Genomic DNA, 204,277 nt, shown 5'->3' on the forward strand with positions numbered 1-204,277 from the left:
ACTTTTTTGGGGCTAGACCATAGTTGCCTGATGGTTTTTTTGTTGTGCGCCCGGCATGGGTGTAATCTATAGAGTGAAAGTCCCGAACTGTGAAGGCAGAAGTAGCAGTTAGCTTAACGCAAGGGATTCCACAAATCCGGTTGGCCAAAGAGAGTATGAAACGTTTTAAACACCAGATACGTAACATCACCTCCCAGTCTAAACCCATCCCTATGGAGAAACGAATCGAGAAACTAAACCGTTATATGATAGGATGGTGTGGATACTTTGCATTAGCAGATACCCCTAGTTCTTTCAAAGAATTAGATAGCTGGATAAGGCGAAGACTCCGGATGTGCTTATGGAAAGAATGGAAACTACCGAAAACTAGAGTGAAGAATCTCATTCGTCTAGGAGTTCCATCTCATAAGGCATACGAATGGGGGAACACAAGAAAGAAATTCTGGAGAATAGCCAATAGTCCAATACTACACAAAACCCTTGGCAATTCCTATTGGGAAAGCCAAGGGCTGAAAAGTCTATATCGAAGATATGAATTTCTACGTCAGACTTAATTGAACCGCCGTATTACCGAACGGTACGTACGGTGGTGTGAGAGGACGAGGGCTAGTCACCCTCTCCTACTCGATTCAAGATTAGGTTTTTTCACTTTAGGTAATATTTTGGAAAGCGGTACTTTCTTTTCTCGAACCCATGTTGACTCATCTTCTGGGTCGAATTGTTCTAAAAACGAAATAACTTCTTTTGTTATCGGGGTTGGAGTGCTCGCACCAGCTGTTACAGCTACTTTTTTCGCGTCTTTAATCCAATCAATCTCAATCTCAGTAACATCTGCTACCCGATACGCTTTCGTTCCAGCGATTTCTTCCGATACTTGTGCTAATCGATTTGAGTTGTTACTTTTAGGGTCACCTACAACAATCAACACATCGGCCTCTTTTACTTGTTCGGCGACGGCTTCTTGACGGACTTGTGTAGCTAAACAAATTTCTTTATGCATTTCGGCATGAGGGTACTTTTTTCTAATCGCTTCCATAATATCGGCCACATCCCATTGACTCATCGTTGTTTGGTTTGTCACAAGTATTTTCTCACTTTCGATCGTTAAGTTTGCTACTTCTTCTACCGTTTCAACGAGATGAACAATATCAGGAGCCACACCAACCGCTCCTTCAGGTTCAGGATGGCCTTTTTTTCCGATATAAATGACTTCATAGCCCTCATCCCTTTTGGCAGCGATCAGTTCATGTGTTTTTGTCACGTCTGGACATGTCGCATCAATCGTCACGAGACCTTTTTCTTTCGCGAGTTTACGCACTTCTGGTGAAACTCCATGAGCTGTAAATATTACCGTACCTTTATCTACTTTTTCTAAAATTTCTTTACGGTTTTTTCCGTCAAGGGTAATAATCCCTTCTTCGGCAAAAGCATCGACGACATGTTTGTTATGGACAATCATTCCTAATATATAAATTGGACGTGGTAATGATTTATCTAAAGCGGCATTGCGAGCGATGACCATGGCATCGACAACCCCGTAACAGTACCCACGGGGAGATATTTTAATAACATCCATAAGAATCCTCCCTATATTTCTCCTATAATCTTTCCTCTCCATTATATAAAACCTTGTGCTATGTTACAAAAAAGAACAGAAAATAAAAACAAGAGGCGATCTTCCTCTTGTTTAAATATAAAGTTTAGGAAGGGATTTTCCTTTTTCTTCGGATCTTCTTTTTGGAGTGCTGTTCTTTTTTTGTTGGGATTTTTCTTTTACTTCTTGAGAGGTTGTAGATGTAATTTCTTCTTCTGTTAAGTCAAGATTGGTCTTTTTGTTCTCATCGTCTGAAGTCTCATTTGTATTACTTGATTCGGAAGCTGTTTCTTCAGTTGCATTTTTTAACCCGCGATATAATTTCCACATAGCCGGTAGGTTCCGAACCATAGGACCATATTGTTGAACCATAGGGCCGATTTGCTGAGCTGTTTTTAATATTTGCTGTGTATTGGACAAAAATCCGTTAATAGATTGTGGATTACTAGTTAGACGTTGTAAAAACGAGCCGGATTGACTAGCGCGTTCAAAGCCGGAAAATGCATTGGCAGCGGTTGAAGATGCATTCGTTCGTTGAAATAAACGGGAAAGTAACCCTCCTGGTCCACCTCTACTGCCACTCTGCGGGCGAAAAGGGGAAAACATAAAAGGTTGTCGTGTAGTTGGTAGGCGTGTCAATCTTCCTCTAGGCATTGGTGGTCTTGGTCTCATATAGTTGGCCTCCTTCCCATCAAAGGCGTAATTTCGTTATTATCATATGCGAATGGGTTAGAAAACGTCTGTATGTTCGAGGCCCAAGCAATAAAGGAATAGTGCAAACGATAGTGGAGAAGACAGTAGAACTTTTTCTGTTTGTTTATTATAATAACAAGATGGACAAAAAGGGTAATGTTATACATTGATGAAGGAGTTGTAAAAATGGGTAAACATCTGTTTGAAACATATAAGTTTCATTCGTTTATTAATAAAGCGATAGAAGAACTTGGATTTTATGAACCGACTGAAATTCAGAAAAAGATGATTCCCCTAGCATTAAATGGGGAAAGTGCGATTGGTCAATCACAAACAGGAACGGGTAAAACGCACGCTTACTTATTACCAGTCATTCAATCGATTGACCCTAATTTAGCGGAAGTCCAAGCCGTGATCACCGCGCCAACTAGAGAATTAGCTTCCCAAATCTACCATGAAGCGTTAAAAATTTTAAAATTTCAACAAGATGAGCCATCTGTTACAGCCCGTTGCTTTATTGGAGGAACGGACAAACAGCGGGCGATTGAAAAATTAAAACAGCAACCACACATTGTCATTGGTACACCAGGACGAATTAATGACCTTGTGCGTGAACAAGCTTTGTTTGTTCATAAAGCTCACATGCTTGTTATTGATGAAGCTGACTTAATGTTAGATATGGGCTTTCTTTATGATGTCGACCAATTTGCAGGAAAAATGCCAAAAGACTTACAAATGCTTGTCTTTTCGGCAACGATTCCTGAAAAGCTAAAGCCATTTTTAAAAAAATATATGGAAAATCCACAATACGTCCATGTTCAACCGAAACAAATTTCCGCTGAAAAAATTGAGCACGTATTAGTCCCGCTTAAAAGTCGTACGAAGATTGACTTAGTGTATGACATGTTAAAAGCTTTGAATCCGTATTTAGCAATTGTGTTTACTAATACGAAAGTAAAAGCGGAAGAAGTGGCTGATGCATTAATTGAAAAAGGGTTAAAAGTAGGGAGAATTCATGGCGACTTAACACCACGTGAACGAAAAAAAATGATGAAACAAATTCGCGATTTAGAGTTTCAATACATTGTCGCTACTGATCTAGCAGCGCGTGGAATTGACATCGAAGGCGTTAGCCATGTTATTAACTACGAACTTCCGATGGATCTTGATTTTTACGTCCATCGTGTTGGGCGAACAGCACGCGCTGGGTTATCCGGAATCGCGGTTACCATTTATGAGCCTTCCGATGAAGATGCATTAGCTAAACTAGAAAAAATGGGGATCGAATTCGTTCATCGGGACTTAGTGAAAGATGAGTGGGTCGACTTACCAGACCGTAACAAGCGGAAAAAACGAACGAAACAAATGGACGAGATTGAACAAAAAGCACGTGCTCTTATTCGTAAGCCAAAAAAGGTTAAGCCAGGATATAAAAAGAAAATGAAAGAACAAATAGAGAAAATTAAAAAGCGGCAACGCCGTTTGCAAAAACGTAAATAGAACAAGGCACGAGAAGTGAAAGATGCACGATAATAGGTTACAATGGAGAGAGAGAAAAGGAGCTGACATTATGCTAAAAATCGGGTCACATGTTTCAATGAGTGGAAAAAAGATGCTCCTAGCGGCAAGTGAGGAAGCGGTTTCCTATGGAGCTAACACATTTATGATTTATACAGGGGCACCGCAAAATACCCGAAGAAAAAAAATTGAAGATTTAAATATCGAAGCCGGTTTACAACATATGAAAGAGCACGGGGTTGAAGAAATTGTCGTGCACGCACCATATATCATAAATATCGGTAACTCTAAGAATCCTGATACCTTTCAATTAGGTGTCGACTTTTTACGTCAGGAAATTGTTCGTACAGAAGCCATTGGGGCGAAACAAATTGTTCTTCACCCAGGTGCACACGTTGGGGCAGGTGCTGAAGAGGGAATCAAAAAAATCATTGAAGGATTAAATGAAGTAATTACAAAGGAACAAGATGTCCAAATTGCCCTTGAAACGATGGCTGGTAAAGGTTCTGAGTGCGGTCGTTCCTTTGAAGAGCTGGCTCAAATTATTGACGGGGTAACTCATAATGAGAAACTATCGGTTTGTTTTGATACATGTCATACGCACGATGCTGGCTATAATATAAAAGAAGATTTTGATGGTGTTCTAGAAGAATTCGACCGTATCATCGGTCTCGACCGATTAAAAGTATTGCACATTAACGATAGTAAAAATGAGCAAGGAAGCCGTAAAGACCGTCACGAAAACATCGGTTTCGGTAAAATCGGCTTTGAAGCGTTAAATTATATCGTTCATCATCCGCAATTAACACACGTCCCGAAAATATTAGAAACGCCTTACGTAGGGGAAGATAAAAAGAACAAAAAGCCTCCATACAAATTTGAAATTGCAATGCTTCGTAACCAATCTTTTGACGAACAATTATTAACAAAAATTATGGAAGGATAGAAAGCTGTGATTTCACAGCTTTCTATTGATTAATAAATTGAAGGAACAGCTCATTCACTTTCCGAGCGGTTTCAGGCCCGACAATTTTCGCTATCTCTCTAACAAGTTGTTCTCGCTGCTTTGGATCGAACACATTATAATTCTTTCCTCGTAAAAATGACACAACTTTCTTCGCTTGATCTTCATTCATAGGAATTTGATATTGTTTACTATATTTTAATAGTTCTTCCTTCGTAATATGGTTAATTTTATAATTTACCACGTTCTCGAACAATTTCATATCCATCACTCCTCAACTAATACATATGATGAGAGTAGAAAAATCGTGACAACATTTTTTGGGACAGAAAGGAGAAACGTATGATTAAAAAGATTCATAAAAAGGAGAGTGTTCCTCATCTTATTTATCGCTTAATATTAATTTTTTTAGGGGCAGCCTTTGCGGCTATGTCGATTGAATTGTTTCTCGTACCCAATGACATCATTGATGGAGGAATTATCGGTATATCTCTCATTTTGGATCATTTACTCGAAAAGGTCCCTTTTCTCAACTTTGGTACACTAGTCGTGTTGCTCAATATTCCTTTTATGTATTATGGATACAAACAAATTGGTAAAACATTTATGTATTCGTCTTTTTTTGGGACAGTTTCGTTAGCAGTGGTGGAACGATTACTTCATCATGTCGAACCATTTACGAACCAACCCATATTAGCGGCAGTTTTTGGAGGATTATTACTTGGAGTTGGTGTTGGTTTGGTCATTCGCCACGGCGGATCGTTAGATGGAACAGAAATTTTAGGTATTTTGTTGACGAAGCGCCTTCCATTTTCAGTTGGGGAATTTGTCATGTTTATTAACATTTTTATTTTTGCTTGGGCAGCGTTCGTTTTTGGGGCTGAACAAGCGATGTACTCTGTTATGACGTACTATATTACGTTTAAAACAATCGATACGGTCATTCAGGGGCTAGACGAAACGAAAGCGGTCATCATTGTAAGCGATCATTATGAGGAAGTATCCGAAGCCATTTTGAGTCGTCTCGGAAGGGGCACGACAAAGTTAAAAGGAAAAGGTGGCTTCACGGATCATGAAAAAGACGTCATTTATGTTGTAGTAACCCGATTGGAAGTAACAAAGTTAAAAAACATTGTGTCTGATATTGACCCGAACGCCTTTTTAACCATAATGAATACACAAGAAACAAGAGGAGCTCGATTTAAATCCGCTATTCATTAAAAACAAATTGGTTTCAGCCAATTTGTTTTTTCATTTACATTAAAAATGAGCTATGTTATACTACTTGTTGCTAAATCGTAACGATTCTTATTGAAAAGGAGAGGAATAGGAGATGTCCTCGAACTCCATTATTGAAATAGAAAATGTTAGTTATCGCTATGACAACCTGTGGGTGTTAGAGAATATAAATTTACAAATTGAAAAAGGTTCTTTTGTTGGTATTGTTGGACCAAACGGCTCTGGAAAATCGACATTACTTAAGATTATTTTAGGATTGTTAAAACCCCAAAAAGGGACGATTCGCTTATTCGGTGTTGAGCAACAGAAGTTTAAAGAATGGGATCGAATTGGATACGTTTCGCAAAAAGCAAATTCATTCAACTCGGCTTTTCCAGCGACAGTGTTTGAAGTTGTGGCCAGCGGTTTAACGAAAAAGACTGGCCTTTTTAAATTTATCGGAAAAGAAGGAAAAAAAGCCGTTTTACAGGCGATCCGAGCGGTTGGAATGGAAGCGTTTATGAACCGGAACATTGGCGAATTGTCCGGGGGACAACAACAGCGGGTGTTTATTGCAAGAGCTTTAGTTAGCCAGCCTGAATTACTCATTTTAGATGAGCCTACAGTTGGTGTCGATGTGCAAAATGTACAATCGTTTTACAATATGTTAGAGGAATTAAACCAGAAATGGGGAATCACGCTTTTACTTGTTTCCCACGATGTAGGAACCATTACAACGAAAGTGTCTCATGTTGCATGTTTAAATAAGAGCCTTCATTTCCATGGAAAAACCACTGAATTTGAACAATGCAAAGACAAAAACTTGTCGATGTTTTATGGACACGATGTTCATTTATTATCACATGAACACGAAGTCCATCAAGAAGGGGTTAACGTATGATTACTTATTTGCTACAATACGAATTTCTTCAAAATACGTTTTTGACCGGTTTAATCATTGGAGTCGTTGCTCCTGTTTTAGGCGTTTTTATTGTGGTGCGACGACTTTCCTTAATAGCTGATGCGTTGAGTCACGTGACTCTTTCAGGAATTGCTGCCGGGTTATTAATAAGTAAAAAATGGTCGTTGTTCGCAGGGATTCAACCGATATATTTTGGGATGTTCTTTTCGGTAGCAGGGGCTTTGTTAATTGAAAAACTTCGGAGTGTGTATAAGCATTACGAAGAACTCGCAATTCCGATTATGTTATCAGGTGGCATCGGTCTTGGAATTATTTTTATTTCATTAGCGGATGGATTTAATACCGATTTGTTTAATTACTTGTTCGGAAGCGTTAGTGCAGTATCTCGAAATGATTTAATTATTATAGCTATTATTAGTGTAGCGATTTTATTTGTTGTCACCTTTTTATATAAAGAGTTATTTTTACTTTCCTTTGATGAAGAGCACGCGAAAGCCTCTGGTATTGCAGTGAAAAGCATTCATTTTGTGTTTATTATATTAGTGGCGCTTGTTATTTCTATTTCCATGCGAATTGTTGGTATTTTATTAGTGTCAGCTTTAATGACTCTCCCAGTTGCAGCGAGTATCCGTGTTGCCCGTGGCTTTTTTCAAACAATTATTCTTTCCATTATTTTTGGTGAACTTGCGGTTTTTACTGGATTAGTGACGGCTTTTTATTTAGATTTAGCACCTGGAGGAACAATTGTCATTAGTTCCATTCTTATTTTGGTTGGAACAATAGCGATTAAGCGATTAAAAAATGCGTGGGCTAAATGAGGTGAGTGTGCAAATGAACGTGACGGAAGCCATTCAATTGTTGAAAGAACGTGGATATAAACATACTGGAAAGCGTGAAATGATGTTGGAATTGTTTTCTGCTCACGATAAATATTTAACTGCCAAAGATGTGTTAGATCATATGAAGGAAGATTATCCAGGACTTAGCTTTGATACGATTTATCGAAACTTATCACTATTTGTAGACCTTGGGATCTTAGAACAAACGGAATTATCCGGAGAAAAACATTTCCGATTTACCTGTGGAAAACATCACCATCACCATCATTTTATTTGCCTTGATTGCGGAAAAACGAAAGAAATTGATACGTGTCCGATGGAAAAGTTACAAGAAGACTTAAAAGAATACGATATCACTGGTCATAAGTTCGAAATTTATGGTGTTTGTCCAACATGTGCAAAATCCCCCCAGTCATAACTGGAGGGATTTTTTTATCGTTGTTTTAACCAATCGTTTACCCATTGTTTTGCTTCCTGCCAACCTTTCACACGAATGACCCCTTCTGGAATTGGATCTTGATTGTAAGGAGCGTCGAATAGTAATACAGGGATACCGCATTCTTCGTGAATGGAAACCGCATTGTCGTGCTTGTCTTCTAAAAATAATTCGATGTTATGCTTTTTAAGCGATTCAATTTTATTGTGTGTCCCAATTAATTCAATATGATGATAATAGAGGTCGTTTCGATCAAACCATTGTCTTGTTAAGTCGAGAAGATGTGAACCTCTGGCACTTATGAAAAACAATTCAAATTGCTCTTTCCATTCAAGTAAAACTTCTTTCGCCCCTTTAGCTAATGGAGATTGTTCATAGATTGTTGGTTCGACTTGGCGAAACCATTGGGCGAAATCTTCTGGTGTTACTTCGACCACTTTTGTTAAATCGTATGCTGTAATGTCTTCGTATGTAAGGTTGACATCAAATGCTTCATTTAAATATGGGACGAGCGTAGTTGGACATGTAACCGTTCCATCGATGTCAATTCCAATTCGTTTTTTCATTTACATTACCCCTTTTTCAAGTTCTCATACAGTGTATCACATTTCCTATCGAAGGTGAACGTAATTAGAAATGTTTAAGGAGTTGGATAGATAGACAATCATTAGTAACATGATTTCTATATCCGTGGGAATACTATTTAATGCTCCCATCATGGAAAGAGAGGGATCAGCAAATGGGTGAAGAACGACGAGAAAATCTCGTTGAGCAAGACCTTCGTAATACAGAAAGATATGGGGATATCAATCGACCTGAATTATATGAAGAAGGGTCGAATTTTGAAGAAGAAACATCGGCTGAATTAGCGACACCTCTTTCTGAAAATCGTGAAACAAAAATCGACGAAGGAAACGGTGGACGTGGATGGGGATACACTTCATTAGTCCTATCCATTTTATCATTATTTGTTCTACCAGTTCTTTTAGGAGCAGCAGGAGTCATTTTAGGCTTTGTTGCACGCCGTCGCGGAGCGGAAGTATTGGGTGCATGGGGAATCGGTATTGGAGCCGTCTCCATTATTATAGGATTATTTGTTCTTCCGTTCTTTTAATAGTAAAAGGGGGCAAAAACGCTTGGCACTAGCCAAGCGTTTTTTTATATGTTAAGCATTTTGTTGCTCTTTTTGCTTCTTAAAATATTCTTCCGCAAGCATATCAATTTCTTTTTTCAGCTCTTCGACCATCGTTTCTTCTGGTACTTTACGTACGGTTTTCCCTTTACGGAACAGCAACCCTTCGCCACGAGCCCCAGCAATTCCAATATCGGCTTCACGTGCTTCACCTGGTCCGTTTACGGCACATCCAAGTACAGCCACTTTTATTGGTGCTTTAATTTTTTGAATATATTCCTCAACTTCGTTGGCAATGCTAATCAGATCAATTTCAATTCTTCCGCAAGTTGGACATGAAATTAACGTGGCAGCATTAGAAGCTAAACCAAATGTTTTTAATAATTCTTTGGCGACTTTTACCTCTTCAACTGGATCGGCGCTTAACGAAATCCGAAGTGTATTTCCAATTCCTTTATTTAGAAGAACTCCTAAGCCAGCCGCACTTTTCACCGTTCCGGCAAATAAAGTTCCGGACTCTGTAATTCCTAAATGAAGCGGATAATCAAATGTTTGAGCAGCTTTTTCGTATGCTTCAATGGCTAAACGAACATCGGATGCTTTTAACGAAACGATAATATTTTGAAAATCAAGGTCTTCCAAAATTCGGATATGATGTAAGGCACTTTCTACCATACCGTCTGCTGTCGGATAACCATATTTTTCTAAAATTCGCTTCTCTAAACTTCCTGCATTTACCCCGATACGAATCGGTACGCCACGTTCTTTCGCGGCTTTGACAACCGCTTCTACTTTTTCACGTCGACCGATATTACCAGGATTAATGCGAATTTTATCAGCGCCGCCTTCAATTGCTTTTAACGCTAAACGAAAGTCAAAATGAATATCGACGACAAGAGGGATGTTAATGCGCTTTTTAATTTCTTTAATCGCATTAGCTGCCCGTTCATCTGGACAAGCAACCCGTACGATTTGACAGCCTGCTTCCTCTAAACGTTCAATTTCACGAACGGTTGCATCTACATCGTGTGTTTTCGTAGTGGTCATACTTTGAATGATGACTTCGTTGCTACCACCAATTGTTAAGTTGCCCACTCTAACAGGACGAGTTTTTGAACGATGTATAATCTCACCCAAGTGTAATTCTCTCCTTTAATATCCCACAAGACTGGGATTTGTAGTTTATGATTACGGATTTATTGTAACAATGTTTGCTGATTATTGACAAGAAAGAGGAAAAAATCCGCTCTTAATTTTTGTAAATAGGAATTTTATACATTTTGCCAATTTGAATGTCATTAGGAGTTGTATTTTCATTTAACCGTTGAAAGTCTTGAATCACTTGATTAATGGAAACAGGTAAAGGGCCCTCCTGATACTTTTCGACGAGTGATAAAACGGTATCGCCAGCTTTCACTTTTACGAGCACATAAGGGACTTGCTTTTCTATTGGTTCGGATGGAGATGAGGTAGCCGGTTGTCCTTGTGCGGGCATGGTTGGAGAAGGTGAATAAGAAGAAGTACGGATGGTGAGGGTGCCAACACGTAAATCATAAAAAATGCTGTATATCAAAATAAAACCAACGAAGGCTAGTAACAACCGTTTCATAAAAATCCCTCCCATTCTTGTCCCCATTATATTCGGTAAGCTCAAAAAAACATGTCAGAACTTGTATGAGCAAAAGTAAAATTAATAGATGTTTTTGTCGAAAGGAGGATAATAAAGTGTGGAAAAAAGCGGTAACAACTTCCATGATTCTGCTACCGGTTATTATGGTATTTGGAAACTCCCCTTTATTCCTGTCCTTTCTAACATTCAACAGTCGTTACATTTATCATACGAGGAAACAGGACTCATCTTAAGTGTATTTAGTATTCCAGCTGCTCTGATTATTCCGTTCCTAGGATTTCTTTCCGATCGCTTTACCCGGAAACAAGTCATTTTATCGTCTTTTAGTTCTTCTGATGATTGGATCGATTATTTCGTTTAGTTACTCGTACTTTCCAAAATCATGGATGTTTTCGATGTTATTAGTTGGGAGGTTTATACAAGAGTTAGGAGCAGGAGGAACGGCTCCATTTGCGATTGCTCTTATTGGGGATGTATTTCAACAGAGTGAGCGAGCGAAACAATTAGGAGTATTAGAGGCTTGGAATGGAATAAGTAAAATCGTTGCCCCGGTAGTCGGTGCGTCAATCGCATTATTGTCTTGGGATTACTGGTTTCTTATTTTATTTTTATTATCATTAATAGCCTTCATTGGTATACGGTGTATGGTACCTTTAAAGGGAAATGATTCGAACATGACATTTCAACAATATGGCCATGCGATTAAACGATCGTTTTTCCAAAAGGCAAAACACTTTGTCGCTCGTTTTTGGCGTATTATTTTTTCTGTCGTATTATATCGAAGAAGTATTTCAAATCGATGGGTTTTTTAAAGGTTTTAAATTTTTATTTCCGTTAGGGGCGATGGCGTTATCTTCTTATTGGACTGGAAAAGAGCTTAAAAAGAGACAAGAGCGATGGAAACAATATTTGATTCTCGGTGTAGCAATGAAGGTAGGAGCATTTATAGGCACCATCATTTTTTCAATATTTCTTTTTGTTTATTTTTTATTACGATCGCCTTTGCTGGTATCGGCTTTTTACTTCCAGCCGTCAATTACGGGATTACGTCGGCTGCGGATGAAAGCGACGGAGGTTTTATCGTCAGTTTATATGGGGCCACTCGTTTTTTAGGAGTAGCATTAGGTCCCATCATTTTTGGATGGGTACCTTTTAATCAAACGATTTTTGGTTTCTCCTTAATTTATCCCTTTTGTCCTTCGTATTCCTTTTAATCGGAAATTACTCCGTCATTCGTCCAAAATTATTTTCATTTAAAAATATTTACCATAGAAAATAGTTGGTTTTATTGGTAATAAATAAAAATATTACCTAACCTTTACAATCCGTTAACATTATTCTGTGAAAATGTTGAGTATAGTCGTAAAGGAGGGCTCTATGGATGGAAAAATGGCGTTTGATAAAAAATGTTCAATCAGTTTTAACACCTATTAGGAAGAAGGTCATGGGTTATAAGCAGCGCCATGGGAAGGGATTTCGATTTTCGTTCCCAAGTTACATTGGAAAAACGTTATCATTAAAAACGCGTTTGTTGTTAATGATTAATATCATTCAGTTAATAACGGTAACAGCGATTGGTTTTCTATCATTTTACAAATCGAAAGAAACGACGATGAAATTGACGGAAAACCGTTTAGAACGTGAAGTTTTAACCGTTTATGAAATTGCCCAAAGCCTAATGTTATTATATGTTGGGAAAGAAGATCAGTTTGAAAAGAAAATAAAGCAAGTCATTAAACAACAAGATGCCGAATTGGCCCAAGATGGATTAGATGGTTATTACTTTGTAATAAATGATAACGGAGCCCTTCCTTTACTAGACGGTGGGGATCAATTACAATTAGCGGAGGACATAACAAGTAAAATATTACAAATTGAAAAAGGAATTATTCATGAGTCCATTAATGGAAAAAAGTATTCGTTTGCGTTCCACTCCGTGCAAGAATTAAAAGGGATTTACGTTATAGCCATTCCACAAAGTCAATATTTATCCCCAATTCAAAGTATGGCCACATATACTATTCTTCTGGCGATAGGTTCGGTTCTATTAACAACAGTGTTCATATTATTAGCGCTAAAACCATTGGTTGAACCGATTCAACAACTGCGGACAACCATGCGTAAAATTCGTGATGGAAACTTAAACATCAACATTGATATAAAAACTTCACTACCTGTAATTCATTCATAAGTTGTTAGTTTCCAATCTATGATGGAAAATGTGAAATCATTAATACAAAGTATTTCCACAACGACGGATAAATTAAGCGTGACGGGAGCGAAACTTCAAAAAGCCTCTGACCAATTATTAATGGAAAACACACAAATAGAACATACGGTACAACTTGTCCAAAAAGGGGCAGAACAGACGGCTACTACATCTGAACAAAATATGTATTCGTTCCAAGAAATGAAAGCTTCGCTTGAAACGATTTTTTCGAAACTAGAACAAGTATTTTTAAAAGCGAATACTATGACCGATTCTGCTCAAAAAGGGGAAACAAACATTCACGCAATGGCGGAAACGAACTCGATGTTTGTCACTGACTTTAAAGAAATGAACAAAACGATACAAAACGTGAAAGAACACTCTCACTCAATTGCTAAAGTGGTGACGATGATTCAGCAAATTGCGGAACAAACGAAGTTATTAGCGTTAAATGCTGCGATTGAAGCGGCCCGAGCAGGAGAAAGTGGAAAAGGGTTTGCCGTAGTTGCCAATGAGGTACGAAAATTAGCTGAGCAATCGGCCAAAGCTACAGTCGATATAACTCAGATCATAGAAGAAATGGAAACTATCTCCCTTCAAGCCGTCACCGAATTTAATTTAATGGTAAATAAAGTGAAGCAGCAAATGGATTCCGTTATGAAAGGGAAGGATGCTTTTCACCAGTTACTACTACAAATTAAAGATGCCGACCAACTGTTACGGGATATCCAATCAGAGTTAACGCAAGTTGAACACGTTTTACCGGAAGTGGAAAAAGCGACTGAGGCATATGTTTCTATTTCACAAGAGACGCTCGCAAGCGCAAAGGAAATGTTGACTGTTTTTGATCAGCAGTCTGTGATGTTACAAGAAAACCACCATATTGGCAAACAGTTAAAAGAGTTATCTAATGAGCTTCATTCGTTATCTATACAATTTTCTTTGAATTAAAAACAAACAAGAAGGTGTTAGGTCTGACCTAACACCTTCTTTTAATTCGTTAATGTCGGTTGTTTTGAAGACGGAATCGATGAAATAATTCGATATAAGATGAATAAAATCATTGCCCATTCGAGGAATACATCTCCTGTAAAGTTGATTTGAAAAAGGGAAAGAAGGGTAAATAAAATGGTCGGTAGTGTCACTCCATAAGCCGTTATGCGATAGCTTTGTCGGTACGATAATTTTCGGTTTTGCCGCAGAAGAAGAGCGAGTCCAGCAAAAATTGCGATTTTTATAAACAGTAAGCCTGAATTAAAAATATAAGTAATTATAATGATAACAACAGATAAAATAGGAACAATCGTCTGAAATTGATGGAGCATTTCTACAAGTGACTTCTTTGTTACATGTAATCCTTCAAGCATGGAATATGGAATTGACTGAACATTCCCTTCCGTAACTATAATAAATTGGTCGGATAAAAGGCCGATGGTTATGTTTTTGTTAGAAAATTCGGTCACTTGCCCCGATGGATCATATAAAAGAATCCAATTTTCGCTTTCTACTTTAACCGTTTCCATATTAGATGAATGAAGCGTACCGTTTTTAATCGTAAAGTCAGGAAATTCTTTCAACAATATTTGTTCCATTTTTTCTATTGGTACAGCAGAAAAGGAATAAAATAACAAAACAATTGGAAGCGTCGTAAATAACGCTAAGAAAAATATGTACAAAATGGTTTTTCCAATCCCTTGAAAGCGAAACATCGCCATTTTTTTTGGTGAATATAAACTAACTATGAATTGTTGGAAGATGTTCATCATTATCACTCCTTGTGAAAGCATTCATTCTCATTGTAAATTTACCTGTAAAACGGAAACAACTAGAAATTAGAATTCTGAAAAATAATACTTTTGTAACATAAATGTAACATTAAAACTAAATGTTAAGCTAATGTAAATTTTAATTTAAACATGTTTACATTGTGTTCATGATGAATTAATAATTATATGGGGTCTGATGAATAATGTCGAAAAAGATTAACTAATAGGGGTTGAATAAAGTGGAATTTAGTCTTCAACAAATGCTATTTGAGTTTCTCGGCGGCCTTGGAATTTTTCTTTACGGTATTAAGTTTATGGGAGACGGTTTGCAAAAGTCTGCAGGCGATCGTCTTCGTGATGTGTTAGACCGGTTTACTACGAATCCGATCATGGGGGTAATTGCCGGTACAATTGTTACGATTCTCATTCAAAGTAGTTCGGGAACGACAGTCATTACCGTCGGACTAGTTAGTGCGGGATTTATGACGCTTCGCCAAGCAATTGGCGTTATTATGGGTGCCAATATTGGTACGACAGTAACAGCGTTCATCATCGGTATTGACATCGGTGAATATGCGTTACCGATTATTGCCGTAGGTTCTTTCTTGATATTTTTCTTTAAAAATAAAAAAGTTCGAAATCTTGGACAAGTTATCTTTGGGTTCGGTGCCCTTTTCTATGGGATGGAATTAATGAGCGCCGGAATGAAACCGTTACGTTCATTCGAAGCGTTTCATGAATTAACGGTTAGTCTGAGTGATAACCCGATTCTTGGAGTTATTGCTGGTACCGTCTTTACGGTCATTGTACAAAGCTCTAGTGCGACTGTCGGTATTTTACAAGGGCTTCATGCGGAAGGCCTTATTGATTTACAAGCTGCGCTACCAGTATTATTTGGTGACAATATCGGAACAACGATTACAGCCGTTTTAGCAGCGCTTGGAGCATCGGTTGCTGCCCGTCGAGCTGCGGCGACACATGTGTTGTTTAACTTGGTAGGAACAGCTATTTTCCTCATCATTTTACCGTTCTTTCAAGATTTTATAGAGTTTTTGAAAAATAGTTTATCACTAGATCCAAAAATGACCATTGCCTATGCACACGGTACGTTTAATGTGACAAACACGGTGATTCAATTACCTTTTATTGGAGTTCTAGCAGCAATTGTAACAAAATTAATACCTGGTGAGGACTCAATTGTTGAATATCGTGCAAAACATTTGGACCCTATTTTCATTGAACAATCTCCTTCTATTGCCTTAGGACAAGCAAAAGAAGAAGTTGTTCGCATGGGACAATTTGCGATTAAGGGGTTAGAAGAAACGCATCAATACTTAACGACGAAAAATTCAAAGCATGCGGAAGTCTCTTTACAACTGGAAGACGCCATTAACAATCTTGATCGAAAAATTACGGATTATTTAATTTCTTTGTCTACAAGCTCGTTATCAGCAGCTGAATCTGAACGTCATTCGATTTTAATGGACACGGTAAGAGATATTGAGCGAATCGGTGACCATTTTGAAAACATTGTGGAATTAATAGAGTATCAGCAAGCAAACAAAGTTAAATTAACAGATGAAGCGATGCACGACTTAGAAGAAATGTTTAGTTTAACCATTTCAACCGTTCAAAAAGCGATTTCTGCTATCGACCATAATGATCAAGACTTTGCTCGGGAAGTAGTCGAAAACGAAGATCGTATTGATAAAATGGAGCGTAAATTACGTAAACAACATATTTTACGTTTAAATGAAGGGCTTTGCTCAGGTCAAGCCGGCATTGTTTTTGTAGACATTATAAGCAATCTAGAACGTGTTGGTGACCACGCAGTAAACATTGCTGAAGCCGTATTAGGGATTCATCATTAAGGTGAAGAAAGAGAAGTAAGATTTTCCGCTTACTTCTCTTTTTTTTGAAACTTAAAGTAATGATATCCGTAAAAAAAGTGGGACATGCGTCCAAAATATTGTTGAAAGGTGAAACGTATGGAAATTATTTATTGGGGACTTATTGTCATTTGCTTTTTGCTTGCCTTTGTTGGGCTTATTTATCCTATTATCCCAGGGATGTTGTTTTTGTTCGGAGGCTATTTATTATATGGGTTATTTTTTTCATTCGAACCTTTTCATTGGAGCTTTTGGGTCATTCAAATGATATTAGCATGTCTAATGATGGGAGCGGATTATGTAATCAACGGGTTGACAATGAACCGAAGAGGAGCTTCGAAAGCTGGCTTTTGGGGAAGCACAATAGGAATTATTATTGGTCCGTTGATCATACCGGTATTTGGGATTATTATTGGTCCATTTGTTGGTGCCGTTGTAGGGGAAATTGCCTTCGGGAAGAAGCCTATAAAAGAAAGCCTCTCTATCGGTGTAGGGTCATTGATAAGTTTTTTTAGCAGCACGTTTGTAAAAGCGGTTATTCAATTAGGAATGATTGTCTACTTCTTTTTGGTTATTTAATGGACTTTCCAAATGATGTTGACGATTTTTCTGTTCGGTGTTATATTTTCAATAAATAAACGAATGTCTAAATGTAAAATGGACCCTTAGCTCAGCTGGTTAGAGCAGACGGCTCATAACCGTCCGGTCGCAGGTTCGAGTCCTGCAGGGTCCATTAACAAAAACCGGTTTCCAACCGGTTTTTGTTTTTACATTAAATAAGGAGATACGATTAGCAAATGATTTGATTCAATAATCGTTCTTTGGTAATCTTAAGATTGAAAAGCAAACCATGTACATAAAAGGAGGAATTGGAAATGGCATTTGAATTACCTCAATTACCTTATGCTTACGACGCCCTTGAACCACACATCGATAAAGAAACAATGAACATCCACCACACAAAACATCATCAAACGTATGTAACCAAATTAAACGATGCGCTTGCTGGACACGATGAATGGTTAAACAAATCGGTTGAGGAAGTAATTTCAAACCTTGACCAACTTCCAGAAGCAGTTCGTACAGCTGTACGTAACAACGGTGGAGGTCATGCAAACCACTCTTTATTCTGGCAAATTCTTTCTCCAAATGGTGGCGGTGAACCTACAGGAGAACTTGCTGAAGCAATCAATAAAAAATTCGGAAGCTTCGAGAAATTCAAAGAAGAGTTTGCTGCTGCGGCTGCAGGACGTTTCGGTTCCGGTTGGGCTTGGCTTGTTGTAAACGATGGCGAACTTGAAGTAACAAGCACTCCAAATCAAGATTCTCCGTTAATGGAAGGTAAAACACCTATTTTAGGCCTTGATGTTTGGGAGCATGCCTATTATTTAAAATATCAAAACCGTCGTCCAGACTACATTAACGCATTCTGGAACGTTGTGAACTGGGACGAAGTAGCAAAACGCTACGCTGCTGCGAAGTAATTTTTTTAAGAGTATTCAAAAGGTTGCTGACATGTCAGCAACCTTTTTTTGTGCGAAATTCCCAACTTATTAGCATTCTCCTTTTATTTGTATAACTCAGATTTAATTATCAAACAATATTAAAGATGAAAAGGGGAGTTTCGCAATGTTTTATAAAAAATGGTTAGGTGATGTAGAGATACCAAAAGACTTACGATTGTTATTATATGTAGGAAGTTTGTATTCCTTAAGCATAGCTCTGTCCAATACATTCGTAAATATTTATTTATGGAAACAGACAGGAAATTATGTTGACTTGGGTATATATAATTTAACTATCGTTATATTTCAGCCTTTAACGTTCATTTTAGCAGGACGCTGGGCGAAAAAAATTGATCGTGTCATTGTGTTACGACTCGGAGTAATTTTTTTAACGAGTTTTTATTTTACGGTTCTTTTTATCGGTCAGCAGGCTTCGAATTTCTTAATTTTGTTAGGTGCTTTGTTAGGAATTGGGTATGGTTTTTATTGGTTAGCCTATAACGTGTTAACGTTTGAAATTACCGAGCCTGAGACGCGCGATTTTTTTAACGGTTTTTTAGGATCCTTAACCTCTGCAGGAGGAATGATTGGGCCAATTTTAGCCGGATTTATTATCTCGCGATTTACTTCTTATGCAGGATATACACTTGTTTTCGGTATTTCACTTTTCTTATTTGCCATTGCGATTGTGTTAAGTTTTTCCATCACTCGTCGCCCAGCTTCAGGAAAGTATGAGTTTGTACGTATTTTTAAAGAGCGAAAGAAAAATCACCAATGGAAAGGCATAACGAACGCTCACTTTTTTCAAGGACTTCGTGAAGGAACATTCCTATTTGTCATTACAGTTTTCGTTTTCATTGTAACCAGTAGCGAATTAGCAATTGGAACATTCGGTCTTGTCAATTCAACCATCTCGTTTATCGCGTATATTTTTGTTTCACGTTTATTGAAAAAAGGAGCTCGTAAAAAAGCTATATTGATCGGTGGAATACTTCTTTTTCTCTCCATCTTTATAATTGTCCCAGAAATGAGTTATATCCGTTTATTAGTTTATGCTGCTACTATTGCCGTTGCGTATCCGATCGTGCTTGTCCCGTATATTTCGATGACGTACGATGTGATTGGTCAAAGTTGGAGGGCAGCTGAAATGAGAATTGAATATATCGTTGTGCGAGAAATTTTTCTTAATAGCGGAAGAATCGTCTCGATCCTTACATTTTTAGGAGCAGTTTCATTATTTCCAAGTGAACAAATTTTACCCATTTTATTAATTATCTTAGGTGCTGGTTACTCCTTTATTTATTTGGCCGTAAGAAAAGTTTAGTTTAAATGAGGAGGAGCCGCACTTTTTTCGTGATGTGAATTTTTTCATACCGATAGAAAAATCCCGTTAATTCGAATACAATAGTAAAGGAGGCCTTACGGAAAGGAAGGAATGAGCCATTGAAAAAACAAAAAAAGAAGAAAAAAACACATGTGCCGGTACGGTTAAACATGTTGTTTTTTATCGTCTTTTTATTATTTTCTACATTAATTTTACGGTTAGGTATCGTACAAATCGTGTATGGTGAAGACTATCGTCGTGAGGTGGAGCGGACGGAGGATGTAACCGTCAATACACCTGTCCCACGCGGGAGAATTTACGATCGTCATTATAATGTTATTGTGGACAATACTCCTTTAAATGCCATTACGTATACACGGACTAATTCAACGAAGGTCGACGAAATGCTAGAGGTCGCTGAAAAATTAGCCAAGTTCATTAAAAAAAACCCGAAAGAAGTAACTGAACGGGACAAAAAAGACTTTTGGATCTTAAAGTTTCCAGATTTAGCACAAGAAAAAATTACTGAAGAAGATAAACAGAAGTTAAAGGAATTAGACTTATCTCAAGATGAGTACAACAAAAAATTGTATCAATTACAATTAGACCGGATTACGGAAAAAGATTTAGCCATGTTATCGCAAGCTGATTTAGAAGTTTTAGCGATTTTCCGTGAATTTTCAAGCGGATATGCCTTAACTCCACAAATGGTAAAAAATGAAGGAGTCACTTCAGAAGAATTTGCTAAGGTAAGTGAACATTTGGATTCCTTACCAGGGGTAGATACAACGACTGATTGGGATCGTGAATACGTATATGGTCAAACGTTGAAAACGATTTTAGGTGAAGTGAGCTCAGCGAAAGAGGGACTTCCAAGAGAAAAACTTGATTATTATTTATCCCGAGACTACAGTCGTAACGATCGTGTCGGTACTAGTTATATTGAACAACAATATGAAGACGTACTTCGTGGACAAAAGGAAAAAATTAAAAATATCACCGACAAATCTGGAAATGTGATCGATTCTGAATTAGTACAAGAAGGACAACGGGGAAAAGATTTAGTTTTAACCATAGATATAGAATTACAGTTAGCCGTTGAAAAAATCATTGAAGAAGAGCTTCTTAAAGCGAAGAAATTACCAAATACGTCGTTATTGGATCGGGCGTTTGTCGTTTTAATGGATCCATTTACAGGCGAAATTTTGTCACTTGCAGGAAAGCAATATGGTATCGACCAAAATACTGGACAGCCAAAGTTAAAAGATTTCGCTTTAGGAACGTTTACTACTTCTTACACAATGGGTTCAGCGGTAAAAGGAGCTACTATTTTAACAGGTTATCAGCTTGGAGCCATCACACCAGGGGATAAAATATACGACCAACCGTTAAAAATTAAAGATACTCCATTAAAAAAATCTTGGAAAAATTTTGGATTAATTGATGATATCACTGCCCTAAAAGTATCATCGAACGTATATATGTTCCAAACAGCTATACGTATAGGTGGAGGAGTCTATCGTTATAACCAACCGCTTGTCATTGATACGGATGCGTTTTCCTGGATGCGACAAAGCTTTAGCCAATTCGGTCTAGGTGTCCGCACCGGAATCGATTTACCAAACGAACAAATCGGATTTAAAGGGCCATATGAGCAAGCGGGATTGTTATTAGACTTAGCGATTGGACAATACGATACGTATACCCCATTACAAATGGCCCAATACGTCTCAACGATAGCCAATGGAGGTTACCGTATTCAACCCCATATTGTTAAAGAGATTCGAGAACCAAATGATGATAATGAACAACTTGGTCCGATTATAGAGGAAATCCAACCAAAAGTGTTAAATATACTGGACGTCGATCCAACATGGATGGAACGAGTGCAAGAAGGTTTCCGGCAAGTAATGCAAGAACCAGGAGGAACCGCCTATTCGTTCTTTGCAGATGCCCCATATTTACCAGCTGGGAAAACGGGAACGGCAGAAGCTTTTTACGATGGACCACGGCGAAAAGAATTTGAAGGACCTCCGCCTCAAACGACGAACTTAACTTTAGTTGCTTATGCTCCGTATGACAAACCAGAAATTGCGATGGCGGTTGTCGTTCCGTGGGCATATCAAAAAAGTGTCCCAGCAGTTACGATTAATAAAGACATTGGTCGGCGTGTTCTCGATGCCTACTTTGAGTTAAAACAAAAACGCATGGCCAATCAACAACAAAATGCTATACAATATGTTAATAATATAGAGGAAGGGATACAGGAGGAAACAGAGGTCCACCCCACTGAGGATGAAGAATAATTAATGAATATTTCGGCGTGACTGAACAAGGTTCGGTCACGCATTTTTTTGTTAAGGATTAAATGAGGATGATTGTTTTCGTTTTATTCTAGATTTATCGATTGAAGTTTCGGACAGATTTCTAAAAATTACGAAGTTGACACTTTATCAAGATTTTTGAACATATTTTGTAGATTACTAGAGACCTTATCGAACAAACATACTTCACTTCGTAACCGTCCTCTAGTAAACTCCATCTATCCTCAGACAAATGGATTACCAATATGGATCATTCACTTCTTGATTCTGACAACCCATCTTAGGATTTCTATAAAATATTTACTTACCTATTTTTTTAAGTTATATAACTTCAACAAATCTCCTGCCAATAATTGAATGATGCTAAAACACATAAAACTATGCGTATTTACAAAAGCTTAACAATAGATTAAAACCACTTTAAAAGAAATGTATTAGTCTTTTAAACGTAAGCAATCAAACGAAAAATTCTAGGGGGAATTACGGAATGAAAAAAATGAAGCTTTTAGCCCTAACAGCAGCAATTGGTACCTCTTTAGTATTCGCTGCATGCGGAAACGGAGCAAATACTGGTACAAACGGTGAAGGCTCTGACGCAGCTCAAGAACAAAAACAATTAGAAGGTACTGTAAAAATCGATGGTTCATCAACCGTTTATCCAATCATGGAAGCAGTAGCAGAAGAATATATGATCCAACAACCTGGTGTAAAAGTTTCTGTCGGTTTCTCAGGTACGGGTGGCGGATTTGAAAAATTCATCGCAGGTGAAACTCAACTTTCCAACGCTTCTCGTCCGATTAAAGACGCTGAAAAAGCGGAATTAGAAGAAAAGGGAATCGACTATACAGAATTCAAACTTGCATATGATGGTCTTTCTGTTGTAGTAAACAAAGAAAATGACTGGGTGGACTACTTAACGATTGAAGAACTTCAAAAAATCTGGATTGAAGATGGAACAGTGAAAAAATGGTCAGACATCCGTCCAGAGTGGCCAGATAAAGAAATCAAACTTTATTCTCCAGGTACTGACTCTGGTACTTACGACTACTTTAATGAAGTAGTCCTTGAGGAGCAACCAATCGCGAAAAGCGCTACACTTTCTGAAGACGACAACGTTCTTGTACAAGGTGTCGTTGGTGACAAAAACGCAATGGGTTATTTCGGATATGCGTATTACCTTGAAAACAAAGATCAATTAAAAGTTGTTCCGATTGATGGTGGAAATGGTCCTGTTGAGCCAACCAACGAAACGATCGAAAGCGGAGAATACTCCCCACTATCACGTCCGCTATTCACTTATGTGAAAAACTCTGCTGTGGCTGAAGACGAAGCCGTATATGATTACGTAAAATTCGTTCTTGAAAATGCAAGTGTGCTTGCTGAAGAAGTAGGCTACGTAAAACTTCCTGAAGAAGAATATCAAAAGGCTCTTGAAACTCTTGAAAGCCTTAAGTAATACAAACTAAAACGAAAATGGATGAGAAGCAGGTAACGTTTGCTTCTCATCTTGCCATGTGGATGAAAGGGGTTTTCAAAAAATGGCAACACCAAAGGTTTCAATCCAAGAAATGATTGAACAAAATCGAAAAAAGAACAAGCTTCAACAATTTGAAAAACTCGTTCCAATCATCTTGTTCTGTATTGCAACTGTCTCAGTCATAACAACGATCGGCATTTTATTTACATTATTTAAAGAAACACTTACGTTTTTCGAACGAGTTTCCATTGTTGAGTTTTTAACTGCAAAGGAATGGTATCCGTTCTCTGAAGAACAAGCATCATACGGAATTTTCCCACTGGTTACTGGAACGTTAAAAATTACGGTTATTGCGACGTTAGTTGCGGTACCAATCGGGATAGCATCTGCCATTTTCTTGAGTGAGTATGCATCCGAAAAAACGAGACGGACGATAAAGCCAGTTTTAGAAGTATTAGCAGGAATTCCGACAATCGTATACGGGTTTTTTGCGTTAACCTTTGTAACACCAGTTTTACGAGAACTTATACCTTCGTTAGAAATTTTTAACGCCTTAAGCCCAGGAATTGTCATCGGAATCATGATTATTCCAATGATCGCCTCCCTATCAGAGGATGCCATGTCATCTGTGCCAAAAGCCATTCGTGAAGGAGCACTAGCTCTTGGTGCTACGAAGTTTGAAGTGACGATGAAAGTTGTCTTACCTGCAGCTGTATCGGGTATTGTCGCTTCAATCGTACTGGCGATTTCACGTGCGATTGGTGAAACAATGATTGTTTCAGTCGCAGCTGGGTCAACACCAAATCTATCTTGGGACATTACGAGCTCGTTACAAACGATGACTGCATATATCGTGCAAGTAAGTACAGGTGATGCTGGATACGGCACAACGATTTACTACAGTATTTATGCTGTAGGAATGACTCTGTTTATTTTTACGTTAGCGATGAACTTGTTAGCACAATACATTGCTAAACGCTTTAGGGAGGAATATTAATGAAATACGTGGATCATTCAACAGTTGTTGAGAGAATGTCTTCGCGAATTCTCACGAACAACATTTTTCGAGGAATATTTTTCGTTGCGACAACATTCGGATTAATCGTTCTTGCTATCCTTCTATATCGGATATTCACTCAAGGAATTGGATATCTCGATTGGGGATTCTTTCAAAACTTCCCTTCACGTTTTCCAGAGAAGGCCGGAATTAAAGCAGCATTAATTGGCTCCATTTGGTTGATGGCTGTTGTGGCTCCTGTTTCCTTCATTTTAGGAGTGGGAACGGCGATTTATTTGGAAGAGTATGCACCGAAAAATAAAGTGACGAACTTTATTCAAGTGAACATTTCTAACTTAGCTGGAGTTCCTTCCGTAGTGTTCGGATTACTTGGTTTAACCATTTTTGTACGGGCTTTTATGTTAGGAAACAGTGTTTTGGCCGCTGGTTTAACAATGAGTTTGTTAATACTTCCAGTTATCATTGTCGCGAGCCAAGAAGCCATTCGTTCTGTGCCAAAAGAGTTACGAGAAGCCTCTTACGGAATGGGGGCAACGAAATGGCAAACCATTTTACGTGTTGTTTTGCCAGCAGCTATTCCAGGAATTTTAACAGGTAGTATTTTAGCGTTATCCCGTGCGATTGGTGAAACCGCTCCGCTAGTCGTTATTGGTGTTCCAACGTTCTTAGCGTTCTTACCGAAGGGTGTGCTTGATACGTTTACGGCATTACCGATGCAAATTTACAACTGGACGAGTCGACCTCAAGAAGAATTCCATGCCTTAGCGGCAACCGGTATTATCGTTTTATTAGGATTGTTAATTGTTATGAACTCGATTGCGGTATTGATCCGAAACAAATTCCAAAACCGTTATTAATTTTTTCGATTGGATGAGGGAGGTTTTCAACATGGAAATCACGTTAGTAAAGAAAAAGGAAGAAGTAACAAAAGAGCATAAGGAAGAAAAGAAAGTTGTGAAAAAGCCGATTTATGAAACAAAGCAATTAAACCTTTGGTACGGAAATCACCACGCGTTAAAAAATATTGATTTAGACGTAATGGAAAACGAAGTAACAGCGATTATCGGGCCATCTGGATGTGGTAAATCAACTTACATCAAAACATTAAACCGCATGATTGAACTTGTACCAAACGTGAAAACGTCCGGGGAAATTCGTTATCGTGGGCGGAACATTTTTGATAAAAACTATCGTGTGGAAGAGTTACGCACGAAAGTAGGAATGGTTTTCCAAAAACCAAATCCATTCCCTAAATCTATTTATGACAATATCGCGTATGGTCCACGTATTCACGGAATCCGTAATAAAAAAATTCTTGATGAAATTGTAGAGAAAAGCTTACGTGGTGCAGCGATTTGGGACGAAGTAAAAGATCGCTTACATCAAAATGCGTACGGATTATCCGGTGGTCAGCAACAACGTTTATGTATTGCTCGCTGTTTAGCCATTGAGCCTGACGTTATTTTAATGGACGAACCAACATCGGCACTTGACCCAATTTCTACATTAAAAGTAGAAGAACTCGTTCAAGAATTGAAAAAAGACTACAGTATCATTATCGTTACACACAACATGCAGCAAGCGGCGCGTATTTCTGATAAAACGGCTTTCTTCCTAAACGGAGAAGTAGTAGAATATGATAAAACTGATAAAATCTTCTCCAATCCTTCCGACAAGCGTACGGAAGACTACATTACAGGACGATTCGGATAATTTGTATAAGGGGGGGAAGCAATCATGGGTGTACGGGAAAAGTTTCAATACGATTTACAAGAACTTAAAGATAAGTTAGTCGAACTCGGTGAGTATGCCTTAAACGCCTTAAATCGAGCAATCGTGGCACTAGAACAACAAAATATTGACGATGCGTTACGTATTATGGAAGAAGATGCGAAAGTAGATAAATTAGAGGAAAAAATTAATGATTTTGCAATTCTTTTAATTGCGAAACAGCAACCGGTGGCTATTGACTTACGTCGTATTATGGTGGCCGTAAAAATCGCAAGCGATTTAGAGCGCATTGCCGATTTTGCGGTAAATATCGCTAAATCAACGATTCGCATTGGAAATGAGCCGTTAATCAAACCGATTGACCATATTAAAAAAATGCATCAAATTGCCTCATCTATGATTGAATTAACAATGAAGGCATTCGAAGAAGAAGATATCGTGAAAGCAAAGCAGGTAGCGGAAATGGACGATAAAGTCGATTCCTTATATGGTCAAACCATTCAAGAGTTACTTTCATATACACATCAAATGCCAGAAAAAATCGAACAAATTACGCAGCTTTCATTCATCTGTCGTTATTTAGAGCGCACGGCTGACCATGTCACAAACATTACGGAAAGCATCTTCTATTTAGTAAAAGGACGTCACTACGATTTAAATAACTGAATTAAAAAAACCGGATGAACTAGTTAAGTTCATCCGGTTTTTTGTATTTGAAGGTTCATTAGGTTTTGACGAAATGGTATAGCGGTTACCGAGAACTTAACGGATATGTTTATTTTTTTCACAACATAGCGGTTCGTCTGGTAACAGTGTAAACTTCAAATGATTGATAGTAGTATTTTTCAATCGGAAAAAGTACTCAAAAAAATGCATACCCCTTACCTTGTGATATTAACTTGAAATTTCCCCTGCAATTTGTTCGAAGGTCATGTCGTTCGTTATTTTATATGTACCGATTTGTATTGTTCGATGGTAGCCTTTTTCAACCAGGAATTTCGTAAAAGACCCTCCATCTTCTATAATGCCGGCTTTTTCTAGTTTGTCACTTATGTCTGATGGAGTCATTCCTTGTGTTATTTCAAGAATGTACACCAATTGTTTTTCTATTTTATTTGTCTTTTCTTGCAGCTGTTTAACTTTTTTTTGGGTCTGTTCATAATCAATTTTTAAGGTTTCGTATGACTGTTCGAGTTCATCATACGTTTCTTTTTTGACAAATGTTTCGACAGTATTTTCTTTCGTACTCGGTGAGTTGAAAAATGTATGGTAGCCATAGATGGTTAAGGATGATACGAATAGTCCTGCTGCAAATGCTCTTGTTACTTTTCGATCCATGTTCTCAACATCCTATCTATGCGATTCGATGATTTGATATACCTCTTGCAAAGAGAGCGCTGATTGTTTGGCAATTTGGTCTAAGCTTAGCCCTTGACGGTGCAGGGCGAGCACTTGATTTTTTACTACTTCATGCACTTGCGGCCTTTTCTTTGGAACAGCCCTGAACGGTGACGTTTCTTCTTGAATTAATAATTCCTCTTCTAATACTTTTAATCTTTTTTTCATTTGGTATTGTTCTTGAATTACAGATAGGGTGAATTCTTCAAACTCTTTCTCCAATTGCTTTGTCCGATCTTTTTGGAAAAATGACAAAATGAACAAAGCGATCGAAATGGAAATAAGGATGATTAAAACGGTTTCCAAATGACTTCACTCCTGTATTATACAACTTTTGCTACCTATATTATAGCTTACAACCAAAAGGGACAGAAGTGTGAAATCGATCATAAGAAAATCATACATAATCCGACAAAATGCGTTTATTGTCCTTTTAACCTATCAATGTTACGATAAAAAAAGAAAGAATTGTCATAATTTTTCACTTGATTCATATATTTATAATTTTATATGAGGTGACTTACAGTGATTGAACAAATTATTGACTTAAGAAAGCGAGGTCTATCATTTCGAAAAATTGCAAAGGAATTAAATACAACGGTAGGGAAAGTTCAATATCAATGGAAAAAATACAAAGAAGGAAAAATTCAACCTGATTCTATTGATGACCAAAAACGGACCGCGAAAGTCAATACTCCTGCAGACCATTTCCCGACCTTTCAATTCTTCTCGGAAACAAATGATATGTTTTTAACACTCATTCAACCAACGAAAGCTTTTGTTTACTGGAGTATCTCTAACGAAGTTTGGGATACCGTAGCGCTTTATTATCGTGAGTTAAGTAATGAGAAAAAATTGTGCCTCCGTGTTTACGACGTAACAAACATTCATTTCAATGGCTCTAATGCTCATTCCATTTTTGAAATACCGATTCCTCCACATTGTGAAGAATGGATGCTCAAAGGGTTAAAGGGAAACCGGTGTTACTGCGTCGAACTTGGATTAAAACATCATCACGATTTTCTTCCACTTCTCCGATCAAATACGATTCATGTTCCATTGATGAATGAGGCTATGCCAGATGAGTTTCAGCAAAATATTCGACGCTATGTCCGCGGTGAAGACCAGCAGCCGAAATGGGTTGAGCACGTTTCAGTTTATTCGTACTATATAAATAATTAGTGGAGGGGTATTATGGTAAATGAAGTTCCTCTTGTATGGAAACCATCCATTCCGTACATTCCTTTAAGGCTATTAAAACAACAAGACGGAATCCATTACATGCATTGGCATGCCCAACAATGGTTTAGTATCATAGAACATTTGGAACAATCTCCATCTCCCTGTCATATCGTTGTATTAAATCCTCTTTTTTTGTCACTTTTTGAATCCAAAGAATTTCAAGAGGGAATGACTCATATCCTCAACGAATATGCCAAAGACGAAAGAAAAAGGGAATGGTTGTATATTTGGTTAAAATACGATCAATCAATAACGAAAATCATTCAGTCGTACCAACGAAAGAACCAATTAATCTTACTACCAACTATAGTGAGCGATTTTCCTCTTCCACTTTTACGAACTCACTATGGACTCACACTACAAGTAGATATGACCATTTCCATATGGCAACAATACGTTAAAGAGCAACCAGCTTGGTTGTGGTTACCTTCGATGGCCTACGTACCTGGACTTGAGCGATATTTATTGCAAAAAGGAATTCGCGGAACATTTTTAATGGAAGTACCGGGACAAAAACAGGGAAGAATCACTCCTTACGGCTGGGTAGTCATTCCTGTGGGTAAAAAAGAGGAAGACATAGCGAATGAACGAAAAGTGAAACGGTATACCGTAAAAGGGGATTGGTCGGTTTTACAAAATGAAACGTCCTCTTTAACCTATTCTAACGAACAGTCATGGCAACACATTGTTCACTTCCCGTTTACGTATGAGCAAATGGAACAAGAGCGGTCGATCGTTGAAGAGCACGTTTTATCAAAACTAAAAACAGCTCATAGGATGGAGCACATCCTTTCATTATTACAAAATAGCGGCCATTCAATGGTTGATCGGGTTCGAAAGCAACTACAAAAAGAGTGGATGATGTATTTGCATTTGTTAGCTTTAAAGGAGCCGCCTGCTTATGTAGAACCATTGATTCGTCAATTTGAAGAATCATTTATGCAATTAAAGGACCAGCTTGAAAATCAACATATTAACTCCCATTTTCTAAAATATCGTGAAGGATTATTTGCTTTTGGTAAAGAACAACCGCGAAAAATCAATCGAAGAGGACGGAAAGAGCCAAAAACAAACCATCCATTCTCTGTTCTTATGTTAAGCTGGGAGTTTCCTCCAAATACAATAGGGGGTCTCGCTCGTCACGTCTATGATTTAAGCCAATCGTTAGTAAAGAAAGGCATACGGGTTCATGTTGTTACTGCCAATAAACATTCTTTACCAGCAGAAGAACTTGTCAATGGGGTCCATGTCCATCGGGTCATACCGTTGCATGTAGTAGAGGCAGATTTTAAAAAATGGGTAGGGATGTTAAACCAAGCACTTGTTATCAAAGCGACCTCTATTCTTCAAAAAGAGAAAATTGATGTCATCCATGCACACGACTGGATGGTGGGAACCGCTGCTCAAGTATTAAAGAATAAATTTTCACTTCCTTTACTATCAACGATTCATTCAACAGAATTTGGGCGAAATCAAGGTATATATACCTCACTTCAATCGTTTATCCATCAAGCGGAAGAAGAGTTGATTCAAGCTTCCCATCATCTAATCGTATGTAGCGAATTTATGAAAGACGAAGTTCAACAAATTTTTTCTCTTCAAGAGAAAGAAGTATCTGTCGTTCCAAACGGAGTATATGTAGATGAATTACAAGCCGCTTTCCGAATTGAACAATTGGAGAAGTTTTCTCTCGTTCCTAAAGGAAAAAAAATCATCTCATCGTTTGGACGAATGGTAAAAGAAAAAGGGTTTGACACACTAATTGAAGCAGCCCAAAAACTAATAGCCGACCGTCTCGATATTGTTTTTGTCATAGGGGGAACAGGACCGCTACTTGAAATTTATCGACAAATGGTACGAGAAAAAGGAATTGCTGAACATGTCCATTTTGTTGGATATATCAACGAATTAGAGCGAAACGCTCTTCTAGCAAGCAGCTATGCTTCCGTGTTTCCAAGTACGTATGAACCTTTTGGAATTGTAGCTATTGAAGCTATGGCGGCTCAAGTACCGATTATAGTGTCGAAAACAGGTGGTTTTAAAGGAATTGTGCAAGAAGGTGTATCAGGATTATTTATGGAACCGAATCATCCTGAAAGCCTTGTAAACTGTTTACAACGCCTCCTAACAAACGGCAGATTAGCTCATAAATTAGCGCTTAACGGAAAAGAAGTTGCGTCACATTTGTACCGTTGGGACCGAATTGCAGAAGAAACGGTTCGTATCATGAAAGACATTCAAATAGAAGCACAGCTAAATGAAGGTACTGGTCAGTGATTGATTGTAAAAAAATAAATTAAGGATGACGCCGAATGAAAAATATAGAAACGTTACGTATTGTGCCTGAGACCATCAACCCGTTGATTGTGCTTTGGGTGAACGGGGAATATCGCTGTGTAGAAGAACCGGTTCATCAAGAGGAGAGCGTAGGAGGAGTCACCTTTGGTTTTATAAAAGAGTACAGATCGGTTGGTATTGATTGGATTCAAATTCCAATTGTTAATCGAGAGGAAGAAATGAAGTTAGTCAAATTGTTCGTATTTTATGAACCAAAGGTTTATGGGAAGGACCATTTTGCTTACGTTTCTCCTAAGCATCATTCTATATGGCATTATTACGGTAAGGGCTGGAGTTTAATGAATGGACATGTGTTAAAGTCGTATGCTGTGACTCCGTCGATTCAACCAATTTCTATACAATTAAATAAAAAAATACATTCCTACTTACAAAAAGGAAAAATTTCTTACCGTCCATGTGGAAAAGGCTTTGTCATGGGGATGATGATGTTTGAGTTCACCCTCGATCCATTTGCTGAAACGGGAGCTAATATTTGGATGGTTCATGGATCAGACGACGAGGAAGTACTAAAAATGCATTACGCATTAAAAAACAGACTAGCATTTCCCTCAAAAAAGTGATATGATAGAAAAGTCGTATGAGAAGATGAACAACATGTGAATGAAGTATTGGAGGGAATAGCATGCGTGTAAATATTACTTTAGCTTGCACTGAGTGCGGTGAGCGTAACTATATTTCTACAAAAAACAAGCGTAACAATCCAGACCGTCTTGAGCTAAAAAAATATTGCCCACGTGAAAAGCGCGTAACTTTACACCGCGAAACAAAGTAAGCAGTAGGAACATTCCTGCTGCTTTTTTCTTTGCACGAAATCGATTCGTAAATGTAAAACAAAGGGGATGAACACCATGAATAAAAAAGAATGGCGTCAACAGATTCTACGACGGTTAGCTACTATGGACCTGCTAACATATGAACAAAACTCATTTGAAATTTCTCAAAAATTGTTTCAAACCGATGAATGGAACCATAGTTCAACAATAGGTGTCACCATTTCTCGGCGTCCAGAAGTCGATACGTGGCAAATTATACGAAAAGGGTGGCAAGAAGGAAAACGTATCGTTGTCCCTCGATGCTTTCCAAAAGAGCGGAGCATGAATTTTCACGTCATTGAATCATTCAAACAACTTGAAAATGTGTATTTAGATTTATATGAACCGAAACTTTTAGAAACTGAAGAAGTTCGAAAAGAGGAAATCGATTTACTGATCGTCCCGGGAGTAGCTTTTCACCAATCGGGATATCGTATCGGATTTGGTGGAGGGTATTATGATCGATACTTACAAGACTATCAGGGGAAAACGGTATCACTAGCTTTTTCTTGTCAACTAATTGATCATATTCCGAATGAACCCCATGATATACCTGTTCAACAAATAATTACGGAACATGAGTTCATCAATTGTACCACACAATAAAAGATCTAGGCTGTTTTCTGATATCCTCGCATTCCCTTTCATGTAGAGAAAAGGATAAATTTCTTAGGATGTTACACACTACAAATAGGAGGGATGACGATGAACAAAAAAATTTGGTTGATACTCGTTGGAGTATTATGTTTTTTTCTAATTCAACGATTTCGATACCGTGTTGTCAATATGTTATTAGGTAGTCTAATGGTACAAAAACTATTTGTACGCGTCATTGAGAACATTCCTTGGTTCCGTTCACGCATCGTTTCAATATTCGGGGGATAACCCCGCTTTTTTTTATGAATCAAAATAATGTGCATTCTGTTGAAAGTAAGATAAAATAAAAATAATAAACAATTCCCCAAAATTTGGTGAAGGTAGGGACGGATGATTGATTGTTCAACTAGATTATGTATTTTGGAGCCTCGCATTTCATCTTGTAAATAAAGAAGATTATCGGTTAATTAAATTGTCTGAAAACCAGCGAGAGCTATGGTTTGAACGGAATCGAAAAGGGCCGTTTCCCTTGATTCGATTGCACCGTTTTGATATCGATTGGAGCAATTGGCTGAAAAGGGATATAGAGCAAACCGCATATCGAGGTGAACAAATACGAAAAGAACGATTTAAACGAGAATTAGACATTTTAAATATATACATTTCGATGTATCCCCCTGTTGATGATTATGAATTTCGATTGGAAAAACCATATTCAGAACAATCGGCACCTAGAACAAAGGTCACGTCGATTATTCTTGATCATACATTTGCCAACTGGAATCAAATCGCAGGTCATTTACAACAACCGCTTCCGTTTCCACCCATTAACCAAGTATCGTCGGCAGATGTGATGTGGAAACAGCAGGCAACAATTCTTACATCCATTAAACAAGAAAAAGAGGAAAAAGCCTTATTTACGGTAGGGAAACCTCTTTTTACCTACTTCTTTTTAGTTATTCAAATCATGATGTTTATGGTGTTGGAATGGGCTGGGGGAAGCCAAAACCCATTAACGTTAATACAGTATGGAGCAAAATTTAATCCACTCATTCAAGAGGGGGAATGGTGGCGGCTTATTACACCGATGTTTTTACACATCGGATTACTTCATTTATTGATGAACTCACTTGCTTTATATTATTTCGGTTCCATCGTCGAACGAATTTTTGGGAATAGTCGATTCCTAATGATTTATATCATTTCCGGTATTTTTGGTACGGTCGCTAGTTTTGCTTTGTCACCATCGTTATCTGCAGGTGCTAGTGGAGCGATTTTTGGTTGTTTTGGAGCCCTTCTTTATTTTGGTGTGCGCCGTCCATCTTTATTTTTTCGAACAATGGGAGCTAACTTACTGATGTTGTTAGGAATAAATCTTCTGATTGGCTTTATCATTCCGGCTGTTGATAATGCTGGACATATTGGGGGACTTATCGGAGGATTTTTAGCAGCAGGAATTGTACATTTACCAAAGGAACGTTTTCAGTGGGTACAACTTCTATTTTTCGTAATAAGTATTGCCCTTGTAATCATTGGGATGTGGTACGGTCTTCAAATAGATTATTTAGCATAATATATAAGAAATTTTAATCGCCTTTAAAGCCTCTTAAGTACATTGCATATTCGTATGGAGTAATATGTGATGTCCTTTTATCTTTAATTTGTATGTCCAGCTAAAAGCTATTAATGGCTAAGAGGTGGAAATAAATCGATTTTGGGGGAAGTAGCAAATCGTGGTAAAGAGAGTGTAACGATGTGAAAAGGAAACGGTTTTGCGGAGAGTCTTCTTTCCCCTTCTAACAGGGAGTAAAAAGGGAACCGTTGAGCTAAACTAAGTACGGAGACCTTCATTAAAAGGAGTTGCATGTATGAAAAGGACTGAAGATTATTTAACGCCAGCAGCTAAAAAAGAACAGATTACTATTCAAGCATACGATCCACTTGAAGAACCAAAGAATATCGCAGGAGACTCCGTAGATGAACACAAAAATTTAGAAAAAGCAAATGCAATAATTGGTGAAGATGAGATAAAGCAACAAAATGAAAATTTATAGAACGCATCTGGATATATCTTTTTAATGATGCAAAACAGCAATCCGCTAAAACAGATTGCTGTTTCTATTGTCATTTCAGTGGAGGTTTTACGTCTTTTACTTCTTGTATCATTGTTTCTATTCCATATTGATTTTGGACGCTAAACTGAACTTTTTTTTCTGCTTGTTCCTCATTGATAAACTTTAAATTGGGTTGGATATTGTTATTTCTACTTGCTTGTTTGTTCCAGCTACCCATTCTATTCACCTCCCACTCATATGATGTAGTATGCGAAAAATTGCTCTATTTTAGTAACTCTGTACTTATACTTGACAAGTAAATTTCAATTAAGGTTTTAAGAAGTAATAAAAAAAGGATATTTGCTTTAAATTAAACATAATATCCTTTAGCTATCTATTTAAGTTTAAATATTTTGATTTTTAATTTGAAGTGGGAAGTTGTTGCTTTAGTAAAAAAGGTTCTTGATCTCCTGTTACGATTAAAATAAGCAATTGATTCCCTTTTTTAGGGAACAAAATTAGGGGAACTATACTGTTTAACGGATCAACCACGCCGTCTTTTGTTTTTATTCCGAGAAAATAGTTTTTGTACAAACCTTCCCAAATGTTTCCGATAATGATTTGAGTGTCTTCAATAGAAAAAGATGGGAAGGGTTCATGTTCGTACGTGTGTAAGGAAGTTAACGGAATTTCTATATAATCGCTTCTATTGATCTTAAATATCTGTAACCCTTTCGTCCAAGTATATTGTAATTGCTGTTTCGTAACATGGTCTAAAATGTGTTCCCATTCCTCTTCTAAGTTATTACTTGCTTCTCGAAATGAAGTAAGGGGGCTAAAATTGGAATCAATAACGTACAAATGATCGTTTGTCATCGTTTGGGCACTCGTAATGTCATCCGTCTGATTGTCATGGATTTCGGCATAATGAAATGAAATGGCTTGATATAAGCTGCTCTCCTGTCCTAATACAATCATACTTTCGACAATTCGATCCGTGTTTTGTTCCCATCCATTCATTTTTCCTTTTAATCTACCATTTTCATACAAAAGGCCGATATCTTGACGTAAATAAGCGTCCTCTTGTAGCTTCGACATAATCTTCCAAACGACTTGAAAATAATCGTTTCGTTTTTCTTCTTTTAACGTTAACACCGTACTAGCCGTTTGAAAACGAATGTTTTGATTAATTGGGAAAAAGATGATACTTTCACGTACTGGTTTTTCTGTTTTTATAATAACGATGAAGGAACATATGAGCAGCCATACGGCCACAATCATATATTTTTGCTTCATAAAATTGTTTCCTCCGTTAGGTTTGTCCGCTATACCTCCATTATATGAGCGGTCGGGAAAATTATGTTTAATGTATGTTTTTTTCTTCCAATGTCAATGATGGTTCTAGAGTTTGGTACGTATGAGGTGATGACATTGGAAGAGACGAAACTTTCCTTTGATGAAAAGGTAACCTTTTTAGAAAAAACGTTAGCGGTAGACAAAAATTTTGATGTAATCAAGCTCGACTTAGTATATGCTGAACGAAATATGGCCCTTTTTATGGTTGATGGATTTGTAAAAGACGATATTTTACATTATTTAATGAAGCATTTGTCTAGTCTACGAGAAGACCAATTAGAAAATAAACCGTTAGATCAATTATTAAAAACGTACATTCCCTATGTAGAAGTAGAAACGAACAACGATTTAGAAGAGGTCGTAGACATCGTTCTTTCGGGGCCAACAGCACTTGTTGTGGAAGGAATTGACCCGATAATTATCATCGATGCTAGAACGTATCCTGTACGAGGTCCTGAAGAACCGGATATTGAACGTGTCGTAAGAGGGTCCAGAGATGGATATGTGGAAACAATTGTTTTTAATACTGCTTTAACGAGAAGAAGAATCCGTGATCGGTCGTTACGCATGGAATATATGCAAATCGGAAGACGATCCAAAACCGATGTCGTCATTTGTTATTTAGAAGATATCGCGGATCCAGATTCCGTGGCCAAACTAAAGGAATCGTTGTCAAAGATTGATACGGACGGTCTGCCAATGGCGGAAAAAACATTAGAAGAATATATATCTGGAAGACATTGGAACCCTTATCCGGTGATTCGCTATACAGAACGGCCAGACACAGCGGCTGCTCATTTGTTTGAAGGGCATATTTGTGTTATCGTTGATGGGTCTCCAAGCGTTATGATTACACCTACAACCTTTTGGCACCATTTACAACATGCCGAAGAATATCGCAACAAACCATTAGTGGGGGCTTATTTACGTCTCGTACGGTATTTGGCTGTATGGGTGTCTATTTTTCTTTTACCATTTTGGTATTTGTTGGCCGAAAATGAATCCTTGCTTCCTGAAGCATTATCTTTTATTGGTCCGAATGAAGAGGGAGCATTACCATTGATTGTTCAATTTTTTATCATTGAAATAGGGATTGATATGCTCCGAATGGCAGCCATTCATACCCCTTCCTCATTAGCAACAGCTCTCGGTTTAGTCGCTGCCTTAATGATTGGCCAAGTGGCTGTCGAAGTAGGATTATTTATGAATGAAGTTATTTTATATTTAGCTATAGCAGCCATAGGTTCGTTTGCGACCCCTAGTTACGAGATGAGTTTAGCTAATCGATTAGTTCGACTTGCGTTATTGCTCGCTTCGGCGGCGTTCGGGGTGATTGGTTTTGTCATTGGGACATTTTTATGGATCTTCCTGTTAGTTCGAATGAAAGCATTCGGTATCCCGTATTTATGGCCATTTATTCCATTTCATTATCGTGCGTTCCGGGATGTCTTTATCCGTTCACCGATTCCGTTGAAAAATCGTCGGCCTACGTTTCTACATCCACAAGATCCGGATCGGTAAGGTGAGTGGTGAGATTACTTTTAATAACTTTGTATTAACAACTGGATGCTCCTTGTCACATGAACCGTCATCCACTATACTAATGTACGTAATGATGTAGGAAGCTGGTGAAATCGTGAAAAGCATCTACGATATTCAGCAATTTTTAAAACAATATGGAACTATTATTTATATTGGTGATCGATTAGCTGATTTAGAATTAATGGAAGAGGAATTACGCGAATTATTTAAGTCTCAATTAATTGAGCCTCGTCATTTTCAAACGGCAATGCTTCTACTAAGACAAGAAATAGAGAGAGAAAAGGAAAAGAGATTATCGAAATAAGTGGGGAGAAACAAATGGTAGATAAATGGTTAGTCGGTGTCGATTTAGGTGGAACAACGACCAAAATAGCTTTTCTTAACTGGTATGGTGAAATTGTACATAAGTGGGAAATTCCAACAGATGTTTCTGACAAAGGAAAGCACATCATCGTTCATATCGCCAAATCGATTGATACGATGTTAGCACAGCTCGGCCATTCGAAAGAAATGCTTCTCGGTATTGGTTTAGGAGCACCAGGTCCTGTTGATGTTTCACGCGGGATAATTTTTGGAGCTGTCAATCTAGGATGGGAAAACGAGTACCCACTCAAAGATATGTTAGAGCTAGAGACAGGATTACCGGTCATTGCGGAAAATGATGCTAACTGTGCCGCTCTTGGGGAAATGTGGAAAGGAGCGGGAGATGGAGCGAAAGAGCTCGTCTGTGTAACGCTTGGAACTGGAGTAGGCGGTGGCATCATTTCGAACGGACATATTGTTCACGGTGTCAATGGTGCCGCTGGTGAAATTGGGCATATTACCGTTATTCCGCAAGGTGGTGCATTGTGCAACTGCGGTAAAACTGGGTGCCTCGAAACGGTTGCCTCTGCTACAGGTCTTGTGAGAATGACAAAAGAGCTGCTAGCTAAGGAAGACACCCCTTCTTCGTTACGCCAAAAATCATTAGACAAGTTAACGGCTAAAGATGTATTTGATGCTGCTAAGGTAGGAGATGAATTGGCTGAAAAGGCTGTTGATCAACTAGCCTTTTACCTTGGTTTAGCATTAGCCAATTTAGGAAATTCATTAAATCCGGAATACATTGTGATTGGCGGTGGGGTGTCAAAAGCAGGGAATATGCTTCTTGAGGCGATAAAATCGTATTTTGATCAGTTTGCGTTTCCGACAGTTCGCACCTCTACCAAATTAGCGCTAGCTACCCTTGGTAATGATGCCGGAGTGATTGGAGCGGCATGGCTTGCTAAACATCTTTTGCAACGATAACCGGTTCCAAAAAGAGTTTTCCATGTAGGAGAACTCTTTTTCATTCCAATGAGTAGTTAGGTGAAAAATGACGGTCATAAATTTTTTCCGAAAACCGAAACTTTTTTATAGGTATGTACGTCTAAAAAAATGAGTCGAGGAATACCATTGAAAATAGTATTTTACTTAAAATCTTTAAAGAACGGTTTGATTTTTTGTAAAAAAAGTATTAAGATAGTTACTGATTGTTGTAGTTAATATCCTAAAAAATGTAAGTTTTTAGAAATTTTTTCCAACTAGGAGGTTTTCGCGATGAAGAATGTGAAACTACCTAGGATATCACTGGTTACCTTAGCAACGATACTCCTATGGTTAAAAACGTACATTGTCTATAAAACTAGCTTTGATATAACGATTGAAAATGCAATGCAAGAGTTTATCTTGTTTATCAACCCGTTAAGCTTTTTATTGTTTATTTTCGGACTCAGCCTGTTTTTTCAAAGTGAAAAAAGACGAGTTCTCTACATTTTAATAACGAGCTTTATCGTTTCGTTTGTATTATACGCAAACGCAGCGTTTTATCGATTTTTTAACGATTTCTTGACGTTACCTGTTCTATTTCAAACAAGCAACTTTGCTGACTTAGGAAAAAGTGGTAGTGTTACTGAATTATTAGAGGTAACGGATATTTTTTACTTTACAGATGTTATCTTATTATTGGTTATTGTGAAATGGTTTCCTACGCTTGTCGAATTGGCTTCATTTACAAAAGTTAAAAGAAGAGCTTATTTCCTATTTACAATTGCTGTTATGTTCTTCAACCTTGGCTTAGCTGAAACAGAACGACCAGAGTTGTTAACGCGTACGTTTGACCGTGAAATCTTGGTCAAAAATATTGGAACATACAACTATCACTTATATGATATTTATCTTCAATCTAAGTCTTCTGCGCAACGAGCCCTTGCGGATGGAAGTAATTTAGTAGAAATTGAAAACTACGTGAAGGCCAATTATGCGAAACCGAATGATGAATTATTTGGTATTGCCAAAGGAAAAAACTTAATTATTGTTACGTTAGAGTCCACACAAAGCTTTGTTATTAATAACACTGTGAATGGCCAGGAAATTACGCCATTCTTAAATGAATTTATTAAAGAAAGTTATTACTTTGAAAACTTTTATCATCAAACCGGTCAAGGAAAAACATCCGACTCTGAGTTTTTACTTGATAATTCCCTCTACCCAATTAGCCGTGGAGCGGTATTCTTTACCCATTCAGGTAATGAATATAATTCAATGGCTAAAGTGTTGAAAGAACATGGATACTTTACAGCTGGCATGCATGCCAACAATAAAAGCTTTTGGAACCGTGACGTGATGTACCAATCTCTTGGATACGATTACTACTACTCTATGAAAGACTATGAAGTAACGGAAGAAAACTCCGTTGGTTGGGGATTAAAAGACATCCCATTCTTTGAACAATCTATTGCTCATATGAAGGAAATGCCTCAACCGTTTTATACAAAATTAATTACGTTAACGAACCATCATCCGTTCATTGTAGAAGAAGAAGATAAGTTTATTGATGAATTTACTTCTGATGATAAAACAGTCAACCGTTATTTCACGACGGTTCGCTATACGGATGAAGCGGTGAAAAACTTTATCCAACAGTTGAAAGATGCTGGTTTGTATGAAAATTCCATCATTGTTATGTATGGAGACCATTACGGAATTTCTGAAAACCATAATGAAGCTATGGGACAATATTTAGGAAAAGAAGTAACTCCTTTTGTAAGTACGCAATTACAACGAGTACCGTTAATCATTCATATTCCTGGTCATCAAGGGAAAGTTATTTCCAAAGTAGGAGGTCAAATTGACTTACGTCCAACGCTCCTTCATCTTTTAGGAATTGAAACGAAAAACGATCTTCAGTTTGGTGCTGACTTGTTCAGCGAAGATCATGAAGATTTCGCCGTTCTACGCGATGGAAGCTTTATAACTGCGGATTATGTGTTTACCGACAATGTGTGCTACTCAAAAGAAACAGAGCAGCCAGTTGATCGTTCTTACTGTGAACCATATATGGAAAAAGCGGCGAAAGAACTTGAGTATTCTGACGAAGTAATTTACGGTGACTTATTACGTTTCTATGACAAAGAAAATTACTATTTTGAAACAAAGGAAGCAAAATAAACGACATGCCTATGTAGAGGTTTCCTCCTCTATATAGGCATTTTTTTCTGAATTTGTCATGAAAAGCTAGAAATAACATAAATGTTAAAGGAGAAAGGGAGGTGTTCATGATGGACGTAACTGTCCGTGAAGGAGATACGTTAGATTATTACAGCCAATTATTTGATGTCCCTTTAGCTCTTATCATTGACTCGAACCGTCAAACTGAGCCTCAAAATTTAAAAATTGGAGAATGTGTCCGTATTCCTGGGTTTATTGCTGTCAATTATACGGTTCGACCAGGAGATACGCTTTGGAAACTCGCCCAGCAGAAAAATATTGATGTTGATGCATTATTTTTGTTAAATCAACAAGTCAACCCTCTTCAATTACCTGTTGGAGAACTCATCTGCCTTCCAGAACGGATAACAACTCGATTAATGAATCGAAAGACAAATTATTCTTTTGATGTCCTGCAAAAAGATTTAAAGCAACTTATAGAAATCTATCCATTCATTCGTCAACGTATTATTGGAAAAAGTGTGGATGGTCGTCCGTTGTATGAATTAGTTATTGGACGCGGGAAGAGAAAAGTGCATATGAATGGTTCATTTCATGCAAACGAATGGATTACCACTCCTGTTTTAATGACGTTTCTCAATGATTATGTATTATCATTAACCAATTCCCAACCAATTCGAGAAGTGGTCAGCCTTCCGTTATATGAAAAAAATACAATTTCGGCTGTTCCTATGGTGAATCCGGATGGGGTGAATTTAGTCCTCAACGGTCCTCCGCTGAATAAAAAGGACGAACTCTTGAAACTAAATAAAGGTTCAACTGATTTTTCAGGATGGAAGGCAAACATTCGTGGTGTTGATTTAAATAATCAATATCCAGCTAAATGGGAAATTGAACGTAAACGAAAAGAAGAAAAGGCGCCGGCTCCGAGAGATTTTCCAGGATATAAACCATTAAGTGAACCAGAAGCAATAGCGATGGCACAATTAGCCAACCAATCAAAGTTTGATCGGTTGCTCGCTCTTCATACGCAAGGTAAAGAATTTTATTGGGGATACGAAGGACTTGAACCGGAGGAGTCAGCTCATTTAGCAAAACGGTTTGAACAAGTTTGTGGCTATTGCTCAGTAAGATACGTAGATAGCTATGCTGGTTACAGAGATTGGTTTATTCAAGAATATCGGAAAAGTGGATTTACGATAGAATTAGGAAAAGGAATGAATCCCCTTCCGTTATCACAATTTGATCAAATTTATGAAGAAGTACTAGGAATTTTTCTTGTTTCACTATATGATTAATAGTGTGAAAAAGCCGAGTTATTCGGCTTTTTCTATGGGTTGCTTTCGTTTACATGAAACAAAATTCAATTTATTACGTACATATTAATGTAAGAAGATATTAGGGAGGAGGGGGGTTATCAATGTTTTTTCGTCACTCTTATCTCCTAATTAGTTTTTTTATATGTAGCTCCTTCCTTTTAACCGCGTGTGTAAAGGATTCTCCATCAAATGGTCCGGATGACTCGACGAGACAAGAAAATCAGACACCTTCTCCCTCTATCGAACGGACGATTCAGCCGTTAACCTTAGCTACCGGACAGTTTGAAAAGGTGATTGATTGGATCAATGATGAGCAAATAATTTTCATCATCAACGATTCTGGAATGTCGAAAGTACTTCTTTATGATATATATGACGGTAAACAAAAACTTCTATATGAAACCGAACATCCTATAGTGGACGTTCAGGTGAGTCCAACGAAAAATCAGTTTCTTGTCCATACGGCTCCATTTACCTATGCAGGAGAGCTAACGGTAGTAAATTTGGAAGGGGACATTTATACGTCGACATTCATCGAATCATTTGAATTATCGTTTCATTGGAATCCACATAATGAACACCAGTTACTTATCACCGCATTTTATGAAGATTGGACGTATGATACGTACATTTGGAATTGGTACGAAGAAAGTTTAGAAACTGTTTACCTTTCCAATCCGTTTTCTAAATGGTACAATGATGGTGATTCTTTTTTGTATATCGATTGGAACACAGACCAACCGTTTATTGATGGGCCATTAAAGGCGTACTCTTTTAAAAATGAAACAGAAACAACGCTTTTACAACATGTGTATCATGTGGATGTCGTTTCACCATATGTGATGACAATATCGAACGTTCAAGAGAATAAGGGGTTAGCACAGTACGGTTTTTATGAAGAGACTTCTTTTTCGAAAATAGCTGGATGGAAGGTTCCTCATTTATCCCAATATACGGATTGGCTTGTCCCTTTTTATGATTATGTTCCGAAAACCAACCGTTTTTATACGTTTGTCCCATACCGCTCAACGGATTCCGATTCTTACAATGAAGGGTTTGAACTCGTGCAATTTTCCCTAACATCTGAAGAAAAAACGAAAATCATCGAATACCCAACAAACGAGCCAATTCAATGTGCACCGTCAGGAAATAATTGTTTGATTGGTTACCAACTAGACAAAATCATTGATTTGGAAAAAAAGGAAATCAAACAGTTAATCCAACTCGAAGAAAGGGATGAATAAAATGGCCATCGCAGATGTCACAGTAATTCCAATCGGAACGAATTCTCCAAGTATTAGTTCTTATGTAGCTGAACTACATGACTTGTTAACCACGTTTGAAAAAGAAGGAAAAATTCGCTTCCAATTAACTCCAATGAATACGATTATTGAAGGGGAATTAAAAGATCTATTTGAAGTCATTCAAGCGATTCACGAAGCACCGTTTCAAAAAGGAGTTCACCGGGTGGCAACAAACATTCGAATCGATGACCGGAGAGATAAAAAAAGAAAAATGGAGGAGAAACTTGAATCGGTTCGAGCTAAATTAAAGGAAAAATAGGAACAAAAAAAGGAGCTGGTGGGAAAAATCAGCTCCTTTTTTCGATATTAGTGTGCAGCTGGATATCCGTGGTGAAGAACGGTCATGATTGTAAACCAACCAAATACGCCAACTGTTGCTAATCCAAATAAAATGCCTAAAACATTTTTGTTTTTTAATGCACTAATAGTAGCAAATACGGCTAGTAAACTAACTAATGCAAAAATAATGACTAGACCCATTTGTATTACTCCTTTCTTCAATCTAGAGAGCCTTCAACATGTAAACCAACGTTTTATGTAAGTACATAAATACTCGCTTTTATTGTAATGCCTTTTTCTACGTTTGTCGAGGTCAAAAAGTGACACTTTCATGAAAGATGTTATTCATAGGATGTGCATTTCTGTGTATTTTATGAAACGATTGTGCTTCGATTTTGCCGCAAATGTCGTGTACACTATGGTTAGGAGGATGATAAGGATGAAATGGACAAGAATTCCATTAGGAGCGTTACAAACGAACTGCTATTTTTTAGAGAACAATCATCAATGTGTAGTCATTGACCCTGGCGCAGAAGGTGAAAAACTAATTGAATATTTAAAGAAAAATGAGTTAACCCCTTTGGCTATTTTATTAACTCATGCACATTTTGATCATATCGGCGCGGTAGATGCGTTACGAGACTATTATTCCATACCTGTTTATGTCCATGAAAAAGAAGCTAAATGGTTATTCGATCCTTCGCTAAATGGCTCCCAATTTTTCTTTCCGGAAAACGTTATTCGTGTCAAACCAGCTGATTATATTTTAACAAAAGAAGAGACTTTAACTGTTGGGCCATTTACATTAGAAGTATTAGAAACGCCAGGTCATTCGCCTGGAAGTGTGTCGTATACTGTCCAAGAGGCAGGGATTGTTTTTGCTGGAGATGTCCTGTTTTATCAAAGTATCGGAAGGACAGACTTGCCAGGAGGAAACCATAAACAGCTGCTTGAAACTATTCACGAAAAGTTACTAACACTTCCTGAGGAAACGGTCGTATTACCTGGTCATGGAGTAGAAACGACCATCCAAGATGAGATGGACCACAATCCGTTCATACACGGATTTTGAAGGAATATAAAAAATAGGTTCATCATACGATATGGTAAAGAAAAAACCCTTCTCTTGTTGAGAAGGGTTTTTTCGGGGGATGTTAGTTCTTTTCAATCTGGGAGGGGATAAAGTTAAGCTACTAATTATACAATAAAGCAAAGTTTCCACTATGTCAATGTTAATAACTAAAGGAGAGAAAAAATGAACCAAATCATAAACAAGCTATTTCGTTATGATAAAACCGTATCGTATGAACATTTTATATCTTTTGCTTTATATGATGAAGAATACGGTTATTATATGAAAAGTAAACCAAAACTTGGTAAATGTTTTGATTTTGTAACATCCCCATATGTCTCTAGAGCGTTTGCGAAAACCATTGTCCGATTTGCTGTGGAAAAATGGACCAATTCAAAACTCCCCATCCGATTTTATGAAATTGGAAGCGGGGACGGAACGTTTGCTAGTGCTTTTTTAAACGAAATGGCATCCCAATTTCCATCTCTATACGAACAGTTGACATATATCTCCATCGAACATAGTCCTTACCACCGCTACGTACAACATCAACAGCTTCAGAAACATCCTGTCATTTTTTATTCTGATTTCAATCAAGTCTTTGAAATAGAAGGAATTGTGTTTTCTAACGAATGGTTAGACGCACTTCCAGTTCATGTCATTCAGCAGAAAGAGGGAAAGATGTGGGAAGTTGCCATAACTATAAAAGATGGTCAACTCATGGAAACATATCTTCCGTTAACAAATAAGGACATTCTGCAATTTTTACAGCGGTATAATGTTAAGTTAACAGAAGGTGTGCGTCGGGAAATTCCGATTAAAATGGTCGATACATGGATAAAGCTCATAACGAACATGAAACAAGGATGGATTTTAACCATTGACTACGGAACTACTGAGGAAGAACGCCTTTGTATGAAAAAAGAAAGTGTGCGTGGATTTTATCAACACCAACTCGTCGAAAATCTCTTTCAGAAAATAGGTGAAATCGATATGACGTATTCTATTTGGTTCGACTGTTTAATATCAGAAGGTAAGAAGCATGGTTGCTTTGTGGAGAATTTTACATCGCAAAAAGAATTTTTACTTCAGTACGGTATTTTAAATGATTTACTTGAACACTCGGCAACGGATCCGTTTTCACCTGAAGCAAAATGGAATCGATCTATTGTGTATTTAATTCGTGACGGTGGCTTTAGTGATAGTTTTCGCGCGCTTGTTCAGCGAAAAGAAAAAAGCTCTTGAAGTACATCCTTCAAGAGCTTTTTTGCCATCATCCATGTTCTTAATGACCTGCTCCCGGTGTCATTAAGAACGTTGTATAATAAGTAAATCCTGCGAAGAAAATCGTTAAGTATGCGCCAAAGATATATAAGTACATGCGCTCAGATAATTTTAAGTAGCTTAACAGAATGAAAAATCCTGTTTGGCCTAAGAAAATAAGAGACGTTGTATACATTTCTCCAAGATAAAACATAATCGTAAAAATTCCCGTCCAGAAACCTAACACTCTGTACATGCGATCCATATGTATCCCTCCTTTGTACCCACAGTCCACAGTTCAATATTATAAAGGAAACGAGAATTAAATGTAAATATAAGATCATGACTACTTTGTGACGATTACGTGATAAATACAGTTGGAACAGCCAGAAACCATTGACTGTCGTTGGTGAAACGTTACATTTGAAAATAACGTTTGGAACATCCCTTCTAAAAAGCCGGTATGCATTAAACAGATCGCTTCACCATACGCTTTTACCGATTCGTGATAGGGGCAATTGTATATCGAATAGACGATGATCCATTTATCATCATGTTCTTCCACACGTTGTACCGATCCAATCATCGTTGATACTTGCTGAATAATATCCAATTTTTGATAAAACAGAAGTTCCGTTTCGTTCATAGTATGCTTCTTCCGTTCATTTTCAACCATACTTTTTCCGAATTTTTTCCCTGTTTCTATCAAGTGCTTATTAATAGTTGATGAGTCGAGTGATAATAAGGCATCAAGTGCCATTTGTAACAATAAAGCGGAATCCCTTCTTGGAAAAGATATTTGAATCGGTTCATTCACTTTTTTATATACTTTTCCAGGCCGACCGCCTTTTCCGGTTTTTTGCACCATCGATTGGATGACGCCCGTATCTTCCAGCTTGGATAAATGCAACCGGGCGACATTTGGGTGAATCTTAAAGGCTTGAGCAATTTCGGCTACAGATACGACTTTGTTTGTTTTTAATAGATATTCATAAATGGCATAGCGAGTAGGATCGGCTAACGTTTGGGTTATTCTTAACGTCTGTTCCATCCGTGTACACCTCAAATATTGGATGATATCATCATTATAATCGGTTTTCATCTTTGAGAAAACGTTGGAAGTCCATTGTCGCTAAAAGTTCTCAAAATGTTCACAAAATCGATGGAACGCCTTTTAGAATTGAAAAATAAACACGCCTCTTCTTCGTTTAAAAAAGAAGAGGCGAATTTATTGAACTGGGCTAGCTGGATTCGAACCAGCGCATCACGGAGTCAAAGTCCGTTGCCTTACCGCTTGGCTATAGCCCACTAATGATAATATTAATATGACTCAATGGAAAAATTTTATTCAGTAAGTGAGAAAAAAGTAGACAGTAGATATATATTGGTATAAAATGTATGTCGAGAAAAGGGTTGGTAAAGGGCCAATAGATGAATAAAGAAAGGTGTGGTGCTTATTATATCATCGACTGAACGTGTAGCCGATGAATTAATTAAAGAGGCTGTGGAACAAGGGGCGTCCGATATCCATTTGTCCCCGAAGCAAAAAAAGTATGTAGCCAATTTTCGTATTCATGGTACACTTTATCCTGCTAGATTCTTTTCGATGGATGAAGGAGAACGTCTCGTCGCCCATTTTAAATACATGGGTGGAATGGACATCGGAGAAAAAAGAAAGCCACAAAACGGAGCCTATCAAGTATACCTCCATTCAACTCATTTATCATTACGACTCTCTACATTACCAACTTCCTCCTCGAAAGAGAGCCTTGTCATTCGACTTCTTTTATCCAGTTCATCTCAAACTACCTTTCACTTATCATTATTTCCGTCATCAGCTCGTAAGTTGTACGCATTAATGCATCATGCACATGGGTTAATTATCTTTACTGGACCAACAGGTAGTGGGAAAACAACAACGTTATATCATTTAATTCACTACTGTTCTCAATCGCTTCACCGACATGTGATTACACTTGAAGACCCTATTGAAAAAGAAAATGAAAATGCACTCCAAGTTCAAGTTAATGAAAAGGCTGGGGTGACGTATGCAACTGGTTTAAAAGCGATTTTACGTCACGATCCGGATGTGATTATGGTCGGAGAAATTCGAGATACTGAAACAGCGAAAATTGCCATCCGTGCAGCTTTAACAGGTCATTTAGTGTTAACGACGATGCATACAAAGGATGCTAAAGGAGCAATCTACCGCCTGCTCGAATTTGGAGTAAAGTGGAATGAAATTCAACAAACATTGTTAGCAGTATCCGCACAACGTCTCGTGAAACTGAACTGTCCCTATTGTCATGGGATTGATGAACCCTCTTGTCCGAAAAAAAAATTCCACGTCCGCTCACCTGTATATGAATTACTGACTGGAAAAGCATTACAAAGCGTGTTAAAAGAGGCAGCTGGTGAAGGAAAAGCCTATCACTATCCGTTATTGAAAGATCTTTTACGAAAGGGGGTTGCTCTTGGATTTATTTCCAATATCGAATATGCTCGTTGGTTTCAGGAAGAATAAACCGAATTTTTCTTTAGTTGCTCAAGGGACGTTTTTCGTTCGTTTAGGGGAAATGTTACAACGAGGATTTACCATGGTCGAGTCGATTGACTTTTTGCTTTTATCGATTGATCAGCCTCCATTAAACAAAGCGCTTCGCGTGGGGTTTGAACGACTAAAAAATGGCGATCGCCTTCATGATGTTTTAAAGGAAGTTGGTTGTCACCCTACCGTTTGTACCCTAATTTATTTTGCTGAACAGCATGGAAAAATGGCTGATGTACTTAAAGAAGCAGGACAATGGCTTCTAAAAAGGAATGAAGAGCAACAAAAATTAAAAAGACTGCTCCAATACCCTATTTTGTTATGTATGTTTGTTGGATTACTGTTTGTTATTTTGCGATGGTTTTTGTACCCTCAACTGGAATATTTACATGGCTCCTTTAGCTATTCCACTTCCTCTCTGAACTCCTTCCTCTCGTTTTTATTATACGACGGCCCTGTCGTTGTTTTCATAGCCTCTCTGCTGATCCTTGGGTTAGCTGTCATCTTCCTTCCGTATTGGAAAACACAAACTCCGCTTCAAAAAGTAGAGATTTATCGTCGCCTACCTATTGTTCGAACATACTTCACTCTTTACCACACCCACTTTTTTTCTCGTCAACTTAGCTTTTTATTAGCTAGTGGCTTTTCTATTATGGACATCATTCGGCTTTTTGAAAAACAACCGTTTAAACCGTTTTACAAAGAAATGGCGTCATATTTTCACGAACAATTAATGAAGGGTAGGGAGTTTTCAACGATAGTAGAGGATTTACCTTACTTTAAAAAAGAGTTATCTATTATTATTCGGCACGGAGAATGGAACGGAAAGCTCGAATATGAGTTGGACTATTATAGTCGCCAATGTCTAGAAGAACTGGAACGATATATTAAACAGTTAATCCAGTGGGTTCAACCTGTTGTATTTATCTTCATAGGCATGGTGATAATCATCTTATATTTGTCGGTTATGTTTCCGCTATATGATATGATCAACAACATTTGAAAGGGTGATATGGATGAAAAATGAAAAAGGATTTACCTTAATAGAAATGATGATCGTACTACTCGTTATTACGGTTTTGCTGTTTATTTCAATCCCTAATATCGCCTCTCATAGTAAAGAAATTCATAGTAAAGGATGTAAGGCGTTTGTTCAAATGGTCCAAAGCCAAGTAGAAGCGTTTCGACTTAATCATAATCGGTTACCAAATGATATATCTGAACTTGTGCAGGAAGGGTATTTACGACAAAACGAAACGAGTTGCCCGAACAGTGAGTTCAACCTTCAAATTGATAGCGATGGAAAAGTCACCTTGATTGATCCGGCGTGAGGTGTCATATGGAAAAAGGATTTACGGTCACTGAGGTGTTAATCGTACTTCTTATTATTTTTGTCTCTCTGGCTATTTCTCTTCCATTGTTGAACCAACTTCAACATCAAATCGTTCCTTCCATGACCTTTGCCCAACTGAAAGGAGATTTATATTACGCACAAAGCGTCGCCATCAATCGTCAACAACGAGTTCAAGTACTTTATAGTTATGTTGACGACCGTTACCTAGTACGTGTTCCTACCACCTTTCAACTTCTTACAGAACAAACCTTACCGCCCGACATGGATATGTATTATGGCTCGTTAACATCCATTGATTTTCTTCCGAACGGAAATGTAAGTCGCTTCGGAACGGTGACATTTCGTTATCAAGATTCCGTGTGGAAACTGACGACCTATATTGGAAAGGGGAGATTTCGTGTTCAAAAGCAATAAAGGATCGATGATGACGGAAGGACTTGTAGCTATGAACGCGTTTGTTATACTTGTCACTCTCCTTCCTCTATTGATTCAACTTTCGGAGCAATTAAATCAAAGTTATGGTGAGGTTCATGCATACCGACTATTGTATGAGGAAATAGAACGTTTTGTATACACTGGAGACCGATCGGAAAGAACAGTGGATGTTAACCCATTCTCATTTAATGTTTTTTGGAAAGATGAGATTACATGTTGTGTACGTTATTCCTTTAAAGGAGAGGATGTAGTGGAGAGGTGTGTTGATGCGAACACAAAATAATCGAGGATTTACGCTTGTTGAGATGCTTTTTACCTTTTCTATTTTCCTGTTGATATTGTCCTCTCTTCCGTTAATTGTTACCATCGTCGGAGGTTGGAAGCATGAAGTTACTTCATCGAGTTGGCAAGAGTGGGAGTTGTTTGTTATCCAGTTTCGAATGGAATGGCTGCAGTGCTCACATTGGACTTTAGGCAGCAATCAAATCACCTTTGAGCTTCTTGGAGATAAGGTGACATATGAAACATATGGCAATATAATCCGTAGAAGACGAAATGGCCAAGGGCATGAAATAGCGCTTCAGAACGTGGTTCGAATTCAACTAATGGCTATAAAAAATGGTTTTCAATGGGAGGTGACGTTTGAGGATGGGACGGTACAGACTGCGCAATTTACCCACTATCTAGATATAACCCATTAACAAGGGAGTGCGGTTTTACTTTTCCAGTTATGATGTGGACAATGGCGCTAGTTCTCACGATTATCACTGCTTCCCTTCCACTTTTTTTAAGCAAAATAAAATATGGAGATGAAGTGCAAAAGTATTATCAAAAACGAATAGCTGTTTTAGCTTCGTGGGAATACGTGAAAAAACAAATCGAAGAAGAGAAGACAAGGGAAGGTACGGTAATGGTAAATGGAATAACGGTCCATTATTTCATTGACGAAGGGGAGCAAAACGTTTACGTCACGTTGACAGTCGATCAACAATTACCTATTATAATAAGTTATAATTTAGAGAACAGGCGCATTGAACGTTGGATAGAAAGTTAGGTGAGTAGAATGATCATTTTTTTAGTTGGGTTTATGGGGGCTGGAAAATCAACGATTGGACAAAAGTTGGCCCGTAAATGGAACGTTCCGTTTATTGACACCGACCAATGGATTGAAAACCAATATTCAAAGACAATCCAAGAGATGTTTGCACAAGACGGGGAAAAGGTTTTCCGACAAAGGGAAACGGAAGCATTGAAGCAAATAAGTTCCACATCCGGGGTGATTGCGACTGGTGGTGGAATCGTTTTGAAAGAGGAAAATCGAAAATTATTGAAGGAAACAGGTAAGGTTGTCTTTTTATCATGTGATCCAAAAGAAATGGTTCGGCGGCTAAATGGGGATCAATCGCGGCCATTAATTCAGCGACTTGATGAAGAAGGAATTGTATCATTATATAAACAACGTGAACGTCTCTACAAAGAAGTAGCACATATTCATATAGATACGACAGGTTTATCCATTTCAGCTGCGGTAGAAGAAGTGGAAAAACGTATACGCTCCTTTTCATAAGGGTATAATGGGTATCGAAAGAAAAGGGGTGTATACCGTGAACGGAAATGATCTCATTCGATATGTAACAGAAAATTTAGTCAAGTATTTTGATAAACCAAAATTAGAGCGAAAACAAATGAGATATAAAAAAAAGAATAGTCGACCACCTTTATTGTTTCGGTGGTTCGGGATTATTCCTTACGCTATTCTCGCCCTTTTTAAGAAAAAATAATAGAAAAAGAAATCGCCTACACGGCGGTTTTTTTGTTATGATGGAAGAAAATGGAGGTGAAGCGGTTGGGAACAAACATTGTACATAAACAAAATCCGACAGCAGTAGTAGTGTTAGCAAAAGTCGGCGAATATTTTATTTTAATCCGTCAATTTCGAGTAGGAATTAATCAATGGGTGTACCAACTTCCAGGGGGAGGGGTGAAAGAGGGAGAAAGCTTAGAGAATGCTTCGCGAAGGGAATTGTTTGAAGAAACAGGTATACGCTGTGGGAACGTTGTTCCGATTGGAAAAATGTACCCTTGTCCATGGTTGTCAAACGATGAAACGTATCTTTTCTTTACGGACGATATTTTATACGAAGGAGAGCCAGCACACGAACCACATGAATTGATTGAAATCCACCGTCTCCCAGTTGACGAATGTTTCGAACGCTTTCGTAAAGGAGAATGGACGGACGGCGAACTTGCTTATGCCCTCCTTTATTATCAATTAAAGGAAAACCTATGAAGAAGGTTTTAGCAACGCTTTGGTTAAATAAAAGATACCACCGTTGACCACTTGGACCACGATTTTCGGCTCATATTGTTCTTGTAATGCTTCTTGTTCCAAATAATATGACTCTGGCTTTTCGTCATACTCTTCATAGAAGTGATTCAGTAAAGCTAAATCTTTTTCCCAACGCTTCCTGGCTTCATTTGCCCAGTCATGAGACTGGCGATGAAGGTCCTCAAGGACGTAATGTTCAATGCGTTTCATGCCACTAATAGGCATAATGATCGGCGAAAGAGTAAACGTGAAATCAGGTAATTTCGGAGTTAAATTGTATTGAACAAGTAAGTCATGAAATCCTTGGACCATGGTACCATTAATCAGATTTAGTCCCATGGATAAAAACAAATCTTTCTTACGGTCGCATTGATAAGAAATTTTAAAATTCATACATAGCCATGGGTAAAGTGAAGTCTGTTTTGTCAAATGAGGCGATACTTGTTCATATAACCGAATAAATCGACCGAATTTTCTCGTGGAGGCAAAGATTTGATGTAACCTCGGTGAGCCAAAATGAATTTTTTCTCCTTTTATTTGTTCATTCGTTTTGGTTTCGTCCGTAATAAAGGTGACCCGCATCGGCTGAGGAGTTCCACCTGTTCGTTCTAAGTAGTGCCAATAAAATGGACGATTCATTAATTCCTTGTCGAGTTCAACTGTTAATTGAACGGAAAGGTGCCCTTCTCCTTCTTCGATGATGTCACATTGGTTGGCTGTAAAATAGCGTTTAAGATATTGATGAATTTGTTGTTGATTCATTTGGGCTCGACTCCTTTTGCATCGTTTCTGCTAGTTGGAGTAAGGATGATAGGTTTTCCATTTTTACTCTCATTTCACCTTCCGTTTGTGATTGTTCAAAGATATCTTGTAAATGGTCTTCAATACTCCCTACTTCTAAACGTGTTAATATTTCATCAAGTTCACCTACAACCCGCTCAAATAATTGTATTTTTTCATACAATAGCTTTAATATATGCTCTTCAATCGTCTGCTTGGTGGCAAAATTATAAATGATCACATCGTTTTCTTGACCGAGTCGGTGAATGCGCCCAATTCGCTGTTCTAATCGCATTGGATTCCATGGTAAGTCAAAGTTAATCATATGGTTACAAAATTGTAAGTTAATTCCTTCACCGCCGGCTTCAGTGGCAATTAACACTTGGGCGTGGTGTTGAAACAGTTCTCTCATCCAATCTTTTTTTCCTCGTTTAAATCCTCCACGAAATGGGACAGAAGAGATGCCATGTTGTTTTAAAAACCATTGTAAATACATTTGTGTTGCCCTATACTCAGTAAAAATAATGACCTTATCGTTGATTTGACGAATAAGTTCTAATGCTTTTTGGGCTTTAGAATTGACTTGTACTTGGTTGATAACATCAATGAGTTGTTCCAGTGGTTGTAAGACGTGATTTGGCGCTCCATCCAGCTTTTTTAACATCTCTTTGATAGTCATATAAACAGCTTCACGACTACTACATGCTTCCCGTTGTAACGTTAATAAAGAGAAGGTGCTTGTTGAATGTAATGGATGATTCCACTTCAAACGTTGAATCGCTTCATAAAGCGCTCTTTCTTGTTCATTTTGTTCAATAATAATGGTTTGAACCTTCCTTTTTGTCCATTCAATACCTGTATCGACTCTTCGATTGCGGATCATCACTTTATTAACAAGCTCTTTTAAATATTGATCGTCTTCCACTTTTCTCTTTTTATATTTTTCTAAAAATCGTGAATGGTTTCCTAAATGTCCTGGTTTTAGTAATGATACAAGATGAAAGATTTCTTCCACTCGGTTTTGAATCGGAGTGGCTGTTAACAATAAACAAAATTTCTTTTTTAAATTTTGTACAAACTCATAGTTTTTCGTTTTATGATTTTTCAGTTTATGGGCCTCGTCAATAATCACCATATCGTAATGTTGATCATAAATGATTTCCTTATGTGGGCTTCTTTTGGCCGTATCAATAGAGGAAACCACGCAATCACATTGTTCCCATACATAGCTTTTTTTTTGGGCAACAGCAGGGATATGGAATTTTGTATTTAATTCAAACGCCCATTGTGATACAAGGGAAGCGGGCACTAAAATTAACACTTTCTTGACGAGTCCACGAATCATGTATTCTTTTAATATTAACCCCGCTTCAATCGTTTTACCTAAGCCCACTTCATCCGCAAGAATGGCTTTACCGTTCATATGTTCAACGACTTTTTTAGCCGTTTCTAATTGGTGGGGAAGTGGCGTTAAGTTTGGTAAATGATGAGGAGCTTGAAGTCCATAAAAATCAGGAATTATTAGATGTTTTTCAACTTCGACAGCCATTTGGTATAGTTCCCAATTTGCCCATGGACCGTCTTGGACATACTTTTCCATAAACGGCTCCGCCCAACTGTAATCAAATTCAATATGAACGGTCATGTATGACCACCCCTTTAATGTAAATAATGTTATTGCCCTAAACGTATATTTAATGGTAGGATGAAAGTGTCATGAAATTTTGAAAGGAATTTAATATTTCCATTTCTCACACATCTTATTTTATTAGTATGACCAAAATTTAACGAAATATAGGCGAATGAAAACAAGAGGAGAGACTGCCAAGATGGCAGCGCCGAAGGAGCAAGCAACGAATGTTGTGAATCTCTCAGGCAAAAAGACTCTTGTTGGACGCGGCTCTGGAGAGAGTTTCACATGGATGAAACCACCCAAGAGGAAAGCCGTAATCGGCAAACTTTCAGGTGAAAGGACAGAGATTCTCGATTGAATACGGGATATCTCTGTCTTTTTTCATGTGGAAATGGAAAGAGGATAAGGGGGAATGAGTGTTGGAAACATTAAAACGAACACCGTTATTTGATGTTTACGCCAAATACGGGGCCAAGACGATTAATTTTGGAGGATGGGAACTCCCCGTCCAATTTTCGAGCATTAAAGAAGAGCACGACGCGGTTCGTACGAAAGCTGGATTATTCGATGTTTCCCACATGGGAGAAATAGAAGTAAAAGGAACAGATAGCTTAGCTTTTCTTCAGCGTATGATGACTAACGATGTCTCCAAATTAAACCTCGGAGGGGCCCAATATACAGCGATGTGTTACGAAAACGGGGGAACCGTTGATGATCTTCTCGTCTACAAGTTAGACGAAAATCATTATTTGCTTGTTGTCAACGCTGCTAATATTGAAAAAGATTTCGATTGGTTAAAGCAACACGTGACAGGAGATGTGGAGTTGGCGAATATATCAGAACAAACAGCTCAGCTCGCCCTTCAAGGTCCATTAGCTGAGTCTGTTTTACAAAAGCTTACAGACGTAGACTTAAGTCAAATCAAATTCTTTAAGTTCAAAAAAGAGGTGGACTTAAAAGGAATAAAATCTTTAGTATCACGAACTGGCTATACAGGTGAAGATGGGTTTGAAATTTATTGTCAATCAGAAGACGGAGCAAAATTGTGGGAGCTTATTTTAGAAGCAGGAGAAGGTGACGTGTTACCGTGTGGCCTTGGTGCTCGTGATACTTTACGGTTTGAAGCCAATCTACCTTTATACGGGCAAGAATTATCACCAGATATTACGCCGATCGAAGCCGGTATCGGGTTTGCCGTTAAAACAGACAAAGAAGATTTCATTGGGAAAGAAATATTAAAAAAACAAAAAGAAGAAGGAGCGCCACGCAAATTAGTAGGCCTTGAAATGATTGATCGCGGTATTCCGCGTCATGGTTATCACGTTTTTGTCGGAGATGAACAAGTAGGTACGGTCACTACAGGTACACAATCACCGACATTAAAGAAAAATGTTGGCTTAGCACTCATAAAAAGAGATCATGCTGAACTTGGTAAAGAAGTATTCGTTGAAATTCGAAATAAAAAGTTAAAAGCGAAGATAGTCGTAACTCCGTTTTATAAACGGTCAAAATAAAGAGGGAAGGGGTCTAATTATGCAGCACCGCTATTTGCCAATGACGGAAAAAGACAAACAAGAAATGCTAGAAGCAATTGGCGTTTCATCCATTGACGAATTATTTAGCGATATCCCGGAACAAGTTCGTTTTAAAGGTGAATACAACATTAAAAAAGCGAAATCTGAATCGGCATTAATGAAAGAATTAAGTCAACTTGCTGCTAAAAATGCCGATTTAAAATCACATGTATCCTTTTTGGGCGCGGGTGTATACGACCATTATATTCCAGTGATTGTTGACCATGTCATCTCTCGTTCTGAATTTTACACCGCATATACTCCGTATCAACCAGAAATTTCTCAAGGGGAATTACAAGCCATTTTTGAGTTTCAAACCATGATTTGTGAATTAACAGGAATGGATGTAGCAAACTCATCCATGTACGATGGCGGAACAGCGTTAGCGGAAGCAGCGATGTTAAGTGCAGCCCATACGAAGCGAAAGAAAATATTATTATCAAGCACCGTTCATCCAGAGTCTCGAGAAGTTGTAAAGACATATGCAAAAGGGCAAAACATAGAAGTTGTCGAAATCCCTTATAAGGATGGGGTTACAAATCTTGAAGTATTAAAGAAATTAATAAACGAAGAAGTAGCGGCAGTAATCGTTCAATACCCGAACTTTTTTGGGCGAATCGAACCTGTAAAAGAAATGGAAGCGTTGATCCATGATCAAAAAGGAATGCTCGTTGTATCCAGCAATCCGTTAGCTCTTGGCGTATTCACACCACCAGGGGCGCTCGGTGCCGATATTGTCGTTGGCGATGCGCAACCGTTTGGAATTCCAACTGCTTTTGGTGGTCCGCACTGCGGGTACTTTGCGGTTACAAAAAAATTGATGCGGAAAGTGCCTGGGAGACTTGTCGGACAAACAACGGACGAGGAAGGACGGAGAGGATTCGTATTAACGTTACAAGCTCGTGAACAACATATTCGTCGTGATAAAGCCACTTCCAATATTTGTTCTAACCAAGCATTAAACGCACTTGCGGCTTCGGTAGCGATGACGGCCCTTGGTAAAAAAGGGATAAAAGATATGGCGCTGCAAAACATCCAGAAAGCTCATTACGCAAAACAAGTATTGAAAAAACACGGATTTGAAATTGTTTTTGATGGTTATGGCTTTAACGAGTTTATCGTGAAGTTGGATGAACCGGTGAAAAAGGTAAATGAGCGTTTACTGAAAAAAGGAATCATCGGCGGATATGATCTTAGTCGTGACTATCCAGAACTCAAAAATCATATGTTAGTTGCGGTGACAGAATTACGTACAAAAGAGGAAATTGACACATTTGTAACAGAATTGGGGGATCGCCATGAATAAGCAAGATCAGCCACTCATTTTTGAACTTTCTAAACCTGGTCGTATCGGTTATAGCTTACCTGAGTTAGACGTTCCGGAAGTGGATGTAATAGAGCTTATTCCAGAAGGGTATATGCGTGAAGAAGAACCTGAACTTCCGGAAGTATCGGAACTTGACATCATGCGCCATTATACCGCCTTATCAAAGCGAAATCACGGGGTAGACTCAGGTTTTTACCCGTTAGGCTCTTGTACGATGAAATACAACCCGAAAGTAAATGAAAATGTTGCTCGATTTAATGGATTTGCCCATCTGCATCCATTACAAGACGAAAGCTCTGTTCAAGGCGCGTTAGAATTAATGTACGACTTACAACAGCATTTAAAAGAAATTACCGGTATGGATGAAGTAACGCTTCAACCAGCTGCCGGGGCCCATGGAGAATGGACAGGGTTAATGATGATTCGCGCGTATCATGAAGCGAATGGTGATTTCCAAAGAACAAAAGTAATCGTACCTGACTCTGCCCATGGAACAAACCCAGCATCAGCAACTGTGGCGGGATTAGAAACGATCACCGTGAAATCGAACGAACATGGACTAGTTGATATTGAAGATTTAAAACGAGTGGTTGGACCAGATACAGCGGCGTTAATGCTCACAAATCCAAATACGTTAGGTTTGTTTGAAGAAAATATTGTAGAAATGGCAGAAATTGTGCATGAAGCAGGCGGTAAATTGTATTATGACGGTGCTAATTTAAATGCGGTTTTATCAAAAGCTCGTCCAGGAGATATGGGATTTGATGTTGTTCACTTAAATCTTCATAAAACATTTACAGGTCCTCACGGTGGAGGCGGTCCAGGTTCTGGTCCAGTTGGAGTGAAGGAAGACTTAATTCCATTTTTACCTAAACCAGTTATTATGAAAAAGGATGGAAAATATGTGCTTGATTACGATCGACCACAGTCCATTGGACGAGTGAAACCGTACTACGGTAACTTTGGTATTAACGTTCGTGCCTATACTTACATTCGCTCAATGGGACCGGACGGATTAAAGGAAGTAACGGAAAATGCCGTATTAAACGCGAACTATATGATGAGAAAACTCGCACCATACTATGATTTACCTTTTGATCGTCATTGCAAGCACGAATTTGTATTAAGCGGAAAGCGTCAAAAGAAACTAGGGGTACGTACACTCGATATTGCGAAACGATTGCTTGACTTTGGCTACCATCCACCTACGATTTACTTCCCGTTAAACGTCGAAGAGTGTATTATGATTGAACCGACAGAAACTGAATCAAAAGAAACGTTAGACGCGTTTATTGACGCCATGATTCAAATCGCGAAAGAAGCGGAAGAAAATCCGGAAATTGTTCAAGAAGCACCACATACAACCGTTGTAAAACGTCTAGATGAAACAACCGCAGCTCGTAAACCAATTCTTCGTTACGAAAAGCAATAACTAAAAGGACCATGTGGGGATGTTTTTCCCACAGGTCCTCTTTTTTTCCATGCGTCCATGTATAATAAGAATGTTCGAAACGTTTCTCGAATGGCCGCAGTAAATATAGAAAGGAGATAAAAAGATGTCCGAAGTACATTTCGCAATTACGAAGCATTCACAACGCCAACACGAACAAATTAAAAAGTTTCTGTCTTTAAACGCGAAACGCGAAGAATACATTGAAGAGGCTGTTCAATTATGTCAAAACGGTCAACCTTTTTCCGTTGACAAAATTAATGCTGTTACTGATGAAATTAATGAATTAGCCAAGCAAGGAATCATTCCAACCCGAAAGCGTGTAACGGAAGAAATGGTTCGGGAATATGTGGAACGATTGAAAAATGAAGAGTAATTAGAGTGAATATGTGCTTACCAAATGTCGGTATTATAAAATTTGTACAAAAAAGAAACATGTATGCATTGAAATAAGTAACTTTTGAACAATATTTAATTGTTGTTCGTCAAATCATTTTTATGCACGAAAAAGGGCTCTATGTAAATCTATATCGATTTTGGCACTGAAAAAGTCGTATTTGTATCTCGAAATCCCCTAGTTGTGCCATGAGGGAGAGGAAGGTAGATTAGACATAACCAAAAACAGCTGGACAATATCCAGCTGTTTTCTTATTTTTTCTTAATTTTTCCGTCCCATTTTTTAAAGCCGCCTTTTAATTGATATAGTTCTTTATATCCTTTACGATAAAGCATTTGGGCAGCTCGGCCACTCCGAATGCTGTTTTGGCAATATAAGTAGACTGGCTTGTCAGGACGGATTTCTTTCATTCGCATTTTAAGTTGAGATAAAGGAATGTTACGAGCACCTAAAATGTGGCCACTTTCGAACTCGTTAGGTTCGCGTACGTCAATTAATTGAGCTTTTCGATATCCATTGCGAAACTCTTCTGGAGTAAGTGTAGTGATAATTCGTTTTTGATAAAAATATGTATAAATGGAATAAGCAATAATTGCTCCTAAAAGAATGAGTAACCAGTACAAGATGAATACTCCTTTCTTCGATTAGTCACTAATTTCTATTATAGTCATCATTGGAAAAGAATCAAAGGGAAATAGACGAAAATACCAATACCATACGTGCTCTTTCTTTGTTTTCTTTAATATTTTTGATAGACTAAAATTGATAGAGAATAGAATTAGGTTAGAGAAGAGGGTATACATCATGAGGAAAGAAATTTGGCGTTTTATTGATTCAGGATATTGTTCTCCTTCTTATAATATGGCACTTGATGAAGCGTTGTTAGAATGGCATAGCCAAGGAAAAATTCCACCGACGATTCGGTTCTATGGATGGAATCCACCGACATTATCTATTGGTTACTTTCAAAAAGTAGAAAAAGAAATCGATTTGGAAGCGGTTCAACGACATGGATTAGGCTTTGTTCGTAGACCAACCGGAGGCCGTGGAGTCCTTCATGAGCACGAATTAACGTATAGTGTCATTGTGTCAGAAGACTATCCAGACATGCCGAAAACGGTTACCGAAGCATACCGCGTGATTTCTGAGGGGTTATTAAGAGGATTTCAACGTCTCGGATTGGAGGCCTATTTTGCGATTCCTAGAACAGACGAAGAAAAAGATAAATTAAAAAATCCACGTTCTTCCGTCTGCTTTGATGCTCCAAGTTGGTACGAATTGGTCGTGGAAGGGCGTAAAGTAGCTGGTAGCGCCCAAACGAGACAAAAAGGAGTTATTTTACAACACGGCTCCATTTTACTAGACCTTGATGAAGAGAAGCTCTTCTCTCTGTTTAAATACCCAAGTGAACGGGTCAAAGAACGAATGAAAAAAGCGTTTAAAAACAAAGCTGTAGCCATCAACGACATTAGTCCACGTGCCATCACGATGGAAGAAGCGAAGGAAGCATTCAAACGCGGATTTGAAGAAGGCTTAAATATCGAATTACATCCTTATCAATTAAGTGAGGAAGAAGAGGCATACGTTCAAGAATTAGCACGCCGGCGGTACGAATCCGAAGAATGGAATTTTCGCCGTTAACGAGCTGTTCCTAATAAGGAGCAGCTTTTTTTATATTTCGATTTTTCTGACGATAATCCGCTTTGTTGATTTGATAGGCTTTGAAAGAATTTCGCCAATAATCAACTTCGAAAAATGTCCAAAATAAGATTTTATTCCCAGTTTTTTGTCCAAATACTTATAAATGCTCCAAGATTGACAATATTTTTTGTTTGACAATGAAGCGAACATCCGTTCAAAACATACAACATATTGTATGTTATCTTTATTTACGAGCACAATATATTGTATTTATTAGTTGATTTTATCCGAAGACTATGATACGGTAAGGATAATTCATTCATACATATTTTCTTAAACAACATGTGTAAATTTATATTTAAAGGAGTTGGAGCACATGGTAATTGCCTCGTCAAAACAAATGACCATAAATAAGGAGCGATTAAATAAGGATATACGCTTGTTCCCACAGGTTCACCCTATTACCCCTGATATGCATATTACCCATCGAGGCGTTTCCCGATTGGTCATGCTTGATCGTTATGCGTTTAAAGATACAGAAAAAATCACCTTAACCGAAGGAGATTTTGTCGTTTTAACCATTAAACAAGACCCTAAATTCCCGGCTCGTGGATTAGGATATATTTTAAAAATCGACTGGGAAGAAAAAAAAGCCAAAGTGCTTGTGGAAGAGGAATTTCGCAGCAATTTGGAAACGGACGAAGAGCGGGAAACCGGCATTGTTTTTCGTCCCCTTGATGTTATTGAAAAACCGCTGGAAGTGTACTATGAACAAATTGCCAAACGGAATGCAACGGGTCTTGCAGCTGTCGAAAAAACGGAAGAAAAACGGAAAGAATGGTTCGAAAAATTTTATCATGAACTAGTGAATCTACACTTTGTACCGGCCGGACGTGTTCTTTATGGGGCCGGAGCTGGGACGGATGTCACATATTTTAACTGTTACGTGATGCCATTTGTTCAAGATTCACGAGAAGGAATTTCGGAACACCGGAAAAAAGTGATGGAAATTATGAGCCGCGGGGGAGGGGTTGGGACAAACGGTTCTACATTACGTCCACGAAATACGTTAGCTCGCGGTGTCAACGGAAGATCTTCCGGTTCTGTTTCATGGCTCGATGATATAGCAAAATTAACGCATTTAGTTGAGCAAGGTGGATCTAGACGCGGAGCTCAAATGATCATGCTAGCTGATTGGCATCCAGACATTATTGAATTTATTATTTCGAAAATGCAAAACCCACGAATTTTACGCTTCTTGATTGAAAATACGAACGATGAACAAATTAAACGCACTGCACAAGAAAAGTTAAAATTTACGCCGCTAACTGAACAAGAACGCGACATGTATCAAGGGATTGTCAATTATAAAAACATTCCTGGAAACGGTGGGTTTTCAAAAGAAGTTATTGCGGAAGCGGAGCGTATGTTAAAAGAAGGTGGAAAATACTCCGTTCACAATCCGGATTTCCTAACTGGTGCTAACATTTCTGTTTGTTTAACAAAGGAATTTATGGAAGCCGTAGAAAACGATGATTATTACGAGCTTCGTTTCCCTGATGTAGAGTCTTATAACGAAGAAGAAATGAAAATTTACAATGAACAATGGCATCACGTTGGAGATGTCCGTGAGTGGGAAAAAATGGGTTATAAAGTACGGACGTACCGGAAAATTCGCGCAAAAGAACTTTGGAATTTAATTAACATTTGTGCAACCTACTCAGCAGAACCAGGCATTTTCTTTATTGATAATGCGAACGAAATGACAAATGCTCGAGCGTATGGTCAAAAAGTAGTGGCGACTAACCCATGCGGGGAGCAGCCATTAGCCCCATATTCCGTATGTAATTTAGCGGCAGTGAATTTGGCGAAAATGGTGAATAAAGAGACAAAAGAAGTCGACTTTGAAAAATTAAAGCGTACCGTTGAAGTAGGCGTACGGTTACAAGACAATGTCATTGATGCCACGCCATATTTCCTTGAAGAAAATAAAAAGCAAGCGCTCGGCGAACGACGGGTTGGACTTGGGGTCATGGGGCTTGCCGACTTACTGATTTATTGTGAAAAAGAATACGGTTCAAAAGAAGGTAATAAACTAGTTGACAAAGTGTTTGAAACGATTGCGACAACTGCGTATCGTGCATCGATTGAACTCGCAAAAGAAAAAGGGAGCTTTCCTTATTTAATCGGAGAAACAGAAGAGGAAACACGACGACTCCGAGAAGCGTTTATTCAATCAGGATATATGAAGAAAATGCCTGAAGATATCCGTCAATCCATTTTAGAACACGGAATTCGGAACTCACACTTATTAACAGTGGCTCCGACTGGTTCAACAGGAACGATGGTCGGTGTATCCACTGGATTGGAACCTTATTTCTCCTTTACGTATTATCGAAGCGGTCGTCTAGGAAAGTTTATCGAAGTAAAAGCAGAAATCGTAAAAGAATATTTAAACGAACATCCAGAAACGAACGAGAATGACCTTCCGCATTGGTTTGTTACGGCTATGGACTTGTCACCAGAAGCGCATGCGGATGTCCAATGCGTCATTCAGCGCTGGATTGACAGCTCCATTTCCAAAACGGTCAATGCTCCGAAAGGATACACCGTTGAACAAGTTAAGAAAGTATACGAACGGCTGTACAAAGGTGGAGCTAAAGGCGGAACCGTTTATGTTGATGGAAGCCGTGATACACAAGTATTAACCTTAAAAGCAGAAGAAAATCATACAGAAGAAGAGCATAACATGACCTTACCTGAAGAACATCCGGTCGTGTTAGTCGATACGATTCAAGATGTTCGTTCAACCGATGTCACAATCGGAAACGAAATTGGCAACATATGTCCAGTTTGTAGAAAAGGAAAAGTACAAGAAGTAGGTGGCTGCAACACTTGTACAAACTGTGGTGCCCAGTTAAAATGCGGACTGTAACTGAAATATAAGGTGTAGGGAATTTTCCTGCACCTTTTTTATTTCTTACAACCTATTCTTCCAATGAATGTACGCACTTTCACTCGTTCCCCTAGTTCTATTTTCTGCTTCCTTTGATTAAAGATGTATCAAAGAACGAGAAGGAGTTGGATAACATGTACATCGATGGGGTTTTTTCAGGGGGAGGAGTGCGAGGATACGCACTCGTTGGAGCGTACCAAACATTGGAGAAGAACGGATTTGTATTTAAACGACTAGCCGGAACAAGCGCGGGGGCGTTAATTGCCGCGCTGATTAGTGCTGGATATAAGGGAGAAGAATTATGTCAATTACTTAAACAACTCAATTTAAGCGAATTTCTCGATGAAAGAAGAACATTCATCCAATTTCCATTGGCGAAGTGGCTCTTTTTATATTGGCGAATGGGGTTGTACAAAGGGGATCAACTGGAAAAATGGGTAAATCATCATTTAGCTACGAAAGGAGTAAGGACGTTTGGTGATTTACCGCCAGGATCACTAAAAATCGTTGCGAGTGATTTAACGAACGGAAGGATATTAATTTTACCAGACGATTTAAAAATATATGGCATTGATCCATCTTCATTTCCAGTAGCAAAAGCAGTCCGAATGAGCTGCGGTTTACCGTATTTTTTTGAACCTGTAAAATTACGAACGAAGAAAGGGAGCTGTTACATCGTCGACGGTGGTGTATTAAGTAATTTTCCGATCTGGTTATTTGACCAAGATGAGACGAAAAAAGTTCGTCCGGTTATCGGTGTCAAATTAAGTCCAAAAACGAGTGAACGACCGAAGAAAAAGATTGCAAATGCGTTTGCACTGTTTGAAGCTTTATTTCAAACAATGAAAGAGGCCCATGATTCACGTTACATTTCTCGAAAACACGAAAAAAATATCATATTTATTCCAACCGCTAATTTGATTGCGACGGATTTCCACATTACAGAGGAACAAAAAGAGGCGCTCATCGAACTAGGCAAAAAAAAAGCAGAAGCATTTTTAATGAAATGGAGCTATTGAGGGGAACGGGCAAAAAGAAAAGAAGAAAATATCAAGCTATAAAGCCCGATTTTTCTTCTTACCTTTTTTTCCTTCGATGACTGTTAAATGAACGTTTGACCGTTTACGGTGTTCTTTTTTCCAACTATTTGGGCGTTTCGATTGGTCTTTTTGTTGTCGTTTTTTTAATCGTTTCTTGGATTGAAGGGCTGCTTTACGAAATGCTCGCTGCTCTTTTCTCTTAGGTTGTGCTTTCCAAAAAAGGTGATAAAAGAAGAAAAACAATCCAATGGCTACGGCAATGAACGCCAATTGCTTCAACAACTGAATCGGTTCTTGCGTAATCGTCGTTAATAGCCCGACGATGGCAAGGAGACCGATTACCGAAATAACGACAAAACGTACATTCATAGAAAGCCACCTCCTATGAGCATGATGAGCAATCTTTTACAAATTTAAACATCGATTTTGGAAATTATGAGAAGGATCGCATCCGAAGTTCCTTTTGTTCATTATTTTCCATTTTTAGGAGCTCATTAAACGCGGAAATCGCTACTTCAACTTGATCATCTGTCGGTTCTTTTGTTGTTAATAATTGTAACCAAAGACCAGGGTATCCAAGATATTTTAAAATAGGAAGATTTCTTAGTGCATTGGTAAGCTGAAGCACTTCAAACGATACACCTAAGACGATTGGAATTAAGGCTAAACGGTTCACAATTCGGACCCATAAAGGCTCTGTATCAACAAGCAAATAAACGAAAATTCCTACAATAACAGTAAATAGAATAAAGCTACTACCGCAACGGTAATGGAGCCTTGATTGTGCCTGAACGTTTTCTACTGTAAGTTCTACTCCATTTTCAAAGGCATTAATGACTTTATGTTCAGCTCCGTGATACTGAAACACCCGCTTAATTAAAGGAGTGAGGGATATCGCGTATATATATGTTAGAAGTAACAGAAATTTAAAGAACCCCTCAATTAAAATTTGGGCGGTATCACTTGAAAAAAGAGGACGAGTATATTCGGCTAAGAATATAGGAAGTAATGTAAATAGAACTTTTCCGAATAAAAAGGAGAGAACCCCAACAAGGGCTACGCCAAGAACTATTGTAATTTTTGAACTTTGTTGTTGTACGATGTGATAATCTTCTCTAGGATCGACATCAAAGCGTTCGGTAGAAAAATTCAAATGCTTTGACCCAATCGCACTTGCTTCAATAATGGCAACGATTCCACGAATTAATGGAATCTTTTTTAGTAGTCGTACCCAATGGGGAGATGACTTCGGTACATGAAAATAGTCAATTGATTGATCTTTACGCCGTATAGCAGTGACCGTATGTTTTTTTCCCCCAAACATAACACCTTCAACGACCGCTTGGCCACCATACACCGGTCTTTTTTCTTCCATGTAAATCACCAACCTATTTGTGATATACCTATGTTTGTTACCGATATTTTATCTCTATTCTACTATAAAAAAGGTGTTGGAAACTAGAAGGAAAACGTCAATCGTTTATACAATTATTTTTGAAAAAGTTCGTAGCAAAATGGACATACTACGAACAGGAGGTGGCTAATGTGACAAATGATTACGAGAAACTTGAACAAAATCAAAAAGAACAGCCAATGTCCTTATTAACGTTGTCGGTGTTAACCGGTTTTATTGGCGGAGTATTATGGAGTTTGATTGGATATGTGTCTTATTTATTTCATTTTACAACCATTTCACCAAGAGTGATTTTTGATTTCTGGGCAATTGGTGACTGGAAAAACGGGTGGATTGGAACGACACTTGCCATCATTCTCATAGGTATATTGGCAATTGGGGCGGCACTCATTTATTATGCGATGTTCCGAAAACGGGAAAGCATGTGGGTAGGAGCTGGTTATGGTCTACTATTGTTTCTCATTATATTCACGTTGTTAAAGCCAATGTTTCCAAGTGTAAAACCTCTAACGGAATTAGATGTAAATACAATTATTACCACTGTTTGTTTGTATATCTTATTTGGAATATTTGTAGGCTATTCAATTTCGTATGAACATAAAGAACAGCAACACGAAATGGAAAAAAGAATCCAACATTAGCTTCGTTTCTTCAGTAGTTTTATACTGGTGAAGTATGGTAGAATGTTCTTGTTGAACATTCTTTTTTTAGGTGACGGAAATGAAGAAAATATTATTGTTAAACGGTCCAAATTTAAATTTATTAGGAAAGCGGGAACCGACGATTTACGGTCAAACCACTCTAAAAGATATAGAAGATCACTTAAAGCAACTTGGAACATCGTACAACGTAGAAGTCGTTTCGTTCCAATCCAACCATGAAGGAGAATTGATTGACCAGCTTCATCAAGCAAACGAAGATGGCTTTGTTGGTGTTATTTTTAATCCAGGAGCCTACACCCACTACAGCTATGCACTGCGAGATGCAGTAGCTGCCATTGATTTACCTGTCATTGAAGTACATATTTCGAATATTCACCAACGGGAAGAATTTCGTCACCGTTCGGTCATCGCGCCTGTTACAATTGGGCAAATAAGTGGCTTTGGTGTCTATGGGTATGAATTGGCGCTTTTCGCTTTATTACATCATTTTAAAGGGGGAGAACTAAGTGAATAAATTAGAAAAACTTCGCGAACATCTGGCGAAGCAACAACTGGATGGGTTATTAATTACGAGTACATACAACCGTCGGTATATGACAAATTTTACGGGCTCAGCTGGTGTGGCTCTCGTTACCGAAAAAGACGCTTTATTCATTACCGATTTCCGTTATGTAGAACAAGCACAAAATCAATGTGACGGCTATGAAATTATTCAACATCAAGGATTAATTTTCGATGAAGTGGCAAAGCAAGCGAAAGAGCGTAAAATTCGCACACTAGGGTTTGAACAAGACCATATGACGTTTGCTAGTTTTAAACAGCTTGAAGCAGCCTTTGAGGGAGAGCTAGTGCCTGTTTCTCACCTTGTTGAAAACTTACGCTTGATTAAGACGGAATCAGAGATTAAGATATTAAAGGAAGCAGCGGATATTGCCGATGCTGCATTTAAGCATATTCTAGACTTTATTCGCCCTGGTATAACAGAATTGGATGTCTCCAACGAATTAGAATTTTTTATGCGTAAATGTGGAGCTACATCCTCATCCTTTGATATTATTGTTGCCTCAGGACACCGATCAGCACTGCCTCATGGAGTGGCATCAGACAAAGTTATTGAAAAAGGTGATTTTGTTACGCTTGATTATGGGGCATATTATAAAGGATATGTTTCAGATATTACACGTACGATTGCGGTGGGAGAGCCGTCTGACGAGTTAAAAGCGATTTATAACGTCGTTCTTGAAGCACAATTGCGAGCAATGGATCAAATTAAACCAGGATTAACTGGTAAAGAGGCAGATGCGATTGCTCGTGATTATATTACAGAAAAAGGATACGGGGAATATTTCGGACATTCATTAGGGCATGGAATTGGTCTAGAAGTACATGAAGGCCCTGGGCTTTCCACTCGTTCGGATGTGGTCTTACAGCCTGGAATGGTGGTCACTGTTGAACCAGGAATTTACCTGCCAGGAATAGGTGGAGTGAGAATTGAAGATGACACATTGATTACCGAAACAGCTAATGAAACGTTAACCCATTCCACTAAGGAATTGATCATTTTGTAATGTTTAACGTAGGAGGAGTAGAGCATGATTTCAGTAAACGATTTTCGCACAGGATTAACGATTGAAGTGGATGGAGGAATTTGGAGAGTTTTAGACTTCCAACACGTAAAACCTGGTAAAGGAGCGGCTTTTGTTCGTTCTAAACTTCGCAACTTACGTACAGGTGCCATTCAAGAAAAAACGTTCCGTGCGGGTGAGAAAGTAGCGAAGGCACAAATTGATAACCGTAAGATGCAATATCTATATGCAAACGGAGATCAACATGTGTTCATGGATACAGAATCTTATGAACAAATTGAATTAAGCGCTAGCCAAATCGAACATGAATTAAAATTCTTAAAAGAAAATATGGAAGTATACGTCATGATGTTCCAAGGCGAAACTATCGGTATCGAGCTACCAAACACAGTTGAATTAAAAGTGGTTGAAACAGAGCCAGGCATTAAAGGTGACACAGCTTCTGGTGGTTCTAAACCAGCTACATTAGAAACTGGACTTGTTGTTCAAGTACCTTTCTTCGTAAATGAAGGTGACGTCCTCGTTATTAACACAGCAGATGGTACTTACGTTTCTCGTGCCTGATCACGAATCACAATCAAGGCTTGACTTTCTTATCGGAAAGTCAAGCCTTTTTTCTTTTATGGTCGTGTCATTTGGTCATATTGAACAAGTTCGTGAATACATTTAACTAACGGGAGGCCTGTACTAAAGGAGAGGTGTTCGCATGGAAAGTGTAATCTCAATGTTACCAAAAAAAGTCGCAGAGGTTGTTCGCCGCCTACCCCCAACCATCGTAGAAGAAATGGAAGAAATTCGTTTGCGGACCTTTCGTCCTGTTGAAGTTTGTACGAGAGGGAATCCATATTTTCTTCCATATACCTTTACGGAAGAAGATGCAGAGCATTTGATCAATCGGCTTTCGAATCATTCGTTTTATACGTTAGAAGAAGAATTAAAACGAGGGTATATCACCATTGAAGGTGGTCATAGAGTAGGGTTAGCAGGGAAAGTCGTTTTAGAACAAGGAATGGTTAAAGGACTACGACAACTATCCTCATTCAATATTCGTATTGCTCGCCAAAAAATTGGAGTAGGAGAACCGCTCATCCCGTTTTTGTTTGATGGCACTTGGCGGCATACGATAATCATTGGGTCACCACAGACGGGAAAAACGACACTCCTCCGCGATTTAGCACGGATCATTTCATCAGGGTATGAACCATTTGGTATTCCCGCTATGAAAGTAGGGATTGTCGATGAACGGTCAGAAATTGCGGGCTGTTTACGCGGGATTCCCCAACTAGATTTCGGCTATCGGGTGGACGTGCTTGATGGCTGTCCAAAAGCGGAAGGAATGATGATGATGATTCGTTCTATGAGTCCCGATGTTTTAATTGTCGATGAAATCGGACGTGAGGAAGACGGGAAGGCCATTATGGAAGCGATGAATGCGGGAATTACGCTTCTGACGACAACTCATGGAAAAAATTTGGAAGATATACAAAAACGCCCGATTCTTCAGCAAATATTAAAAGAGCAGCGTTTTCAACGATTTATTGAATTAAATAGACAAAAGGGACCGGGAAGTGTTGCTCATATTCGCGGTGAAAATGGTGAATATCTTGATCGAAAAGTGAGTGTGACGTAAATGATAAAGCTCATCGGCGCTGCTTTTATTTTATTCGCGACTACTTGGGCAGGGTTTGAATCGTCAAAGCATTTTAGCGAACGGACGCGGCAGCTACGATTATTAAAAACTGCCTTACAAACATTAGAAGCTGAAATTATGTACGGCCATACACCGCTCCATGAAGCGGCGAGAAAATTAGCCAAACAACTTCCGAAGCCACTCACTTGGTTTTTTGAGTCGTTCTCTAAAAAGTTAACAACGACAGAAACAACCGTCAAAAATGCCTGGGAAGATAGTTTGAATGAAATATGGAAATGGACGCCATTTAAAGAAACGGAATACGAAATTTTACTTCAATTCGGTGAAAATTTAGGAAAGCACGATACTATGGCGCAACAAAAACAAATTTTATTAACTTTATCGCATTTAGATCGGGAGGAAGAAGAAGCTCGAGAAAAGCAGCAGCGATATGAAAAAATGGTCAAGAGCTTAGGGTTTTTAGCGGGGCTTTTACTTATCATTTTATTGATGTAACCAAGGGAGGCGTTGGAAGTGGGAATAGAGGTCGATGTGATTTTTAAAATTGCCGGTGTAGGAATTGTAGTGGCTTTTTTGCATACGATTTTAGATCAAGTAGGAAAAAAAGAATATGCCCAATGGGTGACGTTATTTGGTTTTATATACATTTTGTTTATGGTTGCCTCGATTGTTGATGACTTGTTTCAAAAAATTAAATCAGTATTTTTATTCCAGTGATAGGGGGATGTAATGGTTGAGATTATTCAAATTGTAGGAATTGCGCTTGTGGCCACGTTTTTAGCTTTAATTATTAAAGAGCAAAAACCGAATTATGCGTTTTTACTGATCGTTTTCGTAGGTTGTTCCATTTTTTTGTACTTAGTGGACCAAATATATGAAATTATTCGAATGGTGGAGCAGCTTGCGACAAGTGCAAATTTGAATCTTGTGTACGTAGAAACGATTTTAAAAATTATTGGAATTGCGTACATTGCTGAATTTGCCTCCCATATCACCAAAGATGCGGGTCAAGGAGCAATTGCAGCGAAAGTGGAATTAGCAGGAAAAATCATTATCATGGCTATGGCCGTCCCGATTATGACCGTTTTAATCGAAACGATCATTCAAATGATGCCGAAATAATGGTAGAACGAAAAGAGGTGGGAATGTTGCGACAAAGGTATCGAGTCATAATCGTTTTATGGATATGCTTGTTCCTTTCCTCAGCTCCCGTTGATGCCAAGAGTGATTCTTCACCACCTACTTCTCCATCCGAGTTAGTGACTCAACAAGTGGACGAGCTTGAATTAGATGAACTTCAGAAATATTGGCAGGAAATTATGGAGGAGTACGGTGGATTTTTGCCAGAAAGTCAAAAAGGAAGTTTAGTTGATTTTCTTAAAGGAGAAAAGAAGTTTTCATTAAAAGAATGGACCATCGGCATTCTCCACTACGTCTTTCAAGAGCTGTTAATGAATGGTAAATTACTTGGAATGCTCATTATGTTAACAATTTTTAGCGTCTTTTTACAAACTTTACAGAGTTCGTTTGAGCAAGGTTCTGTGAGTAAAACGGCGTACGCGATTGTGTTTATGGTGCTCATTATTATTGCGTTAAATAGCTTTCACGTTGCGGTCGAATATTCGATGGACGCCATTAATCAAATGATTCATTTCATTTTAGCGTTAATCCCTCTTTTATTAGCCTTAATCGTGTCTTCAGGGGGAATTGTATCCGCATCTTTTTTTCATCCTGTCATCATTTTCCTCATGAACGTGAGCGGTTTGTTTATCCAATTTATCGTGTTGCCTTTACTTTTTTTCTCTACTCTGTTAAGCGTAGTAAGTACATTGAACGACCAGTACAAAGTAACACAGTTAGCGAGTTTATTACGTAATTGGAGCATCGGATTGTTAGGCATTTTTATGACGGTGTTTTTAAGCGTTATCTCGGTGCAAGGTGTAACGACAGCTGTTAGCGATGGGATTGCCATTCGAACAATGAAATTTGTTACCGGAAATTTTGTGCCCGTGATCGGTCGGATGTTTACGGATGCAGCTGATACGGTCATTAATGCCTCGGTTCTTTTAAAAAATACAGTCGGTATTGCTGGTGTAATCATATTATTACTACTCGCGGCTTTTCCAGCTATCAAAATATTAATGATCGCCTTAATTTATAAAGTAACAGCAGCTTTATTGCAACCAGTTGGTGGTGGTCCAGTTATTCAATGTCTCGATATTATTAGTAAAAGCGTCATCTATGTTTTTGCCTCTTTAGCTATCGTCTCATTTATGTTTTTTTTAAGCTTAACCATTTTAATCGCATCCGGAAATATCACGTTAATGGTTCGATAAGGAGTGAGGAAGGTGAATTATTTTAGTGCCTGGATTACGAACATTATTTTGTTTCTATTTTTAGCGATTATTGTGGACATGCTCCTTCCAAACTCAAACATGAAAAAATACGCCAAATTTGTTGTAGGATTGCTTTTAATTATTATTATCATTCATCCGCTCATGAAGTTGTTTTCCGAAGACTTTAACGTGGAGAGTATACTTCGAGAGATTAATTGGGAGTATATGACGAGTGAAAAAGAGATGGAAAAATTAATTGAATTAAAGAAAAAAGAAATAGATGCCACGCAACGTGCATATATTTTAGAACAGATGGCTGTCCAATTACAAAAGTCTGTAGAGAAGGAGTTGATGGAGCGGTTTGAGGTAACGATATCGTCCATTGAAGTTATTCCAAAATCAGACGACTCTACCCAGCTTAATCAATGGGAAATGATTTCCATTCAACTTCAGAAAGCCAACGAATCGCAAGCAGCCTCGACAATCGAAATAGTAGAAATAAATACAGAAAGACCGTTAGAAAACGAAGTTGCGAAAACCGAAGCAATGGAAATCCAATCCTTCTTGTCCGACTACTTAGATGTACCAAAAGACATAATTCACGTTGTAGTAAAAGGAGGGGAATAAGACCAGAATGGGAGAGCAAAAAGGGCCGATTTCTTGGCTCAAAAAACTTTTGTTCCAATCGGATGAGAAGTCAAAAGGTGGTTCGAAGCTTCCTTATTTACTTATGATTTTTTTGTTTGGTATCGGGCTGCTTCTCTTTAATGAATTATTTACTGCAAATGTGGAACGAGCCCCTACGGATTCGGTATCTCCCGAATCAGGAGTAGGAGAGATGGAAGTTTTTGTAAACAAATCTTCGGATGAAGCAAAAACGATTCGCGATTACGAACAACATTATGAATCGGAACTAAAAGAAGCTCTAGAACAAATCATCGGGGTCGATGACGTCACCGTAGTCGTTAATATCGACGCTTCCGAGAAAAAAATCTTTGAGAAAAATGTATCCAAACAAGAAAAAGAAACAAAAGAGGCCGATCGAGAAGGGGGGACAAGAAACATTCGTGAATCCACAACGGACGAGCAAATGGTTTTCATACAAGAAGGAGACAAAGAAGTCCCGATTGTTCTCGAAACGAAAAAGCCGTCAATTCGTGGCGTTCTCGTAGTTGCGAAAGGGGCGGATAATATCCAGGTGAAAAAATGGATAATTGAAGCAGTAACCCGAGTGTTAGATGTACCGAGCCATCGAGTGTCGGTCATGCCTAAAAAATCGAAGGAGGAATCTTAATGTTATTAAAGAAGCAAACGGTATGGTTATTAACAATGTTAAGTCTTGTAGTCGTCTTGTCTGTTTATTACATTACGACACCTAATCCACAATCCAATATGACGACAGTTTCAGATGATCCATCTTCTGACGTAACAGATGTTTCCGATCAAGACGCTGAGGTCATTACAAATGCGGCCGGGGATGAAGTGTTTGAAGCCCTTCGCTTAGACTTACAAGACAAACGCAACGAATTACGTGAAGAATTGACCATGATTGTCGCCTCAGATGACGTATCTGCTGAAGAAAAAAATAAAGCATATGAGCAAATGCAACAACTAAATGAAATGGCTCAAAAGGAATTAATTTTAGAAACATTAATTAAATCAATGAATTATGAGGATGCACTCGTTCGAGTGGAAGGTAATAAAGTGCATATAACGGTCAAAGCGAAAGAGAGCTCTAAGGAAGCAGCAAACGAAATTTTACGACTTGTTCAATCAGAGCTTGGAAACTTACAAGTGGCATCTGTTCAATTCCAATCAGCCGAATAAAACAGAAGGCTCGTTCTATCATAGAACGAGCGTTTTTTTATTCAGCTGAACGTCGGAAAAGTGATGATAGATGATAAAAATGTAAAACACTTTATTATATTCTGAAAAAAATTATTTTTATCATTTCCATTCCATACATTGAGTATTAAAATTAAAGTATAAGAGCTTACAGTATACGGATATAATGGTATATTGAATTTTGATGAGCTATTATCGTATGATATTAGTAGTTAGTCATAAAAATTCTAAGGGGTGTCTATTAATGAAAGTACAAGAAATTCGCGAACTCATTAAGCTTGTAGATCAATCTAGCATTGATGAGTTTGTTTATGAAAATGGTGATGCAAAAATAAAAATGAAAAAACGCTTAGGAGTGACAATGGTTGAACAGGCACCAACACAAGCCGTACTAGCACCGGTTGTGCCACAACCAGTCCAACAACCAGCTCATGTTCAACCACAACCTGCTCCTGTTGAACATAAGGAACCAACTGTTGCGGAAGTGAAAGAAGAACAGAAACCATCTGTTGAAGATACAAATTTACATAAGATTACATCTCCGATGGTTGGAACATTCTATCAAGCGCCAGCCCCTGATGCGGATCCTTACGTAAAAGTAGGTTCAAAAGTTACAAAAGATACCGTTGTATGTATTGTCGAAGCGATGAAACTGTTCAACGAAATCGAAGCAGAAGTCGACGGGGAAATCGTCGAAGTGTTAGTAAAAGACGGTCAACTTGTTGAGTATGGACAACCATTATTCTTGGTGAAGCCAGAATAAGGAGAGATTTTTAGATGATAAAAAAATTACTAATCGCCAATCGAGGAGAAATTGCGGTCCGAGTGATTCGTGCGTGCCGAGAATTAGATATTGAAACGGTAGCCGTTTACTCGGAAGCTGATAAAGAAGCGCTTCATGTTCAATTAGCGGATGAAGCGTACTGTATCGGGCCAACCGCTTCGAAAGATAGTTACTTAAACTTTACAAACATTATTAGTGTAGCAAAATTAACAGGCTGTGATGCCATTCACCCAGGCTACGGATTTTTAGCTGAAAATGCTGATTTTGCTGAACTATGTAAAGAGTGTAATATTACTTTTGTTGGACCAAGTGCCGATGCAATTTCAAAAATGGGGACAAAAGATGTAGCACGTGAAACGATGCGAGCAGCAGATGTTCCGATTGTTCCAGGATCGCAAGGAATCGTAAAAGATGCCGATGAAGGATTACGTATTGCGAAAGAAATTGGCTTTCCAGTGATTATTAAAGCAACAGCTGGTGGAGGCGGAAAAGGTATTCGTGTAGCACGTAATGAACAAGAATTAATTAAAGGCATCAATATTACACAACAAGAAGCAGCTACAGCCTTTGGTAATCCAGGCGTATATTTAGAAAAATACATTGAAGATTTCCGACACGTCGAAATTCAAGTGCTAGCCGATAATTATGGAAATGTCATTCATCTAGGTGAACGAGACTGTTCGATTCAACGTCGTCTCCAAAAGCTTTTAGAAGAAACACCTTCCCCAGCATTGGATGGAGAAATGCGGGCCCAAATGGGAGAAGCGGCCGTTAAAGCAGCAAAAGCCGTGAATTATTCTGGAGCTGGAACCGTAGAATTTATATATGACCATCATAATCGAAAATTTTATTTCATGGAAATGAATACGCGCATTCAAGTGGAACATCCAGTGACGGAAATGGTAACGGGCGTCGATTTAATTAAAGAACAAATTCGTATTGCTTCAGGTGAAAAATTATCTCTGAAACAAGAAGAAGTAACATTTACTGGATGGTCAATTGAATGTCGGATCAATGCCGAAAATCCGGAGAAAAACTTTATGCCATCTCCGGGGAAAATTAATATGTACTTACCGCCAGGTGGACTCGGTGTACGTGTTGACTCCGCGGCATATCCAGGATATACTATTCCTCCGTATTATGATTCCATGATTGCCAAAGTTATCTCATACGGAGCAACTAGGGAAGAAGCTATTGCTCGTATGAAACGGGCGTTGAGTGAATTTGTTATTGACGGCGTCCATACAACCATTCCTTTCCATTTAAAATTGTTAGAACATGAAAAATTTGTTGAAGGGGACTTTAATACAAAGTTCTTGGAAAAGTATGATATTATGAAATCATAAAGGGAAGGTGGTGTAAGACATGAGCGAACATTTAAATATTATTGATGTTAACCAAGAAAGTAATGAACTTGGAAAGATTGAAATTGCTCCTGAAGTCATCGAAGTGATTGCAGGAATTGCGGCAGCAGAAGTAGATGGCGTTTCCCAAATGCGCGGTAATTTCGCAGCAGGCGTTGTCGAACGTCTTGGAAAGAAAAACCACGGGAAAGGCATTAAAGTAGAACTTTCTGATGATGGAATTAAAGTAGATGTTTATTGTATCATGAAGTTTGGAGTATCCATTCCACATGTGGCTCAGCAAATTCAAGACAATATTCGTCAAGCGTTAATAAATATGACGGCACTTGAAGTAGATGAAGTGAATGTCCACGTAGTAGGAGTTCATTTCGATCAGCCGAAAGAAAATGATTTGCAAGATGAAGTAGAGTAAACATAGAACCAAAGGCTTTTTGGGCCTTTGGTTTTTCCATTTCGCTTTTTAGCCCCCCCTTGAATGGTGAATGGAAAAACCGAACATTATGTTTAGACAGAATCAAAAATAACCGAAAATTACGAATGTTTCTCTCGTTAAATTTTATAAATTTTTCGTTTATCGGTGTGTAAACCGAACGAAAATTATGTTATTATCAACGTATATTCGTGTTTCGACAAAATTGCATAAAGGAGTACGGAAGATGAAAAGAAGAGTAGCTAGGGAAAAAGCTCTGCAAGCGTTGTTTCAAGTAGATGTGGGACAAGTAAATGCAGAAGAAGCGTTACAAAACGTCATCCAAAAGGAAAAAGCAGACGAATATTTAAAACAACTTTTATTTGGAACGGTCAATCATTTACAAGAAATTGATGAAGTCATTAAGCAACATTTAGAAAAATGGTCGTTTGATCGTTTAGCGAAAGTTGATCGGAATATATTACGATTAGCGGTTTATGAAATGAAGTATATCGAAGACGTTCCGGTTAATGTAAGTATTAACGAAGCGGTCGAGCTTGCGAAAATATTTGGTGACGAGCGCTCAAATAAATTTGTAAATGGTGTTTTATCTAAAGTAAAAGAAACGATTCATTCCAATTAATTGTTTAAACAGGGGGGCATCGAACATGACGGCAAAGTTAATTGATGGAAAACAAATTGCGAGTAAAATGAGGGAACAAATTTGTGACGAAGTCGCTCAGTTAAAGACAAAAGGAATAACACCTGGATTAGCAGTTATATTAGTTGGTAATGATCAAGCTTCGAAAACGTATGTAACAATGAAACGAAAAACGTGTGTCGAGTTGGGGATGCACTCTGTCTTAATTGAATATCCAGAAACAATTACTGAGAATGAATTATTAACGAAAATTCGAGAATTAAATCAAGATGAATCGATTCACGGGATACTCGTTCAATTACCACTGCCAAATCACATTCGTGAGGAAAAAGTTATTGAAACGATTTCACCAGATAAGGATGTTGATGGCTTTCATCCTATAAATGTAGGCAATATGGTCATTGGACAAGATGCCTTTTTACCATGCACCCCGTATGGTGTGATTCAACTGTTAAAGCACGAAAACATCTCTATTGAAGGAAAACATGTGGTTGTTATTGGACGAAGCAATATTGTCGGAAAGCCAGCTGTTCAATTGTTTATTCAAGAACACGCAACCGTTACATGTTGCCATTCACGAACAAAAAACTTATCTGAGATCACAAGACAAGCTGACATTTTAGTAAGTGCAGTTGGAAAAGCGAATTTGATTACTGCAGAAGATGTTAAAAAAGGTGCCGTTGTGATCGATGTAGGAATGAATCGTGATGAAAACGGAAAGCTTTGTGGGGATGTTGATTTTGAACAAGTTGCTCAAAAAGCTTCCTACATAACACCGGTACCAGGTGGTGTTGGGCCGATGACGATTACAATGCTCATGTATAATACGTTAAAATCGGCGAAGAGACTTCTTCACGTATAAATGTAACGTAAGCTGTCATCCCTTTAAGGATGGGCAGCTTTTTTATGTTTACAGGTGATTTTCATTAGGCAAGCGAACAAATTCCATGTACAATAAAAGTACTGTAATGAGTTCTGATAGATGTAAAGATTGCCCGTGTGCTAGAAGGGAAAAGGGGAGCGGTCATGAATAATCCAATCTATTTAACGGTAAGTGCAATTACTAAATACATCAAACGAAAATTTGATGCCGATCCACATTTAACAAACGTGTATATTAAAGGTGAAATATCTAATTTTAAACGTCATTCGAGCGGACACATGTATTTTACTTTAAAGGACGATAAAGCACGAATTTTAGCCGTGATGTTTTCTGCGTTTAATAGAAAATTAAAATTCGAACCGGAAAATGGCATGAACGTGTTAATTACAGGAGATATTACGGTGTACGAACAAGGTGGACAATATCAAATTTATGTAAAAGAGATGCAACCTGATGGTGTAGGAGAATTGTTTGTTGCCTTTGAACAATTAAAGGAAAAACTCCAAAAAGAAGGATTGTTTGCCCCAGAGCGTAAAAAGAAAATACCATCCTATCCTGAATCTATCGGAGTGATTACCTCCCCTACCGGAGCGGCCATTCGGGATATATTGACAACGATCAAAAGAAGATACCCTATTGCAAAAGTGACCATTTTTCCTGCTCTCGTACAAGGAGAACGGTCAGCACCTTCTATCGTCGAAGCTATTCGGCGAGCGAATGAATTTCCAATAGATGTTCTCATCCTTGGCAGGGGAGGTGGTTCCATCGAAGAACTTTGGGCTTTTAACGAAGAAATAGTCGCCCGAGCGATTGCTGAATCAACCATCCCAATTATTTCAGCTGTAGGGCATGAGACGGATTTCACCATTGCAGATTACGTCGCGGATTTACGGGCACCTACACCAACTGGGGCAGCAGAATTAGCGGTTCCGAATCTTGATGAGCTGATGGATAAAATTAATGTGCAGACAAATCGTCTCTTAAAAGCAATGCGGGAACGAGTGATTCAAGGAACTCATCGCCTTGAGAAGGTGAAATCTTCTTTTGTGTTTCAACAACCATATAAAATGTTTCTACCCTTTATGGAACGGTTGGATTATACACAAGAACGTTTGATTCGGGAAACGAAACAATTAATAAAAGATCATCGTATCCAATGGGAGAAATTGACCGATCGGCTAAGATACCAGCATCCGCAAATGAAAATCATGCATGCGAAAAGAGAAATAAGTCAACATCAAAAATGGTTAATCAAAAACATGGTATCTATTATCACACATCAAAAACAATTATTTCAAAAGCAGGTGGCTACACTTGATGCTCTAAGCCCACTGAAAATTATGAATAGAGGCTACAGCGTGGTGTATAACAAAGAACAAGCGATTGTGAAGCGAATAAAAGATGTTGCCAAAGGAGATCAAGTCACCATTCGGGTAACTGATGGACAAATTGAATGTACGGTACAATCAACGAAAGGAAGGGATTTCGATGAGCAACAAAAAAACGTTTGAAGAGGCGATGGAGGAACTTGAACAGATCGTCAATCAGCTAGAAAAAGGGGATGTTCCGTTAGAAGAGGCGCTTTCGATTTTTCAAAAGGGAATCGAGTTATCCCAATTATGTAACAAAAAATTAAAACATGTGGAAGAGCAGTTAGCGAAAGTCCTTACCGAAGACGGTACGTTAAAGGACTTTACAGTGGACGAGGAGGACCAACAGTGAGCGAACAAAATCTACAATCCTTTATGAGCACATATAAACCATTGATTGAACAAGAGTTAGAACAATCCATCAACCAGTTACAAGCTCCATCGATATTAAAAGAGGCAATGTTATACTCGTTACAAGCAGGGGGGAAGCGGATTCGCCCCATTCTTTTACTCGCAACTATAGAAGCTTGTGGAAAAGACCCGTCAATCGGCCTTAAAGTAGCTAGTGCTGTCGAGATGTTACATACGTATTCATTAATTCATGATGATTTGCCAAGTATGGATGACGATGATTTACGGCGCGGAAAACCGACAAATCATAAAGTATTTGGTGAAGCGTTTGCCATTTTAGCGGGTGATGCGTTATTAACGTATACGTTTCAGCATCTAGCTGATATTAATGAGCTAGAGCCAATAACTCGTGTCCAACTCATTTCCCATTTAGCAAAAGCGGCTGGTCCTGAAGGAATGGTCGGTGGTCAAGTTGCCGATTTACAAGGAGAACAAAAGCAACTGACTTTGCAAGAATTGGAGTATATTCACCTTCATAAAACAGGAAAACTCCTTGCTTTTTCAGTCATCGCAGGGGCGCTAATTGCTGGAGCAGACGAGAACTTATTACCGAAATTCGAACAATTTGCGTTCGATATTGGAATCGCTTTTCAAATTCGTGATGATATATTAGATATTGAAGGCGAAGCTGAAAAACTAGGGAAACCAATTAATAGTGATGTCCAAAAACAAAAAAGTACATATCCATCCCTTTTAACGCTAGACGGAGCCAACAAAAAGTTAATTGATCATCTACATTCTGCGAAACATTTGTTGGCAGAACTTCCGATTGATCAAGCGATTCTACTTGAAATTACCGAGTTGATTGGCAACCGTGACCATTGATAGTGTTCCTATTTGTAAGAACATTTGTTTTATGCTATAATTAGGACACATGAGTAGGGATGGTGCAGTATTCTAGTCAACCTACCAGTTCTGAAGGTGGGCCTAAAAATCCACTAAAGGGCACATCGATGAAGTTCCTTGTTCCGGCTTGGGGCGCCCAGCCTTGGGTCGGAGCTGGGAGTAAGGGTGAAGGGCGATCCACAAAGGCATGTGGGCGTTGACCCTTCATCCGCGGAGGCTCTAGATCCGAAAGGACTAGAGTATGAACCTGCGATGTGATCTGATCACGGGATCACTAGCAGCGTAGCCTGCCTTGAGTGAAGATTGAGGGGATTATGGTTATAAAAGTATTTATCAGTTGGCCATTGATAAGTACTTTTTCGTCCATATGAAATCATCTTTGCAAAAGAGGCTAGGAACTGGTTAAAGGTTGTTGAGGAAAACTCCTAGACTGTTCCATGTGGCGGACATATAAAGGGGATTACAGTGCGGACTAAGTGGCAATCCAGTCTAGCCGATGGCGACACGGCTAAAATAGATTTAAAGGGAAACCGCCAGGGTGGTGACACCCGGTATCTATTTGGGAAATCCTACTGGACCTAAGCCGCAAACTTTACCCTTTATATGACCATCCCGTAAGAGTTTGATAAAGACATGTCCGCTTAGAAAGCGGACTTATTCTATATTTAAGGTGTTTTTATACATAATTAAAGATGGTGAGACGAAAAATAATATGAAAGAATTATTAAAAACTTCCTTTAAATGGGCGATTAGTATAGCGTTCATAACTTTTATTTTGGCCGCTCTTTTTTCGATTACATCCAACTTTGTGTTAAACGGAGTGTATTGGACGACCGGTTTGTTGGTTGTCCTTCTTATTGTGTTTATTGGAATCTTTTTTGATATGATTGGCATCGCCGCGACAGCTGCCGATGAAGTACCGTTTCATGCGATGGCGTCTAAAAAAATTTACGGGTCCAAGCATGCGATTCGTCTTGTTCGCAACGCCGATCGAGTCGCAAGCTTTTGTAATGATGTTATCGGTGATATATCCGGAATTATTAGTGGGACAGCCACTGCCATTGTGATTTTTCAGTTAGCTATGGAATTACAACAGAACGGATCAAACGTTTCGGAATACGTTATTAATGTACTTTTTACGAGCGTCATTGCTTCCTTAACTGTTGGTGGAAAAGCGTTTGGGAAAACGCTTGCCATCCGCTATTCCAAAGAGATTATTTTTCGAGTAGGAAAACTGTTACAATTTTTTGAGGATAAGTTTCATATCGTTATAATTAAAGAAAAAAAACGAAAAAAATCACGGAAAAATATTCAGTAACGAAAGTGAGTGATCCGTGTGGATTTATTGTCAATTCAAAACCCTTCTTTTTTAAAAAAAATGACCAACCAGCAATTAGAACAATTAAGCGAAGAAATCCGCCATTTTTTAATTGAAAAATTATCGAAAACGGGCGGTCATATCGGACCGAATTTAGGAGTTGTAGAGCTAACGATTGCGTTGCATAAATGTTTTGACAGTCCTCAAGACAAAATTATTTGGGACGTCGGACATCAATCGTATGTCCACAAAATATTAACCGGTCGTGCAAAAGATTTCGATACGTTACGCCAATATAAAGGACTTTGTGGCTTTCCGAAACGGTCGGAAAGCGAACATGACGTATGGGAAACGGGACACAGTTCCACCTCGCTTTCCGCGGCGATGGGGATGGCGATTGCCCGGGACTTAAAGAAAGAAAAGTCGTATATCGTTCCGGTAATTGGTGACGGTGCTCTTACTGGAGGTATGGCGTTAGAAGCGTTAAACCATATTGGTCATGAAAAAAAAGATATTATTGTCATTTTAAATGATAACGAAATGTCTATAGCTCCTAACGTTGGAGCATTGCACAATATTTTAGGACGCCTCCGGACAGCTGGAAAATATAATTGGGTAAAAGATGAACTCGAATATTTACTTAAAAAAATACCAGCTGTCGGTGGTAAATTAGCATCCACTGCGGAAAGGTTAAAAGATAGCTTAAAATACTTACTCGTATCGGGGATGTTTTTCGAAGAACTTGGATTTACGTATTTAGGACCTGTTGATGGCCATTCGTTTGAAGATTTACTTGAAAATATTCAATATGCCAAAAAAGTAAAAGGACCGGTTCTTCTTCATGTGTTAACAAAAAAAGGAAAAGGTTATCACCCAGCCGAAAATGACAAACGTGGAACATGGCACGGTACCGGTCCATATAAAATTGAAACGGGTGATATTATCAAACCGGTAAACGCACCACCGGCTTGGAGTAAATTAGTAAGCGACACGGTCCAAAAGCTCGCTCGAAAAGATGATCGTATCGTTGCCATTACCCCAGCGATGCCTGTTGGCTCAAAATTAGAAGAGTTTGCAAAGGAGTTTCCTGACCGCATGTACGACGTCGGTATTGCGGAACAGCATGCGGCTACGATGGCAGCTGGTCTCGCCACTCAAGGTATGAAACCGTATTTAGCCATTTATTCGACGTTTTTACAACGGGCGTACGATCAAGTTGTTCATGATATTTGCAGGCAAAATTTAAATGTTTTTATTGGCATTGATCGCGCGGGTCTTGTTGGAGCTGATGGAGAAACGCATCAAGGGGTATATGATATCGCCTTTTTACGCCATTTGCCAAACATAGTATTAATGATGCCCAAAGATGAAAATGAAGGACAACATATGGTGTATACAGCGCTTAACTATGATGATGGACCTATTGCAATGCGTTTTCCGCGCGGAAATGGCTATGGGGTACCGCTAGATGATCAGTTGAAAGAAATTCCGATTGGTTCATGGAATGTGCTAAAAGAAGGAAATGAAGCGGTTATTTTAACATTCGGAACGACAATTCCAATGGCATTAGAAGCGAGTCATTTATTAGAAAAGCAAGGCATTTCCGTTAAGGTCGTCAACGCTCGTTTCATTAAACCAATGGATGAAGCTTTACTAACTGAAATTTTGGAACAGCAGCTCCCAATTTTAACGATTGAAGAAGCTGTTCTCCAAGGTGGATTTGGTAGTGCCGTTCTTGAATTTGCTCAAGAAAAAGGGTATCATAATGCCGTAATTCAGCGGATGGGAATTCCAGATCGCTTTATTGAACATGGAAGTGTTAAGGAACTTCTCCGTGAAGTTGGATTAACGGTTGATCATATTGTGGATAAAATTTTAACAATGACTCCAAAAAAGCAAAAAAGGGCTTAGGAAAGATGAGTGGAAAGAAAGAGAGATTAGATGTATTACTAGTTGAAAGAGGATTGTTTGAATCAAGAGAAAAAGCAAAGCGAGCCATCATGGCTGGGCTTGTTTATACGAAAGAAGAACGACTCGAAAAACCTGGAGAAAAAGTGAGTATAGATATTCCGCTTGAGATAAAAGGAAATGTCATGCCGTATGTTAGTCGAGGAGGGCTTAAACTCGAAAAAGCACTCCAAGTTTTTGATGTTGATCCAAAAGGAAAAATTATGATCGACATTGGATCTTCAACTGGTGGATTTACCGATTGTGCATTGCAAAACGGAGTAGAAATGAGCTATGCCATTGACGTTGGCTATAATCAGTTGGCATGGAAGTTACGCCAAGATTCACGCGTCAAAGTGATGGAAAGAACCAACTTCCGTTACGTCACTCCAGCTGATTTAGACGGTCCGATGCCAAACTTTGCCACCATAGACGTTTCCTTTATTTCATTAACGCTTATATTACCTGTGTTAAAACAACTACTTGTTCCTCAAAGTGATGTCATTGCATTAATTAAGCCACAGTTTGAGGCAGGAAAAGAACAAGTTGGGAAAAAAGGGATTGTGCGCGATCCGAAAGTGCATAAAGAAGTGTTAAATAAAATTTTAACGTTTGCTCAACACGAAGGCTTTTCCGTCGAAGGACTGTCATTTTCACCGATTACAGGTGGAGACGGAAACATCGAATTTCTTGCCCATCTCCGCTGGAACGGGGAAATGAGAGGAACTAGTTCAGAAAACGGATTCGATTCAACGCGTATCGAAGAAATCGTGCGTCAAGCACACGAAGAATTAAAAAAAGCGTAGTAGGTAGGGTCCAGCGTCTTGCTTGGATCCTCTTCTTATTGGAAAAAGATTCTTTTCGAAGTCGTGTACAATTAGAGGAAAATAGGCTAATATAAACGTAGAAGTATATTTATTCAACTGGACAATTTAAACACAATGAGGTGTAAAAACATGAATAAAGGTCAACGTCACATCAAAATTCGGGAAATTATCGCCAATCATGAAATTGAGACACAAGACGAATTAGTTGAGCGATTAAAAGCAGCAGGGTTTAATGTTACCCAAGCGACCGTTTCACGCGATATTAAGGAGTTACATTTAGTGAAAGTTCCGTTAAATGATGGACGTTATAAATATAGTTTGCCTGCCGACCAACGATTTAATCCTCTACAAAAACTAAAACGTGCGTTAACAGACGCCTTTGTAAAAATTGATTCGGCCGGTCACTTGCTTGTCATGAAAACGTTACCAGGAAATGCTAACGCGATTGGAGCGTTAATTGATAATTTAGACTGGGACGAAATTCTTGGAACGATTTGTGGAGACGACACTTGTTTAATTATTTGTCGGACACCGGAAGATACAAAAGTGCTTTCAGAACGGTTCTTAGACATGCTGTAATTTCGAGGTGAGCGTTGTTGCTTCAAGAATTATCCATCAAAAACTTTGCCATTATTGATGCATTGGCTATTACATTTGAGAAGGGTTTGACGGTGCTAACAGGTGAAACAGGTGCCGGTAAGTCCATTATAATTGATGCCATTCATTTGCTTGTTGGAGGACGAGGTTCTTCTGAATTTGTTCGTTATGGAGAAAAAAAGGCCGAAATTGAAGGCTTATTTTGGTTAGATGATGAAGAGCATCCTTGCTACAAGAAATTAAACGAATTTGGTTTAGAAGCTGAAGATGGAATGGTCATTCTTCGACGAGAAATTTCAGCTCAAGGTAAAAGCGTCTGTCGAGTAAACGGAAAGTTAGTCACGATTTCAACATTACGTGAAATTGGCGCTACCCTTGTAGATATTCATGGACAACATGAACATCAAGAATTAATGAATGAGGCGATGCATATCCATTTGCTCGACCAATTCGGCTATGAAGAAATATTCCCAGCGTGGAAGCGTTACGAAGAAATTTATCAACGCTACGAACAGACGAAAAAGAAGCTTGCTTCCTTAACCGAAAATGAGCAACAAATGGCCCATCGCCTTGATTTAATTCAATTTCAATGGAATGAGATACAAAACGCCCAATTACAACTTCATGAAGATGAAGAATTACTAGAAGAAAAAAAGCGTTTGATGAACTTTGAAAAGTTACATGAAGCATTGCAAACAAGTACCGAAGCGTTGCTTGGGGAACAAAAAGGAATCGATTGGATTGGCTTAGCGATGAGTCACCTAGAAACAGCTGCAGAAATTGATGCCCAATATGAATCACTATTCGAATCCGTTTCAAATTGTTTTTACATGCTTGAAGATGCGGCGAGGGAATTGAGTGGACAAAAAGATTTACTGGAATTTGATGAAGAGCGAATTAATTATATTGAATCCCGTTTAAATGATATAAACCAATTAAAGCGTAAATACGGACCAACGATTGAAGATATTTTAGAATATGGTGCGAAAATTGAGGAAGAAATTGAAACCATTACGAATAGAGAAACGCATATTGAGGAAATTAAAAAAGAACTCGTTCAATTAGAAGAAGATCTGTTACTTGAAGCACGACATTTAAGTCATTTACGTCAAAAATGGGCTGAAATTTTAACCAATCATATTCATCAAGAGTTAAAGCAGTTATATATGGAGAAAACTGTATTTAATGTAACGTTTCATCCATGGGACGAAACATCTTTTACAAAATTAGGGATAGACGATGTTGAGTTTTACATATCCACCAACCCTGGTGAGCCGTTAAAACCTTTATCAAAGGTGGCTTCTGGCGGAGAATTATCACGCATTATGCTTGCTTTAAAAACCATTTTCTCCAAACACCAAGGGGTCACTTCAATTATTTTTGACGAAGTGGATACAGGAGTAAGTGGAAGAGTAGCCCAAGCGATTGCTGAAAAAATTCATCAAGTTTCTGTTCATTCCCAAGTGCTTTGTATTTCTCATTTACCACAAGTCGCTGCTATGGCTGATACCCATTTATTTATATCAAAGGAAACGAAAGATGGACGAACATTTACCTCGGTTCAGCCATTGCATGGGGACGAAAGAATTAAAGAAATCGGTCGGATGATTTCCGGAGTTGAAATAACGGATGTCACGAAACAACATGCCAAAGAACTGCTTGATCAAGCAGTTGCATTGAAAGAGAAATAACAGATAACCATCCACATCTGTTTTTAGATGTGGATGGTTTTTATATTCCATTTTTTTACTACTGTCCTGTTATTCTTAACCAATTAGGGGAGCTTTTTTCAAGTCCATCTAGTTATAATAATAACTTTTCCGGGCTAAATTAATATTGTAGCCATCAGTTGTAGTGTGATGTGGACTAGAAGCGAGGAGAGTGAAAAAGTTGAATTGGGATGTCATACGAAAAGTGATTGGTGGAATTCTCCTTGTTTCTTTTAGTGTGATTGGTTTTTTGAAGCCTGTACAACAATATTTAAGCATTCCTCATAATATCACCATGTTTGAAGGTCAAGAATATACCCTTCCATTATCGAAGCCTGTTTCCACAGAAATGGCAAATAAAACGAACAGCATGACCGTTCACAATAATGATCACGTAACCACGATTAAAGGGACGAAACATGGACAAGAAGAGATCATTTTTGAACTTGCAGGATTTCCAATTAAAAAAGTAAATGTTGAAGTTCTAAAAGATTTTAAAGTCATTCCAGGGGGACAGTCCATTGGGGTGAAATTAAATAGCCTCGGTGTTCTTGTTGTCGGTCATCACTTAGTTGAAGGAGAACATGGGAAAATATCTCCAGGCGAAACAGCAGGAATTAAAGTCGGTGATATCATTACCGAAATTAATGGAAAGAAAATCGAAAACATGTCGGAAGTCGCTTCATTCGTTCAAGACGCTGGCACCAGCGGGAAAGTATTACAAATAGGCATTCAACGGAATCAAAAGAAAATTTCAACCGAAGTCTCCCCGGTGAAAGATCAAAAAGACGAAACGTATAAATTAGGGTTGTATATACGAGATTCAGCGGCAGGTATCGGGACGATGACGTTTTATGAACCGAAAACGAAAAAATATGGTGCTTTAGGACATGTCATATCAGATATGGATACAAAAAAACCGATTATCGTAAAAGATGGTCAAATTGTACGATCAACGGTCACGTCCATTGAAAAAGGAATCAACGGAAACCCTGGTGAAAAGTTAGCGAAATTTTCTACGGACAGAGAAATTATTGGGAATATCCAACGCAATAGTCCGTTCGGAATTTTTGGGACCTTAGAAACCACGTTAAAAAACGGGATATTAGACAAACCAATTCCGATCGCATTATCGCATGAAGTAAAAAAAGGAAAAGCGAAAATTTTAACGGTTGTCGATGGGGATGAAGTAGAAGAGTACGAAATCGAAATTGTCAGCACAATTCCACAAAAATTCCCTGCCGTTAAAGGAATGGTCATTAAAATAACCGATCCGAAATTATTAGAAAAAACGGGTGGTATTGTTCAAGGAATGAGTGGTAGTCCGATCATTCAAGATGGAAAGTTAATTGGGGCAGTTACCCATGTATTTGTCAATGACCCAACATCTGGTTATGGAGTTCATATTGAATGGATGTTAAATGAAGCAGGAATCGATATTTACGAAAAAGTAGATCAAGCAGGATAACAGGCGAGAGGTTCGCCTGTTTCTCTTTTCATCGTTCTTTGTTACAATAGATGTAAAGATTTTTCGACATTAACAAAATATAAAGGCTTGACGTCGAATTGTGATGAAAAAACAAGAAAAATAATGATGAATGAAATTAGGATTCATAAAAGGGATTTATGAACATTTGTCGAATTTTTTCTTAGAAAAGAACTCATATCCATAGATAATAAAGAACGATTGAATTTGAGGAGGAAATCCAGTGAAGAAATTAAAAGTGTGCGTGGTTGATGATAATCGGGAACTTGTTGCACTATTGGAAGAATATTTGTCTTCCCAAAAAGATATGGAAGTGGTAGGGACCGCCTACAATGGTCAAGATTGCTTGAATTTGTTAGAACAAACGAATCCAGACGTCTTAGTTTTGGATATTATTATGCCACATTTAGATGGTCTAGCCGTCTTAGAAAAAATACGTGAACTGGATACGCCAATGCCTTATGTCATTATGCTTACCGCGTTCGGCCAAGAAGATGTGACAAAGAAAGCGGTTGAATTAGGGGCATCTTACTTTATTTTAAAACCATTTGATATGGAAAGCTTAGCGAACCATATTCGTCAAGTGAGCAACAAATCGAGTAACGTATTAAAAAAATCAACCCCATCAACTATCAGATCCTCTTCGGAAGAAAAACCAAAAAATTTGGATGCAAGTATTACAAGTATTATTCACGAAATTGGTGTACCGGCACATATTAAAGGCTATTTATACTTACGTGAAGCGATTTCCATGGTGTATAACGACATTGAGCTATTAGGTTCTATTACGAAAGTGTTGTATCCAGATATCGCGAAAAAATACAATACAACTGCCAGCCGTGTCGAACGGGCTATTCGTCATGCCATTGAAGTTGCCTGGAGCCGAGGTAACATCGAATCGATTTCTTCCTTATTTGGCTACACCGTCAGCATGTCCAAAGCAAAACCAACAAACAGCGAATTCATCGCGATGGTCGCTGATAAATTACGCTTGGAGCATCGGGCCTCATAAGAGGTTGATGAATAAGGATTTAGCTGTAAAGGCAAAACCAACTAATTCTGATAAACTGAACTAAAAACTCGGATTTTAAACCAATAAACTTTTTCCATCTCACCCAATAAATCGAATGATTTATTGGGTATTTCTTTTTTTGAGATGGGGAGGTTAAATCATGAAACTAAGCGAATTAGACTTTTATTTACAGGATTTTTTGTTGTATTGCCAAAGCAAAAACTTATCACTAAAAACGCTGTCATCATATGAACAATCATTAAAGCTGTTTATCGCTTATTTAAAAAACGAACACGGGATTGAAGAAGTGGATGCTGTTCGTACAAGACATATAAGACAGTACATTGCTTACCTTCAAGAAAGAGGAAAATATACGGTAGTCAATAGGGAAGCATCGAAGTTAATTAATCGACCTGAGAACCGAAGAGACTACAAAAAGAGAATATCCAATGTCACTATTAATAATTACATTCGAAACATTAAAGTGTTCTTTAACTGATTGCATGAAGAAGGAGAAATTCATAAGAACCCTGTGGACAAAATCAAACAGATTAAAACGGAAAGAAAGCAAAAAGCGGGAATTAGCCAAGAGGAATTTAATTTGTTGCTTAGTCAATTTGATTACACAACGTTTCATGGGTATAGAAACAAAGTCATTACCATGCTGTTACAGGATACGGGAATGAGAATTGGTGAATGTCTCGCTTTAACGGTTGATGATATTGATTTTAAGCATCGAATGATATTAGTGAAAAAAACAAAAGGGCGAAAAGAGCGATATGTGTATTTTTCACAGGTAATGGCGAGGGAATTAAAGCATTACATACGATTTAAGGATAGATATACAGATACAGAACTGCTGTTTCCAACCACCCGAAACACTCCGCTTACTGTACATTCGTTTGAAAAGCAACTAAGACAAGCGGGAGAGCGAATAGGATTGTCTATTCATCCACATCAAATACGAAACAATTTTGCAAGGCAGTATTTGCTAAATGGTGGAGACTTTTATACGTTGAGTAGAATATTAGGCCACAGTTCTGTTAAAGTAACGGAACAGGCTTATATGGATTTAACAAGAGAGGAAATTGCGAAGAAATATCAGCAGCATAGCCCTTTGGCTAAATAGAGAATTAAATAGGTAAACTTGTTTACAATAACATACAATAACAGTAACTATTTCCTGTTTTTGTCCTTTGTGATATTATTAAGTTGGGCAGTTATATAGAGCAGATAAAATAAAGTCGGAGTAGTTGCCACCTACCCCGACTGACAGCCAATAGGCAAAGCGAGAGTAAGCAAAAGTGAAAATTCCCTGCTTCACCGTTCAAAGTTTCGGCAGGGCGAACCACCATTAATCTTTCTTTTTAATGATGGCGACAACTATTGTGACGATTGTAGCAATTAGCGTTACTACAAACGTCATTGCAGTAAACACTAATTATAGTGTTTCGAATAATCGTCTGCTCTAGATAGCTTACCCTTTTTAATATTACACAAATTGAAATAAAACATTGAAGCAATTTTGCAAGGCAGTATTTGCTTAACGATGGGGATTTTTTACGTTGAGCAGGATACTAGAGCATAGCTATGTAAAGGCATATGGACTTAACAAGAAAAAAGAGACTTAGACAAGCTTAAATAATAAGTTTCGAAGGAAGCGCATGGGATTTAATCCAAATTTGAAGCAAGGGCAAGTTTTAACGAATACTGAAATCAGCTTTATTTTTAAATGCTCTACTCAAGGTGGGATGAGGCGCTTAAGACAAACACTTTAGTCATAATTTCCGACCATACTAAATCGCTTTACGAAGACCGATGGGAAGGAGATATTTTTCATTATACAGGAATGGGAAGAGTTGGTGACCAAAGCCTGTCGTTTGCTCAAAACAAAACATTAGCTGAATCAAACACTAACGGAGTAGATGTTTTCCTCTTCGAAGTATTTAAACCAAAAGAGTACGTTTTCATAGGGAAAATGATACTTGCTTCAGAACCTTATCAAGAACAGCAACTTGATGATGAAGGAAATATATGAACTGTATGGGTTTTTCCGTTAAAATTTGATAATGGATTTAAGTCCTATTCTTTACCAAAGGAGCTAATACAGGCCAAAGAAACTGCTAGGGAAAAAATAGCTAAAAAACTGAGTGATGAAGAACTAGCAAAACGAGCGAAACATGCGAGTAGGAAATCAAAAAGTAGAAAAGTTACAACAAAAACATATGAAAGAGATGCTTATGTTTCTGAGTATGCAAAAAGATGGGCGAACGGCATTTGCCAACTTTGTGAACAGCTTGCCCCTTTCTGTGGTTCTGTGAAGTGCGGCATGGTTGGTTAATGGGTGCGATACTTAAAAATTGGCTTTATAATTATCTAAAATGGAATGTTTGTTTGGAGGGATTAATACATGAAGCACATATGCTCCATCGATAAACGAAAGAAGGAAGTCATGGATTTATTGGAGAAACTTAACTTACAGTCTGAATACATAAAGGAAAACGAGATTAAGATATTCGGCAAAGCCGACATCTATGGAAAGTTCCTTGAAACAGGACATTTTTATATGGAAAAACAAAGTAAACGTTTAAATAGAAGAGTCCATAAATGGACATGCGCAGGTATGCAAGCTATTGAGTCGTATTTGAGACAGCATGCACTAAACTTACCACGCAGACCTTCAACTCCTATGGAATAAATCTTCCATCATCTTTTGTGTTGCGTAAGCAAGCATGTTTGGCTAATGAGAAACGATAGTTGAATAAAGAGTAACTAAAAATTCACATGAATATATTCAACAGTAGTATATAAAGTGGGATAGGAAGAATATATTCAAGCTCTAAGTAAGATAATTGCATGTTGTAATCTAGCTAATGAGGATGGTGTATAAATAAATATTTTAAAAAAATATTGACAAGAATTTTTCATATTTATTGGAATAAAGCTTGTCTCAATTACTTAGGTACCGTCAAGAATTTTGTGTAAGGTTCTATAGAGTATCCTCAGATTATGCTTTATTCGATAATAAATTCATTTATCTGTTTCCTACTAGGAGACTGAATATTCAGTCTCCTAGTAGGAAATGCATGTCCTTTCATATATTCTTACATACTTACAAATTTTAGTATCTTTCTTCGAACATTTCTTGTAGGGCTTGATAGGCGTTTGAAAAACCGCGTAATTTTCTATTCGACCATTTTTCATTAAAGTCTTGTATGGTCAAATACGTGATTTTCTCCGCAGCTTCTATACTTGTAAGACTATTCATCGTCTTTAATCGTTTACGTATGTCTTTAATGGTTCTTTCGATCGCGTTTGTCGTGTATATGACACTTCGTATGCTTAGTGGATATTTCATAAACGTGAGTAGAACATCTAAATCTTTTTCCCATGATTGTACTTCTCTTGCGTATTTTTTGGACCACTTTTTCTCGAATTCATGAAATGCTTGTATCGCTGCTTCTTTTGTCGTGGCACGATAAATGAGCTTTAAATCTTCTGCCACTTCTATTTGGTCTTTCTTTCTGACTTTATTTAATGTATTTCTGACTTTGTGCACGACACATCGTTGTACATCGGCTTTTGGATAGTCAGATTTAAAAGCTTCTTCTAAGCCATTAAGACCATCAAACACGCCAAGTAATACTTCTTTTACTCCGCGCTGATATAAATCTTGAAGAATTTCTTGCCATCCAAGAGCGCTTTCTTGACCTCCAACATAGAAGCCTAATATTTCTCGGTAGCCATCTTCATTGACTCCAAGGACGATATAAATGACTTCCTTCTCATACGTATCACGACGGACTTTTATATATAAGCCATCTAGGTAAAGGACAGAATAACGCTTATTGAGTGGACGTTGTTGCCATTTTCGAATGTCTTCTATCGTCGCATCTGTAATATTGCTTATCGTGGTTGGGGAGTAACTGGAACCAAGAATTCGTTCGATAAATTTACCGATTTCTCGAGTGCTCATCCCACTTTGGTACATTTTAATAATCGCTTCTTCGAGCCAACCATCGCGACGTTGATAAGGTTTAAATAGTTGGGTTTGAAAATCCCCATTTCGATCTCGTGGAACATGAAGCTGATCAATTTTTCCATACTTAGTATCCAAAGAACGGGTGTAATACCCATTTCTGGAGTTATGAATCTCTTTCTGTTCTACTTCTAAAAAGTTTTTGATTTCTTCTTTCATGATGAGCTCTAATTTTTCTTTGACAAACTCACGAATCATATTTTCCAGTTGATTTGCGAAGTCAGAGTTAGGTATACTACTAGACATAGGTAGGGTCATCCTTTCTCAATTTGTTTGGTCGCAAATCTGAGAATACCCTACCTATTTTTATTTATCTAGAAATTTGCTTACACAAAATTTTATACATCATCATTACTTATGTAAACATATAATAAAAGTAAACCAACAAATACTTCATTTATAACCGATAAATTATGGTGAGATGGCAAAGTTAAATTGGTTAAAAATCCGAATATTTTTCTAATTTGATGTTTTAAAGTTCGGTTTATATGCAAAATAAGGGCGGCAACATCGAATCGATTTCTTCCTTATTTGGCTACACCGTCAGCATGTCCAAGGCAAAACCAACAAACAGCGAATTCATCGCGATGGTCGCTGATAAATTACGCTTGGAGCATCGGGCGAGTTGAGAGGGTAAGTGACGGTGGGGGGATACGGTACTTCCCGATAAATATCCGAAAGATATCACAATCAGTTACCGAAAATTAACGCCTCTTTATTTACCGTTCATACAAACGGTGAGTAAGGGGGCGTTTTGTATGATTATGGAAAATGATTATTTCAGGATTGTATCCTTATAAAACCCATCATGGACAATGAAAAACCGCTGCATTCCTGTTCAATTTATACCAAGAGAATGGTAAAGGGTTTTTATGTAAACAAAGACGTCTTAAAAAAGACGTCTGATACTATACTTCAATAAACCGACTTCTACGTTAAACAAAGACGAGATGAACCCAATAATAGAGAAGACACAATGTTACCATTGTTGAGATGGGAATCACTATGAGTGACACGCTTAAATAATCGCCCCAAGTGACTTTAATTTTATGCTGCCTTAATATATGCATCCATATAAGCGAGGCAAGTGTACCAATCGGTAATAATAAAGAACCCATATCGCTCCCAATTATAGTAGCTAAATAGATGGTTTGAATTGTAACTGGGTCAAGCCCTAATTCGGTTAACGTAAATGTTCCTATCATTAACGCCGGATGATTGTTAAAAACATTAGATAGGATAGAAATGAGCCCTCCCATCATAACGCTTGCAAAAAATAATCCTTCATGTACCACCGGTTGAAAAATTGTTACAAGCCAGGCGGTTAAGCCGATGTTATGCAAACCATAAATTATCACATACATCGAAAAAGCAAAGATTAAAATATGCCATGGGGTTTTTTTCAATATATCTACTGGTGTGGTCCGTAAATAATACCATCTCCACCCTAGTAAAACAACTGATCCTAGAATAGCGATAATTTCTATTGGAATTCCAAAAAAGGATGCTACAAAAAGGAGACAACGAAGGAAAAAGACAAACATTAATATTTTCATCATCAATCTTGTTCGTTTTTGCTTCGTTGTAACAGAAATTGTTCCTTTCAACGGGTGGAAATGTTTCGTAAAAAATGTCTCCTCGATATCATAAATACTGGTTGGTAAAGTTTTTGGTAGTTTTTTCTTTATGACAAGAAACATGAACCATGACATAAATAACAATCCTAGGGTAGCCGGTACAAACATCATTGCTGTTTGCATATAAAGAGACATTTGAACGATTTCCAAACCGATTAAATTGACGATATTGCTGACGCCAATTGGAGCACTAGAAGCTGTAGCAATCAATGCTCCGCTTAATAAATAAGGAATTTGTACATAAGGTTTTAACCCGAGATTTCTCAGTAGTAAAATAAGTAACGGAGTCGTAATTAGAATACTTCCATCATTATTAAATAAAAGGGTCATTAAAAAACAGAGCAGTTGAATGTACCAATATAATCGATAGCCAGACCCGTTCGCTAAACGAATGAGTCGAGTGGCCGCCCAGTGGAAAAAGCCGAAACTTTCTAAGATAACAGCCATTACAATGGTGGCCATGATTGTTAACGAAGCACCACCAATTTTATTGATAATATCGATGATGTCTTCCTTTGAGACAATACCCATTATTAAAATGACCCCTGCACCAATGGAAGCTGGCCATGCCTCATTCATCCCCGCAGGTCTCCAAAAAATAACGCCCATCGTCATAAGGAAGACGAAGAATACCAAAAGTATTTGGACATCCATTTATATTCCTTCCTTTCTTCTTACTTAGTTGATTGACCATGCATGTCCGATTCACTATCAGTTTATTCGTCCTGTGGACAAACGTAATGGATGCTAGTCCATTAATGATAAAATGTATGCCTGTCCTATATGGAAAAAAGCCTATATAAAATACTGCTCTAATCAATGAATAAGGATGGAATATTTGGATGATGAAGGTGAAATACATCAAGGAAGAGGAAATATTATGTTGACAACTTGCATTGTGTGGCACGAGAAGCTGAATTGCATATAATTTAGATGTTTTGATACAATAACTTATTTGTCTTGTTTTCACTATGAAAAAACCTATATAATTTTTAGGGAGGGTGCGATTTGTGTCCTTAAAGGGGCCGCAGAAGGGAGAGAGGGGTATGAATCTCGTTCAAAATGATTACTTTTACATATGGGCCAATCAACAGAATGAGCTATTTATCCGGGTTGAAAAGAAAGGGTTTCCAATCAAAGAGATGAATGAAATTATAAAACAGCATCCCCGGATTCACATTACTCATTTTCTACCTTTAAAAAAAGCGCTCGAAGAAGGTTTAACAAATGATATACATATCGGTCAATTAAAAAATGAAGTCGAACTCTTCGTCTCAAAAGATGAAATGGAAGCTTCAGTGATCATTTATTGTTCGGACGATGATTTTGAAGAAGAACGTTCTCGATTTGTTGATAAAGTTTATCAAACGTTGGAAGAAGAACAGATAAATCACGGAATTCTTCATGATGTAATTAAAGACCAGCTAAAACCGAATGAATGGATAATTATCGCTAAAGGTACACCTCCTCAAAAGGGAGAGGATGCTAAAATCCGGCTGATTGAAGTTCCTGATCGAAAGCCAAGTATTAAAGAAGACGGGCGGGCAGATTTTTTTGACCTGAACTTTTTCAAGGAAGTAAAAAAAGGGGATTGGTTAGGGGAAAAAACACCTCCGACAGAAGGGGAACCAGGAATGACCATCCGCGGGCAAGTTGTTCCAGCGCCAGCAGGACGTGATGTCCCGCTTCGCTATGATGTGAACTCTATTTTTGAATACAAAGAAAATGAAATTTCCGTCATAAAAGCCAAAATCGATGGCATCGTCGAATATCGTGATGGAAAAATTACGGTCGGCTCCCATCTATATATTAAAGGCGACGTTGGTGTAGAAACTGGGAACATTGAATTTAATGGAAGTATTACGATTCAAGGAACCATTCAACCAGGCTATTGTGTGGTGGCGGAAAAGGACATCTCCATATTAAGTCCAATAGGAGTTAGTAATTGTGGAAAAATTTCTTCCCTACGCGGAGACGTGTTTATAAAAGGAGGCATTTTCGGTAACGAGGCAACAACCGTAGAAGCGGGAACCAACATTTTTGTCAAACACGCTCATGAATGTAAGCTTGTGGCCGCAAACAGTATATATATCGGCTCGTCAGCAATTGGGTGTCAGTTACAAGCTGAACGTATTCATGTAGATGAACGCCGAGGGCAAATCATCGGAGGAAAAGCTGAAGCGAAATATATGGTTACATCAGGAACAATTGGAAACAAATCTGAAATAAAGACCGAAATTATCGTTCATGGTTTTGACAAATCAAAACTGAAGAAAGATTATAAACACATCTTAATGATGTACAAAGAAGTCATGGAAAAAGTAGAACAAAAAAGAAAAATGATTGAAACGAGAAGTTCTTCGTTACCACAAATGACGGACCAGCAGCGCAAATTATTTGAAGTACAAAAAGATGAATTAGAAAAAATGTTTGCTAAACTATATGAATTAAATAATCAACGTAAAAAGTTTGAAGAGCTTTTGAAAATAAAAGGAGAAGGACAAGTCGTAATCGGTCGACAAGCATTTCCGCAAACGGTTTTAAAATTAAAATCGACCTATAAGCAACTCAATTCCGTTGTCAAAGGTACATATTATGTAGCGGAAGGAAAACTATTGTTGGAATAAGGATGTGACATTTGTGACCAAAATTTTTGCTCATCGTGGATATAGTGCAAAATATCCGGAAAATACAATGGTAGCTTTTCAAGCGGCTGAGAAGGTGGGCGCAGACGGAATTGAGCTCGATGTACAGCTATCGAAAGACGGTGAAGTCGTTGTCATCCATGATTTTACCATCGATCGAACGATGAATGGGAAAGGACGCGTCAATGAGTTGACCGTCGAACAACTTCAATCTTTTCATGCCAAAACGAATCGAAACGCTACCATCCCTACATTAAAAGAAGTTTTTACCTGGATAAAAACCAATTCGCTAGTATGTATTATTGAACTGAAAAATCATTCGAATACGGGAGGAGAATTAGAAGAAAAGGTTGTAGAGCTCGTACAACAATACGATTTGTTCGATCGAGTTATTATCTCCTCTTTTAATCATTACGCCATTGTTTATGTATATCGCCTATGTCCGCAAATCCAGATTGCACCGCTTTATTCAGAAGGGTTATACATGCCTTGGGTGTACGCATCGTCCATTCATGCAACAAGTATGCATCCGAATGTAAAAGTATGTCCTGACGAAATCGTTATCACCGCTTTAAAAAACGGGATTGAAGTGAGACCTTATACGGTGAACGATGAAAAGGAAATGATTCGTCTCTATCGCGTTGGTTGTTCTGCTATTTTTACAGACGATCCTGTCAAAGCAAAAAAAGTATATAACGATTGGCAAACAAAGAACGTCCATCCGCAGTAGGATGGATGCTTTATTTTTTTTGAAAGCGTTGTTGTACTTTTCCGCGTTTGCGGTCACGATGCAAAATAAATCCGCCGATAAAGCCGAGCCCGACGATAAAAAATACGAGACCAGCTAGAAATTGTAACCATAAAAACGGAAATGGCGAAGACATGATGCCAAAAACGGTATCACGCATCCATTTGATTCCATAGGCAGCCATAATTCCTGGAATCAATAATATAAGTAACGCTAGTAACCGCACCATATGTTGATTCTCCTTCACATTGTCTACATAGCCATCATATCGTAACTTTTCAAATTGTCAAGCAACTCGATTTTTGCTTAAATGTTAATATGAAAAAAGTTGCAATGCTCTTGGGTAGGAGGAGAAAGATTTTGCAAAAAGTACTCGTTGTTGGTGGAGGAAAAGGTGGTCGTGCGATTTATAAAATTTTAAAAGAAACCGCTGTCATGGAAATTGCAGCCATCGTTGATATTAATCCTGAAGCAGAAGGGATTCAACTGGCAAAAAAAGAAGGGGTGCCAACGGGTACAGATTGGCGTCCATTTTTAACAAAAGATATTGACATTGTAGTTGAAGTAACGGGGGACGAACAAGTATTTAAAGAAATCCGTGACGCTCGGCATAAAGATACGGTATTAATTCCTGGAAGTGTGGCTTATTTAATAGCGCAATTGATGGAAGAGAAAAAAGAATTGATTTCCGAATTAAAAGCCCAGTCGTATCGTCAAGATTTAATTTTTAATTCGACCAGCGACGGCATGGTCGGAATTAATCGCGACGGAAAAATCCTTTTATTTAATAAAAGCGCTGAACGGATAATAGGTGTGCGGCAAGAAGAAGCGATTGGGAGATATATTTTAGATATTATTCCAACTAGCGGTCTTCCGCGAGTGTTAGAAACAAGACGGAAAGAAATGAACCAAGAGCTCGTACTTGATAATGGAGTGAAAATTATTACGACGCGCATCCCGATTGTCGGAGAAAATGATGAATTAATAGGTGCGTTTTCCGTTTTTAAAGATATTACCGAGGTGGTAAATTTAGCTGAAGAGCTAACAAACTTAAAAGAAATTCAAACAATGCTTGAGGCGATTATTCATTCTAGTGACGATGCCATTTCCGTTGTCGATGAACATGGGCGAGGAATATTAATTAACCCAGCCTACACAAGAATTACAGGATTAACTCAAGAACAAGTCATCGGTAAACCAGCTACTGCAGATATTTCCGAAGGGGAAAGTATGCATATGAAAGTTCTCCAAACGAGACGTCCTGTACGTGGGGTGAAAATGCGGGTTGGACCAAAGAAAAAAGAAGTAGTCGTCAACGTCGCTCCGATTATTGTGAATGGAAAACTAAAAGGAAGCGTCGGTGTCATTCATGACATGTCTGAAATTCAAGCGTTAACAAAGGAGTTAGACCGAGCGAAACGCATTATTCGTAACTTAGAAGCGAAATACTCATTCGATGATATTATCGGCGAAGCAGAAGAAATGAAGCTAGCAATCGAACAAGCGAAACTTGGGGCAAAAACGCCGGCGACGGTTTTATTAAGAGGAGAATCTGGAACGGGAAAAGAACTGTTTGCTCATGCTATTCATAATGCCAGTGATCGGAAATATAATAAATTCGTTCGCGTCAACTGTGCAGCTCTCTCCGAAACTCTTCTTGAAAGCGAATTGTTTGGTTATGAAGAAGGTGCCTTTTCTGGTGCAAAACGTGGAGGGAAACGTGGGCTTTTTGAAGAGGCTAACAATGGCAGCATTTTTTTAGACGAAATTGGAGAATTAAGCTCCAATACACAAGCAAAACTGTTGCGTGTGCTCCAAGAAAACGAAATTGTGCGAGTCGGTGGAACAAAGCCAATTCCGATCAACGTACGTATTATCGCTGCTACTAACGTAAATCTTGAAAAAGGGATTGCTAACGGTACGTTTCGAGAAGATTTATATTACCGCTTAAATCGGATGCCAATTCAAATTCCGCCATTACGTAAACGGAAAGAAGATATTCCGTTATTGTGTGAGAGGCTGATTCAAAAAATCAACCAAGACTATGGCCGCAATGTCGAAGGAGTTAGTCAGGCAGCAATGGAAATTTTAATGGCGTACGATTGGCCAGGAAACGTTCGTGAATTAGAAAATATTTTAGGAAGGGCCATTATATTTATGAATTACCATGAAACAAGGATTGAACCAAAGCATTTACCGGTGCTTGTACCGAAACGTGACCAAGAGCGCTTCGAATCGACACCAATGACAAGTGACGAAAGTAAAAATTTAAACGATTTATTGCAAGAATACGAAAAAAAGATTATTCAACAAGTTTTGGAACAAAATAAAGGTAATAAAACAGCTACTGCCAAACAATTGGGAATTTCAGTCCGAAATCTGTATTACAAGCTTGAAAAGTTTGGCATTGCAATGAATGACATGCAATAAATTTCATACATGCAAAAAATTGCACGATAAAAAAGTTAAAAAATGAAGCGTTTTCATAAAATGAAAGTTGGCACGCTTTTTGCATATTAAATAAATGGTGTTGGAATTCAAATGAAGAAAGGGTTGAGGCAGCATACATGAAACTGGAAGCATTACTCGAAAAAGCAACCCAACTTGAACGCACAACAGTAGCGGTGGCAGCTGCAGAAGATGCAGAAGTCATTGAAGCAGTATCGCTCGCTGTTGAAAAAAATCTTGGTCGTTTTCTTCTCTTTGGAAATGAAGTAAAGACGAAACAACTACTTCAAGAACATGCACCGATTTTAATGGACAATGAAGCAATCAAGATTGTTCATGCGAATTCGAGTGCAGAAGCAGCTGAATTAGCCGTAAAAGCTGTTCGTAATAATGAAGCAAATGCGTTAATGAAAGGTCACGTACCAACCGCTGTTATTTTAAAAGCGGTACTAAATAAAGAATGGGGCTTAAGAACAGGGAATGTTTTATCACATGTCGCTGTTTTTGAAGTACCAGGTTACGATCGTTTCACCATTGTAACTGATGCGGCGATGAATATTGCCCCAGACTTAGAGCAAAAGGCTCAAATCGCAAACAATGCTGTAAACATCGCACGGGCGATTGGAATTGATACACCAAAAGTTGCTCCGATTGCGGCTGTTGAAGTTGTCAACCCTGCCATGCAGGCTACGTTGGATGCAGCAGCTTTGACTCAAATGAACAAACGCGGACAAATTCCAAACTGCATCATCGATGGACCATTAGCCCTTGATAATGCTGTATCGGTGGAAGCAGCTGAACATAAAGGGATTAAAAGCGATGTAGCAGGACATGCTGATATTTTACTTGTTCCGAACATTGAAACAGGAAATGCGTTATACAAATCATTAATTTACTTTGCCAAAGCAAAAGTTGGTGCTGTCATCGCTGGAGCAAAAGCGCCAATCGTGTTAACTTCACGTGCAGACAGTGCTGAAAGTAAATTGTATTCATTAGCGCTGGCAATTTGTTCAGCTTCAAAATAATATCGAAAAGAAATAAGGGAGGACTTTCATATGAAAATTTTTGAGTACATGGAAAAATACGATTACGAACAATTAGTCTTTTGTCAAGATGAACAATCTGGATTAAAAGCAATTATCGCGATTCACGATACAACGTTAGGACCAGCTTTAGGTGGTACTCGTATGTGGACATACGAATCTGAAGAAGCAGCGATTGAAGATGCGCTTCGTCTTGCTCGTGGTATGACATACAAAAACGCTGCTGCTGGTCTAAACCTTGGTGGCGGTAAAACAGTAATCATTGGAGACCCTCGTAAAGATAAAAACGAAGAAATGTTCCGTGCGTTTGGACGCTTCATCCAAGGATTAAACGGTCGCTACATCACTGCAGAAGACGTAGGAACAACAGTTGCTGACATGGATATTATCCATGAAGAAACGGACTATGTAACTGGAATTTCTCCAGCATTTGGTTCTTCTGGTAACCCATCTCCAGTTACAGCTTACGGTGTATACCGCGGTATGAAAGCAGCGGCGAAAGAAGCGTTTGGCACAGACTCTCTTGAAGGGTTAACAATCGCAGTACAAGGTGTTGGTAACGTTGCGTACAACCTTTGCCGTCATTTACACGAGGAAGGTGCAAAATTAATTGTTACTGACATCAATAAAGAAGCCGTTCAACGTGCCGTAGAAGAGTTTGGTGCAAAAGCGGTAGATCCAGCTGATATTTATAGCCAAGAGTGTGATATTTTCGCGCCATGTGCTCTTGGTGCTGTTATTAACGATGAAACGATTCCACAATTAAAAGCAAAAGTAATCGCTGGTGCAGCGAACAACCAATTAAAAGAAACGCGTCATGGGGATATTATCCATGAAATGGGTATTGTGTACGCTCCTGACTATGTTATTAACGCAGGTGGTGTAATTAACGTAGCAGACGAGCTTTACGGATATAACCGTGAACGTGCAATGAAGAAAGTTGAACAAATTTATAACAACATCGAAAAAGTAATCGAAATTGCTAAACGTGACGGTATTCCAACTTACCTTGCTGCTGACCGTATGGCAGAAGAGCGTATTGAAAGAATGCGCAAATCTCGCAGCCAATTCCTTCAAAACGGAAAACACATTTTAAGCCGTCGTCGATAATTCATCCCATTATTAGTTGAACGCTTGGCCTGTTTTGGCGAGGCGTTCTCCCTTTTCACAAAAATATTGGAGGTAACAACTGTGCAAGAACAATCCTATCGAATTCTTGTCATCAATCCAGGTTCTACGTCGACGAAAATTGGCGTATTTGAAAATGATATGGCCATTTTAGAAAAAACGATTCGTCATGATACGGACGTTATCAATTCGTTTCAAAACATCATCGATCAATATGAATTTCGTAAAAATACCATTTTAGAAACGTTAGACGAAGAAGGTATTAACATTAATAAGCTAAGTGCTGTTTGTGGTCGCGGTGGTCTTTTACGCCCAATCGAAGGTGGTACGTATGCTGTTAATGAAGCGATGCTGAAAGACCTTCGAGAAGGATATGCAGGCCAACATGCATCTAACCTTGGTGGAATCATTGCTTATGAAATTGCTTCTGGCTTAAACATTCCATCATTTATTGTCGACCCGGTCGTTGTCGATGAACTAGAGCCAATTGCTCGTATTTCTGGTTTTGCGCTAATTGAACGTCGCAGTATTTTCCATGCGTTAAACCAAAAAGCAGTGGCTCGTCGGGTGGCGAAACAATTAGGTAAAAAATATGAAGAAGTTAATTTCATTGTTACGCATATGGGCGGTGGTATTACGGTAGGCGCACATAAACAAGGTCGTGTCGTTGACGTAAACAACGGTCTTCATGGCGATGGCCCGTTCAGTCCAGAGCGTGCAGGAACGGTTCCTGCAGGTGACCTTGTTGACTTATGCTTCTCCGGCAACTATTACCGTGATGAAGTAATGAAAATGCTTGTTGGACAAGGTGGTCTTGTCGGTTACCTAGGTACAAATGATGCCGTCAAAGTAGAAAAAATGATTGAAGAAGGTGACGAAAAGGCAAAACTAGTATATGATGCCATGGCGTATCAAATTGCCAAAGAAATTGGTGCCGCAAGTGCGGTGCTCGAAGGAAAAGTAGATGCTATCATCTTAACTGGTGGACTCGCATACGGAAAAGAATTCGTTAAATCCATTAGCGATCGAATTAGTTGGATTGCTGATGTCATCGTTCAACCAGGAGAAAACGAATTACAAGCCCTTGCAGAAGGTGCATTGCGTGTTCTTCGAGGTGAAGAAAAAGTAAAAGATTATCCAGGCAACGTTCGTAACGAAGCGATAGTTTAACAAAAAGAGGAGGAAACTTAATTGGCACATGAATACGATTTAGTCATCTTAGGTGGCGGAACAGGTGGTTATGTGGCTGCCATTCGTGCGGCACAATTAGGATTAAAGACAGCAGTTGTCGAAAAAGGAAAACTTGGTGGTACGTGCTTACATAAAGGATGTATCCCAAGTAAAGCGCTTTTACGTAGTGCCGAAGTCTATGCAACAACAAAACGTGGTGATGAATTCGGTGTTGTAGCTTCTGATGTAAAACTTGACTTTGCAAAAGTACAAGAGCGCAAAAACAAAATCATTAGCCAGCTTCATGCCGGTGTGCAATCGTTAATGAAAAAAGGAAAAATTGACGTATACGAAGGAACGGGTCGTATTTTAGGACCATCTATCTTCTCACCAATGCCGGGTACGATTTCTGTTGAAATGAACAACGGAGAAGAAAATGAAATGCTTGTGCCGAAAAACGTTATTATCGCAACTGGTTCCCGTCCACGAACATTACCAGGCCTTAATATCGATGGCGAATACGTTCTATCTTCGGACGAAGCATTAGAACTCGAAACATTGCCATCTTCCATCATCATTGTTGGTGGTGGGGTTATCGGGATTGAGTGGGCATCTATGCTGTCAGACTTTGGGGTCGAAGTGACAGTGGTTGAGTATGCAGACCGTATAGTTCCAACGGAGGACCACGAAATTTCCAAAGAAATGCAACGTCTCATGAAGAAAAAGGGTGTCACGATTGTGACAAATGCAAAAGTATTACCTGAAACGTTAGTGAAAGGTGACGGCCAAGTTCAAATTAGCGCTGAAGTAAAAGGGGAACAAAAACAGTTCACTGCGGAAAAATTACTCGTTTCTGTCGGCAGACAAGCGAACGTTGAAGGAATTGGCCTTGAAAACACAGACATTGTTGTAGAAAAAGGCTTTATTAAGGTAAACGAATTTTTCCAAACAAAAGAATCGCACATTTATGCGATTGGCGACGTTATCGGCGGTCTTCAGCTTGCTCACGTGGCAAGCCATGAAGGAATTATTGCCGTTGAGCATATCGCTGGCGAAAAGCCTGATCCAATGGACTACACCCTTGTCTCAAAATGTATTTATTCCAACCCTGAAATTGCTAGCGTTGGTTTAACGGAACAAGAAGCGAAAGAAAAAGGACATAATGTCAAAGTAGGGAAATTCTCGTTCCGTGCGATTGGTAAAGCGTTAGTCTTCGGAGAATCAGACGGTTTTGTGAAAATTGTGGCTGATAAAGACACAGATGACATATTAGGTGTTCATATGATTGGTCCACACGTCACTGACATGATTTCTGAAGCTGGATTAGCGCGCGTACTTGACGCGACTCCGTGGGAAGTTGCCCATACCATTCACCCACACCCAACGCTAAGCGAGGCTATTGGTGAAGCAGCACTTGCTGTTGATGGAAAGGCCATTCATTCATAATGTTTTAGGAGGGACGTTTCCCTCCTTACATAATCAAATATTAGGAGGTTTAAAAGATGGCTGAAAATCGTCATAAAGCTTTAGGTTTAAGCGATGAAACCGTATTAGAAATGTATGAAACGATGCTTCTTGCCCGTCGTTTAGACGAGCGTATGTGGTTATTAAACCGCTCTGGTAAAATTCCTTTCGTTATTTCTTGTCAAGGACAAGAAGCGGCTCAAGTTGGTGCAGCGTTTGCCCTTGATCGTGAAAAAGATTATGTTTTACCGTACTACCGTGACATGGGTGTTGTTTTAACATTTGGAATGACACCAACAGATTTAATGTTATCTGCCTTTGCGAAAGCAGAAGATCCAAACTCTGGCGGACGTCAAATGCCAGGTCACTTCGGTCAAAAGAAAAATCGTATCGTCACAGGATCTTCTCCAGTTACAACGCAAGTGCCTCATGCGGTAGGTATCGCATTAGCAGGTAAAATGGAAGGAAAAGATTTAGTTACATTCGTAACTTTTGGTGAAGGTTCTTCAAACCAAGGAGACTTCCATGAAGGAGCGAACTTTGCTGGAGTTCATAAATTACCAGTTATTTTTATGTGTGAAAACAACAAATATGCGATCTCTGTTCCAATTGAAAAGCAATTAGCATGTGAAAAAGTATCTGACCGTGCAGTTGCATATGGTATGCCAGGATATACAGTAGATGGTAACGATCCGTTAGAAGTGTACAAAGTCGTAAAAGAAGCAGCAGATCGTGCACGTCGCGGTGAAGGTCCTACATTAATTGAAACTATTTCTTATCGTTTAACTCCGCACTCTTCTGACGATGATGATCGTAGCTATCGTGACCAAGAAGAGGTAAAAGAAGCAAGAGCAAAAGATCCAATTATTACATTTGCTGCTTACTTAAAAGAAGTAGGTGTAATGGATGACGCCTTAGAAAAAGAAATTAACGACCGTGTTATGAAGAAAGTAAATGAAGCAACGGATTACGCTGAAAATGCACCGTATGCTGAACCAGAACATGCATTAAAGTACGTATACGCTGAGAAGTAAGGGGGAAGGAATTATGCCGGTAATTTCTTATATTGATGCTGTAACAATGGCTATTCGTGAAGAGATGGAACGTGACCCACGCGTATTTGTCCTTGGGGAAGACGTAGGAAAAAAAGGTGGGGTATTTAAAGCTACTCAAGGATTATATGAACAATTTGGTGAAGAACGTGTGATCGATACACCTCTTGCTGAGTCAGCAATTGCAGGTGTAGGGATCGGTGCAGCGATGTACGGAATGCGCCCAATCGCTGAAATGCAATTCGCTGACTTCATCATGCCAGCTGTAAACCAAATTATTTCGGAAGCGGCTCGTATCCGTTACCGTTCTAACAACGACTGGAACTGTCCAATCGTTATTCGTGCACCATATGGTGGTGGTGTACACGGAGCGCTTTATCACTCTCAGTCAGTGGAAGCGATATTTGCGAACCAACCTGGATTAAAAATCGTTATGCCTTCAACACCTTATGATGTGAAAGGTTTATTAAAAGCGGCGATTCGTGACGACGATCCTGTTCTCTTCTTCGAACACAAACGTGCGTACCGCTTAATTAAAGGGGAAGTACCTGAAGACGATTATGTATTACCAATTGGAAAAGCAGACGTAAAACGTGAAGGTAGCGACATTACAGTCATTACGTACGGATTATGCGTACACTTTGCATTACAAGCAGCAGAACGTCTTGCTCAAGATGGCATTGAAGCACACATTTTAGACTTACGTACGGTCTATCCGCTTGATAAAGAAGCAATAATAGAAGCAGCTTCTAAAACAGGTAAAGTGCTTCTAGTTACAGAAGACAACAAAGAGGGAAGCGTCATGAGTGAAGTAGCAGCGATTATTGCTGAACATTGCTTATTTGATCTTGATGCACCAATTATGCGTCTTGCCGGTCCAGATGTACCAGCGATGCCATACGCTCCAACAATGGAGAAATTCTTCATGGTAAACCCTGATAAGATTGAAAAGGCAATGCGCGAGCTAGCTGAATTTTAATCGTCTGATATCGACAACAAATAAGGAGGTTTTCTCTTGTGGCTATAGAAAAAATGACCATGCCGCAACTTGGTGAGAGTGTAACAGAAGGTACGATTACAAAATGGCTAGTCTCTCCTGGAGATGCGGTAAATAAATACGATCCAATCGCTGAAGTAATGACCGATAAAGTAAACGCAGAAGTTCCTTCTTCATTTACAGGTGTCATTAAAGAATTAGTGGCAAACGAAGGAGACACGCTTGCAGTAGGTGAAGTCATCTGTACGATTGAAGTAGAAGGTGGAGGTTCAGCAGCGGCTCCAACTAAAGAGATGAAAGAAGAAAAACAAGAAGAAACAGCTACCCAAGCGGCAAAAGCGGATGCGCCAAATAAAGCGCGTTATTCACCAGCTGTTCTTAAATTGTCTCAAGAGCATGGCATTGATCTTTCTCAAGTGCAAGGTACAGGTAAAGGCGGACGAATTACCCGTAAAGACATTTTAGCAATTATTGAGTCTGGTAACATTCCAAAAGCAGCAAATAAACCTGCTGAAGCGGCTCAACCAGTCCAAGAAGCGCCTAAGGCTGAAGTTCAACCAACTCAACCCGCACAAGCGGCACCAGCGAAGCCAGTAAGCCCGGCACCAAACATCCCAGTCGCTCCTGGAGATGTGGAAATTCCAGTATCCGGCGTTCGGAAAGCGATTGCTACAAATATGCTTCGTAGTAAGCATGAAGCTCCGCATGCTTGGACGATGATGGAGGTCGACGTAACCAACTTAGTAGAGTATCGTGATTCCATCAAAACAGAATTCAAGAAGCGTGAAGGCTTTAACTTAACATACTTCGCATTCTTCGTTAAAGCGGTCGCCCAAGCGTTAAAAGAATTCCCACAAATCAACTCCATGTGGGCAGGAGATAAAATTATTCAAAAGAAAGACATTAATATTTCAATTGCGGTTGCGACAGAAGATGCTTTATACGTACCAGTCATTAAAAATGCCGATGAAAAATCCATCAAAGGAATTGCGAAAGAAATCGCTGAACTTGCTCATAAAGTTCGTACAGGCACATTAAAATCTGAAGACATGCAAGGCGGAACATTCACGGTGAACAACACAGGTTCATTCGGCTCTGTTCAATCGATGGGTATCATCAACTACCCACAAGCGGCAATTTTACAAGTAGAAGCAATTGTTAAACGTCCAGTTGTAATGCCAAACGGTATGATTGCTGTTCGTGACATGGTGAACCTATGTATGTCTCTTGACCATCGCGTCCTTGACGGCTTAATTTGCGGTCGCTTCTTACAACGCGTCAAAGAAATCCTTGAAAACATCTCTAAAGAAAATACTTCTGTTTATTAATAAATAAAACCATCCCTACGCATTTTAGCGTGGGGATGGTTTTATTATTCCTGGGAAATCAAACACAACAAAACAGTATTTCAGAAAGAGTGATGCCTTAGCCTACCGTATGTAAATTACTTAATTACCTGAAACCCCATCGAAGTGACTTTCTTTTCCGTTGTTAAAAATTTTGATTGTATGAACAGGAGCATTAACTTTTAATTGATAGAGTACATGGGGATTGAAAGTATTTTGGTTATAGTCGTCCGTTTTTTGTTGATTAACATAGATGGATAGCGTTTCCCCATCCACTTCTACTTGCACGTCTGTTACATATTCCAGTTCTTCTCCTTGAATTACCGTATATCGATTAAAGAAAACATAGAGTGTGTCCTTATCGTAAAAATAAAGATAGTTTCCATTATACTGGCGAACTTGATCAAAATAGGTATAAACATTCATTGGAAGATGTTTGAATTTTATTTCAGAAAGGCTAATCTGAGATTCGCAACTAGATAAAAGTAATAAACCGACTAAAATTATTAACCATTTCTTCATTTAACTCCTCCATAGACAAGGAATAATTAAAATTTGTGTTAACATAAATTACCAAAAATTGAATGATTTTTTCCCTCTCTGATGATCGTTACTAACTTTGAAAAGGTAGGTCGTTGCTTGAATTCTTTATATATACTAAAATAATGATATATAGAAAATTCATAAAACTTCAAAAAGTAAGCAGTTTCTGAAAAGGGGTGCTTGTTGCTTTTTATACGATCAAAGGGAGGGACTGAAATGGCCAATTTAGAAACGATGAAACAGCAATCGTTTCCACCGCCGGATTATGAAACGTGGAAAGAATCGGTGGAGAAATCATTAAAGGGGAAACCGTATGAAAAATTATTTTCTAAAACATATGAAGGTATTCAATTAAAGCCGATTTATACGCGTGAAGATTTAAGTTCACTTGAGCATATAGAACAGTATCCTGGATTTTCTCATTATGTTCGTGGGACAAGCGTCAACGGCTATGTTAAGGAACCGTGGGCAATAAGCCAGGAAATTTTTGCAGAAAGTCCTGAACAATGGAATGAAATCGTTAAACACGATTTATCTAAAGGACAAACGGAAATTCATCTTGTGTTGGATAAGCTTCCGTTTTGGGTGAATACAGTGGAAGACCTAGAAACAATGTTTGCCGGGATTCCGCTAACAGATTACTCGATTCGTATTGATGCCGGTGACTGTTCACTCCCGTTTGTATCTTTGTTCAAAGCATTTGTCGAAAAGCATCAACTCTCTTTTTCAAAGTTACGTGGCACAATTGGGATGGATCCTTTAGGTAGTTTAATTGAGAGCGGTCAAACGAATTTCTCATTATCTACGTTATATGATGTTATGGCCGACATTACAAGATGGTCACACGAACATTTGCCTTATATAAAAACCATTATGATTCATGGTGAACCGTACCATCATGCCGGGGCGAACGTGGTCCAAGAATTAGCATTTGCGTTTGCTACAGCCGTTGAATATATTCGCGAACTGATGGCTCGCGGGTTAACCATCGATGAGGTTGCGCCAAACATGAGTTTTTCCTTTGCAATTGGGTCTCATTTTTTTATGGAAATTGCGAAACTGCGTGCGGCTCGACTCGTGTGGTCAAATATTATTCAAGCATTTAATGGGAACAAGGAGTCACAAAAATTAGTTATCCATGCTCGGACTTCTTATTTTACAAAGACAGTGCATGATCCTTACGTCAATATGCTTCGTTCGACTACAGAAGCTTTTGCTGCAGTCGTTGGTAGTGCCAATAGCTTGCACGTATCACCTTTTGATGAACCGATTCGACCAGCTGACGAGTTTTCCCGCCGGATTGCACGGAACACTCAACTCATTCTTCTCGAGGAATCGCATTTAGGAAAAGTGATTGATCCAGCAGGTGGCTCCTATTTTGTAGAGACGTTAACACATCAAATAGCCGAGGAAGCGTGGAAATTATTCCAGCAAATCGAAATAAAAGGTGGCATGGTTCAAGCGCTTCAAGACGGATTCGTGCAGACTGAAGTGAAAAAAGTAGCTGATAAACGTTTAGAGCAAGTAAAAATGCGGAACGAAAAAATCGTCGGTACGAATTTCTATGCAAACTTAGCTGAGCCGGTGATGAAAAAAGAAAAGTTGCAGAAAGAAAGAACGAGAGAGGTACTTAATAAAGACATCGTTAAACAATTAAAAAATGAATTTGCATCGAAACGATTCGTTAAGCCGGCTTTCACTATGGTCGAACGAAAAGCGAGTGCACAAGATATTAGGAAAGCTTTGCACAGTGAAACCCTTATCATTCAACCATTAAACCGCTGGCGGTTAGCCGAACCTTTTGAACAATTACGGGCAGCGTCCCTACAACATCTCGAAAAAACGGGTAGCCGTCCAAAAGTGGTTTTATTAAATATTGGTACAATTCCACAGTATAAACCGCGTGCGGATTTTATTACTGGTTTTTTTGAAACAGGCGGCTTTGAAGTAAAAAGTAACATTGGTCGTGAAGTCAGCGACGAAACATTGGAAGAACTCGTATCTGAAGGGACACATTTTATCATTTGTGGAACGGATGAAATGTATAAAGATTGGGTTCCAAACTTAGCAGTGAAGCTCAAAAAAGAGCATCCTTCTATCCGATTATACGTTGCTGGTAAACAAGCTCCGGATATAGAACAAGCATTCATCCTATCCGGTATTGACGGTTTTATTCATATGAAATCGAATGTTTATGAGACATTGGTTCAGTTTATGTACGATATGGGGGTGGCCATCGATGAGTAAACAGGTCGATTTTTCCAACATTTCGTTAAATCTAGTGAGTGAAAAAGTAAATGAGCAGCAATGGAAACAAGCCATTGAAGAAAAATTGAAACAATCGATAGATGATCTTCTATTTGAAACGAATGAACATATAGCCATTAAACCGTTATATACGAAAAAAGACATCGAGGGACTCGACTTTCTTGATTACATGCCTGGCATTCCTCCATATCTTCGTGGTCCATATCCGTCCATGTATATTAATCGTCCGTGGACGGTCCGTCAATACGCTGGCTTTTCAACAGCGGAAGAAAGTAATGCATTTTATCGTCGTAACTTAGCGATGGGACAAAAAGGGTTATCAGTTGCTTTTGACTTAGCTACACACCGCGGTTATGATTCCGATCACCCTCGGGTCGTAGGGGACGTCGGGAAAGCGGGAGTTGCCATTGATTCAATTTTAGATATGAAAATTTTATTTGATGGCATCCCTCTAGACCAAATGTCCGTTTCGATGACGATGAACGGAGCCGTTCTCCCGATTATGGCATTTTATATCGTTACCGCCGAGGAGCAAGGAGTTCCTCAAGAGAAATTATCAGGAACGATTCAAAACGATATTTTAAAAGAATATATGGTGCGCAATACGTACATTTATCCGCCAGAGATGTCGATGCGCATTATTGCGGATATATTTGAATACACGTCTAAACATATGCCGAAGTTTAATAGCATAAGTATTTCCGGTTACCATATGCAAGAAGCTGGAGCCCCAGCAGATCTTGAACTAGCCTATACGTTGGCTGATGGACTAGAATACGTTCGTACCGGAATAAAAGCAGGGATCGATATCGATTCGTTTGCGCCACGCCTGTCGTTCTTCTGGGCGATAGGAATGAATTATTTTATGGAAGTAGCCAAAATGCGGGCAGCCCGTGTGATTTGGGCGAAAATGATGAAATCATTTAACCCGAAAAATCCGAAGTCGTTAGCGCTCAGAACACACTCCCAAACATCTGGCTGGAGCTTGACCGAACAAGATCCGTTCAACAACGTCGTTCGAACATGTATCGAAGCGATGGCAGCAGCGCTCGGGCATACCCAATCCCTTCATACCAATGCGCTTGATGAAGCAATTGCCTTACCGACTGATTTCTCCGCACGAATTGCACGTAATACGCAATTATATTTACAAGATGAAACCAAGATTACTCAAGTGATCGATCCATGGGCGGGTTCGTACTATGTTGAAGCGTTGACAAACGAATTAATGGAACGAGCTTGGAAGCATATCGAAGAAATTGAGGAACTCGGTGGAATGGCGAAAGCGATTGACACCGGACTTCCAAAAATGCGTATTGAAGAAGCGGCCGCCAGACGCCAAGCATTAATTGATTCTGGAAAAGAAACGATTATTGGTGTAAATCGTTATCGGTTAGAAAAAGAAGACCCGATTGACATTTTAGCCATTGACAATACCGAAGTGAGAAGAAAACAAATTGAACGACTTGAGTATTTAAAGAAACATCGGAATGAAGAGGAGGTTCGTTCCGCATTAGAAAAAATTACGAATGTCGCGGCTTCCGGTGAAGGAAATTTATTAGCGTTAGCAGTAGAGGCCGCGCGTGTTCGGGCAACCCTCGGGGAAATTTCCGATGCGATTGAAAAAGTGTCCGGACGTCATAAAGCGATTATTCGTTCCATTAGTGGGGTTTACAGCTCCAACTACTCCGATGAAGAGGAAATTAAAAAGGTCCAAAAAATGACAAACGAATTTTTAGAGTTGGAAGGAAGACGACCGCGTATTTTAATTGCCAAAATGGGACAAGACGGTCATGACCGTGGAGCAAAAGTCGTGGCTACAGCCTATGCGGACATGGGCTTTGATGTCGATATTGGACCGCTTTTTCAAACTCCAGCGGAAACGGCGCAGCAAGCAATCGAAAACGACGTTCATGTCGTCGGAGTTAGCTCGTTAGCTGCTGGACATAAAACATTAGTTCCAGAGCTTATTGAAGAATTGAAAAAGCGTGGCAGAGACGATATTGTCGTCATCGTCGGTGGTGTTATTCCACCGCAAGATTATGACTTCTTGTACGAACACGGAGCTAGTGCAATTTTTGGACCAGGAACCGTTCTACCGGTGGCCGCCCAAAAAATACTCGAAGCGGTGTATGACCGTCTTGGGTATGAGGAAGTGAACGTATAACATGGGAGAAGGTCGTAAGCCGGAATGGATGGAAAACGAAACCAAGCATACAACAAGCTCGATTTTATCTGGAAAAGGACATTCAACTGGTGAATTTAAACAGAAGCGGAAGCCGTCTCGTCCAGTCATGTCGGTGGAACAATTAACGGAAGGGGTGTTACGTCAAGACCGAGCGACGTTAGCACGAGCCATCACCTTAATCGAAAGTCAAGCCGCTAAGCACTATGAGGTTGCCCAACAATTGTTGCAGCGGGTGTTACCTCATACTGGCTCTTCGATTCGCATCGGGATTTCTGGTGTGCCTGGTGCGGGAAAAAGTACGTTTATCGAAGCGTTCGGACTCTATTTGTGTGAGAAAGGATATAAGGTGGCTGTCTTAGCGGTCGATCCAAGCTCCTCGGTATCTGGAGGAAGCATTCTCGGAGACAAGACTAGAATGGAGCAACTAAGTCGTCACCCGAATGCGTTTATCCGCCCGTCTCCTTCTGGCGGAACGTTAGGAGGCGTACATCGTAAAACGAGAGAAACGATGCTGTTATGTGAAGCGGCCGGTTTTGATGTCATTTTAATTGAAACAGTCGGCGTCGGCCAAAGTGAAATCATCGTTCGCAGTATGGTCGACTTTTTCCTCCTTCTTGTGTTAACTGGTGCGGGTGATGAACTGCAAGGAATGAAAAAGGGCATAATGGAAATTGCCGATGCTATTCTAGTTAACAAAGCCGACGGATCAAACCTTCCGTTAGCGAAAAAAACAAAAGAAGAATACAATCAGTTATTACACTTTTTACAACCAGCAACAAAAGGCTGGGAAACAAGAGCGTATACATGTTCGGCGTTAACCGGGGATGGAATTGAAGACGTATGGAAAGTCATTCAACGATTTGTGGAATCAACGAAAGAATCGAATGTCTTTTTTGAACGTCGCAAAGAACAAGCCATTGAATGGATGTACACGATGATTCATGATCGGCTGCACACGACGTTTTTCCAACACCCTCGCATCCAAGAACTCCTTCCAGACGCCGAGCAATCGGTAAAGGAAGGAACCGATACAGTCACTTCCGTAGTCGATCGATTATTTTCCGCTTTTACGGATTCGTAAAATGAACACCGCTTTAAAGGCGGTGTTTTTTTATCGAAAAGAATAAATAGATGACGACTCACACCCATATTGTGATGAGTCAATAAAACTTGTCGATTGGCAAGTAGAGGTTATGCATTGTTTTGGTAATTGATAGATTGAACACTTCCTCTTGGATTCGGAAAAAAATAAGGTGTAAATGGACAATCACTCCATAATTTTTTAATAACCACGGTCCCTTTAAAATTGATAAAACACACCACTTCTTGCTACAATGAAAAATGAAATGATGACGATGTGAGGTGTAAATAAATGAACATGGATTTTAATCTTTTTATGAATGATATTGTTCGTCAAGCTCGTGAAGAAATGGTTGCGAGTGGCTATAAAGAATTGCGTACACCAGAAGAAGTAGAAGAAGCGTTTGCAAAAAAAGGAACGACGCTTGTCATGATTAACTCTGTATGCGGATGTGCTGGTGGAATTGCACGTCCAGCAGCAGCTCATGCCATTCATTACGACAAGCGTCCAGATCATTTAGTGACCGTGTTTGCTGGTCAAGACAGAGAGGCGACAGCAAAAGCACGCAGCTATTTTGAAGGATATCCGCCTTCTTCTCCATCTTTCGCTTTATTAAAAGACGGAAAAATTTGCACGATGGTAGAACGTCATGAAATCGAAGGGCATGATCCGATGTCTGTTGTTCGTAAATTACAAGAAGCGTTTGACAAATATTGTGACGAAGTATAATTTTGAAAAGGTAAATGAGGGTTCTCCTTGTTTACCTTTTTTTAGGGGCAAGATAAAGATGAAAATTGGATATCGAACGTTAAAAACATCCATTGGGACGGCTATTTCCATTTGGCTAGCCCAGCAATTCGGCTTAGTAAACTACGTATCTGCTGGGATTATTACGATTTTGTGTATTCAAATAACCAAGAAAAAATCGCTTTTTGCGGCATGGACACGATTGGTAGCGTGCCTAGTCGGAATGGGCTTTTCATTTTTATTTTTCGAAGGGATTAGCTATCATCCCATAGCCATTGGAATTATGTTGCTCTTTTTCATCCCGACAGTTGTTATGCTGAAAGCGAAGGAAGGGATTGTGACAAGTAGCGTCATAATATTACATATATACGATTATGGGGATGTATCGAGAGATCTGATTCTTAATGAGCTTGGACTTATCATCATTGGGATTGGCGTGGCGTTAATCGTCAATATGTATATGCCAAGTGTTGAAAAAGATTTAATCGATTATCAAGAAAAAATCGAACGGAACTTCCAGAAGATTTTCCAAGAAATCGTCACCTACTTACGGACAAATGAAAGCGATTGGGACGGAGAAGAAATTACAGAGACGAGTGAATTACTGGCGAAAGCCAAATCTCTTGCATTCCGGGACGTGGAAAATCACGTCCTACGAAAAGAAAATTTGTATTACAAATACTTTCATATGCGGGAAAAGCAATTTGAAATCATCGAACGCGTACTTCCGCTTATTACATCGATTCGAGCAACAGTTGAGCAGGGAAAGATGATTGCTGATTTTATTGAAGAATTAAGCCAAAATATCCATCCCGGAAATACCGCTCTTATTTACTTACAAAAGCTATATAAAATGAAAGCCCAATTTGAACAAATGGACCTCCCTAAAACAAGGGAAGAGTTTGAAACACGAGCCGCCTTAGTCCAGTTTGTAAAAGAAATGGAACAGTATTTGCTTATAAAAAGTTCTTTTCAAGGGATTCCGGATAAACGAAGAAAACGGAGGAAACAATAAGCAAAAAAGGAGGGCACCTCGTGAAGTGGCTTATTGCTTTTTGCTTGTTCCTATCTTCACCGATTTGGCCATTAGGGAAAAATCCGTTACCGGGAGATCCCTTCATTATTGTCAATAAACGAACGAATGAGCTGGCGTATATCGATGAGGGAGCGATTCAGTGGATTACAAAAGTTGCGACAGGAAAAGAGAAAGAAATGACTCCGGAAGGCCTGTTTACCGTTATCGTAAAAGCGAAAAATCCATATTATCGAAAGAAAAATATTCCTGGAGGACACCCGGATAATCCATTAGGAACACGGTGGATCGGATTTGACGCTCATGGTACGGACGGGAGAATTTACGGTATCCACGGAACAAAAGATCCAACATCCATTGGAAAATATGTATCACAAGGATGTATTCGCCTGTTGAACGAGCATGTCGAGTATTTGTATGACAAAATCCCCCTCGGGACGAAAATTCTCATCGTAAATTCAGATAAAACCATCTCCGAACTAGGTATACAATATGGGGCATTACCATCGATTCCATAAAAAAAAGACCACTAAAGGAAAAAGTATCCTCTAGTGGTCTTTTTGTATTAAAAGAACATCGTTAGTCCCATAAGTACTGTTGACGCAATCATCGCAAAAAGCATGAGATAGACAATCACTTTTTGAATCTTTTTATTGGACATACTCATCTCTCCTGACATGAATCCTCCCTTTTATTTTACTTAGGGGCTCAAGGTTTGACAAGCATTGTTCATGGAGTGAATTGGAAGCGTATTTAAGAAGGAATTTCGACATAATTATCGAATATTTTTAAATAGTATATTTTTTATGAAAAAATGAAGTTATCGACAACAAAGGGGGACTTCGGATGATCAAAAAAGTCGATCATATCGGCATTGCCGTTTCTTCGATTGAAGAGGCATTACCGTTATATACCGATGTGTTACAGCTTCGGCTTATCAGAATAGAAGAAGTCGAATCGGAAGGGGTAAAAGTCGCCTTTATTGACGGGGGAAATGTCAAGCTCGAATTGTTAGAGCCGCTACATGAGCAAAGTACGATTTACACCTTTCTGCAAAAGCGGGGGGAAGGGATTCATCATATCGCATTTGGGGTTTCATCCATTCAAGAACGAATTAATGAATTGAAAACAAAAGGCGTTCGAATGATTCATGACGCTCCGAAAAAAGGTGCCCAAGGAGCGGATGTTGCCTTTATCCATCCGAAATCAACGAATGGCGTTTTATATGAACTTTGCGAGAAACTCAACAAAGGGGAGACGGAATAATGACGGATATTTACGATAAAATAAACGAACTGTACGATCGTCGCCGCGAAGTCGAGCTTGGTGGTGGAGATGAAAAAATAGCGAAACAGCATGAAAAAGGAAAATTGACCGCAAGAGAACGGATTGAATTACTACTAGATCCAGGGTCATTTGTCGAATTAAATCCGTTTATTGAACACCGCTGTTCCGATTTTGGATTAGACAAACTGAAAGGACCTGGGGATGGGGTCGTCACTGGTTACGGAAAAGTAAACGGTCGTCCAGTCTATTTGTTTTCTCAAGATTTTACCGTCTTCGGTGGGGCGTTAGGGGAAATGCATGCGAAAAAAATTGCTCATGTAATGGATTTAGCAGCGAAAAACGGGGCGCCTTTTATTGGGTTGAACGACTCCGGTGGGGCGCGCATTCAAGAAGGAGTTGTCTCATTGGACGGGTATGGGCATATTTTTTATCGTAACTCGATCTATTCGGGAGTCATTCCTCAGATTTCGGTTATTATGGGACCTTGTGCGGGTGGTGCTGTGTATTCACCAGCTATTACCGATTTCGTTTTTATGGTTGATAAAACGAGTCAAATGTTTATTACTGGACCAAAAGTCATTGAGACGGTAACTGGAGAAAAGATTACCCCAGAGGACTTAGGGGGCTCGAAGGTTCATAATACCATTAGCGGAAACGCCCATTTCCGAGCCGAATCAGAAGAAGAAGTCTTACAAATGGTTCGGACACTATTAAGTTATTTACCTCAAAACAATCAGGAAAAACCACCTCTTTACGACTACGAGGAGAGCGATGATTACCGCCCTGATTTACCGGACGTTGTTCCGTTTGATGCTGTTCGTCCGTACGATGTCCGAAACGTCATTGAGCAAGTGGTTGATGAAAAATCGTTTTTTGAAATTCATCGCGAGTTTGCCAAAAATATTGTCGTTGGTTTTGCACGGATCAAAGGCGAGCCAGTCGGTCTTGTGTGCAATCAACCAAAATTTATGGCAGGTGGTCTCGATATCGATTCATCGGATAAAGCGGCCCGTTTTATTCGATTCTGCGATTCGTTCAATATTCCGATCATTACATTTGAAGATGTGACCGGATTTTTCCCTGGCGTTAAACAAGAGCACGGGGGAATCATTCGTCACGGGGCAAAAATTTTATATGCGTATTCCGAAGCTACTGTTCCAAAAATCACCGTGATTTTACGAAAAGCATACGGGGGAGCGTATGTGGCTCTTAATAGTAAATCGATTGGAGCGGACCTTGTATTTGCTTGGCCGAATGCTGAAATTGCCGTGATGGGACCACAAGGAGCGGCGAATATTATTTTTGCGAAAGAAATTCAAAAAGCAGATGATCCCGAAGCTTTAAGACAACAAAAAATCGAAGAATATAAAGAAAAGTTTGCTAACCCATATGTAGCTGCTTCTCGGGGAATGGTGGACGATGTTATTGACCCAAGGGATACGCGCATAAAACTCATTCAAGCGTTAGAGATGATGCGTAACAAACAAGAATCACGTCCCACAAAAAAACATGGAAATATACCGTTGTAAGGTATTTGTATGAATCTTCAATTCACGATATACTGGAATCGTGAATACATAATTTGGAGGTTCATAGTATGGTGAATCAAGAGCGGTTAATAAACGAATTTTTAGAACTTGTACAAATCGATTCCGAAACGAAACACGAAGGCGATATTGCCAAAGTATTAAAACAAAAATTTGAGGCGCTTGGTTTACATGTTATTGAAGATGATACGACAGCGAAAACCGGTCATGGCGCAGGAAACTTAATTTGTACGCTCGAGGGTACAAAAGAAGGAGTTGACCCGATTTACTTTACATCCCATATGGATACAGTTGTACCTGGAAAAGGTGTGAAGCCGTCGATTAAAGACGGATATGTTATAACAGATGGAACAACGATTTTGGGGGCTGATGATAAAGCGGGTTTGGCGGCAATGCTTGAGGCAATCCGTGTATTAAAAGAACAAAACATCGCTCATGGAACGATTCAATTTATTATCACAGTTGGCGAAGAGTCTGGTCTTGTGGGAGCAAAAGCATTAGATTCGTCACTCATTAAAGCGAAGTTTGGTTACGCACTTGATAGCGACGGAAAAGTCGGTAATATTGTAGTGGCTGCACCAACGCAAGCAAAAATTAAAGCAGTCATTCTTGGGAAAACAGCTCATGCGGGAGTTGCACCAGAACGAGGAGTTTCTGCGATTACAATTGCTGCTAAAGCAATTGCCCAAATGCCGCTTGGCCGTATTGATGAGGAAACAACTGCGAACATCGGCCGCTTTGAAGGAGGTACACAAACAAATATTGTTTGTGACCGTGTCGATATTTTAGCAGAAGCACGCTCCTTAGTGCCAGAAAAAATGGAAGCACAAGTGGCGAAAATGAAAGAAGCGTTTGAAAAAGCTGCTGAGGAAATGGGCGGTAAAGCAGAAGTGGACGTGGAAGTCATGTACCCTGGCTTTAAGTTTGGCGAAGGTGACCACGTTGTCGAAGTAGCTCGAAAAGCTGCTGAAAAAATTGGTCGTTCGTGTGAGCTTCTTCACAGCGGCGGCGGCAGCGATGCGAATGTCATTGCCGGATTTGGTATTCCGACAGTTAACTTGGCGGTTGGATATGAAGAAATTCACACAACAAACGAACGAATGCCAATTGAAGAATTAGTAAAAGTAACGGAAATGGTTGTAGCAATCGTTGAAGAAGTAGCGAAATAAGGGTAAAATATGAAGGGCATCCAATCGTTGGATGCTCTTTGTTATTACAAAATGGTTTAAATAGCCAATTTATAGTATCATAAGGAATATAGAAATAGTATTTTAGGGGGAGCGGTGAATGGAAATCAATAAAGCAGTTGTGTTCCAAGTGAAGAATGAACAATATGCGGTACCAGTCGAAAATGTAATTTCTATAGAAAAAATGAGTTCACCGACATTGATACCGCAAATGCCAGGTTACATGCTTGGAGTTGTGCGTATTCGCGGGGAGTTAGTTCCTGTTTTAGATACAATGAAAATTTTATATGGCTGTTCATATGCAGAAACAGAAAAAACGAGAATGATTGTTGTGACTACCGAGGATTTATCTGTTGCTTTAATCGTTGATGACGCCAAAGAGATCATCGATATTCCTAAAGATGCGATTAAACAAATCAATCTGCTTGCATACCGTCAAACACCGTATTTTATCGGCGTGGCAAGCCTACCTGAACGCCTTATTACCTTGATTGACCCAAGCAAGCTATTCGAAAGCTTAGACGGAGTAAACGAGATTAAAGAACATATTTTAAGCCACCAATAAGGTGGTTTTCTTTATGATCATCTAATGTAGGACCATATGAAGTTTTTAAAAAAGAATATGCAAAATACAATAAGAAACCTGCCTTGTTCCTGGCGGATATTATTAATTGCCAAACTGTTTGTTTTCTTTACCCGAATATTGGTTAAGATAGTATGAAGAGAATGCTTTATGATACACAACACTGGGTAAAGGATGGATCAAATCGTGTCAACATCTGCAAACAAGAAACGCGTTATTATGCTGATTATTGATACTTTAATGTATCCGCCTCTAGAAAAGGCAGTGAAAGAGGGAGCAGCTCCTGCATTTAAATTTTTTATGGATAATGGAAGGGTATTTCCAAATATCGTGAGCCCTTTTCCGACGATGTCTGTAACTGTAGACAGTTCACTGCTAACGGGTACGAATGCGAATATTCATAAGATTCCTGGGTTAGTATGGTTTCATGATAAAGAAAAGCGGCTAATTAATTACGGAAGTCATATAAGGGAACTTATCAAGCTTGGCATCACCCAATCAATGAAGGACATTTTATATAATATAAACAATCAGCATTTAAACAAAGAAATTAAAACAATCCATGAAGAATTGTCTAGTAGAGGAAAAATAACGGCTTCGATCAATGCTCTCATTTATCGTGGAAATACAGAGCATAATTTAAAATTGCCAAGGTTACTAACAATTTTTACATCTTTGAATCATGAGTTGAAGACAAAAGGAAGTCAACTGTTTACATATGGCTCCTTTTCTAAGCTCAGTCCTTTGAAAAGATATGGATACTTTTGGCAAAAATGTGGGTTTAATGATCGCTTTTCTGCCCAAGAGTTAAAATACCTTATTAAAACGGATTCTCTACCTTCTTTTACCATCGTTTATTTTCCAGATATGGATAAAATTATCCATAAAAATGGTCCTATGGAAATAAAGGGAATTCACAAAGTAGACAAGCAGCTGCAAAACGTATTGGATTGTTATGATTCTTGGGAGGAAGCTTTAAAAGATAATTATTGGATTATAATGGGAGATAACGGTCAAGCGCCAATTGATTCTGATCGGAACAAAGCCTTAATTGATTTAAGACAATCCCTTCGTTCTTATCAAATAATGACATTAAAAGATGGGGTTAAAGATAGGGACGAAGTTGTTCTCGGTGTTAATGAACGAATGGCCTTTATTTATACATTAAATCCTGAACATGCGCCACTATCGGATCTCGCGAAAACGTTACAAATGGACGAAAGAGTTGATGTCATTGCTTGGATGGAAAAAGAATCTGTTCACGTCATATCTGGAGTTCAACAGGGAAAATTCATTTTTAAACCAAATGGAACATTGGTTGATGAGTATGAACAATCGTGGGATATAGAAGGAGATTTAGGAATTTTGAATCTTACCGTTAAGAACAATAAGATTATTTATGATGAATATCCGGATGCACTGGCCCGATTGTACAGCTCGCTTACTTCTCATGAAGGAAATTATCTTGTTGTAAGTGCCAAACCAGGATTTGAATTTATCGGTGAAGGTTCCCCGACTCATGTGGGAGGAGCAAGCCATGGTGGACTTCATAAACAAGACTCACTAGTATCGATGATTGTAACTGGTACTAACTCGTCCCCAAGACATTTACGCATTATTGACTTAAAAGATTGGATTTTAACACTTCTTGATTGAGGTAGATAACAATACAAATATAATCACGAATATCCAAAAAATAACACCTCGATTACAAGGTGTTATTTTTAAAATGGAAATATGTTTCTTTTCAGTGGTAATTCAGTGTTGCTTTTAATGGTAAATGGTCGGAAGCATTTGGGGTTTTGGTGAAGATTTCTGCTTTAATGACTTGAAAATGGTGGCTAACAAATATGTAGTCTAACCTAACTCTTGGATGAAGGGAAGGATAAGTATGTCCTGCTCCAATACCGGCTATATACCAAGCATCTTGAGTTTCACGCGTCATTTTTCTCCATCCTCTTGATCCAGGCATCATATTCCAGTCCCCCATGATAATAAAAGGATAAGAATAGTTGCTGAGCCTATTTAAAATAAAATCCGTCTGCTTTTTGTGTAGATAGGGGTTAATACTTAGGTGAGTAACATTAACCAAAACCAGCTGATTGTTAATTTGAATCGTTGCTTCAAGCAAAGATCTTCCTTCAATGACTCCAGATATCAAATCAAACAAATAGCTGTTTTTTGCAACAATAGGATATCGGGACAACAAGGCATTTCCATATTGCCGCACTTTTGACATAGTTTTAGGTTTTAAGGAAAGGGAAGGGCTAAAAGCATAGTTCATGTTTAATTGTTTGGCAAGCCAGCTAATTTGGTCCTCAAAATAACTCCGCTTGGAAAAATGTTTATCCACCTCGTTAAGACCAATAATATGGGCATTACTTTTTTCAATCACTTCAGCGATTCTATATAGATCCACTTTAAGATCCATACCTTTGCCATGATGAATATTAAAAGTCATAACCTTAATTTCCAAGCTGCTTCTCTCCTCTAAGTTCATTTGCGTTATTGTCATATATTTGTATGCAATTTCAAAAATATTTTTATTAATGATGACTTTAAGTAAGATGGCAGGAGAATTGATTTTCTTGTTAAATCAGTTATATAACTAAAAAAGTAGGATCAAATCGCTACATATGAAAAAAGGGCGAGATACTGCTGTACCTGTTAGCCTCTCCCCTTTTTACAAGTCAAGACAAATGAACCTATTCATTATTGCTAAAATTGCACGGGTCCTCATATTACATAACGTACATTGGAACATGAAGTGCTAAACAAATGTTTATTGTTTTTTTGTCTTACTTGACTAAATGATAAATAAATTTTGCTGGTTCAACTGGAGATAAGTTTCTGTGATACTCATCAAGTTTTGAAAAATAATTGGATAAATGCTCTGAATGTAGGATGTGGATTAGCTGTTCTGAAATGTTCTCCATCTGATACCACTCTTGAAAATCAAAAACAATTCCTAATTCTTTTAATTGCTGAAGATTAATTTCTTCCTGACCGGGTAGAGCATGGTAAACAAAAATCGGGAGCTTTTTAAATAAGCATTCACTAACGGTTACTCCGCCTGGTTTTGTAATAATGAAATCAACTTGATTATATAATTTATTCATCTCTTCACGAGAAGAGATGTAAGGAAAAGGTGTAATTTTTGGATGATTCATATGGATCAATTGTTCATATATACATCTATTTTTACCACATAGTACGTAATAATTTATTTGGTCATCTGTAGGGATTTTTTCGAGTAGTTTTGCTAAAGCCCCGACCCCTAAGCTTCCCCCGGAGATTAAGCCACAGTACGTTTTTTTTGTGTATCGATGATTATTTGTGTTTTTCGTTATTTTCGGGTGAATGGGAATTCCAGTTACAAAAATGCGGCTTTTATGAACCCCTTTTTTCTGTAAAAATTCCTTCATATACGGATGGCTAACAAAATGATAGTCAATTTCCTCAGTCCCCCAAAGCTGATGAATAAAGTAGTCTGTATATACATTAATGACTGGTATCTTTAATTCACCGACTGCTTTCAATCTGCTTAGTAAATAGGAAGGTAGCGCATGAGTACATATAATTACATTCGGGTTTGTTTCAGAAATCAACTTTTTTAAATGATTAAGAAATAGAACCTCATAATGTGGAAACGTTTTCGTTTTACTCAATTCGCTAAACAGCGATTGACGGTACATTATGCTATAAGTTTTTGGAAATAGATCAATCCATTGTAGATAAAATTGTGAAATAAAAGATTCCATCTTTCCGAATCTTGATGATAATAATTCAATTTTTTCGCATTGTATATGAGGATCAAGTAGAAGTAATCCCTCTTTTAAGGCATCTGCCGTTTGATGATGACCGGATGGAAATTGTAGTAATGGAAGAAAAAGAACCCTTTTCATAAATACTCACCTAAAATAGATATAGTTATTAAAAAGTGTTTGTCATTTTTGGATAGTTATTCGATAAGCCCAATCCTTTTTTTTCTATTAATAAAACGACCTTGAGTGCTAAACACTTTAATATAATGAAAGGAAGAAAAGGAGAAGGGTGTTGTAATGGTAAAGATGAAACAATGTTTTCTTGCCATTTGGAGTGTATTAGATCCGATTTATTATTTTTGTTCACGGCTTGAATACGTTCAGGACAAATCAAAAAATCGAGATATTTTTCGGGTTCGGCTGACGAAGTATAAAGGAAGAGACATCATGCTCTCTGATGGTACACATATCACCCAAAATGATCTCCTTATAAAAATTCATTTGCATAACATTCGTTTAGTTAACGAACTCACTCGTTTGAATAGTGAAATTAAAAAGGGGAGACTTATCTATGAACAGGTAAAAAGAGGGTTGCCGAACCTTGCAATATATTTACAACGTCATGAACAATTTGCCAATATTAAGGGGATTATCGGAATCACGGTTTTAAATAAAGGTAGTGAGCGATTAGGATTTGAAACGTTTTCCATCATTAATCCTTTTTATAAATGGTACAAACAAATGACAATTGTTCCTATGTATCTTATTTCTATATCCCGTTTAGACAGTTTTAGGAGACCACCAAAATATTTATTTATGTCAAAAGATAAATTGATCAAATTATACGGCTGCCAATCCGACCAGTAATTCCAGCTTATCTCTTCCCCTTTTAACAATCCTAAACTGTAGATAAAGAAGGATCATAATGAAATCAAAAAATCTTAGAAAAACATCATAATTTTAAAAAATAAAGGGAACGTAAAAAACAAAAGAACGATGATTTATTGATAGGGAATTTTTCTACAATGTTTTTGGTGCGGAATAAAAATCGTTCCTAGTTCCAGTACTCCTTGTAGCATTATTGCTAGAAGGTAACGTTTTTTCAGCAAGTAAGAAAAAAATGAACGCGCTTTCAACTTACGTAAAATCCAGCATAATACTTGATATTGTAAAATGGGCATGGTATGTTCTTTCATGATAAAGAAAATATAAAAGGACAGAAAGGAACGTTTCACAATGGCAAAACAACAAATCGGTGTAATCGGTTTAGCCGTCATGGGGAAAAACCTTGCATTAAATATTGAAAGCAGAGGTTACTCCGTAGCGGTATACAACCGTTCGCTCGAAAAGACAGATGAGTTTTTAAAAGAAGCAGCAGGAAAAAATGTTGTGGGTACATACAGCATTGAAGAATTTGTTAACTCGCTTGAAAAACCGCGTAAAATCTTATTGATGGTAAAAGCTGGAGCGGCGACGGATGCAACGATTGAACAATTAAAGCCGTACTTAGAGAAAGGTGACATTTTAATTGACGGTGGAAATACGTATTTCAAAGACACGCAACGCCGCAACAAAGAGTTAGCGGAGTTAGGTATTCATTTTATCGGCACAGGCGTTTCCGGCGGTGAAGAAGGAGCATTAAAAGGGCCATCTATCATGCCAGGTGGCCAAAAGGAAGCACATGAGCTTGTTCGTCCGATTTTTGAAGCAATTGCCGCAAAAGTTGATGGTGAGCCGTGCACAACATACATCGGTCCTGACGGAGCAGGACATTATGTAAAAATGGTTCATAACGGTATTGAGTACGGAGACATGCAGCTAATCGCGGAATCTTACTTTTTACTAAAACATGTACTCGGTTTAAGCGCCCAAGAGCTTCATCAAGTGTTTGCGGAATGGAATAAAGGAGAGCTAGATAGCTACTTAATTGAAATTACAGCGGATATTTTCACGAAAATAGATGAAGAAACCGGAAAACCACTTGTTGATGTCATTTTAGATAAAGCGGGACAAAAAGGAACAGGAAAATGGACAAGCCAAAGCGCTCTTGATTTAGGCGTTCCACTTCCAATTATTACGGAATCCGTTTTCGCTCGTTTCATTTCTGCGTTAAAAGACGAGCGCGTTCATGCATCCAAACTATTAAAAGGACCAGAAACAAAACCGTTTACTGGTGACCGTGAAGCATTTATTGAATCGGTTCGTAAAGCCCTTTACATGAGTAAAATTTGTTCATATGCCCAAGGTTTTGCCCAAATGAAAGCAGCTTCTGATGAGTACGGCTGGGATCTAAAATACGGAGATATTGCGATGATTTTCCGTGGTGGTTGTATCATTCGTGCGCAATTCTTACAAAAAATTAAAGATGCTTACGATCGTGATCCACAGCTTCCAAACTTATTACTCGATCCATACTTCAAAGAAATCGTTGAGTCTTATCAATCTGCGTTACGTGAAATCATTTCCGTGGCGGTGCAATTCGGTATTCCAGTTCCATGTTTTTCAGCTGCTCTATCCTACTATGACAGCTATCGCATGGAAACATTACCCGCGAACCTCATTCAAGCACAACGCGATTACTTCGGTGCGCATACGTATGAACGAGTAGATAAAGAAGGTATTTTCCATACCGAATGGATATCCAAGTAAGAAGTTTAAAAAATCCCCTGATGGTCTTTTTGACGGTCAGGGGATTTTTTCTGTTTATAAAGAGAAAAGGTACGGTTCGAATTTTTTGAAAATTGTTCAAATGTATGTTATGGTAACATAATATTGAACAAAACAAGTCTTCAAACTCACACCATAACGCTGTTTTGAATATCGGAGGTTATATAGTTGGCTACGATTGAGGATTTTTTGAAAATAGATATTCGAGTCGGGACGGTTATAAATGCGGAACCATTTCCTGAAGCACGAAAACCGGCCATCAAATTAGTGATTGATTTTGGAGAGTTGGGAATAAACGTTCATCGGCACAAATTACTCGAAGATACGAAAAAACAACTGATTGGACGTCAAGTCATAGCTGTTGTAAACTTTCCCCCGCGTCGAATTGCTGGATTTAAATCCGAAGTGTTGGTTCTGGGAGGTGTCCCTGAAGAAGGGGATGTCGTGCTGTTAAACCCGACGAGAAGGTGAAAAATGGGACACCAATTGCCTAGCATCCATACGAATTTAAAAACAATCAGGCGATAGTTAAAAAGATTCTCTACTTCTTTTGCTACCGACCTAATGACTTCTAGTAAGTATTATTAGTTTTTTCATAAAATGTTTGGATCATTTGTTTACGCTTCATGAATAAAAGAAAAAGCCACATTAGCCATTCGTGCTACAATGAAAAAGCCGCCAACGATACACGTCTCGAATCTCTTCTTCTCCGGATTGGGGATGGAGTCATCGTTTCACGGGTGGTTTCAAAAAGAGAGTAAATGACAGCAAAAGCGCTTGGACTATCCAAGCGCTTTTGCATTACCCATTGAGTTCGTCTAACAGTAAAATACGAGCAGGTGCCGCATCTGTTCCGACGAGTTTTAGCGGAGCAGCGACCATAAAGTACGTGTTTGCTTCAACGTCTTTTAACCGTAAGCCTTCAATAATAATCACGCCGTTTTTCATTAACGTTTGATGGGTCGGATGCCCCGGTTGGGCACGTTCAATTCCTAGTGCATCAATGCCTACGCCAGCGATTTCTTTTTCCGCTAAATAGGCTGCTGCATCTTCAGCCACATAAATAAACTCAAAATTAAATTGTTCGTCAAATGAATTCTTCGTTTTAAAAAGGACGAAATCACCATTTTCAATTGGAAGGGATTCAATGTCTTTTTTTGTAATCTTCTCTTCTACATGGGTGAGGTCGAATACTTTACACGGTCGAACGAGTTTTTCGATACCGATCGTTTCGATCGTTTCGCCATCGTTCATCATATGCAATGGTGCATCGACATGCGTTCCTGTATGCACATCTAGGCTAATACGAGATTCAGTGACGTGCGCATTCGTCACCGTTGTAATTTTTGGCTGCTTTTCTTCTTTATTTTTGTAAACAGGCATACCTTCAAAAATAGGAGCCGTTACGTCGTAAATCTTCACGCGTATCTCCTCCTTATTTGGACTGAACTTCAAAATCAGACACCGGCCACCAATGAAAGCCATCTTTGGCTAATAATTCGTCGGCTGCTTTTGGTCCCATGGTGCCAGCTGCATAATTCGGGAATTTCTCTTCGCGTGTAGATTCCCAAACTTTAGAAATTTCGTCTACAAAGCTCCATGACAGGGCCACTTCATCCCAATGCGTGAAGTTCGTGGCATCTCCGCGCATACAGTCATAGAGAAGTTTTTCATACGCTTCTGGGGTGTTCATTCCGTCAATACTGTTGTTTGCAAAATCAAGTTTAACTGGCGTTGTTTCCATGTTTTGACCCGCTTTTTTCGCATTTAAATGAAGGGTAATACCTTCTTCTGGTTGAATGTGAATCACCAGTAAGTTTGGCGACAACGGCTGGTCCATTTTATAGTACAAGTTCATCGGAATATCTTTAAATTGAATGACAATCTTCGTTGATTTCGCGGACATCCGTTTACCTGTTCGTATGTAGAATGGAACACCTGCCCAACGGAAGTTATCGATCATGAGTTTTCCAGCAACAAATGTTTCCGTATTGGATTCTGGGTCGACGTTTGCTTCCTGGCGATACCCTGGAACCATTTCATTCCGAATCGCACCTGGTCCGTATTGGCCACGCACAAAGTATCGATGAACGTCCTCCCCTTTAATTGGGCGAAGCGCGCGGAGAACTTTCACTTTTTCGCTTCGAATTTCGTCTGTTGTTAAGCGAATGGGTGGTTCCATTGCGAGTAGGGCGACCATTTGTAACATATGGTTTTGTACCATATCGCGAAGCGCCCCGCTTTTGTCATAATAACGTCCTCGTTCTTCGACACCTAACACTTCGGAAGAGGTAATTTGAATGTTCGAGATAAACCGGTTGTTCCAAAGAGGTTCAAACAGAGCGTTGGCGAAGCGAATCACTTCGATGTTTTGTACCATTTCTTTTCCTAAATAATGGTCAATTCGATAAATTTCGTCCTCGGAGAATACTTCTCGTATTTGATTATTTAATTGTTTAGCGGACTCTAAGTCATGACCGAACGGCTTTTCAATAACGAGACGTTTAAAGCCATTCGTAGCAGTTAACCCATCCGCTTTTAAATGCTCGGTAATCGTACCGAAAAATTCAGGTGCCATCGCCAAGTAGAAAATACGGTTTCCGTTTAAATCGTATTGGACGTCTAACTTATTGGCTAGCTCATTAAGTTGAACGTATGAGCTCGAATCGGTCACGTCAATGGATTGGTAATAAAAATGTTGAACAAATGACTCAATATCTTCTGCCTGACCTAATGAGGTAAGAACAGAATCTTGAACATGTTGTTGAAACTGTTCCTGAGACCATGGACGTCTGGCAACGCCAATGACCGCAAATTTGTTCCCGATTTTTCCTTTCCGATATAAGTGGAAAAGGGATGGGAATAATTTACGTTTCGCTAAGTCACCAGTTGCTCCAAAGATGATGATGAGTGATGTTGGCTTTTCCATTTTCACGTTAAGAAACCTCGCTTTATTTATCTTTAGAAGTCAAACTTGGCTAGGTAACAAATGAAGATATATAACGTATTTCATTTTATCGGTTAATGATGGAAAGCGCAAATAGAATGAACGTCTAACGTCATTAATTAGAGTGGATGGGAATAATTTGAAAAATAATAATATTATAAAATGAAAATTATGAAATAAATTTATTAATATATTTCATAAAATATTGTAGTTCTCTTTTTCATAGTGTAAGATGGAAGGGTAAGGGGGAATGGAAAATGGGCATTTCATTAAAAAACGTCCAAAAAGTATACAAAAGTGGGGATGTAGCTGTTCAGGCGTTAAAAAATGTATCTGTTCACATACCAGAAGGAACGATTTCGGTTATTTTAGGACCTTCAGGGTCTGGAAAGTCGACGTTGTTAAACGTCATTGGTGGAATTGACCGGCCAACAGAAGGAGAAGTTCACGTTTTTCATGAACCAGTTCACGAATTAACCGATCAACAATTAACGGAATATCGTCGGAAACATGTTGGCTTTATTTTTCAATCATACAATCTTATTCCGACATTAACGGTATACGAAAATGTGGAAGTAGGAGCGGAAATTAGCAAAGCACCGCTTTCGATTGATGAAGTGTTAAAAGGTGTCGGTATGTATGATAAAAAAGATAAGTTCCCGCAACAATTAAGTGGAGGGGAACAACAACGGGTCGCGATTGCACGAGCGCTTGTGAAAAATCCACGGTTGTTACTGTGTGATGAACCAACCGGTGCATTAGATGAAGAAACCGGGAAAAAGATTTTACGTTTATTACAAGATGTTCACAAGCAATATGGCACCACGATTTTAATCATTACCCATAACCCTGGAATTAGTGCGATGGCCAATTGGGTCGTCAAAATGAAAAGTGGGGAATTGGTGGAATGTATCGAAAACGTACATCCAATTTCGGCGGAGAAGGTGGACTGGATATGAAAAAGCTGTCCAAAAGCGTTCTTCGCGAGATGAAAAAAAGTAAATTTCAATATAGTGGGGCGATTGTTCTTCTTTCATTAGCGGTGTTGCTTTATGTGATGTTATACACAGCCATTCATACGTTAGAGCAAAGCAATGAGCAGTTTATGAACGATTATGTGCAAGAAGATTTTCATGTGATTACCGGCATTCCACTGTCAGATGAGCAAATGGATCAGTTGGAACAACAATATGATGTCGTATTGGAAGAACGAAAACAAAAAGATCTTTCCATCGATAAAGGAAAGTCCCTTCGTATTTTTACGATTTCTGAGAACGTGAATGTGCCGTATGTGGAAGAAGGAGAGTTACCAACAGAAGAAAATGAAATCGCACTTGCCCAATCGTATGCTACGATGAATGAGCTAAATGTTGGGGATACGCTTACATTGGGTAATCAGGAATGGACGATATCCGGGACGATCTATTTACCGGATTATGTCTATATGTTAAAAAACTTAAATGACTTGTTTCAAGATCCGGCGTCATTTGGTATTGCCCTTGTAAACGATCAAGGATTTGAACGACTGCCGGGTGAAGAGGTGACCTTTTACTCAGGCTATTGGAGTCAGAACGAACCACTAGACGAGTTCAAAGATACGCTATCTTCTTATACTCCCATCATTTTATGGGTCAATAGTGACGAAAACCCGCGGATTTCTTATATTGAAACAGAAATCGAAGGAGTAAAAACAACAACGACTGTCTTCCCGCTTTTTATCGGCACAATCGTCGTTTTCATGGTTATGATTCTATTAAAACGGCGCTTGGAGCTACAACGGAGTCAATTAGGAACCCTTCTTTCCATCGGCTATCGGAAGGGAGAACTCATCCGTTCGTTTCTGTTATATCCACTCATCGTCAGTTTGATTGGAAGTATACTCGGCATCGTTAGCGGTTGGTTGCTTTCCGTTCCGATTACGGAAGTGTATAGACAATTTTTTAATATTCCGTTGCTTGGAAATTTTTATGTATATGGAGAAGCACTCGGTATCGCCTTTCTATTACCAGTTGCTTTTCTGTGCTTGACAAGTGCTGGTATCGTGGCTAAACAGCTTCAAAAATCGCCAATTGATTTGTTAAGGCCACCTATGTTTCATGTGAAAGGCTATCGACGTTTTACTTTTCCGTTCCGATTGAAAAAATTTTCGACACGCTTTCGATTACGGATGCTCACGCGAAATATCGGACGTGCGCTGTTATTAAGTTTTGGAATCATTTTTTCAACGATGTTATTAATGTTCGGCATTATTTCGATGAATTCGATGGATACGTTACTAAACAAAACATATAAAGAAAGTTTAACTTACGATTATGCCTACTATTTTCAAAAACTTCAACAAGCGGAAGAGCCACAAGGTGATGAGTTCTCGTTTGGGGAAGGAAAAATTCGTGCGATCAATGGGAATAACCTCAACGATGAACGCACCGTTCAAGTGTATGGTATTGATTCATCAACGGAACTACTTCGTTTAAAAAATAAAGAAGGAGAAGATTTGCTTCCGGATTTAAAAGAGGGAGCCATTATCACGAAAACGCTTGCGTATGCCCTTAATCTTCACGAAGGGGACGAATTAAACGTATGGAGTGAATCGAGTCAGCAGTCGTTAACGATTACAATTCAAGGAATAGCGGAAATTTATGCCGGTACATTTATTTACTATGATCGTCAAATGGTCAATGAGTGGTTACAATATCCCGAAGGTTCATATGTAGGGTTATGGACGAAACAGCCGTTACCAGACTCCAAAGGCGTTTATATGATTGAGTCGAAAGAAGATATTATTCAATCCTTTACATCTTTAATGGAGCCGATGCGCTATTCGTTGCTTATTATGTCACTGCTTGCCTTTATTATTGGTGGAATTATCGTCTCGTTAATTACAAATTTAATTATTGAAGAAAATACGACAACCATTTCCCTCATGAAAATAATCGGTTATCGTCATCAGTCGATTGCGTCACTGATTCTCAATATTTACACACCTGTTGTCGTCATCAGTTACTTCATCGGTGTACCTATTTCCCTATATAGCGTCGATACGTTAATTCGTTCCATCGCCGATGAAACGAATTATGCGTTACCAGTTGGAGTGGATTACTTCTTCGTGCTCGTTGGGTTGCTGGTTATTTTCGTTTCCTATTATGCATCGTTAACTTTAAGTCGACGGAAGCTGAAAAAAGTTTCCTTACAAGAAGTATTAAAGGGACAAGAACGGTAAGGTTTATGGTATGATGTTGACAGTACGTATAAGCAGGAGGGTTTTTCTTGAAAGTGTTTTTTCTTGGTACGGGAGCAGGTGTCCCGGCGAAATTGCGCAACGTGTCTTCTATAGCCTTGAAGCTCCTTGAAGAACGGGGCGCAATTTGGCTCTTTGATTGCGGGGAAGCGACTCAACATCAAATCCTACACACGACGATTAAACCGCGTCGAATCGAAAAAATTTTTATTACCCATCTTCATGGCGACCATATTTTTGGCCTTCCGGGATTGTTAGGAAGCCGCTCGTTTCAAGGGGGAACTGATCCGTTAACCGTTTATGGACCTAAAGGGATTCAAGCGTTCATTGAGACGAGCTTGGCAGTAAGTGAAACGCATCTGAAATATCCACTTCACATTGTAGAGATTGACGAAGGAACGATTTATGAAGACGAACAATTTGTTGTGGAAGCCCGCCGGCTAGATCATGCGATTTTATCCTACGGATTTCGGATTGTAGAAAAAGATCGCCCCGGTGAACTTCAAGCCGATAAGTTGCAAGCGGAAGGAATTCCTCCAGGACCGATTTATAAACGGTTAAAAAATGGGGAAACGGTGCAATTAGACGATGGACGGGTGATTTGTGGAAAAGATTACTTAGGCCCGAAGCAAAAAGGGAAAGTTGTTACTATATTAGGGGATACAAGGCCTTGTGAGAACGCCCGCATACTCGCCGAAAACGCTGATTTGCTTGTTCACGAAGCAACGTTTGCAAAAGACGGTGAGGAAATGGCGTTTGAATACTTTCATTCCACGACAACTCAAGCAGCGTCACTTGCCAAAGAAGCTCGAGTGTCCCGGCTCGTGTTAACCCATATCAGTTCACGTTACGGAAAAGAGGACTGGGCGAAATTAGCAAGTGAGGCGATGGCCATTTTTCCGAATACGGCCATTGCCGAGGATTTTAGCGAATTTTCAGTATAAGAAAGAAGACAAAGTGGGAGGAACATCATGAAAACGATCTATCTTGTAAGACATGCGAAAGCAGAAGGACAACCGTTTGAAGCACCATTAACAACGTTAGGTCAACAACAAGCAAAAGCACTTGTCGAATTTTTTCACGATCGTCCGATTGATAAAATTTATTCAAGTCCATATGTCCGAACGAAAGCAACGATTCGTCCGTTAGCCGAGGTGCGGGGATTGCCGATTCATGAAGATGACCGGTTGGCTGAGCGAAAATTAGGGAAGCCGGATATAGAAAATTGGAGAGAAAAATTACAGGACACGTTTAATGACTTCGATCTCGCTTTTCCAGAAGGGGAGTCGAATCGGATGGCGTTAGCCAGGGCCGAATCAATGATACAAGAAGTGCTTGCTTCGGATGATGAACATATCGTTTTAGTAAGTCATGGGAATTTAACGACACTATTGTTACATTATTTTGATCAACAGCATGGTTACGATACCCTCATGCGGTTAACGAATCCGGATGTGTATGAAATTACTGTTCATGATGAGGGTCATACGCTTCGCCGCATTTGGGATGACCGAATTTAACATGTTAACCGAGAAGTCTCCCACCTCAACTTGTAGGTGGGTGAGGTTCATTTCCATCCTCTTTTATATGGATTTGGTGCTTCTAGTTGAATGCCGAGATCATTGGCAGCACGTAGCGGCCAGTATGGGTCTCGCAGCAATTCTCTTCCAATAAAGATGAGGTCGGCTTGTTCGTTTTGTAAAATCTCTTCCGCTTGGCGGCCGGTCGTAATCATTCCCACTGCCCCTGTAGCGATACCGGCTTCTTTCTTAATTTGTTCAGCAAACGGAACTTGGTAGTTCGGATATGCATGAATCGATGTTGGGACGACACCACCGGAGCTGACATCAACTACATCCACCCCAAGTTTTTTCATCCACTTAGCAAACACGACGTAATCGTTTGGCATAAGCCCCCCATCTTGATAGTCGTGTGCAGACACCCGAACAAACAGAGGACCTTCCCAAACTTCTTGAACAGCAAGAATCGCTTCTTTTAAAAAGCGGAATCGATTTTCCGGTGACCCACCGTATTCATCTTGACGCTCGTTCGTTAATGGAGAAAGAAATTCGTTGATTAAATAGCCGTGAGCACCGTGAAGTTCAATGATATCGAATCCCGCTTGTTTTGCCCGGAGTGCCCCTTGTTGAAAGGCGTTAATGGTTTCTTGAATATCTTCTTTTGTCATTTCTGTTGGTACTTTCTCATTATCTGTAAACGGGATTGGCGACGGGGCGTAAATGGTATTCGAAGCACGACCTTTACGTCCAGCATGGGCTAATTGGATCGCCGTTTTGGCCCCGTACATTTGGATTTCTTTAACGATTGAGGAGAGACCTTCGATATGTTCGTCACTCCAAATACCTAAATCTTGTGGTGATATGCGACCTTCTGGGGTAACAGCTGTTGCTTCAAACATAATTAAGCCTACTTGCCCAATGGCTCGTGATACATAATGCACGCGATGCCAATTCGTCGCTTTTCCGCCTTCTGTGGCTGAGTACATACACATTGGCGACATGACAATTTGATTCTTTAACGTCACGTCTCGAAGCGTGTATGGTGAAAATAATAATGTCATGTTCATCCCTCCGTTCCATTGATTGGAAATTACATACATATTCAGTATAGCAATCGTTCCGTTTCAGTGGTAATAATATGCTTTTTGGAGGAGTTGCTCGTGATTTATAGGACCCGAAGACGTTCACCGAGTGTTTTTGATTGTTTCGTCGCAGCTTGAATACAATCAATTAATGCTTCTTTTACTTTACGTTGGTCTAGCATGCGGATGCCGGCTTCTGTCGTTCCACCTGGACTCGTTACCGCTTCTCGAAGTTCAGATGGTTGTTTTTCACTCATCGATAACATTTCAGCTGCGCCAATTAACGTTTGGACAATAAGTTGTTTGGCTTTGTCTTTTTCTAAGCCAATTTGTTCAGCCGACTCTTCCATCGCCTCAACAATGTAATAAATGTAGGCTGGGCCACTGCCGGATAAGCCGGTTACAGCATCGAGTTGTTCTTCGGCCACTTCGGTTACAAGGCCAATCGCGGCAAATAATTCATGGGCGATTTGTTTTTGTTTTTCACTCACCCAACGGTTAAACGAAATAGCGGTCGCGGACTTTTGAATCGTCGCTGAGGTATTTGGCATCGCGCGTACAATTGGGATTTGCTTGCCCACGCCTTCTTCAAGCGTTTGTAACGATACTCCAGCCAAGACGGAGACGAGCAAGTGATGTTTTTTCAGATAATCACGAATGTCGCTTATAGCGGATTTAATGTCTTTCGGTTTCATGGCTAACACGATGATGTCTGTATCTTTAAAAAGTTCCTCCCGATTATATGTGATGCGAACACCGTATGTGTGCGCCAGTCGCTGTAATTTTTGTTCATCGTGTTTATTGGTGACAATGATGTTCTTACTTTCTACTAGTCCTGTTTTTACCATACCGGCAATCATCGCTTCCGCCATCGAGCCAGCGCCGATAAAAGCGATTCGTTTCATATGTTCACACCCCTTTTTTCCTGTAGTTTTTACGAAATAAAAAACCCTTTCATCCTTTAAGGACGAAAGGGGAACTTCCGTGGTACCACCTTAGTTCACAAAAGAACAGCTTTTGTGCACTCGAAACCGATAACGCTGGTTTTCCGCGTTTAGGTTTTCCTAACAGCTCGTAAGATAGGTTCAATGGAACAGAGGACGATGAAACCTTCCAGCCGCTGGGTTTCACTCTCTTGCGCCATCTTCCATTTACTGGTCTTACTCATCGCTCGTTTTTCCGTATCAAAGTTTAAAAGTTTAATTGTGATTATGCCGAATGGACAAGGGAGTTGTCAAGAGGAAAAAATCTGATTTTGTAAAGTTTTTTTGTTTGTATTATGTGAAAATAATGACAGTGGGCCGAAAGTGAAGTACACTAATTTTAATATGGTGTGAATTCACGATGTTAATTTTATATAAAAATAATATTCTTAGGTGGGAGAACAATGCAGGAAAAGGCAATTTTGAAAATCTCGCTGCCGACCCCCTTTCCGGTAGGAGATGTGAACGTTTTTTTACTGAAGGGGGAGAAATTGACACTGGTCGATGTCGGACCGAAAACGAAAGAAGCGTGGGAAGCGTTAACGACTCAATTAGCAATGTTCGGGTATACACCGGATGATATTGAGCAAGTCGTCGTTACCCATCATCATCCTGACCATGTCGGTTTGTTAGATTGGTTTCATGAGGACTTGGAAATCATCGGACATTCGTATAATCGTCGCTGGCTATATCGGACGGATGCGTTTATGGAAGAATACGCTCAATTTTATCTCCAATTATTTGTTGAGTGTGGCATTCCGAACAAGTGGTTGTCGCATTTTGAAAAAATGAAACGGACCTTGGACTATTCGTGTCAACGCCCGTTAACGTCGATCGTCAAAGAAGGCGAATCAGTGCCATTTTTACCTGGTTGGACGGTGTTAGAGACGCCAGGACACGCCCAGAGCCAAATCGGACTTTTTCATGAGGAAAAACGATGGTTGATCGGAGGGGATCATGTATTAGCCACCATTTCGTCTAATCCGTTATTAGAGCCTCCTGAGGTATCAGGGCTACCTCGTCCGAAACCGCAACTCCAGTACAACGAATCGTTGCAAAAGCTGTTACAGTATCCAATCGATGTCGTCTATTCAGGACATGGACCGAACTTCACCCAAGTACATGCGCTTATCAAACGACGGCTCGAACGTCAGCATGAGCGTGCGATGCAAGTAAAAAAACTCCTGTTAGAACGACCAATGACTGCTTTTGACGTGTGTCAACAACTGTTCCCGGCCGTTTATGAAAAACAGCTGACCTTAACCATATCGGAAACAGTAGGGCAATTAGACTATTTAGTACATAACGGAGAGATTCAAGCACACCGAAACGATGATGGAGTATTCGTATATGAGGTTGTACGGTAAAGGAGGGACGGTATGCTAAATCCTTGGCTAAAAGGAAAACGAGTTGTGATTACCGGTGCATCAAGTGGGATTGGAAAAGAAATGGCGCTGTTAGCCGCTGGGTGCGGTGCCCATGTGATTTTACTGGCCCGCCGAGAAGAAAAACTACGGGAAATTGCAAACCAAATCGAACAAGAACAAGGAAGCGTGACGGTCATGGCGTTGGATGTGACGGATAGTCGCCAAGTAGAAGAAGTGTTCACGAAACTTTTAACCATGTTTCCGAAGATTGATGTCTTAATTAATAATGCTGGCTTCGGTTTGTTTCAAGAAATCGTCGATATGAAGATGGAAGATGTTCACCGGATGTTTGATGTCAACGTGTTAGGACTCATCGCCTGCACTCGACAAGTCATCCCCCATATGAAAGCGAATCAATGTGGGCACATTATCAATATTGCTTCCCAAGCCGGAAAAATCGCCACCCCTAAATCGAGCGTTTATGCAGCGACGAAGCATGCGGTGTTAGGATTTACCAATAGCCTCCGACTCGAGCTTCAAGCTTTTGGTGTGTTCGTCACAGCGGTCAACCCTGGTCCGATTGATACCGACTTTTTTGCCATCGCCGACGAGTCCGGAACGTATGTCAAAAACGTAAAACGATGGATGCTTCGCCCCGAACAAGTAGCCGAAGCGGTCATTGCTTGTTTAGGAACGAACCGCCGTGAGATCAACATGCCAAGATGGATGAATGTCGGTAGTAAGCTGTATCAATTGTTCCCGTCACTTGTCGAGCGACTGGGGAAAAGGGCGTTTTTTCAAAAATAAAAAGTAGCTAGGTATTTGTAACAAAGGTGTTCTCTGCTGTAGGGGGCACTTTTGTTAACACATTAATGAGGTTGATTGTTCAGTAGTTCGCAAATGAGTGCATATTGACATTTCTCGGTGCAAAAACGCCATCTAAGGGCATAATACGGTTTTCAAGTGAAATAAGGACTTGCCGATGCAACAATTTTTAAATCGATGCCTAAATCGGTCCTTTATGGTAAACGGGTACAATACCTATCAATGGGGTTGTTATTGGACGTCTCATTTTAGAAATATTGCTAATAGAATCTGTTTTTTAAAAGAATTTTTTGTAGTTCTTATACAAAAACGCTAGGTGATCCCATCCCTAGCGTTTTTTGTATTACGTTGTTAAAAATTCATACACGACATCTTGCACAACCTCGTGTACATCCGCTTCCGGGCAATGTTGTTTTTCTTCAATGACCCGTTGACATAGCGCTATTAAATCCTCATCGCTAAGCAGTACATCCCCGCGGCCGTATTCATATTGCATAAAGCAATTGCGAATCATTTTTTCAATTAACTTTTGCTCCATACGATCATCTCCTTGTTTGATTATATCAGTTTTCTTCGTCGAAAAGTAAAATTTTGAGTCCTGGCAGCTCATAAGGAAGTTTAGATCGCCGATAGATATATCCTATTTATTGCTATGTACTAAATTAGATTTTTTATGTACCAAATGCCAAATGCGCGTTCTATAAGCCGCTATGTACCCAATCAGTTTTCTTAGGAGCTAACATCAGGCCTTATGCGCCAAAACAACTATACAGATAAGAAAAAAGTACCAGTTGCAATCGAACGTATATTCGCATACTATTATGAATAGAATAAGAACAAGTGTTCGTATTTTACGTAAAGAGGTGGGAGCATGACTGTCGATTATAGTTGTTTACCAAAACAGCAAATTTTGTGCATCGACATGAAAAGTTTTTACGCTAGTTGTTCGGCTGTTATGCTCGGGCTGGATCCACAAACGTGTTACTTAGCAGTGGTTGGGGACATCGATCGGAAAGGAAGCGTGGTGCTGGCGGCGTCTCCGCGGTTAAAAAAAGAATTTGGTGTGAAAACAGGTTCCCGCCTATTTGAAATTCCAAATGACCCGCGTATTAAAATTGTTGAACCGAAAATGGCGACGTATTTACGAATTTCGACCGAACTGACGAAGCTGTTTCATCGGTACGTTCCGAAAGAAGCGATTCATACGTACAGCGTAGATGAAAGTTTTATTAAAGTGGACGGTACGAGTCAGCTGTGGGGAAGTGCCTGGACGATTGCGGAAAAAATTCGCGACGAAATGGAGCGAGAATTTCAACTTCCTTGCGCCATTGGTATCGGTCCGAACATGCTGATGTCTAAATTGTGTTTAGATTTAGAAGCGAAAAAAACCGGGATTGCTGAATGGACGTACGAAGATGTGCCGAGAAAGCTATGGCCGGTTCAGCCGTTAAGTGAAATGTGGGGAATCGGCAAGCGTTTGGAGCGAACGCTCAATCGAATGGGGATTTTTACTGTTGGCCAACTGGCTAAGTACGACTTGCACAAGCTGGAAGCGAAGTTCGGAATCATGGGCAATCAGCTGTACTATCATGCGTGGGGCGTCGATTTGTCTGAAATCGGAGCACCGATTATGGAAGGGCAAATTAGCTTTGGAAAAAGTCAAATTTTATTACGTGATTATAAAGACAAAGAGGAAATTAAGCACGTCATTCTCGAAATGTGTGAAGAAGTGGCACGGCGTGCGCGGACGCATCGGAAGGCGGGACGAACGGTGAGTTTAGGCATCGGGTACAGTCAAGACGAATTAGGAGGCGGCTTTTACCGCTCCAAAACGATGAGTGAGCCAACAAACGTGACGATGGATTTGTACCGAACGTGCTTACAGCTATTTGAAGAACATTATCGAAACAAGACGGTTCGGCAAATATCGGTGGCGCTTTCCAATGTCGTAGACGATGATATGCTCCAGCTGCGCCTATTTGAACCGAATTTGTGGAAAAAACGAGAGCTAGGGTATACGATGGACGCTATTCGTAGTCGGTACGGTTCCGCTGCGCTGTTACGTTCCGTTTCGTATACAAGCGCAGGAACGGCTCGTCTGCGGGCTAAATTAGTTGGCGGTCATAAAGCATAGAGGGTATGTGGAACATCCGATTGCCATACCTAAAGAAAACGAAGGAGGGGGGCCAATGATTCGAGATCGTGGACGAATTAAGTGGACGTCGATGATGCTTCCGGAGCATGTAAAAATGCTGCGCAACTGGGCGAAGGAAGATAGCTATGAACAACCAATTACGGTCGACGAACAAGCATTGGAAAAGATGAACGAAATTACAGAAGAAGCGTTACACTCAGGAAAACAAGTCGTCATTACACATTATGACGACCACCAGTATCGCCCGCTCATCGGGACGATTGTTCGAGTAGATACCCTGAAACAGACGCTACATGTAGAAGACAACTTCTCCGAACGATGGGTTGTTCCGCTAGCTAACATTGTCGATATCCGGTTTCATGAAGAAGAGCTGTCGGAATAGGCGACAGCTCTTCTTTACGCTTCCTGTTCTGACTTAGGAGCGCGAACAACGGATTCAAATTTTCCTTTGTGGGATCCATCGCAAAATGGCATTTTAGATGAAAGTCCACAACGGCATAAAGAAAATACTTGCTTCGTTTCAAATTTGTTTCCTTCCGCGTCAATTAATTCAACATCTCCCGTAACGCGGAACGAACCGTTATCGTTCACTTTAATTTGGACTTTCGTCATGAAAAACCACCCTTTCACACTTAAAAAACCCCTACTTTTCTGATGGTAAAAGGAAACAACAAAAAAAGCAAGCTGAGGTTTCGTTCGCGGAGGTAATTTTCCATAAAGAACATAACGGAAAGGTTTAATCTGTAAAAATATAAAAGGAAAAGTACTAATAAGGACAGCATCTAAGAGCAAATTTGCCGTGGTAACGAGCAAAAACTCACAAGTTAAGAGCAAATTTGCTGTGGTTAAGAGAAAAAATTACATGTTAAGAGAAATCCTACGTACTTAAGAGCAAAAAATCTGCTTGCTCTAAAAGACCGAACAAAAAAACAGTAAGAATACGTCTCGCCGGATGACTTGAAACATCAACTTTCAACCGAAGTACTAAAGACATACGTATGTAAAAATTGATCAATCGCCTGTTCATACGCTTCCCGATTTTTAAACAGCGCTTCAGCGTGAACTCCATCGGTTGCTAAGAACAGTTGCTTCGGGCCTTTTTTTCGTTCGTACAGTTCTTTCGTCATCGAAGGAAGAATGTAGTCATCTTTTTCACTATGAATAAACAACACCGGAGCCGATATGCGATCGACGATGCGGCGTGGGGAAACGTCTTTCACCGAATATCCATCTCGCAGGCGGAGAAGCCTGTCCGTTAACGAAAGTAGCAACCGAGACGATACTTTATATTCCTTTTTCATCCGATAAAGAAGCTGTTCTTCAAAATCGGAAAAAGGGCAATCGGCAATGTAAAATTGAGCGCAATCTTCAAACATTCCGGCGTAAAGAAGCATAGTGACCGCCCCCATCGATTCCCCGTGAATGCCGAACCGGACGTCAGGGCCTCTTTTACGAAGCAACGTGTGAATCACCGCTTGTAAATCGTATTTTTCGTAATGACCGTAGCTCGTTGTTTTACCACCTGATTCCCCGTGGCGGCGATGATCATAAATGACCGCGTTAAATCCGCGTTGTAAAAATAAATTCATATATTTAATCGAGCTCCATTTACATTCCGTTACCCCATGGCAAAACACGACGTACCATTTCGTTTCGTGTGGTTCGACAAATACCGCTTTTATTCGGTAGCCGAAAGGCGAATTGACCCATACCTCCTCTTTCGGTAACGCGTCAAAATCAGTAAGCGAGCATAATTTTCGCTGTTGATCACGATTGAGAATGAATTTTTCTTCTTTTTTCTTTATGTACATCATTTGATGGGAAAAATACGTTATAAGAGAAGTAACCGCTAAAGCAGAACCACCGACAATTGGCACCCATTTTTTCATGTTCATCACCTAATATAGTTAAGATAAAAAGAAAACACTACCGACTGCAGGCCGATAGTGTTCGAACCATCCATCCTTATTGAGTGCTATTTTGTCTCTTTCGAGGATGAATGGCTGTTTCTAAATCTTCTGCTGCCATGGTTTGTTTTGTAGTATCGGCCGTCGGTTTTCCTTTTTGGGAAAATCCTTTCTCTCGTTTTTGGCTCATGCTCATCCCTCCTGATACGTATTCCTCATTAGGATGAACAGCCAATGAAAAATTATTCTTGCTTATGCAGTCGATAATACCCGCTTGTCAATTCCCGGGAAAGATACGGTTCAACGATACGTAACGCTTCTATCAGTTGCTGTAAATCAATGTTCGTTTCGATGCCCATACGCTCCAGCATATACACGACATCTTCCGTAGCGACGTTTCCAGTAGCGCCTTTTGCAAACGGACATCCTCCTAATCCGCCAACCGAAGAATCGAAGCGGTCGACACCGGCTTGAAGGGCAGCGAAAATATTGGCTAAGGCCATTTCACGCGTATCATGGAAGTGAGCGGTTAGCAACACAGAAGGAAACGAATCTTTCATTTTAGAAAAAAGAGCGTATGATTCGAGCGGTGTCGCCATGCCGATTGTATCCGCCACACTTAGTTCATCGACACCGGCTTCAACGAATTGTTCACACAATTGAACGGTTCGGTCTGGGTCCACTTTTCCTTCATATGGACAATAAAAAGCAGTCGAGATGCACGCCCGAACAAACAAGCCGCGCTCTTTCAACTCATGAATGAGCGGCACAAGCTCGGCCATGCTTTCAGCGGTTGATTTATTAATATTTTTCTTATTAAACGTATCACTTACACCTACAAACACTGCTACGGCTTGACAATTCGATTCAAGCACACGTTCAATCCCCTTGCGATTTGGAGCAAGAACGATATTTCGAAGGTCGTCTCGACAACGGTCAACGATTTCGGCCGCATCTTTCATTTGCGGCACCCATTTTGGAGATACAAACGAAGTTAATTCCATTTCGGTAAAGCCAGCTTTTTTTAGCGCCTGAATAAACGCTACCTTCACATTAGTTGGGACGAATTGCCCCTCATTTTGTAACCCATCCCGTGGTCCAACTTCAATGATGGTCACTTTTTTTGGTAACGAAATCATTCTCATCTCCCCCTTTGATTCTCACTTTATTGTAGGAAGAAAAATCTGCAAAAAGCAAGAATAATAGAATTTTTTAAAAAATTAAAGGAATTTTAATTATGCAAATCGAATAAAAAGCATTGGTACTATTTTTTTGCAAGGGGGATGGAGTCGTGTCACAACAAGAGGTCGTGATTGTCAGCGCTGTTCGTACTGCGATCGGAAGCTTTAACGGGGCACTTAAAGATGTGGAAGCGCCAAAGCTTGGAGCAACGGTCATTCAAGAAGCTCTTGCGAAGGCAGGTGTCAAGCCGGAGCAAGTTGATGAAGTCATTATGGGGAATGTGCTGCAAGCAGGTCTTGGGCAAAATCCAGCTCGACAAGCAGCTATTTTAGCGGGTCTACCTGAAAGCGTTTCCTCAATGACGATAAACAAAGTGTGTGGATCTGGACTAAAAGCGGTTCATTTAGCCACCCAGGCGATTGTCGCTGGTGATGCCGAAATCGTTGTCGCTGGTGGAATGGAAAATATGAGCCGGGCCCCTTATTTATTAAAAAATGCCCGTAACGGGTTTAAAATGGGTGACCAAAAGCTCGTGGATAGCATGATTTCCGACGGCTTATGGTGTGCCTTTAACGATTATCACATGGGGATTACCGCTGAGAATTTATGTGATAAATACAAAATTACAAGAGAAGAACAAGACGAATTTGCGGCGTGGAGTCAAGAAAAAGCTGCCAAAGCAATCGAAGAAGGAAAGTTTAAAGAAGAAATCGTACCTGTCGTCATTCCACAACGAAAAGGTGATCCAATCGTTTTTGAACAAGACGAGTATCCACGAAAAGGAACAACGGTGGAGAAGTTAGCGTCTTTGAAACCAGCGTTTAAAAAAGACGGTAGTGTTACAGCAGGAAATGCGTCTGGTATTAACGATGGAGCAGCTGCCGTTGTTGTTATGTCAAAGAAAAAAGCAGAAGAACTTGGAATTAAGCCGCTCGTGACCATTAAAGCGAATGCGTCAGCAGGTGTCGATCCATCCATTATGGGAATCGGCCCAGTGTCTGCTGTGAAAAAAGTCCTTGAAAAAGCATCGCTATCAATGGAGGACATTGAACTCATAGAAGCGAACGAAGCGTTTGCGGCACAATCGTTAGCGGTTGATCGGGAACTTCGTTTAAATCGAGACATTTTAAACGTTAATGGTGGAGCCATTGCCCTAGGTCATCCAATCGGAGCTAGTGGAGCCAGAATTTTAGTCACGTTAATTCATGAAATGAGACGAAGAAAGGCGAAAAAAGGACTAGCTACCTTGTGCATTGGTGGAGGACAAGGGGTAGCAACCATAGTTGAATTAGCAGAATAGGAGGCGGAAACATGAAACAAATTTACACTTCCTTTCAAGAAGCAGTTGCAGATATTCATGACGGAGCAACCATTATGGTCGGTGGCTTCGGACTGTGCGGAATTCCAGAAAATTTAATTCTCGCCCTTGTCGAAAAAGGCGTGAAAGACTTAACAGTGATTTCTAATAACTGTGGTGTTGACGATTGGGGACTTGGTTTGCTTCTTCAAAACAAGCAAATTAAGAAAATGGTTGGGTCCTACGTTGGAGAAAATAAAGAATTTGAACGACAAGTCTTAGCAGGGGAAATTGAAGTAGAGCTTATTCCACAAGGGACGTTAGCGGAAAAAATTCGTGCCGGTGGAGCAGGCATTCCGGCGTTTTATACACCAGCTGGAGTCGGAACACCAATTGCCGAAGGAAAAGAAATTCGTACGTTTAACGGTAAAGAGTACGTGTTGGAAGAAGCGTTAACCGCTGATTTTAGCTTAGTTCGGGCATGGAAGGGCGACAAAATGGGGAACTTAGTGTACAACAAAACGGCCCGAAACTTTAACCCGATGATTGCCGCTGCCGGAAAAGTAACGATCGCTGAAGTAGAAGAACTGGTCGAGGTGGGCGAACTCGATCCAAACTTCATTCATACGCCAAGCATTTACGTACAAAAATTGATTCAAGGCAAGCAAGAAAAACGAATCGAACGGCGGACAACGAGAAAATAAAGGGGGAGCGAACATGGATAAAGCACTAGTGCGCGAAAAAATTGCGAAACGAGCGGAAAAAGAAATCGAAAATGGCTTTTACGTCAACCTTGGGATTGGGATGCCAACATTAGTAGCAAACTTTATTTCAGATAACAAACAAGTCGTTTTACAATCGGAAAACGGCCTTCTTGGCATCGGGCCATACCCAACGGAAGAAGAAGTAGATGCCGATTTAATTAATGCCGGAAAAGAAACGGTGACGGCCATCCCAGGAGCGGCATACTTCGATAGTGCCGAATCGTTTGCGATGATTCGCGGCGGTCATATCGATGTTGCGATTCTTGGAGGCATGGAAGTATCTGAGCACGGCGACTTAGCCAATTGGATGATTCCTGGAAAGATGATTAAAGGGATGGGCGGCGCGATGGATTTGGTACACGGTGCCCGGAAAATTATCGTCATTATGGAGCATGTGAACAAAAATGGCGAACCGAAAATTTTAAAGCAATGTTCGTTACCGTTAACCGGAAAAGGGGTTGTCAATCGCATCATTACAGAACGAGCGGTGATAGATGTTACGGAAAAAGGACTTGTCTTAAAAGAAGTCGCGAAAGGTTTTACGGTAGAAGATGTAGTAGCTTCTACAGAACCGGAATTAATCATTTCCGAAGAACTAGTAACCGACGCTTATTAATGTTATTAGAGAGTTTAAACATATCTCAAAAAGAGTTCAACTGGAAAAAGCATGTGAATGGGTCCGTTCACATGCTTTTTGATTGAGCGTTTGCTCGAAACACTGGACTTTAAAAAATACTCCAAACTTGATTTAATTAAAATACCTACTTAATGAATTAATCAAAGAAAAAAGGAGTTTCAACCATGAAGGAGAAAAAGCAAACATCAACTGATTCCAACACTACTTTAAAAGACCATTTACATACAGACATGCTGCAAAAGCTAAAAGAAGCAAAAAAAGAACTTGAAAAAGCCGAACAACAACGAAAAGTGGAAGAAGAGAGGAGAAAGCGTGAAGAACGGATACAACGGGAGAAAAATAAAACGTTTGAAGAATTGCTGAACGAAAGCAATTTGAATTGGAAAGACTTTAAGTAGATTCATAGTGTTAAGACATCCAGGTTATAATAATTTTGAGACTGCTTTCTGCCTTGACGCTATCTAACTATAATAAAATGCTAAAAATTTGTTAAACCCCTCCTATATATAGGAGGGGCTAAGTTCGTTATGGCCGATGCGCCGTATATTTTTGTTCTTTCGTAATTTCACGAAGAATCTCGTATTCTTCATCCGACAAAGCGGCACTTTCTGCCGCTCGAATATTTTCTTTTAGTTGTTCCACTGAACTAGCCCCAGGAATGACAGCTGCTACCGCCTCGTGTCGTAAACAAAATTGCAAGGCGACTTCATTTAATGTACGGGAATCGTTAAATTTTTCTTCTAACTGGGTAATAAGTTCTTGGCATTCTTCTGGGGAGTAATCTAAATAGCCTTCTTGGCGAACTTTTTCAGATGCTTTACTCCAGCCTTCCGTAGTCAACAGGCCTTTGGCTAAAGGTCCTCGACAAATGACCGAAATATTTTTTTCTTGTAATAAAGGAAACCATTCTTCGGGACGACGATCCAATAGGCTGTATTGCATCATATTAGAAACGATGTTGGATTGCTCGGCATACGTTTGAATCACGTTTGGTCGGATGGACGAGATGCCGTAATACCGAATGAGCCCTTCTTCTTTTAATTCTTCAAACGCTTCAATCGTTTCGTCAATTGGGTCGTTAATCGTCCCGCCGTGCAATTGATACAAATCGATGTAGTCGACACGAAGACGACGCAAGCTATCTTTTACCGCTTCTTTAATATACGCTTTTGAAGGATCCCATCGCCAACCGTCTTTTTGCTCGTTCCATCTATTTCCAACTTTCGTGGCGATTACGACCTCATCTCGTACAGGTTGTAAAGATTTCCCGACAATTTCTTCGTTCATCCCAAAATCGTACAAATCAGCCGTATCAAAATAATTGATGCCTGCTTCTAATGCCGCTTTAATGATGGATTCTGCGTGCGCCTGGTTGGTCCCAAGAGACATACAGCCTAAGCCCATTTTCGATACATACAAATCCGATGTTCCTAATTGACGTCGTTCCAACCTTTCTTCCTCCTTTACAAAGGCTTCTTCATCCCCATGATAAAGGAAAAAGAAAGGAATGAATAGGAAAATGCCTATTTCGGATACATTTGTTCAACAAAATCAATCACGCGCTTATAACGCTTGTTCATCCGTTTTAACTGATGCCGAATTTCCCATGCTTTTCCGGTGAGCGTAATTCCTTTTTTATGAATATATACTTTCATCTCATCGCCTCCATCCCAAGTATGGTAAAATGTATGAGAATTTAAACCGTAAAAGACCGGGAGTGAATGGGATGAAGAAATTTGAAGAAAAAACAGTAAAAACAGAACCGATTTTTCAGGGGAGAGTCATTTCCTTACAAGTCGATACGGTGGAATTACCAAATGGGAAGACATCGACACGCGAACTCATTAAACACCCGGGGGCAGTCGCTGTCATTGCGTTAACGGCCGACAACAAACTTGTTATGGTCGAGCAATATCGGAAAGCGTTAGAGCGGACACTTATCGAAATTCCAGCAGGGAAGCTGGAGCCGGGAGAAGAGCCAGAAAAAACAGCGATACGGGAATTAGAGGAAGAGACCGGGTATACGTGTGAAAAAATGGAGCATGTCATTTCCTTTTACACATCACCAGGGTTCGCAGATGAAATCGTTCACGTCTTTTTGGCTAAAAAATTACGAAAACTTGATACAAAAAAAGAACTAGATGAAGACGAATTTGTGGAACTGTTAGAAGTGACACTCGAAGAAGCGGAGCAGCTGATAGAAGGAAGGCGGATCTACGATGCGAAAACCGTTTTTGCCGTGCAGTTTTTACGATTGCAACAATTGTTAAACAAGAAGGAATAGACATAAAAAAGCTTGAGGACACGATTCCTCAAGCTTTCATTTTAATCTAGTTACGTAGTTTGTATTCCATTTTTCTCGCTTGGGTTGTCATTCCCATCGCTTCGTAAAATTTAATCGCATGTTGATTGAATTCCCACACACCAAGTTCTAAACTTTCTGCATCAACTTCTTTAGCGAATTGAACGGCTTGTTGGAACAGTAATTTTCCTAAACCTTGTCCTTGGTAGCTTTTTGTGACACCAAGGTCTTCCATAAATACATAGTGCCTTTTTTGATAAATTGCTCGATTTGGCGTTACACGTTTTCGTAAAAACGTAAACGCGACAATTCATTTCCGTTTTCAATGACGAAAATACAGCCATCATGACTTTCGACCAGTTCTTGAAAATACGCATAATCTAACGTCTCGTCCGTTCGTTGATAAATATCAGGTCTCTCTTGTACATGAAGTTTATGAACTTCCGTATGTATCGGTTTTAGTTTTTCGTAGTCTGTTAAAGCGGCTTTACGAACTTTCGCTTTTATAATCTACTTTCTTAGTTCGTTCCACTCATCTTTTAAAACCGAATAAACGCACGTGCTACGTAACGAAGTCCCCTCAGCAGAAAGCGAATCGTTTCGTAAAATGCCTTCTAACGTAAACCCTAATCGTTCCGGAATGGCGCGTGAACGAATGTTTTCAGGATCGCAGCGAATTTCGACCCGATTGCCGTCTAATTCGTCAAACACAAACGCTGTTAACCGTTTTACTGCTTCCGTCATATATCCATGTCCTGTATGCTTCGTATGAATCCAATATCCGATTTCAAATTTTCGCACGTCCCAATTTATGCGATGAAGTCCAGTTGAACCGATAAATTCGTCATCGGTTTTACGAAAGATATGTAGGCGAATATCTTCCCGTGTAATAAATTCACTGTAAGCTTTTCGGATATTTATTTCGACTTCGGCTTTCGTTTGCTCCTTTTGGGCAAAGGGGAGCCATTCTTTTAACTCCTTGCGTGATTCGACGATTGCCTGATGGACGACTTCTCCATCCCCAGGTAGGGCAGGCCGAATATATAAGCGTTCGGATTCGATTCGGTCTGGAAAAGGGATCATGATGGGATTCATGTAAACGCCTCCTTTGTTGGTAAAAATTAATAAAATAATAGCAATATTCTGGTAATCTATCAATAGGAGAAGCAGAAGAAAAAATCATATCCCTTAAGGAACGAGCATACGTTGTACTAGAGTATCCTTAGGGAGGAATTTCAATGCGAAAGCGATTCCGGAACCAACCGTTGCTTGAACATATGAATGAACACGCAGCAATTTACGTATTTGTCATGATTCTTTTTTTTATGGGCATCCTCTTCGGAGCAATTGTCGTCAATAGTTTATCGTTCTCACAAAAAGAGGATTTGTTTTACTATTTAAACGAATTTTTCGGACAAGTGTCGGATGGGAAAGTAGCGGCCAGTGAAGACTTGTTTCGCTTAAGCTTTTTGCATAATGCGAAATACTTAGGGCTAATGTGGATGTTAGGCATCTCGATTATTGGCTTACCGATAATATTGATATTGCTGTTTTTAAAAGGATTAGTGGTGGGATTTTCAGTCGGCTTTCTCGTTCATCAAATGGGCTGGAAAGGATTTATGTTGTCCTTTGCCACCGTTCTTCCGCAAAACTTATTCATCATCCCGCTGTTTATTTTTATGTCTGCGGTGGCCGTAGGTTTTTCCCTTCAACTGATCAAAAAAATTGTCCAACGACCGTCGTATTCTATTTCTTTTTTCCCGCTATTTGTGAAGTATGTTTTTTGCCTAATTATCGCTTTCGTTGGAATCACCTTAGCTTCTAGTATTGAAGCCTATCTTTCCCCAGCATTGATGAAAGCGGTCATTTCTTCATTGAATTAAAATAATTATTACTTAATAAAAATTATTTATTCTTGTTTAGAATAATTCTTGTTTGCTAAACCTCCCGCATTTGATATAATAAATACGACAGCGACGAGGGAGGGACGAATTATGGAAAGTCGGTTAGAACGAATTAAAAAACAATTACATTCTGCTAGTTATAAATTGACGCCCCAGCGTGAAGCAACCGTTCGAGTGTTGTTGGAACATGAAGAAGATCATTTAAGTGCCGAAGATGTATACCTCCTCGTTAAAGAAAAGTATCCTGAAATTGGATTGGCGACGGTGTATCGCACACTCGAACTGCTTACGGAATTAAAAATTGTGGACAAAATAAACTTTGGGGACGGGGTTTCGCGCTACGACTTACGTCAAGAAGGTGCAGCCCATTTCCATCATCATCTTGTTTGTATCGAATGTGGAGCAGTAGACGAAATTCAAGAAGATTTATTGGGGGATGTTGAAACGATTGTCGAACGAGATTGGAAGTTTAAAATTAAGGACCATCGTCTAACGTTCCATGGGATTTGCTTTCGTTGTCAAGAAAAAAATGAAGACGAACAAGATTAAAATTGTAAAGCCTTTTCTCACTAGAAAAGGTTTTTTATTTATCACCTTATTAAAAGTATAAATCCCGTTTCTTCTGGCATAGCTTGTATATAAGAAGGAATAGGAGGAAAACGGGATGAAATATTATATTAAGCTAGTTTGGCAAACACTCAAAGTCTTTGTTTTATTTACCGGGAGCACCGTCTTGTTTTATTTCGGTTTTAAGTGGATCAATGAAGAATATGAAAATATGCACCGTTACGACGAGCCAGAAGGAGCGGCCGTCAAAGTGTTCCGATTGGAAGAGAATATGAACTGGTATGAACGATTATTATTGTATTTTATGGATGGGGAGTAGAATACCGTGGAAGATCAATTAAAAGATTTTATTCATTTTTTAATCGTGGAAAAAAGATTAGCGAAAAACACGGTCGTATCGTATGAACGAGATTTAAAAGGGTATATTCAGTATTTACAAAAGGTTGAGCAAATTTCATCCTTAAATGATGTAACGAGATTCCATATTGTCCATTATTTAGATTTTTTAAAAACGCAAAACAAATCGTCGAAAACGATTGCTCGACAAGTAGCGTCTATTCGGTCGTTCCATCAATTTTTATTACGCGAAAAAGTGACAGAACAAGATCCTACGTTTCATATTGAAACACCAAAAACGGAACGAACCTTACCGAAAGTATTGAACATTCAAGAAGTCGAGTCATTGTTAGAGGCACCGGACGTACAAACACCAATCGGCATTCGCGACAAAGCGATGCTCGAGCTACTTTATGCGACCGGTCTACGAGTGAGCGAACTCATTAGTTTGAATATGGACGATATTCATTTAACAATGGGATTTGTTCGCTGCATAGGGAAGCGTAACAAAGAGCGCATCATTCCAATCGGAGGAGTGGCGACAGAAGCACTCGAACGGTACTTACAAAAAGGACGCCCTCAGCTCGTTTCCCGGAAAGAAACAACTTCGGCCTTATTTTTAAATCATCACGGCAGACGCCTCACTCGACAAGGATTTTGGAAAATATTAAAAGGACTAGCCAAGAAAGCGAATATCGAAAAAGATTTAACCCCGCACACGTTGCGCCATTCGTTTGCTACCCACCTGTTAGAAAACGGAGCGGATTTACGCGCAGTTCAAGAAATGTTAGGACATGCGGATATTTCGACGACCCAAATTTATACCCATGTAACGAAAATGAGATTAAAAGACGTGTATTCCCAATTTCATCCGCGGGCGTAAGAGGAAGATAAAGGAAAAATGATAAAGAAATTAAAGGGGAAGCGGCTTTTTTTCCTTGTCACCGGTTCCCCTTTTTAATACAATAATGTTGTCAGACTTCTGACCATATGATAGATTTGTTTCGTTCCTAAACGTTTGGGAAAGATAATCTTGTAACTTGATGTAACCGCTTTAAGTTAGAACGAATTTTAGGAAATATGGTAGATAAAGGTACAACGTTTACTTAAGGAGTGAAGGTACATGGCTGATTTTACATATAAGCGTATTCATCTCATCGTTATGGATTCAGTAGGGATCGGTGAAGCACCAGACGCTGAGAAGTATAACGATAAAGGTGCAGATACGTTAGGACACATTGCGGAAAAAATGAACGGCCTCAACATGCCGAACATGGCGAAATTAGGTTTATCCAACATTCGCGAAATTAAAGGGGTACCGAAAGCGGACGCACCGATGGCGTACTATACGAAAATGAAAGAAGCTTCCGCAGGGAAAGATACGATGACGGGTCATTGGGAAATTATGGGACTTAATATATCTACCCCGTTCCAAGTGTTCCCGGAAGGCTTTCCACAAGAATTAATTCAACAATTAGAAGAAAAAACCGGTCGAAAAGTGATTGGAAATAAACCAGCAAGCGGTACGGCGATTATTGAAGAGCTTGGCGAAGAGCATATGGAAACAGGGGCTCTGATCGTGTACACATCTGCTGATTCAGTGATGCAAATCGCGGCACACGAAGAAGTAATTCCGCTAGAAGAGCTTTATCGCATTTGTGAAATTGCCCGTGAACTTACCTTAGATGAAAAATATATGGTCGGACGTGTTATTGCTCGTCCGTTCATCGGGGAGCCAGGAAACTTTACCCGTACGGCGAACCGTCATGACTATGCGTTAAAACCGTTTGATCGTACGGTGATGAATGAATTAAAGGATGCGAACTACGACGTTATTGCAATCGGTAAAATTTCCGACATTTATGACGGTGAAGGGGTAACAGAAGCCATCCGCACGAAATCAAACATGGACGGAATGGATAAATTTATTGCTACTTTTGATAAAGACTTTACCGGACTTAGCTTTATTAATTTAGTTGATTTTGATGCGTTATATGGGCATCGTCGTGATCCGATTGGGTACGGAAAAGCGTTAGAAGAATTTGATGCCCGGTTACCAGAAGTGTTTGAAAAAATGACGGATGATGATTTATTAATTATTACGGCTGACCATGGAAATGACCCAGTACATCACGGAACTGACCATACGCGTGAATATGTACCATTACTTGTCTACTCAACAAGAATGAACAGCGGAAAAGAACTTCCACTTCGGGAAACATTCGCTGATGTTGGGGCGACCGTTGCTGAAAACTTTGGCGTAACGATGCCAAAATACGGAAAAAGCTTCTTACAACTGTTGAAATAAATAAAGGAGTGTCCATCCATGAATTACGAAGCAGTACAACATGCGGCCCAATATTTAAAAGAAAAATATGCCGATACGCCGGAAATTGGCTTAATCCTTGGCTCTGGACTTGGCGTGTTAGCAGAAGAAATTACAAATCCATTGGTGATTCCTTACAATGAAATTCCTAATTTCCCGGTTTCTACGGTAGAAGGCCATAAAGGTCAGCTTGTTTTTGGTGAATTAAGTGGAAAAAAAGTCGTCGCCATGCAAGGACGGTTCCATTATTACGAAGGTTACTCCTTTCAACAAGTAACGTTCCCAGTTCGTGTCATGAAACAGCTTGGGGTTCAAACGCTCATTGTCACAAATGCAGCCGGAGGCGTTAACGAATCATTTGAACCAGGCGACTTAATGATTATCACCGATCATATCAATAATATGGGAGGCAACCCATTAATAGGACCAAACGATTCTAAATTTGGACCACGCTTCCCGGATATGTCTGAAGCGTACGATAAAGAATATCGTCAATTAGCGAAAGAAATTGCTCAAAAGTTAAACATTCCGGTACGTGAAGGAGTCTATGTCGCTAATACCGGTCCGATTTATGAAACACCTGCGGAAGTACGCATGCTTCGTACATTAGGAGCAGATGCGGTTGGTATGTCCACCGTTCCAGAAGTCATTGTTGCTCGCCATATGGGCATGAAAGTGTTAGGCATCTCTTGTATTTCCAATATGGCAGCAGGTATTTTAGATCAACCATTAACGCACGATGAAGTCATTGAAACAACGGAAAAAGTTCGCCAAAACTTCTTAACATATGTAAAAGAAATTGTACGATCAATCAATAAGTAAGGGTGGAGTGAAACGATATGCGGATGGTAGATTTAATTGAAAAAAAACGTGATGGCCATGAATTAACGACAGAAGAAATCCAATTTATTATTAAAGGATATACGGAAGGAACGATTCCTGATTACCAAATGAGCGCGTTTACGATGGCTGTGTTTTTCCAAGGCATGACGGAGCGTGAACGTGCCGATTTAACGATGGCGATGGTTGAATCCGGTGACCAAATTGATTTGTCAGCGATTGAAGGAATTAAAGTTGATAAGCATTCCACAGGAGGCGTCGGCGATACAACAACACTTGTTCTTGGTCCTCTAGTGGCATCTCTTGGTGTTCCAGTAGCGAAAATGAGCGGCCGAGGATTAGGTCATACCGGTGGAACGATTGACAAATTAGAAGCTGTACCAGGATTCCACGTAGAAATCGAAAATGACGAATTTATTCGTCTTGTGAACGAAAACAAATTAGCCGTCATCGGTCAAAGCGGCAACTTAACGCCAGCGGACAAAAAGCTTTATGCTCTACGTGACGTAACAGCAACTGTTAATAGTATTCCGTTGATTGCAAGCTCTATTATGAGTAAAAAAATTGCGGCGGGAGCGAACGCGATCGTCCTTGACGTTAAAACTGGTGCAGGCGCCTTTATGAAAACGCTGGAAGAAGCGAAGGAATTAGCCCAAGCGATGGTCAATATCGGAAACAATGTAGGTCGTAAAACGATGGCGGTTATTTCTGATATGAGTCAGCCACTTGGATATGCGATCGGAAATGCGCTAGAAGTAAAAGAAGCAATCGATACCCTTTCTGGAAAAGGACCGAAAGATTTAACTGAGCTTTGCTTAACGCTAGGTAGCCATATGGTATATTTAGCAGAAAAAGCTGATTCTCTGGAAGAAGCTCGTCAAAAACTCCAACAAGTCATTGAAGATGGATCAGCTCTAGAAACGTTTAAAAAGTTTTTACAAGCACAAGGTGGCGACCCATCCGTTGTCGACCATCCAGAACGTCTTCCACAAGCAAAATATGTCGTGGAACTCGAAGCCAAAGAAGATGGCTATGTTTCAGAAATCGTTGCCGACGAAATCGGAACAGCGGCCATGCTTCTAGGTGCCGGACGCGCGACTAAAGAATCGCAAATTGACTTAGCGGTCGGTCTTGTATTACGTAAAAAAATTGGTGATTATGTCCAAAAAGGCGAATCCCTTGTCACCATTCATAGTAACTTCGAAGACATCGAGCAAATTAAGCAGAAACTTTACAACAACATTCGAATCTCCAAAGAAAAAGTAGAAGCACCAACGCTAATCTATGGAGAAATTACAGAATAATCAAAGGAACCCCAAAAGGCACAAAGTCCTTTTGGGGTTTATTAATTAAACGATAATTTTTTAAACTTCCTCACTGTATTTTGTATCGAAAGTGCAAACCAAATGGCAGAAACTACAAAACAATTCGGTGAAAGTATAAGTAAAAGGACCGAAAGTGTAAAAAAGCTGTGAAATTTGTACATAGATATCCTAAAAATACTATCGAAAAGCTATTTTTAATTTCTTATTTATGTAAAGTCACTTTCAGTAAGAGATCTTATTTTGCTGTTTAACCCCTTTGTTTTGCAGTTACCCCTAATTGTATTGCAGTTTGGATCCCCTGTATTGCAGATTGATCAATTTTTATTTCAGTTTCCTATTTTCTAAACCATTCAGCAATGAAAACTAATTAGGAATTGTATAAATTTGATTATGTTGGAAAAAATAGGCCAATAGGTGTAAGTTTTTCAAAAAATGCTAAAGTATGAATACATATTGGAGGGTTGTAAGATGAAGCGATGGAGCCATTGGGTAGTTGCTTTTATAATGATTCAAGCAATTCTTTTTCCTCATTTCGTGGCAGCAGAAGAGAAAAAAAGTGAATTAGCAGATGAGGCAAAATCGGCAATTTTAATTGAACGAGATACGGGAACGGTCTTATATGAAAAGAATAGCCATGAGCCGTTACCGCCGGCGTCGATGACGAAAATTATGACAATGCTTCTGATTATGGAAGCGATTGATAAAGGACAGTTAAAAATGGATGACATGGTCCGCACAAGTGAATACGCGGCATCTATGGGCGGCTCGCAAATTTTTTTAGAGCCTGGAGAAGAAATGACCGTCGAACAGATGCTTGAAGGAATAGCGATCGGTTCGGCCAATGACGCATCGGTTGCTCTTGCTGAAAAAATTGCCGGAAGTGAAGATGCTTTTGTAAAAATGATGAATCAAAAGGCAAAAAAACTCGGTTTGAAAAATACAAAATTCCAAAATGTGACTGGACTTCCAGCTGATGATCATTACAGCTCCGCTTACGATATGGCGATTATGGCGAAAGAGCTGTTGAAATATGAAGAAATAACCAAGTTTACGGGGCAGTACGAATCGTATTTACGGGAAAATACCGATAAAAAGTTTTGGCTCGTCAATACAAATAAACTGGTCCGCTTTTACAAAGGCGTAGATGGACTAAAGACCGGTTATACAAATGAAGCAAAGTATTGTTTAACAGCAACGGCTGTAAAAGATGGGATGCGTGTCATTGCGGTTGTGTATGGGGCACCAACACCAAAATCGCGAAACGCCCAAGTATCAAAAATGTTAGACTATGCTTTCAATCAATACACAACCCATCCATTGTACAAAAAAGACGAGAAAGTTGGAAAAGTCCAAGTCAGCAAAGGAGCGAAAAACCACGTTTCAGTGACAACAGAAGAACCGATTTCCATCTTGACGAAAAAAGGAGAATCGATAGACAACTTCCAACAAGACATTCAACTGGACCCTATTATAAAAGCCCCGCTTGAAAAAGGGGACCCAGTCGGAAAATTAGTTGTCAAAAAGGATGGAAAAAAAGTGCTAGAAACACCGTTAGTTGCTGGAGATAGTGTCAAAAAAGCAAGCTGGTGGAAACTTTATAAAAAAGTTTTCGGTATGTATACGAAAGTCGTTCCAAAAGATTCGTAAAAAATTTGAAGAAGAAACACTATTTTTGTCAAAGGGAAGGAATTAAAGAGAACAAAATCGAATAGACTCACTATCGAATCAATAAGGAGGCCGAAAATAGTGAGTCTTTCCATCGATTTAGAAGTGATTGGGGAAGTGTTATGTATCCGTCTTAGCGGAGAGTTGGACCACCATACAGCGGAACAGTTAAAAGAACAAGCGAGTCAGGCGATTGAAACCTATAATATCAAACATATTGTCCTTAATTTAGAGCAGCTCTCGTTTATGGATAGCTCAGGGTTAGGAGTCATTCTTGGGCGATACAAACAAATTAAGCAAAAGCACGGAGAAATGGTCGTTTGTGCAATTTCCCCTGCAGTGAATCGATTGTTTGAAATGTCGGGCCTTTATAAAATTATCCGTCTCGAACCATCCGAAAAAATTGCACTGCAAAGATTGGGGGTTGCTTAAACGATGAAAAACGAAATGCATATTCAGTTTAGCGCGTTAAGTCAAAATGAGTCTTTTGCCCGTGTGACCGTTGCTGCGTTTATCGCTCAATTAGACCCGACGATGGATGAATTGACTGAAATTAAAACCGTTGTTTCGGAAGCGGTCACGAACGCCATTATTCACGGCTATGAAAACAATCCGAACGGAATGGTGTATATTTCCGTGACAATAAATGATAACATCGTCGAGATGACGATACGTGATGAAGGAGTCGGTATTAAGAATATTGAGGAAGCGAGACAACCGTTATTTACAACGAAACCGGAACTAGAACGTTCTGGTATGGGCTTTACTATTATGGAAAACTTTATGGATGAAGTCGACATTGAATCACAACCAGGAGCAGGCACCACGATTCGATTAAAAAAGCATTTAGCGAAAAGTACAGCGCTATGTAATTAAGGAGTCGTGCCTATGGATGTGGAGCTCAAGCATGAAAAAGGACAAGTTTATTTAAAAGATCATGAAGTGAAAGAGTTAATTCGTCGCAGTCAAGAAGGGGATCAAGAGGCGAGAGATACGCTTGTACAGAATAACACTCGCCTGGTTTGGTCCGTAGTTCAGCGCTTTTTAAATCGCGGATACGAGCCGGACGATCTCTTTCAAATTGGGTGTATTGGTTTATTAAAATCGGTGGATAAATTTGACCTTACGTATGATGTCAAATTTTCCACGTATGCCGTTCCGATGATTATCGGTGAAATTCAACGGTTTATTAGGGATGATGGTTCCGTTAAGGTCAGTCGAAGCTTAAAAGAGATGGGCAATCGGATTCGCAAAGCCAAAGATGAATTATCGAAATCGTTAGGAAGGGTACCAACTATTAATGAATTGGCCGAACACTTAGACCTGTCTGCGGAAGATATCATTATGGCCCAAGAAGCGAGTAGAGCCCCTTCTTCTATTCATGAAACCGTCTACGAAAACGAGGGCGACCCCATTACATTATTAGACCAAATCGCGGATGATCGAGAAGAAAAATGGTTTGATAAAATCGCTTTAAAAGAAGCGATTCGCGAATTGGACGACCGAGAACGACTCATTGTCTACTTAAGGTATTATAAAGACCAAACCCAATCTGAAGTGGCTGAACGATTAGGCATTTCCCAAGTACAAGTATCGAGGTTGGAGAAAAAAATATTGCACCAAATGAAACAGCGCATGGATCTATAATAGGTCCAGGCGCTGTTTTTATTTGGAAAGTTTAAAACATCATGAGAAAAGGACTAGCCATATGAGCAATTATTATATTTGATGAGTAAAAAATACAGATTTAAGGGTAAAAATCTTCAAGTTAAGAGCAAAAAATAAAACTTAAGAGTTAATCTACCGAAGTTATGAGCAAAAAATAACATTTAAGAGCAAAACTCCAGTGTACTGAGTAAAAAAATTAAGCGCCAAACGATGTATATCATAAGTAAAACGATTTTACAGAAGAGAAAGTGAAGGCATGAAATTTTTCCCTATCATGAAAAAAACAAGTTGCGTGATACTACTAAATAAATACTCTATAGACGAAGGTGGGAACTAGTGGTGACATCCGTGGATTTACGACTTCGTCATAAAATTTTTGTGCCTCCTGATGCGAAAGTATACCTAAAAGATATCTCGTATATTGTGGCACCAAAAGAGATGATAAAGCCCCTTCAACACATGTGTGTATACGAAATTACAAAAAAAGATAAAAACTTTGTCATAATTGATGGCATTCAAGTCGTCCGCCAGATAAAGGAGTGGAATCCGAATTTAGAGGTTCAATTAATTGGGCCATCTCAAACAATCGTAGAAGTCAAGCAGCACCGTCGAAAAATGTCCATTCCTTTATTCGTTCTTGTCTGGTGTCTTTTGTTCATTGGTTCTAGTTTAGCGGTGATGAATTTTCATGAAGACGTCAGCATGAGGAACGTTCATATCCGCTTATATGAACTTATGACGGGAGAGAAAAACGAATATCCACTTATTTTGCAAATTCCGTATTCGTTCGGACTTGGGTTAGGGATGATATTATTTTTTAATCATATCTTTCGTAAACGTTTGAATGAAGAACCTAGTCCGTTGGAAGTAGAAATGTTTAATTATCAACAAGATTTAGATCAATATTTAATTATCCATGAAAACAAAGAAAGTGTGCGAACAAAAGATGACCATTAAGATTCTTATCATTGCCTTCATCGGTTTTGCAGGTGGTTTAGCCGTTGGTGCTGGATTTGTCGCATTTTTAACGGTTCTGAGTATCATCCCTCGGTTAACACAGCTGACGAAAACAAGCAAGTTTATCCACGTGTATGAAGGGGCCGTAATTTTAGGAGCGATTTCGGGAAGTATCTCTAGCTTGTGGATGTTCCATTTTCATCTTCCTTCCTGGACGTTAATTCCGCTTGGCTTAGGAAATGGTGTCTTTATTGGTATGTTAGCGGCGGGGTTAACAGAAGCGTTAAACGTGTTACCGATTTTGGCGAAGCGAATCGGTGTGGAGGAGCGATTGTTAATCTTATTAATGGCTATCGTGCTCGGTAAAATGTTCGGTTCCCTCTTTCAGTGGATGTTTTTTGTCAAAACTTTATGAGTAGAAAGGACATGCCCCAATGAAAAAAAAGCGCGTCATTATAGTAACTGATGGAGATGAGTACGCACACCGTGCCATCGAACAAGTGGCGCATCAAATTGGTGGTCGCTGTATCTCCCAATCGCAAGGGAATCCTACATTATTAACCGGTGAAGAAATCGTTCACCTAATCCTTCAGACCCCCTATGACCCTGTTTTTGTCATGTTTGACGATTGTGGTTATATAGGGGAAGGAAGAGGCGAACAAGCGCTAATTCACGTAGCGAAAGATCAACGGATTGACGTGTTAGGGGTGATTGCGGTGGCATCGAAATCTTCACAAATGGAGTGGACGAAAGTAGATGTGTGTGTTAACCGGGACGGAGACATTACACCATATGGGGTTGATAAAGATGGATTTGAAGAAGTGGAATTGGGGAGATTAAATGGGGATACTGTTTACTGTTTAGACCGCTTAAATATTCCCATTGTTGTTGGAATTGGAGATATTGGCAAAATGGGACATATAGATGATTATAAAAAAGGTGCTCCAATCACAAAAAAAGCCGTCAACCTCATTTTAGAAAGGAGTGGCAACCAATGGAGCAACAGCTAAAAAAATTACCAATACCAGAAAACGTTGAACTCGTGAAAAAATTTATGGAAGACCGCATCGGATTAGGAGTGAGTTTCGATTTAGGGGTTCGAAAAATTAAGGTACTCCGGAAAGATGTTCATTTTTATTATGTGAACGGATTATGTGACACCAAAATTATGACTGAGGTAATTCATGAACTAATTAAAGTAAACGATTCAGAAAAATTATCTTCCCAACTATATAAAATTATTGAAAACCGAATTGTTCATCAATCGATACAAACGGTGAAAACGTTAGACGAATTGGTCGATCAAGTTCTTTCCGGATTGTTGGGGATTGTCATCGAAGGGTCCGATGAAGCAATTATCGTTGATGTTCGTAGCTATCCTGGTCGCCAACCGGAAGAGCCAGATACTGAAAAAGTCGTTCGGGGTTCCCGTGATGGATACGTAGAAAGTATTATTGTGAATACTGCCTTAACTAGACGACGAATACGGGATGAACGCTTACGGTTTGAAATTTTTAAAATTGGGGAACGTTCGAAAACCGATGTCGCCATCGCCTATATAGAAGATGTGGCCAATCCTGACTTAATTCAAACGATTAAAAAGGAAATTCAATCGATTCAAATCGACGGAATTACGATGGCAGACAAGACGATTGAAGAGTTTTTAGTTAAACAAGGGTATAACCCTTATCCGCTTGTTCGCTATACCGAACGGGCAGACGTAGGTGCGACTCATTTACTTGAAGGGCATGTGCTCATCTTTGTTGATACATCTCCGAGTGTTATTATTACGCCCACGACATTTTTTCATCATGTCCAACATGTGGAAGAATATCGTCAATCACCAGCTGTAGGGACGTTTGTTCGATGGGCACGATTCATTGGCATATCGCTATCCATCCTCCTTCTCCCATTATGGTATTTGTTTGTGTTAGATCCTTCCCTGCTTCCGAAACAACTAGCGTTTATCGGTCCCAATGAAGAGTCTAACATTCCGGTGTTCGCTCAGTTATTAATCGCCGACTTAGGGGTTGATTTTTTACGAATTGCAGCGATTCATACGCCGACACCTTTATCCACTGCAATGGGCTTAATTGCCGCCGTTTTAATCGGTGAAATCGCAATTGATGTCGGATTATTTGTCCCAGAAGTCATTTTATACATTTCTATTGCGGCTATTGGAACATTTGCCACACCAAGCTATGAATTAAGTATCGCCAATAAATTAGTCCGATTAGGGCTATTATTTTCGGTTGCTTTTTTTAAAGTCCCAGGTTTTGTCATAGGAGTCACTTTAGCCATTATTTTACTTGCTTCCATACGATCACTAAATACCCCTTATTTGTGGCCGTTTATTCCTTTTCATCCTATGGCATTTTTTCAAATACTCGTTCGACAATCCGTTCCTGGCTCCAAAGTGCGCCCAAGCATTGTGCAGCCGAGAAATCGGTTTAAACAACCAAAACATTCATAATATTGCATGATGATACGGTTTGTGTTAAATTTGTTTCAATTATTAGTTTTTTAACAAAAAGAGATTGAACGGAAGAAGGGAAGAGGACATGCATTTGTATGGAACGGCAAAAGTAAACGAGAAAGGTCATCTAGAAATTGGAGGAGTTGACACCGTCGAATTAGCAAAAGCGTATGGGACACCTTTATATGTTTATGATGTTGCTTTGATTCGTGAACGGGCGAAAAGTTTTAAAGAAACATTTGAAAAGCTAGGTGTCAAAGCACAAGTGGCTTATGCGAGTAAGGCGTTTTCTTCTATTGCCATGTTACAGCTCGTTGAGGAAGAAGGATTGTCCTTAGATGTCGTATCTGGAGGAGAATTGTATACGGCCATTGCGGCCCAATTCCCGACAGAAAAAATACATTTTCATGGAAACAATAAAAGTGAAGCGGAATTACGAATGGCTCTATCTCACAAAATTGGTTGTATTGTCGTAGATAATTTTTATGAGCTACGTTTATTGAAATCTTTGTGTGATGAATTAAATGTTGAAACAAAAATTTTACTACGGGTAACCCCAGGCATTGAAGCGCATACCCATGATTACATTTTAACAGGTCAAGAGGATTCCAAATTTGGCTTCGACTTGCAAAACGGACAAGCCGAACAAGCATTACAAATTGCGCTTGAAGAGGAGAAGTTCCATCTTCTTGGAGTTCATTGTCATATTGGGTCACAAATTTTTGAAACGACAGGATTTATTTTAGCTGCTCGAAAAATCATTGATCAATTAGCCGAATGGAAAAATCAATTCGGGTTTGTACCGGAAGTGCTTAATTTAGGGGGAGGCTTTGGTATTCGGTATACAGCTGAAGACGACCCGATTCCAGCCCATCAATATGTCGAAGAAATTATCGAAGAAGTGAAACAACAAACGAAGAAGCACGGGCTTCCAATGCCAGAAATTTGGATTGAACCTGGACGTTCTCTCGTGGGAGACGCAGGGTCGACGTTATATACAATTGGAGCTTCAAAAGAAGTTCCCCAAATTCGGAAATACATTGCCGTTGACGGAGGAATGAGTGATAATATTCGTCCGGCGTTGTATGATGCAAAGTACGAAGCTGTACTCGCCAATCGAGTGCTCGACCCTATTGAAGAAACGGTATCTATTGCTGGGAAATGCTGTGAATCTGGTGACATGTTAATATGGGACCTCCCTTTACCAAAAGTAAACGAGCAAGATCTATTAGCTGTTTTTTGCACAGGGGCGTACGGGTATGCGATGGCGAATAATTACAACCGTATTCCTCGTCCAGCGGTCGTGTTTGTAGAAAATGGTGAACATATGCTCGTCGTCAAACGAGAATCATACGAAGATTTAATTCAATTAGATGTTCCCCTCCCTTCCAAATTAAAAACTCGGTAAAAAGGCTAGAGGTCATCTAGCCTTTTTTGATAACGATTGACTTGAAGGATGGAATAAATTTTTTCATAATACTGATTGAGAATGTTTTAAGAAGGTGAAAAAATGGAAAAAAGCAATCGTGTTCTCTTTTTCTTTCTTTTAGCGATGACGCTTGTTTGGGGTGGTATTTATTGGATATTTTTTGCCGGTAAATGAGGAAAGTTGATAAAGAGAAGCGAATTTAGTAATATATTTGGGGAAAGCATCAAAGTTTTTGGTTGAATCTGGGAAAAATAAAATGATGAGGGATACATGTATGTTAGTTCGTTACAAAAAAGCATTTGAAAAAATTGCTATGGGTCTACTTTCATTCATGCCGAATGAAAAAGACTTAAAGAGGCTTCAACAAACGATTAAACAATACGAAACAGACGATAAATGGCAATTATTTTTATGGAAAAACGATGATGATATTATTGGTCTTATTGGTGTTATCGTCCGTGATCAAGTAGTTGAAATTCAGCATATTTCTGTGAACCCTTCATATCGGGATGAAGGAATAGGAACTAGTATGGTAAAAGCCATCAAACAAATGTATCAAAATTATTCTGTACAACCGAATGCATATACGGCATCTTTTTTTGAGAAGTGTGACGGAGAAAACGAATAACGAATGGCTGTTTACATATGCAAACAATAAGCACATCCAGTACGTCTGGTTGTGCTTATTGTTTTTTTCGTCTTTTCTTTTGTAAAGATTCTAGACGAGCTTCAACGACATCTTGACGATCGCGCAAGGAATGCCGATGGATAAGGTACGTATTTGATAAATCGCTAGGCGTTTGCCATATAAGTTTTCGTTTTTTACATTCTTCGATACATACCCCTTCTATGCTTGGTTCTACAATCGGTAGGTTAATGCTTTCATAAGGAAGCCCTTTTTGTAACCGTAATAACAATTTATTGACAAGTTGCTCGAGTTGATCAGGGGAGATTCCAAGTGACCTAATGATGGCGCGGTGTTGACGAAAAATGTGTAAGGAGTTTAGAAACATTCGTTTAGCCCCTTTAACATTGTTACGTCGATAGTGATATTGGCCAACCGCTAGTTGAATAAAACCAACCCAGATAGAAGTTTTTGACCCTTTTTGTTCTTTCCAATATTCTTCTAGCACTTCGTGGCATTCAAAATAATCACGGTCGCCATGAAAATGTATTAGATATTCAATAAACGGCTCAGGAACCATAAAATATTCTCCTTTTTTACATTTCTTACTGGTTGAGTGTATTATATCGAAAAGTTTTATTACCATGATGAAAAAACTTTCGTTAGTTTTGAAAATTAGTTGTTGGACATCTTATATCAATCCTCTATACTTATAATGAGTTTTAGTATTATAGGGACAATAGATTGGTGATGAACATGGAGTATAACGTGAAACTGGATGCCTTTGAAGGGCCGTTAGATTTATTATTACATTTAATTAATCGCTTTGAAATAGATATATATGATATCCCGATGGCAGAGATTACTGAACAATACTTGCTGTACATTCGAACCATGCAAGAATTAGAGTTGGATGTTGCCAGTGAATATTTAGTGATGGCAGCGACTTTATTGGCCATTAAAAGTAAAATGCTGTTACCCCAGCATGAAGAGATGAATGAAGAACTGGAAGACGTAGTCGAAGAAGACCCACGTGAAGAGCTCGTAGAACGGCTCATCGAATATAAAAAGTATAAAGAAGCTGCGAAAGAATTAAAGGAGCGGGAACGTGAACGGGGACAAATCTTTACGAAACCGCCATCCGATTTATCGGATTATAGTCAAGAGATTGAAGCTTGCGGGGCGGACTTGCAGGTGACCGTGTATGATATGTTAGGAGCTTTTCATAAATTGTTACGTCGTAAAAAATTGCAAAAACCACTCTCAACAAAAATTGCCCGCGAAGAAATTTCGATTGAACAGCGCATGGACGAAATTCGTGAAAAAATTATTTCGTCTAATCGAGCGTTTTATTTTGAAGAACTGTTCCCGTCTCATGAACGAGAACATATCGTAGTGACGTTTTTAGCAATCCTCGAATTAATGAAACGGAACGAAATTTTGGTCGAGCAACAAACGAATTTTGCAGAAATAGTAATTATGGCAAAAGGAGGAGCGACAACCGTTGGACATCATTAATTGGAAAGGCATCTTAGAAAGTTTATTATTTGCTGCAGGTGATGAAGGACTAACATTAAAACAAGTATGTGATGTACTGGAAATTGAATCATACCAAGCGCTTGATATTATTCAACAACTACAAATGGATTATGAAAACGACCGTAACCGAGGAATTCAACTCGTTGAAATGGCCGGGGTTTATCAGCTCGTAACAAAAAAAGAAAACGCGGTATATTTAAAAAAATTAGTGGCAGAAGCGAGCCATTCGTCTTTATCTCAGGCAGCTTTAGAAACATTGGCGATTATTGCATATAAGCAACCGATCACCCGTATGGAGATTGAAGACATACGCGGAGTGCGCACAGAACGCCCGATACAAACTCTGTTGTCAAAAGGGCTTATAAAAGAAGTTGGACGGTCGGAAGGAACCGGTCGTGCTATTCTTTATGGTACTACAAAGGAATTTCTAGATTGTTTTGGTTTAAAAGACTTAGATGAACTTCCGCCATTACCGGAAGAATTGGAAGAAGAATTTGTTCAAGAGGAAGCCGACTTGTTTTTTGAAAAGTTTCAAGAAACGCTTCAAGACGAATAACGCTTTTTGCAATGAACCTCATCGAAACGAATTTTCCGCTCTTCAATAGGTCGTCTTAACGAATATTTCCTTCCCCCTGACCATAAGATAAAGGGAATAAAAAGGGGGGAGGAAAATGAGGGAAGCATCTGAGTATGTAGAAAAACTTAAACAGTGGGTGCAAGAAATAAAACAATGGACTCACGACGAAAACATTAACCATGGATGGTTGCAAACGAACATAAAAGAGTTAGAACATTTGTTGGTACAGGTACGTTCACCAGAAACACTACCAAAAAATCAGCTATTTCAACTTCAACAAAAAGCCGGGCAGATCGACGAATGGATTCGTCAACAATCAAATGGGGCCGTTTGGGTAACCACCTACGTCGTTCCACCGGGCCAACACCAATTGCCCCAATTACCATATCCTTATAACAGTTTAGAACCTTATATTTCAGAAGAAATTATGCGCTTGCATCATGATAAGCATCATCAATCCTACGTTGATGGATTGAATAAAGCGGAACAGAAATTACAAGAAGCTCGAAAAACAGGAGATTTTTCACTCGTTAAGCATTGGGAACGTGAATTAGCGTTCCACGGTTCGGGGCACTATTTACACACGATCTTTTGGGAAAATATGTCCCCAGAAGGTGGAGGCAAGCCTAAGGGGGATCTTGCAAGGACGATAGAGTCCTATTTTGGAAGTTTCGCATCTTTTAAGAAGCAATTTACCGAAGCGGCCAATCAAGTGGAAGGAGTCGGTTGGGCACTTCTTGTATGGTCCCCAAGATCAAGGCATTTAGAAATATTACAGTCAGAAAGACATATGAACCTTACGCAGTGGGATACCATTCCACTACTAGTGTTAGATGTGTGGGAGCATGCGTATTACTTACAATATAAGAATGACCGACAAACATACGTTAATAATTGGTGGAACGTCGTCAATTGGAACGATGTTGAACAACGATTTCAAAAAGCCAAGACTTTAAAATGGAAACCGTATTAACAGCCTCCTTGATCTTAAAGGAGGCTGTTTTGTGTCAACGACGGGTAAATAAATTCATTCATAACGAAACGGTACAAGCATACAATTGTACAAAGACGGACGAAGAAGAGGAGAGGAATCATGAGGAAAACAATGCGTATGCTTGTATATATGATTGGAAGTTTCGTTTTCCTTTTTTGTTCCAGCGTCTACGCCGACGATAATCTTTCATTAAGTGCAGATAGTGCGATTTTAATGGAACAAGATAGCGGGAGAATTTTATTCGAAAAAGAGGCTCATGAGCGGAAACGAATTGCGAGTATCACGAAAATTATGACGGCCATTTTAGCAATTGAATCGAATAAACTCGATGAGATGGTCACGGTCAGTGAACGCGCCGAACATACGGAAGGATCCTCAATTTATTTAAAAAAAGGTGAAAAAATCAAACTGCTCGATTTAGTATATGGATTAATGTTACGTTCTGGAAACGATGCTGCCGTGGCGATAGCGGAACACGTCGGCGGGAGTGTCGAAGGGTTTGTCTTTTTAATGAACGAAAAAGCTGCCAGAATCGGGATGACTAATACCCATTTTGCGAATCCCCATGGGCTGGATGACCATGAAGACCATTATTCAACCGCTTATGATATGGCCTTACTGATGCGATATGCCATGCATAACGAAACGTTCCGGGAAATTTCTGGGACGAAAGTGTATTACGCACCGGACCCTGAACATGATTGGGAGAGAAAATGGAGGAACAAAAACCGTTTGTTAACGGAGCTGTATGAATACTGTACGGGCGGAAAAACTGGTTATACGAAACGGGCTCACCGAACGCTCGTTACAACAGCATCAAAAGATGGGGAGAATTTAATTGCGGTGACGTTAAATGCTTCAGACGACTGGAACGACCATATTACCATGTTTGAATATGGATTTAAACAATATAACATGGTGGGAATTTTGGAAGAAGGCACTATTAAAGCGATTGATCAAAAATTTTACAAAAATAAAGTGTATCTCGACCATCGAATCGAATACCCGCTAACGGAAGAGGAAAAAGAAGCTGTTCGTGTAGAATACAAAGTCTTAAAACCTAAGGAGAATTGGGGAAATCATCCACCGGACATTGTGGGAAAAGCGATTGTTTACTTAGGAGAGGAAATGATTTATAAAACCCCTATTTATTTTGACGATTCTTTAATATATGATTCGTCGTCTTGGATTTCCTTATTTAAGCGGTTATTTACTGCCTATTTAGGTGTGAACAACGATGATTAATATCATCTGGGTCGCCATGTTTTTTATTGGCATGGTCTTTGCGGTGATCAACGAAAAATTAGAGGAAGTCAATCAAGCGATTTTTCAATCAGCAAATGAAGCGGTCACTTTGTGTATCGGCTTGTTAAGCATCCTTGTATTTTGGCTTGGGGTAATGAAGATCGCTCAAGAGGCAGGCTTATTAGAACGGCTTACGCGTTTGTTTTTTCCCATCGTCAAACGACTTTTTCCAGATGTACCAGAAAATCATCCGGCCATGGGGTATATTTTGTCCAATATGGTAGCGAATATGTTTGGATTAGGTAACGCGGCGACACCGTTTGGAATTAAAGCAATGGAACAACTAAAACGATTAAATGGAAATCGCGATTCAGCCAGTCGATCCATGATTACGTTTTTAGCCATTAACACATCTAGTTTGACGCTCATACCAACAACCGTTATTGCGATTCGATTAAATTATCATTCAGCATCCCCTACGGAAATTGTTGGTACAACAATTGTGGCCACCTTATGTTCGACGATCGCAGCTATTTTGATTGACCGATATTTTTACTATCGCAGAAAACAAAAAGGGGGAGAATAAGATGGTGTTGTTTTCAACCTTTTCCCTCATGCTTATCCCTTTTCTAGTCGGCTTTATTTTGTTATACGGGACTTTCAAAAAAGTACCGACGTATGAAGCGTTCGTCGAAGGTGGAAAAGAGGGAATTAAAATTGCTGTTTCCATCATTCCTTATTTAGTAGGCATGTTAGTAGCGATTTCTGTTTTTCGGGTTTCGGGAGCCCTCGATTTTTTTGTTCAACTCCTCCAACCGGTTTTATCGGCTATTGGTGTTCCTGCGGAAATAGTTCCGTTAGCTATTATCCGACCAATTTCTGGAACAGCCGCTTTAGGAATGATGAGTGACCTTATTGCTACGTATGGACCTGATTCGTTCATCGGTCGAATTGCTTCGACACTACAAGGGAGTACGGATACGACCCTCTACGTATTAACGGTTTATTTCGGAGCAGTCGGAATTAAAAAAATGGGCGATGCGTTAAAAGTTGGGTTGCTGGCTGATTTGGTTGGAATTATTGCCGCGATTGTCGTCGTAACACTTGTTTTTGGATAAATAGAGCTGACACTTGTTCAGCTCTATTTTTATGGGCAAAATAAAGAAGGGCATCATTGTATGTGGATAAATGATTGCAATTCCAATTTTGTAGTGTTACAATCACTTTCGTTTTATTCGAACTTGTGTAATAATGCATTAAGGTAGAGAGTGGTTCGGGTACATAAACAACAACGAGAAAAAGGAGTGGTATGATGGAACGTTTACAAAAAGTTATTGCCCATGCCGGGATTGCGTCACGTCGAAAAGCGGAACAACTCATAAAAGAGGGGAAAGTAAAAGTTAACGGAGAAGTAGTTCGGGAGCTCGGTACGAAGGTAAGTTCCGACGACAAAATCGAAGTTAATGGAATTCCAGTAGAGCGTGAAGAAAAAGTGTATTATCTTTTATACAAGCCGCGAGGAGTCATTTCTGCTGTGAAAGATGAAAAAGGACGAAAGGTCGTTACGGATTTCTTTACTGAAGTTCCACAGCGCATTTATCCAGTCGGTCGACTAGATTATGATACATCTGGTCTCATTTTATTGACGAACGATGGCGAATTTGCGAATTTAATGATGCATCCGCGCTATGAAATTGAAAAAACATACATTGCCAGGGTCAAAGGAATTCCACCAAAACATGTGTTAAAACAATTGGAGAAGGGAATTCGTTTAGAAGACGGGATGACTGCTCCGGCAAAAGTAAAAATGAAATCTTTTGATAAACGGAAACAAAAAGCAATCATTGAAATTACGGTTCATGAAGGTCGTAACCGACTCGTTCGTCGGATGTTTGACGCCATCGGGTATCCAGTGCAAAAGTTAAAACGTGAACGATTTGCATTTCTAACGTTAAAAGGGTTAAACGCTGGGGAGTTTCGTGAACTTACCCCACATGAAGTCAAACAATTACGAACGCTTGCAGAAACAGGTTCCATCTTATGAGGAACCTGTTTGAATTGTCACATAACATTCAAAAGTGTGGAGCCAGTCTCATTTTGATACAATGATATAATAGAGTGGGGAAAAAGTACGATTGGCTTTGAAGAGTAGGAGGATTTTTTTATGAAAAAACAGCGCCTGATGATTCGGACCATCATACTAGCTCTTCTTGCAGCAGTTGTGATATACACGTTATATGCGAACATGTCTAAAGAAGATCAAGCGATTGTTGAAAAAGGTGATCAAGCCCCTGACTTTGTTTTACAAGACTTAGAAGGTAATAGCTATCAACTATCAGATTTTAAAGGACAAGGGGTCTTTTTAAACTTTTGGGGGACTTGGTGTAAACCGTGTGAAAAAGAAATGCCTTATATGAACAATCAATACAAAAAGTATAAAGATTTAGGTGTAGAAATTTTAGCTATCAATGTCGGTGAATCGGCTTTTACAATTAATAAATTTGTAGAAAAACATCAACTGGAATTTCCAATTCTTGTTGATAAAGATAAAAAAGTATTGGACCGATACGGTGTCATCCCTTTACCGACAACGTTTTTGATCGATAAAAACGGTAAAGTCGTCGAAGTAATTACAGGTACAATGTCAGAACAAGATGTTATACGATACATGGAAACGATTAAACCATAAGAAGGTGTACAACCATGAATGAAATCAAATGTGAATGCGGTCATGTCAATCCAATTGGTACGGTATTATGTGAAGCGTGCGGGAAAGCATTGGCCGAAGAAGCGGAAAAAAATGAGCTTCATGATATGCGATATGAAGGAAGTGCCCGCCGTTCACAAACTTACAATAAAACAATTATTGATAAAATATGGAATTTTTTCTCCTCTGTTAAAGTAGGGGTTTGGCTTATTGTCATTACCTTATTGGCCTCCATTATTGGAACGATTTTACCACAGGAGATGTACATTCCAAAAACGATGACGCCAGCCCAATTTTATGCTCAAGAATACGGTTGGTTTGGAACCCTGTATTACAAACTAGGGTTTCACAACTTGTACGGTTCTTGGTGGTATTTACTTTTAATTGCATTAATTGGGGTTTCGCTCGTTATTTGTAGTTTGGACCGTGTGATTCCACTACATCGAGCGCTCAAAAATCAGCGAGTGACTCGACATGAAAGTTTTATGCGACGTCAACGATTATTTAGTCAAGGGAAAGTCGAAAATGTAGATGTAGCAATGGAACAATTAGAAAAGCTCCTAAAAGAAAAACGGTATCACGTAAGAAAAGAAAACGGCAATATATTTGCCGAAAAAGGTCGCTTTTCTCGTTGGGGTCCTTATGTGAACCATATCGGATTGATTGTCTTTTTAATCGGGGCGATGTTGCGTTTCGTTCCAGGTATGTATGTAGACGAGGTACTGTGGATTAAAGAGGGCGAAACGAAACAAATTCCTGGAACCCAAGGAGAATACTATTTAAAAAACAATCAGTTTATTTTAGAAGTGTATGATAAAGAAAAAGATCCGGATGTGTTTCAACAAGCGATTGATCGGGTCGGAGTTATTGCGAAAACATATCAAACGAATGTCGAGCTTTACAAAGTCAAGGATTCTTCCAACCCAGATCAACCTTCATTAGAGAAAGTAAAGGAACAAGCGATTCGCGTGAACGAACCGTTAAAGTTTAACGGATATGCTCTTTACCAAGTGGACTATCGTTTGAACGAATTACAAAGCATGACGTTTAATTTAACGAACAAACAAACGGGAGAATCGTTCGGAACGATTACGATTGATTTATTTAACCCACAAGAAGTATACGATTTAGGAAATGGTTACGAAGTGGAATTAATCGGTTATTACCCTGACTTTTCCGGTTTTGCAGAAAATGGTGAACCGCAAACGAAATCACCAAATCCAAATAACCCAGCCTTTTTGTTTAAAATGCACTCACCGGAAAAACCAGACGGTGAAATTAGTTTTGTAGCTATTCAAGAAACGTTAGAGCCACTTGGAGAAAATTTGTATAAAATGAGTTTTGCAGGGATTGAAATGAAGAACTTATCGGCACTTATCGTCCGTAAAGACTTAACTTTATGGATATTAGGACTTGGTGGGACGATATTTATGATTGGACTCATTCAAGGGTCCTACTGGAATCATCGCCGCTTATGGGTTCAACGGAAAAACGGGGAAATTTTACTTGCCGCTCATACGAATAAAAACTGGCATGGCTTAAAAAGAGAGATGGAAAGTATGTTTAAACAAGTATCTTTCCCTCCATTGATCGATCAAAAAATACAAAACAACTCGTAAGGAGGCATTGAAGTGGCTGATCTTGTAACTTTAAGTTCCAACTTGTTATATACGGCCTTTATTATTTATTTAGTGGCCACGTTATTTTTTGGTGGCTCTATTCGTTCCAAAAGCCGAATGGAAGAGAAACCAGCCAAAAATCGCTGGGCAACAATAGGTATTACGTTAACGATCATTGGTTTTATTGCACAAACTGGCTATTTTATTACTCGCTGGATAGCATCAGGTCATGCGCCAGTCAGTAATTTATTCGAATTCACGACATTTTTCGGAATGATGTTAGTATTAGCGTTCATTGTCATTTACTTTATATATCGGACGACGGTTCTCGGACTATTCGCCTTACCGATTGCTATTTTAGTAATTGCCTATGCCAGCATGTTTCCGCGCGAAATTAGTCCATTAATTCCAGCGCTTCAAAGTGATTGGTTACATATTCACGTAACCACAGCTGCATTAGGGGAAGCGATTTTAGCGATTAGTTTTGCGGCAGGTCTAATTTATTTAATTAAAGCAGTGGACCAATCGAAGAGTAGTAAACAAACAACATGGCTCGAAGTCGTACTTTTTAGTTTAATCGCAGTGTTAGGATTCGTCCTTGTTTCTACGTATTTCTCCGCCACTAAATATGAAGCGACGTTTAATTGGATCGATAAAAACGGCGAAGCAAAGGTATTTGAATATCATTTACCAGCGCTTGTTGGTCCGAATGAATGGGAATTAACAATCCCTGATCGAATGGAGCCATTAGTCGAAGTTCCAGCTATCATTAATGCGAAAAAGCTAAATACCGTTATTTGGTCCCTGTTAGGTGGAGCAATCATTTATCTACTTATTCGACTGCTTTCTCGGAAGCGAGTCGCCCATTTATTGCAGCCGTTAACAAAAAATGTTAACTTAGATTTAGTAGATGAAATAAGCTATCGTTCCGTTTTAATCGGATTTCCTGTGTTTACACTAGGGGCCCTCATTTTCGCAATGATTTGGGCTCAAATTGCATGGACACGCTTTTGGGGGTGGGACCCGAAAGAAGTTTGGGCGCTTATTACATGGTTATTTTATGCAGCATTTTTACACTTACGCTTATCAAAAGGATGGCATGGGGAAAAATCGGCTTGGCTTGCAGTGATTGGGTTTGCAATCATTATGTTTAACCTTGTAGCCGTAAACTTAGTAATAGCTGGTCTTCACTCGTATGCTGGTGCATAAACCTTCACGTATTTTGTGAAGGTTTTTTTCAAATCATATTTAGATACAAAAGAGTAGGGGGATGTTCTATGGAAAAACAAACAAAAATTTTAGTGGTAGATGATGAGGAAAGAATTCGTCGTTTGTTGAAAATGTATTTAGAACGAGAAAACTATGTGATCGAAGAGGCAGAAGATGGCGATATAGCGCTCGAATTAGCGTTAAATAATGACTATGATTGTATTTTACTTGACTTAATGATGCCTGGGAAGGACGGGATTGAAGTTTGTAAACTCCTACGTGAGAAAAAAGCGACACCTGTTATCATGTTAACGGCGAAAGGGGAAGAAGCGAACCGTGTGCAAGGGTTTGAAGTCGGAACTGATGATTATATTGTCAAACCGTTCAGTCCGCGGGAGGTTGTGTTACGCGTAAAGGCGTTGTTAAGACGTTCTTCTACTACTCAATATTTAAAAACAGATACGAAAACAAAAGACATCATCGTTTATCCACATTTAACGATTGATAACGATGCCCATCGGGTAACAGCGGATGGAAATGAAGTGAATTTAACACCGAAAGAATACGAATTACTTTATTTCTTAGCCAAATCTCCAGATAAAGTATTTGATCGTGAACAATTGCTGAAAGAAGTGTGGCACTATGAATTTTTCGGTGACTTACGGACCGTAGATACGCATGTAAAACGTCTTCGCGAAAAACTGAATCGCGTGTCGGAACATGCTGCGAAAATGATCGTGACCGTTTGGGGCGTCGGTTATAAATTCGAGGTTGTGAATGAATGAGACTATGGCGTAGTGTCGTCGGCAAGCTGTGGGGGACGATTTTATTGCTCGTCTCTTTCGTTTTATTCATTTTAACGATTTTACTACTAGAGTTTTTTGAAAATTATCATGTTACTGTCATTGAAAAGAATTTAACCGGCACAGCAAAAAAAATAGCGAAAATATTAGAAGAGCATGACGAATTAGAGACAGGATTGAATATTTCGTGGGAACTCATAGACGAAAATACGAAAGTTATCGTTTTGTATGACGATGAAACAATTTATTCTCCGAACATGTCGCTAGAAGAAAAAAGGGCTGTCACTGAATTTATTCGGTCGTCGTGGAACGATGGCGCTGAAGCTTCCAAACAAGAACTTTCTTTATCTAGTTCGCAAAATCGCTATGAAAATCTTTTAGTGATTTCTGTGCCGTTTCAGTTGCCAACAAATCGTGGGATGATTTATGTCTTTCAATCGCTGCAAGTGTTGAAAGAGACGTCCAAACAAACAACCAATTTAATTTTGCTTGCCGCTGGTATCGCAATTTTTTTAACAACGATTTTTGCCTTTTTCTTATCGACACGAATTACCGCCCCTTTACGAAAAATGAAAGAGGCAGCGTTTGCTGTCTCTAGAGGGAAATTCGATACGAAAGTTCCGATTTTAACCCATGATGAAATTGGGGAGCTAGCTACGGCCTTTAATCAAATGGGCCGACAATTGAAGTTTCATATTAATGCCTTAAATCAAGAAAAAGAACAACTAGCTAGTATTTTAAGCAGCATGGCTGATGGAGTTATTACGTTAAATCGGGATGGGGATATTCAAGTTTCCAATCCACCAGCAGAACGGTTTTTACAAAATTGGTATTTTGAAAAAGGAGACGAGAATCAAAAAGAAATTCCTTCAAAATTGAAAGAACTATTTAAAAAAATGGTCAAAACCGAACAAGAGCAAACTGGAGAAATTACTGTTCAAGGGCGTTCGTATGTGATTATAGTGAGTCCATTGTATAATAAAGACTCAATTCGGGGGGCCGTGACCGTCGTACGAGATATGACGGAAGAACGTCGTCTCGATAAATTGAGAAAAGACTTTATCGCTAACGTCTCCCATGAGCTTCGTACGCCGATTTCGATGCTGCAAGGGTATAGTGAAGCTATCGTTGACGATATCGCAGAAACAGAAGAAGAGAAAAAAGAAATTGCTAAAATTATTTATGATGAATCATTACGGATGGGACGATTAGTCAATGATTTACTGGACCTTGCCCGTATGGAGGCCGGTCACCAGTCACTAAACATCGAACAAGTAGAGGTCACTTCTTTTATCGAGAGAGTAACGAATAAGTTTCAAGGGATTGCAAAGGAGAAAGAGGTTGAACTATCGTTTCAATCAAATAGTGACACTCATCCATTTTTTATGGATCCTGATCGCATTGAACAAGTATTAACAAATTTAATTGATAACGCCCTGCGCCATACTCCGAATGGTGGCTTTGTCAAAGTGATTCAAAATTTGGATGAAAAAGGATTAACCGTTCATATTCAAGACTCAGGTTCTGGGATTCCAGAAGAAGACTTACCGTTTGTTTTTGAGCGTTTTTATAAAGCAGATAAAGCGCGTACTAGAGGCCGTTCTGGAACGGGATTAGGGTTAGCAATTGCCAAAAATATTGTCGAATCGCATAAAGGATATATTTCGGTTCAAAGTAAAGTTGGCCATGGTACAACCTTTACCTTTTTCTTACCATGGATTAATCCATCAGACACGTAAATTTGGGCGTCTTGTGTACAACCCTACGGTGTCATTGATTGTCAAACAGAGGTACATTTTGATGAATAATTTTGTTTCATGAGAAACCAAGATAGATAACTTGATTGAAAAAAACTTCTTGTCTAAATATTAATATTTTTGTAACATATTAAGAGGATTGTATTAAAAATACGACCTAATATGAACTGAAAGAACAGATGGTGTCCCATTTGGACTTAATAGGGAATTCGGTGAAAATCCGAAACTGTCCCCGCAACTGTAAAGGTGGACGAAGCGAGCATACCACTGTGCTAGATTTATAGCATGGGAAGGGCTTGCTTAGGAAGAAACCTAAGTCAGTAGACCTGCCATCTCGTTCTAAGTTTCAAAGCTTCGGGGGTTGAGCTTTTGAAACGGACCGTGAAGTGATTTTTTTCATGATGTCCGTTTTAGCTCATCCGATTTTGGATGGGCTTTTTTCAACCCTACAAAAATGAGGAAGGGGTAAGGACTATGAAATGGTGGAAACAGTTAGCAGCTCTCATGCTCATGCTGTTGTTGGTGTTGTCTGGTTGTAATCAAGAAGGATCAACACCAACAAATGAAGTAACATCAGAGGAGACACAATCATTACCTGTAGTGACGGATGCGTTAGGGAATGAAGTGCAATTAGATAAACAACCGGAACGAATCGTATCGCTTATTCCGAGCAATACAGAAATTTTATATGCCATTGGTTTAGGGGATGCAGTTGTTGGTGTATCTGATTGGGATAATTATCCAGAAGATGTGTTGAATAAAGAAAAAGTTGGTGGAATGGAATTTGATGTTGAAAAAATCTTGTCTCTTGAACCGGATTTAGTGTTAGACCATGGTTCACGCAATCACCAAGAAGATACACTTGTAAAACAATTACAAGATGCAGGTGTTCCGGTATTTGTTGTTCCTGAAGCAAAAAGTATTCAAGGTATTTTTGATACAATCGTTCAAGTCGGAAATTTAACGGGACAACAGGAACAAGCAGAGACAGTTGTTAGTGACCTCACAAATCGCTTAAACGAACTAAAAGATCAAGTGGCTCAAATGGATAACGGAGAACCGAAAGTGGTTTGGATAGAAATTTCGCCACAGCCGGAGCTTTATTCAGCCGGAAAAGGTACATACATTGATGAAGCGATTGAAATGTTAGGGGCGAAAAACGCCGTTGAACAAGAAGGCTGGCCACTCATTACTGAAGAAGCAGCCATTTCGTATAATCCGGATGTAATTATTACGACATATGGTTATTATGTGGACAATGCGATTGAACAAGTGCTATCCCGCGAAGGTTGGCAAGACGTAAAAGCGGTTAAAAATAAAGCCGTCTATGATGTACAGGCTGATTTATTATCCCGTCCGGGGCCACGAATTATTGAAGGGGTCGAGGAGCTTGCAAAAGCCATTTATCCAGATCAATTTAAATAAAAAAATACAAACTGTCTTAGCTATTGTTATTGCGATTGGATGTATAGCATTGGGGGTATCGGCAGGGGCGCTGTCGATTCCCTTTTCTATTATTGGTCAAATCTTCTTACATAAATGGTTGGCTGTCCCTTTACCAGATGGCGTAACCGATGTGATGAAAAATGTTATTTGGAACGTACGTTTGCCACGAGTGGTATTAGCCTTTTTAGTGGGTGCATCACTATCATTAGCTGGGGCAGCCTTTCAAGGACTGTTAAAAAACCCACTGGCAGATCCTTATACGTTAGGTGTCTCTTCTGGTGCGTCCGTCGGTGCCGTCTTAGTGATTTTTTTTCAATGGCAATTTCCAATCATTAATGGGTTAACCTTACCGTTTGTTAGTATTGCGTTTGCTTTACTTACATTATGGCTCGTATTACGGTTTGCAAAAGCGATCGATCACCATTTACGAGTAGAAACACTCATTTTAACAGGTATTATTTTTTCATCCTTTTTAGGGGCTGTGATTACCCTCTTCGTTGCCCTATCTGGGGAAGAGCTTCGCCAAATAATTACATGGTTGATGGGGAGTGTGGCGATGAGAGGGTGGGAATTTGTCTATCTTCTCCTACCGTTTTTTTTAATCGGAGCACTTCTAATTTTTTTCAACATTCGCGAGTTGAATGCGTTTACATTCGGTGAAGAAGTAGCAAAGCATCTTGGGGTGGATACGGAGCAAAGGAAGAAAATGCTCCTATTAGGGGCGTCAATTTTAACTGGAGCAAGTGTAGCGGTTAGTGGGACAATCGGTTTTGTCGGACTCGTCATTCCGCATATGGTTCGTCTATTCATTGGAAGTAATCACCGCTGGTTGCTACCGCATTCTCTTTTTTATGGCGGTGCTTTTCTGGTGATCGCTGATTTGTTTTCGCGTACGATAATCGAACCACGTGAATTACCAATCGGAGTCGTAACGTCCTTTATCGGAGCCCCTATATTTACATTTATTTTTTTCCGACGTAGAAGAAAAGGGATGTGAGACAGATGGCCAAACAACCTTTTATTTCCCTAGAAAATGTTTCTTTTCGGTATGACGAAAACACGCCGTTAATAAACGCCATTAATTTATCGATAGAACGATTCGAAATGGTCGGTATTATTGGGCCGAACGGTAGTGGAAAATCGACGTTGTTAAAATTGATGAATCGATCTTTGTCGTTACAACAAGGGGATATTTGGATTAACGGAAAACATATTCATGATTTTTCACCAAAGGAATTTGCAAGAAAAGTAGCCGTTTTACCTCAACATATGGAATTATCGTTTTCCTATACCGTTAAGGAGACTGTTTCCTTTGGAAGGTATGCTCATCAAAAAGGAATGTTTCCGAAATGGACGTCAAAGGATGAACAAGTAGTCCAACAGGCGATGCAACAAACGCAAGTGGATCACTTCGCGCAAGTTCCTGTCGTGCAATTAAGTGGCGGCGAAAGACAACGGGTGTTTCTTGCTCGGGCTCTTGCTCAAGAAGCGGAACTTCTACTGTTAGATGAGCCGACGAATCATTTAGATATTTCGCATCAAATTCAACTGTTAGCCTACTTACGCTCGCTTGTTGATCAACAAAAACTCACAGTCGTTTCTGTGTTCCATGATGTAAACTTAGCACTTATGTTTTGCGATCAGCTCATTATGATGAAAGAAGGAACGTGTGAACGACAGATCGTTCGGATGGATCGAATACATGAACAGCAATTGTCGTCCCTTTATGGTCTTACGTTTCATCTCCTTCCACATGAATCGAAAAGTACCATGCAGCTACAGCCTTTCGTTCCGAGTAGCTCGTTTTTTGGCAAAATAAAAGTTCATTTCAATGAAAAAGGAATTGATTTTTCCCGCCCAGTACGGTTATTTGGTAAATGCAATCAGGTTACGTTTGATGGTTGGTATGATGGGGTAACTAAAGAAGAGGTGGAAGAAAAGAATTACGCGGTTGCCCCTTCTCTTACACGAATTGAAGAGGTATATACTTCACAAGATGTAAACGTATATGGGTTATTCCATCAAAAATATGAGAGCCATGTCACTTTATATTTCCATATTAACCAAAGATTTTCATCTCTCCAACTTATTGATGTTTATACTCGTTGTTATGAAGAACTTGCACCAATTTTCCCTAAATTAAATAGTAAAATAACGATATTAATAGGTACTTGTGAATCTTCTTCGCAAATGAATGAAATACAATTTGACCGTATTCGACAATCGATATTTACGTTTTTAAATAAAGGAAAGAGATAAAAAAATCTCCTTCCTTTTTTCTTTAAAACGGGATATAGTGAGTTTGTAACTTTTTTTATTGAAGGTACGACTAATTTATTGACAGGAGGATATTTTATATGGACTCCTTTTTTGAAAAATTGTATGACAAGTACCACCAAGATGTATTTCAATTTTTATTTTATATGGTTAAAAATAGAGAACTTGCCGAAGACTTAGTTCAAGAGGTTTATATACGAGTATTAAAAGCCCAATATCATTTCCAAGGGAGGAGTTCTGAGAAAACTTGGTTATATTCGATTGCGAAAAATGTGGCGATTGATTACTTTCGAAAACAAAAAGGATGGAAAGAACGTATTGTTGATTTTTTTGATTGGAAGAAACAGTTAGTGATAAGCGACGCACCCATGCCTGAAGAAATTGCTATACAAAAAGAAGAAATTCAACTGATGTTTGAATGTTTACAAAGGTGTACGACAGACCAACAAATGGTGATTATTATGCGTTTCATTCAAGAATTATCGATTCAAGAAACCGCTGAAGCACTTGGCTGGACGGAAAGTAAAGTAAAAACGACGCAACACCGTGCATTAAAAGCATTAAAAAAACACATAATGGCTATGAAGGGAGGGTCGGAAACAAATGAAACGACATGAAGAGTACGAACAACAAATGAAAGAAATACTCCAATCGTTCCCTTCTATTTCCGACCATCGAACAAAAGAAGAGGTATATGACGAAATTCAAAAAAGAAGGCAGGAACCTCAAATAAGTCCAACGAAACGTTTTTATCTCATTCCTTCCTTTGCGGTTGTTGCTGTACTTGTTCTTTGTTTTGTGACGTGGAATATCCTAGTACAAAATGACCCTCACTATAATATTAGTGAAGACGGTGCTGAGAGTATATCTTTTGAACAAACTGTTTCTGAAGAGATGGAAGGCAAAAAATTTTCGATTATGGCGATGGAAGAGCCAGTCAAGTCCATTTATGATGATAGCCAAACCATTTTCACCTTTGGTCTACTTACTCCGGACCAACTCGTCGTTCCAATCAGTATCATTGGATCGAACGAGAGCTCTTGGTTTCAACAATTTCAAATATTAGCAAAGAAAATTCCTGAAGAGGAACTAGGATTTCAACCGTTGTATTCAAGTGAATTGATATCTTTTAAGCAACCAGAAAGTGAAAAGGTCCAATTACACATGAAAGTAGGTTCATTAACGGATCGACAAGTAATCGATGTTCAACCAATATATGAATCATTGAACTATACTTTTGCTGATTCGAACATTCGTTACGCAGAGGTCGTTACCGACGAGGCACAAGGGGAGTCGATTGAACAGCAATTTTCTATTAATAATAACCAAAAAAGTTCTTACTATATTTATCAATTAGGTCGAAAAAGTTATCTGGTCCCAATGAAAGGGGATTATTCTTCCTTGCAATCGGTCATTCAAGCAATGAAGCATGCCCCACGCGCCAATTTACAGCCGACGTTACCAGAACATGTTCAAATAAAGATTCAACCAATCGACAAAAATACAATATCATTGATTTTTCAACCGAAAGTTGATTTAGCGATTCTACCTTACGCCAACGCCATTCATATGATTGAATCCCTTTTACTCGCAGCGAAACAATTTGGCTATCAATTTGTTTCATTCGAAAATATTACTCCAAAGAGTTGGGATAAATTTCAATTTCGAGAGCCAGTAGCCGTTCCTAAGGCACCGAATGGGATTGCTTTACATCTGGAAGCCTCACAAAATAATAACGGTAATCGTTAAAAAAGTGTTTAATCATTCTTGGTTAAGCACTTTTTTGTTGTATGAATAAATTTTTTTCGCCTGCAAACGATAACAGATGTAAAAAGTTTCATTCCAATAAGTTAGGAGAGAATGACATTGGATTATTATTTTAGGCGGTTCTATATTATATTTTTTGGTTGGATGATTATGTTGTCTCCAAGTCCGGCCAAAGGAGCGGAACTATCTCATTGGGTGTTTCCAACAGATGGTATTATTACCGATACGTTTGGTACTCGAGACGGAACTCATAAAGGAATCGACATAGGTGGTAGGCTCGGAACGAATGTATTTGCCGTTGATAAAGGGAAAGTCATACGTTCTTATTATTCTTCATCGTACGGGAATGTTATTTTTTTACAACACCCAAACGGCTTTGAAACCGTCTATGCTCATTTACAAAAAAGACTTGTGAATGAGGGAGACCAAGTACAGCAAGGACAACTGATTGGAAAAATGGGCTCCACTGGTCATTCGTCAGGTGTCCATTTACATTTTGAAATTCATCAAGGGGCATGGACGATAGAGAAAGTAAACGCCATCGATCCGTTTGTTATTTACGGAAAAGGCGGTATTGGGGAATACGTTTTTGCGTTAGTACACGACCCATATCAAACCATGGAAGTCTCTCAGGTACATAAAGTGATTACTTATACGATCCAGCCTGGCGATACGTTGTATCAAATTGCAAAAATCAATGGGGTCTCCATTGAACATTTACAACAGTGGAACGAACTTTCGAATCCTCACTTGATCGTGGCTGGTCAAACGTTGGAAATAAGAAAATAAAAAAGAAGAGGGAAAGTGGTCTTAACCCCTACAGGTAGACATTAAAAAAAGAGAGCATGGTATGATGTTCTTAATAGTCTTTTTGGGAGGGGATTTTTCTATGGCAAAAAAGGGACAAACTTATACATCATATAAAACGTGAAGTAGTTCGTTTGAAGTTGGAGGAGGGCTGGTCTTATCGTCAGCTTCGTGAACAATTTGGGATCAAGAGCGATGCTCAAATTGCTGAGTGGGTAAAGAAAGTAAAAAACAATGAGTCGTTGGACACCTTGAAGCAATTAAAGGGAAAACCATTTACTAAAAAAGCACTCATTCATTTAGATCAAGGATTCCAATATACAAAACTAAGGCGTATGAGAAACAAGTAAAGGAGGAAGCCATTCCCGAAGAGGAAACTGCCTTGATAATGCCTGTATTGAAAGTTTCTTCTCACATTTAAAGACCTAGAAATTGAATTTAGTGCGTCCTAAAACAATCGATCAAGCATATAGGGGATTATGGAGTATATAGATTTTTACAATAAAGATCGATTCCAAGAAAAATTCAACGGCCTTTCCCCGATTGAATACCGAGAAAAGACCGCAGCTTAATATACTCTTTTTTTCATTGTCTACTTGACAGGGTTATGTGCAAAGTTGTCCCTCTTTTTTATATATTATTTCTTGCTTTCTTCGTAGCGAGCAAGGCACTCGTCGATTAATTTTGCTGCAGCTTCTGGGCCTTCCCACGTACCAATTTCTGTTTTCTTACCTTGTAAGTCTTTATATCGTTCAAAGAAGTGAGCAATTTCTCTTAATTTATGTTGTGGTAAATCTTCGATAGATCGAATTTCATCAAAGCGTGGATCCTCAACAGGAACACCAATTAATTTTGCGTCTTCTTCTCCGCTATCTACCATGTTTAAATAACCGATGACGCGCGTATCAATGACGCATCCTGGAAATGTTGGGTTTGTTGTGATGACTAAAATGTCTAGTGGATCGCCATCAAGGGCAAGCGTATTTTCTAAGTAGCCGTATTCAGCTGGATAAAACATAGGTGAGAATAAAACGCGGTCTAACTTAAACACACCACGCTCTTTGTCAAATTCGTATTTATTTTGGCTACCAGTAGGAATTTCGATAAATGCTTCAACGACTTTGTTTTCGAAAGCCATATTCGTTCCTCCTTTAATTGTATGTATGCCTTTTTATTATATTCGAACTACATATAAGTATCAAACGATTATTCTATATGGTTCGTTTTTTATAATATCTTGAAATCAAAATATTTGACTTTCTTTCAAAAGATTATTACAGTATAATAAACGAAAAAAATATGATTCATCTTCGGGGCAGGGTGAAATTCCCGACCGGCGGTGATGAAGGAGTTCCTTCTAAGCCCGCGAGCCCTTCATTGGGCAGGATTTGGTGCGATTCCAAAGCCGACAGTATAGTCTGGATGGGAGAAGATGAAGGTATTGCCAACATGCGTTTTTAAAAACGTTTATTTCAGTATGCCTACAATTCTCCCTCAAGCGTGTCTTGAGGGTTTTTTCATGCATGAAGGCAAAACCTTTCTTCTTGTCGTACGATGAATCACAAAAAGGAGAGAGGAAACAAATGAATAATGGAAGACTCAAAAGATTTGTATCTATTGGAATGTTGAGTAGCATCGCTTATGTTTTGATGATGCTCAATTTTCCATTCCCAGGTTTTCCGACGTTTTTATTAGTCGATTTTAGTGACATCCCTGCGCTTGTCGGAGCCATTTTGTTCGGTCCTTTGGCAGGAATCATCATCGAGCTCATCAAAAATATTTTGGACTATTTTATCACAGGAAGTGAAACAGGAATTCCAATTGGGCATGCGGCGAATTTTACGGCAGGAATCTTTTTCATTTTACCTACCTATTATATTTATCAACGCATGAAGTCTACACGTGGAATGACGGTAGCCCTTGTAGTAGGAACACTTTCAATGGCTGTAAGTATGAGTATATTAAACTATTTCGTCTTTTTACCTGCGTATACATTCTTTTTAAATATGCCGGCCATGAGTGGACCTGAAGCACGTCAATTTATTGTATCAGCTATTTTTCCATTTAATGTCGTGAAAGGATTGTTAATTACGTTCGTTTTTACATTAATATTTATTAGACTCCAGTATTGGTTGAATAAACAATCTGTCATTCATGGAGCTTAAATAAAAAAGAGGATTACATCATTCTTTCATTTGGTGTAATCCTCTTTTTATTGTAGTTAAATTGTACAATTACAGGAATATTTTGTCATAATAATATTTTGTGTCTGGAAAGAATAATTCATTGTCCAAAGTGCTACTGTAAAACGTGTAAGTATATACATTTTAGCCCATATTATTTTCCAAAAAAAAGGCTAACAAAAAGAATGTTAGCCTAAACGATTATTCGAATTTCAATGGGTCTCCGTCGAACGGTTCATCCGCTACTTTAATAGAATCCGTTGGGCAACCTTCGAACGCATCCATCATATCGTCATGTAAAATTTCAGGTACTTCAGCAATACCTTGGTTGTCATCTAGCGTAACAAAGGCAATACCTTCATCGTCGTAGTCGTAGATGTCAGGTGCAGCTGCGCCGCATGCTCCACATGCAATGCAAGTCTCTTTGTCAACAATCGTATATTTTGGCATGAAACTACCTCCCAATAAAGTTGTCTATATAATCGATATTTATTCACGTATCAACAGAAGATGATACAAAAAATGGTGTCATTTACTATTCTAAAGGTGAACTTTGAACATTTCAATAAAAATGTTATAACGTTCACATAAGGAAAAGGGGAAACAATTATACCATATCTTATTTAGCTCATGATAAAATAAGTACATAAAAAATAGGAAAAGGGGATGGACCTTTATGACATATTTTCAAGCCATCCTTCTTTATTGTTTTCAACAAATTCAAACGGAACGGACGATGGCTTCAGTTTTTCATTTACTAAAAGGGAAGAAATCTTCGCAAACGATTCAAGACTCGTTTTTATATAACTTATATATATTTTTTCATTTATTCCCGTTTTTAAAACGGAAAGATTTTGAAAACGAATTGGAACAGCTATCGACATATGGTTGGATTTACTTACAAGATGGTCGCGTGCAAGTTACGGAACAAGGAAAACAACAAGTGTCTGCTTTTTTTCAACAGGAATCTTGGCCTTCTTACTTAAACGGATGGAAATATCAAGATGCAGCCATTGTGTTTTGGAAAAGGTTGACTTTAAGCGTACAAGTTGTGTCTAACTTGATTTATTATCAAAAGGAATATTATCCAATTCAGCGAGAGACGAACGTATTACGTTGGATGAAATGGTGGCTAAAGCAACATTGGACGAATCGTCGGGATTTAGCTAACAAATTATATGATGAATTGTTTACTCTTTTTCAACATGATGCTCCTGAAGACCCGTCATTAGTTGTGTACCGTTTAACAGGGGCTAAACGAATTGGAATGACAGGCTTGCAAGTAGCGGAGTCGTTAAATATACCGTATGATACGTATTGGGTAAAGTTTATTCATATCCTTCATTATGCTCTTCAAACCATACAAAAACATAAAAAAGATTATCCATTACTTTATTCAATGGTAGAAGACCTTTTAACCCCTTTATCGTTAACAAATTCAACAAAAGAAACGTATCAACTCATACAAAAAGGGTGGACGATTTCTAGAATTGCTCAATACCGCTCTTTAAAAAAAAGTACGATTGAGGATCATATCATTGAAATTACGTTAAACGATCCAACCTTTTCAATTGAACCGTTTGTCGACAACGAAACGATCCGCCAAGTTCGTGAAGTTGCAGCTTCGATGAAAAATCGTCGGTTGAAGCCGATTAAAGAACGACTACCGCATGTTGAATATTTTCAAATACGACTCGTGTTAGCAAAGTACGGTGAGGTTTATGAACATACACTCTCTTCTCAAGAAAAAGTTCGGTTATAATTCATTTCGTCCTGGCCAAGAAGAGGTCATTCAATCCGTCATCTCAGGCCATGATACAGTAGCGATGCTTCCAACAGGTACAGGAAAATCATTATGTTATCAATTACCAGGCTATTATTTAAAAGGAACGGTTTTAATTGTTTCTCCGCTCCTTTCGTTAATGCAAGACCAAGTAGAACAATTAAAAATCAAAGGGGAAAAACAAGTCGTTGCTTATAATTCGTTTTTATCTGTATCTGAGCGAAAAGCAGTTTTAGATAAACTGCACCGTTATCGCTTCGTTTTTATTTCACCGGAAATGCTCAAAAATGAGCGGGTGTTAGAACGACTGAAAAGGATTTCTATTTCATTGTTTGTCGTAGATGAAGCTCACTGTATTTCACAATGGGGATACGATTTTCGTCCTGATTATTTAAATTTAGGTAACGTTCGTCAGCTATTAGGAAAGCCAACGACATTAGCCTTAACTGCCACGGCAACAAAAAAGGTGAGGGAAGATATTATTCAACTGTTGCACCTTGACCAACCGAAAGAATGGATTTTTTCCGTAGACAGACCAAATATATACATTCATGTGGAACATGTTTCGGACATGCAAGAAAAAGAGGTACGACTATTACATCTTGTTCAACAGTTACAAAAGCCAGGTATTATTTATTTTTCAAGTAAACGGTTAGCAGATGAGATGGCGAAAAAAATGAGACAAGCTGGACTTAACAAAGTTGCTAGTTATCATGCTGGATTGGATCAAGATGAGCGAATTCTGATTCAGCAACAATTTCTTTATCAACAATTAGAAATCATTTGTGCGACGAGTGCATTTGGCATGGGAATTAACAAAGAAAACGTACGCTTTGTTATTCATTATCATGTTCCTGCGCAAATGGAGTCGTACGTACAAGAAATTGGTCGTGCGGGAAGAGACGGAAACAAAAGCATTGCTATTTTGTTATACATGGAAGGGGACGAACACCTTCATTACGGTTTAATGGAACAAGAACTTCCGACCGACGCTCAAATCGATACGTTTTTTTATGAACTTTATCGGTTAAAAAAATGGCCGGAAGAAACGATGCTAACAGAAATACAACAATCATTACAATTGTCGGATGTGCAGCTTCGTTTTTTACTTCACTATGCTGAACCGCTCAAACAACGACCGGCTCAAAAAGTCCAAGTTGAAGAAATTACCCAACAGATAAAAAACGACCGGGATGTACGCAGGCAAGAAAGGGTTAGAAAAATACAAGAGATGAAACAATGGGTGGCCTCTTTCACATGTCGACGTGAAGGTATTTTATCTTATTTTGATGAAAGGTTGGACCATTGTCCACTAAATTGTTGTGATCAATGTGGGACAAATGTAGACTTCTATTATCAAACGAAGAGTGAAATCAAAGATGAGTCTAAGGAGCAATGGGAAGATATTTTATCCCAATTATTTTATAGATAAGGGGTACAGTAGATGGGAAAACGGCAGATGGATATATTAAAAAACATAAGCGATAAAGAACTCCTCTTTAGCCTTTATTTTACGCAACTAACCCTATTTGTCTTATCTGTAATTTTCGGTATAGTTGAATATGAAGATACCCAGCAATGGCTTTTCCTATTTCAAGGCGAGGGAATCGACATACTAGTAGGTGTTATGGTTGGGCTAATCATCGTACTTATCGATATCATCGGGATGAAAGTGTTACCTCCCTCTTATTATGATGATGGTGGGATCAATGTCCGTCTGTTCCAGCATCGGTCCGTGATACATATCTTTTTCATTGCAGCTGTCGTTGCCTTTTGTGAAGAACTGTTTTTTAGAGGCGTACTCCAAACGACATTTGGCTGGTTTCTCGCCAGTTCTGTCTTTGCCCTTGTTCACTTTCGTTACTTTAGTCATTGGTTTTTAATCTTTAATATTGTGCTGCTAAGTTTCTTTTTCGGGTGGATGTATGAAACGTACACAAGCTTACCAATGATGATCGCTTTACATTTTACGATTAACTTTTTTCTTGGTCTATATATTCGAATGCAAAGTGGGAAGGAGGAAACGCATTGAACCATCACCCTTTTGAAGAGCAAAACGGATGGAAGACGGAGGAGTCGATTTCTTCTTTGCCCCCACGCAGTACCGTTCATTCGAAAAAAAAGACAAAAACGAAATGGAAAGTCCAATATCCGCTTTTGCGCTTTTTGTTATTCTTTTTTATTTTGTTACCAATTACAATCTTTTCTATCTATACATACTGGCAACACGATGAAGAAACAATTCCAGCTTCTATTGAAAAAGGTGGGAAAAAAGTAACTGTTGATGCTCTACCGATTGAGACGGACAAGGAGATGAACTTGGAGGAAGAACCTGCCTTTCCGTCCGTATCTTTAGAAGAACTTTCGGAAAAAATGGAGTTGAGATCTGCAGAAGAACAGTCAACATTATCAATTAGTAGTCCAAAAGAAAGTGAAAAAGAACATGCCGAACCAAAATATCATATCGTTTATCATACGGTTCAGCCTGAAGAGACATTATACCGTATTTCCATGAATTACTTTCATTCCAAAGAGGGAATCGACATTATTAAACGTTGGAATGGATTAAATGATAACGAAATTAAAGTAGGACAAGTGTTACAAATTCCATTACCTCGTGAATAGGAAGTGGTCGATTAGAAGACCACTTTTTTTCATGATTTGATGGACGAGCTCATATACATAATATTAGCCAATCGGTTACAGGAGGGAAGAGACGGTGGAATCTTCAATTATCATGCTCGATGATTGGACTGACCAAGCGACGAAACAGCTATTGCAAAATGTGGTCGAACGCAAAAAAAAATACGAAAAGATGAAAAAGATGCATTTGTTGTTTTTATGGTTCGCTGTTTTTTATTCGTTCGGTTACCTTTATGTATTGTATCATACAATCATTGAACCTTATTCTTATTCATTATGGATCATGTTGAGTAAATTTTTCCAACATTCGTATCAGCTTTACACCTTCTTAATAGCGGTAGGGTTGTTTGGTGGTGTGAAAATTTATCACGACAAAAAAGAAAAGGCTGAAACGGAGTTTCATGCCTTACGTTGTGAAATTATTGATCGTAGCAAAGACCTATGGAGAAATGAAGGATGGATGAATCGCCATAAAGTTTTTCAAATGATGAAAGATAAATATGATATTAATTTATATCATGAGAGTAAGTAATTAGATCCATTAGAAGAATTTCTTACGATCTCGTTCTTCTTTTAAAATTTCTACCGCTTCACGAAAGCGTTGAGAATGAATAATTTCCCGTTCCCTTAAAAAACGTAATCCATCGTTTAAATCAGGGTCATCACTTAAGTTAATAATCCATTGGTAAGTGGCACGGGCTTTTTCTTCAGCAGCAATATCTTCATATAAATCAGCAATAGGGTCCCCTTTGGCTGCGATGTAAGAAGCAGTCCACGGGACTCCGGCTGCGTTTTCGTAAAATAACGCCTTATCGTGATTGGCATAATGGGCACCAAGTCCTGCTTCTTTTAGTTGCTCAGGTGTTGCATCTTTTGTTAGTTTATACACCATCGTTGCAATCATTTCTAAATGAGCAAATTCTTCAGTTCCGATATCCGTTAACAGACCAACAACTTTATCAGGTATCGAATAACGTTGGTTTAAGTAGCGAAGGGCGGCAGCAAGTTCCCCATCGGCACCTCCGTATTGTTCAATGAGATATTTTGCTAAACGTGGATTACATGTACTGACCCGAACAGGATATTGCAACTTCTTCTCATAAACCCACATGATTGACACTTCCTTTCTTGTACCATGTTTCCATCTTAACGGGCAGTTAGCCTTCAAGATGGGCGAATGAAACAAAGAAGATAGGTAGGGCACTTTATACTTGCCATGGCCATGGTGCATCTTTCCAATTCCAAGGAGAACCGGAATAACTGTATCCAAAATTGGTTAACGGACCAAATTGTTGTTCAAAAGCTTTTTTTACTTTTTTTCGCATCTGGATGTAATAATTGTATTGCTGGATCGCTTGAAGATCATTTGGATGAGTGTCTAAATAAAGCGTTAAATCTGTAATTACAAAATCAATGGCTTGCATTTCTTCCAGCATTTCATAGTAGCTTGCTGGCAGTTGCTTCATTGAACTCACCCTTTCCATTTTTCATAAGGACTATAATATGGATCGTAAAACACTTTCCAAAGCGTTCCTTTTCTTAATGCTTCTCTCGGACTGTATTGCGGCAAATTAGGAGGTTGAAATCCTATATATAAATTTGGTGGTGTCGAATACGTTCTTGGACCTAACGATGGACACGGGTCATATGGACTGACAAATGGATGATAAGTTTTATACAAAGTTGGCATGCATCAAACTCCCTTCAAAAGGTTTATCATCACATATATATGGGAAGAGTGCTTCAATCATGAAGAGAAAAAATGAATAAAAAATGTAAAGGATATTGTATGTCACGAACCTTGTGTTCGTCTCTAAACATAAAGTCATTTCTGTATTATATATTCATGAAGATGAATAACATGTCAAAAAGCCCTCTCTCATAGTATGATATGGGAGGGATTTTTTTTGTTTTTACACGTGTTATATGCCTTCATTGGAAGTTTTTGTACGTATTTGTTTACCCAGTGGGTCCCTATTAACACACCTTTTTATTTTGAAGAATGGCTGTTAGAATTTATTCTTGATCCGCTTTTATTTTTAGCAGCAGCGACGGTGTTCTTTATCGGCTTTTTAATGCAAGCCAAAATAGTCCATATTCTCATTCATCTCGTAACGAAACGTCTACCTTTTAATGGATGGGATATTGTTGCATGTTTGATTTTTTTAATCTCCTTATTTGTGCATATACAACTTGGGGTCATTCAAACAATGGCTATTTACTTATTTTCTTTGATCTATGGTTTTGTTTCAGTTAGATAGAAGATATAGGAGGAAATGATGTCTGCAATTCATTGGTTTATGTTTTTAAGCATAGGCGGTGGATGTCTTCTCATGATTATGTGGAAAAACGCCTTTCGCAATCACGTGAACAAACATACGTTTGGTTTGTCGCATTTCCCAAAGGAACGTGAAAGTTTATCTATTTTTTTTATTAGTGACATCCATCGGCGAGTTATTCATTCTTCAATGATTAAACAGGCAAAAGAAGCCGAAGTAGTTATCATTGGTGGTGACTTAACGGAAAGAGGAGTTCCCCTTACTCGAACGAGACACAATCTTCGTCTGTTGAAAAAAATCGGACCCGTCTTTTTTGTTTGGGGAAACAACGATTATGAAGTGGGGGAGCAACATTTAAAACAATTGTTGGAAGAAGAAGGTGTGATGATTTTAGATCAAGATATCTATACATATCAATCATTTACGTCTACAAACATTCGTTTGATAGGCGTGAATTATTTTCGAACGAGCCGAAATCAGTTAGAGCCATTATTTCAACAATTAAATCCACAAGATGTTAACATTTTGATTTCTCATCATCCACGTGTGATTCGGCAATTAAAGAAGGCCGATCATATCGATTTAGTGTTAAGTGGTCATACACATGGGGGACAAATTCGTGTTTTCGGTCTTGGTTATTTCGAAAAAGGGGGCGTTCAAACTGGACCAATAACCACCATACTCACAAGCAATGGGTACGGAACAACCGGTGTTCCTCTTCGGCTAGGGGCACCCGCTGAAGCCCATCTCATTCGCCTCGGGAATTGAGAATAATGCGTGATACTTATCGGACCTTTCCTTCCTTTACACATGACCAATCATAATTTGGGAATGATAACATTAAAGCCATTATAGATGATTTTAGGGACTCGAAAGAGACATTCTTAAAAAAGGACCTGCTGTAAGCGTACGAAACAAAGACGGAAGTTTCATAAATATAACGGAATGTCACGTTGCCGAAAGTGAAAGGTAGAGATGGTGATTGTACCATGAATGCAGCGAACCATTTGTACCTTCTACACATACTATGATGGTAAAGCAAGATGTGTGGGAGGCATACATGATGAAGTTGGAGCGATTATCACCTAATCAACTTAAGTTTTCTTTTTCCTTCGATGAACTTGAACATGTAGGAATTTCTGATGGAAATTTTTGGGATGATGTCACCTTATGGCAAGATGTGTTTGATGATATGATGGAAAAAGCGTATCAAATGCTGGACGTTCCTTCAATGGGGACGGTGTCCATTGAATTAGCATCTTTCACACAGAAAGAAGTTGTCCTTATTTTAACGATTGAAGATCTCGATTCCTTTTTAGATGAATGGACTTCCTTTCATCAAGACAATGATTTAATTAATCCATTTCAAAAAGCATGTTATCAATTTCGTACGTTGGAAGACGTGCTATCATTAGCCCAACGCATCAACCAATCAAAAGTAATGGTGGATGGTTCATTATATTATTATGAAAAACAGTATTATATTATGATTTCAAAGCATGTACCTCAGGCAGCCAAAAGTTTGTTTGAAGAGTATGGTGATCAATCGTCTCTAGCCTCAGCTATCATTGAAGAGTATGGTACACTTGTTCTTCCAAAACAATGTTTCCAACAGCTTGTTTTGCATTTTTTTGGATAAGAGTCAAGTGCTTTCCATAATCAAAGATGTAATGTCAAGACGGAATGGTAGCGTTTGCAAAAAATATTCAAAAAATAATTTTTCTTCTTGCATAAATGTGGGAAAGGTGTATACTATGTCATGAAAGGCGAGACAAAATTCGCAAAAGTGATTTTTATTAGGAGGTTCACAAGATGGTAGCCGAAAAAAACACTAATAACGAAGACAAACATGACGTATTAAAAGCAACACAAACTGTCATACATAACGCTCTTGAAAAGCTTGGGTATCCTGAAGAAGTTTATGAGTTGTTAAAAGAGCCGATTCGTATGTTGACAGTTAAAATTCCAGTCCGAATGGATGATGGATCTGTAAAAATTTTCACTGGCTACCGGGCTCAACACAATGATGCGGTTGGTCCAACAAAAGGAGGAATTCGTTTTCATCCAAATGTAACAGAAAAAGAAGTTAAAGCGCTTTCCATTTGGATGAGTTTAAAATGTGGTATTGTTGACTTGCCTTACGGTGGAGGTAAAGGTGGAATCGTTTGTGATCCACGTGAAATGTCCTTTAGTGAACTTGAACGTCTAAGTCGTGGATACGTTCGAGCAATTAGTCAAATTGTCGGACCTACAAAAGATATTCCAGCTCCTGACGTATTTACGAACTCCCAAATTATGGCTTGGATGATGGACGAGTATAGCCGAATTGACGAATTCAACTCCCCTGGATTTATTACAGGTAAGCCACTTGTATTAGGTGGATCCCATGGTCGGGAAACAGCAACGGCAAAAGGGGTAACGATTTGTATTCGTGAAGCGGCAAAAAAACGAGGCATTGATATAAAAGGTGCACGCGTCATCGTCCAAGGATTCGGAAATGCTGGAAGTTACTTAGCGAAATTCATGCATGATGCTGGTGCGAAAGTTGTAGCAATTTCTGACGCTTATGGTGCATTATATGATCCAAAGGGGTTAGATATCGATTATTTATTAGATCGTCGCGACAGTTTTGGTACCGTTACGAAATTGTTTAAAAATACCATTTCCAATAAGGAAATGTTAGAACTAGAGTGTGATATTTTAGTACCTGCTGCGATTGAAAACCAAATTACGGAAGAAAACGCACATAATATTCGTGCAAAAATTGTGGTTGAAGCAGCCAATGGTCCAACAACGTTAGAAGCTACAAAAATTTTAACTGAGAGAGGAATCTTACTAGTACCTGATGTTCTTGCTTCTGCTGGTGGGGTAACGGTTAGCTACTTTGAATGGGTACAAAACAACCAAGGCTACTATTGGACAGAAGAAGAAGTAGAGGAAAAATTAGAGAAAGTAATGGTGAAAGCATTTAACAATGTATATGAAACGGCACAATCCCGTCGCGTTGATATGCGTCTAGCTGCTTATATGGTTGGTGTTCGTAAAATGGCTGAAGCATGTCGCTTCCGAGGTTGGATTTAAGCAAGACACATCGATTGCATCTATATTTAAAATCTCCTATCATAAAATGATGGGAGATTTTTTCTATGTGAACGTCTATAAGGAGTGAAACACCATGCAGAAAGAAGAAGTCATTATCGTTGGTGGCGGTCCATGTGGATTAGCCGCGGCGATTGCATTAAAGAAAATCGGCAAAAACGCTCTTATTATTGAAAAAGGAAATATCGTGAATGCCATTTATCATTATCCAACACACCAAACGTTCTTCAGTACGAGCGAACGGTTAGAAATTGGTGGAATTCCTTTCGTAACGGAAAATCGGAAACCGAAGCGGAACCAAGCATTAACCTATTACCGAGAAGTGGCCAAACGTGAAGCGCTCCGCATTCACCGCTTTGAAAAAGTGTTGTCCGTTGAGAAACAAGAAGACCGTTCATTTGTTGTTCAAACAACGAAAGGGACTTATACGAGTACGTATGTAATCATCGCAACCGGATATTACGACAATCCGAACTACATGAACGTACCTGGTGAAGATTTACCAAAAGTGTCTCATTATTTTAAAGAGGCACACCCATATTTTGATACAGATGTGGTAGTGATCGGTGGGAAAAACTCCGCTGTTGATGCCGCATTAGAATTGCATAAAGCTGGTGCCCGGGTCACGGTATTGTATCGAGGAACGGAGTATTCTTCTAGTATTAAGCCGTGGATTTTACCAGAGTTTGATTCCCTCATTCGTAACGGTCATATTGAGATGGAATTCAATGCACATGTGAGAGAGATTACGGAAGATAAAGTTTATTACGAAAAAGACGGGAAGATACATGAAATAAAAAATGATTTTGTTTTTGCCATGACTGGATACCACCCCGATCACTCTTTCTTAACGAAAATGGGAGTTACCATTGATCAAGCGACAGGAAGACCTTATTACGACCCTGAAACAATGGAAACGAATATTCCAGGCATTTTTATTGCTGGGGTCATTGCTGCGGGGAACAACGCGAATGAAATTTTTATTGAAAATGGTCGTTTCCACGGTGATTTAATTGCAAAAGCTATACATGAACGAGAACAATAAATGAAAAATGAGCGGATTCTATCGGAAACAAAAGAATCCGCTTGTTTTTGTTCAGACTAAAACAATTATTCAATTGTTGTTAAATCGTTCATTTGTGATTATGCAAACAATAAGTTTGAGTCATGCTTTTTGTCCGTTTAATCCTTTTGAAAAAATACAACATATTATTAGTATAAATTGTTCTTAAAAGTTATCCACAAATACAATTTTTGAGAACGAAATACATGTGTTATTATATTCTTGAGGTGGATTATATGAAAAGAGTGGTCTTAATTACAACAGGTGGAACTATTGCTAGTAAACCAACAGAAAAAGGAACTTTGGTTGCAGGAAAATTAACAGGTAATGAATTAGCTGAACTATGCCAACTCCCTAAAGGGATAGACATAAAGATTGTTGATTTGCTCCAATTGCCAAGTATGCATATTAATTTTAAGGCTATGTTAAAAATTAAACAAGCAATCGAAAGAGAGTTAGAAGATCCAACTATATCAGGAGTAATTGTTACTCATGGTACAGATACATTAGAAGAAACAGCATATTTTCTTGATTTGACTATACAAGACGAAAGACCAGTAGTTGTAACAGGTTCTCAACGTTCACCATTTGATGTAGGGACGGATGTTTATTCTAATTTAAAAAATTCGATTTATGTTGCCATATCTGAACAAATGAGAAATGCTGGTACAGTAGTTGTCTTTAACGAGAGAATTTACTCGGCTAAATACGTTAAAAAAGTTCATGCCTCTAACTTACAAGGCTTTGAATCATTTGGATACGGTTATTTAGGAATTATTGATAATAATGTTGTGAGCATTTACCAAAAACCTTTAAAGAGAGATAATTATGTAATTGTATCAGAAATACCTAGAGTTGATATTGTTAAATGCTATACTGAATCAGATGGAATTTTTGTTGATGCTTCTGTCAATGCAAATGCTAAAGGAATCATTCTTGAGGGAGTTGGCAGAGGACAAGTATCGCCATTAATGTTAGATTCGATTCAAAAAGCATTAGATAAAGGAATTTCAATTGTTGTGACAACCAGCTCTGAAGAAGGTAAGGTTTATCCTGCTTATGAATATAAAGGTAGTGCTTATGATTTGATGAGTAGAGGAGTTATTTTGGGGAATGATTATGACAGCAAGAAGGCGAGAATTAAATTAGCAGTTATATTAGCAGCAAATCAAAAAGTGACTCAGGAACATTTCAAATATTAAAGCTTTTAATATTAAAGTAGACCTAATAATTTTAATATAATATTGAATATACAAATAGTTGAAACAAAGACGCTTGGGTAATTTTTAAAAAACCAAGCGTTTTTTTTGTTTGTTCTTCAACTATCTGCTTCTGTAGTTGAAAAACGTCCCTACTCAAAATAAATATAACAGATTACCCATTATGTTTAAGCTTCTTGTTCAAGCGTCTTGAAAGAAGGTTGGCAGCAGAGTAATTAGGAAAAATGAAGTATATGAAGAGTCACGGTAAGTTGAAAAAACGGATGATAAAACCAAAAAATAACATTAATCAGAAACCAAATAAGGTAAATCGTAAGAATATTTTTTGTAAACCCTCCAGCACAAATTGAAGCTGCACTATTCAGGAGGACTAAGCAACTTGTTTACAATTAATTTCAAATAATAACATAAGTTGGTTAGAATTTTCCGCTGTGTTAAAAATCTGTATTATAAATGAAAACAAATTGAAACTTTATGCAAAAATAAGTCTGTTAGAATACAAAGGATAGAAACAAGTATTTAATACGGTATAAAAATATACTTTTTAAATATAGGTTGGGGGATAAACATGACGTTAGAGAATCAACTGATCAAAAAAACATTTTATGAAACATTTTTAAAAGCAGATGAAAAAAATCCTGTCCGTGTGCTTGGAGAAGCTTTTCTTGCCGGGTATAAAGATGAGACAGCTGACATTTCCACCATCCGTTTTGCCCAAGGAGAAGTATATTTTCATAACAAAGATTATGAAGCTGCTATTTTCAAATGGGAAAACACTCATAATGATTTAGAACCGTGGGCAAAGAAAAATATAGCGGATTGTTATTATGAACTTGGCCAATTATCAACAGCTGAAGAGATTTATAAATCCATTGATACAGAAAGCAGTGTCTTACAATCAGAAGTTGCACTGCAGTTATTTTCGATTTACATAGATCAAGGCAGGCTGGAAAAAGCTGACCAAGTGATTAAAAAAGCGCTATCCTTTAATCCGGACTATCCGAATGTTACTGACATTGCTCGTGCCTTTTTCGAAAAACACAAGGATTGGAAGAGCGCAATTGAATTGGCAGTAAATGAAGCGATCCGAACAGAGTCTCATCACTGGTTTGATATTTTAAAAACATATGCAGAACAAGGATTAACAACAACCTTTGAACCGCATTATTATTCAAAATGCTTAGTCGTGTTATACGAAGTGGATCAGACAAGATTTGAACAGTTAGTACAGGCATTATGGAATAGTTACAAAAACGAGCGTTCATATTTTTCATGGCTGAGGGAATTTAACCATATTTTCTTAAATATCGATGTAAACAGGCAACGCCATTGGGAATACCTTCCAAAACTTTATCAGGAAACTTATTTCGAATTGATCGATGGAAAGTATTTATTGAAAGAACTCGCAGAGATTATTCCGAATATCTTAACGAACTGGATCAAAATAATCGATCATTCTCATGCTTTATTTGCTTCTGCAGCGGTATTGGCATGGAGCGAGAGATTTCCATCAAGTATTAGTCCAGAGGTTGTCAATGATGCTGAAAATCTTATTTTCAATTCCCTTAATGAGACAGACGGTTTGGAATGTAGCCTAACATTATTCGATTCCATCGTAAAATGGGCGGAAGCGCAGCATGTTGATCCAGGTTACCGCTTTAGATGGATCATCCGAGAACTGGTAGATTTTCAAGCACATCATTTATTAGTAGCTGGAACTTCCGGAAATGGAAAGTCTACCTTTATCAATTCGGTCCTTGGAGAAAATATCCTAACTGCTCCGACATCTTCAGTTATTGTATTTAAGGGGGATGATGAGACGGATATTAGAAAAATATCCGATGAAGAAATATCGACCTTTTCAAGTTTCCACGAATTCCAGGAGGCAGTAGATAGACGACTGAATAAGGCTTTTGTGAATACGATTATTGAGTTCTCATTTCCATCGCCAATTTTGCAGGAAAACGGGCTAGTTCTTATTGATACGCCGGGAATTAGTGACCGTAATCGTATGGAAGGTACGTTGAAATATCTGCATTTTGCCGATAGTTTATTATTTGTCCTAGATGCGAACGATCCATTTACCGAAAAAGAACAAGAGATCCTCATGCAGATTCGGGAATGTGCGCCTAATCTTCCAATTCATTTTCTGCTCAATAAAATCGATGAAATTTATAATGAACAGGAAGCTGCAAGTATTGTTGAAGACACTCGAGCGAGAGTTCGCGCATATTTTCCGGAGGCTCAGGTGTTTGCCTATTCGTCACATGTAAGAAGCAGAAAACAACAAAATGATCTAGCAGCGTTCTTGAAAAAATTAAACAAACCAATTGATGAAGACGATCGAATTGAAAAAATATTAATTTTTATTCGTAAATTAATTAGGCATTTATTAGATAAACGGGTTAAAATGGAAAACACCCTAGTTGATTTGATTAAATGGAATGAAGAAATGGCCACAAAGCTAAGTGGTACAATCAATCAATTAACTGATTTGAAAGATGAAAAAGCCCTAGTGATTACAAAAACGTTCCATAAAGTCTTGGAAGAAATCAGATCGGATCTATCCGAAAATATTCCGAAAATTTTACAAGGCTGTTCTGATATAATTCAAGAAGACAGTGATTTCCGTAAAATTCACCTTGAACTAAATGATGAGATGAACAGGCGAGTACATGCTTATGTCAATGATAAGGTTTTACCTGAGCTTTATCGTTCGCTTCAGGAATGGATTTTAACGGCAAATGATGAACTTAAACACTGTCAATCTTTCCTTGATGAAATAAGTGATGGGTTTAATGCGTTGTATGGAGAAGAACGGCTTAAGCTAAATTGCGACTTTGAAGTGCTTGATGACTGGCGCCGGGATGCAGACCGGATGACAAGCAGTGTGCAAATTGATAAGATAAATATTGTTCTCCGCCGCACACCGTATCAAATTTTATTGAAAAGTGCCGGCAGGCTGTTTGGAACCTTTCAGCAAAACAATGCGATGTTATATAACAAATACAAGCAGTTTGTTGAAAATCAGGATTATTTAGACGTTACCGAATCAATCATGAACAAGTTGCTGCTGCCATTCGAATTGTTTGAGAAATCACTGGAACGAGATATTTCGATCTTCTTCCGAAACCCATTTACTGTATTGAATTATACTGTAGAAGAAACAAAAAAAGAAATTAATGATAAAGAAAAAGAGCTGGAGAAAATGAGATCGAATCCGCAAAAATTCCGTGATCCGCTAACATTGTTTGAAATAAAACTCCGCCAATACGAGTGGATTACAACTTCCACAAAAGGAGTTCCTCAAGTATAACAAGATTTAAAGAAAAAATCGGTCCATGAGGCCGATTTTTTCGTTATAAAAATCTTTAAAGGTATAAACTGTTCGCTTACAACGGGTTTTCATCTCTCGGCTTTTAATTCCATTTTCCGTTTCTTCTACCATAGAAATCGTTCCACCCAAAAGAAAGGCTCTATACTAAATGT

Annotated in this window: 216 protein-coding genes, 2 tRNA genes, 5 pseudogenes, 4 riboswitches and 1 other annotated feature; of the genes and pseudogenes, 175 read left to right on the forward strand and 48 right to left on the reverse strand. The window is 38.9% G+C overall.

What is annotated here, in order from left to right; genetic code table 11:
• On the reverse strand, positions 1–187 hold a 187-nt coding region (locus ABES52_RS07475), incomplete at its 3' end, for a hypothetical protein (protein WP_429650740.1).
• On the opposite strand from ABES52_RS07475, the pseudogene ABES52_RS07480 reads away from it, so the two are divergent.
• Positions 129–554: pseudogene (locus ABES52_RS07480) on the forward strand (group II intron maturase-specific domain-containing protein); the annotation flags it as partial. The gene ABES52_RS07475 and the pseudogene ABES52_RS07480 sit on opposite strands and share 59 nt — an antisense overlap.
• A gap of 56 nt (positions 555–610) precedes the next feature.
• Here the strand turns inward: ABES52_RS07480 and ABES52_RS07485 are convergent.
• Positions 611–1,576, reverse strand: coding sequence for a 4-hydroxy-3-methylbut-2-enyl diphosphate reductase (locus tag ABES52_RS07485; RefSeq protein ID WP_429650481.1), 966 nt, complete (start codon positions 1,574–1,576; stop codon positions 611–613).
• 111 nt (positions 1,577–1,687) lie between these two features.
• Positions 1,688–2,266, reverse strand: coding sequence for a VrrA/YqfQ family protein (gene vrrA / locus ABES52_RS07490; RefSeq protein ID WP_429650483.1), 579 nt, complete (start codon positions 2,264–2,266; stop codon positions 1,688–1,690).
• A 207-nt stretch (positions 2,267–2,473) separates the two neighbouring features.
• On the opposite strand from vrrA, the gene ABES52_RS07495 reads away from it, so the two are divergent.
• On the forward strand, positions 2,474–3,787 hold the full coding sequence (locus ABES52_RS07495; protein WP_429650485.1) for a DEAD/DEAH box helicase: 1,314 nt from the start codon (positions 2,474–2,476) through the stop codon (positions 3,785–3,787).
• A gap of 70 nt (positions 3,788–3,857) precedes the next feature.
• Positions 3,858–4,751 carry a deoxyribonuclease IV gene (locus ABES52_RS07500; RefSeq protein ID WP_429650487.1) on the forward strand — a complete coding sequence of 298 codons (894 nt, stop codon included), beginning with the start codon at positions 3,858–3,860 and terminating at the stop codon, positions 4,749–4,751.
• Between the two features lie 22 nt (positions 4,752–4,773).
• Here the strand turns inward: ABES52_RS07500 and ABES52_RS07505 are convergent, their stop codons facing one another.
• On the reverse strand, positions 4,774–5,031 hold the full coding sequence (locus ABES52_RS07505; RefSeq protein WP_429650489.1) for a DUF2624 domain-containing protein: 258 nt from the start codon (positions 5,029–5,031) through the stop codon (positions 4,774–4,776).
• A gap of 80 nt (positions 5,032–5,111) precedes the next feature.
• On the opposite strand from ABES52_RS07505, the gene ABES52_RS07510 reads away from it, so the two are divergent.
• From ABES52_RS07510 to ABES52_RS07525, 4 genes are all read left to right on the forward strand, one after another.
• A complete protein-coding gene (locus tag ABES52_RS07510) occupies positions 5,112–5,990 on the forward strand; it encodes a YitT family protein (protein WP_429650491.1) in 879 nt (292 codons plus the stop codon).
• Positions 5,991–6,102: 112 nt separating this feature from the next.
• A complete protein-coding gene (locus ABES52_RS07515) occupies positions 6,103–6,888 on the forward strand; it encodes a metal ABC transporter ATP-binding protein (RefSeq protein WP_429650493.1) in 786 nt (261 codons plus the stop codon).
• Positions 6,885–7,727, forward strand: a complete 843-nt coding sequence (locus tag ABES52_RS07520) for a metal ABC transporter permease (RefSeq protein WP_429650495.1) — start codon at positions 6,885–6,887, stop codon at positions 7,725–7,727. Before ABES52_RS07515 ends, ABES52_RS07520 begins: the two co-directional genes overlap by 4 nt.
• Before the next feature lie 13 nt (positions 7,728–7,740).
• On the forward strand, positions 7,741–8,166 hold the full coding sequence (locus ABES52_RS07525; protein ID WP_429650497.1) for a Fur family transcriptional regulator: 426 nt from the start codon (positions 7,741–7,743) through the stop codon (positions 8,164–8,166).
• Between the two features lie 14 nt (positions 8,167–8,180).
• Here the strand turns inward: ABES52_RS07525 and ABES52_RS07530 are convergent, their stop codons facing one another.
• Positions 8,181–8,750: a 5' nucleotidase, NT5C type gene (locus tag ABES52_RS07530; RefSeq protein WP_429650499.1), complete on the reverse strand. Its 570-nt coding sequence runs from the start codon at positions 8,748–8,750 to the stop codon at positions 8,181–8,183.
• Between the two features lie 173 nt (positions 8,751–8,923).
• Between ABES52_RS07530 and ABES52_RS07535 the strand changes: the two genes are divergently transcribed.
• Positions 8,924–9,298: a hypothetical protein gene (locus ABES52_RS07535; RefSeq protein ID WP_429650501.1), complete on the forward strand. Its 375-nt coding sequence runs from the start codon at positions 8,924–8,926 to the stop codon at positions 9,296–9,298.
• A gap of 51 nt (positions 9,299–9,349) precedes the next feature.
• Here the strand turns inward: ABES52_RS07535 and ispG are convergent, their stop codons facing one another.
• Positions 9,350–10,444, reverse strand: coding sequence for a flavodoxin-dependent (E)-4-hydroxy-3-methylbut-2-enyl-diphosphate synthase (gene ispG / locus ABES52_RS07540; protein WP_429650729.1), 1,095 nt, complete (start codon positions 10,442–10,444; stop codon positions 9,350–9,352).
• Positions 10,445–10,565: 121 nt separating this feature from the next.
• Positions 10,566–10,925, reverse strand: coding sequence for a protein YqfZ (locus ABES52_RS07545; protein ID WP_429650503.1), 360 nt, complete (start codon positions 10,923–10,925; stop codon positions 10,566–10,568).
• A gap of 118 nt (positions 10,926–11,043) precedes the next feature.
• Between ABES52_RS07545 and ABES52_RS07550 the strand changes: the two genes are divergently transcribed.
• From ABES52_RS07550 to ABES52_RS07570, 5 genes are all read left to right on the forward strand, one after another.
• Complete coding sequence (locus ABES52_RS07550) at positions 11,044–11,307, forward strand: MFS transporter (protein ID WP_429650505.1); 264 nt, start codon at positions 11,044–11,046, stop codon at positions 11,305–11,307.
• Positions 11,282–11,758 (forward strand): MFS transporter, encoded by a 477-nt coding sequence (locus ABES52_RS07555; RefSeq protein ID WP_429650507.1) that lies wholly within the window; start codon positions 11,282–11,284, stop codon positions 11,756–11,758. Before ABES52_RS07550 ends, ABES52_RS07555 begins: the two co-directional genes overlap by 26 nt.
• A gap of 84 nt (positions 11,759–11,842) precedes the next feature.
• Positions 11,843–12,160, forward strand: a complete 318-nt coding sequence (locus tag ABES52_RS07560; protein ID WP_429650509.1) for a hypothetical protein — start codon at positions 11,843–11,845, stop codon at positions 12,158–12,160.
• A gap of 167 nt (positions 12,161–12,327) precedes the next feature.
• A complete protein-coding gene (locus ABES52_RS07565; protein WP_429650511.1) occupies positions 12,328–13,137 on the forward strand; it encodes a sensor histidine kinase in 810 nt (269 codons plus the stop codon).
• Between the two features lie 30 nt (positions 13,138–13,167).
• Entirely contained in the window at positions 13,168–14,106 is a 939-nt protein-coding gene (locus ABES52_RS07570) for a methyl-accepting chemotaxis protein (protein WP_429650513.1), read from the forward strand.
• A 41-nt stretch (positions 14,107–14,147) separates the two neighbouring features.
• Here the strand turns inward: ABES52_RS07570 and ABES52_RS07575 are convergent, their stop codons facing one another.
• The gene (locus ABES52_RS07575) at positions 14,148–14,918 is read right to left on the reverse strand and encodes a DUF1189 domain-containing protein (protein ID WP_429650515.1); all 771 of its coding nucleotides are present in this window, start codon (positions 14,916–14,918) and stop codon (positions 14,148–14,150) included.
• Between the two features lie 263 nt (positions 14,919–15,181).
• On the opposite strand from ABES52_RS07575, the gene ABES52_RS07580 reads away from it, so the two are divergent.
• The 11 genes from ABES52_RS07580 to phoU all read left to right on the forward strand — a co-directional run bounded on the left by ABES52_RS07580 (position 15,182) and on the right by phoU (position 26,855).
• Positions 15,182–16,792 carry a Na/Pi cotransporter family protein gene (locus tag ABES52_RS07580; RefSeq protein WP_429650730.1) on the forward strand — a complete coding sequence of 537 codons (1,611 nt, stop codon included), beginning with the start codon at positions 15,182–15,184 and terminating at the stop codon, positions 16,790–16,792.
• 117 nt (positions 16,793–16,909) lie between these two features.
• Positions 16,910–17,389, forward strand: coding sequence for a DUF456 domain-containing protein (locus ABES52_RS07585; protein WP_429650517.1), 480 nt, complete (start codon positions 16,910–16,912; stop codon positions 17,387–17,389).
• 80 nt (positions 17,390–17,469) lie between these two features.
• Positions 17,470–17,543: transfer RNA gene (locus ABES52_RS07590), tRNA-Ile, on the forward strand.
• 142 nt (positions 17,544–17,685) lie between these two features.
• The gene (sodA, locus tag ABES52_RS07595; RefSeq protein WP_429650519.1) at positions 17,686–18,294 is read left to right on the forward strand and encodes a superoxide dismutase SodA; all 609 of its coding nucleotides are present in this window, start codon (positions 17,686–17,688) and stop codon (positions 18,292–18,294) included.
• A 145-nt stretch (positions 18,295–18,439) separates the two neighbouring features.
• A complete protein-coding gene (locus ABES52_RS07600) occupies positions 18,440–19,639 on the forward strand; it encodes an MFS transporter (RefSeq protein WP_429650521.1) in 1,200 nt (399 codons plus the stop codon).
• A gap of 170 nt (positions 19,640–19,809) precedes the next feature.
• The gene (locus tag ABES52_RS07605) at positions 19,810–21,945 is read left to right on the forward strand and encodes a peptidoglycan D,D-transpeptidase FtsI family protein (RefSeq protein ID WP_429650731.1); all 2,136 of its coding nucleotides are present in this window, start codon (positions 19,810–19,812) and stop codon (positions 21,943–21,945) included.
• Positions 21,946–22,450: 505 nt separating this feature from the next.
• Entirely contained in the window at positions 22,451–23,419 is a 969-nt protein-coding gene (locus tag ABES52_RS07610; RefSeq protein WP_429650523.1) for a PstS family phosphate ABC transporter substrate-binding protein, read from the forward strand.
• Between the two features lie 82 nt (positions 23,420–23,501).
• Positions 23,502–24,437: a phosphate ABC transporter permease subunit PstC gene (gene pstC / locus ABES52_RS07615; RefSeq protein WP_429650525.1), complete on the forward strand. Its 936-nt coding sequence runs from the start codon at positions 23,502–23,504 to the stop codon at positions 24,435–24,437.
• Positions 24,437–25,315 (forward strand): phosphate ABC transporter permease PstA, encoded by an 879-nt coding sequence (pstA, locus tag ABES52_RS07620; RefSeq protein WP_429650527.1) that lies wholly within the window; start codon positions 24,437–24,439, stop codon positions 25,313–25,315. Before pstC ends, pstA begins: the two co-directional genes overlap by 1 nt.
• A 31-nt stretch (positions 25,316–25,346) precedes the next feature.
• Positions 25,347–26,171: a phosphate ABC transporter ATP-binding protein PstB gene (gene pstB, locus ABES52_RS07625; protein ID WP_429650529.1), complete on the forward strand. Its 825-nt coding sequence runs from the start codon at positions 25,347–25,349 to the stop codon at positions 26,169–26,171.
• Between the two features lie 24 nt (positions 26,172–26,195).
• Complete coding sequence (gene phoU, locus ABES52_RS07630) at positions 26,196–26,855, forward strand: phosphate signaling complex protein PhoU (protein WP_429650531.1); 660 nt, start codon at positions 26,196–26,198, stop codon at positions 26,853–26,855.
• A gap of 228 nt (positions 26,856–27,083) precedes the next feature.
• Here phoU and ABES52_RS07635 read toward each other — a convergent pair whose 3' ends face one another.
• Together ABES52_RS07635 and ABES52_RS07640 are read right to left on the reverse strand one after the other, a co-directional pair.
• Complete coding sequence (locus ABES52_RS07635) at positions 27,084–27,527, reverse strand: hypothetical protein (RefSeq protein ID WP_429650533.1); 444 nt, start codon at positions 27,525–27,527, stop codon at positions 27,084–27,086.
• A 12-nt stretch (positions 27,528–27,539) separates the two neighbouring features.
• On the reverse strand, positions 27,540–27,893 hold the full coding sequence (locus tag ABES52_RS07640; RefSeq protein ID WP_429650535.1) for a hypothetical protein: 354 nt from the start codon (positions 27,891–27,893) through the stop codon (positions 27,540–27,542).
• 219 nt (positions 27,894–28,112) lie between these two features.
• Here ABES52_RS07640 and ABES52_RS07645 point away from each other — a divergent pair, with 219 nt between their 5' ends.
• The 8 genes from ABES52_RS07645 (at position 28,113) to ABES52_RS07680 (ending at position 34,650) form a co-directional block, all read left to right on the forward strand.
• Positions 28,113–28,769, forward strand: coding sequence for a DUF4912 domain-containing protein (locus tag ABES52_RS07645; protein WP_429650537.1), 657 nt, complete (start codon positions 28,113–28,115; stop codon positions 28,767–28,769).
• Positions 28,770–28,781: 12 nt separating this feature from the next.
• Positions 28,782–31,106, forward strand: coding sequence for a glycosyltransferase family 4 protein (locus ABES52_RS07650; RefSeq protein ID WP_429650539.1), 2,325 nt, complete (start codon positions 28,782–28,784; stop codon positions 31,104–31,106).
• 35 nt (positions 31,107–31,141) lie between these two features.
• Positions 31,142–31,747: a hypothetical protein gene (locus tag ABES52_RS07655; RefSeq protein ID WP_429650541.1), complete on the forward strand. Its 606-nt coding sequence runs from the start codon at positions 31,142–31,144 to the stop codon at positions 31,745–31,747.
• Positions 31,748–31,809: 62 nt separating this feature from the next.
• On the forward strand, positions 31,810–31,959 hold the full coding sequence (rpmG, locus tag ABES52_RS07660) for a 50S ribosomal protein L33 (RefSeq protein WP_429650543.1): 150 nt from the start codon (positions 31,810–31,812) through the stop codon (positions 31,957–31,959).
• 76 nt (positions 31,960–32,035) lie between these two features.
• Positions 32,036–32,605 (forward strand): 5-formyltetrahydrofolate cyclo-ligase, encoded by a 570-nt coding sequence (locus ABES52_RS07665; RefSeq protein WP_429650545.1) that lies wholly within the window; start codon positions 32,036–32,038, stop codon positions 32,603–32,605.
• 99 nt (positions 32,606–32,704) lie between these two features.
• Entirely contained in the window at positions 32,705–32,884 is a 180-nt protein-coding gene (locus tag ABES52_RS07670; protein ID WP_429650547.1) for a protein YqgO, read from the forward strand.
• A gap of 106 nt (positions 32,885–32,990) precedes the next feature.
• Positions 32,991–34,169 (forward strand): rhomboid family intramembrane serine protease, encoded by a 1,179-nt coding sequence (locus ABES52_RS07675; protein WP_429650549.1) that lies wholly within the window; start codon positions 32,991–32,993, stop codon positions 34,167–34,169.
• Between the two features lie 295 nt (positions 34,170–34,464).
• A complete protein-coding gene (locus tag ABES52_RS07680) occupies positions 34,465–34,650 on the forward strand; it encodes a hypothetical protein (protein ID WP_429650551.1) in 186 nt (61 codons plus the stop codon).
• A 70-nt stretch (positions 34,651–34,720) separates the two neighbouring features.
• Here the strand turns inward: ABES52_RS07680 and ABES52_RS07685 are convergent, their stop codons facing one another.
• Positions 34,721–34,888: a hypothetical protein gene (locus ABES52_RS07685; RefSeq protein ID WP_429650553.1), complete on the reverse strand. Its 168-nt coding sequence runs from the start codon at positions 34,886–34,888 to the stop codon at positions 34,721–34,723.
• Between the two features lie 182 nt (positions 34,889–35,070).
• Positions 35,071–35,946 (reverse strand): hypothetical protein, encoded by an 876-nt coding sequence (locus ABES52_RS07690; protein ID WP_429650555.1) that lies wholly within the window; start codon positions 35,944–35,946, stop codon positions 35,071–35,073.
• Between the two features lie 129 nt (positions 35,947–36,075).
• Between ABES52_RS07690 and ABES52_RS07695 the strand changes: the two genes are divergently transcribed.
• The 7 genes from ABES52_RS07695 (at position 36,076) to ABES52_RS07725 (ending at position 43,898) form a co-directional block, all read left to right on the forward strand.
• A complete protein-coding gene (locus tag ABES52_RS07695; RefSeq protein WP_429650732.1) occupies positions 36,076–37,527 on the forward strand; it encodes a spore germination protein in 1,452 nt (483 codons plus the stop codon).
• Between the two features lie 115 nt (positions 37,528–37,642).
• Positions 37,643–37,852 carry a YqgQ family protein gene (locus ABES52_RS07700; RefSeq protein WP_429650557.1) on the forward strand — a complete coding sequence of 70 codons (210 nt, stop codon included), beginning with the start codon at positions 37,643–37,645 and terminating at the stop codon, positions 37,850–37,852.
• A gap of 14 nt (positions 37,853–37,866) precedes the next feature.
• Positions 37,867–38,835 carry an ROK family glucokinase gene (locus ABES52_RS07705; protein ID WP_429650559.1) on the forward strand — a complete coding sequence of 323 codons (969 nt, stop codon included), beginning with the start codon at positions 37,867–37,869 and terminating at the stop codon, positions 38,833–38,835.
• A gap of 291 nt (positions 38,836–39,126) precedes the next feature.
• Positions 39,127–41,016 carry an LTA synthase family protein gene (locus ABES52_RS07710; RefSeq protein ID WP_429650561.1) on the forward strand — a complete coding sequence of 630 codons (1,890 nt, stop codon included), beginning with the start codon at positions 39,127–39,129 and terminating at the stop codon, positions 41,014–41,016.
• Positions 41,017–41,126: 110 nt separating this feature from the next.
• Positions 41,127–42,314, forward strand: a complete 1,188-nt coding sequence (locus tag ABES52_RS07715) for a M14 family metallopeptidase (RefSeq protein ID WP_429650563.1) — start codon at positions 41,127–41,129, stop codon at positions 42,312–42,314.
• A gap of 122 nt (positions 42,315–42,436) precedes the next feature.
• The gene (locus ABES52_RS07720) at positions 42,437–43,579 is read left to right on the forward strand and encodes a YqgU-like beta propeller domain-containing protein (protein ID WP_429650565.1); all 1,143 of its coding nucleotides are present in this window, start codon (positions 42,437–42,439) and stop codon (positions 43,577–43,579) included.
• A 1-nt stretch (position 43,580) separates the two neighbouring features.
• The gene (locus ABES52_RS07725) at positions 43,581–43,898 is read left to right on the forward strand and encodes an MTH1187 family thiamine-binding protein (RefSeq protein ID WP_429650567.1); all 318 of its coding nucleotides are present in this window, start codon (positions 43,581–43,583) and stop codon (positions 43,896–43,898) included.
• A 47-nt stretch (positions 43,899–43,945) separates the two neighbouring features.
• On the opposite strand, the gene ABES52_RS07730 is transcribed toward ABES52_RS07725, so the two are convergent.
• Positions 43,946–44,119 carry a DUF2759 domain-containing protein gene (locus ABES52_RS07730; RefSeq protein ID WP_429650569.1) on the reverse strand — a complete coding sequence of 58 codons (174 nt, stop codon included), beginning with the start codon at positions 44,117–44,119 and terminating at the stop codon, positions 43,946–43,948.
• A gap of 238 nt (positions 44,120–44,357) precedes the next feature.
• Here ABES52_RS07730 and ABES52_RS07735 point away from each other — a divergent pair, with 238 nt between their 5' ends.
• Positions 44,358–44,990, forward strand: a complete 633-nt coding sequence (locus ABES52_RS07735) for an MBL fold metallo-hydrolase (RefSeq protein WP_429650571.1) — start codon at positions 44,358–44,360, stop codon at positions 44,988–44,990.
• Between the two features lie 183 nt (positions 44,991–45,173).
• Positions 45,174–46,235: an SAM-dependent methyltransferase gene (locus ABES52_RS07740; protein WP_429650572.1), complete on the forward strand. Its 1,062-nt coding sequence runs from the start codon at positions 45,174–45,176 to the stop codon at positions 46,233–46,235.
• Positions 46,236–46,275: 40 nt separating this feature from the next.
• On the opposite strand, the gene ABES52_RS07745 is transcribed toward ABES52_RS07740, so the two are convergent.
• The 3 genes from ABES52_RS07745 to ABES52_RS07755 all read right to left on the reverse strand — a co-directional run bounded on the left by ABES52_RS07745 (position 46,276) and on the right by ABES52_RS07755 (position 47,561).
• On the reverse strand, positions 46,276–46,518 hold the full coding sequence (locus ABES52_RS07745) for a DUF2626 domain-containing protein (RefSeq protein ID WP_429650573.1): 243 nt from the start codon (positions 46,516–46,518) through the stop codon (positions 46,276–46,278).
• Between the two features lie 81 nt (positions 46,519–46,599).
• Complete coding sequence (locus ABES52_RS07750) at positions 46,600–47,304, reverse strand: helix-turn-helix transcriptional regulator (RefSeq protein WP_429650574.1); 705 nt, start codon at positions 47,302–47,304, stop codon at positions 46,600–46,602.
• Positions 47,305–47,489: 185 nt separating this feature from the next.
• Positions 47,490–47,561, reverse strand: a tRNA-Gln gene (locus ABES52_RS07755).
• Positions 47,562–47,712: 151 nt separating this feature from the next.
• Between ABES52_RS07755 and comGA the strand changes: the two genes are divergently transcribed.
• From comGA to ABES52_RS07805, 10 genes are all read left to right on the forward strand, one after another.
• Complete coding sequence (gene comGA / locus ABES52_RS07760; RefSeq protein ID WP_429650733.1) at positions 47,713–48,777, forward strand: competence type IV pilus ATPase ComGA; 1,065 nt, start codon at positions 47,713–47,715, stop codon at positions 48,775–48,777.
• Complete coding sequence (comGB, locus tag ABES52_RS07765) at positions 48,728–49,804, forward strand: competence type IV pilus assembly protein ComGB (protein ID WP_429650575.1); 1,077 nt, start codon at positions 48,728–48,730, stop codon at positions 49,802–49,804. Before comGA ends, comGB begins: the two co-directional genes overlap by 50 nt.
• Positions 49,805–49,817: 13 nt before the next feature.
• A complete protein-coding gene (comGC, locus tag ABES52_RS07770; protein ID WP_429650576.1) occupies positions 49,818–50,132 on the forward strand; it encodes a competence type IV pilus major pilin ComGC in 315 nt (104 codons plus the stop codon).
• Between the two features lie 8 nt (positions 50,133–50,140).
• On the forward strand, positions 50,141–50,569 hold the full coding sequence (comGD, locus tag ABES52_RS07775; protein WP_429650577.1) for a competence type IV pilus minor pilin ComGD: 429 nt from the start codon (positions 50,141–50,143) through the stop codon (positions 50,567–50,569).
• Positions 50,553–50,873, forward strand: a complete 321-nt coding sequence (locus ABES52_RS07780) for a hypothetical protein (protein ID WP_429650578.1) — start codon at positions 50,553–50,555, stop codon at positions 50,871–50,873. Before comGD ends, ABES52_RS07780 begins: the two co-directional genes overlap by 17 nt.
• Positions 50,857–51,291 carry a competence type IV pilus minor pilin ComGF gene (gene comGF, locus ABES52_RS07785; protein WP_429650579.1) on the forward strand — a complete coding sequence of 145 codons (435 nt, stop codon included), beginning with the start codon at positions 50,857–50,859 and terminating at the stop codon, positions 51,289–51,291. Before ABES52_RS07780 ends, comGF begins: the two co-directional genes overlap by 17 nt.
• A gap of 41 nt (positions 51,292–51,332) precedes the next feature.
• On the forward strand, positions 51,333–51,644 hold the full coding sequence (locus ABES52_RS07790) for a hypothetical protein (protein WP_429650580.1): 312 nt from the start codon (positions 51,333–51,335) through the stop codon (positions 51,642–51,644).
• Positions 51,645–51,653: 9 nt separating this feature from the next.
• A complete protein-coding gene (locus ABES52_RS07795; RefSeq protein WP_429650581.1) occupies positions 51,654–52,157 on the forward strand; it encodes a shikimate kinase in 504 nt (167 codons plus the stop codon).
• 37 nt (positions 52,158–52,194) lie between these two features.
• Complete coding sequence (locus tag ABES52_RS07800) at positions 52,195–52,371, forward strand: YqzE family protein (protein WP_429650582.1); 177 nt, start codon at positions 52,195–52,197, stop codon at positions 52,369–52,371.
• A 65-nt stretch (positions 52,372–52,436) separates the two neighbouring features.
• A complete protein-coding gene (locus ABES52_RS07805; RefSeq protein ID WP_429650583.1) occupies positions 52,437–52,880 on the forward strand; it encodes an NUDIX hydrolase in 444 nt (147 codons plus the stop codon).
• On the opposite strand, the gene ABES52_RS07810 is transcribed toward ABES52_RS07805, so the two are convergent.
• Together ABES52_RS07810 and ABES52_RS07815 are read right to left on the reverse strand one after the other, a co-directional pair.
• Entirely contained in the window at positions 52,875–53,681 is an 807-nt protein-coding gene (locus ABES52_RS07810; protein WP_429650584.1) for a YqhG family protein, read from the reverse strand. The two genes, ABES52_RS07805 and ABES52_RS07810, sit on opposite strands and share 6 nt — an antisense overlap.
• Positions 53,650–55,344 carry a DEAD/DEAH box helicase gene (locus ABES52_RS07815; protein ID WP_429650585.1) on the reverse strand — a complete coding sequence of 565 codons (1,695 nt, stop codon included), beginning with the start codon at positions 55,342–55,344 and terminating at the stop codon, positions 53,650–53,652. The genes ABES52_RS07810 and ABES52_RS07815 overlap by 32 nt, the downstream gene beginning before the upstream one ends.
• Positions 55,345–55,501: 157 nt before the next feature.
• Positions 55,502–55,596, forward strand: a riboswitch (glycine riboswitch).
• A 3-nt stretch (positions 55,597–55,599) separates the two neighbouring features.
• A riboswitch (glycine riboswitch) is annotated at positions 55,600–55,678 on the forward strand.
• Positions 55,679–55,751: 73 nt separating this feature from the next.
• Here ABES52_RS07815 and gcvT point away from each other — a divergent pair.
• The 4 genes from gcvT (at position 55,752) to ABES52_RS07835 (ending at position 60,059) form a co-directional block, all read left to right on the forward strand.
• Positions 55,752–56,846 (forward strand): glycine cleavage system aminomethyltransferase GcvT, encoded by a 1,095-nt coding sequence (gcvT, locus tag ABES52_RS07820; RefSeq protein ID WP_429650586.1) that lies wholly within the window; start codon positions 55,752–55,754, stop codon positions 56,844–56,846.
• A 19-nt stretch (positions 56,847–56,865) separates the two neighbouring features.
• Positions 56,866–58,212: an aminomethyl-transferring glycine dehydrogenase subunit GcvPA gene (gene gcvPA / locus ABES52_RS07825; protein WP_429650587.1), complete on the forward strand. Its 1,347-nt coding sequence runs from the start codon at positions 56,866–56,868 to the stop codon at positions 58,210–58,212.
• Complete coding sequence (gene gcvPB, locus ABES52_RS07830) at positions 58,205–59,665, forward strand: aminomethyl-transferring glycine dehydrogenase subunit GcvPB (RefSeq protein WP_429650588.1); 1,461 nt, start codon at positions 58,205–58,207, stop codon at positions 59,663–59,665. Before gcvPA ends, gcvPB begins: the two co-directional genes overlap by 8 nt.
• 124 nt (positions 59,666–59,789) lie before the next feature.
• The gene (locus ABES52_RS07835) at positions 59,790–60,059 is read left to right on the forward strand and encodes a YpbS family protein (RefSeq protein WP_429650589.1); all 270 of its coding nucleotides are present in this window, start codon (positions 59,790–59,792) and stop codon (positions 60,057–60,059) included.
• Between the two features lie 272 nt (positions 60,060–60,331).
• Here ABES52_RS07835 and ABES52_RS07840 read toward each other — a convergent pair whose 3' ends face one another.
• Positions 60,332–60,703, reverse strand: coding sequence for a rhodanese-like domain-containing protein (locus tag ABES52_RS07840; RefSeq protein WP_429650590.1), 372 nt, complete (start codon positions 60,701–60,703; stop codon positions 60,332–60,334).
• 181 nt (positions 60,704–60,884) lie between these two features.
• On the opposite strand from ABES52_RS07840, the gene ABES52_RS07845 reads away from it, so the two are divergent.
• The 3 genes from ABES52_RS07845 to ABES52_RS07855 all read left to right on the forward strand — a co-directional run bounded on the left by ABES52_RS07845 (position 60,885) and on the right by ABES52_RS07855 (position 65,696).
• On the forward strand, positions 60,885–61,721 hold the full coding sequence (locus tag ABES52_RS07845; protein WP_429650591.1) for a lipoate--protein ligase family protein: 837 nt from the start codon (positions 60,885–60,887) through the stop codon (positions 61,719–61,721).
• Positions 61,722–62,097: 376 nt separating this feature from the next.
• Positions 62,098–64,656: a vitamin B12-dependent ribonucleotide reductase gene (locus ABES52_RS07850; protein ID WP_429650592.1), complete on the forward strand. Its 2,559-nt coding sequence runs from the start codon at positions 62,098–62,100 to the stop codon at positions 64,654–64,656.
• Between the two features lie 155 nt (positions 64,657–64,811).
• Positions 64,812–65,696 (forward strand): patatin-like phospholipase family protein, encoded by an 885-nt coding sequence (locus tag ABES52_RS07855; protein ID WP_429650593.1) that lies wholly within the window; start codon positions 64,812–64,814, stop codon positions 65,694–65,696.
• A 36-nt stretch (positions 65,697–65,732) separates the two neighbouring features.
• On the opposite strand, the gene ABES52_RS07860 is transcribed toward ABES52_RS07855, so the two are convergent.
• The gene (locus tag ABES52_RS07860) at positions 65,733–66,086 is read right to left on the reverse strand and encodes an SA1362 family protein (protein ID WP_429650594.1); all 354 of its coding nucleotides are present in this window, start codon (positions 66,084–66,086) and stop codon (positions 65,733–65,735) included.
• A gap of 64 nt (positions 66,087–66,150) precedes the next feature.
• Entirely contained in the window at positions 66,151–67,092 is a 942-nt protein-coding gene (locus ABES52_RS07865) for a DUF1385 domain-containing protein (RefSeq protein ID WP_429650595.1), read from the reverse strand.
• Positions 67,093–67,262: 170 nt separating this feature from the next.
• Between ABES52_RS07865 and ABES52_RS07870 the strand changes: the two genes are divergently transcribed.
• The 29 genes and pseudogenes from ABES52_RS07870 (at position 67,263) to ABES52_RS16895 (ending at position 92,873) form a co-directional block, all read left to right on the forward strand.
• On the forward strand, positions 67,263–67,772 hold the full coding sequence (locus ABES52_RS07870; RefSeq protein WP_429650596.1) for a YqhR family membrane protein: 510 nt from the start codon (positions 67,263–67,265) through the stop codon (positions 67,770–67,772).
• A 79-nt stretch (positions 67,773–67,851) separates the two neighbouring features.
• Positions 67,852–68,307, forward strand: a complete 456-nt coding sequence (gene aroQ / locus ABES52_RS07875) for a type II 3-dehydroquinate dehydratase (protein ID WP_429650597.1) — start codon at positions 67,852–67,854, stop codon at positions 68,305–68,307.
• A complete protein-coding gene (locus ABES52_RS07880; RefSeq protein WP_429650598.1) occupies positions 68,300–69,361 on the forward strand; it encodes a M24 family metallopeptidase in 1,062 nt (353 codons plus the stop codon). Before aroQ ends, ABES52_RS07880 begins: the two co-directional genes overlap by 8 nt.
• Before the next feature lie 24 nt (positions 69,362–69,385).
• Positions 69,386–69,943 carry an elongation factor P gene (gene efp, locus ABES52_RS07885; RefSeq protein ID WP_429650599.1) on the forward strand — a complete coding sequence of 186 codons (558 nt, stop codon included), beginning with the start codon at positions 69,386–69,388 and terminating at the stop codon, positions 69,941–69,943.
• Positions 69,944–70,085: 142 nt separating this feature from the next.
• Entirely contained in the window at positions 70,086–71,009 is a 924-nt protein-coding gene (gene spoIIIAA / locus ABES52_RS07890; protein ID WP_429650600.1) for a stage III sporulation protein AA, read from the forward strand.
• A complete protein-coding gene (gene spoIIIAB / locus ABES52_RS07895) occupies positions 71,010–71,525 on the forward strand; it encodes a stage III sporulation protein SpoIIIAB (RefSeq protein ID WP_429650601.1) in 516 nt (171 codons plus the stop codon).
• A gap of 18 nt (positions 71,526–71,543) precedes the next feature.
• The gene (gene spoIIIAC / locus ABES52_RS07900; RefSeq protein WP_429650602.1) at positions 71,544–71,747 is read left to right on the forward strand and encodes a stage III sporulation protein AC; all 204 of its coding nucleotides are present in this window, start codon (positions 71,544–71,546) and stop codon (positions 71,745–71,747) included.
• Between the two features lie 12 nt (positions 71,748–71,759).
• Positions 71,760–72,152, forward strand: coding sequence for a stage III sporulation protein AD (gene spoIIIAD, locus ABES52_RS07905; protein ID WP_429650603.1), 393 nt, complete (start codon positions 71,760–71,762; stop codon positions 72,150–72,152).
• Between the two features lie 23 nt (positions 72,153–72,175).
• The gene (gene spoIIIAE, locus ABES52_RS07910; protein WP_429650604.1) at positions 72,176–73,366 is read left to right on the forward strand and encodes a stage III sporulation protein AE; all 1,191 of its coding nucleotides are present in this window, start codon (positions 72,176–72,178) and stop codon (positions 73,364–73,366) included.
• A 12-nt stretch (positions 73,367–73,378) separates the two neighbouring features.
• Positions 73,379–73,993: a stage III sporulation protein AF gene (gene spoIIIAF / locus ABES52_RS07915; protein ID WP_429650605.1), complete on the forward strand. Its 615-nt coding sequence runs from the start codon at positions 73,379–73,381 to the stop codon at positions 73,991–73,993.
• Positions 73,994–74,000: 7 nt separating this feature from the next.
• Entirely contained in the window at positions 74,001–74,660 is a 660-nt protein-coding gene (gene spoIIIAG, locus ABES52_RS07920) for a stage III sporulation protein AG (protein ID WP_429650606.1), read from the forward strand.
• Positions 74,660–75,193, forward strand: a complete 534-nt coding sequence (locus ABES52_RS07925; RefSeq protein WP_429650607.1) for a SpoIIIAH-like family protein — start codon at positions 74,660–74,662, stop codon at positions 75,191–75,193. Before spoIIIAG ends, ABES52_RS07925 begins: the two co-directional genes overlap by 1 nt.
• A 262-nt stretch (positions 75,194–75,455) precedes the next feature.
• Complete coding sequence (gene accB, locus ABES52_RS07930) at positions 75,456–75,974, forward strand: acetyl-CoA carboxylase biotin carboxyl carrier protein (protein WP_429650608.1); 519 nt, start codon at positions 75,456–75,458, stop codon at positions 75,972–75,974.
• Positions 75,975–75,988: 14 nt separating this feature from the next.
• The gene (accC, locus tag ABES52_RS07935) at positions 75,989–77,341 is read left to right on the forward strand and encodes an acetyl-CoA carboxylase biotin carboxylase subunit (RefSeq protein WP_429650609.1); all 1,353 of its coding nucleotides are present in this window, start codon (positions 75,989–75,991) and stop codon (positions 77,339–77,341) included.
• A 19-nt stretch (positions 77,342–77,360) separates the two neighbouring features.
• A complete protein-coding gene (locus ABES52_RS07940; RefSeq protein WP_429650610.1) occupies positions 77,361–77,771 on the forward strand; it encodes an Asp23/Gls24 family envelope stress response protein in 411 nt (136 codons plus the stop codon).
• Positions 77,772–78,015: 244 nt separating this feature from the next.
• Positions 78,016–78,411: a transcription antitermination factor NusB gene (gene nusB, locus ABES52_RS07945; RefSeq protein ID WP_429650611.1), complete on the forward strand. Its 396-nt coding sequence runs from the start codon at positions 78,016–78,018 to the stop codon at positions 78,409–78,411.
• 25 nt (positions 78,412–78,436) lie between these two features.
• The gene (gene folD, locus ABES52_RS07950) at positions 78,437–79,291 is read left to right on the forward strand and encodes a bifunctional methylenetetrahydrofolate dehydrogenase/methenyltetrahydrofolate cyclohydrolase FolD (protein WP_429650612.1); all 855 of its coding nucleotides are present in this window, start codon (positions 78,437–78,439) and stop codon (positions 79,289–79,291) included.
• 164 nt (positions 79,292–79,455) lie between these two features.
• Positions 79,456–80,823 carry an exodeoxyribonuclease VII large subunit gene (gene xseA, locus ABES52_RS07955; RefSeq protein WP_429650613.1) on the forward strand — a complete coding sequence of 456 codons (1,368 nt, stop codon included), beginning with the start codon at positions 79,456–79,458 and terminating at the stop codon, positions 80,821–80,823.
• Complete coding sequence (locus ABES52_RS07960; RefSeq protein ID WP_429650614.1) at positions 80,801–81,034, forward strand: exodeoxyribonuclease VII small subunit; 234 nt, start codon at positions 80,801–80,803, stop codon at positions 81,032–81,034. The genes xseA and ABES52_RS07960 overlap by 23 nt, the downstream gene beginning before the upstream one ends.
• Before the next feature lie 23 nt (positions 81,035–81,057).
• Positions 81,058–81,918: a polyprenyl synthetase family protein gene (locus ABES52_RS07965; RefSeq protein ID WP_429650734.1), complete on the forward strand. Its 861-nt coding sequence runs from the start codon at positions 81,058–81,060 to the stop codon at positions 81,916–81,918.
• A gap of 733 nt (positions 81,919–82,651) precedes the next feature.
• The gene (locus tag ABES52_RS07970; RefSeq protein ID WP_429650615.1) at positions 82,652–83,257 is read left to right on the forward strand and encodes a CNNM metal transporter family protein; all 606 of its coding nucleotides are present in this window, start codon (positions 82,652–82,654) and stop codon (positions 83,255–83,257) included.
• A gap of 18 nt (positions 83,258–83,275) precedes the next feature.
• A complete protein-coding gene (dxs, locus tag ABES52_RS07975; RefSeq protein ID WP_429650616.1) occupies positions 83,276–85,168 on the forward strand; it encodes a 1-deoxy-D-xylulose-5-phosphate synthase in 1,893 nt (630 codons plus the stop codon).
• Positions 85,169–85,173: 5 nt separating this feature from the next.
• Positions 85,174–86,010 (forward strand): TlyA family RNA methyltransferase, encoded by an 837-nt coding sequence (locus ABES52_RS07980; RefSeq protein ID WP_429650617.1) that lies wholly within the window; start codon positions 85,174–85,176, stop codon positions 86,008–86,010.
• 150 nt (positions 86,011–86,160) lie between these two features.
• Positions 86,161–86,610 carry a transcriptional regulator AhrC/ArgR gene (gene ahrC / locus ABES52_RS07985; RefSeq protein ID WP_429650618.1) on the forward strand — a complete coding sequence of 150 codons (450 nt, stop codon included), beginning with the start codon at positions 86,161–86,163 and terminating at the stop codon, positions 86,608–86,610.
• Positions 86,611–86,627: 17 nt separating this feature from the next.
• Positions 86,628–88,319 (forward strand): DNA repair protein RecN, encoded by a 1,692-nt coding sequence (gene recN / locus ABES52_RS07990; protein WP_429650619.1) that lies wholly within the window; start codon positions 86,628–86,630, stop codon positions 88,317–88,319.
• A 199-nt stretch (positions 88,320–88,518) separates the two neighbouring features.
• Complete coding sequence (gene spoIVB / locus ABES52_RS07995) at positions 88,519–89,805, forward strand: SpoIVB peptidase (RefSeq protein ID WP_429650620.1); 1,287 nt, start codon at positions 88,519–88,521, stop codon at positions 89,803–89,805.
• Between the two features lie 241 nt (positions 89,806–90,046).
• Positions 90,047–90,835 (forward strand): sporulation transcription factor Spo0A, encoded by a 789-nt coding sequence (spo0A, locus tag ABES52_RS08000; protein ID WP_429650621.1) that lies wholly within the window; start codon positions 90,047–90,049, stop codon positions 90,833–90,835.
• Between the two features lie 160 nt (positions 90,836–90,995).
• Positions 90,996–91,964, forward strand: a pseudogene (locus tag ABES52_RS08005) (tyrosine-type recombinase/integrase).
• A gap of 603 nt (positions 91,965–92,567) precedes the next feature.
• Positions 92,568–92,873: an SRA domain-containing endonuclease gene (locus ABES52_RS16895; RefSeq protein ID WP_488168056.1), complete on the forward strand. Its 306-nt coding sequence runs from the start codon at positions 92,568–92,570 to the stop codon at positions 92,871–92,873.
• Positions 92,874–93,956: 1,083 nt separating this feature from the next.
• Here ABES52_RS16895 and ABES52_RS08010 read toward each other — a convergent pair.
• Entirely contained in the window at positions 93,957–95,120 is a 1,164-nt protein-coding gene (locus ABES52_RS08010) for an IS256 family transposase (RefSeq protein WP_429650622.1), read from the reverse strand.
• Positions 95,121–95,377: 257 nt separating this feature from the next.
• Between ABES52_RS08010 and ABES52_RS08015 the strand changes: the two are divergent.
• Positions 95,378–95,503, forward strand: a pseudogene (locus ABES52_RS08015) (sporulation initiation factor Spo0A C-terminal domain-containing protein); the annotation flags it as partial.
• Between the two features lie 306 nt (positions 95,504–95,809).
• Here the strand turns inward: ABES52_RS08015 and ABES52_RS08020 are convergent.
• Positions 95,810–97,165 carry an arsenic transporter gene (locus ABES52_RS08020; protein WP_429650623.1) on the reverse strand — a complete coding sequence of 452 codons (1,356 nt, stop codon included), beginning with the start codon at positions 97,163–97,165 and terminating at the stop codon, positions 95,810–95,812.
• 392 nt (positions 97,166–97,557) lie between these two features.
• Here ABES52_RS08020 and ABES52_RS08025 point away from each other — a divergent pair, with 392 nt between their 5' ends.
• Both ABES52_RS08025 and ABES52_RS08030 read left to right on the forward strand, forming a co-directional pair.
• Positions 97,558–99,138 carry a flagellar assembly protein A gene (locus ABES52_RS08025; protein ID WP_429650624.1) on the forward strand — a complete coding sequence of 527 codons (1,581 nt, stop codon included), beginning with the start codon at positions 97,558–97,560 and terminating at the stop codon, positions 99,136–99,138.
• Between the two features lie 13 nt (positions 99,139–99,151).
• Entirely contained in the window at positions 99,152–99,886 is a 735-nt protein-coding gene (locus tag ABES52_RS08030; protein WP_429650625.1) for a glycerophosphodiester phosphodiesterase, read from the forward strand.
• 10 nt (positions 99,887–99,896) lie between these two features.
• Here ABES52_RS08030 and ABES52_RS08035 read toward each other — a convergent pair whose 3' ends face one another.
• Positions 99,897–100,133: a DUF2627 domain-containing protein gene (locus ABES52_RS08035; protein WP_429650626.1), complete on the reverse strand. Its 237-nt coding sequence runs from the start codon at positions 100,131–100,133 to the stop codon at positions 99,897–99,899.
• Positions 100,134–100,264: 131 nt separating this feature from the next.
• Here ABES52_RS08035 and ABES52_RS08040 point away from each other — a divergent pair, with 131 nt between their 5' ends.
• The 8 genes from ABES52_RS08040 to ABES52_RS08075 all read left to right on the forward strand — a co-directional run bounded on the left by ABES52_RS08040 (position 100,265) and on the right by ABES52_RS08075 (position 110,534).
• On the forward strand, positions 100,265–102,334 hold the full coding sequence (locus tag ABES52_RS08040) for a sigma-54 interaction domain-containing protein (protein ID WP_429650627.1): 2,070 nt from the start codon (positions 100,265–100,267) through the stop codon (positions 102,332–102,334).
• A 137-nt stretch (positions 102,335–102,471) separates the two neighbouring features.
• A complete protein-coding gene (gene yqiS, locus ABES52_RS08045) occupies positions 102,472–103,377 on the forward strand; it encodes a phosphate butyryltransferase (RefSeq protein ID WP_429650628.1) in 906 nt (301 codons plus the stop codon).
• Between the two features lie 30 nt (positions 103,378–103,407).
• Positions 103,408–104,505, forward strand: coding sequence for a branched-chain amino acid dehydrogenase (gene bcd / locus ABES52_RS08050; protein WP_429650629.1), 1,098 nt, complete (start codon positions 103,408–103,410; stop codon positions 104,503–104,505).
• A gap of 81 nt (positions 104,506–104,586) precedes the next feature.
• Positions 104,587–105,693 carry a butyrate kinase gene (buk, locus tag ABES52_RS08055; RefSeq protein ID WP_429650630.1) on the forward strand — a complete coding sequence of 369 codons (1,107 nt, stop codon included), beginning with the start codon at positions 104,587–104,589 and terminating at the stop codon, positions 105,691–105,693.
• Between the two features lie 21 nt (positions 105,694–105,714).
• Positions 105,715–107,139, forward strand: coding sequence for a dihydrolipoyl dehydrogenase (gene lpdA, locus ABES52_RS08060; RefSeq protein ID WP_429650631.1), 1,425 nt, complete (start codon positions 105,715–105,717; stop codon positions 107,137–107,139).
• A gap of 56 nt (positions 107,140–107,195) precedes the next feature.
• On the forward strand, positions 107,196–108,191 hold the full coding sequence (locus ABES52_RS08065) for a thiamine pyrophosphate-dependent dehydrogenase E1 component subunit alpha (protein WP_429650632.1): 996 nt from the start codon (positions 107,196–107,198) through the stop codon (positions 108,189–108,191).
• Between the two features lie 13 nt (positions 108,192–108,204).
• Positions 108,205–109,188, forward strand: a complete 984-nt coding sequence (locus ABES52_RS08070; protein ID WP_429650633.1) for an alpha-ketoacid dehydrogenase subunit beta — start codon at positions 108,205–108,207, stop codon at positions 109,186–109,188.
• Between the two features lie 38 nt (positions 109,189–109,226).
• Positions 109,227–110,534: a dihydrolipoamide acetyltransferase family protein gene (locus ABES52_RS08075; protein ID WP_429650634.1), complete on the forward strand. Its 1,308-nt coding sequence runs from the start codon at positions 109,227–109,229 to the stop codon at positions 110,532–110,534.
• 120 nt (positions 110,535–110,654) lie between these two features.
• Here ABES52_RS08075 and ABES52_RS08080 read toward each other — a convergent pair whose 3' ends face one another.
• Positions 110,655–111,074 carry a hypothetical protein gene (locus ABES52_RS08080; protein ID WP_429650635.1) on the reverse strand — a complete coding sequence of 140 codons (420 nt, stop codon included), beginning with the start codon at positions 111,072–111,074 and terminating at the stop codon, positions 110,655–110,657.
• 237 nt (positions 111,075–111,311) lie between these two features.
• Here ABES52_RS08080 and ABES52_RS08085 point away from each other — a divergent pair, with 237 nt between their 5' ends.
• The 6 genes from ABES52_RS08085 (at position 111,312) to ABES52_RS08110 (ending at position 118,930) form a co-directional block, all read left to right on the forward strand.
• Complete coding sequence (locus tag ABES52_RS08085; protein ID WP_429650636.1) at positions 111,312–113,342, forward strand: methylmalonyl-CoA mutase family protein; 2,031 nt, start codon at positions 111,312–111,314, stop codon at positions 113,340–113,342.
• Positions 113,335–115,530: a methylmalonyl-CoA mutase gene (gene scpA / locus ABES52_RS08090; protein WP_429650637.1), complete on the forward strand. Its 2,196-nt coding sequence runs from the start codon at positions 113,335–113,337 to the stop codon at positions 115,528–115,530. The genes ABES52_RS08085 and scpA overlap by 8 nt, the downstream gene beginning before the upstream one ends.
• Position 115,531: 1 nt before the next feature.
• Entirely contained in the window at positions 115,532–116,632 is a 1,101-nt protein-coding gene (gene meaB / locus ABES52_RS08095) for a methylmalonyl Co-A mutase-associated GTPase MeaB (RefSeq protein ID WP_429650638.1), read from the forward strand.
• A 291-nt stretch (positions 116,633–116,923) separates the two neighbouring features.
• A complete protein-coding gene (locus ABES52_RS08100; RefSeq protein ID WP_429650639.1) occupies positions 116,924–117,361 on the forward strand; it encodes a BrxA/BrxB family bacilliredoxin in 438 nt (145 codons plus the stop codon).
• A gap of 58 nt (positions 117,362–117,419) precedes the next feature.
• Positions 117,420–118,394: an aromatic acid exporter family protein gene (locus tag ABES52_RS08105; RefSeq protein WP_429650640.1), complete on the forward strand. Its 975-nt coding sequence runs from the start codon at positions 117,420–117,422 to the stop codon at positions 118,392–118,394.
• A 20-nt stretch (positions 118,395–118,414) separates the two neighbouring features.
• Positions 118,415–118,930, forward strand: a complete 516-nt coding sequence (locus ABES52_RS08110; RefSeq protein ID WP_429650641.1) for a L,D-transpeptidase — start codon at positions 118,415–118,417, stop codon at positions 118,928–118,930.
• 47 nt (positions 118,931–118,977) lie between these two features.
• On the opposite strand, the gene prli42 is transcribed toward ABES52_RS08110, so the two are convergent.
• On the reverse strand, positions 118,978–119,073 hold the full coding sequence (gene prli42, locus ABES52_RS08115; RefSeq protein WP_429650642.1) for a stressosome-associated protein Prli42: 96 nt from the start codon (positions 119,071–119,073) through the stop codon (positions 118,978–118,980).
• A 185-nt stretch (positions 119,074–119,258) separates the two neighbouring features.
• Between prli42 and mce the strand changes: the two genes are divergently transcribed.
• From mce to ABES52_RS08140, 5 genes are all read left to right on the forward strand, one after another.
• Positions 119,259–119,678 (forward strand): methylmalonyl-CoA epimerase, encoded by a 420-nt coding sequence (gene mce / locus ABES52_RS08120; protein WP_429650643.1) that lies wholly within the window; start codon positions 119,259–119,261, stop codon positions 119,676–119,678.
• Positions 119,678–121,228 (forward strand): acyl-CoA carboxylase subunit beta, encoded by a 1,551-nt coding sequence (locus tag ABES52_RS08125; RefSeq protein ID WP_429650644.1) that lies wholly within the window; start codon positions 119,678–119,680, stop codon positions 121,226–121,228. The genes mce and ABES52_RS08125 overlap by 1 nt, the downstream gene beginning before the upstream one ends.
• Positions 121,229–121,296: 68 nt before the next feature.
• Positions 121,297–122,415, forward strand: coding sequence for a M20/M25/M40 family metallo-hydrolase (locus ABES52_RS08130; protein WP_429650645.1), 1,119 nt, complete (start codon positions 121,297–121,299; stop codon positions 122,413–122,415).
• A 124-nt stretch (positions 122,416–122,539) separates the two neighbouring features.
• Positions 122,540–122,998 carry a chemotaxis protein CheW gene (locus ABES52_RS08135; RefSeq protein ID WP_429650735.1) on the forward strand — a complete coding sequence of 153 codons (459 nt, stop codon included), beginning with the start codon at positions 122,540–122,542 and terminating at the stop codon, positions 122,996–122,998.
• A 192-nt stretch (positions 122,999–123,190) separates the two neighbouring features.
• Positions 123,191–124,672 carry an alkaline phosphatase family protein gene (locus tag ABES52_RS08140; protein WP_429650646.1) on the forward strand — a complete coding sequence of 494 codons (1,482 nt, stop codon included), beginning with the start codon at positions 123,191–123,193 and terminating at the stop codon, positions 124,670–124,672.
• 91 nt (positions 124,673–124,763) lie between these two features.
• Here the strand turns inward: ABES52_RS08140 and ABES52_RS08145 are convergent, their stop codons facing one another.
• The gene (locus ABES52_RS08145) at positions 124,764–125,492 is read right to left on the reverse strand and encodes an endonuclease/exonuclease/phosphatase family protein (protein ID WP_429650647.1); all 729 of its coding nucleotides are present in this window, start codon (positions 125,490–125,492) and stop codon (positions 124,764–124,766) included.
• A 322-nt stretch (positions 125,493–125,814) separates the two neighbouring features.
• Positions 125,815–126,921 carry an MGDG synthase family glycosyltransferase gene (locus ABES52_RS08150; RefSeq protein ID WP_429650648.1) on the reverse strand — a complete coding sequence of 369 codons (1,107 nt, stop codon included), beginning with the start codon at positions 126,919–126,921 and terminating at the stop codon, positions 125,815–125,817.
• A gap of 165 nt (positions 126,922–127,086) precedes the next feature.
• On the opposite strand from ABES52_RS08150, the gene ABES52_RS08155 reads away from it, so the two are divergent.
• The 3 genes from ABES52_RS08155 to ABES52_RS08165 all read left to right on the forward strand — a co-directional run bounded on the left by ABES52_RS08155 (position 127,087) and on the right by ABES52_RS08165 (position 129,918).
• Positions 127,087–127,647: a YkoP family protein gene (locus tag ABES52_RS08155; protein WP_429650736.1), complete on the forward strand. Its 561-nt coding sequence runs from the start codon at positions 127,087–127,089 to the stop codon at positions 127,645–127,647.
• A gap of 369 nt (positions 127,648–128,016) precedes the next feature.
• On the forward strand, positions 128,017–129,429 hold the full coding sequence (gndA, locus tag ABES52_RS08160; protein ID WP_429650649.1) for an NADP-dependent phosphogluconate dehydrogenase: 1,413 nt from the start codon (positions 128,017–128,019) through the stop codon (positions 129,427–129,429).
• Between the two features lie 186 nt (positions 129,430–129,615).
• Complete coding sequence (locus tag ABES52_RS08165) at positions 129,616–129,918, forward strand: tRNA-binding protein (protein WP_429650650.1); 303 nt, start codon at positions 129,616–129,618, stop codon at positions 129,916–129,918.
• A 330-nt stretch (positions 129,919–130,248) separates the two neighbouring features.
• On the opposite strand, the gene ABES52_RS08170 is transcribed toward ABES52_RS08165, so the two are convergent.
• Both ABES52_RS08170 and zwf read right to left on the reverse strand, forming a co-directional pair.
• Positions 130,249–130,869 (reverse strand): cyclase family protein, encoded by a 621-nt coding sequence (locus tag ABES52_RS08170; protein ID WP_429650651.1) that lies wholly within the window; start codon positions 130,867–130,869, stop codon positions 130,249–130,251.
• A 13-nt stretch (positions 130,870–130,882) separates the two neighbouring features.
• Positions 130,883–132,376 carry a glucose-6-phosphate dehydrogenase gene (gene zwf, locus ABES52_RS08175; protein ID WP_429650737.1) on the reverse strand — a complete coding sequence of 498 codons (1,494 nt, stop codon included), beginning with the start codon at positions 132,374–132,376 and terminating at the stop codon, positions 130,883–130,885.
• Positions 132,377–132,651: 275 nt separating this feature from the next.
• On the opposite strand from zwf, the gene ABES52_RS08180 reads away from it, so the two are divergent.
• The 4 genes from ABES52_RS08180 to ABES52_RS08195 are packed head-to-tail and all read left to right on the forward strand — an operon-like array spanning position 132,652 to position 137,152.
• On the forward strand, positions 132,652–133,353 hold the full coding sequence (locus ABES52_RS08180; RefSeq protein WP_429650652.1) for an ABC transporter ATP-binding protein: 702 nt from the start codon (positions 132,652–132,654) through the stop codon (positions 133,351–133,353).
• Complete coding sequence (locus tag ABES52_RS08185; RefSeq protein ID WP_429650653.1) at positions 133,302–135,614, forward strand: ABC transporter permease; 2,313 nt, start codon at positions 133,302–133,304, stop codon at positions 135,612–135,614. Before ABES52_RS08180 ends, ABES52_RS08185 begins: the two co-directional genes overlap by 52 nt.
• A 47-nt stretch (positions 135,615–135,661) precedes the next feature.
• Positions 135,662–136,576 carry a ribonuclease Z gene (gene rnz, locus ABES52_RS08190; RefSeq protein ID WP_429650654.1) on the forward strand — a complete coding sequence of 305 codons (915 nt, stop codon included), beginning with the start codon at positions 135,662–135,664 and terminating at the stop codon, positions 136,574–136,576.
• 27 nt (positions 136,577–136,603) lie between these two features.
• Positions 136,604–137,152, forward strand: coding sequence for a histidine phosphatase family protein (locus ABES52_RS08195; RefSeq protein WP_429650655.1), 549 nt, complete (start codon positions 136,604–136,606; stop codon positions 137,150–137,152).
• Between the two features lie 47 nt (positions 137,153–137,199).
• Here the strand turns inward: ABES52_RS08195 and namA are convergent, their stop codons facing one another.
• The gene (namA, locus tag ABES52_RS08200) at positions 137,200–138,219 is read right to left on the reverse strand and encodes an NADPH dehydrogenase NamA (RefSeq protein ID WP_429650656.1); all 1,020 of its coding nucleotides are present in this window, start codon (positions 138,217–138,219) and stop codon (positions 137,200–137,202) included.
• A 98-nt stretch (positions 138,220–138,317) separates the two neighbouring features.
• Positions 138,318–139,139: a pyrroline-5-carboxylate reductase gene (gene proC / locus ABES52_RS08205; RefSeq protein WP_429650657.1), complete on the reverse strand. Its 822-nt coding sequence runs from the start codon at positions 139,137–139,139 to the stop codon at positions 138,318–138,320.
• A gap of 55 nt (positions 139,140–139,194) precedes the next feature.
• Positions 139,195–139,411, reverse strand: a binding site (T-box leader).
• Between the two features lie 210 nt (positions 139,412–139,621).
• Between proC and ABES52_RS08210 the strand changes: the two genes are divergently transcribed.
• Both ABES52_RS08210 and ABES52_RS08215 read left to right on the forward strand, forming a co-directional pair.
• Positions 139,622–140,584 carry an MBL fold metallo-hydrolase gene (locus ABES52_RS08210; RefSeq protein ID WP_429650658.1) on the forward strand — a complete coding sequence of 321 codons (963 nt, stop codon included), beginning with the start codon at positions 139,622–139,624 and terminating at the stop codon, positions 140,582–140,584.
• A 12-nt stretch (positions 140,585–140,596) separates the two neighbouring features.
• Entirely contained in the window at positions 140,597–141,391 is a 795-nt protein-coding gene (locus ABES52_RS08215; RefSeq protein ID WP_429650659.1) for an SDR family NAD(P)-dependent oxidoreductase, read from the forward strand.
• Between the two features lie 361 nt (positions 141,392–141,752).
• On the opposite strand, the gene ABES52_RS08220 is transcribed toward ABES52_RS08215, so the two are convergent.
• Complete coding sequence (locus ABES52_RS08220; protein ID WP_429650660.1) at positions 141,753–141,947, reverse strand: YqzH family protein; 195 nt, start codon at positions 141,945–141,947, stop codon at positions 141,753–141,755.
• Between the two features lie 333 nt (positions 141,948–142,280).
• Here ABES52_RS08220 and ABES52_RS08225 point away from each other — a divergent pair, with 333 nt between their 5' ends.
• Both ABES52_RS08225 and ABES52_RS08230 read left to right on the forward strand, forming a co-directional pair.
• Entirely contained in the window at positions 142,281–143,543 is a 1,263-nt protein-coding gene (locus tag ABES52_RS08225) for a Y-family DNA polymerase (RefSeq protein WP_429650661.1), read from the forward strand.
• A gap of 55 nt (positions 143,544–143,598) precedes the next feature.
• Complete coding sequence (locus ABES52_RS08230) at positions 143,599–143,946, forward strand: YolD-like family protein (protein WP_429650662.1); 348 nt, start codon at positions 143,599–143,601, stop codon at positions 143,944–143,946.
• Between the two features lie 14 nt (positions 143,947–143,960).
• On the opposite strand, the gene ABES52_RS08235 is transcribed toward ABES52_RS08230, so the two are convergent.
• The 4 genes from ABES52_RS08235 to ABES52_RS08250 all read right to left on the reverse strand — a co-directional run bounded on the left by ABES52_RS08235 (position 143,961) and on the right by ABES52_RS08250 (position 146,610).
• Positions 143,961–144,176 (reverse strand): CDGSH iron-sulfur domain-containing protein, encoded by a 216-nt coding sequence (locus tag ABES52_RS08235; RefSeq protein WP_429650663.1) that lies wholly within the window; start codon positions 144,174–144,176, stop codon positions 143,961–143,963.
• 353 nt (positions 144,177–144,529) lie between these two features.
• On the reverse strand, positions 144,530–145,453 hold the full coding sequence (locus tag ABES52_RS08240) for an alpha/beta hydrolase (protein WP_429650664.1): 924 nt from the start codon (positions 145,451–145,453) through the stop codon (positions 144,530–144,532).
• Between the two features lie 76 nt (positions 145,454–145,529).
• Positions 145,530–145,661, reverse strand: coding sequence for a hypothetical protein (locus tag ABES52_RS08245; protein ID WP_429650665.1), 132 nt, complete (start codon positions 145,659–145,661; stop codon positions 145,530–145,532).
• 52 nt (positions 145,662–145,713) lie between these two features.
• Positions 145,714–146,610: a hydroxymethylglutaryl-CoA lyase gene (locus ABES52_RS08250; protein ID WP_429650666.1), complete on the reverse strand. Its 897-nt coding sequence runs from the start codon at positions 146,608–146,610 to the stop codon at positions 145,714–145,716.
• 152 nt (positions 146,611–146,762) lie between these two features.
• Between ABES52_RS08250 and ABES52_RS08255 the strand changes: the two genes are divergently transcribed.
• The 4 genes from ABES52_RS08255 to ABES52_RS08270 all read left to right on the forward strand — a co-directional run bounded on the left by ABES52_RS08255 (position 146,763) and on the right by ABES52_RS08270 (position 149,749).
• On the forward strand, positions 146,763–147,953 hold the full coding sequence (locus ABES52_RS08255) for an acetyl-CoA C-acetyltransferase (RefSeq protein WP_429650667.1): 1,191 nt from the start codon (positions 146,763–146,765) through the stop codon (positions 147,951–147,953).
• A gap of 11 nt (positions 147,954–147,964) precedes the next feature.
• Positions 147,965–148,654 (forward strand): CoA transferase subunit A, encoded by a 690-nt coding sequence (locus tag ABES52_RS08260; RefSeq protein WP_429650668.1) that lies wholly within the window; start codon positions 147,965–147,967, stop codon positions 148,652–148,654.
• A gap of 13 nt (positions 148,655–148,667) precedes the next feature.
• Positions 148,668–149,330: a CoA transferase subunit B gene (locus ABES52_RS08265; RefSeq protein ID WP_429650669.1), complete on the forward strand. Its 663-nt coding sequence runs from the start codon at positions 148,668–148,670 to the stop codon at positions 149,328–149,330.
• A gap of 185 nt (positions 149,331–149,515) precedes the next feature.
• Positions 149,516–149,749: a YqkE family protein gene (locus ABES52_RS08270; protein ID WP_429650670.1), complete on the forward strand. Its 234-nt coding sequence runs from the start codon at positions 149,516–149,518 to the stop codon at positions 149,747–149,749.
• Positions 149,750–149,876: 127 nt separating this feature from the next.
• On the opposite strand, the gene ABES52_RS08275 is transcribed toward ABES52_RS08270, so the two are convergent.
• Together ABES52_RS08275 and mciZ are read right to left on the reverse strand one after the other, a co-directional pair.
• Complete coding sequence (locus ABES52_RS08275; protein WP_429650671.1) at positions 149,877–150,800, reverse strand: aldo/keto reductase; 924 nt, start codon at positions 150,798–150,800, stop codon at positions 149,877–149,879.
• A gap of 74 nt (positions 150,801–150,874) precedes the next feature.
• Positions 150,875–151,006: a Z-ring formation inhibitor MciZ gene (gene mciZ, locus ABES52_RS08280; protein ID WP_429650672.1), complete on the reverse strand. Its 132-nt coding sequence runs from the start codon at positions 151,004–151,006 to the stop codon at positions 150,875–150,877.
• A 71-nt stretch (positions 151,007–151,077) separates the two neighbouring features.
• On the opposite strand from mciZ, the gene ABES52_RS08285 reads away from it, so the two are divergent.
• Positions 151,078–151,635 carry an NUDIX hydrolase gene (locus ABES52_RS08285; RefSeq protein ID WP_429650673.1) on the forward strand — a complete coding sequence of 186 codons (558 nt, stop codon included), beginning with the start codon at positions 151,078–151,080 and terminating at the stop codon, positions 151,633–151,635.
• Between the two features lie 46 nt (positions 151,636–151,681).
• On the opposite strand, the gene ABES52_RS08290 is transcribed toward ABES52_RS08285, so the two are convergent.
• Together ABES52_RS08290 and ABES52_RS08295 are read right to left on the reverse strand one after the other, a co-directional pair.
• Positions 151,682–151,963: a GNAT family N-acetyltransferase gene (locus tag ABES52_RS08290; protein WP_429650738.1), complete on the reverse strand. Its 282-nt coding sequence runs from the start codon at positions 151,961–151,963 to the stop codon at positions 151,682–151,684.
• Positions 151,964–152,163: 200 nt separating this feature from the next.
• Complete coding sequence (locus ABES52_RS08295) at positions 152,164–152,748, reverse strand: GNAT family N-acetyltransferase (protein ID WP_429650674.1); 585 nt, start codon at positions 152,746–152,748, stop codon at positions 152,164–152,166.
• Between the two features lie 143 nt (positions 152,749–152,891).
• Between ABES52_RS08295 and spoIIM the strand changes: the two genes are divergently transcribed.
• The 17 genes from spoIIM to ABES52_RS08380 all read left to right on the forward strand — a co-directional run bounded on the left by spoIIM (position 152,892) and on the right by ABES52_RS08380 (position 167,774).
• Positions 152,892–153,536, forward strand: coding sequence for a stage II sporulation protein M (spoIIM, locus tag ABES52_RS08300; protein WP_429650675.1), 645 nt, complete (start codon positions 152,892–152,894; stop codon positions 153,534–153,536).
• Between the two features lie 111 nt (positions 153,537–153,647).
• Positions 153,648–154,106, forward strand: coding sequence for a ferric iron uptake transcriptional regulator (gene fur / locus ABES52_RS08305; RefSeq protein WP_429650676.1), 459 nt, complete (start codon positions 153,648–153,650; stop codon positions 154,104–154,106).
• 115 nt (positions 154,107–154,221) lie between these two features.
• A complete protein-coding gene (locus tag ABES52_RS08310; RefSeq protein WP_429650677.1) occupies positions 154,222–154,443 on the forward strand; it encodes a YqzK family protein in 222 nt (73 codons plus the stop codon).
• A gap of 6 nt (positions 154,444–154,449) precedes the next feature.
• On the forward strand, positions 154,450–155,343 hold the full coding sequence (gene xerD, locus ABES52_RS08315) for a site-specific tyrosine recombinase XerD (RefSeq protein WP_429650678.1): 894 nt from the start codon (positions 154,450–154,452) through the stop codon (positions 155,341–155,343).
• A 240-nt stretch (positions 155,344–155,583) separates the two neighbouring features.
• Entirely contained in the window at positions 155,584–156,768 is a 1,185-nt protein-coding gene (deoB, locus tag ABES52_RS08320) for a phosphopentomutase (protein ID WP_429650679.1), read from the forward strand.
• Between the two features lie 18 nt (positions 156,769–156,786).
• Positions 156,787–157,608, forward strand: coding sequence for a purine-nucleoside phosphorylase (locus ABES52_RS08325; RefSeq protein ID WP_429650680.1), 822 nt, complete (start codon positions 156,787–156,789; stop codon positions 157,606–157,608).
• A 17-nt stretch (positions 157,609–157,625) separates the two neighbouring features.
• On the forward strand, positions 157,626–158,930 hold the full coding sequence (locus ABES52_RS08330) for a pyrimidine-nucleoside phosphorylase (RefSeq protein ID WP_429650681.1): 1,305 nt from the start codon (positions 157,626–157,628) through the stop codon (positions 158,928–158,930).
• 489 nt (positions 158,931–159,419) lie between these two features.
• Positions 159,420–160,598: a D-alanyl-D-alanine carboxypeptidase family protein gene (locus tag ABES52_RS08335; protein ID WP_429650682.1), complete on the forward strand. Its 1,179-nt coding sequence runs from the start codon at positions 159,420–159,422 to the stop codon at positions 160,596–160,598.
• 99 nt (positions 160,599–160,697) lie between these two features.
• Complete coding sequence (spoIIAA, locus tag ABES52_RS08340; RefSeq protein ID WP_429650683.1) at positions 160,698–161,048, forward strand: anti-sigma F factor antagonist; 351 nt, start codon at positions 160,698–160,700, stop codon at positions 161,046–161,048.
• 3 nt (positions 161,049–161,051) lie between these two features.
• Positions 161,052–161,492, forward strand: coding sequence for an anti-sigma F factor (gene spoIIAB / locus ABES52_RS08345; protein ID WP_429650684.1), 441 nt, complete (start codon positions 161,052–161,054; stop codon positions 161,490–161,492).
• Between the two features lie 12 nt (positions 161,493–161,504).
• On the forward strand, positions 161,505–162,263 hold the full coding sequence (gene sigF, locus ABES52_RS08350; protein ID WP_429650685.1) for an RNA polymerase sporulation sigma factor SigF: 759 nt from the start codon (positions 161,505–161,507) through the stop codon (positions 162,261–162,263).
• A 357-nt stretch (positions 162,264–162,620) separates the two neighbouring features.
• Positions 162,621–163,241, forward strand: coding sequence for a stage V sporulation protein AA (locus ABES52_RS08355; RefSeq protein WP_429650686.1), 621 nt, complete (start codon positions 162,621–162,623; stop codon positions 163,239–163,241).
• Positions 163,231–163,656: a stage V sporulation protein AB gene (locus tag ABES52_RS08360; protein ID WP_429650687.1), complete on the forward strand. Its 426-nt coding sequence runs from the start codon at positions 163,231–163,233 to the stop codon at positions 163,654–163,656. Before ABES52_RS08355 ends, ABES52_RS08360 begins: the two co-directional genes overlap by 11 nt.
• Before the next feature lie 19 nt (positions 163,657–163,675).
• Complete coding sequence (gene spoVAEA / locus ABES52_RS08365) at positions 163,676–164,251, forward strand: stage V sporulation protein SpoVABEA (RefSeq protein WP_429650688.1); 576 nt, start codon at positions 163,676–163,678, stop codon at positions 164,249–164,251.
• Positions 164,236–165,714, forward strand: a complete 1,479-nt coding sequence (locus ABES52_RS08370) for a spore germination protein (protein WP_429650689.1) — start codon at positions 164,236–164,238, stop codon at positions 165,712–165,714. The genes spoVAEA and ABES52_RS08370 overlap by 16 nt, the downstream gene beginning before the upstream one ends.
• 88 nt (positions 165,715–165,802) lie before the next feature.
• The gene (gene lysA, locus ABES52_RS08375; RefSeq protein ID WP_429650690.1) at positions 165,803–167,125 is read left to right on the forward strand and encodes a diaminopimelate decarboxylase; all 1,323 of its coding nucleotides are present in this window, start codon (positions 165,803–165,805) and stop codon (positions 167,123–167,125) included.
• 295 nt (positions 167,126–167,420) lie between these two features.
• Positions 167,421–167,774 (forward strand): GNAT family N-acetyltransferase, encoded by a 354-nt coding sequence (locus tag ABES52_RS08380; protein ID WP_429650691.1) that lies wholly within the window; start codon positions 167,421–167,423, stop codon positions 167,772–167,774.
• 55 nt (positions 167,775–167,829) lie between these two features.
• Here ABES52_RS08380 and ABES52_RS08385 read toward each other — a convergent pair whose 3' ends face one another.
• A complete protein-coding gene (locus ABES52_RS08385) occupies positions 167,830–168,351 on the reverse strand; it encodes a DUF309 domain-containing protein (protein ID WP_429650692.1) in 522 nt (173 codons plus the stop codon).
• 176 nt (positions 168,352–168,527) lie between these two features.
• Here ABES52_RS08385 and ABES52_RS08390 point away from each other — a divergent pair, with 176 nt between their 5' ends.
• The 20 genes and pseudogenes from ABES52_RS08390 to ABES52_RS08485 all read left to right on the forward strand — a co-directional run.
• The gene (locus ABES52_RS08390; protein WP_429650693.1) at positions 168,528–169,289 is read left to right on the forward strand and encodes a segregation/condensation protein A; all 762 of its coding nucleotides are present in this window, start codon (positions 168,528–168,530) and stop codon (positions 169,287–169,289) included.
• Positions 169,276–169,866, forward strand: coding sequence for an SMC-Scp complex subunit ScpB (gene scpB, locus ABES52_RS08395; protein WP_429650694.1), 591 nt, complete (start codon positions 169,276–169,278; stop codon positions 169,864–169,866). The genes ABES52_RS08390 and scpB overlap by 14 nt, the downstream gene beginning before the upstream one ends.
• 115 nt (positions 169,867–169,981) lie before the next feature.
• Positions 169,982–170,860: a superoxide dismutase gene (locus ABES52_RS08400; protein WP_429650695.1), complete on the forward strand. Its 879-nt coding sequence runs from the start codon at positions 169,982–169,984 to the stop codon at positions 170,858–170,860.
• A 120-nt stretch (positions 170,861–170,980) separates the two neighbouring features.
• Positions 170,981–172,126, forward strand: coding sequence for a D-alanyl-D-alanine carboxypeptidase family protein (locus tag ABES52_RS08405; protein WP_488168057.1), 1,146 nt, complete (start codon positions 170,981–170,983; stop codon positions 172,124–172,126).
• Positions 172,119–172,712, forward strand: a complete 594-nt coding sequence (locus ABES52_RS08410; protein WP_429650696.1) for a nucleoside recognition domain-containing protein — start codon at positions 172,119–172,121, stop codon at positions 172,710–172,712. Before ABES52_RS08405 ends, ABES52_RS08410 begins: the two co-directional genes overlap by 8 nt.
• Position 172,713: 1 nt before the next feature.
• Positions 172,714–173,244 (forward strand): spore maturation protein, encoded by a 531-nt coding sequence (locus ABES52_RS08415; RefSeq protein WP_429650697.1) that lies wholly within the window; start codon positions 172,714–172,716, stop codon positions 173,242–173,244.
• Between the two features lie 194 nt (positions 173,245–173,438).
• Positions 173,439–174,170: a pseudouridine synthase gene (locus tag ABES52_RS08420; protein WP_429650698.1), complete on the forward strand. Its 732-nt coding sequence runs from the start codon at positions 173,439–173,441 to the stop codon at positions 174,168–174,170.
• Positions 174,171–174,290: 120 nt separating this feature from the next.
• On the forward strand, positions 174,291–174,815 hold the full coding sequence (gene resA / locus ABES52_RS08425) for a thiol-disulfide oxidoreductase ResA (RefSeq protein ID WP_429650699.1): 525 nt from the start codon (positions 174,291–174,293) through the stop codon (positions 174,813–174,815).
• Positions 174,816–174,829: 14 nt separating this feature from the next.
• Positions 174,830–176,452, forward strand: a complete 1,623-nt coding sequence (gene resB, locus ABES52_RS08430; protein WP_429650700.1) for a cytochrome c biogenesis protein ResB — start codon at positions 174,830–174,832, stop codon at positions 176,450–176,452.
• 12 nt (positions 176,453–176,464) lie between these two features.
• The gene (gene ccsB, locus ABES52_RS08435) at positions 176,465–177,661 is read left to right on the forward strand and encodes a c-type cytochrome biogenesis protein CcsB (RefSeq protein ID WP_429650701.1); all 1,197 of its coding nucleotides are present in this window, start codon (positions 176,465–176,467) and stop codon (positions 177,659–177,661) included.
• A gap of 68 nt (positions 177,662–177,729) precedes the next feature.
• The gene (locus ABES52_RS08440; protein WP_429650702.1) at positions 177,730–178,446 is read left to right on the forward strand and encodes a response regulator transcription factor; all 717 of its coding nucleotides are present in this window, start codon (positions 177,730–177,732) and stop codon (positions 178,444–178,446) included.
• On the forward strand, positions 178,443–180,203 hold the full coding sequence (locus ABES52_RS08445; RefSeq protein ID WP_429650703.1) for an ATP-binding protein: 1,761 nt from the start codon (positions 178,443–178,445) through the stop codon (positions 180,201–180,203). The genes ABES52_RS08440 and ABES52_RS08445 overlap by 4 nt, the downstream gene beginning before the upstream one ends.
• Positions 180,204–180,384: 181 nt before the next feature.
• A riboswitch (cobalamin riboswitch) is annotated at positions 180,385–180,569 on the forward strand.
• Positions 180,570–180,695: 126 nt separating this feature from the next.
• Positions 180,696–181,646, forward strand: coding sequence for an ABC transporter substrate-binding protein (locus tag ABES52_RS08450; protein WP_429650704.1), 951 nt, complete (start codon positions 180,696–180,698; stop codon positions 181,644–181,646).
• Entirely contained in the window at positions 181,612–182,664 is a 1,053-nt protein-coding gene (locus ABES52_RS08455; RefSeq protein WP_429650705.1) for a FecCD family ABC transporter permease, read from the forward strand. Before ABES52_RS08450 ends, ABES52_RS08455 begins: the two co-directional genes overlap by 35 nt.
• Before the next feature lie 5 nt (positions 182,665–182,669).
• Positions 182,670–183,926 carry an ABC transporter ATP-binding protein gene (locus tag ABES52_RS08460; RefSeq protein ID WP_429650706.1) on the forward strand — a complete coding sequence of 419 codons (1,257 nt, stop codon included), beginning with the start codon at positions 182,670–182,672 and terminating at the stop codon, positions 183,924–183,926.
• A gap of 98 nt (positions 183,927–184,024) precedes the next feature.
• The gene (gene sigX / locus ABES52_RS08465; RefSeq protein WP_429650707.1) at positions 184,025–184,561 is read left to right on the forward strand and encodes an RNA polymerase sigma factor SigX; all 537 of its coding nucleotides are present in this window, start codon (positions 184,025–184,027) and stop codon (positions 184,559–184,561) included.
• Positions 184,548–185,693, forward strand: coding sequence for an RsiX family anti-sigma factor (locus ABES52_RS08470; RefSeq protein ID WP_429650708.1), 1,146 nt, complete (start codon positions 184,548–184,550; stop codon positions 185,691–185,693). The genes sigX and ABES52_RS08470 overlap by 14 nt, the downstream gene beginning before the upstream one ends.
• Before the next feature lie 117 nt (positions 185,694–185,810).
• Positions 185,811–186,500, forward strand: a complete 690-nt coding sequence (locus tag ABES52_RS08475; protein ID WP_429650709.1) for a peptidoglycan DD-metalloendopeptidase family protein — start codon at positions 185,811–185,813, stop codon at positions 186,498–186,500.
• A 158-nt stretch (positions 186,501–186,658) separates the two neighbouring features.
• A pseudogene (locus tag ABES52_RS08480) lies at positions 186,659–186,733 on the forward strand (hypothetical protein); the annotation flags it as partial.
• 27 nt (positions 186,734–186,760) lie between these two features.
• A pseudogene (locus ABES52_RS08485) lies at positions 186,761–187,090 on the forward strand (transposase); the annotation flags it as partial.
• A gap of 65 nt (positions 187,091–187,155) precedes the next feature.
• On the opposite strand, the gene ABES52_RS08490 reads toward ABES52_RS08485, so the two are convergent.
• Positions 187,156–187,656 (reverse strand): inorganic diphosphatase, encoded by a 501-nt coding sequence (locus tag ABES52_RS08490; protein WP_429650710.1) that lies wholly within the window; start codon positions 187,654–187,656, stop codon positions 187,156–187,158.
• Between the two features lie 164 nt (positions 187,657–187,820).
• Positions 187,821–187,956: riboswitch (FMN riboswitch) on the forward strand.
• 145 nt (positions 187,957–188,101) lie between these two features.
• On the opposite strand from ABES52_RS08490, the gene ABES52_RS08495 reads away from it, so the two are divergent.
• Entirely contained in the window at positions 188,102–188,683 is a 582-nt protein-coding gene (locus tag ABES52_RS08495; protein WP_429650711.1) for an ECF transporter S component, read from the forward strand.
• 219 nt (positions 188,684–188,902) lie between these two features.
• Here ABES52_RS08495 and ABES52_RS08500 read toward each other — a convergent pair whose 3' ends face one another.
• Positions 188,903–189,151 (reverse strand): ferredoxin, encoded by a 249-nt coding sequence (locus ABES52_RS08500; RefSeq protein WP_429650712.1) that lies wholly within the window; start codon positions 189,149–189,151, stop codon positions 188,903–188,905.
• 226 nt (positions 189,152–189,377) lie between these two features.
• On the opposite strand from ABES52_RS08500, the gene ABES52_RS08505 reads away from it, so the two are divergent.
• From ABES52_RS08505 to ABES52_RS08525, 5 genes are all read left to right on the forward strand, one after another.
• Positions 189,378–190,463 carry a YpbB family protein gene (locus ABES52_RS08505; protein WP_429650713.1) on the forward strand — a complete coding sequence of 362 codons (1,086 nt, stop codon included), beginning with the start codon at positions 189,378–189,380 and terminating at the stop codon, positions 190,461–190,463.
• Positions 190,423–191,916 (forward strand): RecQ family ATP-dependent DNA helicase, encoded by a 1,494-nt coding sequence (locus ABES52_RS08510; protein ID WP_429650714.1) that lies wholly within the window; start codon positions 190,423–190,425, stop codon positions 191,914–191,916. The genes ABES52_RS08505 and ABES52_RS08510 overlap by 41 nt, the downstream gene beginning before the upstream one ends.
• Before the next feature lie 12 nt (positions 191,917–191,928).
• Positions 191,929–192,516 (forward strand): CPBP family intramembrane glutamic endopeptidase, encoded by a 588-nt coding sequence (locus ABES52_RS08515; RefSeq protein ID WP_429650715.1) that lies wholly within the window; start codon positions 191,929–191,931, stop codon positions 192,514–192,516.
• Positions 192,513–193,109: a LysM peptidoglycan-binding domain-containing protein gene (locus ABES52_RS08520; RefSeq protein WP_429650716.1), complete on the forward strand. Its 597-nt coding sequence runs from the start codon at positions 192,513–192,515 to the stop codon at positions 193,107–193,109. Before ABES52_RS08515 ends, ABES52_RS08520 begins: the two co-directional genes overlap by 4 nt.
• Positions 193,110–193,203: 94 nt before the next feature.
• Complete coding sequence (locus ABES52_RS08525) at positions 193,204–193,659, forward strand: DUF2663 family protein (protein WP_429650717.1); 456 nt, start codon at positions 193,204–193,206, stop codon at positions 193,657–193,659.
• Positions 193,660–193,668: 9 nt separating this feature from the next.
• Here ABES52_RS08525 and ABES52_RS08530 read toward each other — a convergent pair whose 3' ends face one another.
• From ABES52_RS08530 to ABES52_RS08540, 3 genes are all read right to left on the reverse strand, one after another.
• Complete coding sequence (locus ABES52_RS08530; protein ID WP_429650718.1) at positions 193,669–194,238, reverse strand: manganese catalase family protein; 570 nt, start codon at positions 194,236–194,238, stop codon at positions 193,669–193,671.
• A 94-nt stretch (positions 194,239–194,332) separates the two neighbouring features.
• Entirely contained in the window at positions 194,333–194,593 is a 261-nt protein-coding gene (locus tag ABES52_RS08535) for a spore coat protein CotJB (protein ID WP_429650719.1), read from the reverse strand.
• Between the two features lie 5 nt (positions 194,594–194,598).
• Positions 194,599–194,817: a spore coat associated protein CotJA gene (locus ABES52_RS08540; protein WP_429650720.1), complete on the reverse strand. Its 219-nt coding sequence runs from the start codon at positions 194,815–194,817 to the stop codon at positions 194,599–194,601.
• 217 nt (positions 194,818–195,034) lie between these two features.
• Between ABES52_RS08540 and ABES52_RS08545 the strand changes: the two genes are divergently transcribed.
• The 7 genes from ABES52_RS08545 (at position 195,035) to ABES52_RS08575 (ending at position 204,104) form a co-directional block, all read left to right on the forward strand.
• Entirely contained in the window at positions 195,035–195,388 is a 354-nt protein-coding gene (locus tag ABES52_RS08545; protein WP_429650721.1) for a hypothetical protein, read from the forward strand.
• Positions 195,389–195,406: 18 nt separating this feature from the next.
• A complete protein-coding gene (locus tag ABES52_RS08550) occupies positions 195,407–196,174 on the forward strand; it encodes a metallophosphoesterase (RefSeq protein ID WP_429650722.1) in 768 nt (255 codons plus the stop codon).
• A 295-nt stretch (positions 196,175–196,469) separates the two neighbouring features.
• Entirely contained in the window at positions 196,470–197,045 is a 576-nt protein-coding gene (locus tag ABES52_RS08555) for an adaptor protein MecA (RefSeq protein WP_429650723.1), read from the forward strand.
• Positions 197,046–197,218: 173 nt separating this feature from the next.
• Positions 197,219–198,487, forward strand: coding sequence for a Glu/Leu/Phe/Val family dehydrogenase (locus ABES52_RS08560; protein WP_429650724.1), 1,269 nt, complete (start codon positions 197,219–197,221; stop codon positions 198,485–198,487).
• Between the two features lie 94 nt (positions 198,488–198,581).
• Complete coding sequence (locus ABES52_RS08565) at positions 198,582–199,550, forward strand: YpdA family putative bacillithiol disulfide reductase (protein WP_429650725.1); 969 nt, start codon at positions 198,582–198,584, stop codon at positions 199,548–199,550.
• 254 nt (positions 199,551–199,804) lie between these two features.
• Positions 199,805–200,770 (forward strand): asparaginase, encoded by a 966-nt coding sequence (locus ABES52_RS08570; protein ID WP_429650726.1) that lies wholly within the window; start codon positions 199,805–199,807, stop codon positions 200,768–200,770.
• Positions 200,771–201,356: 586 nt separating this feature from the next.
• A complete protein-coding gene (locus ABES52_RS08575) occupies positions 201,357–204,104 on the forward strand; it encodes a dynamin family protein (protein ID WP_429650727.1) in 2,748 nt (915 codons plus the stop codon).
• A 6-nt stretch (positions 204,105–204,110) separates the two neighbouring features.
• Here ABES52_RS08575 and ABES52_RS08580 read toward each other — a convergent pair whose 3' ends face one another.
• Positions 204,111–204,236 carry a hypothetical protein gene (locus ABES52_RS08580; protein WP_429650728.1) on the reverse strand — a complete coding sequence of 42 codons (126 nt, stop codon included), beginning with the start codon at positions 204,234–204,236 and terminating at the stop codon, positions 204,111–204,113.
• Positions 204,237–204,277 lie beyond the last annotated feature (41 nt).

Source organism: Aeribacillus pallidus (assembly GCF_050478865.1).
In the GTDB taxonomy this organism is placed as follows: domain Bacteria; phylum Bacillota; class Bacilli; order Bacillales; family JACDOC01; genus JACDOC01.

What these genes read in the sequence shown, in the direction of transcription:
- ABES52_RS08560 (WP_429650724.1), top strand. Translation starts at nt 197,219, where the DNA reads ATGGTAGCCGAAAAAAACACTAATAACGAAGACAAACATGACGTATTA.
- ABES52_RS07695 (WP_429650732.1), top strand. Translation starts at nt 36,076, where the DNA reads ATGACATTGGAAGAGACGAAACTTTCCTTTGATGAAAAGGTAACCTTT.
- ABES52_RS08450 (WP_429650704.1), top strand. Translation starts at nt 180,696, where the DNA reads ATGAAATGGTGGAAACAGTTAGCAGCTCTCATGCTCATGCTGTTGTTG.
- ABES52_RS08185 (WP_429650653.1), top strand. Translation starts at nt 133,302, where the DNA reads ATGTATCGAAAACGTACATCCAATTTCGGCGGAGAAGGTGGACTGGAT.
- ABES52_RS07815 (WP_429650585.1), bottom strand. Translation starts at nt 55,344, where the DNA reads ATGACCGTTCATATTGAATTTGATTACAGTTGGGCGGAGCCGTTTATG.
- ABES52_RS08225 (WP_429650661.1), top strand. Translation starts at nt 142,281, where the DNA reads ATGACTGTCGATTATAGTTGTTTACCAAAACAGCAAATTTTGTGCATC.
- ABES52_RS08065 (WP_429650632.1), top strand. Translation starts at nt 107,196, where the DNA reads ATGGCTGAAAATCGTCATAAAGCTTTAGGTTTAAGCGATGAAACCGTA.
- yqiS (WP_429650628.1), top strand. Translation starts at nt 102,472, where the DNA reads ATGAAACTGGAAGCATTACTCGAAAAAGCAACCCAACTTGAACGCACA.
- ABES52_RS07605 (WP_429650731.1), top strand. Translation starts at nt 19,810, where the DNA reads ATGTTGTTTTTTATCGTCTTTTTATTATTTTCTACATTAATTTTACGG.
- ABES52_RS07960 (WP_429650614.1), top strand. Translation starts at nt 80,801, where the DNA reads ATGAGCAACAAAAAAACGTTTGAAGAGGCGATGGAGGAACTTGAACAG.
- ABES52_RS08420 (WP_429650698.1), top strand. Translation starts at nt 173,439, where the DNA reads ATGGAACGTTTACAAAAAGTTATTGCCCATGCCGGGATTGCGTCACGT.
- ABES52_RS08335 (WP_429650682.1), top strand. Translation starts at nt 159,420, where the DNA reads ATGAAGCGATGGAGCCATTGGGTAGTTGCTTTTATAATGATTCAAGCA.
- ABES52_RS08105 (WP_429650640.1), top strand. Translation starts at nt 117,420, where the DNA reads ATGAAAATTGGATATCGAACGTTAAAAACATCCATTGGGACGGCTATT.
- ABES52_RS08260 (WP_429650668.1), top strand. Translation starts at nt 147,965, where the DNA reads ATGAAACAAATTTACACTTCCTTTCAAGAAGCAGTTGCAGATATTCAT.
- ABES52_RS07485 (WP_429650481.1), bottom strand. Translation starts at nt 1,576, where the DNA reads ATGGATGTTATTAAAATATCTCCCCGTGGGTACTGTTACGGGGTTGTC.
- ABES52_RS08390 (WP_429650693.1), top strand. Translation starts at nt 168,528, where the DNA reads ATGGAGTATAACGTGAAACTGGATGCCTTTGAAGGGCCGTTAGATTTA.
- ABES52_RS07685 (WP_429650553.1), bottom strand. Translation starts at nt 34,888, where the DNA reads ATGGGTAGCTGGAACAAACAAGCAAGTAGAAATAACAATATCCAACCC.
- ABES52_RS07795 (WP_429650581.1), top strand. Translation starts at nt 51,654, where the DNA reads ATGATCATTTTTTTAGTTGGGTTTATGGGGGCTGGAAAATCAACGATT.
- ABES52_RS08550 (WP_429650722.1), top strand. Translation starts at nt 195,407, where the DNA reads ATGTCTGCAATTCATTGGTTTATGTTTTTAAGCATAGGCGGTGGATGT.
- ABES52_RS07655 (WP_429650541.1), top strand. Translation starts at nt 31,142, where the DNA reads ATGAAAAATATAGAAACGTTACGTATTGTGCCTGAGACCATCAACCCG.
- ABES52_RS07835 (WP_429650589.1), top strand. Translation starts at nt 59,790, where the DNA reads ATGTCCGAAGTACATTTCGCAATTACGAAGCATTCACAACGCCAACAC.
- spoVAEA (WP_429650688.1), top strand. Translation starts at nt 163,676, where the DNA reads ATGAAAAAAAAGCGCGTCATTATAGTAACTGATGGAGATGAGTACGCA.
- ABES52_RS08570 (WP_429650726.1), top strand. Translation starts at nt 199,805, where the DNA reads ATGAAAAGAGTGGTCTTAATTACAACAGGTGGAACTATTGCTAGTAAA.
- ABES52_RS07545 (WP_429650503.1), bottom strand. Translation starts at nt 10,925, where the DNA reads ATGAAACGGTTGTTACTAGCCTTCGTTGGTTTTATTTTGATATACAGC.
- ABES52_RS08445 (WP_429650703.1), top strand. Translation starts at nt 178,443, where the DNA reads ATGAGACTATGGCGTAGTGTCGTCGGCAAGCTGTGGGGGACGATTTTA.
- ABES52_RS08085 (WP_429650636.1), top strand. Translation starts at nt 111,312, where the DNA reads ATGGCCAATTTAGAAACGATGAAACAGCAATCGTTTCCACCGCCGGAT.
- ABES52_RS07855 (WP_429650593.1), top strand. Translation starts at nt 64,812, where the DNA reads ATGTACATCGATGGGGTTTTTTCAGGGGGAGGAGTGCGAGGATACGCA.
- ABES52_RS07980 (WP_429650617.1), top strand. Translation starts at nt 85,174, where the DNA reads ATGAGTGGAAAGAAAGAGAGATTAGATGTATTACTAGTTGAAAGAGGA.
- nusB (WP_429650611.1), top strand. Translation starts at nt 78,016, where the DNA reads ATGAAAAGAAGAGTAGCTAGGGAAAAAGCTCTGCAAGCGTTGTTTCAA.
- ahrC (WP_429650618.1), top strand. Translation starts at nt 86,161, where the DNA reads ATGAATAAAGGTCAACGTCACATCAAAATTCGGGAAATTATCGCCAAT.
- ABES52_RS07495 (WP_429650485.1), top strand. Translation starts at nt 2,474, where the DNA reads ATGGGTAAACATCTGTTTGAAACATATAAGTTTCATTCGTTTATTAAT.
- ABES52_RS08130 (WP_429650645.1), top strand. Translation starts at nt 121,297, where the DNA reads ATGGTGAATCAAGAGCGGTTAATAAACGAATTTTTAGAACTTGTACAA.
- ABES52_RS08415 (WP_429650697.1), top strand. Translation starts at nt 172,714, where the DNA reads ATGGTGTTGTTTTCAACCTTTTCCCTCATGCTTATCCCTTTTCTAGTC.
- ABES52_RS08295 (WP_429650674.1), bottom strand. Translation starts at nt 152,748, where the DNA reads ATGAATCCCATCATGATCCCTTTTCCAGACCGAATCGAATCCGAACGC.
- ABES52_RS08400 (WP_429650695.1), top strand. Translation starts at nt 169,982, where the DNA reads ATGAGGGAAGCATCTGAGTATGTAGAAAAACTTAAACAGTGGGTGCAA.
- pstA (WP_429650527.1), top strand. Translation starts at nt 24,437, where the DNA reads ATGAAATACGTGGATCATTCAACAGTTGTTGAGAGAATGTCTTCGCGA.
- ABES52_RS07705 (WP_429650559.1), top strand. Translation starts at nt 37,867, where the DNA reads ATGGTAGATAAATGGTTAGTCGGTGTCGATTTAGGTGGAACAACGACC.
- ABES52_RS08035 (WP_429650626.1), bottom strand. Translation starts at nt 100,133, where the DNA reads ATGGTGCGGTTACTAGCGTTACTTATATTATTGATTCCAGGAATTATG.
- ABES52_RS07555 (WP_429650507.1), top strand. Translation starts at nt 11,282, where the DNA reads ATGATTGGATCGATTATTTCGTTTAGTTACTCGTACTTTCCAAAATCA.
- phoU (WP_429650531.1), top strand. Translation starts at nt 26,196, where the DNA reads ATGGGTGTACGGGAAAAGTTTCAATACGATTTACAAGAACTTAAAGAT.
- ABES52_RS07610 (WP_429650523.1), top strand. Translation starts at nt 22,451, where the DNA reads ATGAAAAAAATGAAGCTTTTAGCCCTAACAGCAGCAATTGGTACCTCT.
- comGF (WP_429650579.1), top strand. Translation starts at nt 50,857, where the DNA reads ATGCGAACACAAAATAATCGAGGATTTACGCTTGTTGAGATGCTTTTT.
- resA (WP_429650699.1), top strand. Translation starts at nt 174,291, where the DNA reads ATGAAAAAACAGCGCCTGATGATTCGGACCATCATACTAGCTCTTCTT.
- ABES52_RS08150 (WP_429650648.1), bottom strand. Translation starts at nt 126,921, where the DNA reads ATGAAAAGGGTTCTTTTTCTTCCATTACTACAATTTCCATCCGGTCAT.
- ABES52_RS08180 (WP_429650652.1), top strand. Translation starts at nt 132,652, where the DNA reads ATGGGCATTTCATTAAAAAACGTCCAAAAAGTATACAAAAGTGGGGAT.
- sigX (WP_429650707.1), top strand. Translation starts at nt 184,025, where the DNA reads ATGGACTCCTTTTTTGAAAAATTGTATGACAAGTACCACCAAGATGTA.
- ABES52_RS08580 (WP_429650728.1), bottom strand. Translation starts at nt 204,236, where the DNA reads ATGGTAGAAGAAACGGAAAATGGAATTAAAAGCCGAGAGATGAAAACC.
- ABES52_RS08240 (WP_429650664.1), bottom strand. Translation starts at nt 145,453, where the DNA reads ATGAAAAAATGGGTGCCAATTGTCGGTGGTTCTGCTTTAGCGGTTACT.
- folD (WP_429650612.1), top strand. Translation starts at nt 78,437, where the DNA reads ATGACGGCAAAGTTAATTGATGGAAAACAAATTGCGAGTAAAATGAGG.
- ABES52_RS07650 (WP_429650539.1), top strand. Translation starts at nt 28,782, where the DNA reads ATGGTAAATGAAGTTCCTCTTGTATGGAAACCATCCATTCCGTACATT.
- ABES52_RS08210 (WP_429650658.1), top strand. Translation starts at nt 139,622, where the DNA reads ATGCAGGAAAAGGCAATTTTGAAAATCTCGCTGCCGACCCCCTTTCCG.
- ABES52_RS08285 (WP_429650673.1), top strand. Translation starts at nt 151,078, where the DNA reads ATGAAGAAATTTGAAGAAAAAACAGTAAAAACAGAACCGATTTTTCAG.
- ABES52_RS08125 (WP_429650644.1), top strand. Translation starts at nt 119,678, where the DNA reads ATGACGGATATTTACGATAAAATAAACGAACTGTACGATCGTCGCCGC.
- ABES52_RS07925 (WP_429650607.1), top strand. Translation starts at nt 74,660, where the DNA reads ATGTTATTAAAGAAGCAAACGGTATGGTTATTAACAATGTTAAGTCTT.
- ABES52_RS07670 (WP_429650547.1), top strand. Translation starts at nt 32,705, where the DNA reads ATGAACAAAAAAATTTGGTTGATACTCGTTGGAGTATTATGTTTTTTT.
- ABES52_RS08385 (WP_429650692.1), bottom strand. Translation starts at nt 168,351, where the DNA reads ATGGTTCCTGAGCCGTTTATTGAATATCTAATACATTTTCATGGCGAC.
- ABES52_RS08195 (WP_429650655.1), top strand. Translation starts at nt 136,604, where the DNA reads ATGAAAACGATCTATCTTGTAAGACATGCGAAAGCAGAAGGACAACCG.
- ABES52_RS08235 (WP_429650663.1), bottom strand. Translation starts at nt 144,176, where the DNA reads ATGACGAAAGTCCAAATTAAAGTGAACGATAACGGTTCGTTCCGCGTT.
- spoIIIAA (WP_429650600.1), top strand. Translation starts at nt 70,086, where the DNA reads ATGGAAAGTGTAATCTCAATGTTACCAAAAAAAGTCGCAGAGGTTGTT.
- accC (WP_429650609.1), top strand. Translation starts at nt 75,989, where the DNA reads ATGATAAAAAAATTACTAATCGCCAATCGAGGAGAAATTGCGGTCCGA.
- comGD (WP_429650577.1), top strand. Translation starts at nt 50,141, where the DNA reads ATGGAAAAAGGATTTACGGTCACTGAGGTGTTAATCGTACTTCTTATT.
- ABES52_RS16895 (WP_488168056.1), top strand. Translation starts at nt 92,568, where the DNA reads ATGCTCTACTCAAGGTGGGATGAGGCGCTTAAGACAAACACTTTAGTC.
- namA (WP_429650656.1), bottom strand. Translation starts at nt 138,219, where the DNA reads ATGAACATGACATTATTATTTTCACCATACACGCTTCGAGACGTGACG.
- spoIIAB (WP_429650684.1), top strand. Translation starts at nt 161,052, where the DNA reads ATGAAAAACGAAATGCATATTCAGTTTAGCGCGTTAAGTCAAAATGAG.
- fur (WP_429650676.1), top strand. Translation starts at nt 153,648, where the DNA reads ATGGAAAGTCGGTTAGAACGAATTAAAAAACAATTACATTCTGCTAGT.
- ABES52_RS07635 (WP_429650533.1), bottom strand. Translation starts at nt 27,527, where the DNA reads ATGGATCGAAAAGTAACAAGAGCATTTGCAGCAGGACTATTCGTATCA.
- meaB (WP_429650638.1), top strand. Translation starts at nt 115,532, where the DNA reads ATGGGAGAAGGTCGTAAGCCGGAATGGATGGAAAACGAAACCAAGCAT.
- ABES52_RS07740 (WP_429650572.1), top strand. Translation starts at nt 45,174, where the DNA reads ATGAACCAAATCATAAACAAGCTATTTCGTTATGATAAAACCGTATCG.
- ABES52_RS07565 (WP_429650511.1), top strand. Translation starts at nt 12,328, where the DNA reads ATGGAAAAATGGCGTTTGATAAAAAATGTTCAATCAGTTTTAACACCT.
- ABES52_RS07500 (WP_429650487.1), top strand. Translation starts at nt 3,858, where the DNA reads ATGCTAAAAATCGGGTCACATGTTTCAATGAGTGGAAAAAAGATGCTC.
- ABES52_RS07575 (WP_429650515.1), bottom strand. Translation starts at nt 14,918, where the DNA reads ATGAACATCTTCCAACAATTCATAGTTAGTTTATATTCACCAAAAAAA.
- ABES52_RS07690 (WP_429650555.1), bottom strand. Translation starts at nt 35,946, where the DNA reads ATGAAGCAAAAATATATGATTGTGGCCGTATGGCTGCTCATATGTTCC.
- proC (WP_429650657.1), bottom strand. Translation starts at nt 139,139, where the DNA reads ATGAAACGAATCGCTTTTATCGGCGCTGGCTCGATGGCGGAAGCGATG.
- ABES52_RS07745 (WP_429650573.1), bottom strand. Translation starts at nt 46,518, where the DNA reads ATGGATCGCATGTACAGAGTGTTAGGTTTCTGGACGGGAATTTTTACG.
- ABES52_RS08325 (WP_429650680.1), top strand. Translation starts at nt 156,787, where the DNA reads ATGAATTACGAAGCAGTACAACATGCGGCCCAATATTTAAAAGAAAAA.
- ABES52_RS08410 (WP_429650696.1), top strand. Translation starts at nt 172,119, where the DNA reads ATGATTAATATCATCTGGGTCGCCATGTTTTTTATTGGCATGGTCTTT.
- ABES52_RS08495 (WP_429650711.1), top strand. Translation starts at nt 188,102, where the DNA reads ATGAATAATGGAAGACTCAAAAGATTTGTATCTATTGGAATGTTGAGT.
- ABES52_RS08530 (WP_429650718.1), bottom strand. Translation starts at nt 194,238, where the DNA reads ATGTGGGTTTATGAGAAGAAGTTGCAATATCCTGTTCGGGTCAGTACA.
- ABES52_RS08490 (WP_429650710.1), bottom strand. Translation starts at nt 187,656, where the DNA reads ATGGCTTTCGAAAACAAAGTCGTTGAAGCATTTATCGAAATTCCTACT.
- ABES52_RS08155 (WP_429650736.1), top strand. Translation starts at nt 127,087, where the DNA reads ATGAAACAATGTTTTCTTGCCATTTGGAGTGTATTAGATCCGATTTAT.
- ABES52_RS07680 (WP_429650551.1), top strand. Translation starts at nt 34,465, where the DNA reads ATGAAAAGGACTGAAGATTATTTAACGCCAGCAGCTAAAAAAGAACAG.
- pstB (WP_429650529.1), top strand. Translation starts at nt 25,347, where the DNA reads ATGGAAATCACGTTAGTAAAGAAAAAGGAAGAAGTAACAAAAGAGCAT.
- ABES52_RS07585 (WP_429650517.1), top strand. Translation starts at nt 16,910, where the DNA reads ATGGAAATTATTTATTGGGGACTTATTGTCATTTGCTTTTTGCTTGCC.
- ABES52_RS08140 (WP_429650646.1), top strand. Translation starts at nt 123,191, where the DNA reads ATGGATCAAATCGTGTCAACATCTGCAAACAAGAAACGCGTTATTATG.
- gcvPB (WP_429650588.1), top strand. Translation starts at nt 58,205, where the DNA reads ATGAATAAGCAAGATCAGCCACTCATTTTTGAACTTTCTAAACCTGGT.
- ABES52_RS07515 (WP_429650493.1), top strand. Translation starts at nt 6,103, where the DNA reads ATGTCCTCGAACTCCATTATTGAAATAGAAAATGTTAGTTATCGCTAT.
- ABES52_RS07735 (WP_429650571.1), top strand. Translation starts at nt 44,358, where the DNA reads ATGAAATGGACAAGAATTCCATTAGGAGCGTTACAAACGAACTGCTAT.
- ABES52_RS08565 (WP_429650725.1), top strand. Translation starts at nt 198,582, where the DNA reads ATGCAGAAAGAAGAAGTCATTATCGTTGGTGGCGGTCCATGTGGATTA.
- mce (WP_429650643.1), top strand. Translation starts at nt 119,259, where the DNA reads ATGATCAAAAAAGTCGATCATATCGGCATTGCCGTTTCTTCGATTGAA.
- spoIIIAD (WP_429650603.1), top strand. Translation starts at nt 71,760, where the DNA reads ATGGTTGAGATTATTCAAATTGTAGGAATTGCGCTTGTGGCCACGTTT.
- rpmG (WP_429650543.1), top strand. Translation starts at nt 31,810, where the DNA reads ATGCGTGTAAATATTACTTTAGCTTGCACTGAGTGCGGTGAGCGTAAC.
- ABES52_RS07560 (WP_429650509.1), top strand. Translation starts at nt 11,843, where the DNA reads ATGGAAACAATATTTGATTCTCGGTGTAGCAATGAAGGTAGGAGCATT.
- ABES52_RS08380 (WP_429650691.1), top strand. Translation starts at nt 167,421, where the DNA reads ATGTTAGTTCGTTACAAAAAAGCATTTGAAAAAATTGCTATGGGTCTA.
- ABES52_RS07850 (WP_429650592.1), top strand. Translation starts at nt 62,098, where the DNA reads ATGGTAATTGCCTCGTCAAAACAAATGACCATAAATAAGGAGCGATTA.
- spoIIIAB (WP_429650601.1), top strand. Translation starts at nt 71,010, where the DNA reads ATGATAAAGCTCATCGGCGCTGCTTTTATTTTATTCGCGACTACTTGG.
- ABES52_RS08025 (WP_429650624.1), top strand. Translation starts at nt 97,558, where the DNA reads ATGAATCTCGTTCAAAATGATTACTTTTACATATGGGCCAATCAACAG.
- comGC (WP_429650576.1), top strand. Translation starts at nt 49,818, where the DNA reads ATGAAAAATGAAAAAGGATTTACCTTAATAGAAATGATGATCGTACTA.
- ABES52_RS08100 (WP_429650639.1), top strand. Translation starts at nt 116,924, where the DNA reads ATGAACATGGATTTTAATCTTTTTATGAATGATATTGTTCGTCAAGCT.
- resB (WP_429650700.1), top strand. Translation starts at nt 174,830, where the DNA reads ATGAATGAAATCAAATGTGAATGCGGTCATGTCAATCCAATTGGTACG.
- ABES52_RS07970 (WP_429650615.1), top strand. Translation starts at nt 82,652, where the DNA reads ATGAAAGAATTATTAAAAACTTCCTTTAAATGGGCGATTAGTATAGCG.
- ABES52_RS07750 (WP_429650574.1), bottom strand. Translation starts at nt 47,304, where the DNA reads ATGGAACAGACGTTAAGAATAACCCAAACGTTAGCCGATCCTACTCGC.
- ABES52_RS07710 (WP_429650561.1), top strand. Translation starts at nt 39,127, where the DNA reads ATGAAGAATGTGAAACTACCTAGGATATCACTGGTTACCTTAGCAACG.
- ABES52_RS08505 (WP_429650713.1), top strand. Translation starts at nt 189,378, where the DNA reads ATGACATATTTTCAAGCCATCCTTCTTTATTGTTTTCAACAAATTCAA.
- bcd (WP_429650629.1), top strand. Translation starts at nt 103,408, where the DNA reads ATGAAAATTTTTGAGTACATGGAAAAATACGATTACGAACAATTAGTC.
- ABES52_RS08440 (WP_429650702.1), top strand. Translation starts at nt 177,730, where the DNA reads ATGGAAAAACAAACAAAAATTTTAGTGGTAGATGATGAGGAAAGAATT.
- ABES52_RS08070 (WP_429650633.1), top strand. Translation starts at nt 108,205, where the DNA reads ATGCCGGTAATTTCTTATATTGATGCTGTAACAATGGCTATTCGTGAA.
- ABES52_RS07725 (WP_429650567.1), top strand. Translation starts at nt 43,581, where the DNA reads ATGGCCATCGCAGATGTCACAGTAATTCCAATCGGAACGAATTCTCCA.
- sodA (WP_429650519.1), top strand. Translation starts at nt 17,686, where the DNA reads ATGGCATTTGAATTACCTCAATTACCTTATGCTTACGACGCCCTTGAA.
- ABES52_RS08310 (WP_429650677.1), top strand. Translation starts at nt 154,222, where the DNA reads ATGAAATATTATATTAAGCTAGTTTGGCAAACACTCAAAGTCTTTGTT.
- ABES52_RS08460 (WP_429650706.1), top strand. Translation starts at nt 182,670, where the DNA reads ATGGCCAAACAACCTTTTATTTCCCTAGAAAATGTTTCTTTTCGGTAT.
- spoIIM (WP_429650675.1), top strand. Translation starts at nt 152,892, where the DNA reads ATGCGAAAGCGATTCCGGAACCAACCGTTGCTTGAACATATGAATGAA.
- zwf (WP_429650737.1), bottom strand. Translation starts at nt 132,376, where the DNA reads ATGGAAAAGCCAACATCACTCATCATCATCTTTGGAGCAACTGGTGAC.
- prli42 (WP_429650642.1), bottom strand. Translation starts at nt 119,073, where the DNA reads ATGTCCAATAAAAAGATTCAAAAAGTGATTGTCTATCTCATGCTTTTT.
- ABES52_RS08405 (WP_488168057.1), top strand. Translation starts at nt 170,981, where the DNA reads ATGAGGAAAACAATGCGTATGCTTGTATATATGATTGGAAGTTTCGTT.
- lysA (WP_429650690.1), top strand. Translation starts at nt 165,803, where the DNA reads ATGCATTTGTATGGAACGGCAAAAGTAAACGAGAAAGGTCATCTAGAA.
- spoIIIAG (WP_429650606.1), top strand. Translation starts at nt 74,001, where the DNA reads ATGGGAGAGCAAAAAGGGCCGATTTCTTGGCTCAAAAAACTTTTGTTC.
- ABES52_RS08250 (WP_429650666.1), bottom strand. Translation starts at nt 146,610, where the DNA reads ATGATTTCGTTACCAAAAAAAGTGACCATCATTGAAGTTGGACCACGG.
- ABES52_RS07810 (WP_429650584.1), bottom strand. Translation starts at nt 53,681, where the DNA reads ATGAATCAACAACAAATTCATCAATATCTTAAACGCTATTTTACAGCC.
- gndA (WP_429650649.1), top strand. Translation starts at nt 128,017, where the DNA reads ATGGCAAAACAACAAATCGGTGTAATCGGTTTAGCCGTCATGGGGAAA.
- ABES52_RS08515 (WP_429650715.1), top strand. Translation starts at nt 191,929, where the DNA reads ATGGGAAAACGGCAGATGGATATATTAAAAAACATAAGCGATAAAGAA.
- ABES52_RS07505 (WP_429650489.1), bottom strand. Translation starts at nt 5,031, where the DNA reads ATGAAATTGTTCGAGAACGTGGTAAATTATAAAATTAACCATATTACG.
- efp (WP_429650599.1), top strand. Translation starts at nt 69,386, where the DNA reads ATGATTTCAGTAAACGATTTTCGCACAGGATTAACGATTGAAGTGGAT.
- ABES52_RS07940 (WP_429650610.1), top strand. Translation starts at nt 77,361, where the DNA reads ATGAGCGAACATTTAAATATTATTGATGTTAACCAAGAAAGTAATGAA.
- pstC (WP_429650525.1), top strand. Translation starts at nt 23,502, where the DNA reads ATGGCAACACCAAAGGTTTCAATCCAAGAAATGATTGAACAAAATCGA.
- ABES52_RS07845 (WP_429650591.1), top strand. Translation starts at nt 60,885, where the DNA reads ATGAGGAAAGAAATTTGGCGTTTTATTGATTCAGGATATTGTTCTCCT.
- ABES52_RS08080 (WP_429650635.1), bottom strand. Translation starts at nt 111,074, where the DNA reads ATGAAGAAATGGTTAATAATTTTAGTCGGTTTATTACTTTTATCTAGT.
- ABES52_RS08540 (WP_429650720.1), bottom strand. Translation starts at nt 194,817, where the DNA reads ATGCCAACTTTGTATAAAACTTATCATCCATTTGTCAGTCCATATGAC.
- ABES52_RS08535 (WP_429650719.1), bottom strand. Translation starts at nt 194,593, where the DNA reads ATGAAGCAACTGCCAGCAAGCTACTATGAAATGCTGGAAGAAATGCAA.
- ABES52_RS07535 (WP_429650501.1), top strand. Translation starts at nt 8,924, where the DNA reads ATGGGTGAAGAACGACGAGAAAATCTCGTTGAGCAAGACCTTCGTAAT.
- ABES52_RS08020 (WP_429650623.1), bottom strand. Translation starts at nt 97,165, where the DNA reads ATGGATGTCCAAATACTTTTGGTATTCTTCGTCTTCCTTATGACGATG.
- accB (WP_429650608.1), top strand. Translation starts at nt 75,456, where the DNA reads ATGAAAGTACAAGAAATTCGCGAACTCATTAAGCTTGTAGATCAATCT.
- ABES52_RS08555 (WP_429650723.1), top strand. Translation starts at nt 196,470, where the DNA reads ATGAAGTTGGAGCGATTATCACCTAATCAACTTAAGTTTTCTTTTTCC.
- ABES52_RS08360 (WP_429650687.1), top strand. Translation starts at nt 163,231, where the DNA reads ATGACCATTAAGATTCTTATCATTGCCTTCATCGGTTTTGCAGGTGGT.
- ABES52_RS07860 (WP_429650594.1), bottom strand. Translation starts at nt 66,086, where the DNA reads ATGAATGTACGTTTTGTCGTTATTTCGGTAATCGGTCTCCTTGCCATC.
- ABES52_RS07520 (WP_429650495.1), top strand. Translation starts at nt 6,885, where the DNA reads ATGATTACTTATTTGCTACAATACGAATTTCTTCAAAATACGTTTTTG.
- ABES52_RS07525 (WP_429650497.1), top strand. Translation starts at nt 7,741, where the DNA reads ATGAACGTGACGGAAGCCATTCAATTGTTGAAAGAACGTGGATATAAA.
- ABES52_RS08370 (WP_429650689.1), top strand. Translation starts at nt 164,236, where the DNA reads ATGGAGCAACAGCTAAAAAAATTACCAATACCAGAAAACGTTGAACTC.
- mciZ (WP_429650672.1), bottom strand. Translation starts at nt 151,006, where the DNA reads ATGAAAGTATATATTCATAAAAAAGGAATTACGCTCACCGGAAAAGCA.
- ABES52_RS07790 (WP_429650580.1), top strand. Translation starts at nt 51,333, where the DNA reads ATGGCGCTAGTTCTCACGATTATCACTGCTTCCCTTCCACTTTTTTTA.
- ABES52_RS08010 (WP_429650622.1), bottom strand. Translation starts at nt 95,120, where the DNA reads ATGTCTAGTAGTATACCTAACTCTGACTTCGCAAATCAACTGGAAAAT.
- ABES52_RS07600 (WP_429650521.1), top strand. Translation starts at nt 18,440, where the DNA reads ATGTTTTATAAAAAATGGTTAGGTGATGTAGAGATACCAAAAGACTTA.
- ABES52_RS07530 (WP_429650499.1), bottom strand. Translation starts at nt 8,750, where the DNA reads ATGAAAAAACGAATTGGAATTGACATCGATGGAACGGTTACATGTCCA.
- ABES52_RS07965 (WP_429650734.1), top strand. Translation starts at nt 81,058, where the DNA reads ATGAGCACATATAAACCATTGATTGAACAAGAGTTAGAACAATCCATC.
- scpA (WP_429650637.1), top strand. Translation starts at nt 113,335, where the DNA reads ATGAGTAAACAGGTCGATTTTTCCAACATTTCGTTAAATCTAGTGAGT.
- ABES52_RS08270 (WP_429650670.1), top strand. Translation starts at nt 149,516, where the DNA reads ATGAAGGAGAAAAAGCAAACATCAACTGATTCCAACACTACTTTAAAA.
- aroQ (WP_429650597.1), top strand. Translation starts at nt 67,852, where the DNA reads ATGAAGAAAATATTATTGTTAAACGGTCCAAATTTAAATTTATTAGGA.
- ABES52_RS08575 (WP_429650727.1), top strand. Translation starts at nt 201,357, where the DNA reads ATGACGTTAGAGAATCAACTGATCAAAAAAACATTTTATGAAACATTT.
- spoIIIAE (WP_429650604.1), top strand. Translation starts at nt 72,176, where the DNA reads ATGTTGCGACAAAGGTATCGAGTCATAATCGTTTTATGGATATGCTTG.
- ABES52_RS07580 (WP_429650730.1), top strand. Translation starts at nt 15,182, where the DNA reads ATGCTATTTGAGTTTCTCGGCGGCCTTGGAATTTTTCTTTACGGTATT.
- ABES52_RS08510 (WP_429650714.1), top strand. Translation starts at nt 190,423, where the DNA reads ATGAACATACACTCTCTTCTCAAGAAAAAGTTCGGTTATAATTCATTT.
- ABES52_RS08230 (WP_429650662.1), top strand. Translation starts at nt 143,599, where the DNA reads ATGATTCGAGATCGTGGACGAATTAAGTGGACGTCGATGATGCTTCCG.
- ABES52_RS08265 (WP_429650669.1), top strand. Translation starts at nt 148,668, where the DNA reads ATGGATAAAGCACTAGTGCGCGAAAAAATTGCGAAACGAGCGGAAAAA.
- ABES52_RS07510 (WP_429650491.1), top strand. Translation starts at nt 5,112, where the DNA reads ATGATTAAAAAGATTCATAAAAAGGAGAGTGTTCCTCATCTTATTTAT.
- ABES52_RS08220 (WP_429650660.1), bottom strand. Translation starts at nt 141,947, where the DNA reads ATGGAGCAAAAGTTAATTGAAAAAATGATTCGCAATTGCTTTATGCAA.
- ABES52_RS08215 (WP_429650659.1), top strand. Translation starts at nt 140,597, where the DNA reads ATGCTAAATCCTTGGCTAAAAGGAAAACGAGTTGTGATTACCGGTGCA.
- ABES52_RS07730 (WP_429650569.1), bottom strand. Translation starts at nt 44,119, where the DNA reads ATGGGTCTAGTCATTATTTTTGCATTAGTTAGTTTACTAGCCGTATTT.
- vrrA (WP_429650483.1), bottom strand. Translation starts at nt 2,266, where the DNA reads ATGAGACCAAGACCACCAATGCCTAGAGGAAGATTGACACGCCTACCA.
- ABES52_RS07665 (WP_429650545.1), top strand. Translation starts at nt 32,036, where the DNA reads ATGAATAAAAAAGAATGGCGTCAACAGATTCTACGACGGTTAGCTACT.
- ABES52_RS07720 (WP_429650565.1), top strand. Translation starts at nt 42,437, where the DNA reads ATGTTTTTTCGTCACTCTTATCTCCTAATTAGTTTTTTTATATGTAGC.
- ABES52_RS08245 (WP_429650665.1), bottom strand. Translation starts at nt 145,661, where the DNA reads ATGAGCCAAAAACGAGAGAAAGGATTTTCCCAAAAAGGAAAACCGACG.
- gcvPA (WP_429650587.1), top strand. Translation starts at nt 56,866, where the DNA reads ATGCAGCACCGCTATTTGCCAATGACGGAAAAAGACAAACAAGAAATG.
- ABES52_RS08470 (WP_429650708.1), top strand. Translation starts at nt 184,548, where the DNA reads ATGAAACGACATGAAGAGTACGAACAACAAATGAAAGAAATACTCCAA.
- sigF (WP_429650685.1), top strand. Translation starts at nt 161,505, where the DNA reads ATGGATGTGGAGCTCAAGCATGAAAAAGGACAAGTTTATTTAAAAGAT.
- ABES52_RS08330 (WP_429650681.1), top strand. Translation starts at nt 157,626, where the DNA reads ATGCGGATGGTAGATTTAATTGAAAAAAAACGTGATGGCCATGAATTA.
- xseA (WP_429650613.1), top strand. Translation starts at nt 79,456, where the DNA reads ATGAATAATCCAATCTATTTAACGGTAAGTGCAATTACTAAATACATC.
- ABES52_RS07715 (WP_429650563.1), top strand. Translation starts at nt 41,127, where the DNA reads ATGGACGTAACTGTCCGTGAAGGAGATACGTTAGATTATTACAGCCAA.
- deoB (WP_429650679.1), top strand. Translation starts at nt 155,584, where the DNA reads ATGGCTGATTTTACATATAAGCGTATTCATCTCATCGTTATGGATTCA.
- ABES52_RS08500 (WP_429650712.1), bottom strand. Translation starts at nt 189,151, where the DNA reads ATGCCAAAATATACGATTGTTGACAAAGAGACTTGCATTGCATGTGGA.
- ABES52_RS07865 (WP_429650595.1), bottom strand. Translation starts at nt 67,092, where the DNA reads ATGGAAGAAAAAAGACCGGTGTATGGTGGCCAAGCGGTCGTTGAAGGT.